This window comes from Chryseobacterium sp. WLY505 (assembly GCF_030846215.1).
Taxonomy (GTDB): domain Bacteria; phylum Bacteroidota; class Bacteroidia; order Flavobacteriales; family Weeksellaceae; genus Chryseobacterium.
In genome coordinates this window covers 1-230,686 of record NZ_JAVCWI010000008.1, presented here as the reverse complement: position 1 = coordinate 230,686, position 230,686 = coordinate 1, and the positions used below count along the sequence as shown (strand labels likewise).

The window sequence follows — 230,686 nt, the reverse complement described above, 5'->3', positions numbered from 1 at the left end:
TTACATCTTTATCAAATCTTACCACATAGTTTCTACCACCGGTAAAGTCGATACCGTATTTGAAACCGTGCGTTGCGATTGAGATCACACAAATAACGGTAAGAACAGCAGAAACGATGTAAGCATATTTTCTCTTTCCGATGAAATCGATCCAAGTATTTCTGAATAGGTTCTTCGTAGCCGGAGTCCAAACAGAAAGTCCTTTTCCTTTATTTAATCTTGAGAAGATCATTACTCTTGAAAGCAATACAGACGTAAATAATGTCATTAAGATACCGATCATCAACGTCAATGCAAAACCTTTAATAGGTCCTGTTCCGAAGAAGAACAATACAACTGCCGTTAAGAAAGTCGTTGTGTGACCATCGATAATCGCATTTAATGCATGTTTGAAACCATCTTTGTAAGCTTCAAGGATACTTTTCCCAGCGAATAATTCTTCTTTAGTTCTTTCATAAATGATAACGTTTGTATCGACCGCTACTGCCATCGTCAAAACGATACCCGCGATACCTGGAAGCGTAAGGGTAAAGTCACCCGAATCCATAATACCGAAAATATAGAATAAGTTGATCACCATTGCAATTACCGCATATACACCAGCTCCACCATAGTAGAAAATGATATAAACAATGATAATAGCGAATGCAATAATGAACGACATTAAACCAGAATCAATAGCCTCTTGTCCTAAAGACGGACCTACAACGGTAGCCTGAACTACTTTTGCACCTGCAGGCAATTTACCAGCACCTAACACGTCTACCAGTTCTTTAGCTTCTTCCTGAGAGAAGTTACCAGAGATCTGAGTTCTACCGTTAGGGATAGCATTTACAACGTTAGGAGCTGTGTATACTCTGTTATCAAGAGTTACGGCAACCGGTTTTCCAACGTTTTTCTCAGTTAATGTTTTCCATTCTTTTGCTCCTTTAGAGTCCATCTGCATGTCTACCACTACTCTGCTTAGTTCATCGTAGCTGATCGCAGCAGTTTCCACAGCACCGTCTACCGGAGCTTTCTGGTTGATGTTACCTCTGATCGCATACAATACCAAGCTTTCGCTATCTGTAGCTTCAGGTTTGTAACCCCACATGAACTGTGTATATTTAATGTTAGCCGGACGTAAAGACTGACCTACTTTGCTGTTTAAGATTTTGTTTACAACTGCAGTATCAGATAATTTTACGTTAGCAACACCATTTGTTCTTAATTTGTCAAGCTGTAAAAGGCTCATGAAGTTCACATTCTTTGCCACTCCCATAGAATCTCCTTTTGTAGCAACCATAGTTGTCAAAGTCTGGAAATAAGGTGCAATTTCAGGAACCTGCTGTACTTCCCAGAACTGAAGTTTTGCAGAAGTCTGAAGCATTTTCTTCACTTTATCGATGTCCTTCATACCAGGCATTTCCACAGAAATTCTCGCTGTACCAGGTACTCTCTGAACGTTTGGCTGGATGGCTCCAAGCTTATCAATTCTCGTTCTGATTACCTCGAAAGCTGTTCCTACAGACGCATCGATTTTTCTTTTAACAATGCTTTTCACCTGATCATCAGGCGTGTTGTACTTCACCTCAGTAAGGGTTGTGTTTCCGAAAATTTCCGGATCTGCCAACTTCAGGTTGGTACCTTTAGCTTTGTTAATTACATCGAACTGCTCGAAGAAGTTGTCGATGTAAGGTTTAGTAGAATTCTTCTGTGCTTCATCAGTTTTGTTTAAAGCCTCAATAAGAACAGGATTGGTAGAATAATTGGTTAAATCATTCACAAGATCTCTCTGGTTGATTTCCAAAAGAACGTTGATCCCTCCTTTCAAGTCAAGACCAAGTTTCATTTCCTTGTCTTTGGCTTTAGTGTAATAAAGTTTTGTGAATCCTAAATTCAAAGTATCCTTAGAAAGTCTTGCGATTTCTTTCTGATACTTCTCCGGATTATCTCCTGCAATAGCAGTCGCCTGCTTTTCAATTTTGCTGGCGTACCATGTTGGTAATAGCTCGTTTAAGCAAATCAACCCTAGTACAATAGCGACAATTGTAATAAGTCCTTTTCCTTGCATTTTGTTATAACTACGTTAAATTAAGTCGGCAAATATAATGATTTTCTTGTATTTTATGAATTTTTAACAACAGAAATGGTTTATTTCCAGATATATTGGTATCGTGATTTCTATTTAAGATTTAACAATTTTTTCATACTATCATAATAAAGTCTTCAAAATCGATTGGTATAAAATTTTCATTTACTTTTCCAACACACTAACTCTCAAAATATTATGAAAAAATTACTTTTTAGTATCAGTATTTTTTCTTCCTTAATTGTTAATTCTCAAAGCATTAATTTGGAAGAATTTGCTACAGGACTTACCAGCCCTGTAGAGATTACGAACGCCAATGACAGCCGGCTTTTTGTGGTTCAACAGGACGGCATCATTAAAATTATTCAACCCAGTGGGACAATTAACACAACCAACTTTCTGAATATCGGATCAAAAATTACTTTCGGAGGTGAAAGAGGCCTTCTCGGTCTTGCCTTTCATCCTCAATACTCTGCCAACGGGTATTTTTTTGTGTATTATAACAATCTTGCAGGCAATATTATTGTTGCCAGGTACAGTGTAAGTTCAACAGATCCAAACGCAGCAGATCCTGCCTCAGAAAAAATCCTGTTGAATATTCCCAAGCCATTCGACAATCACAATGGAGGAAGTATTCATTTTGCTCCTGATGGAAAGCTTTGGATCATCACCGGAGACGGAGGAAGTGGTGGTGACCCGAATAATAATGCCCAAAGTAAAAATGTGTTATTAGGTAAAATGTTGAGAGTCGATGTAGATGCTACCGGTCCTTACAATATTCCGCCAGACAATCCTTTTGCAGGAGCCGGCGTGGATGGTGCAGACGAAATATGGGCATACGGACTCAGAAATGCATGGAAATTTTCTTTTGATCTGACAACCGGCAATGCCATGATTGCAGATGTTGGCCAGGGAGCCATAGAAGAAATCAACAAAATGCCCATTACTGCAGCCGGATTAAATTATGGTTGGCGATGTTATGAAGGGAATAATGCGTACAATACTGCAGGATGTGCTGCACAGTCCACCATGACCTTCCCTGTTGCCGTATATAACCATTCTGGCGGGAAATGTTCCATCACAGGCGGTTACGTCTACAGAGGAACCCAATACCCGTCCCTTCAGGGGAAATATTTCTTTGCAGACTATTGTTCTTCTCAGATCGGAATGCTGGATACCAATAATGCCATTACGTGGACGACTCCTTATTCCGGAAATAACTTTTCTACTTTTGGAGAAGATTATCAAAAAGGATTGTATGTAGCAGATTTAACCAATGGAAAAATTTTCAAAATATCTACAGGAACTTTAGGAACTAGTGAAAATACTTTAGGAACAGTAAAAATTTATCCTAATCCTGCTTCCAAGGAAATTTTCATTGATGGGGTGAAAGATAAAAGAGCAACCCTGGAAATCATCAGTGCGGAGGGAAGAAAAGTGATGGAAACGGATCAGATTACTAATGGCAAAGGAATTAATATTTCAGGGATTCCTGCCGGAGTGTATTATATTAATCTGAAATCCGGGGACCTGAAATCATATAGTCAGAAATTGATTATTAAATAGTAGTAGCTGGTTGTAAACGCAAACGAAACGTTAAGGCTTTTACATTCTATAAAAAAGGACCACAAAAGGGTTTCACTAAGCAAAAAACATTGGATATTTCTTAAACCATTAAGAAGGATTTAAGGAGTAAAGCATAGTTAAGTTAAGATAAATCATTCTGATCTTTAAGCTTAAAGCGAAGCTCATCTTAATACTCTAAACACCTTAATGCTATGCTAATGTTTCAAAAAAGTTTAAACAAGTTCAAAATAAGCCCACGGGTCAATAAAAAAGCGGTTCAGAACTGAACCGCTTTTGTTTTATATTGTCATTGAGAAAATCCTTGTTTCAGGTTTATTTCTCATCATTCTCAGGTCAAAAACCATGGCTACATTTCTTGTAAATGCTCTACCTGCTTCTGTGATTTTAACTTCAGTTCCGTTGATCTCAACCAAACCGTCATTTTCCATCTCTTTGAGCATTTCCAGTGCATTGTCAAGCTCAGGGAAAGAGTTGTTAACATCAAAAGTGGTTTCAAGCTGACACATCAGATTCAGAATATGCCTTCTTACCGTAAGATCCTCATCGCTCAGAACGTGTCCTTTTACAACAGGAATCTCACCCTCTTCAACCATTTTCTGATATTCTTCCACTGTTTTTACATTCTGGGCAAAAGCATACCATGAGTCTGAAATAGCAGACATCCCAAGTCCAACCATCAGCTGGGTATTACTTGAAGTATAGCCCATGAAATTTCTGTGAAGCTTTTTATGAATCAAAGACTGATACAGATCATCGTGCTCAAGAGAGAAGTGATCCATCCCTACTTCAATATATCCTAAATCCTGAAGAAGCTTTTTACCATCTTCATACAAACGGCGTTTTTCTTCTCCACTTGGAAGATCATTTTCATCAAATCCTCTTTGTCCAACACCTTTCACCCATGGAACGTGTGCGTAAGAATAAAATGCTAATCTATCCGGCTTCAACTCCATTGTTTTTCTGATCGTATGTTCCATGGCATCCCAATTCTGGTGTGGCAATCCAAAAACAAGGTCGTGGCTGATTCCTCTGTAACCAATTTCCTTAGCCCATTCTGTAACGTTTTTTACATTTTCAAAAGGCTGAATTCTGTTGATGGCTTTCTGAACTTTAGGATCGTAATCCTGAACCCCAAAACTCACTCTTCTGAAACCAAGATCATATAATGTCTGAAGATGTTCCTTCGTGGTATTATTTGGGTGCCCTTCAAAAGAAAATTCCGGATGTTCTGCTATATCTACTGTTGAGAAAATTCCTTCCAACAATGTTCTCAAATTCTCAGGAGAGAAAAACGTGGGTGTACCTCCTCCCAGATGTAATTCTTTCAGCTTTGGTTTTTCATTGAAAAGATCAAGATACAGTTTCCATTCTTTTAAAACACTTTCCAGATAAGGTATTTCAACACTGTGCTGTTTGGTAATACGCTTATGACAAGCACAAAACGTACACAACGCCTCGCAGAAAGGCAAATGGATATAAATAGAAATTCCCTCCTCTGCATTGCTTTCATGAAAAGATCTGATTACCGTTTCCTTCCAATGTTCCGGTGAGAATGTGGATTCATCCCAATATGGTACGGTAGGATAAGAAGTGTAACGCGGTCCGGGAATATTATACTTATCTATTAAAGAGTTCATTTTGAAAATTAAAATTTTATAAGGACATGAAATTTTAACATCATGAAAATTTCATCTTACAAAATTAACCATTAGTTATGAATTTTAACCTATGAATTATATTAGGTTCTATTTTATAATGAGTCTAAATACGTATGATCAGGCTTTTGGCCAATAGTGATAAATTCTATTCCTAATATTTAAAATTTTAATTTCATCACCGCAATTTTGTTATTTCCGGCAAGAACCACTTTATTAGCACCAATCCACTGGCAGACAAAGAATCCTTTTCCATCAGAAATCTTCTTCCATGTCTTCCCAAAATCTGAGGAATAACTGATGTGCTTATCTCCCACTGCCACTATTTCTTTTCCTTTGGATCCTGGTTTAATTTTCACGCAGGTTGTATATCCTGCATTCTGTCCTGAAGCCTGAATCTGCCAGGTCTCGCCGGCATCAATTGTGGTTGCGATATTATTGATATTGGCATCCTGCTTAGTATAATCACCTCCTGCCGCAATTCCAAAATTATTATCAACAAAATCAATAGAATACATTCCCTGCGACGATTCTCCTTGTATGATTGGGGTGTTGAACACTTCTATTTTTTCATCTTTCAGATTCATTCTTAAAATTCTCGAAGCTTTTCCTCCGGTTGCAATCCATAAGTATTTTTTAGAGGATGAAATATTGGTATTACTTGCAGCAAAAGCAGCTTCACCTTCATTTAATTTTACATTATTCTTAAACATGCTCCATTTCCCTTCTTTGTATGCAGCAAGTTTCAACATCTGATCTTTATCTGCATCACTAAAAGTATAGGCTAGCTTATCATTCACAAAATGCAAAGCATCATAAAAAGCTGTTTTCGCTGTATCTTTAAAAACAACCTGTGATTTCAGGTCGTTTTTATCAATTTTGAAAAAACGTGCCGGACTTTCAATATTGATTGCATAAAAAGACGTTTTATCCTGTGCTAATGTTCTGAACTGAAGTTTTTCTTCAGACAGCCTGATCTGCTTCTGGTTTTTATAATCTTTAAGATCTACATACCCGAATTTGGAATCTGTACCACTGTACCAGACCTTGTTGTCATATAATTCAAGGGCTCTGATACTGATCTTATCATTAAGAATGGTTTCAAGGCTTTCCACCTGTTGGGAAAATGCGGTAAGACCTACGGATAGGAATAAAATGGACAAAATATTTTTCATAGTAATAGTATTGTGACAAAAAAAACCGCCGAAGCGGTTTAATATGATGATTAATCTTGATTCTGATATTTTTCAGGATTGTTAAGCTTACTGTTTGATTTTCCGTACAGGAAGTATACCAAACCTCCTAAGAACAACCATACCGCAGAAAGTTCCAATGCATGAGCACTTAAGTTAAAGATCAAATATAAGTTGATAATTACCCCTAATGCCACTACAATTTTATAAGCCGGAACTTTGAAAGGTCTGATCAGATTAGGTTCTTTCTTTCTCATTACCCAAACGGCAATACAAACCAATGTAAATGCGAACAGGGTTCCGAAACTTGTCATATCTGCCAATGTTGAAATTGGTGTAAATGCAGCGATTAAAGCCACTACAATTCCTAATAGAATAATTCCTTTGTAAGGTGTTTTTGTTTTTGGGTGGAGCTGTCCGAAGAATTTAGGAATCAAGCCGTCTTTTGCCATTCCGATGAAAATTCTTGACTGCCCCATCATCATTACCATTACTACAGAAATTAATCCTACAGTGGCAGCAATCGTTACGATGTTACTAGCCCAGTGTTTCCCGGCAATTTCAAAAGCATAGGCTACAGGAGCTTTAATAGCATCCGGATATTTTCCTTCAGGATTAAAGTCTGTATAATGCATCATTCCTGTTAATACAAGAGATACACAGATATATAAAGCTGTACAGATCAATAGTGAAGCAATGATAGCAAAAGGCACGTCTTTTTTAGGATTAATAGCCTCTCCAGCCTGTGTAGAAACAGCATCGAAACCAATATAAGCAAAGAAAATAGCTGCTGCTCCGGAAATAATTCCTTTAATCCCGTAGGCAGAAACCAGATCTCCTTCAGAGTTCTTGATCTTTATCGGATCAGGAATAAAAGGTTTCCAGTTTTTAACGCCGTCTACCGCGTTGTAAAGATCTGTATTGGAGAAAATGATATATACACCAGCGATAATTACAAAGATAACCGCTGAAGTTTTCATTAAAACGATCAGGTTATTCGCTCCCGCAGCTTCTTTGGTTCCCTTTACCAATAATGCAGTAATTAAAAGAACCAGAATAAACGCAGGCAGGTTCATGGAAAAACCATCTCCGGTATAACTTGCCGGATCTGATGTCAGATAGGCAGGTAAATGAATATTAAAAATCTTCAAAAATTTGTTAAAATATCCGGACCAGCTCACGGAAACCGCCATACTCGCCATGGCGTACTCGAGGATGAGACACCATCCCATGGCCCATGCAAAAATTTCTCCTACAGTTCCATAGGCATAAGCATAAGCTGAACCCTCTACAGGAATAATGGATGCAAACTCTGCATAACATAATGCAGCAAAAACGCAGGCGATCCCTGCGATGATAAAGGAAATTGCAAGTGCAGGCCCTGCATGATAATAGGCTCCTGTTCCGGTAAGAACAAAGATTCCACCACCGATGATAGCACCCACTCCAATTGCTGTTAAACTCCATTTTCCAAGGACTTTTTTCAGCTCACTTTTCTTCATATCTGCCTCATAGGCACTTAGTGGCTTTTTAACCCAAATTTTCGACATGTTTTTTTATTTATTAAGGATTTACGAAAATATAAAAAATTTAGAAACTCTCACGTTAATCGTTAAAATTTCATCATTTATTTTACATTAAAGACTTTAAAAACCTGACCAACACCTTATTCATAGTATTTCTTCAGACATGAAGTTTTTGCGTTCTGATTTTGAACCGCAAAATCAGGAAGCCAGTTGTATTACAAATATGCCGTAATCCGTAGTTTTATAAAAAAAATGTTTGTAAGCATAAATAATAATGATTGTAGTTTAAAAACTACAACAATCTGATAATGGTCAGACAAATTCTTCAGAATAGAAATAAACGAAATTCCTAACAAGGCATTACTTTTCAAAAAACCGGAAAACCATACAGGAACATCACTATTTTTGATAAACTACAAAGAACTTCTTCAAGAAAAGTAAGATTTCTCTATTTTTGATGCTATGAATTTATATGATCTTTTCATAAAGCCTTATGAAGGCTATGATTCTTTACAGATTACATTGGAAGCATCAGGTGCAGTTTTCGGAATCCTGAGCGTATTTTTTTCCATTAAGAAAAATATATGGGTATATCCTACCGGCATTATTTCAACCCTGATCTATGTATACCTTCTTTTCAATGCCGGTCTGTTGGGAGACTGTATGATCAATGTCTATTATTCTGCCATGAGTATTTATGGCTGGATTTTATGGGCCAAAAATTCCGAAGATCATGTTCACGTAGAAGTTACATGGGCTAGCCGAAAAGACTGGATATATGCAAGTATTCTTTTTGTGCTGAGTTTGGCATTTGTTACTTTTATTTATTACTGTAAACCTTATATTGATCATTTAGAAGGTAGTTATTTAGGATTATATCATCTTGATTGGGCCAATTGGATGGATATTTTTACCACTTCCATATTTTTAGTAGGAATGTGGCTGATGGCCAAACAGCGCATTGAGAGCTGGATTTTCTGGATTCTCGGAGATTTGATTTGCATCCCTATGATGATTTTTAAGGGACTTGGAATCACTTCGGTTCAATATTTGGTATTTACTATAATGGCGATCTCAGGATACGTCAATTGGAAAAAAAGTTTTAAAGAAAAAAAAGTACAATAAAGTCATGAAAAATTTATTTAAAATAGCATTCAGTATTTTTGCTATTACCAGTTTAACCTCTTGTTTAGCATATACCGACGGATACGGAAGCAGCGGAAGCTATGGATATGGAGATCCGTATTATAACAACGGATATTATTATGCTCCGTCAGGATATTACGGAAATGGCGGATATTGGGGTAATGACGGCTACTATTATAGAAACAACATTAATTATTACTATGATAATGGTATTCCTTATTACTACGATAGCTATAATAACTCCAGAAGAAAAGTATACGTAGAAAGAAGATCTTCTTCATCTTCGAGACCTCAGAACGGATTCCAGAATACGCGTACAACGAACAGTAACGGTTCGTACAATAATAACGGAGGATTTAATAACAACAGAAACTCCAACAGCAACAGCGGATTCAGAAACCAGAATAATGGTAATCAAAACAATCAGGGCAACCAAAATAACAGTGGGTTCAGAAACCAAAACAATGGTAATCAGAACAGCCAGAGAAACCAGAATAACAGCGGGTTCAGAAATTCCAATGGTAACAGTGGCAGATCAGAATCTTCCGGCGGTGGATTCAGAAATAGCTCAGGCAGCCAGAGCACGAGTTCAAGCAGACAGCAGAGCGGCGGAGGCGGCTTTAGATAAAACGATTATAAATAAGAAAACGAACAGCTAACACTGTTCGTTTTTCATTTTAAATATAGTAATTTTGCTTCTTCATTTAACAAAAAAATATGGAATTTTATAAATATCAGGGAACAGGAAATGATTTTGTAATGGTAGACAACCGTGATCTGCAATTTACCAAAGATAAAGACAGTATTGAAAAATTATGTGACAGACGTTTCGGAATAGGTGCTGACGGCCTTATTCTCCTGGAAAATGATCCAGACTATGATTTCAAGATGGTATATTATAATTCAGATGGCGGAGAAAGTACAATGTGCGGAAACGGAGGAAGATGTCTTGTTGCTTTTGCTTTTTTCCTGGACATTTTTGAAGACAAATGTAAATTCATTGCAACAGATGGTGAACATGAAGCTGAAATCCATAACGGAATCATTAAATTAAAAATGATCAATGTGGATACTGTTTCCCATGACGGAAATGATTTTGTTCTGAACACCGGATCTCCCCACTATGTAAAATATGTAGACAACCTGAAAGACTTTCACGTGTATAACGAAGGATATGGCATCCGAAATTCTGAAAAATATAAAGAAAAAGGAATCAATGTGAACTTTGTGGAAAAAATTTCTGATAATGAAATTTTTGTAAGAACCTATGAACGAGGCGTTGAGGACGAAACTTACAGTTGCGGAACAGGAGTTACAGCTTCTGCTTTAACTTTTCTTCAAAAACATAATCTAACCTCTGTAAAAGTTAAAACTTTAGGTGGAAACCTTAAAGTATATGCTGAAAAAAGCGGTGATGCATTCCAGAATATTTGGCTGGAGGGTCCTGCAAAGCAGGTTTTTAGAGGTAAGACAGATCTTCTTTAAAAACAAAAAACTTTTAATCAACATTTATAAAGAATGAAAAAAGCAATTCTCATTGTCATTCTGCTGGTTTTTGTAGTGGCAGGATTTTTTGGTTTGAGATTTTATAATAAATATTTAGGAAATAATGTAGAAAAGGATGGTTATGTTCTGATTCCTCATAGAGCAGGTTTTAAACAGATCCTCGATTCTATTGCTCCTTATATTAAAGACAGAGAGTCTTTTGAAGCTGTGGCTAAGGAAAAAGGCCTTGACACAAATTTTAAACCAGGGCGATATCATATTCAGAGCGGAACAGGCAACAAAAACCTTGTCAATATGATCAAAGCGGGTAACCAGACTGCAAATTCTTACAGAATCGGTGATTTTGGAGATATGTATCAGATGATTGGTAAGGTGACAAAAAAAACAGAAATTGATTCACTGCATTTTGTGAATGATCTGAATGCTGTTGCGCAGGAGAAAGGCTATAAAAATGTTGAAGATTTAAAAAAATATTTTTTCATTGATACTTATAATTTTTTCTGGACGGTAAGTCCGAGAGAATTTTTTTCCAAGTTCGAAAATCAGTATAACGATTTCTGGACCAGTGAAAGGAAAAATAAAGAACAGCAGTCCGGTCTTACAAGAGATCAGATTTATGCCCTGGCTTCTATTGTTTATAAAGAATCAGGAGGGAAAAAAGATGAAATGAAAACGATTGCAGGATTATATTTAAACCGTTACAGAAAAGGAATGAAACTTCAGTCTGATCCTACGGTAATTTATGCAATTAATAAGCAGACTAATTTTAAAGAACCTATAAAAAGGGTATTATATAAGCATTTGTCTACACCATCACCTTATAATACTTATGCCAATGCAGGTATTCCTCCGGGACCGATCTGTGTAGTGGATAAGAATTCAATAGATGCTGTTTTAAATGCTGAAAACAACAATTTTATATTTATGTGTGCTGATCCGGCAAGATTCGGGTATCATAAGTTTACTGCAAGTGCTGAAGAACATGCGGTGAATGCAAAGGCTTATCAGGACTGGCTCAATTCAAAAAATATAAAATAAGCTTAGAAGCACCAGAAAATTTAAACAGTTAGAAAAAAATATACAACCATAATGTTTTGATGTTCAACTAGGTATGGATACTCAAAATATTAAGGGTTATTCTTTCACGATCTTATACAAAAAAATAACCTATGAAGAATAAGACAGAAATTGTCACTATTTTCACCAGAAAAACTTTAGGACTTACATTAGTACTTTCGGCGGCAGCACTGGCTTTTGCACAAGAAAAGGCTGGAGTTTCAGGAATCATTGTCAACAAAAAAAATCAACCGGTTCCTTACGCTTCTGTAACTTTCAGCAATAAAGCCAACAAGACTTTAAGTGATGCTGTACTAACTGATGAAAAAGGGCAATATACCCTTCAGCTTATGCCAGGAGACTATGACATTACCGTAGAAGCGATTGATTATAAAAAAAGTGTAGTCAGCAAAAATATTGCAAAAGCAGGTAATATCGGTGCTCTGTCTATTGAAGCAGAGGCTACCTCTACTGTAGATGGCAAAACGAAAGAAATACAGGGTGTTGTTATTACCGCATCAGCAGCCAAAGCATATAAAGTAGAGCTTGATAAGAAAACATATGATCCGTCACAGGATATTGTGAGCAAAGGAGGAAATCTTCAGGATGTTTTAACCAATGTTCCTTCGGTTTCCGTAGACACAGACGGAACAGTATCAATGAGAGGAAATTCAAATGTAAAATTTCTTATCAACGGAAAGCCATCTTCTCTTCTTGGAATAGATGACGGAGCCAATGCTTTGCAGAGTATTCCGGCTGATCAGATTGAAAGAATAGAAGTAATTACCAACCCTTCTTCTAAATTTGAGGCAAGTGGAACTGCCGGTATTCTGAACATCATTCTTAAAAAGGATAAAAAGATGGGATTCAACGGTAGTGTAACCGGAACTTTAGGTTATCTTCCAAGAACCAATCTTAATGCAAATTTAAACTGGAGAAAAGGTAACTGGACCTGGTTCTTAAATGGCGGCGGCGGTTACCAGAAGAATGAAAGTACCATGAAGAATACAACTACCCGAAAGGATGATATTGGCAGCTTAGCCTCAACAGCATTCCCTTTTACTCAGTATTCCCAACAAAATGGTAAGACAACCAGAGAAAGTGATACTTATAACGTGACGGCTGGTTTTACTCATGACTTCAGTGATAAGACTTCCATCAATTTCTCGGGAATGATCAGAAGTTTTGATACGGATCAGACAGGTCTTAATTCTTATGATGAAAGGCAGTATACTACTCCTACTTCTGGTGTAAGCAATGTTTTAAGAGAAAGAAACAGCTTTGGAAATAATAAAAACCTGGCAACACAGTTTGATCTTGGGCTTGATCAGAAAATTGGAGATAATGGCCAGCTACTATCCGCATCCGCAAGTTACCAGACGAACAAAACAGACGGAACCAATAAGATTGAACAGAAAACATTTGTCAATAATCTTTTACAGCCTAATGGTAATATTACTAATAATGTAATTACAGATTCTAAAACAGACACTTTCATTGGAAAAATCGATTATGAACTTCCAATAGGTGAAAAGTCTAAATTAGAAGCAGGAGCACGTTATGATTATAACAGGAACACGTATGATTATTTTGTAGACCAAAGTAATAACGGACAGCCTTCCTTTACAAGATTTGATTTTACAAGTAACACCGTATATTCTGAAAATATTCTTGGAGTGTATGCACAGTTTAAAAGTAAGATTGGAGAAAAATTTGCGTATCAGTTAGGATTAAGAAGTGAGACTTCAAAGATTGACGTTAATTTTCAAAATTATGATGTAAACGGAAACCCGGCAAATACTCCGGAGGTTAATAAAAACTACACTAAGTTCTTCCCTTCTGTATTTTTAAGTTATGATCTGGCAAAGAACAATCAGATCTTGCTAAATTATTCAAGAAGAATTAACCGTCCGAGAGCTTTTTCCCTGATTCCTTTTATGTCTTTTGATGATGACAGGAACTACTTCAAAGGAAACCCGAATCTTAATCCAACCTATGAAAACTCTTTTGAAGTTGGATACAATCTTTCAAATAAAAAGATCACGTTTAATCCAACTCTGTATTTTAAAAAGTCTGAAGATGAGCAAAACAGATATCAATACATCGATGAGACCGGAGCTGTCAACACCATGCCTTTCAACGTGGGTACGGAGACCAACTATGGTTTGGATCTGAATGGAACTTACGATCCTTACAGCTGGTGGAAAATAATGCTTTCTGCTGACCTTTACGGATATAAAAATACAGGAAGTTTTAACCTGTTCCCTGACAATCCACGAACTGTAAATGATTTCTCAGGTTCCGGATTTTCATACAGAATACGTTTTAACAATACATTTAAACCGACTAAAAACTTAAGCCTTCAAATCCAAAGTTTCTACAGAGCTGCTGAGAAAACAGCTATGAATGACAGAAAGGCTATGTATGGTATAGATTTAGGAGTAAGCCAGACCATCTGGAAAGGAAACGGAATTATAGGATTCAACATCAGAGACATCTTTAATACCCGAAAAATGAAAAACTTCTCTGATAATGCTCAGTTTACCCGAGAAATGGAAATGCAATGGCAGCCAAGACAATTTGCTCTATCCTTCACTTATAAGTTCAAGCAAGGTGAGAAAATTGATGCCAAACCTAAAATTAAAAAAGATATTAATTCTAATACAAAAGGGGACGAAGAACAAGGCGGCCCAATGTAATACAGCAAAAATCCCGAAAGAAACTTTCGGGATTTTTTATTTCTGTTATTTTACAGGTTCTGCTTTTGTGTATTTTTCTTTTTCAGCTTCATAAATTCTCCTTCTCAGATCACTGGTGGAAAACCGATGGTCTCTTTTGTTGAAAAATAGCTCAATTCCTTTTTCCTCACAGTATTTTTTCCCTGTAAAGTCTCTGTCCATATAATCATCTCCAATGATTCTTACATCAATCACAAATGATTTAAGGATATCCAACAGGTCTTCTTCTGTGTAATAAGGAACAATCTCATCCACAGCATTCACTGCCTTTAGCTGAATATATCTTTCAACAATAGTCTGGCTTGGCTTATTTTTGTTTGGTCGATCGTGGGACGGATCAATTTGAAGTCCGACGATTAAATAGTCACATACCGTTTTAGCTTCTTCAAGCATTTTGATGTGGCCCGCATGTAATAAGTCAAATGACGAAAATGTAATACCTATTCTCTGTGTCTTCATACTAATTTTAAATTAAAGCTTCCGTAAATAAATGTTCTTAAAAGGTAAAAACAATGAATATTCAGGAAGATGTTTTTGTAATTTGTTTTATGATCGTTTAAATTCTTCTTTCAATATAAGCATTTCTCAATGCTAAATTACGAATTTCTGGTGTTCAGATATTTTTGCCATTCCCAAACTGTTCTTAAAGCCTCTTCAAGCGAGGTTTCAGACTTCCAGTGAAGTTCCTTGCCTGCTTTTTCAGGGTTGGCATAGGCAATCGTGATATCTCCTTCTCTTCTGTCGCAGATCTGATAAGGCACCTCTACACTATTGGCTTTTTCAAATGCTTTCACTACTTCCAGTACAGATGAGCCTTTTCCTGTTCCCAGGTTGTAGATGTCTATAACAGTATCCGATGAAGAGTCGTCTATCAGTTTCTTTAATGCGGCAACGTGTGCTTTTGCCAGGTCAACAACATAGATATAATCACGAACGGCCGTTCCATCCTCAGTAGGATAATCATCTCCCCAGATATTCAGTTTCTCACGTACTCCGGAAGCCGTCTGCATTACATAAGGTACTAAATTATTAGGAATCCCTATCGGCAATTCTCCCAGTTTTCCGGAAGGATGAGCTCCGATTGGATTAAAATACCTTAATAGTGATATTTTACTTTGATAGGCTTTTGCAAAATCAATCAGGATCTGTTCTCCCATTTGTTTTGTTTTCCCATAGACACTTTCAGGGGTTTTCAACGGGGTATTTTCATCTATCGGCATTACATCTGCCTGTCCGTATACCGTACATGATGAGCTGAAAATAAAGTTGGAGATCTTTCTTGTTTTAAATTCCTGAAGAATATTAATCAAAGAAAACAGATTATTCTCGTAATAATCTACAGGAATGATCTGACTCTCTCCTACCGCTTTAGACGCAGCAAAATTGATACAGCCATCAATCTGATGAGCATCAAACACCTGAGTAAGAAGTTCTTTTCTTCTTAAATCAAAAGGATAAAAAACAGGCTTCTTACCTGTAATTTCCTCTATATTTTTTAAAATAAACCTTTCCGTGTTGGATAAATCATCTACAATAACCACTTCAAAGCCGTTATTAAGAAGTTCTACAACAGTGTGAGAACCAATATATCCAAGTCCACCTGTAACAAGTATTGCCATTTTTTTATCTTTTGTGCTTTCTTAGTCTTTGTGTTCTCCTATACTTTCAATTTCGTTAACTCCATTATAATTTTTCACTTTAAATACATTAACAATCAGTAAACTCAATATGAGGATAGTTAATAATTTAAAAGTAAAATGTTCTAAAATATTATTTCCATTTAAAAATCCAAGTAGTAAAGGGTAACCTAAAACAAAGATGGATAAAAATAAACTAAGATTTAAAAACAAAATAGCTTTATCATATTTTTCTACAAGATTGACAAAAGCAGATGAGTTAATAACTAACGAAATAGTAATAAGTAATGTTTTAAAAAGATTAAAGTCATTAAATATTTCAAGAACTGAAAATGCTGATATTATAAAAAAAACTAAGCTGATTAAAACGGCTAAGTAGTATACCAGCTTATATTTAAATATCTTTCTTTTCATTAATTATCCATAAACTCAAGCACCGCATCCGTAATATACTTCAGCTGCTCTTCGTCCAATTCTGTATGCATTGGCAACGAAATTACCTGATCCAAAAGCTTATCAGTATTCACAAAGTCTGCAGCATTACTTTCCTGGAAGTAGGCTTTCTGCTTTCTTAATGCTACCGGATAATAGATCATTGCAGGGATTTCTTTTTCCGTTAAAAACTTCTGGAGCTCGTTACGTTTTCCATTCAGTATTCTTAACGTATACTGGTGGAATACGTGAGTAGAGTTCTCCGCTCTTTTTGGAGTCAGGATATTTGGGTTTCCTCCAAATGCTTCATCATAAAAATCAGCTGCTTTTCTTCTAGCTTCGTTATAAGAATCCAGGTGAGGAAGTTTCTTTCTTAAAACCGCTGCCTGAATGCTGTCCAAACGTGAGTTTACTCCTACCTCATCATGGTAATATCTTTCGTACATTCCATGGTTTACAATTCCTCTTAAACGGTGGGCTAATTCATCATTATTGGTAAAAATAGCACCTCCGTCTCCATAGCATCCCAGGTTTTTTGAAGGGAAGAAAGAAGTGGTACCCACAGTAGACATTGTTCCTGCCTGTTTTACACTTCCGTCAGAGAATGTATATTCTGAACCAATTGCCTGAGCATTGTCTTCAATAACAAATAAATTGTGTTCTTCAGCAATTTTTAAAATTTCTTCCATGTTGGCACACTGTCCGAAAATATGCACCGGAATAATCGCTTTTGTTTTGGGCGTAATTGCTTTTTTAATCTGTTCCGTAGAAATTGTGAATGTATCATAATCTACATCTACCAGTACAGACTTTAATTTAAGCAAGTGAATAACTTCTACCGTAGCAGCAAAAGTAAAATCAGCTGTGATAATTTCATCTCCTTCTTTCAGATCCAAAGCCATCAGGGCGATCTGTAATGCATCTGTACCATTGGCACACGGAATCACATGTTTTACGTCTAAATAAGACTCCAATTCATTCTGGAAAGACTTTACTTCAGGACCGTTAATAAATGCCGCAGAATCCATTACATTCAAAACTGCATTGTCTACATCATTCTTTATTTTGTAATACTGACTTTGCAAGTCAACCATCTGAATTTTTTTCATATACTAAATATTTCTGTAAAAATAAGGAATTTAAAATCCTATCAAAAATTTTATTGATTTTGTTTTTATCTTTATACAAATAAATTTTATGAAAAAACTTTTACTCTTTTGTTTCCTAAATGGTTACCTTACTGTTTCCGCACAAACGGAGCTCGTTTTTGTTTACTTCACGGATAAGCCTAATAAAGCTGCTTTTTACGCCAATCCGCTGTCAGAACTCAGCCAGAAATCACTCAACAGGCGTACCGCGCTGGGAATTCCGCTCAATGATCAGGATGCTCCTATTGAACAGTCTTACCTTCAGAATCTTCAAAATTTGGGATTTGTTGTTACGGATTATTCAAAATGGCTTAATGGTGCGGCAGTCAATGCCACTCCTGCACAAAAAACATTACTTCAGGCTCAAACTTATGTTTCATCTGTTGAAAGTTTTGCCAGAAACAGCTCTACTACTGTGAAAACAACACCAGGAAAATGGAAGGACGATGCCAGCATCAATAAAACACTTACCAATTTTAATTACGGTTCCGGAGCCGGACAAATAGACCAGGTGAATATCCGCCCGCTTCATCTGGCAGGCTATACAGGAACAGGAGTTTCCATAGCGGTGATTGATGCCGGATTCCCAACGGTGAATACAGGAACTGCTTTTTCAAGATTGTGGACCAATAATCATATCAAGGCCTCTTATGATTTTGTAACCAAAACCGGAGATATTTACAATGCAGCGCTCAGTACTCATGGTTCTGTTGTGTTAGGTGCTATTGGTGGATATCTGCAGGATGTTTTTGTAGGAGCAGCACCTGATGCTGATTTTTATCTTTACCGAAGTGAAAATGCTGCTGTAGAAATCCCCGAAGAAGAGCTATACTGGATTGAAGCAGCTGAGGAAGCAGATCGAAAAGGGGTTGATATTATCACCTCATCTCTGGGATACAATATTTTTGACGAAAGCCGTTACAATTACACCTATGCCAATATGGACGGGAATACTTCTTTTATTGCCCGCGGAGCAGGTATTGCCGCTGAAAAAGGAATTTTTGTTCTTGCCGCAGCAGGTAACTCCGGACAGCAGCCCTGGCATTATCTTTTGACACCCTCTGATAATGCTAAAGTATTTTCTATCGGATCTGTAGATTCAGCCGGAAATGCCTCCGGATTTTCTTCTTTCGGGCCTAATGCTCTCGGAGTGGTAAAACCAGATGGAAGTACCCAGGGAACTGGCACAACAACCGTGTATGATAGTGCGACCTTAATTGTAAACGGAACTTCTATTGCTACTCCTATTGCTGCCGGAGGTGTTGCATGTCTTATTCAGGCATTTCCAACGATGAACAGAGAGCAGATGAGAACAAAGCTAAGACAAACCGCTTCACTTTATCCTCTTCATTCAGATCAGACGGGATATGGAATTCTTAATTTCGGAAGTTTATATAATCTGGTTCTAAATACCTCTGACACTGTAAAAAAAGAAACGTTTTCTATCTTCCCGAATCCTGCAAAAAGCATTCTGAATATTGCATCAGAACAAGAAGTTCAGTCCCTTGAAATTTATGATAACCTGGGGAGAATCGTCAGAAAAAGCAACCACCAGAAATCTATAAAAGTAGAGGATTTTCCAAAGGGAACCTATTATCTGAAAATTCAGACGAAGGATAAAGTTTTCTATGAAAAATTCTTAAAAGAGTAATCTTTTTGTTTCTCGCAGATTATTCAGATTGAGCAGATTTAGTACAACATAAATATCTGTGTGATCTGCGTAATCTGCGGGAGATATTCTTGTAAAGCGGTATACAATATGTTTAGGCTAAAACCTGGGATGGGGCAATAAAAAAAGAATGGGCTTTAGCCGCCCATTCCTATTGATATACTATTGTACGACAGGTACAAAACTTTCGTATTAAATTAAGCCGAGTTTCTACTCGCATTAATATTCCCGAATAAGGAACGGGTTACCAGCTTTTCATAAGCCTCTTTGTTTCCTTCTCCTTTCTGAATTTTCATCAACGCATACTGCTGGATACTTAGCAATGGAAGGACAATCTTCTCACGGATCTTCACAGATTTTCTGGATAACGGATCTTCTTCCTGAAGCATTTTGAATCCTGTCAGCTCCAGCATAATGTCTCTTGAAAGCTCATATTCATCGAAAAGGACATTCCAGAATGCACCGAATTTCGGATTGTCTTTGATATAATACGTCAAAGGAAAGTAAGACTTATTCATACTCATCATGGAGTTCAGAACTAAAGTTTTAAAGAAGTCGGAACCTTTATACAATTCTCTTACTTCTTCAAATCTACCCTGTTCTTTCATCTTTTGCATCGCATATCCAAAACCAAAGAATCCTGGGACATTCTGTTTTAGCTGTGACCATGATCCTACAAACGGGATGGCTCTCAGATCTTCAAATTTCAGTTCACTTCCGCTTCCTCTTTTGGAAGGACGGCTTCCGATATTCGTTTTTCCGTAGTATTCAAGCGTACTCATTTCCTGAAGGTAAGGAACAAACATTGGGTGCGCTTTCAGATCTGAATATTTTTGATAGCTGATATCCGCCAGCTCAATAATCAAAGCTCTTTCCTTCTCAGTAAGTTCTTTTTTGGCATTTTTGAATACGTCATTTTCTACTCCGGCTGTCAGAAGCTGCTCAAAGTTGTATTTTGCCTGTTCTTTATTTCCAAAAATACTGGTAATCGTCTGTCCCTGAATTGTCAGTTCTATTTTATTATTCGCAATCGTTTTTCCCTGAGATGCATAGAAATCGTGGGTCTTCCCTCCTCCTCTGGCTGGTGGTCCGCCTCTACCGTCAAAGAATACCACTTTAATATTATTCTGCTCAGAAAGTTTTGTCAAAACTTCTTTGGCTTTATAAATTTCCCAGTTGGCTTTTAAATATCCTCCGTCTTTCGTTCCATCCGAGAATCCAAGCATAATCGTCTGCTGGTTTCCTCTTTTCTCAAGATGATTTTTGTAAACTGGATTATGATACAGCTCATTCATTACATGCTCTGCATTGGCAAGCCCTTCCATTGTTTCAAAGAGTGGAACAATATCCATATTGATAGCTTCATCTTGATAACCGCAGATTTTAAAGAATGCGAATACATTCATAACATCTTTTACGGCATCAGAATTGGAAATAATATAACGGTTCATTCCTCTCAGTCCGTTCAGATTCTGGATTTCTGTAACCTGAGAAACCGTTAACAGAGTATCTTTTACAATATCTTCGAAATCATTTGCTTTGACAGTTTCTGAAATCTGAATCAGTTTATTGAACTTCTGTTCGTCATCAGCCTCTTCATTTCCGTAAACTTTTGCATATACTTCATCAATCACTTTCTGATGAATTCTGCTGTCCTGACGGATATCCAATGTTGCAAAGTGAGTCCCGAAAATCATCACACGGTCTCTGAAATTGACCAAAAGATCTAAAAACAAAGCGTTATGCTCATTGATTAATATTTTTTCTGCTTCATTAGCTTTCTTTAAAATATCTTCAGCTTTAATGCTTTTCCCGTCAAAAATTGCAGCATACAGTTCTTCACTTAATTGGGTCAGCACTTCGGAAACACCTCTGAAACTTAATCTTCTTCTGATAAATTTCAAATGGCTGTAATAAGACTTCAGAATGGCTGAGCGAAGTTCTTCCGCTACTCTTTTCGTTACCTCTGCGGTTACAAAAGGATTTCCGTCTCTGTCTCCTCCCGGCCAGAAACCAAGCTGGATAATATCTTCATGAAGGTGGAAATGACCATTCCCGAAAGTCTTTTTGATCTTTGTAAACAGTTCACCAATGGTATCATAATACACATATCTCAGGTAAGAAATAATGCTCAGCGCTTCATCTATCGGAGTCGGTTTTTCTTTGTTGACAAAAGGAGTTTTCCCCAGCTGTTGCAGAAGCATATCGATCTGCGTCACCGAATCACTGGTGATGGCCCCTCTCAAATCCTGAATAATTCTTTGTACTGAACTCGGATAAAACTGAGTCGGGTGCGCAGTAAATACAACCTTAACGCTGAAATCTTTTAATTTCTCACGTACTTTTTCAATTTTATGATCCTGAAAAGAACGCTCAAAAAGATTGGTTACCGTTCCGTTATCACTTTCAGAATGGAGGTTAGGAAATGCGGCATCTTCAATACTATCAAACAAAACTACCTGTCTTTCTATATACTGGATGATCTTGAAAAGCAGTTCCAGTTTCTGCTCTTCGTTCTGAAGATCGGTATGGTTTTTAAAGAATTCTTCGACGATATCTTCAGGAGTATTCCCTGCTTCATAACCGGTTCTGCTTTCTTCATAGAGAAACGGAAGCAGCATTCCGATATTCGTCATTTTATCATAAGGCAGGCTCATAAATAATGAATTGTAGATCTGGAACTTATTTTCCACAATCTGCCTGAATTTTTCTGCGCGTTGGTCATGTATCATAGTAACAAATGTAAGCGATTTTGAAATTAATTTAATTGACAAATGACAAAAATTAAGGTCGAAATACAAAAAAATAATATTAATTTTTGTTTAAAATTTGATTTACTTTAATAATCAGGTGAATCCTATGATTGAAGTCAATTTCAATAACAATATGGATGTTAAAGGTCACTCACTTACATCTTATCAGATTTCGTACCTTTATCTGATAAATTAAACCCTATGGGCTACATCAGAGAATATTACGAACAGATTGTCAAACTGCAGGAATCGGAATGGGCATTTATAGCAGGACACTTTCACAGAAAGGTTTTTGCTAAAAATGACATCATTACCCAGCAAGGCGATACGGAGAATTACTTATCCTTTATAGAATCCGGACTGGTAAGATTTTATATTCCTGATGATGAATACGGCTATACTTTCAGCTTTAGTTTTGAAAAAGAATTCAGTTGTGCCTATGATTCTTTTCTTACCCAAACGCCTTCTGAATATGAGATGCAGGCCTTAACAGAAACTGTGGTATGGCAGATTTCCTATGATGATCTGCAGAAAGTCTACAACCACACCCATGTTGGGAATCAACTGGGACGTTTCGCTTCTGAAAAACTATTTCTGGCAAAAAGCAAAAGGGAGCTTTCTCTACTAAAACTTACGGCGAAAGAACGTTATCTTAAATTATTTACAGAACAGCCGGAAATGATCAAGCGCGTTCCTCTAAAATACATTGCATCCTATATCGGAATTACACCACAGGCTTTAAGCAGAATCCGCAGACAGATTACTTAACATAGGTTCATTGTATATCTGTTCTCTTCTCCTGAACTTTGTGGGAAAATACGACAATGAATTTATCTATTCTCGCTTACGGAAATCAGATTTTAAAGCAAAAATGCTCAGAAATCATAGAAAATACCTCTGAAATCCAGAAATTGGTAACAGATATGTGGGAGACCATGGAAAATGCCAATGGATGCGGCCTTGCCTCTCCTCAGATCGGAAAATCTTTACAACTTTTCATTGTTGACAGTGAGATTGTTTATAAAAATCTGGATATGGAAGATCAGATTCTATATTTCGGAAAGGATGATAAGGGGATTAAAGAAACCTTTATCAATGCAAAAATAGTCTATACTTCGGAAGAAACCTGGGAAGATCATGAAGGCTGCCTGAGCATTCCGGGACTTTCTCAAAAAGTAAAAAGGCCCTGGGAAATTACCATTGAATATCAGGATCGGGATTTCACAAAACATACGAAAATTTTCACTGGATTAACCGCCAGAATTATCCAGCATGAATATGATCATACGTTGGGAATTTTATATACCGACCATCTGAAACCTCTGACCAAAAAAATGATGGAATCTAAGCTAAAAAAAATCATCAATGGAAATGTTACCGTGGGATATCCGATGAAGTTTTTATAAATTTGATTATTAGACATTAATAATTAACTTTACTCTTCACACCATCCATCATCCATGAAAAAAATATTTACTTTTTTACTCATAGCCCTTCTTTTCATCTCTTGTGAAAAAGATTGTTACAATCCACCTCTGCCGATCCTTTTTAAGTTTGTTGATTCTAATGATGAAAATCTTATTGCCAATGGAACATTGACCACTTATTCAGTTCAGGACGAAGATAACAATAGTATCCAACTATCCAAAACATCTGACAATATGATTATTGTAGAAAACGTAGGTGCTTATAATGGAACAAAAAAGTATAAATTCTTTTCTAATATTAAAGACTTAGATTTTTCAATCCAATCCTCAGAATTTAATGGAGGTTGTGATGGCTATCAAATCAATAAAATAACGTTTACAGGTATAGATATTGATGTAACTGCTGAAAAAGGATATTATAAAATTGTATTGGAATAATTCTCTTTCTTAAATTTGCACCGGAAACACATTCTCTATGAAAATAATCATCGCATTTTCCCTGATTCTCTCCAATCTGCTTTACAGCCAGATCAAGGTTCCTGATGATTATAAAAAAATTCCTGATATTCTTGATACGGTAGAATATCTCTATCCGTTCATTGTTCCTGATAAAGACTATGCTTACTGGCGCGTTCTGAGCAATGATGTGGACTATGAAAAATCAGTGCTCTATGAAAGCCAGTCGCCTGATTTTATGACCATCAATGAACCGGTTCCTGAAAAAGGTTTTTTCCAGAAATGTATTGGAAATAACTGCTTTTCATACATTCTTGCATGTAAAAACGAAAGATCTGTTTATTTTTCCAATGAGCAGCAGCTGAGAGATTTTATCGGAACAGTTGATAATCTTCCGGAGGCTATTTTACTGGCAAAAACGTATGGGTATTCTGTGGATACAAGCAATCGCTTTACCGGATCATATAAAATTGAGGACCGCCATATTTCAATGTACCTTATGCAATCTAAGGGTTGTCCGGCTGCGAAAGAATCTTTTTGGGTTAAAATCAATAGAAAAACAGGAAAGCTGGAAGCAAAAAGCAATGGAGTTTATACGAAGGATGAAAACTGTACTTCTTTGTAACTGAATTTAAAAAAACGCCAAGGCGCAAATTAATTTATCAAGATACAGCTTTAAGGCGCAAGGATTTTATCTGCAATAAAATTTACAAACTGCTAATGTAAACCATTAAGATTTTTTAAGTTGATAAGGATAATTAAGGGAATAGCTAAAGCTATTTTTCAGCGATCCGCTTTATCTTCCATCAAAGATGGATCTTAATTATTCTTATTGTCTTCATTAACCTTAATGGTTTAATTTCTTATATATTAATAGCTCCCTGCCCAGATGCAATCAAGTAAGCTTCCTTCAACGTTTCGGAATAGGTTGGATGGGCATAGGAAATACGAAACATATCTTCTGCAGTCACCTCATATTCCTGAGCGATAACACCCTGGGCAATCAAATCTGCTGCTCTGGCTCCAATGATGTGAACTCCCAGCACTTCTCCATATTTCGGATCTACCAAAACTTTGGCAAAACCTTCCGTATCCATAGATGCGCGTGCCCTTGCACTGGCAGAAAACGGGAATTTCCCTACATGATATGCGATGTTATTTTGTTTCAGATATTCTTCCGTATATCCTACTGAAGCTACTTCCGGCCATGTATACACCACGGAAGGAATACGGTTATAATGAATATGGCGTTTTTGTCCGTTAATGGTTTCCGCTACAAAAACACCTTCTTCTTCCGCTTTGTGAGCCAACATTGCTCCCCCGATAACATCTCCTATTGCATAGATAGCAGGCACTGAAGTCTGATTGTTTTCATTTACTTTAATAAAACCTCTCTCGTCCAGCTGTACTTCTGTATTTTCCAGACCCAAACCTTTTACATAAGGACTTCTTCCCACCGCTACCAATACATAATCTGCTTCCAGTTCACCTTCTGTTCCGGTTTTATCTTTAAAGAAAACTTTGCCCTTAGAGCCCGCATTCTCAGTTTTATATACCGCGTGATTAAGTCGGATATCAATTCCTTCTTTTTTAAGGATTTTCTGAAGGCTTTTTCCCAACTCATGGTCCATGGTGGCAATCAGATGATCAGCATATTCCAGAATAGTCACTTTCGTTCCGATACGGTTGAAAATAGAAGCCATTTCCACTCCTATTACTCCACCGCCGATGATTACCATAGATTCCGGTTTTTCCTTTAAAGACAATGCTTCTGTGGAAGTAATAATCCTTTTTTTATCAATCTCCACTCCTGGAATACTTGATGGTTTTGAGCCTGTAGCAATGATATAATGCTGAGCAGTAATCTTTTTAATCTCAGATTCGCTGATAATTTTTATGGTAGAATTGTTGATGAAACTTGCGGTTCCTTTTAATCTCGTAATTTTATTTTTATTCATTAAAAAGTCCAGCCCTCCGGTATTTTTTGAAACCACCTCAGCTTTTCTCCTGTACATTTGGGAAAAATCAAGTTCTATAGTACCCAGCTTAATCCCATGCTCCTGGAATTGATGTTGTGCTTCTGCATAATGATGGGTGCTGTCCAATAATGCTTTAGTCGGAATACAACCTACATTGGTACATGTTCCTCCCAATGTATCATATTTTTCTATAATCACTGTTTTATAACCCAGCTGAGCGCTTCTAATGGCAGCCACATATCCGCCGGGTCCTGAGCCAATTACGGCAATGTCATAATGATCCATTTGATTAATTAATTTTTTATGATTAAATTTACTTGCAAAATAAAAGCAAAATTAAAACAAACACTTTCATTTTGCAAGTATTATTTTAAAATTAACAAAATGAGTAAAAAAAGATCCGACTGCCCGATCAGCTGTTCCCTGGAAATGTGGGGTGACAAATGGTCTCTTCTCATTATAAGAGATCTGATGCTGAAAAAGGAATGTACTTATGGTGACTTCCTCAAAGCTGATGAAAAAATCGCCACCAATATTCTGGCGACAAGGCTTCAAAACCTTTTGGACCATGGAATCATTGACAAAAAAGACCATCCGGACAGCAAGCTGAAAATTCTTTATTTTCTGACTCAGAAAGGGATTGATCTTATCCCCGTAATCGTTGAAATCAATCTTTGGGGTGACCAGTATCTTACCATTCCTGATGACCGGAAAAAACTATTGGAAGAGATCAAAAAAGATAAGGAAGCCTTTATCAAGAGAGCAAAAGCCTATCTTTCTCCTGAAGCATAGTATTTAGATTAGAAAGGAATAAAAACATTAATCAAAGAAGTTCAAAGCAATAGCTTTCATAAAAATGAATAATAGCAATTTTAAAATTTCATTAACTCAGTTTTCTTTTTTCATTCCGTAAATTTGACTTAAAATAAATTTAGAACAATGCTTAATTTCGAGTTTAAAAACCCAACAAAAATACTTTTCGGGAAAGGCGAAATCGCTAAAATTTCCAAAGAAATTCCTCAGGACGCAAGAATATTAATGATTTACGGTGGCGGAAGCATCAAAAACAATGGTGTTTACAATCAGGTAAAAGAGGCTTTAAAAGATCATGAATTATATGAGTTTGGCGGAGTTCCTGTCAATCCTGAATATGAAGTCCTGATCAATGCTTTAAACTTTATCAAAGAGAAAAATATTACTTACCTTCTTGCTGTAGGTGGCGGATCCGTGATTGACGGAACAAAATTCCTTTCTGCAGCAGCCCATTATGATGGTGAACCATGGGATATCCTGAGAAAATCCGTAAGAACATTTGAAGGAGAAGGGATGCCTTTTGGAAGTATTTTAACACTACCTGCAACAGGTTCAGAAATGAATTCCGGTTATGTGATCTCAAGAAGGGAAACCCATGAGAAATTATCTTCAGGAGGACCTGGACTTTTCCCACAATTTTCTGTTCTGGATCCGGAAGTGATCAGAACTATCCCTAAAAACCAGATCGTGAACGGAATCACAGATGCCTACACTCACGTTTTGGAACAATATATGACTGCTCCTTCTTCTGCTGATCTTCAGGAAAGAATTGCAGAAAGTATTCTGATCAGCCTGCAGGAAACTGCTCCTAAAGTATTAGCTGATGATTTCAACTACGATGCTGCCGGAAACTTTATGTGGTGCTGTACAATGGCTTTAAACGGCCTGATCCAGAAAGGAGTGATTACAGACTGGGCAGTACACGCTATGGGACATGAGCTGACGGCTTACTTCGGTATTGACCATGCAAGAACATTGGCAATTATTGCTCCATCCCATTACCGTTACAATTTCGAAGATAAAAAAGGGAAACTGGCTCAGTATGCGGAGAGAGTTTGGGGAATCAAAGACGGAAGCATAGAGGAAAAAGCTGAACTGGCCATCAAAAAACTGGAGGAATTCTTCCATAGCCTTCACATCAAAACCAAACTTTCCGAGTATACAGAAGACTTTAAAGGAACTGCTGAAAAAGTTGAAAAAGCCTTTACAGACAGAAACTGGCTGGGTCTTGGAGAATATAAAAAACTGACTCCACAGGATGCTTATAAGATTGTAGAGATGAGCTATTAAGGGATTCGGGGTGCGGGTTCCGCGGTACGAGGTTTGAGCTACGCTATTTCGAGATTCGGGTGAATGGATTTATTAATTTTTAAGTTGAAAATATACAATCCAAAACTTGTATCTCGTATCGCAGCATTCATAAAATTATTTAATTTACAAACATTCGTTTAAAAAATCGTTATTTCATTACAGATATTTCAAATTTATTTATATTTTAGCATATTCTTAAATTTGTGAAAATGAAAAAACAGCTACTTTTATTTGCCTTTTCTGCCCTGGCACTTACTTCTTGTAAAGATGACAATCTTGAAGCTTATGATATGGATATCATGAAAGGAGATTGGAAGGAAGTTAAAAGGGAAGTAATTTCCGGAAAAGATAATAAAACAGTGCTTTATACTGAAACTTTAACAGGATGTGCAGCTAAAAATACTCTTTTCTTAAGAACAGATTATTATGTAAGCTATACAGCATATACGGGAGAGGGTGCCAACTGTACTCCATCTCCGAAAACCGAAGGAAGATACACCTACGATGCTGATTCAAAAGTGATTGGAATTAAACTTGGCGACGAAGGATCTGTAAATTACAGAATTGATATGTTAACAGCCAAAGATCTTAAACTTGCCCAGCAATCAGGGATCTTTGATATGGATGGAGATAAAATTCCGGATATCCCTTACGTTACCTACAAAAGATAAATCATAAACTCCCGCTAATCGGGAGTTTTTTATTACTTTTATATCTAATTTAAAACTGAATATAATGAAGAAGATTCTATCAGCATTTCTATTGCTGTACTTTGCTATTGCCTTTTCTCAGGAAAAAAAACCGATGTTCTGGCAGGACATCCAGGAGTTTAAAAAGCTGGATCAGCAAAATCCGCCTCAAAAGGACGCTATTTTATTTATCGGAAGTTCCTCGTTCACCAAATGGACGGATGTAGCGGATTATTTTCCCGGCAAAACAATCATCAACAGAGGTTTCGGGGGATCAAGACTTACAGACCTTAATGATTTTGCAAATGATCTCTTAGCACCTTACCAACCCAAACAGATCATTATTTACTGTGGCGAAAATGATTTTGCAGATAATCATAAGCTAAAAGCAAAAGTAGTCGTTGACCGATTCAAAGCTTTCTACAAAAAAATACGTGAGCGATTCCCTGATATTGAGGTAGACTATATCTCCATCAAATATTCGCCGAGCAGAGAAGTGATCTGGCCACAGATGAAAATTGCCAATAAAAAGATTGCTGCTTTTATGAAAAAAGAACCAAACGCAGAATTTATTGATGTTACCAAGGCAATGGAAGATGCTAATGGAAATGTAAGAAAAGATATTTTTGTGGAAGATATGCTTCATTTTAAACCGGAGGGATATAGAATCTGGACAAAGATTATCACTCCTTACCTGAAATAAAAATGAAAGAACACTGGGATCTACCTATTTATAAAAAGGCTGAGGAAATCTACAAAACATTAGTGATCATTACAGATCTCTTTCCTGAAAACAATGATTACCTTCAACATTTGAAATCTAATTTACTGGAAGATATCATGGTGGTTCAAGCTAAAATTTCCGGAGCTGAAGCAGTAAAACTGTATGATATTAAAATGGAAAACGCAGCCATTATTCGAAAAGCAGCAAGAGAAATTATGATTAGTGGTAATCAACTTGAATTATTGGGATTTTCCGATGCCAAATATTATAAAATTATCCGAAATCAGATAGAAGAGTTCCGTCTCTTATTCATTGATTGGATTGCTGCATTCAATCCGAATCATTATATTGTTGATAACTGGGGACTCTTCAACCCTCCTGGAATTTCACCTGATCACATACAAAGGGACGATGAGCTGGATTTTCTGGATGAAGACGATGAAGAGTAAACCAGATCTTACTAAAATAAAAAACGATTCCAATACCAGGAATCGTTTTTTTATTTTATTTCTTTCTTTTCGATTTCGAAATTGCTTTCTGCTGCGCTCTGTTGGCTCCAAACTTCTTAGGTGCTTTTCTTTTGGAAGGTCCACCCCAGTTTTCTTTGGTATTTTTAGCCTTTTTCTCATGGAATGCTCCACCTCCTTCATTCAGTTTTACCTGTACAGGATTTTTCATCACAACCTGATCTTCTTCGGCAGCGATTTTCTTAGGATTGATCTTAACGCCTTCAGGGAATTCATTAAATTTCAATTCTTTGTCCATCAACAGCTCGATATCAAGAAGCAAAGGTTCTTCTTTTTTCGTTACGAAAACCAAAGCTTTTCCTTCTTTATCTGCTCTACCCGTTCTACCGATTCTGTGGATATACTGCTCAGGAACTTCAGGGGTTTCAAAATTGATGACATGCGTAATGTTTGAAATATCAAGACCTCTTGCCATTACGTCTGTCGTAATCAAACCTCTGATCTCTTCATTCTCAAACCTTTTCATCGCTTTTAGTCTGTAATTCTGCGATTTATTGGAGTGAATCACATCAAACTGTTCAGGGAAAAGTTCATCGATTTTAGTAAAGAGCAGGTCGGCATGCCTTTTATTATTGTTAAAGATCAATACTTTGGACATATCAGCATCACTTTTCAGCAAATGTTCAAGTAAATTGATTTTAGTATTAAAGTTTTCGACTTTGTACCCAGTCTGTTCAATTTTTTCAAGCGGAGTTCCTGATTTTGCCAATGAAATTTCTACCGGACTTGCAAAATATTCATCAAGCATATCATCTACCGCTTCTGTCATCGTCGCTGAGAAAAGAATATTCTGTCTTTTCTCTTTCATCATTTCAAAAATATGAGTAAGCTGTGGTCTGAAACCAAGGTTAAGCATCTCATCAAACTCGTCAATGATCAGCTTCTGAACTTCCTTCAGAGAGATTGCGTTGTCTATGGAAAGGTCCATCACTCTTCCCGGTGTTCCTACCAGAATATCACAACCATCATTGAACAATAGTTTTTGAGTATTGATATTTTTTCCACCATAAATTCCGATTACTCTTGCGGTAATATTTTCCGTCAGTTTTTCAAGGATTTCAGTCACCTGTACCACCAATTCTCTTGTAGGAACAAGCACCAAAACAGTTGGATTTCCTGTCTTGCTGTATTTCCATGTTTTCAGAACGGGTAAAAGATAAGCCAATGTTTTTCCGGTTCCGGTCTGTGCAATTCCCATTACATCTCTTCCTGAAAGAATAGGTTTCAAGCTCTTCTCCTGAATGGGAGTAGGTTCAAATAATTCCAGATCCGCTAAAACATCAAGAATTTTAACCGGAAGGTCAAAATCCGCAAAAGTGAGTTTTTCCATTTTGCAAAGATAGGTATTTAATTACAAGTTGAAAATTTGAGGTGGCAGATATTAGGCTGCAGGTTGCAGAGAGTAGCCATCTGATTATAGAGAATCACTACCAGATACACTGATCTTTCTGGCAACAAAGAACAACCAGCAACAAATTAATTACTCATTCACCTTTACACTATTGACTTTGATTTTAATATCATCATCTTCCCATTTGCTGGAGGTAACGATAACATATCCTTTCTTTTTAGGATCTTTTCTGATGGGGAACCGATCTTCTTCCCACTGATTACAATGGGTTGAAATAGAAGGCAATAATGGCTTCCAGCCCGTTTTACTTAAAGTATACACATAAAAAGGATGCCAGCAGCTGGTACACCAGTTGGGATAAAATCCGATCTCCTCTTTACCGTCATCATTAAGATCTCCCAAATTATACAAACTTCCCTGATTGGCAGGAGAAATTGTTATGGGTTTTATATTTTTATCACTGAAATAAATGGTTGTTTCACACTTTCCTTCACATTCGTCACCACAGTCGCTGACTTTTGTATAGGCGTATTCTTTTGTTCCATTTCCGTCAAAATCTCCCTGAAGCTTCTCTTCGTTTGCTTGTTGAGCCATAGAATGTGAACTGAATAAGGTGATTGCGGTTATAATAAGTGTTTTCATTATTGGTTTGTGGTTATGAGTTGCGGGATTCGGGTTACGAGTTACGGGGTGCGAGTTTTGAGTTTTGAGTTTCGAGATGCGAAGTTTAGGGTTTGAAGTTTTTGAATTTTTCGGGTTTACTTTCTGGTCACTCTCAATAAGAGTATGAGCACTAAAATGATTGAAAAAATAAAGCCCAGAACTGCTACTAAAGATAGTTCTCCGATTCTTGGTCCGGATTCGGAAGAAAAAACGATAGCTGTAGCAATGATATTTGCTCCTAAAACCATAGCCAGAATCAGATTGATGACACTGGATTTGATCAGTTGGTTGGTCTTATCAATATTTTTGATTTCGCTGGAAACCGTAAATTTATTTTCATCCAGCTTTTGGAGAACGGAACGGAGTTCTTTCGGAATTTCATCGACATTATCCGTAAAGTTCATCATGCGGTCCATTCCTGTTTTTAAAAGATTTTTAGGACTGATTTTCTTGGTGAAAATCTTTTTGGTGTAAGGATGAAGACTTTTAACGATATCAAGATCAGGATTAATACTCCTTCCCACTCCTTCTATCAGGCTGATTCCTTTAAACAGAAGATAGAAATAATCCGGCATATAAAGCCTGTTGTCCTTCAAAATATCTTTCATCTTATTGATAATCACCTGTACATTGATATCCTGTAATGATGAGCTGTGTACAAAGTTCAGGATTTCTTCCACATCATTTTCAAACCTTCTTTCATCCGGAATTTCATAGCTTATGGCCATTTTTTTAAGGGAACGGACTATTTTATGAGCATTTTTGGCGACAAAACTTACGATAAGATTTTCAAGAATTTCTTTATCATTGGGCTGAATTTTACCTACTGCCCCAAAATCAATGAAAACAATTTTACCGTCTTTTCTCACTAAAATATTTCCGGCGTGAGGATCAGCATGGAAAAATCCGTAGTCTAAAATCTGCGATACAAAAAGCCTCAATCCTGTTTCTGAAACTTTTACAGGATCAATATCATTGGCTAGCAGAACAGATTTGTCGGTTACTTTAATCCCATCGATAAATTCCATACAAAGAATATTGTTGTTGGAAAATTCTTCGTACACTTTAGGAACATAGGTTTCTTTATTGTTCTTAAAATTCAGTCGGAACTGCTGAATATTATTTTTTTCATTGATCAGAGAAACTTCTTCCAGTAAAGATCTTTCAAAGGTAGAAATCGCCTGCTTCAGATTCAGTTTTTCTCCTATTTCCGAATAGGCAGATATGAGCTTTTCAATATCTTTGATCAACAGTAAATCATCTTCAATGACTGACTGTACATCGGGTTTTCTCAATTTTAAAATCACCGGACTGCCATCCAGCAGAACAGCTTTGTAAACCTGTGCAATAGAAGCTGTAGCCAAAGGCTTTTTCTCGATTTCACGGAAATAATCTTTGACGGAAATATTGAATTCACTTTCCAGCGCTTCTTCCACATCCATATCTACCGTATCCACTTTGTCCTGAAGTTTTTGTAACTCCTGGATCAATTCCGGCGGCAATAAGTCTTCCCTGTTACTGAATGTCTGACCCAATTTTACAAAGGTAGGTCCCAGCTCTTCGAGAGCGAGTCTTATTCTTTCATAAACGGTTCCTTTTGAAATGATTTCATCTGAATGACCAGAAGCTTCTTCCTGTTTATTTCCATTCATTCTGGCCAGAATATCTTTGAATCCATATTTACTTAGTACGGAAATCAGTCTTGCGGATCTTTTCAGTTTTCTTTGAGGCTTATCAAACATAGTGTATCAATAGTAGGTGCAATTTACTCCAAAAATTGTTCCTTTATGAAAACAATTATGACAACAACGCTAACGAATAAAATTAAAAATAACAACACATAATCAGTATTTTAAAGAATAAAATACACCAATATCAATAAAAAACACATCATATATTGTAAAAATTAATATATTTACAACGTACAAATTAAAACAAATCAAAAGTATTAGAACATGAAAAATTTACGCAACAACAAACTTTCAAGAGAGCAATTAAAAGGAATTGCAGGAAGCGGAATCATTATCGGAAACTGCTCAAACCAATGCTGCCCTACAGACGGAAGACCAAAATGTCCTGGACTGATCTGTCCTGCTGTAGTATGCCCTCAGTATATGTAAGATCAGATTTTATACAGAATTATACAATACCCGAAGAAATATTCTTCGGGTATTTTTTTTGCCCTGAAAAATGCCTACGTACCTCAATTTCCGGCACATTATTTCCATCTGGAAGAACAAAAAAAATTTATAAATATTTAAATACAACACTATGTTAAAAAAAATTATTTCAGCTGGTCTTATTGTATCAGCAGTTCTGTTTACAACACAAATAAAAGCGCAGGTAGCATCAGCTCATTCTATTGCCGAAGTAGCCACAAAAGAAATGAGTTATTTAGGACTTACAGAATCACAGGTTAGTAAAGTGACAGAGATCAATAAAATGACTGCAGATGCGCTTATTGCTGGTGATAATAGCAGTTCCCAGAACAACAAAGTAATTGCTGACGAATTTGTTAGCATCATCGCTCAGCGTCATAAGGCAATGGAACAAATCCTTACTCCGGAGCAAATGGCAATCGTAAAACAAGACCGGGCAGAAAAGATTGCGCTTTTCAGAACATTGATTATGATTCCTATCCTGGATCTGACCGAAAGACAGGTTGAACAGGTCTACGATATCAACTTCAAAGGAATACAGAAGGTTCAGAAAGATTTTGGAAAGCGTCTGAACAAGAAAAATGCAGGTCCTGAAGGTGCTGACAGCAACAAGGTAAAAAAGGTTATCATCAGTGATTTTAAAGCCCTTGATAAAGATTTTAAAAAGATACTGAGTCCTGAGCAATATGAGGTTTATAAAAACAATCAGGATTTAATCAGAGAATCCGCTAAGAAAGAATAGTTCGGTCCGGTTGGAAAAAAAATATCAGCGGCAGCTCCAATGGAGCTGCCGCTGATATTTTTTATTTAAGGTACGTTTCGTAAAGGTCTTTTCTGCGGTCTTTCATGACCTGAACAGAACCGTTGTGATGGAGATCTTTCAAGAGGTTAAGATCGACATCTACAATCAGGGTCATTTCTGTATTAGGAGTAGCCTCCCCTTTCACGGCATTAGATGGGAAAGCAAAATCGGAAGGAGTAAATACAGCAGCCTGTCCGAACTGAATATCCATATTGTTTACCTTCGGAAGGTTTCCTACACAACCGGCAATGGCCACATAACATTCATTTTCTATGGCTCTTGCAGCAGCACAGTGACGGACTCTCATATAGGCATTCTGAGTGTCTGTCAGATACGGTACAAACAGGATTTTCATTCCTTGATCAGCCAGAATTCTTGGGAGTTCCGGGAATTCTACGTCGTAGCAGATGACAAGTCCTATTTTCCCACAGTCGGTATCAAAGACTTTGATTTCATTTCCGCCTTTCATTCCGTAGTACCTTTTTTCGTTCGGAGTAATATGAATTTTTCTGTATTCATCCATACGTCCGTCACGGTGAAGAAGGTAACTTACATTGTACAAATCATTATTATCACTATCAAAAACAGGCATACTTCCGGAAATAATATTCACGTTGTAACTGATCGCCAGTTCTGAGATTTTATTTTTGATCTGCTCGGTAAGCTTAGCCAGTTCTATCATACTGTCTCTTTCGGAAAGATTATTGAAAGGAGCCAGCAAAGGCGTGTTGAAGAGTTCCGGGAACAGGACAAAATCAGACTTATAATCTCCCATCACATTGACAAAGAATTCTACCTGCTCATAAAACGCCTCAATATCTTTAAAGGTTCTCATCTGCCATTGTACCAATCCAAGACGAATAATACTGTCCTGCATCGTATTTGGTTTTCTGCTGTAGTAAATGTTATTCCACTGTAGAAGAACTGCATTCTCTCTGGAAGCTTCATCTTCCGGAAGATATTTTTTCAGGATTCTTATCGGAAGAAAATTATTGGAAAGCTGGAAAGATAATACAGGATCATAGATTTCCTTATCTCTTACTTTTCGGATATATTCTCTTGGAGAAAATTCATGGCTGTATTTGTGATAATTCGGGATTCTGCCACCCAGAACAATAGATTTCAGGTTTAATAATTCACAAAGCTCTTTTCGGGCATCATAAAGCCTTCTTCCCAAACGCAGTTCACGGAACTCCGGATCGACAAAAACTTCAATTCCGTAGAGAACATTCCCCGTTGAAGTGTGGGTATTGAATGTGTAATTTCCCGTAATATCGCTGTAGGTATGATCATCTCCAAATTCTTCGTAATTAACGATAATGGAAAGTGCTACAGCAGCCAGTTTTCCGTCAACGGTGATACAGATCTGTCCGTTCGGAAATATTTTTGTGAGTTTATCAATACTTTTTTTGGACCAGATAGATTCCGACATCTGCGGGTAGGCCCTTTTCATCGTTTCCGCCAGCTCATTATAATCCTGAAGGGTCAGGTTTCTTGTTTCTATTTGCATTTGATGTAATTTTACTTAAATTTAGTGAAAATATTTTACTTTAATCCTTATAGAAAAGTACTTCCCAACTATTTATACAAAATTTAACAGTGGATATCTCTGAGATTTTACAAGCAGCAGTTTACTCAAATAATTACTGGAAACATTCTGATTTTGGCTTTGTAATGGAAACCCTTAAACCCCATTATAATATTAGTATGGAAATGGATACAGAAAAAGTTGTTGTTCTGCTGTTGGGAGATAAAACCATCGGATATATCTGTTTGAATTATCCTCTGATTTTTATAGAAAGTCAATATGCGTTACAAATAAAAAATATTTTGCATGCATTTTATGATATAGAATACATTCTTGTCGATAAGCTATCTAATCCATACCTTTCTGTAGATCCTGATTTTTATAATGCTTATTTTGATTTTATGGAAAGCCTGAATGCTTTTTCTGCTGAAGATTTTTATTTTTACAATGTCAATTAAAAATCATTCTTGTCCGATTACATTAAAGCGTAATTAACAGGTCGCTCCTCCGGAGCTTTATTTTTATGGGAACTTCTTTTTTTCTATTAACAGCAGATCCCTACGGGATCAAATCAAGCTCCACTAGGAGCTAACTGTTAATAGAACATATTTGTTTTAAAATTATAGCTCCGGAGGAGCGACCTGTTAATTCATAATATGAATATTGATATTTCCAATGTATTTATACTTTTTATCGGACAATAAGGATTAATTAAATTTTTTATTAGCTAATGATAATGAAACCATACGCAGTAACTTTACTTATAAGCACCTTACTTATTTTGATTTTAAGAATCTTTTATCCTTACTCAATCATTAATCTTTCACATAATTTCAACTTATTTTCGGCATCTGAACTCAATGCCGAGGAAGTGAAAACTTTTATTTATGTACATGTAGCAGGATCAATATTTTTAAACTATCTTATTTTCCATAAGCATATACTCTTCAAACTGATATATTGCTTATTAATTGCTTTAAATATTTTATTGATCATGTCTTCATTGAAACAGTTTTAACAAAAAAATCCCACCCAAAAACGGGCAGGATTTATATTTTAAATTCAAGTCAAAAATTATTCCCACTCAATGGTTGCAGGTGGTTTGCTTGAAATATCGTAAGCTACTCTGTTGATTCCTCTTACTTCGTTGATGATTCTGCTGGAAACGGTATCCAGGAACTCGTAAGGAAGTCTGCTCCATGTTGCTGTCATAAAGTCGATGGTGTTGGCAGAACGTACTACAGCAGTATATTCATAAGTTCTTTCATCACCCATTACTCCTACAGATTTTACAGGAAGAAGTACTACAAATGCCTGAGATACTTTTTCATAAAGATCATTTTTGTATAATTCTTCAATGAAAATATCATCAGCTTCCTGAAGAATTCTTACTTTCTCAGCATCTACCGCTCCCAATACTCTGATTCCTAATCCAGGACCTGGGAAAGGGTGTCTGTATACCAGGTGATGAGGAATACCCAATTCTTCTCCTACTCTTCTTACTTCGTCTTTGAAAAGCTCTCTTAATGGCTCTAATAATTCGAATTCCATATCTTCAGGAAGCCCTCCAACATTGTGGTGAGACTTGATTACAGCAGATGGTCCGTTGACAGACTGGCTTTCGATAACGTCAGGATAAATGGTTCCCTGAGCTAAGAATTTAGCCCCTTCAATTTTGTGAGATTCTTCGTCAAAAACATGGATGAATTCGTTTCCAATGATTTTTCTCTTTGCTTCAGGATCGTCTACTCCCGCTAGTTTTGAAAGGAATCTTTCTTTAGCATCTACCATTTTAATGTTCATATGGAAATGCTCTCCATACTGATCCATTACTTTTTTGCCTTCATCCTTTCTCAATAATCCCGTATCTACGAAGATACAAGTTAACTGATCACCGATTGCTTTGTGGATCAAAACAGCGGCTACAGAAGAGTCTACACCTCCTGAAAGTCCAAGGATTACTTTGTTGTCTCCAACTTTCTCACGGATCTCCTCAACTGTTTTTTCAATATAGTTGGTCAGTTTCCAGTTTTTTTCTGAATTACAGATGCTGAAAACGAAATTTTCAAGCATTTTCCCTCCTTCTTCTGTATGAGAAACTTCCGGGTGGAACTGAACGCAGAAGATTTTTTTATCTTCATTAGCGATAGAAGCAATGACTCCTGATTTTGCATTTAATTCAAAACCTGCAGGCAATTCTCCTACTTCGTCAAAGTGGCTCATCCAAACAACAGAGTTCTGAGTTACTCCTTTTAATAAAGAGCTTTCTTTAACGATCTCTAAGTTGGCTTTACCGTATTCTCCTTTTTCTCCTTTGTTTACTTTACCTCCTAAAAGGTGAGCAGTCATCTGCATTCCGTAGCAGATTCCCAATACAGGAACTCCCTGCTCGTATAATTCTTTTTCAACCAGGTGGGCATTTTCTGCATTTACAGAACTTGGTCCACCGGAAAGAATGATTCCTTTTGGCTGTTTTGCTAAAATATCTTGTAATGGTGTATTGTAAGGTAAGATTTCAGAGTATACACCCATCTCACGGATTCTTCTTCCGATAAGCTGGTTGTACTGGGATCCGAAATCTAAAATAATAATACCGTTGTTCATTTTTGATAATTGATAAATGATGATTGATAAATGATAGAGCTAATGGCCACTGGCTAATGGCTTCTGGCTTGGAAATAATTTCCCAATTTCACTTTCAGCAACTAATTTCTAACCTCTAGCGTCTAACTTCTAATTATTAACTGTTTTACAAAAAAAGACTTGGATTAGCTCCAAATCTTTTTTCATGATTTTATTAAAACTTTCCGATGTCTTCTCTATAGAAGCCGTAATCGAAATGTACGTGACCTGCGTCTTCGTAAACTTTTTTGCGGGCGTCTTCGTAAGTAGCTCCTGTAGCCACAATGTTCAGTACTCTACCTCCATTGGAAACTACTTTATCTCCTTTGCTGATTGCTCCTGCGTATAACAGTTTACTGTGTTTCAGTTTCTCTTCTCCGGTAATTTCGAAACCTATTTCGATATTTCTCGGATAACCTCCTGAACACATTACCAGACAAACTGCTTTTTCGTCTTTAAACTTAAGCTCAATGTCTTTTCCTTCCATACAATCCTGAATCACATCCAGAAGATTGTTTTCCATCAATGCCATCAATACCTGAGTTTCAGGATCTCCGAATCTCATGTTGTATTCCAGAAGGTAAGCTCCGTTTTTCGTTACCATCAATCCGAAGAAGATGATTCCTTTAAATCCGAAACCTTCAGCTTTAAGACCTTTAACAGTAGGTTCCAAGATATTTCTCTCAAAATCTGCGTAGTGCTCCTGAGTAAATTCCGGGCTTGGTGCTACTGAACCCATACCTCCTGTATTAGGTCCTGTATCTCCGTTTCCAGCTTTTTTATAATCTTTAGCTGCTACACATGGGAATAATTTTTCCCCGTTAGAGAAAGCAATAATAGAAGCTTCAAAACCTTGTAAATATTCTTCAATAACTAAACGAATACCAGCATCACCATAGATTCTTCTGATCATGAAATCATGGATTGTAGCTTCAGCTTCTTCAAGGTTGTCACAGATAACAACACCTTTTCCGCCAGCTAAACCACTTGCCTTGATTACCAAAGGATACTGCTGTGTCTGCACATATTCTTTAGCTTCGTTATATGAATCAAATACTACAGCTTTAGCTGTTTTGATATCATAGGTCTGCATAAATTTCTTAGAGAAAGCTTTACTTCCTTCCAGGCTCGCTACTTTTTGAGTAGGCCCGAAAACCTTAAGATCATGCTTTTTAAATTCGTCCTTGATACCCGCTACAAGAGGAGCTTCAGGACCTACGATCGTAAGATCAATTTTTTCTTTAATAGCGAAATCTCTAAGTTCTTTGATTTCTGATAAATGAACATTTTTCCCTATTACATCGGTAGTAGCATTCCCGTTGGCAAAAAACATTTTAGAAATTCTTGAGTCATTCTGAAGCTTTGCCGCTAAAGCAGATTCTCTACCGCCTTCACCTATGATTAATATTCTCATACTTTATATTATTATCTAGTCTTATTTTACAAATATATAATTTTGAATGCTAAAAATACAATCCCTAATTATTTTTTAATTCTATTTTAATTAGTGGAAAAAGTGTCTGACACCTGTAAACATCATTGGAATATTGTGCTCGTTGGCAGCCTCAATACTATCCTGATCTTTTACACTTCCACCCGGCTGAATAATCGCCTTGATACCTTCCTGAGCGCAGAAATCTACCACATCACGGAAAGGGAAAAATGCATCTGAAGCCAGTACCAAATCTCCTGAGAATTTTTCTTTTGCCCTTTCGATAGCCTGCTGAGTTGCCCAGATTCTGTTTACCTGACCGCCTCCGATACCGAACGCCTGAATTCCGTTGGAAACTACGATGGCATTAGACTTCACATATTTTACGACTCTCTGAGAGAAAAGTAATGCTTTTTTCTGTTCTTCTGTAGGCTGTACTTCAGTTACCACTTTGATATCGTCTGAGAAGTGCAGGTCATTATCCTGAACAAGGATTCCTCCGTCTACTTTCACCCAGGTCTGTTTGTCTGAAACAGGGTTTACGATTTTGATGATTCTCAGGTTTTTCTTTTTTCTCAAAATTTCAAGGGCTTCTTCATCAAATTCAGGAGCCATTACAATTTCAAGGAAAGTTTTATTTAATTCTTCAGCTGTAGCTGCATCAATCTTATAGTTCATTGCAACAATTCCGCCAAAGATGGAAACCGGATCACATTCGAATGTTTTCTGGTATGTTTCCAATGCTGAAGTTCCGATTGCAACACCACAAGGTGTAGAGTGTTTTACCGCACAACAAGCCATTTCTTCTTTGAACTCAGTGACAACTTTCCAGCAAAGGTCCATATCACGAAGATTGTTGAAAGAAAGTTCTTTCCCTCCAAGCTGCTCGAAGTCTTTCATCGCTCCGTTCTCGAAAGTAGAAACGTAGTAAGCTGCTGTCTGGTGAGGGTTTTCTCCGTATCTTAAGTCAGCCACTTTTTTATAAGAAGCATTCAGATAAGTAGGATATTCTTCATCTAAAAGCATTCTTGAAATTGCAGCATCATACGCAGAGGTAAGGTTGAATACTTTTCCTGCAAGCTTTTTACGGGTTTCGATATATGTATCACCGTTTTGCTCCATTTCAATTTTCACTGCTGCATAATCTTCTACATCAGTGATTACCGTTACAGAATCAAAGTTTTTCGCTGCGGAACGAAGCATTGAAGGACCTCCGATATCGATAAACTCTACTTTTTCATGTAAAGAAATGTCTTTGTTTACATTTTCAAAGAAAGGGTAAAGGTTTACGATCACCATGTCAATCAGACCAATTCCGTGTTCCTGAACGGTTTTCATGTGCTCTTCGTTGTTACGAACAGCCAACAATCCACCGTGAACTTTCGGGTGTAGAGTTTTCACTCTTCCATCCAACATTTCAGGGAAATTGGTTACCTCATCAATCTGAATAGGATTTAAACCAGCGTCTTTCAAATGTTTGAACGTTCCTCCTGTAGAGATCAACTCATAATTCTGAGCTTCCAAAAACTGCGCGAATTCAATTAATCCACTTTTGTCAGAAACACTGATTAAAACTCTCTTTTTACTCATTTTACTTTCAATTTTTTACTTTTTACAGCTATTTCAAACTGTGTCCGGGTCTTTCACCTCCGAACTTACTTTTATTTTACTTAGATTATTTGCTAATGCAGCAATGTATCAGTCTAGCAATGTAACAATACCTTTAACATTGGTAAATTGGTACACTGGTACATTGGTTATATTTATTAATTTCCCAGGACCTTATTGATCGCTATCGGGAATATTTCATATTCAATCTGGTGAACTTTCTGAGCCAGCGTTTCAGGAGTATCCTCAGCGGTTACTTCGAAAGACTTCTGAAGAATAGCTTCTCCTTCATCAATCCCTGGTGTCACAAAATGTACAGTTGCCCCACTTTCTACTTCTTTGGCTTCAATAACTGCATTGTGAACGTTCATCCCCCACATTCCTTTTCCTCCGAATTTCGGAAGTAAAGCAGGATGAATATTGATTATTTTACCATTCCAGCTCTCGCAGAATTCAGATTTTAAGATGGATAAAAATCCTGCCAATACGATTAAATCTGTATTTTCAGGGATTACTTTAGCCAATTCACTGCTGAAATTCTTTCCTCTCGGAATCAGTATGTTTTCTATATTGTGATTCTTTGCTCTTTCCAATCCGAAACATTCTCTGTCTGCCACAACTAAAGTTACTTTTGCATTCTGGATTTCTCCGGAATCAATAGTATCAATGATTCTCTGCAAATTGGTTCCTGAACCGGATACGAGTACAACGATGTTCTTCATATTTCTAATTAGCCCCGATTGCAGCGGCATCCTTTTTTTGAAATGGCTTTGTAAAAAAGCACTGGCAAAAAAGATATAGCGGAAAGCGGGATTAAGCTTCTAAAACTTTAAATTAATTTTCTCTGCTCCTTCAGTGATTTCTCCGATTTCGTAAGCGTCATCTAAAAGGTGCAATACTTTTTCAGCATGTTCAGCATCTACAACGATTACCATTCCTACCCCCATGTTGAATGTTCCGTGCATTTCTTCACGTTTTACTCCCCCCCTTTTTTCAAGCTCAAGCATCACACTAGGAATTCTGATTTTTGTCTCGTCAATAGAAGCACAAAGTCCTTCAGGAATAATTCTTGGAACGTTTTCGTAAAGACCACCTCCTGTGATGTGAGCAATTCCTTCTACTTTTACTTCTTCCAATACTTTGTGAATATCTTTGTAGTATAGTCTTGTAGGAACTAAAAGCGTCTCATATAATGGTTTTCCTTCAAACTCTTCTTCAAAGTTCGGGAATACTTTTCTTACTAAAGAGAATCCGTTTGAGTGGAATCCAGAGCTTGGTAATGCAATAATTTTGTTCCCAGCTTTGATCTTAGAACCGTCAATGATCTGATCTTTTTCTACGATTCCTACACAGAATCCTGCAACATCATAATCTCCAGGCTGGTACATACCAGGCATTTCAGCAGTTTCACCACCAATCAGTGCACAGTTGTTATCCTTACAAGCAGCAACCATTCCTAAAACGATTTCTGCGGCGATTTCTGAATCAAGCTTTCCACAAGCCAGATAATCAAGAAAGAATAAAGGTTTTGCTCCGTGACAAAGAATATCGTTAGCACACATTGCGAAACAATCTACCCCAATAGAATCATATTTTTTAGTATCTAAAGCTACTTTCAGCTTTGTTCCTACTCCATCTGTTCCTGATACAAGAACCGGATTTTTGTATCCACCGATTTCATAGAAAGCACCAAAACTTCCCAAGTGGTTCAGTACATTGGAATTGTGGGTTTCTCCGACCGCTTTTTTGATCTTGTCAACCGTTTTGTATCCTTCTTCTTTGTCTACTCCTGCTGATTTGTAAGTGTTGCTCATGTTTAATAATTTAATAATGTAACAATATATCAGTTTAGCAATGTAACAATAGCTTCACTTTGGAAACCGGAGAATTGGTAAACTGGTACATTAGTATATTGATACATTTTATTTTAATAATTACTTTTATACTCGATTTTAGAAAACAAAAAAGCCGACAATCTTTTCAGATTATCGGCCGTTATTTTATCTCAGAATTTCAGAGCCCACAACTTTCCCTTTATGAGAAAAACATTGATTATAGGAGGTCTGAATTTTCATCTCTTTTCTTTTTGCAAAAATAGTAATTTTAAATGAATATTCAAATTCTATTTTTCAAGGATTGTTTCAATGGCTGCAATCTTCTTAATTTTTTCTTTTAACTCGCTGTCTTTCTCTTCATTAGAAATTTTATGAGCGGCTTTATCAAAGTTATCATTAAAGAAAGGAAGTGAAAAAGTTTCCACCACATTTCCTCCGTGGAAAGGGAAACGCTTTGATGCTGCTTCCAAAACACCTGCTCCACCTCTACCGCCCGGAGATGTAGACATCAATAGCATAGGTACTTCGTTCCAAACGGTTCTGTCTTTGATTCTGGATACCCAGTCGAACACATTTTTAAATGCTGTAGAATAGGTTCCGTTGTGCTCTCCTAAAGAAACCAACAATAGGTTTGCACCATCAATTTTTGCTGCAAAATCATGAGCTTCCTGAGGAACACCGCCTGCTAATTCTCTTTCATGTTTATAGATGGGCATTTCGAAAGGATTCAAATCGATCACTTCTACGTCTGCATTTTCAAATAATGTTGATGCATACGCTACCAACTGTTTGTTCATTGAAGCTTCTGAATTACTTCCTGCTATTGCTAAAATTTTCATAGGTGAGGTTTATTTTTAAGATTACAAATTTAGTTTTTTATTTAAGATAAGAAGGCAGTTCCATTGGGACTTCCATTAATAATACTTCGGTGTCTTCTACGGCTTCAATATTAAAGCTCTGTGTATCCCAGATTCCTAATCCGTCTCTTTCATTCAGAACACGGTCTCCGATTTTCGCACTTCCTTTTAACACAAATGCATACACTCCGTTTCCTTTTTTGTTAAGCATATAATTTTTGCCATTTCCTTTTTTAAAGTTCGCCAGATTGAACCATGCATCCTGATGAATCCAAACTCCGTCATCATTTTTATTGGGAGATAAGATCTGCTGGAATCCGTTGATCTTTTCTCCTTCTTTGATACTTTTCTGATCGTATCTCGGTTCAACATTCTGTTCTTTTGGGAACACCCAGATCTGAAGAAATTTCACTTCCTCATCTTTATTTTTATTGTATTCGCTGTGCATCACACCGGTTCCGGCACTCATCACCTGAATTTCTCCTTTTCTGATCACCGCAGTGGTTCCCATTGAATCTTTATGCTCCAAATCACCTTCCAAAGGAATGGATATAATTTCCATATCTCTGTGCGGGTGTGTTCCGAAGCCCATTCCCTGCGAAACGGTATCATCGTTCAATACTCTTAAAACGCCAAAGTTTGTTCTCTCTCTGTTTTGATAGTTGGCAAAACTGAATGTATGATATGAATTTAACCATCCGTGGTTGGCATGGCCTCTTGAATCTGCTTTATGATATACTGTTTTCATTTTCTGTGATTATTTATAGTACAAATGTACGGGATGTGAGCGTTTAAAAAGTTGATGTAGGTTAAGAAAGGAAATTGAAGAAGTAAAAAGGGTGAAAAAGTGAAAATATAGGCTAAGTTGGATTACGCAAAGACGCGATTTTTTTTACATTTGATATGTTTTTAGGGCGCAAGGATTTTACCTGCGATAAAATTTTATACTGGATATTTTTTCTTCCAATGATTGAACTGATTATATAAATAAGTGCAAACATCAGCGTCATCTGTATAATCTGCGAGACATTATAATATTCTAATCATCAAAAAAGCACAAAAAAATGCATTTAGGTCTGAGTTTTGGCTAAAGCCAGATTGATGAATGTTTAAAGAGAAAACGGGCTAAAGCCCGTTTCTATTGAATTTTGTTATGTTTTTTATATTTAAGTTAAAGTTTACGGCACAACTAACTTCTAACCTCTAACTTCTAGTTTCCAATTTAAAAATGCACCTGCTTGATTTCCTCTTCAATTTCCTTTGGAGTCTCATCTTCAGATTTCACAAAAATCATGGTCACTACAGCCCCAATCAGCATGCAAACACCTCCTACAACCACATAATCCATAGCCTGTTTTCCAAAAACACCACTTACGACAGGACCTCCGAATAAACCATTGATGATCTGAGGAATCACAATAAAGAAATTGAATATTCCCATATAAACTCCCATTTTTCTTTGTGGAATCACCTCAATAAGCATTGCATAAGGCATTGCCAGAATACTTGCCCAGGCAAAACCTAATCCGATCATTGAGATCCATAAATTGTTGACATCTTTAATGAAATACATGGAAACCAATCCCAAACCTCCACATAATAACGCTAAGGCATGAGTCTGTTTTTTACCAATCAGTTTAGCAATAGGTGTTAATAGAAATGCAAACGGAATTGCCCAGAGATTATACATTCCGAAAAGTTTTCCGGTAAGATCACCTGCATCATTAAATGCTTTGGAATGGGTATCTTCCGGAGAAAGTCCGAAATGATGTGTCGCCAATGCACTGGTGGTAAATACCCACATGGTAAACAGTGCAAACCATGAGAAAAACTGAACAATTCCCAGCTTTTTCATCTGCGCAGGAATCGCAGCAAAATCTTTGAAAATATCTGAAAACTTAGAATTATGTTGTTCTCCTTCTTTTCCATCTTCAAAATCAGCAAATTCCTGCGGGGAATATTCTCTGGTTGTCATGATGGTGTATAGAATTGATATGATAAGCAATCCCGCGCCAATATAAAAAGAGTAAATAACATTATCCGCAACAAATCCTTCTGGAGCTACATTGGAAATTCCCATTTTCGTTAACCAATCCGGCAGATAAGAACCTAGTACCGCACCGATTCCGATCAGAATTGTTTGCACAGAAAATCCTATCGTACCTTGATGTTTGGGAAGCATATCTCCTACCAAAGCTCTGAATGGCTCCATTGCAATATTCACTGAAGCATCCATCATGGCAAGGAATATTACCGCTAACAAAAGCGCATTGGCCGCAAACATCTGAGTAACGGAAGCAGCATTTGGAAGGAGAACCAATCCTATGGCACACAAAACAGCTCCAATCAGGAAATAAGGTTTTCTTCTTCCCAACGGACTCCAGGTATTGTCGCCCATGTGGCCGATAATAGGCTGAACAATCAGACCTGTAATGGGAGCTACCAGCCAGAACCATGATAATTCGTGAACATCTGCTCCTAAATTCCCAAGAATACGGCTTGCATTCCCATTTTGTAATCCGAATGCCATCTGAATTCCCAGAAATCCCATGCTCATATTAATAATCTGGAGCATTGATAAGTCTGGCTTTTTTCTTTTCCCGACTGCCCCGGTATCATATTTCCCCATCATTATTGCCATTATGACTTTAGTTTTTGAATTAATGCATCTTCGATAGGTGCTTTTTCTGTAACTACTTTATCTACCACCTCATTAGGCACTGTCACAGAAAGAACATATTGCTTAACCTTCCAGCTTCCATTGATTTTTTCTACAACACCGGAGCCTCTGCAGATCTTCATCTGGGTATCCAGTAATTCATCAAACCATGCCAGTTTTCCGTCTTTGCTGAAGTAAATATTTCTTTTAAGGGCTTTAAAATTCCAGGTTTTCTTTTTGTCGAAATGAGGTTTTGCCCATACCATAAATGCTTTTTTATCCCAGATTTCGGTAGCGTCTGTTCCGATGAAGGTAGATTCATCTGCAAAGAGATTGAAATAGGCATTGTAATCTGCTTTTGCCGCCGTTGCATTGAAAGTATCAAGCATCGCACTGATTTCCGATTTTTCTTTCTCAAAAGTATTTTTTGACTGTGCAGTAAATAAAGAGAATCCCAGTAAAAAAAGGAGTAAGGTATAAGCAGTCGTTAGTTTTTTCATAGGTAATTATTATTTTTCTAGTTCAATGATCAATGGAGTTTTTGCAGGAATATTTATACTGTTTTGTAATGAAATTTCTTTGCCTGAAATAATTTCTTTTCCTTTTGTATATCCATTCAGTGATTCTGCAAACCGTTTCAAATCTAACGGCTGATCTTTTTCATTATTGTTGATCACTACCATTACACTTTCTTTTTCATTATATCGGAAATATACAAAAACACCATCCTGAGGAACGAAATTTTTAGTTTTCCCATGATGAATCACCTCTTTGCCTTTTCTCCAGTTCAGTAGTTTTTGGGTAAACTGAAAAAATTCTTTCTGCTCCGGAGTCTGAGTAGATGGATTGAAAGCGTTTTGTTGATCAGATTTCCATCCTCCCGGAAAATCTCTGCGGATATCGGCATCACCTCCTGCTTTTTTATCGCCTCTCATTCCTATTTCAGATCCGTAATAAATCTGCGGAATTCCTCTTACTGTGGAAATCAGAGTAAGTGCTATTTTATAGGCATCAGGATTTGCATTAAAGATTTCGTTCCATCTTTCTGTATCATGATTTTCAAAGAAAACAAGGGTATTATTGATATCCGGATAAAGGAAATCGCTGGTAAAAGAATCGTAAATACGGATCATTCCTTTATCCCAGCTTTCTTTTTCTTTAAGGGCTTTAGGCATATTTTCAAACAGCATAAAATCCATTACAGAAGGTAAATTTGAGTTGTATCCTTCTATTTCTCCTATTTTCGAATTTTTCTGCCATGCTGCAATTTGTGCTGCTGTATAAAGCCAGGTTTCTCCTACAATATTGAATTTCGGATATTCATCGGTAATCGCTTTGGCCCACTTTGCCATGGCGTCTTTATCATTGTAAGGATAGGTATCTACACGAAATCCTCCCAGTTCTGCATATTCTATCCACCAGATGGCATTTTGTATGAGATATTTCAGAACCAATGGATTTTTTTGGTTGATATCCGGCATTGTAGTATCAAACCATCCATCCAGGGCATATTTTTTATCAATATCGGAAGCATTGGTATCAAACTGCGTTGTCGTTTTATAGTTGGAACGTTTAAATCCTTTCTCTCCTTCATCAAACCAATGGATCCAGTCTTTGGAAGGAAGATCTTTAATCATCCAGTGTGAGCCGCCCCAGTGATTCGTCACATAATCCATCACCAACATCATCTTTCGTTTATTCAATTCCTGAGATAATGTTTTATACTCTTCATTGGTACCGTAGCGGGCATCAATTTTATACAGATCGGTCTGAGCATAACCGTGGTAGGAGTACACTTTTTCGTTATCTTCATTCACGGGAGTCAGCCAGACTGCCGTAGCTCCCAGATTCTGAATATAATCAAGGTTATTGATAATCCCGCGGAGATCTCCGCCATGTCGCCCATTTGGAAGACTGCGATTTGCTTTTTCGGTAAGCTCCGGTCTTGAATCATTCTTCTCATCACCATTGGCAAAACGGTCCGGCATGATAAGATACATCATATCTTTTGAAGTAAAAGACCCGCGGTTGGCAGATCCCGGATTTCTTTGCTTTAATTCATAAGTGTATGAACCAAGATTCTTTTTACCTTTTTTAATATTGATAGCAAACTTCGGAACGTTTATTTCGTTGGTATTGACTGTAATAAAAACATAGTTAGGATTATCTACTTTCCTGATGTCTTTGATCTGTATGCCATCAGAAAGCGTAATCTCGTTATTAGCCACTTCTTTTCCGTATACAAGAATCTGAAGTTCAGGATTTTTCATTCCCTTCCACCAGAAAGCCGGCTCTACTCTTTCCAGATTTTTCTGGGAAAAAGCAAAAGAAGCTATCGAAAGGGCGAATGCTGCATATATTGTCTTCATATTAGTGTTCAATTTAGCATTAAATTTTTATATATACATCCAAAAATACAAGAGAAAGTCTTTTTTTTGCGCTCATTTTATATAAAATAACACTTATTTGAGATTTGCTAACGAATACTTAAATTTTTCACAAAAAATTCATGCATAAAATTAATTTCCCATGCTTTTTATGTTTAGTTTTATAGAAAAAATGTTGGATTTCAGCAATATGTTCAAAACTGAAGGACCGGATGTTGTTTACACATGGACCATCCCTGTGTTTGCTGCTATTATTTTCTTAGAAATGGCATACAGCCACTTTAATAAGGAGAAAATTTATGAAACTAAAGATGTTGCAACCAACGTTCTTTTTGCATTGCTTAATTATGGTTTAGACATCATTATGAAAGGTTTTTCCTTATTCGTTATGATGTTTTTTTACCAGCACCGTCTTTTCGACTGGCAGGAAGGAATATGGTATTGGATTGCCGTATTTCTGGCTCAGGACTTTGCTTATTACGTCCATCATTATGTAGATCATCATTCACGTGTTTTCTGGGCGGTGCATATTACGCATCATAATTCTGATTATTTCAATATCAGCACTGGATTCAGAAGTCCTGTATTTCAGCCGTTGTACAGGTATTTATTTTTCTCTCCATTAGCTTTCATGGGTTTTCATCCGTGGCATATTCTGGTAGCCTACTCTTCTATACAGATTTATGGCACGTTTGTACACACTCAATCCATTAAAAGTATGGGATTTTTAGAATATATCCTGGTGACTCCTTCTCATCACAGGGTACATCATGCCTGCAATATCAAATATCTGGACCGAAATATGGGAATGGGACTGATTATCTGGGATAAGATTTTTGGAACTTTTGAAAAAGAAGATCCTGAAGTTCCTGTAAAATATGGAGTTTATCCTAAAATAAAATCCAAAGATCCTGCAACGATGCTTTTCTATGAATGGAGAAGAATAGGAAAAGATATCAGACAACCGGGAATCTCTTTTAAAGACCGCCTAAAATATCTTTTTTATTCGCCAGGATGGAGACATGACGGAACTGGAAAAACCGTCAAACAGTATCAGAAAGAATATAAAGAGAGAGTAAAAACTCCTGTTAAAGTAGAGAAAAAACTATTAGAATCTGAAAATCAATATTCCCAACTGATTCAACAGGCAGAGGATAAATAAAAATACCCCGGCCATCGAAAATTCGATAAACCGGGGCACCTTAGTGTCTCTTTACAATTATTTTACTGGTTTAATTGAAATTGCGAAACCGCCACTTCTAACCATTTTAAAATTAATTTTCGACTTACTTGTAATCTCTTTTTTGTAGATGTTATAGCTTTGAGGATTATCGATATAATCAGCATCTTTTCCATCTTCATAGATGGTTGCTTCATATTTTTTTCCTTTGTCCAAGAAAGAGAAGTCTACGGTATACTCACGTTTGTTTTCATCGGTAATACCTCCTACAAACCAGTTTTCAGTACCTTTTGCTTTTCTTGCTGTAACCACATAATCACCAGGCTCAGCAGCTAAGATTTTTGTATCATCCCAATCTGCAGCTACATCCTTAATAAACTGGAATGCATCCATATGCTTTTTGTAGTTTTCAGGAAGATCCGCAGCCATCTGAAGCGGCATATACATGGTTACATAAAGCGCTAACTGTTTTACCAGAGTAGTTTTTACAAAACGGTTGTCTCCAGGGAAATAATAGTCAAGTTTTGTCTGGAAAATTCCCGGCGTGTAGTCCATAGAACCTCCCATCCATCTTGTAAACGGAAGAACCGTCTGATGATCCGGTTTATTTCCTCCAAACGCTTCATATTCCGTTCCACGTGCTGCTTCTGCAGAGATGTAGTTCGGATACGTACGGCTTTCTCCTGTAGGACGTACGGATTCGTGAGAATTCACCATGATTTTATAGTCGTTTGCTTTTTCTGCAATTCTATAATAATGGTTGATGGTCCATTGAGAATAGTGATGTTCTCCTCTAGGAATGATATCTCCTACATATCCGGTTTTCACGGCATCATAGCCATATTTGTTCATCGTTTGGAACGCTTTATCCGCCCATCTTTCATAGTTCGTAGCAGAACCTGAAGTTTCGTGGTGCATGATCAGCTTGATTCCTTTTGAATGTGCATATTCATTCAACATCTTAATGTCAAAATCCGGGTAAGGGGTAATGAAATCGAAAACAAATTCTTTAGAATGTCCGAACCAGTCTTCCCAACCGATGTTCCATCCTTCGATCAACAATCCCTGGAATCCGTTTTCTGCAGCAAAGTCAATATATTCTTTAACTTTTGTATTGTTAGCAGCATGTTTTCCGTTTGGAGTTAATTTCGCGAAGTCTGTTTTACCCAAGTGAACATTTTCAGCAGTAGAATAAGCCCACTGTGATTTTCCGATAATCATTTCCCACCAGACTCCCATGTATTTTGTTGGGTGAATGTAAGAAGTATCGGTGTACTTTGTAGGCTCATTAAGGTTGAAGATCATTTTAGAATCCATCACCTGTTCTGCTTTCGGCGCTACAATAATCGTTCTCCAAGGCGTTACTGAAGGAGTCTGAATGTATCCTTTTGCCCCTTGCCTGTCGGCAGTTAAATGCGTTTTGAATTTAAAATTCTGTGCATCTACCTCAAGGTGTGAAGCTGGATAATCTAATACGGCAGCTTCAGCAACGTTGATATATAAAGGTTCCTTTCCTTCTTTTTTAAGCATCAACGGAGACTGCACTGCATTTTTCACCAATGACTGTGAAGCGTTTGCATCGTATGCTTTATCCCATTTTGAAGGGATTTCAGATACTTTTGTTTCCTGATACTGATATTCCTGAGAGTCATAATCTGCGACCATCCACCATGCTTTCATATCGGTAGGGAAATCGATTTCAGAATCTTCTTCTCTGATGACAAAATAATTAAGGTTTTTCTGTTGTGGGAATTCATATCTGAAACCAAGACCATCATTAAATAGTCTGAATTTCACTACAATGCTTCTGTCTGTAGAAGCCTGATTCAGGGTAACCGCCAGTTCATTGTAATGGTTGATATAATTTTTCTTTTCTCCTAAAACCGGCTGCCAGGTTTCATTTTTGGAGTCTCTTTTTTCATCTGTCTTCGCAAAACCGTTGTTCAGATCGTATTTTGCATCTTCTGGTTTGGCAATCTCAGAAGCGAATTTTATGGCTGTGTCTTTAAATAATCTCAATCCCAATTTAGAATCTTCCACTACTAATGCACCATTGTATTTCAGGTTGTAGTAAGGCACTCCTTCTTTCAACTGGAAATTCATTTCAAATTTCCCATCCGGAGATTTTAAAGATTGGGCTTTCACACCTGTAAACATCATTGAGAGCAAAAGTGCTCCAACTGTAATTTTCTTCATAATGACTATTTATTAACTTAAAAAATAAAGTGCTGCGGTAAAGCAGCACTTTGCTTTATTTGAGTTTGATTTCTAATTTAGTTTGATTTCTAATTGTTTTTTAAAATATTGGAATTGCCGAATATTCCGCAGTTATATCGTTGAAATATACGTCATACTTAAAGGTTTCACTTACCGGAATATTTCCTCCACTGAGCTCAGCTACACCAAAAAACTCCTGAGCTTTCCCCCAGTTTGTTCCCCAATCATGATTTGCTCGGAACTTGAACTCACCTGAATTCAGAGTAACATTTTTCTTAACCCAAATGTGAGAATCAAAAGTTGACTTCTGTAAATCCAGATCTGTATTCCAATCTCCTGATGCTGTTCCAATCATTGAAATCGTATTATAGGTAACGGTTGGAGATCCAATTGAAGTAAAGGTATATACTAAAGTATTGGTATCAACTGTCAATTTATAATATCCAGCAGCAGAGACAGAAATATTTCCTGAAGAACCGCTTGTACTTAATGTACCTGAAATACCACCCATTCCATATTGAGTATTCCAGGATCCTGGAGTTTTAATCATTTTAAAACCGCCTTGTGCAAAATATCCGGTATAAGAATAAACTCCTGCTGCAGCTGTTTTTTGTAATGGAAGAAACTTCGTATTTGTATCTGTATTATCCCATCCTGCCGCTGTAGCATCCCCAATCAGATATAGATCACTATAATTATAAACCGGGCCTAAAAGATAGGGTGTTACTGTTAAGATATTCACATCAGAATAGAAAGGTGCAGCACCAACCAAAGTTCTTAGCCGAACTTCAATCTCAGCAGCTACATTAGTAGCAGCCCCAAGGCCTAATGCTATATTATTAAGCTGTTTATTAGTAAAGCTTAGAGGTGAAGTTGTCACTTCCATAGTAGAAGCATCCTTAAAATTTTTCCCTTTTATTGCAAATTGCAATTGTTGTGTATAAACTACAGGTACGTCAAAGGTTGATTTATTCCAAGTGATATTTAGAGCTACATTGTCAGGATTAGCCTTATCTAAAACAATAGCTGTCTTATCTGGTGTAATCTTACTTTTTACAGTTTCTGTAATAATTACCTGGTCTTCGTCTTTTTCACAGGAAAAAACTATAAGTCCAGTAAAAACCAGGGCTAATATTTTGAATAAATTTTTCATTTTAATTTAATAGTGTTTTTAATTAATAGCCAGGATTCTGAATCAGATTAGGGTTAGCAACGATGTCGTTAGCAGGAATTGGAAATAAGTTTCTATAATCTTCAACTGATTTACCATCTTTTACACCACCTTTCCAAGGCCACAGATATGAAGCTGAAGTAAACTTACCATAACGAATCAGATCGGTTCTTCTCGTTGCTTCCCATGACATTTCTCTAGATCTTTCATCTAAGAAAAAATCGGTATTAACTGAAGCAACAGCAACTCCTCCTGCTCTCGTTCTTAAGGCATTTACATATCCTAATGCAGTGGCTGCATCTCCTCCTGATCCACCTCTTGAAACGGCTTCACCATACATAAGATAGATATCTGCCAAGCGGTATAAAGGAATATCCGCATCAACAAAATTACCTGATGCATCTGACCCAGGGGCACCATTAGAAAACTTTATGTTTTTATATTTAATAAATGCATAACCATCTGTAAATGTTGATACATTATTTATTTCTAAATTTTGACCATTTGTATAGAAATTTCCTCTTTTGTCGCTTGGGGAACCAGCAAATAGATTAACAAAAGATTTTGTAGTTCTTATACCACCCCAACCTCCATTGATTCCGAACTGGGAAGCAGGCATCGAACCTCCTACTGCAGCGTGTACCATAAAAGTTGAACCTCCGTAAGTTTTTGTACTTGTACCGTCGTAGTTTACTGATAAAATAACTTCAGGATTATTCACATTATTATCTGCCATAAATAATGATGAATAGTTTGATTTTAATGAATATCCTGCGTTTATTACTTTATTACAGTAGGTAATACAATCTGTATATCTCGCTGTACCTGTATAAACTTGCGCATTCAAATATAATCTCGCTAATAAAGACCAGGCAGCAGCTTTATCTGCTCTACCGTATTCATTACTTCTTGCATCTTTAAGATCATTTGCACAGGCTAAAAGCTCAGACTCTACATATTTGAATAGTTCTGCTCTAGCAATTCTGGGAGGAGGTGTATTAATAATATCAGTAGTCTCAGTTACCATTGGTACATTTCCAAATAAATCCATTGCATGATAATACGACTGAGCTCTTAGAAAACGAGCTTCTGCATGCATATATTTCGCTTCTGTAAGATTAGTCCCAGTAATTCCGTTTGTAGAAAGTTTTTCGTCAGTCGTATTTTTAATAAATTCATTACTTACAGCAATTACATTGAATATTCTATAGTATATTGCTGCAACAAAAGGATTGGAAGCATTCCAAGTCATATTATGCATATCTGGAAGACCTGAATCAGCCCAAGCAATAACAGCTTCATCTGTTGTTAAAACCTGCATACTGTACATTTGACGAAGATAGTTTGAGAAACCTCCGTCAATTCCACCTATATCAGTATTTCCATCCGCATTATTTTGATCTCCCTGCCCTCCAATTGCCAGTCCTGCATAAATTTTAGCTAAAGCTGGTTTATAATTATTAAAATCTTTGTATAAAACAGTAGATGTTAATCCTAAACTTGGTTCTCTCTCAAGATCTTGTGTACAAGAACCCGCAAAAAATAGAGCCCCTAGAGTAATAGACCCTATAATTATTTTTTTATATAAATATTTATTTTTCATGTTGATTAAAATTGGAAGTTAAACCCTACTGAATACACTTTCGGTCTTTGATAGAAACCATTGTCAATTCCTCCAAATACCTCAGGATCTATACCTTTATATTTTGTAATTACAAAAACATTTTGTGCCATTGCATTTACTCTTAAATTTGTTCCTTTTCCCATAAATTCTCCTGCATTATAAGCAATGGAGAAATTATCCATTCTAAGAAACGATGCATCTTCAATGAACATATCCGAGAAAAGTTGGGTTGCAGCAAATTGCGTTGTTAAAACACTTGAATTTGTATTACTCAAGAAATTATTCGCCTGAATATTTGCAATTGAACTATTAGAAGCAGAATTATTATAAACGTAATTCCCTAAAACAGCTCTAAGTGATGTGCTAAATTCCCATTTTTTTACACTTACCTTTGTGGAAAAGCCTAAGATTACATCAGGATTTGGAGACTTGTAGAAATATTTATCATCTTCAGTAGATTTTCCATCACCATTTCTGTCAACATAAGCTCCTTCGAGAGGCTTTCCGTTGCTATCATAGACTTGTTGATACACATAGAACGCATTAAGCGGCTGACCAACTGTAATTGCTTGAATATAGTTATTAATACCGGTAAGCGTTCCCACTTGAATTTTATATGATGAATCTACATATTGAGATAAACTTGTAACCCTAGGATTAAATCTGGTCGCATTAAGATTTACATCCCAAGTTACCATTTCATTTTTCACCGGAACCAAATTCAGGTTAGCTTCAAAACCTTTATTGGCAATAACTCCAACATTTTTAATATTAAAGTTACTTAAATCACCTGCCCACGTGGGTACTTTTGCAATAAGGTTTTCAGACTTTTTATCAAAATAATCTATTGAACCACTAATTCTATTATTTAAAATTGCAAAGTCTAAACCTAAGTTTTTAGTAGTTGTTGTTTCCCAAACCAAGTTTGGATTGTAAACATCTGGACGAAGTAAAGTATAGAAACTATTACCAAACTGGTATTGCGCTGTACTACTGTTACTATAAGAATAAGAACCAAATGCAGGATAGAAATTACCTGTTTCTTGCTGACCTGTTTTACCCCAACCTGCTCTTATTTTCAATGATTTAATTGCTGAAATATTTTTTAAGAAGCTTTCTTCATTAATTTTCCATGCAACCGACACTGCTGGGAAATTGCCCCATAACTGGCTTTTATCTGCTCCATTCCAGAATGTTGAAGAACCGTCTCTTCTGATTGAACCATTGATTACATACTTATCTGCTATCGTAAAAATACCTCTGGCATAGAAAGACAGTAAAGTTCTTTGTGTATCTCCAGCAGTTGAAAAATCGGTTTTTTGACCATTTCCATAATATGTAGGAGCTTCCGGAGTAATTGATCTTGTATCTTGATAAGAGTAACCACCAATAATATCCACAGTGGTATTAATCGCATTAATCTTTTTTACATAGTTTAGATAAGATTCAAATAATTTACTTTTAATTTCCTGCGAATATGAACGATAAGACCCTAAAGTTCCAATTCCTTGAGCGTACTCTTTATAGGTGTTAACAGAACCATCACTTTTTGCATAATCATAAGATCCTGTTATACTCAATCTTAAATCAGGTAAGAAATGAAACTTATAGTCTAGTTGCAAACTTGGAATAACCCTAAAAACAGATGAAATATCTCTTTTACCATATAATAAACCTAATGGGTTTCTTGTTCCATTTACGTTTAGACCTGTAGCGGTATTGGCAGGATCCAACCATTCATAATATCCTCCATATTTAGAATTTCCTGAATATACAGGCTGCGTTGGATCAAAATATATAGAAGCACCAATAGCTCCAGCATCTGGAAATCTGTTCTCAGAAAAAGTTCCTTTAAAATTACCATTAACAGTTAAATGATTATCAAAAAATTTAGGTGAAAAATTTAACCCTAATGAAGTTCTTCTGAATTCATTTGTTCTTACAATCCCGTTTTGCTCATTGTACCCCAAAGATACTCTATATGGCAGACCTTTTACACCACCTGAAAATGCAACATTATTATCTGTTCCCCAGGCTTGTTGATAAATTTTATCCTGCCAATTAGTATTTGCAGTACCGAGGTAAGATTTCTGAACATTTGTACCAAAAGTATTCACAAAACTTCTAAACTGATCAGCATCTAAAACATCTACATTCCCCATTTTAGTGGAGACAGAAAAATTAGTATTGAAATTAACTTTGAATTTACCTGCAGTACCTTTTTTCGTTGTAATTAAAATAACCCCGTTCGAAGCTCTATTTCCGTAAATAGCTGCAGAAGATGCGTCTTTTAAGATATCAAATGTTTCGATATCATTTGGATTTATCAATGATAAAGGATTCGTTGCTCCACTCAAATTGTTAAAATCAATAGGAACACCATCGATAACAATTAGTGGATCATTATTAATGAATGAAGAACCACCTCTTACTCTAATTGTAGAACCTGAACCAGGAGCACCGCTGTTACCGGTAATTTGTACCCCAGGAGTTTTACCAACAATTAGTTGATCAGCAGTGGCTGCTCCCCCATTAAAATCTTTGGATGTTATAGAAGAAATAGATCCTGTAAGATCCGTCTTCTTCTGCTTACCATATCCAATCAAGACAACCTCATCTATTTTTTTCTCTTTAGAAAGAGTGTCTTTAGTCTGCGCATGCATTACTGTACTGGCCAGTAAAAAAGCGGGCGCGATTTTTAATACTGTTGTAAAATTCTTCACAATCTTATTTTTTTATAGTTTCGTATTTCAGTCATATTTTGGCCCAGAGCCAGACTCGCAATTTAAAAAAAAAATAGAATTATTATAAATTTAATATAATTTTAGTTAAAATTATGTATATTACGAAACCGATTTTAGTTAGTTTTTTAAGATACAATAATTTACAACGTCTTATGCATTGCATAATAATTGTTTTAAATTAAGAAAATGTTAAACAACCGTTTAACTTAATTTCATATTCAGCCTTTCAAAATCGCTTTCTTCATCATAATAATGCCACTAATAGCGGTATTCGACAGATATTCCTTATCTTTGCAGTCAAAACTTTACTATAAATGTCAAACAGAAAGATGATTACGGCAGCTTTGCCTTATGCAAACGGACCGGTTCATATAGGACATTTGGCAGGTGTTTATATTCCTGCGGATGTTTACGCAAGATTTCAGAGAAGATTAGGAAAAGATGTAGCGTTTATCTGTGGTTCAGATGAGCACGGGATTCCTATTACCATAAGAGCTAAAAAAGAAGGAGTAACTCCTCAGGATATCGTGGACAAATATCACGAGATCATTAAAAAATCTTTTTCTGACCTTGGAATTTCATTTGATGAGTATTCCAGAACAACGTCTAAAAAGCATTATGAAACCAGTCAGGACTTCTTCAAGGTTTTATACGAAAAAGGAAAATTCACTGAAGAAATTTCTGAGCAGTATTTTGATGAGCAGGCAGGAGAATTCCTTGCTGACCGTTATATTGTAGGAACATGTCCTAATTGTGGTAACGAAAACGCTTACGGAGACCAGTGCGAGAAATGTGGTTCTACCCTTTCTCCTTCTGAGCTGATCAATCCGAAATCAATGCTTAGCGGAAATGTTCCTATCCTTAAAGAAACCAAAAACTGGTATCTTCCGTTAAATGAATACGAAGACTTTTTAAATGAATGGATCATTGAAGGTCATAAAGATGACTGGAAACCTAACGTATACGGACAGGTTAAATCATGGTTGAATGATGGCCTTAAGCCTCGTGCCATGACCAGAGACCTCAACTGGGGAGTTCCGGTTCCTCTTCCGAATGCTGAAGGAAAAGTATTATACGTATGGTTTGATGCTCCTATCGGGTATATTTCTTTCACCAAAGAATGGGCAGAGAAAAACGGAAAAGACTGGAAAGACTACTGGCAGAGCCCAGAAAGCGATCTGGTACATTTTATCGGAAAGGATAATATTGTTTTCCACTGTATTATTTTCCCTTCGATGATGAAAGCGCACGGAGATTATATCATGCCGGCTAATGTTCCTGCTTTTGAATTCCTGAACCTTGAGAACGATAAAATCTCAACATCAAGAAACTGGGCAGTATGGGCTCATGAATATGTGGAAGACTTCCCTGGACAACAGGATGTTTTAAGATATGCGCTTCTTTCATCTGCTCCGGAAACAAAGGATAATAACTTTACATGGAAGGATTTCCAGACTAAGAATAATTCTGAATTGGTAGGGATCTTCGGAAACTTCATCAACAGAGTTGCAGTTCTTATTCATAAATATTATGACGGTGTAGTTCCACAGGGAGATGTAAACAGCCCTGAACTGCAGGAAATAAGTAAATCTGCAAAAGAAATCTCAGGATTCCTTGAAAATTATGAGTTCAGAAATTCATTAACAGCCTTAATGAACCTTGCCCGTTTTGGAAACCAGTACCTTCAGACAGAAGAGCCTTGGAAAACCATTAAGGACAATCCTGAAAAAGCGGCTCAATCTTTATTCGTTGGAGCACAGATAGCTGTTGCTTTAGCTCAATTATGTGAACCTTTCATGCCTTTCAGTTCTGACAAATTATTGAACATGTTCAATGTTGAGAAGAAAGACTGGAATTCTATTGAAAATCAATCCGTATTGATTGAAACTGGACACAAAATCAACGAATCATCTCTTCTTTTCTCAAAAATTGAAGATGATGTAATCGAAGCTCAAATCCAAAAACTGGAAGACACAAAACAAAACAATAAAAAAACAAACCCTAACGCAAACCCTATGAAAGAAGAGATCACATTTGATGACTTTACTAAAATAGACCTTAGAACAGCTACCATTTTAGAAGCTGAAAAAGTAGAAAAAGCAGACAAATTATTAAAACTTACTGTAGATACAGGAGTAGACGTAAGAACTGTTGTTTCCGGTATTGCAGAAAGTTTCTCTCCTGAAGAATTAATCGGGAAGCAGGTAATGATCCTTCTGAACCTTGCTCCTAGAAAGATCAGAGGAATTGAATCTCAGGGAATGTTATTATTAACAACAAAACCAGACGGAAAATTATCTTTCGTAACACCGGACGACAGCAATGTTGAAAACGGTATTGAGATCGGATAATTAAAATCCTTATAAAGATCACAGGCTGTTTCACGGGAAGCAGCCTTTCTTTTATAGACAGCTTATGGTCAATAAAAATGTTTTAAGAAAACTTTCCAATCAGGAACTAGAGGGATATTTAAAAGAAGGCAACCGCTTTGTTCCGGAGGCCGTTCAGGCAGCTTTTGAAATTCTGGAAGAAAGAGGGCGTGTTTTCAGTGAGCAGGAAAAAATGGCTGTTCAGCAGTTGATTCAGCATAAAAAAGAAGCTGAAGAAGCAAGACATACAGAAGAAGTAGAGGTCTGGAAAGATCATATCACCGAAGATCCTGAGGCTATTAAACTGTATTCGAGAATGACTATTTTTGTCAGCAGTCTTTTTTTCACTCCTATTCCAGGGTCTATTTTGCTGTTCCTTAATTTTATCAAACTTAAAAAGTACCTCGCAAGTTTTTTTGCACTGGCATTTGGCCTTCTTTTTTTTATGTTTCAGAAGTACGTTCTGCTGTCCCATTTTGATTTCGGTACATCTTCCAGGTACAGTCCGGAAATTGGGGTCATCGTAGTTGGAGCTTTGGGTTTACTTGTCATCAGCGTTTTAGGAACCCCAAAAAAACTTCCTTACCGTGCAGCATCTTATATTCTTCCTGTGATTTTATGTATCGGAACGGCTGTTCTGATCTATTTTTATTTCCAGGAATGGTTTTCTTTTTATCCCTTTGTAAGAGCCATACAACTATTCAGACAATCATAAGGAGCTCATTCCCGCTATCCACTTTTACTCCTCGCGCCTGGCTGTCACCCTGAGCGTAGTCGAAGGGCCTCCCCTTTGCTGTGGGGTAACCGTTTCTATCGGGGCTAGAATAGTACAAAAAAGTCATCCCGGTTTACAGGATGACCATATATGAATTCATGAGATTGCTTCGCTTTCAGCTCGCAATGACTTGTTGTCAATTATTTCTTAGTCAGTTTTGCTAAGTAAGAATCTTCATCTTCCAACACTCTTTCTATTTTGAAACCATTATTTGTGGCAGCATTTTTCAACGTATTAAAATCAAGATAAAGCCAGGTAATGGGTTCTTCAGATTCTCCTTTATAATGAACGACATAATCCAGTTCTCCGTAATATCCACCAGCCGGAATATACACTCCGCCATCTTTATCACGGTCAAACATATACAGGATATCCGTACTGTCAATTAAAACCTGTCCGCCATCATTCAGTAAAGTATGCAGTTTCTGAAGATAGGTATCTATTTTTGCCAGGCTTTCAAAAACTCCGGTACCATTCATCAATAGTAAAATGGTATCAAAAGTCTCTCCTGAAAAATCAAGCATATTTTCACAAACCGCTTTTTTAATCCCTCTCAGCTTGCAGACCTCAATAGATTTAGGTGAAATATCCAAAGCCGTCACCTCAAGATTTCTTTCATTTTGAAGGTATAAAGAGTGAGAACCTGCTCCCGCTCCGATATCCAGAACTTTTCCGTTGGATAACTGCAGTGCTTTCTGCTCAATATCATTCATTTCTTCAAAATCTCTGAATAAATAATCCACCGGAAGTTCATCCAGCTCAGAAATTGACGTTTCAGTCTGCAGATCTTCAGGATTGTCATTTTTATAATAATCCCAGATCGCTCTGCCCATTAAATCTTTCATAGTGCAAAGATAATAGTTCAGTGTTCAAAGTTCAAAGTTTTTGGTTGAATGTTACGGGTTTCGAGATGCGGGGTACGGTGTGCGAAGCGCGGGTTTCGGGGTAAGAGGTGTAGTGTACTTACAACTTTAAACCTTAAACCTTAAACCTTGAACTCTCACACCCTCCCACTCTCAAACTCTCAAACTCTCAAACCCTCAAACTCTCAAACTCAAAACCCCTACCACCTACTTCATCGAATCCTTCTCCTTATGTCTGTCTGCCTGCGATTCATTTTCTGCTACACCTGCTTTCCAGTAAGAATAAGCATATAGTTCCTGGGAAGTCCAGTTTTTCTCTTTTCTCAGATAGGTACGGATTTCTTTCACGCTTGAGAATTCACAGGCCACATAACCAAACTTTGTTGATTCCGGAATTTCAATACTTTTTACCGCATTTGAAATTTCACTGCTGATCTGAGGCTGTGGATTGTGTAACCATTTAAAATCAATCTGAGCTTTCGTTTCGAGCAGCTGTTCGTCTTCTTTTCCATGAACTTCAATCATACAAACACCTTTTGCCGTTTCAGGAAGTGTTTCCAGAATAGCACTGATCACCGGAATGGCCGTAGCATCTCCTGCCAGCAAATACCAATCAGCTGCCGGATACAATTCTTTTCCTTCCAGACGCATCATCACGCCCAGTTTTGAACCTGCTTCAGCTTCCCTTACCCATCTGGAAGCAGGACCTCCATCTCCATGGTCTACAAAATCGATGATCAGTTCATTTTTACCGAGATCAATTCCTCTGTGGGTATAAGTTCTGATGGATGGAGCGACTTCTTTAGGCGGATATACCCATTGACGATTTTCATCCAGCGTAGGGAAATGAATTTCATTCAAACCAGCCGGAGGAACTGCGATCTTATTATTATCTCCCACCATCGTATTTTTGAACAAATGAACTTCCGGTGAGTACAAATACACTCTGATAAAATGGTCAGTAATGTATTCTTTTCTGGTGACTTCGGCAACAATCTGCCCTGTTGAAATTTTAGCCATAACTGATTTTTTTAAAGTTAAAATCCGGTTTCCGATTAATTCAGAAACCGGATTTGAAATACAATATTTTTTCAGATTAAGGCATTTTTACCTTCATCTTATTTTTAAAATTCAAAAGTGTAAGAAAGATTGAATGTTCTTCCTCTTCCTTTATAATTAAACAATTCCGGGAGTCCGTAAGTAGAATACAGTACCTGGGAACGTTTGCTCCATATCGTCTGATAATCTGTATTAAATATATTCTGGATTCCTAAATTGAATTTTCCAAAATGGAATCGGTATCCTATCATCAAATCGGAAGTATTATAGCCTTCCACCACATTATTAAGCTCGTCTTTCTGTTTGAAGTTCTGCAAAGACTGGAATCTGAATGACCAGTTCTGAATATTATAGCCGATATAGGTTACCAGTTTTGAAGGAGAAGCATTGTAAATCTCCTGTTTCTGCCACTCTCCCTTATTATCTACCTCAGACTTGATCAAAAGTCCGCTTGCCCCGAAATACACTCCATTATTTAAGGAATAAGAAACCTCAGCTTCAATTCCCATATTTCTTAGTTTCAAATCATTCACAAGAATCTGGAAGGTCTTTTTATCTACGGCAACGGTTTTGTCTGAGTTACTTAAAAATCCTGCAATCTGGGCTCTTAAACCACCTTTATTGACACGGTAACCCACCTCAAACTGATTGGTCTTGATCGCCTGAAGAGGCTGTTCGTTTACATTGAGACTAGACACTACATCCCAGTTTGTTCCTACCAATTTGTACTGTCCGATTCCATAAAATTTGGCAGGATCTGCTAAGCTTGCTCCCTGGGAAAAAGTTCCCCAAACCTGATGCTGCTCATTGAATTTGTATAATAAACCTGCATTGGCTAAAGTCACATTATAAGAACTTTCACCTCCGGGAATTGCCGATGCGGAATTTCCATAGCCCATAGCAATCTGTGTCTGCTGCTCTGAACCGACAAAATCATCCATTTTTACATTGATATGCTGATAACGGATTCCCGCATTCAATTGTAATTTTGGAAGAATATTATATTTTGCCTGAACATATCCCGCATAACTCTGTGAATGATTAGTAGGATATCTGCCAAGGCTGTATTTTGTTTCATTGATTAAACCTCCGCTGGACATTGTTTTTGCAATATCATAAACAGATTGAGTCCCTTCAAATTTTTCAAAATCGAAATCTGCTCCATAAGTAACATTCAAACCTCTCCATGATTTTGACAACAAAGCTTTAATCCCGGAATAGTAAGTATCCTGCTGCGAAGAGGACATATAAGGTATTTTTCCTGACTGTAAAGTAACATTTCCGGGAAATGGATAGAATCCTAATTTTTCACCACGCGTAGCCAATTGTACATATAAATCCTGTCCACCTAAAATTCCGTTTCCGTTATACGCTACGGTTGCCATATAACGCTCTGTTCCTACATTTTTATCGGATGAGAAACCGTCTCTCATTTCCAGCAATGAAGCATTTTTGGTAGTAAATGCACTTAAATTTTCACCTAAAAATAAGCTTCTGTCTCCATTAAATTTAGAATTGTAATACTGAACAGAGGCTGTTATTTTATGTTTATTGTTAAACTGATAGCCTCCCGTAGCCAGGATATCAATAGACTGGTTATACTGAAGGTCGGTCTGGGTAATATCGGTAAAAAGCTGTTTCTGATCTGCCCCATACACCCCTCCATTCTGCTGATAAGCTACTCCCAGTCTACCAAAAAACTTTTCTCCTTTTGCAGCAATAGACTGAGCGGCACGGAAATCATGGTCATCTTTTCCCATAAATCCAGTACGTACGCCCAATTCTGTTTCTCCACTGATTCCTTTTTTGGAAGGTGTTTTTGTAATTATATTGATAATCCCACCGGTAGCGTTACCTCCATAAATTGAACTTGCACCTGAAAGCACTTCGATTCTTTCGATATTAAAAGGATCAATGGCATCCAGCTGACGGCTTATAGCGCGGATACTGTTCAGAGAAACTCCGTCGATCATGACAAGTGCTGAGCGCCCTCTCATATTCTGTCCGTAATTGGTTCTTCCCTGCGGACCAATATCCATAGACGGAATCAGAATCGATAACATTTCTTTGATAGGAACTCCGCTTTTTGCCTGTTCCTGAATCTTTTCTTTCAGTACTACCCAAACCGTTCCCGGAACTTCAGAGATTTTTGTAGGTTTTCTGGAGGCTACGATTACCACATCTTCAATACCTTTAGAGGCAATAGAATCTTTAACGGTCTGGGAGATCATCGCTCCCGAAACCAAAAGACCTATGAATGCATACTGCTTTTTCATTCTTTCTACTCAACGTTTTATAATCTCACAAAGGTAATTCTTATTTAGAAAGAATAAAAATAATAAAATATGAGATTTTCCCTTATTTTATGATAGCAAATGTGTTTTTTTAATAGATTGTTTAATGTTGGATATATTAAACCATTAAGATTCTATAAGAAGTAAAGTATAGTTAAGATAAATCGTTTCAAAAATGTTTAAAATTAGACATCTTCTTAAAAGCGTAAAATCCCAGCCCAACGAAGGACCAGGATTTTACTAGTAAAAACAAGGTATTTTTTATCCTGCAGGTCCTGCTGCACCTTTTATTTCTTCTAATAATTTTCTTCTTTCACGAAGTCTCCTTCTTGCGATGACGGATTTACCTCCCAAAACTCTTATAAATCTGAAATATTGGAATCGTTTTGCTCCGAAATGATGAGTCGCAACATAAATCAGTACTCCAAATCCGGCTAAAATAATATATCCGAATATCTTCTTGGTGGCGATAATAATGGCATTAAGCTGAATGGCTTTCATATTGGCGGCTACATTTTGAGGAGTCACCGTCATTCCGTCCATATAAACGGCAAGATCACCAATTGCTGTCACCTGAAAACGGTATTGAAACCAAGAGTACAGAGTCGAAAAGATTCCTACAGCGAGGAAAGTTCTCCAAACCAGAACAAGTCCGATAGCTGCCAGCATTTCATCCATTTCAAGCTTATCCAGCGTATAAAACCATACGGAAATAAACAGTGAACACATTCCGTAGCCTTTTAAAAACATAGGCAGATACCAGTTGTCATAGCTGAACTCCAATACCATAGAAAAGTACATGATAATAGCGTACCCAACCATGGCGGCAAAACCGGAAAAAATGTACATTTTCAAAGGTTTTTCTTTTTTGAACCAGAAGATGGCTATGATTCCTGCTAAAATAATTCCGGGAATCATTAATAAACTGAGTCCGGTATTGGTCAATTGGTCATATCCTAATACTCCCACTGCAAAAGTATTCTGAATAGAAGCAGTTCCTAAAAACATTCCCAGCCAAAAAAGCATAAATAACCCATTCTGTACATTATTTTTGGTGAAAATTTTGAATGAAAGGTATGGTCTTTTTAAAGTAAGCTGACGGATAGAAAGCAGTGCAAAACTTACAAAAGCAGCAATACTCGCATTCATAATATTCCTGGAATTAAACCAGTCCTGCTGTCTTCCAAATGAATACACATACGCTGAAAACATGAATGTTGAAATGAAAAGCAAAATACTCAACCAGTCGATATAATGCAGAGGAACTTTTAATGCAAAATATTTATTATGCATGAAAATCCAATGGATCAAAGCTAAAATAAAGCATAAAACGGCTGTGAAAAGGTAAAATTGCTGCCAATTGTAAAGAAGGGCAAACTCAGCGGCATAATAGGTAGCCACCTGGTTCATGACAAGAACGAAGGTATAAAAAGCTCCGTAAAACATCCCTCGGTTTCCAATCATCACCATCAGTGGCAGGAACAGCTCTATAGTGACCATCATCTTCATAAAACCGATCACTAAGGAAGTAAAGACGAAAATCATGGGTTGTAAAGTTGTTCCGTTTACATAGCTGAGCAATCCTAAAAGGACCAGCAATAAAACCAGCTTATCCCTTACTTTGAATCTCATTTTGATTCTGAGGACCACAGGCATACAGGCTCCCATTCCAATAGTAGTCGCATAGTTAGCCCACATAAAATATTCTGTCATGGCACCCGTACCGCTTACCAGAGAACTGATATTCCCCGTATATACCCCACCGATAGGCATTACCACGGCAAGCAGTAATACTATCAGCAGAAGCTGTACGGGTTTGGGTACCCAGTCGTTATATAATCCTTTGTTGTACATGTTTTTTTAGGTAATAGATTTCAGATATCAGATGGCAGACTTTCAACATTCAACCTAAGTTTTCCTTACGCATATGGTCTGGAATCTGATATCTTCCATCTTTTAGTCTTTATTAGTATTCACATTCATATTCATTCCGGCACTCAGTTTATCCAGATCTTCTTTTTTGTTGGAAGCTGTAAACTCTATTCTTACAGGAATTCTCTGTTGTACTTTGATAAAGTTTCCGGTAGAGTTATCTGTTGGCACATTTGAATATCTTGAACCGGTAGCCGCTGAGACTGCTGTGACTACTCCTTCGAATTTTTTACCGCCTAAAGCATCAGCTGTCATGAAAATTTTTTCTCCTACTTTGATATTCGGCATCTGACTTTCCAGAAAGTTGGCAGTTACCCACTTCTGACCGTTCAGAACGATTGTTGCAACCTGCTGTCCTGGTTGGATCAGCTGGCCTTCAGAAATTGTTCTTCTCCCCATCACGCCATCGTAAGGCGCTGTAATAACAGTATATGAAAGATTGATCCTCGCCATATCCAGAGCAGATTTTGTTCTTTTAATTTCAGCATCATTAATTCCCAATCTGCTTTTCACTTCTGTAGTGGAAAGGTTGGCAGATTGTTTTTGATTCACCAGCGTTTCATAAGCTGCCTTCTGTGCATCATATTCTGTCTTCACCTGATCATACTGTTGTCTCGTAACGGCTTCAGCTGCCAAAAGGTTTTTGTATCGGTTTAAATTCTGCTCAGCATTCCATAATCTGGCTTTTGCTCCAGCAATATTAGACTGCATGACGTTGATATTATTGGAAACCGTGTTCACGGAAGAACTTGTTGCTGTTTTCTGAGCCATTGCATTCTGATAAGCGGCTTCTGCCTGTCCCAACTGAGTAAGAATTTCACGTTCGTCAAGGATTACTAAAGTATCTCCTTTTTTTACACGCTGATGTTCAATGAATTTGATTTCTTTAATATAAGCAGAAACTCTCGTATTGATAGGGTTAATAAATTCCTCTACCTGAGCTGCTTCCGTATAGGTTTTGCTTCCGATATGGAAATATTCCCGAATTAACCAGAATAATCCGAATCCGATCACCAGAAAAACGATGATGTTGGAAATGATGGCTCTGATTTTATTGGTTTTATTTTTCTTTTTTTTATTTTCTACAGCAGATGCTGCCGGAGTTGGTGTTGTATTTTGAGTAGTTTGTCCCTTGTTTTCCATTGTTGATTTTCAGTTTTAAAAATTAAAGTGTTCCCGTAGATTTCAAAAGGTTGTAGTACTGATACAGAACATTGATTTCTGCATTCGCATAATCCAGTTCTGACTGTAGTTTCTGGTTCTGTGCATCAATCATTTCTGCCTGCACAGCCAATTGGTTCAGATACTTGGCTTCTGTAATCTTGTAGTTTTCTTCCGCCAGTCTTTTGGAATCATTCAGAATATCAGCCTGCTGAATCGCTTCCTGATATTTGGTATAGGCTGCATTCACTGCCATATCTACATTCTGCTGTACCAGAGTTTTGGCATCATTTGCCTGATTCTTTTGCAGCTCACCCAATTTTACTTTTTCCTTTGTTTTAAAAAGAGTATCTATATTATAGCTCAAAGAAACTCCGGTCTGCCATCCTCCTGAATACATATCTAAAACAGGATTTCTTGTCGTGATCGGTCTTTGTAGTGTATATCCACCAAATCCTGCCAACGTAGGCGCATTATCGGTTTTGATAATCTCTATATTCTTATCTGCAACTGCAATATTTTTTTGAGCCGATTTCAGTAATGGATTGCTTTCATGAGCAAGATCTGTATAATACTCCATGCCAATTCCAGATTCTTTATTCTCCAGATTTTCTGTAGGAACAATCTCCGTGTCTGAGGATAAACCTAATGCAATATTCAGATTATAATTAAGGATTTTCTTATTGTTGGTAAGGGTAAGAATTCCCTGGTCCAGGTTTTTGATGGCCAATTCTCCACGAATCACTTCATTTCGGGTCACCATTCCCTGCTGATAGAACTTCTGGATGTTTTTAAGACGTTCCAGAGCCAGTTTTTTGTTATTCTGAAATACCTCTTCCTGGTTGATGATTTTATAGACATCCAGATAATTGGAAATCACTAAAAATTTCACATCCTGCTTATTTTTCTCAAGATCCAGTTCAGAAAGCTGTTCACGAAGCCCAGCCATTTCAATAGATTTATTCACCAATCCTCCTTTGAAGATCAGCTGCGTAGCCTGTACAGCATACGAGCTTCCGTAATGGGGCATAGGAACGTTTGTAGAATTCGAAAAGTCTTTATCAATGGCTACTGCATCTCCTAAATAGAACTGACTTGTAGAAGCTGTGATGGTAGGAAGTTTCTGAAGCTTAACGACATTGGTATTTTGTTTTGCAATACTAATGTTCTGTGCGGAAACCTTAAGCTGCTGGTGATTCTGAACAGCGAGCTCCGCCACCTCACCCGCGGTCATCTGCTTGATCTGTTGTGAAAAAAACAGCGCAGGAAAAGCTGCTATCAATACAGATAGTGCTGTTTTTATTTTCTTTGTCATTTTACCTTGTTTTACAGATGCAAAGTTAGGTCAACAACAAAATCAATCAAATGTTTGATTTTTGGAAAAAGATGTTCAAATGTAAGATTTCAACTTTCAAACTGATGCCTGTACTGCGTAGGGCTTACCTCCAGATGTTTCTTAAAAAAATGAGAAAACGAGTATTGATCGCTGAATCCAAGAATTGAAGAAACCTCCGAAACCGGTTTACTGGAAGAGTTTAAGAGTACTTTCGCCTCATTGATCACAATTAAAGCAATGATCTGGCTTGCAGACTTCCCCGTAATGGTCTTTACTACAGTAGAAAGATGTCTGGTTGTAATGGATTGTCGTTCGGCATAAAACTCAACGGTTCTTTCGGTAAGATGATACTCTGCCAGGTCTGTAAGAAAGACAAATACAATTTCTTCCTGTCTGGACATCTGGTTCATAGAGCTGTTATCTTCCTTGGAAATAATTCCTGCCATCTGATAGCAGAACACGGAGAAAAGATGCTCTACCATTTCTTTCTTATAAAGCATTTCGGTTTCAGAATCCAGGATGTATTTCAGAAAATTGACACTTTTCCAGACTACTTCCATTTCATCCTCAGGAAAAGGAACTCCCTTATTCATCTGCTGTCTGAAATAACGGTAAGTAATCAGACGGTTAAATTTTAATGATAATGCAGAAATAAACTCTCTTTTGTAAGAAACCATCCTCGACTGAAAATCATCAGTCACTCCCACCACTTCATAAATGGTTTGCGGATCGGTTACCATAAACATATTGGCAGAAACCTCCAGATCACTGAAGTGCTGACGAAGCTTTATGGTGCCGGATTTAATAAAAATAAATGCAGGATTTTCGGGACGAAACGGCTTACCCACAGCGATTCGCTCGAAAATATTATGTTCGGTAAAAATATCAACACCAAATTTTTCAAGGGCAGACATAAGACAAATGTAAGCAATCTTACCAGTGATTACAAAATTTTATTATTTTAGCAGGAATCCAATTTCCCTTCAGCATGAGAAAGGTTGATCTATTATTTGCAGAATACAGTAAAAGCCATAGAAACGCGACCAACAAGTTCATTCACTGGATTTGTGTGCCTCTGATTTTCTGGACAATTCTTGGTTTTGCTTCCCTTATTCCCTCTCCCCATTTCTGCGCTTCCTACTTCGGATGTGCAAGTATTATAAGCCTTTTGGTGATTACTCTGATCACTTTATTCTATATTCGGCTGTCTTTTTTGATCTCAGTTGTAATGATTGTCATCATGCTTATTATGGAACATTTCATCTATCTGACCAATATCAGATTCGGAAAACAGTCATGGATGATTTACCTTTCCGTATTCATCATCACATGGATTTTCCAGTTTATAGGTCATAAAATAGAAGGAAAAAAGCCTACTTTTCTCAAAGATCTGCAGTTTCTTCTGATAGGACCGATATGGCTTTTAGGCTTTATTCTTAAAAAGACAGGAATCCGATATTAATCTTCCAAAGCATAAACCGCAAAACTGGCCAGCCAGTGGTCTCCACCGTAATTTCCCTGGAAAAGTAATGGTAATCCATTATTGAGAAATACATCAGCTGTTTTCTTAAAATCTTTTTTCAGGGGATGATTAGCCGGAAGTGCGTTTGAAATTCCTTTCATACACCATGCTTTAGAAAAAGATAATCCTACAAGGTGAACGGTTTGGTAATCGCTCAGATCACTTACTACAGGAATTTTCTCAACATTTTCCAGACTTCTTTTTTCATAGAAAGCATTCAGCCATTGTACAAATTCTTTTTGAGGAAGCACTCTTCTCATAAGATCTGCAATTTCAAGACTTGGCGAAAAGAAATCTGAGCCGTCCGGTTCCAGATAAGCAGGCGTTTTCTGATCTTTTAAGAAAAAGTATTTTGCTTTTTCCATCAACTGATTTTCAAACGCTTTATCCTTATTGGCCCTTGCCCAATCTATCGCAAATGCCATAGCAAATGCAGTATTGGGATGAACTCCGGTTCTGTTAGGGTACGTTTGTTTTGGAAGATAGGTCTTCCAGGATTTCAGAATCTTATCTGTAAGCGGCTTCAGATTTTGGTGCCATATTTTAGCTTTCGGATGATCCCAGGTTGTGAGTTCTTCATCCAGTTTTAAGATCCACGCCCAGCCATAGGTTCTTTCAAAAGTTCCTGTTAACTGATATTTTGTAAAGTAATCCGCTTCTGTCTGAAGTTTTTCTTTCTGAAATGATTCATCCAGAATTTTTTCAATCTCTTTGGCATTGGAGAGATTGGGTTTTGTTTTTAAAAGTCTGGTCAGCATCCAATGTCCATGAACTGAGCTATGCCAGTCGAAACATCCATAAAAACTAGGGTGAAGATCTTTTGGAGTTAAAGGAACTTCGCCTGCATTATTGATGATATGGGCAGTTTTATTAGGATATTCCTGGTTGATACAATGAAGAGGTTTATCGGATAATTTCATCGCCATTTCGTCTGTAAGTTTCGGAGCTTCCTGGGCATACATCAGAAATGGAGAAAATGCTAATGCTAAAAGACTTTTTTTCATGAATTAAAAATAGAAATAATTTAGCAGTTCTCGTAATTTTTCAAGTTGGTTTTCCAGCTATTTCTTCTATTTACTGATTTGATATTAAATTTTTTATTTCATTTTAATTTATTAATCAATCTTACCCATCATCATTTTTGTGCACACTTTTTGATCATATCCATAAAAAACTAATTAACCCATGAAAAAAATTATTTTACTGTTATCAGGTCTTATCCTGATCAATTGCAGCAAATCAGGTAGTGAAAAACAGGAGGTAAAAGCCGACCTGATGGAAGTTCTAACTGAAGATAGAGCACCTTCTCCTGCAGCAGCGCCTCCACCTCCACCACTTTCTATCTCTGAAAAGGTAGTTTCTGATGAAAATGGAACCAACAAAGATGTTTACTCTCCACAGAAAACAGATACGATCTCCAAAAAAATTATCAAAAACGGAGATATGAAAATTCAGGTGGGTGATATTAAAAAGACACAGAGCCAGGTCAATGAAATCATCAGAAAAAACAATGCTTATATCCAGAAAGAGGAGTTTCAAAATACGGATATGGATGATAATCTTAGTCTGATCATTCGTGTGCCGCATAAAAACTTTGATGCATTGATTAACTCTTTTTCAGATGGCGTTGGAACCGTTTTGTCTAAAAACATTTCATCTAATGACGTTACTGAAGAATATACTGATGTAGCGATAAAGCTGGCCAATAAAAAGATATATCTTGAAAAATACCGTGATATGCTTAAAAAGGCTTCCACTACGAAAGATATGCTGGAGATCCAGGAAAATATCCGTGAACTGGAAGATGAAATTGATATTGCTGAAGGTAGTCTTCGTTTTATTGATGACCGTGTGAATTACAGTACTCTGAATTTAAATTTATACAAAGAAAAAGTAAGAAGTTCTGCCACTTCAAAAATAGGCTTTGGAAGCCGCTTTATGGATTCTCTGACGGAAGGCTGGAACAGTTTTGTAGTTTTTCTGCTGGGAATGGTTTCGTTATGGCCTTTCTTTTTGCTCATCCCAATTATTATTTTCCTTTGGAGAAAATGGAAATCAAAGAAAAAAAATCAGAATTAAATTATTAAAAATCCGGGCATCGAAGATGCCCGGATTTTCACTGCATTATCTACAATTTAACTATTAAAATGTTCTTTTACTGTTTCGAGTACCTTTTCATCTGGCATTTTCTGTGAGGTCCCCAATGTAATTTTCAAATCTCTGAACTGAGCTGTGTCATGAAGGAAGTGCTTAAGCTCCTCCTGTGTTACACCCGGTCCTGTAATATACACTTCCTGAGAATTGGTCAGTAACTTTTCAATTTCTTTAAAAAACTTGTTTCTGTTGGTGATTTCGGCATTGTTTCCTGCATTCTCACTGGAGTTTCCGTGCTGTATCTCTGCTTTCACCGGTTTGCAAAGGATAAATTCAGAAACATTTTGTGCATCGTGATTCTTGGCTACAATGGCTTTCTCTGTATCAATCCAGATACCTGCTAATTTCTTATCAGACATAATCATATAATTTTAAGTGATAGCTACTAAAAAACAAGAATAATGCAATAGTCTTGTTAAGGGCTGTTAAATATTTTTATAATTTCTGCCAAAAAAGCCATCCACAAAATAAGGATGGCTCTATGAATGTTCAGATGTTTTGCTATTTTCTGATGGTTTTAGTAATACTGCTTCCGTCTTTATACTGAATCTTTACAAAATAGATTCCAGACTGAAGTCGGCTGATATCCATCCTGGTCTGTCCCGTATTCATAAAAGTCATGATCTGAAGTCCATGAGGGGTGATAACATCTACTCTGCTGATTTTATCATAGATTCTTTCAGGAGCAAAAGTAATCATATGCTCAGCTACGATTACTGAAAGATCATTTTCTTTATTGGCAAATGCTGATGCTTTACAGTTCTGTCCTTCATTGCAGTCGCTTACAATTTTCCAGACAGCATTATTTCCCGGTGTATCCCCTGGATTTGCGTACCATTTATTCTCCCAGATTTTACAGGCGTGGAAAACCTTTGTTCCCGCTGTTGGATACGTTTTTACGGGATTGTATTCCTCTGCACCGCAATAGGTAACTGCACCGCCTGATTGGCAGCCTGTCCCTTCAGTACATGTACTTATTTCTTCCCATACCATATTGGTTCCCGGCATTTCTCCTGGATTTGCATACCATTTGTTTTTCCAGATTTTACAGGAATAAAAGACTTTCGTTCCGGCTGTAGGATATGCATTCGCCGCATTATATTGCTCTGCTCCACAATATGATTGACCATTTCCTGGTGTCACTTTCTTAGTTCTGATTTTTAATTCATTACTCATATCAGAAAACTGATCGTTCAAAGCAACAGATCTTACGGTATAACGATATTCTGTATCTTGTGCCAATCCGGTTCGTAAAAAGCTTGTCTGTACGGTCTCTCCTACTTTGATTCCATTTTCAAAAATCTGGTAATTTTTGATGCCTTGTGAGTGAGTAGAAGCCATCCACATAAGTGAAACGGAATTTTCAGTAACCTCCATTGAATGAAGATTAGATGGTGCTGTAGGTTTTTCAAGTGTCCCTTCGGTGTTTGTTTTTACATTGAGTGGCGCGCTTTTTCCTGACGTGAGTCCCGAAGAACCTTTCGCCTGTATTTCATAGGTATAAATTGTATTAGCAGTTAAGCCTGTATCCTGAAAAGTAGGTGTACTTACCTGCTGAATATTTTGTCCGTTGCGGAAAATGTTATAAGATACCGCATCAGACTGTGCATTCCAGCTTATTTTGGCAGAAGAACTTGTTACTCCTACCTGTGTTAATCCTGTCGGGGTAGCAGGTGCAGAAACTCCTGTTCCGGAGGTTACGTTAACATCAATTACATTATAAAATGCATTGGTGGTATCTGCTACATCCCAAACTGCTAAAATAACGTGATAGCCGGTACGGCTGGCAGGAACTGTAATCTGATGAGAAACATTGTCCTGCGGCGGCGTTCCATTATGCGTAACTGTTCCGATAAGCTCAAGATCCTGACGGGAAAGCGGTTGATTGGGATTCCAGCCCTGCTTTGTCATATAATAATGCCATTTCGCAGTTGCATGATACGCCGAGTATTTCCAGATAAAGGCATTCACACCAGTGGAAATATTGGTTTTCTTCCAACGGTCAGCAGTCTGAATGTCCAGTGTAGTGTCTCCACCGATGCTTCCATTAGCAGAGGCAATCTTTCCATCAGCCGGTCCCAATGCAGGAAACCCTTTTGGCGCTTCCAGAGATCCCGGTTCATTAATAACAGATCCATAGATGCTAAATGCTGCAGAATAACCTAGTGCAGCCTTATCCAGACTTCCCTGATATCCTCGTGAGGCAGGACTTAGTACATATCCGTGCGCAGACAGATGAATTAAAGATGGTACCAGCATCGCCAGCATCAGCAGTAACGGAAAAAAAAATTTGCTTGTCTTCATAATTAAATATTTGGTGTTGATAATATAAGATCAATTCTCTATAAGCTATTTTTTCAAACCTTTTCACTCGACATCAATAAAGAAATGGAAAACAAATCAGCTTTAATTCATTAAACAATTTGAATTATAGAATTTTTAATAAAAATAAAACTAAACAAAAATAATTAGCCAATATTTTATATTAAATCATAAAATTATAATTCATAACATTTTATCAGTAACATATAATCACAATATGTCAAAGCATAAATATACAAAGAATTACATAATTAATCACACTTTATTGAAATATTTTTCATATGAATTGATCAACAATAGAGGGTAAAGAGAAAATGGAAATATAAAATGATGTCAGTTATATAATTTGTCAGCAACTACTGAAAACTATTTTAATAAAAAAGCTGAGAGAATTGATCATTCCCTCAGCCTGTAAATTTTAAAACTCCTAAGATTATCTTCAAAAAGAATAAGATTTATTTCCCAAGTACAAATACAGCAGGAATTTTATGAAGTTCCGGCTTTTGTTTCTGCCAGTCTTTTATGGTTTTTGTTTTGATAAATTCATGCTCAGGATCATTGATATTGGCAGCAATGCACAGCTTTGTATTCGGTGATAAAAACTTACACAAATCTTCAAATAGCTGGTTATTCCGGTAAGGTGTTTCCATGAAAATCTGTGAATACCCGGTTTTCTGAACAAGACTTTCAAGATTCATGATCTGTTTCTTCTTTTCTCCCTTATCAATAGGAAGGTAACCATGGAACGTGAATTCCTGCCCATTAAAGCCACTGGAAATCAAAGCAAGAATAATGGATGAAGGCCCCGAAATCGGGATTACTCTGATGTTTTTCTCATGACACCATTTCACCATCAGATTTCCCGGATCTGCAATACATGGCAATCCTGCTTCAGACAGCAATCCGAAGTCCTGTCCTTTCAGCATGAGCTCCTGAGCTTCCTTGATATCTGCATTTTCTGTGTATTTATCCAATAGAAACAACTTCAGATCAGCCTGTTTTTTTTCGGGAGCAAAGAATTTAACAACTTTCCGGGCTGTTTTTTCATTTTCCACAAAGAAATAATCTGTCTGCATGATATAATCTTTCAGAACAGGAGAAAAGTGGTTGATAGAAGTATTTTCTGATAAATAAGCAGGGAGTAAAAAAAGCATTGTATTATTTTTTAATTCTTTTTAAGTGAAAGTGGTGGAAATATTTTGCATGTTCATGCTCATTATTTTGATAATTGATTTTTGATAGCTTCACACCCTTTATCCAAAAGCCGGAAAACCTTTTCAAAATCGTTCATATCGCCCCAATAAGGATCAGGAACTTCAGCGTTTTTATGATCTCCCAATACTTCGAGAAATAATGATACTTTCTGGCGTTCTTCTTCATTTTTGGTTTTAGAAACTACATCTGCCAATATATCAATATCCATACAGTAGATCTTATCGAAGGTCTCAAAGTCTTTTCTGGTGATGGGTCTTGATCTTTGTTTTGATATATCAATATCGTGATTGGCAGCAGTTGTAATAGCTCTTTTATCAGGATGTTCGCCTTCATGCATTGAAATAGTTCCGGCAGAATCCACCATATAATGATCCGGTAGTTTTGTTTTCATAATTCCTTCTGCCAGCGGGCTTCTGCATATATTTCCCAGACAAACCATTAAAATTTTCATATCTGTTTTTTAAAAAAGTCTTTTGCTACGACAAAACTAAATAAAAAATGAAGAATAAAACTATCCTTCATTTTAATTTATGTAAGCTAACCTTATTTACTGCTTGATTCTTTCAGTAAGGTCTTTTACGTATTTCTTGATTTCTTTATCAATTTTAGAAACATCTTTGATGGTGTCACAGGCATACATTACTGTAGAGTGATCTTTTCCGCCCATTTCCTCACCAATTTTAGTAAATGTAGAATTGGTAAATTCTTTGGAGAAGTACATCGCAAGCTGTCTTGGTAATGCAATCTCTCTTTTTCTTGTTTTGGAAAGCAGCTGCTCTTTTTTGATTCCAAAATAATCACAAACCACTTCCTGAATGTAAGGAATATTGATCACCTTCTTCTGGTTCGCTGCAATTCTGTTGATGGTTTCCTTAAGCAGCTCAAGACTAAGGTCTCTCTTATATACTGTAGAATAAGCGATCACTGAGTTGATAACCCCGATCAGTTCTCTTACATTTGTTTTGGCTTCAGCAGCAAGGAAATCAAGCATATCTCCCGGAAGAACAATTCCGTCTCTGCTCAGTTTATCTTCAATGATCTGTCTTCTTGTAGATAGATCCGGAGATTTGATTTCTGCAGAAAGCCCCCATTTGAAACGGGAAACAATTCTGTCCTGGATATCCATAATATCTGCGGGAGCCTTATCTGAAGTAAGGATAATCTGTTTTCCATTCTGATGCAGGTGATCAAAAATGTGGAAGAAACTGTCCTGTGTAGCCGATTTTCCGGATAAGAACTGAATATCATCAATAATCAGTACATCTACCATTTGATAGAAGTTCGCAAATTCAGTCTGCTTATGAGCCTTAGCCGCAGAGATAAACTGCTGGATAAACTTTTCAGAAGACAGATAAAGAACTACTTTATCAGGAAACTGATTTTTTACTTCAAGACCAACAGCCTGTCCCAGGTGGGTTTTACCAACTCCATAACCTCCATATAAAAATAATGGGTTGAAAGCTGTTGCTCCAGGTCTTTTGGCAATGGATCTGGCAACAGTGGCTGCAAATTTATTGCTTTCTCCTTCTACATAACTATCAAACGAATAGTCAGGCTTCAGGTTAGAATCTATATTTACTTTTCTAATTCCAGGAACGACAAACGGGTTTACAATATTAGCAGAAAAACCTTGCGGCATTGTTTCCTGTGTTTTCGGAGTAGGAACGCTTTGTCCCTTGATGTTCATGGTAACAGGCTTCTCTTCACCTTTTGGTCTGTTTTCCATCACAGAATACCATAATTTCACTCCTTTTCCAATATTTTTCTTCAGGGCAGCAGAAAGTAGGGACAGGTAATTGTCCTCTATATATTCCTTGTAAAAATCGCTCGGTACGATCAGCGTAAGGTTGTTGGCCACCAACGAAAGCGGCTGAACCTTATCGAATAGCATATCGAAAGATTTTTCAAGTTTTTTAAGGTCAGAATTGTCTTCAGCAGCGTTCAGGTTATCGCGCATAAACTGAAGGCATTTCTGCCATATCATCATTAAATTGTCATCCATTTTTTAAGCCCCGATTATTCTTTGTTTGTACTGTGTTTAGAAGGAAGACAAAGGTCCAATATTTTCTTTTCAAAAAAAAATATTGCAGGTATTGATTATTTAAAAATATATTTGTATGTATAATTTAACACGTAAAATGATACACACAACACACTCAATACGAGTACGTTACGCGGAAACAGACCCAATGAAATATGTCTACTATGGAAACTATGCAACGTACTTCGAAGTAGCGAGAGTTGAACTCTTCAGAAGCATAGGAATTTCATACGATGAAATTGAAAACCAAGGAATTTGGCTGCCGGTTTCAGACTACAAAATTAAATATATCCGCCCAGCTTTATATGATCAAAAATTAGAAATTCATACTTATGTTAAAAAAATTCCAGGGGTAAGAATTGAATTTGAATATGAAATTTATAATGAAGAGCATATTAAAATAACAGAAGCCTCCACTACCCTATTCTTTCTCGATGCAAAAACCAACAAAGTGATCAGATGTCCGGATTTTCTCATGGAACTGATTGAGAAGAACTGGAAAGCATAGATGACAGATAGGAGGTTTTAGGTTGCAGGCAACAGTTAGCAGGAATTAGGAGATATCCAACAAGATATTGGAGGAAGCTATAAAGGTGAATGGCGAATTTTCAATAGAGTTAAAATATCTATCTCAAATTATCCGGTCATAAAGTAAACCCGCAACCCGTAACCCGTAACTCGCAACTAAAAACATTACACTTTAAACTTTAAACTCTAAACTTTAATCTCTACACCCTCTCTATTTATGAATTAATTTGCACCTTTGTACCTTTATTTTAATCATCCCTTATATATTATATTATGAAGATTGCATTTTTGGGACCTCATGCCAGTTTCACACAGCTTGCTGCAGCACAGCTTTTCCCTGATGACGAAATAATACCGCAAGCCAGCATTCTGGATTGTTTTAATGCCGTTGAAAATGGAGAAGCAGTAAAAGCAGTAGTCCCTCTGGAAAACTCTATTGAAGGAACCGTATCTATGACACTGGATTATTTATATAAGACTCCGTCTGTTAAGATTGAAGCAGAAGCCGTAATGCCTATTGCCCACCATCTGATGATTCATCCGGAGAATTCTGTTGAGAATATTGAAAGAATATATTCGCATCCGCAAGCCCTTGCACAGAGCTTTCATTTTCTGGATACTCATTATAAAGAAATTCCCAAACAGGACTTTTCCTCAACTGCAGCTGCTGCCAAGTTTGTATCTGAGAATCCGGGCACTCCTATTGCTGCGGTAGCCAATCAGTTTGCAGCCAATTTATATGGTTTGAAAATAGTGAATCGTAACATTCAGGATTTTGAACAGAATCATACCCGGTTTATTATCATTTCTAAAGAGCAGAATAAATACCAAAATGACAAACTGGAAACACTGGGAGAAAAATCAGGAATGCTGATCACTCTTCCGGAAGATCATCCCGGTGGATTGCATCAGGTATTATCCGTTTTTGCATGGAGAAAAATGAATCTCAGCAAGATTGAATCCAGAACATTAAAAACAGGACTGGGGAACTATTTCTTCTTTATCAATGTTGAAGGGCCATGGAAAGAAGTCTTACATGAAAATGCCCTGCAAGAACTTGAATCAATCAATGCAAATGTAGATTTTCTCGGGAATTACAAAGAATTCCTGCTGGAAAGCTAAAAAAAGACAATAAAATCTATAAAAAACACTGCTATTAAGCAGTGTTTTTTTTATTTATAGGATAAAAATCACAAAATTCAAAAACTTTAACAATACATTAGTTTGAGACAATACCTTCTGTTTAATTAAAAAATAACCCACACAATGGAGAGAATTATTTTTTAACAAAACACTGACAAACAGCACTTTAAATCAAAAACACATATAATAAGTCGTAATTATATTATGCAATAATATTAACTAAAATATAAACATATGTTTAATAATATCACATCATATTAACGTTAAAAATAAAAATATCACAATGCGGAGTATAATTTTTATTGTATATTTGCTTAGCAACTAATTAAAATCTTGATCATGAAAACTAAACTTTACAGCTTATTGTTAGCATGCGCTTCATTACCTATATTTAGTCAAGTAGGTATCAATACGGCAAATCCATCTGCGACTTTAGATGTTAACGGGACACTGAAAGTTCGTGACACTCCCGCCGCTACAGCACTACCCGGATATCAAATTTTAGCAGTTAACCAGGGAACCACACAAGTGTTCTCGGTAGACCCGTCATTGTTAAGCGCAGCTGCAGGAACCAACACATCTGTATATTCTGCAAAAAAAACAACAGGTATCACGCTTCTGAATTTAGGAGTTTTACCATCTGATTTCCAACCTGTCAGTTTTGTACAAGCGGATAGAACTATAGGAAGCGCTGCTTTGTTTACAAATGCTGACGGTTCTTATAATATTCCATCCACTGGAGTATATGCGGTAGGATTCGCATTCAGATATGGAACAGGATTACAGGCTTCATTACTATCAGGAACTCCAGGTATCGCCATTGCAAGAACCAGATCGGCAGTAACCACTTTGATAGACACACGTCCATTCAGCGGTATTAATCTTGCACTAGCAGTTAACCTGACACTTTCCGATTCCAGCATTAACACCTTATATTCATTTCAGGCAGGTGACAAAATATCTTTTGGACTTGTAGATTCGGGTGTTATCACGGCAGGATTATTAGGGTCCAGTATCGCATCATTCTACGTTTACAAAGTATCAAACTAGTAAAAACATATTGTTAGTTATCTATACCATTTAACCCATCGCTTATACCGCGATGGGTTAATTTTTTAAATAGCATATTAAACATTTCTTTATATTTGGTAAAAACTAATGAAATGAATGAATTTGTTGCGGCCATCATCTTTATCATTATCTTCATCATTTTCAATAATCTGAATACCAAAATCAGAAAGTTGGAAAAGGAAATTTCGGATCTTAACTATAAAATCAATAATACTCTTCCAACCCAGACTGAAGTAATTCATGAGAAAACCTCAGCGGATGAGACATTCATTCCACAACAAGAACAAGTTCATTATGAAAACATAAAACATGAAAATGAAATTAAAGAGAACCCAACACCAGATCAAAAAGACTGGCTTACTCCTGTTTCTGATTTTTTAAAACAAAATGCACTTACCATCATTGGTATTTTCACCCTTGTTCTGGGAATTGGTTATTTTGTAAAATACGCGATTGATAAAAACTGGATTGGAGAAGCAGCAAGAGCAGGAATCGGTTTTTGTACCGGGGCAGGAATCATTGTAACCGGACATTTTCTCAGAAAAAATTACCAGGCTTTTTCTTCTATTATCACCGGGGGCGGAATAGCAGTCTTATATTTCACAGCCACCATTGCTTTCCGTGAATACCATCTGTTCACCCAAAATACAGCTTTTATCATAACGGCACTGATTACTGCAGCCTCTATTATCTTATCCTATTATTATAAAAGTGAAGTACTGATTATCTTTTCATTGATAGGAGGTTTTGCAGCTCCTCTGATGATCAGCACAGGACAAAGCAACTACCTTTTCCTTTTTATTTATATTACTCTTTTAAATACAGGAATGCTGGCTGCCTCTTTTCTGCAGCACTGGAAAAGCGTGGGCTGGACAGCTTATATATTTACAACAGGGTATCTTTTCTTTTGGACCAATGAAAGCCCTGAACTTTTAAGCATTACTTTCTATCTGATCAGTTATGTGATTTTTTACATCTTTGCATTGCATGATTATTTAAGAAGAAATATACTTTCAACCTCTGATATTGCGATTCTTGCTCTTGCCAACTTCTCAAGTATCCTTGGACTGCTTTACATTTTTGATACCCTAAAATATGAACCGCCAATTATTTTCCCTCTTATTTTTGCTGCTGTGAACACCGTTCTTCTGTTCAGAGAATTTACACGCAGGAACTTTGGAATCGCCTATTCTGTATTCGCAGGGCTGGTTACCAGTCTTATAACCGTTGCGGTTGCTATTCAGTTTAAAACCCATCTTATCACCAGCATTTGGGCAATAGAAACAACTCTGCTTCTTTTCATCTGGAAAAAAACAGGCCATAAGGTTTTCAAAATCTTCTTTTATATCCTGTTTCCATTGGTGATGATTGCCCAGCTTATAACCTGGACGGCCTATTTCGGAACAAAAGATTTCAATATCATATTGAATACTCCGTTTATCACCAGTTCGTTTACCATTATTTCCATAATCCTCAATTTGCATTTGTTAAGAAATCGCTCCAAAGACTCCAATGGAAAAGATTATACCTTTTTTGAAGATCTTATTACCGTGGTCAGCTATGGAGTTATCTATATTACTTTTCTTCTTGAGATTACATACCATATTTCCAAAATGCCATGGTCCGCAATTTTCAGCACAGGACTCTTGTTCAGTATTTATTATATTTTTGTTTTATTACTTTTCAGAAAACTATTGAACATCAGAAGCGACATTCAAAACGTACTGATTTATCTGCTTTTTTTCCTGATCATTAGTAACACATCTGCTGCTGCATTTCCGGTTGTGTCCGACATTATAGCAAAAAAACTCCATGTAAGTTTTTATTTCCTGCACCTGCTTCAATGGATTCCTTTTATATATGTAGGATATAGAATTATTCCATCTTCGGAATTTCATAAACAGCGGATTTCTTACTGGATGCTGTCTTTGGTACTTATCATCTCTGTAAGTTGTGAACTTCACCATTCTTATATTTTAATCACCTCAAATGATCTTCCTCATTCCTATAAAGCAAGTGAACACTTTAATATTCTTTATCTTCCTGTTGTATGGGCAATTCTTGCCAGCATATTTATTTATACCGGTTTGAAAAAGAATATTCAGGAATATAATAAGATCGGCTTTGCATTGATAGGCCTGATGATCGTAAAACTATATGGCTACGACGTATGGCAGATGGATAACATCTCAAGAATAAGCGCCTTTATTGCTCTCGGGATTATTCTGCTCTTAAGTTCTTTCACCTTCCAGCGTCTGAAAAATATGATCAGAAATATGGTGGATAAAAAAGACGAAACGAAAGACAGCACAGACTGATAATCTGCGTAAAAGTTTTTATTTCTAAATAATATTTAAAACATTTCTAGATTTTATTCAAATTTTATAAAAAATAACTATATTTATCACGTTTTTAACAGTTACATATTCTGATCATGAAAAAATTACTCTACTCTTTTTTAATCTTATCCTCTGCTACTTTATGGGCCCAGCAAAAAAATCCTGCGGTAAAGTTTGCAGTGGCTGACAACGCCATTGGGACAGTAGAATTATTCAATACCAAAAAGAATGTTTTACAGGTTTCAAAAGTATACAATACTTCAGCGGGTCTTCCCCAAAACTTAAAAAAATACAGTTCTGTTTTTACAAAAGGCGTAACTGAATATAAATTCAAAAACGGAGAAAACGTACTTGACAGAATGGCGTTATCCAATATGAATTCTCAATACAATATTCCGGCAGATAATCCTGTATTTATTGAAGGATATGAATTTACGGATACCAGCACGATGATCTATCCTGAGATCAAGAAAAAAGCTGAAACAAAAGATTACAACGGTAAGAAAACATTGTTTATTTACACTACCGAATAATTTGATTTTTTGAAACATTAAGATCGTATTAAGCTGTTAAGATTATTAAGATAAGCTTCGCTTTAACTTAAAATCACCATGTTTTATCTTAACTATACTTTAATTCTTCAGTCTCCTTAATGGTTTAAAAATATTTACCACCATTTTCACTTTATAATAGCTGAAATGTTATAGGTTAAAAAAACCGATTTAATATAAAAAGGATGCCGTTTTTTCAGCATCCTTTTTCAATTCTAATATTTATTATTCCATTTTTTCTTGAGCTCTTCATAGATTTTCTTCTCAGTAGAGTTATTTCCCGGCTCATATAGTTTCACATTTCGGATTGCTTCCGGAAGAAAATCCTGTTCTACAAAGTTTCCTTCATAGGAATGAGCGTACTTGTATTCTTTTCCATAATCCAGGTCTTTCATCAGTTTGGTAGGAGCATTTCTCAAATGAAGGGGAACAGGTAGGTTTCCCGTCTGTTTTACCAAAGCCAGAGCCTCATTGATGGCCATATACGCAGAATTGCTTTTAGGGGAAACCGCAAGATACACCGCTGTTTCGCTCAAGATAATCCTTGCCTCAGGATTACCGATCACATTGATCGCCTGAAAACAATTATTGGCAACCACCAAAGCATTGGGATTTGCCAGGCCTACGTCTTCAGCAGCCAGAATAAGCATTCTCCTTGCGATAAACTTAATATCTTCTCCTCCCGCAATCATTCTCGCCAGCCAATATACCGCACCATTCGGATCTCCTCCACGCATCGACTTGATAAAGGCTGAGATGATATCGTAATGCTGCTCGCCGTTCTTATCGTAAAGAGCCATCGTCTCCTGAAGAACTTCCAGCACATCAGAATTAATAATTTCCGTTGTATCCGAATTTTTATATTGATTCAAAACCAATTCTACGGAATTGATCAGTTTTCTGGCGTCACCACCGGAGTATTGAATAAAAGCTTCTTTTTCAAGGATTTTAAAATCTGTTCCTTCATCTTTATTATATCGTTCGGAAGCAATATCTATTAATTCTTCCAGCTTTTCATAGCTCAAAGCTTTTAAAATATAAACCTGACTTCTTGAAAGCAAAGCCGAAACCACTTCAAAGCTTGGATTCTCGGTAGTGGCTCCAATCAAAACAATCCAGCCTTTTTCTACTGCATGTAATAATGAATCCTGCTGCGACTTATTGAACCTGTGAATCTCATCAATAAATAAGATCGGTGATTTTCCGGAGAACAGATTCTGTTTTTTTGCATCTTCAATCACATCACGCACGTCTTTCACGCCGGAAGAAACTGCAGAAAGCTTATAAAACTTCCTCCCCGACTGTTCTGAGATAATTTCAGCCAGCGTTGTTTTCCCAGTTCCCGGAGGTCCCCATAAAATCAGCGAATTCAAGGTATTGTTTTCAATCATTTTTCTGATTGTTCCTTTATCGCCGGTAAGGTGCTCCTGTCCCAATACATCGTTCAGGGTTTTAGGTCTTAATTTTTCAGCTAATGGAATATTTTGATTCAAAGTAATTCTTTTTTTAAGATCAATGTCCGGATTTCTGATCTCCGAAACTTATAACAAATTTAAACTAATTTTCATTTTTTTACCCTATTTTTGCATTGTTTTGAAACTTACATTCAATAAAATCATTACATTTCCGCTGGTAATTTTGATCAAATTTTACCAATGGTTCATCTCGCCCTTACTTCCCAAAAACTGCCGCTACGAACCTACCTGTTCCCACTATATGATTGAGTCGCTTCAGGTACATGGTGTTTTTAAAGGTTTCTGGCTGGGATTTAAAAGAATTTTAAGATGCCACCCATGGGGAGGAAGCGGCTATGACCCTGTTCCACCCAAACATAAATGTCAATAATCAAACTATCAAATCAATAGAAAAATGAATACACTCTTTTTCAGAATTTATCTTGTGCTGTTTGCGTTCACAACGCAGCTTCTTTTTGCACAGGAATACCCTGGAGGTTTATCTGACGGAACTTTAGATATCAATGGAAGCAATGTTCCTGTAAAAATCTATTCTACTACAGAGATGGGAGACCTTACGGCTTTTCCGGACAGAGAATCAGACAAGAACCAGTCTTTTGTTGTCATCCTTAATGAATCTAATTTTGAACCTGCGTATTATAATTATGGAGCTTCCACTTTAGCAAAGTACAAGGATTCAAACTATCAGTTTTTCGATAAAAATTTTAAACTGATTGACACTGGTGTTACCAAAGAAAATATCACCACTTTCAAGTATGCAGTAAAATCCGTAAAACCCATCACTGATTCTGATAAAGTAGAACTTAAAACTTCATTTAAAATCTGGGATCCTTCAAAAGGTATTCATATTGGGTCATTTACCCTTCACTTTTATAGTTTGATGTTTGTTTTTGCCTTTGGTTTCGGATATATTTTAATGACAAGAATCTTTAAGATTGACAATGTCAACCAGAAATATCTTGAACCTCTGTTCACATGGACACTGATCGGGACAATTCTTGGAGCAAGATTAGGACACGTTATCTTTTATCAGCCGGAATTATTTAAAGAAGATTTCTGGAGCGTATTCTTACCGATAAGTACAAAAAACGGATTCAAATTTACTGGATTTTCAGGGCTGGCCAGCCATGGAGCGACGATTGCTTTGATTTTCACCACCCTTTATTATTCATTTAAAATCATCAAGAAAAATCCATTCTGGGTCTATGACAGATTGGGTATTGTGGTTGCTTTAGGTGGAGCATTTGTAAGAATGGGGAACTTTTTCAATTCTGAAATCGTTGGTAAACCAGCGGACCCGAATTCTCCGTTTGCTTTGCTTTTCCCGCAACAAAGCAGTGAGTATGGTCTTACTGTTCCACGTTATCCCAGCCAGTTATTTGAAGCCGTAGGATATGTTCTGCTATTCATTTTACTATGGATATTGTACAGAAAGACAGATAAAAAATATCAGCAAGGATGGTTATTCGGTCTCTTTTTCATCATTCTTTGGGCGATCAGATTCTTTGTGGAGTTCCTTAAAGAGCCACAAGGAGACGAGTTCATCCAGCTTGGCGGTCTGAATACAGGTCAGGTTCTTTCGATTCCTTTTATGATTGCAGGGGTTGTGATCATGATTGTTTCCAAGAAATTTAAGATTACTCAGGCAGAAAACGAGAAACCGGAATAAGCCACTTGAGCTGAAAAATAAAAAAGGCAAATTTGTAGAAATACAGATTTGCCTTTTTTACTATTTGAAATCATTGACTGTTTTGTCTATTCACCTTATTACAGATTCCTCTCCGCCTTCCTGTTCAGTTCCTCAAAAACACATCCAAACGCATCAATGACATCAGTAGGAAGCATCGATTCTTTTGAATGTTTTTCTGAAGCTATATCGGCAGCTCTGCCATGCAGCCATACCCCAAGAATACAAGTCTCTTCTTCGGAATATTTTTGAGCCAGAAGCGAAGTAAGGATTCCTGTAAGAATATCTCCGCTTCCTCCTTTCGCAAGACCTGCGTTCCCGGTTATATTATAGAATACTTTTCCTTCCGGAGTAATAACTTGCGTATGATGATCTTTGAGTACAATATAAAGACCAAACTCTTTTGCTTTTTTCCTTGCCAGCTCAAGCCTTTTAAAGGAATTGTCTGTACTTCCGAAAAGTCTTTCAAACTCCTTCGGATGTGGAGTTATGATTGATTTTTTTGGAATAAGTTTAAGATTTTTCTGATCTTTTGAAATGATGTTCAATGCATCTGCATCAAGGACCAATGGCTGTGAATGTTTTTTTAAGAAACTCAAAAAGCTTTTCTCAGTCGAGGAATGAGTACCCAAACCAGGACCTGCACCACAGGTAATATCTTTATCAATCTCCAAATTTGTGATAAACTGCTCCCCTCCTTTTATGAACATGGCCTCAGGACATAAAGTCTGCAAAATGTTATACCCGCACTCCGGTGCCAGTGTAAAGGTTAGCCCCGCACCTGTTTTTAAAGCTGATCGTGTTGCCAGCACTGCTGCTCCTATTTTTCCATAGCTACCTCCTATGATCACTGCCTTACCATAAGTGCCTTTATGAGAAAATTCCTGTCTCGGAGTGAATATCTGGCCTACCAGCTGATCATCAATTACAGAATAATCAGAATCAGTAGCATCCGCATATATTTTACTTAAATCAATATCCAGCAGTATTACTTTTCCGGCATATTTTCCGGTTTCAGGATGAAGAAAAGTCCGCTTCCAGCATTGAAAAGTCAGGGTATAATCGGCTTTAAAAATATCAGAATTATTATCATCCATTTCATCTGCAGGCAATCCGGAAGGGATATCGATGGATAATTTAATATTCCTTTTGCTGTTCAATTGCTCAACAAGCATTTTATATTCTCCTTCCAACGGTCTGGATAACCCTGTTCCGAAAAGAGCATCGATAATGATTGTTTTATCATCAAAATTATATTGTTCTTTAGGATCAAGTTTCCTGACTGAAATTCCCGACAAATCGCGGAGTCTTTTCAGGTTAACAGAAGCATCCTCTGAAAATTTCCTTTTAGAATCACTTACAAATACATCAACATCAAACCCTTTCAGGTAAAGTAATCTTGCAACCGCTAATCCGTCTCCTCCATTATTTCCGTTACCGCAAAATACGGCTAGCTTTTTATGGTTCTTACAATGCTCCGAAATCCAATGTGCGACAGCCATTGAAGCTCTTTCCATCAGTTGAATGGAGGAAACCGGCTCTTGAGAAATTGTGAACTGATCCCAGCTGCGTATCTGTTCTGCAGTGAAAATTTTCATAGGTAAATCAAACTTTTAAGCAAATTACAAAAGATTTTTCATTATGATATCACCTCATTAATAAAAATAAAAAGTCATCATTAATGAATTAATGTATTGTTATAATGCTCAAATATTCATTAAACCTGTTAATAGGAAATCAGCATAAAATTCAATATTTTGGGAATAAAAAACTATTAAACGTAGTGTTTTTTACATTTTTTAATTATATTTTTGTGTATATACTAATTAAAAAAATATAAATTATGGGATTTGTCAAAGAATTTAAAGAGTTTGCCTTTAAAGGCAATGTTCTCGATCTTGCTGTCGGTGTGATCATTGGGGCAGCATTTGGTAAAATTGTTTCGTCTTTGGTAGAAGATGTTATCACACCTCTGATCTTAAATCCGGCATTGAAAGCAGCCGGCGCAGAAAATATTGCAAAACTTACATGGAATGGTGTTGCCTATGGAAACTTCCTTTCCGCAGTAATCAGCTTCCTTTGTATTGCGATGGTTCTTTTCTGGATCATCAAACTGGCTAATAAAGTGAACAAGAAAGATGCTCCTGCTCCTGCCGGACCTACAGAAGATCAAAAATTACTGATGGAGATCAGAGATTTGTTGAAAAGCAAAAATATCTAATCTGCAACCACAGTTTTTAAAATAAAAAAGAGAGGCTGTCCAAAAAGGGCAGTCTTTTTTATGCGAACCATTACTGTCCGATAAAAAGTATAAATACATTGAAAATATTAATATTTATGATATGAATTAACAGGTCGCTCCTCCGGAGCTTTATTTTATGGGGATTTCATTTTTCTACTAACAGTAGATCCCGACGGGATCAAATTTAGCTCCTATGGGAGCTGACTGTTAATAGAACGTATTTGTTTTAAAATTAGAGCTCCGGAGGAGCGACCTGTTAATTCTATTCAAATTTTATCGAACAAGAATGTTTTTTTATTTAAAATGTCAGACCTAAGGTTGATTCAAGACATTTATATGACTCTCAAACTCTTCAAAATTCTATCAACAAAAAATTGAGGCTGCCCAAACTTTTTGGACAACCCCTTTTGCTATATTATATCGTTTTCAGATTATTGAATCTGTAAGATACTTGAAATCTGCTCTGCCAGGGAAAGACCAATTCTATCCTGCGCTTCAAGCGTAGAAGCTCCCGTGTGAGGGGTAAGAGAGATTTTAGAATGAGTAAGGATTGCTTTAGAAGGTGTTGGCTCATTAATGAAAACATCTAATCCGGCAAATCTTACTTTACCTGAATCCAAAGCCTGAATCAAAGCTGTTTCATCAATGACTCCTCCTCTTGAACAGTTTACGATAGCCACTCCGTCTTTCATGATTTCAAATTCGTTCTTACCAATCATATAACCGTCTTTCTGAGCCGGAACGTGTAAGGTAATGAAGTCTGAATGTTTTAGTACTTCCTGAAGTGGTTCAGTCTCGATATCAACATTGATGAACTGATTGTTGTAAAACTTCACTTTGATGCTTGCTTTTCCTACATTATTATCAGCAGCTACTACTCTCATGCCAAGTCCTAAAGCGATTCTTGCCACTTCCTGTCCGATTCTTCCCATTCCTACAATACCAATGGTTTTTCCTCTTAATTCAATACCTGCAGCATATGCTTTTTTAAGGCTTCCAAATTCAGTATCACCCACCAGAGGCATTTTTCTGTTGGAATCCTGAAGGAATCTTGCTCCGGAAAACAAATGAGCAAAAACAAGTTCAGCCACTGATTCTGAAGAAGCAGAAGGCGTATTGATCACATGGATTCCTTTTTCTCTTGCATAGTCTACATCAATATTATCCATACCTACTCCACCTCTGCCAATAATGTCGATGGACGGACATCCGTCAATAATATCTTTTCTTACCTGGGTAGCACTTCTCACCAATAAGGTGCGGATTTTGTGCTCGTTAATATAATCTACTAAAAACTCCTGAGGAACTTTTGTAGTAATCACTTCAAAGCCTTTTTCTGTCAATGCATCTATTCCAGATTGATCAAGGCCGTCGTTTGCTAAAACTTTCATAAAATATCAAGTATATTAAAAAATGAAAGATTTAAAAATTAAAGGAACAGGTTCCCATTTAATTTTTAAATCTTTGAATTATATTTTTATTCGCCGTCTTCTTTGAATACCTCAATGGTCACTTGCTTTTCAACCAAATCCGTAAATCTTCCTTTATATCTTGTAGCTCTTACCAGGTGGTTGTCTATCCAGTGATAATTTCCTCCTCTTGGTTTTCCGCAAAGCACGCTGTGATATTTGAAGCCATGCTTATCCAGCCAGTCGATCGTGATTTGTTTTAGATTTTCAGTTCTTGAAGTAAAAAAGCAGATCTGATGTCCTTCGTCATACCATCTGTTGATCGTTTCCAGCGCATCGGGGTATGGTTCGCAGGTAACCATTCTTTCCGGCTCTTCATTGGGAACGTCATCCGTAATGGTTCCGTCGATATCTATTAAGTAATTTTTTATTCCATCCTTTAGAATAGGACTAATGTGTTCAATGTATTCTAATTCCATTACTAAATATTAAAAAACAAAGTTAGCGTTTTTACAGGTATCAGACCTATCAATCTTCATTAATGTTAATATTTTACTATAAAAACTATTATTTAAAGAATAATATTAACATTTCATTCATCATTTTATCACATATGGTTAAAAATTTTCGTTTTGTATTTTACTTTTAAATAATAAAGTGAAGATTTGAAATAAAATCAATTAATGAATTGAAAAATTCTCGTTACGCATTACCGGCTTCTCTGTCGTATCACATCCTTATTACAAAAAGTATGATGTTTATCTAAAAATTTCCAAAATACATTTATTACTCTTACATTTGTAGGAATGGAAGAATTTGTTGTTTTAGTAAATCCTGAAGATAAGGTTTTAGGGCTGATGGAAAAACAGCAGGCTCACATCAATGGCCTGTTACACCGTGCTTTTTCTGTATTTCTTTTCAATAGTAAAGGAGAAATGCTTCTTCAGAAAAGGGCTTCAGGAAAATATCATTCTCCTAACCAATGGACCAATGCTGTATGCTCGCATCCACGCCAAGGGGAAACTTATCAGGAAGGAGCTGTACGAAGATTAAAAGAAGAATTGGGAATTGAAACAGAACTTTCAGAAAAATTCAATTTTATTTACAAAGCAGATGTTGGCGGCGGTCTTTGGGAACACGAGCTGGATCATGTATTTGTAGGAAACCATGAAGCTGATTTCCATCTGAATAAAGAAGAAGTGGAAGAAGTAAGATTCATTTCCATGGAAGATCTGGACAAAGAAATTTCCGAAAATCCTGAAAACTTTACAGAATGGTTTAAAATTATTCTGGAAGAATATAAACACCACTTTTAACGATGAAAAAAATATTGCTTTTTTCTGCTTTTTTGACAGGAAGTTTGTTTTTTGCCCAAAAGGCAAGTGTATTTAACACTCCTAATTACTCTATCAATGTTCCTGAAGGCTGGAAATCTACGAATGACAGTGAGATTATCAATATTTTTCCTACCAGCCAGATCGGTGCTATTACCATTTCGGAATATCACGACCTTCCCCTTCCAAAAGAAGAGGTGAAAAAATTTATCCTTGCCCTTTATCAATCACATGACGAAGAGAAAAAAGTAAAAGAAAAAAAGAGCCAGAAAGGGTATACGGAATATTTCTATGAGCATTTCGATGAAAAAGAAAAGCTGTTCTGGGTAACCAAAGCTTTTCAAAAAGATAAAAACTTATATTTGGTTTCCATCAACTGTGGCCAGAAATTCTGGAACGGAAACTATATGACCCAATTCAATGAGACTTTTAACAGTTTTAAAATAAAGAAATAAAAATTAAATATGAAGAAAACAGCCTTGTACGACAAACATGTTTCTTTGGGAGCTAAGATCGTACCTTTCGCAGGTTTTGAAATGCCTGTTCAATATTCAGGGGTTACAGAAGAGCACTTTGCCGTAAGAGAAAAAGCAGGATTATTTGATGTTTCCCACATGGGACAGTTTTTCATCGAAGGGCCAGGCTCAAAAGATCTTTTGCAATATGTAACTACCAATAATGTAGATGCTCTTGAAAACGGAAAAGCTCAGTATTCTTGTCTTCCTAACGAAAACGGAGGAATTGTAGACGACCTTATCGTTTACAAAATGGAAGATGATAAATATTTTGTAGTAGTAAATGCCTCCAATATTGATAAAGACTGGAACCATATTTCAAAATACAATACTTTCGGTGCTAAAATGACCAATGCTTCTGATGAAATGTCTTTATTGGCAGTTCAGGGGCCTAAAGCTACTGAAATTCTTCAAAAACTTACGGAAGTAAACCTTTCGGAAATTCCTTACTACCACTTTACTGTAGGAAGTGTTGCAGGAGAAAATAATGTGATCATTTCAAACACAGGATATACAGGAAGCGGAGGTTTTGAAATTTATTTCAACAACGAAAGCGCTGAAAAACTTTGGGATGCTGTAATGGAAGCAGGTAAAGAAGAAGGAATCATTCCTTGCGGATTGGCTGCCAGAGATACTTTAAGATTAGAAAAAGGATTCTGCCTTTACGGAAATGATATCGATGATACCACTTCACCAATTGAAGCTGGTCTAGGATGGATCACTAAGTTTGATAAAGACTTCGTTTCTAAAGATGTTTTTGCCAAACAGAAAGAAGAAGGAGTTGGAAGAAAATTAGTTGGTTTTGAGTTAACAGACAAAGGAGTTCCGAGACACGATTATCCTGTAGTAGATGCTGAAGGAAATGTAATCGGAAAAGTAACTTCAGGAACACAGTCTCCAATGAAGAAAGTAGGTTTAGGTCTTGCTTATGTAGACAAACCTCATTTCAAATTAGGATCTGAGATCTTTATTCAGGTAAGAAACAAGAACATTCCTGCAAAAGTGGTAAAAGCTCCTTTTGTATAATTGGAAAAAAATAGGAAAAAGAGAAGAGGCTGTGAAAATCACAGCCTCTTTTGGGTTTATACCAAACCTTATAGGTTTTAAAAACCTATAAGGTTTATTATTTGCAAAATTAGTTTCCAGTTAAATTTATTCATGTACGCCAAAGAACTTCTGCAGTTCTTCAACATTCTTTTTATCATTTCCTACAAAAATTTCCTTGTCAGTAATAAAAACAGGTCTTTTCAGGAAGGTATAATGATCCAGTAATAATTCTTTAAAATCTTTCTCGGTTAAAGATTTCACATCCAACCCTCTCAGTTTGATCTGGGTAGATTTTTTACTGAATAATGCTTCGTATGATTTTGTTTTTTTATACATTTCCGCCAATTCTTCTTTGGTAATCGGCTCTTTTTTAATTTCGCGAAGTTCCCAGTCTGTAAGATCGAATTGGGCTAAAATTTTTCTGCAGGTATCACATGTATTGAGATAAAATACTTTCTTCATTACGGTTTCTAAATCTGTTATGGGTTAAAATTCTCTTTCATTGAAAGTTTCGTCTTTCAAAAGTAGGATTTAATCTAAAACTTTGGAAATTATTAAATAACTTTATTCAAATTTTATAAATATGCAGAACAAGCCTATTACTTTTCAGTTTATTTCGGAGCCTTCGGATGTTAATTACGGAGGAAATGTACATGGAGGAAGTGTTATGAAATGGATTGACCAGGCCGGTTATGCATGTGCAACAACCTGGAGCGGCAATTATTCCGTTACGGTGTATGTGGGCGGAATCCGTTTTTACGATCCCATCAAAATCGGTGAAGTGGTAAAAGTAGATGCTCAGGTGATCTATACCGGAACTTCCAGCATGCATATCGCGATCAATGTCTTTTCCCGAAACCTGAAACAACCGAATTTTGAGAAAAAAACCCACTGCATTATTGTATTTGTTGCGGTAGACGAAAACGGAAAAAAGCTTCCTGTACCGAAATGGATTCCAGAAACGGAGGAAGAAAAGCAGCAGGAAATGTATGCTAAACGCCTGATGGAACTGAGAACGCAGATTGAAGATGAAATGAAACCGTTTTTGTAAGAACGGGTTTCGGGATGCGGGATTATGAGGTTTAAGGTTTAAAGTTTTGGGAAACCAGTAACAAAAAAAGACCAATCACATGATATGAAAAGTATTTTCACCTTAATGGCATCGCTTATGATAGCATTGTGCCCCGCTCAGACACATCGGTTTATTTATGAGCTTCAGTATAAAATGGATTCTGCCGAGGCTGGATATGAAAAAGTGAATATGATCCTGGATATCACCCCGAAGGAAGTAAAATTCTATGGAAAAGATCTCGCCATCAGAGACTCACTGAATAAAAAATTCGGAGCAAACTTCAGCTATACGGATATGACCGGACAGGTGGTTAAAAGAAAGATCAATTCTTTTGACAATGAGAATTTCATCAATATTAAAAACGGATATTATTCCTTTAAAACGACAGATAAAATAAACTGGATCATTTCGAATGAAACCAAGAAAGTAGAAAATTATACTTTACAAAAAGCAACTACAAAATTTGGAGGGAGAAACTGGACGGCCTGGTTCTGTAAAGATATTCCATTTAATGAAGGTCCGTTTAAACTCCGTGGATTACCGGGTTTAATTTTTGAACTTTACGACGCCAAAAAGAATTTCATTTATCACCTTATTAAAAGCCAGGAATTACCAGAAGTATACCCGACCGATAGTTTTGTTGAATCCAATTTCGGAAACAAAGCCATTCCTATCAATGAAACGCAAAAATATAAACTGATCATGGAATTTTACAACGATCCTTTTGCTTTTGAAAGAAATAATTTCAGCAAATCCAACAATGATCTTAAAATTAATATCAACGGAAAAGAAATCCGTAATGTTGATGAACTGAATACTCAAACTAAAAGCATGCAGGAAGTTATTAGGAAATATAATAACCCGCTTGAGATTGATAAGGCAATGCATTATCCAAAATATTAAAACCATGGTTTAGTTTTAAGTTTGGGCTAAAGCCTGAGGAAAGTTAAAAATTTATTCAGGCGGGCTAAATCCCACCTCTATTGAATCCAGATATTTAAAGTACATCTTTTATCTTTTATCTTTTATCTTTTATCTTTTTATCATAATTCATATATTTGTACCATCAAAAGGAAATGGTGTTCTTCCTTACCCAACCGCTTTACAAAAGCTGATGACGCCTGATTAAAAGATTATTAACAAATAACTAATCAGGATTATTATGTCAAAAAGTCAAAGAACATTACCGAAAAAAGCAATTTTCCATACTCATTTTTTCTTCAGAAAATTTCCGGCGCTCCCTTATATTTTAAAATGGCTGTCTATCAGTATCATTATTGGTGCTTTGGTAGGAACAGCTTCTGCAGGGTTTCTTCAGTCTTTAGAATGGGCGACAAACTTCAGAGAAAATCACCTCTGGCTGATTGCCCTACTTCCTGGTGCAGGATTTCTGATAGGACTTCTCTATTATTACTTCGGGAAAGATGTAGAAGCAGGAAATAACCTGTTGATTGATACGATTCACGAACCCAGGGAAATCATTCCTTTTAAAATGGCACCTTTTGTTTACCTCGGAACGATCGTAACTCATTTTTTCGGAGGTTCTGCGGGCCGCGAAGGAACAGCACTTCAAATGGCGGGAGCTATCGCAGATCAGCTTACAAAACCTTTTAAGCTCGACCGAAATGATAGAAAAGTATTGATTATTTCAGCAATTGCTGCCGGATTTGGTTCTGTTTTCGGAACTCCACTGGCTGGAGCTGTTTTTGGTCTTGAGGTTTTTCTGATGGGAAAAATCCGTTACAACGCTATCTTTCCTGCATTTACATCCGCCATTCTGGCAGACTGGGCTACCAATCTCTGGAATGTAAAACATACTCATTATCACATTGATTTTATTCCTAAACTGGAATTTTTACCCATTCTTTACAGCATTCTGGCAGGTATTGCTTTTGGAATCTGTGCGGCTGCTTTCAGTAAAATCATTCATTGGATGGGTTCTCTTTTCAAATCAAAAATAAAATACCCTCCGCTTCGTCCAGTTGTTGGAGGAATCATTATAGCACTTGCTGTTTTTGCGATGGGAACAACCCGGTATATCGGATTGGGAGTTCCAGTAATTGTAGAATCTTTTGAAAAGCAGCTTCCGTTATATGATTTTGCTTTAAAAATGATTTTTACCATTGTGACGCTTTCGGCCGGATTCAAAGGTGGAGAAGTTACTCCTTTATTCTTTATCGGAGCTACATTGGGCAGTGCTTTATCACTTTTCATCCCATTACCGTTCGGATTATTGGCAGGAATGGGATTTGTAGCCGTATTTGCAGGTGCTACCAATACTCCTCTGGCCTGTATGCTGATGGGAATTGAATTATTCGGAGCAGAATGTGGTGTGTACGTGGCTATTGCCTGTGTTGTTTCTTACCTTCTTTCCGGTCATAACAGTATTTATACAAAACAAAAGATTGGAGAGGCAAAAAACAGAAGATTTGAAAGCCAGCAGGATAAGTCTGTTTCGGATTTTTTATAAGGGGTTCCGTGATTCGTGGTGCGAGTTACGAGTTACGAGATGCGAGATGCGAGGTCACAGTTATTTGTTTATTTTGTTGCGGGATGCTGGTTTTTATTGGTTCTTAGTTCTTACTTCTTCACTTATAACATCTTGAAACCTAAAATCCTTCAAACTTAAAACCACAAACCTGAAATCCCGAGTCCCGAATCTCTCAAATCCTCAGACTCCCAAACCCCGCAACACGCAACACGCAACACGCAACACGCATCTCATCACCCTCAAACCCTCCCACTCTCAAACTCTCAAACTCTCAAACTCTCAAACTCTCTTCACCATTTCCAACTATAATTCGTAATTTTACCCCATGTTCGATTACAGATTAAAAGTTTTCCATACGGTGGCTACCCGATTAAGTTTCACGAAGGCTTCAGAGGAGCTCCATATTTCCCAGCCGGCTGTTACTAAACATATTAAAGAAATTGAAACTCAGATAGGTGCTAAGCTATTTGACCGTAAAGGAACTTCTATCCAACTGACTCAAAGCGGAAAAATCCTGTTTGAACATGCCGAAAAGATCAGAAACATCTACCGTGACATGGAGTTTGAGATCAGCCAGATCAGTCAGCAGCATAAGGGAAAGCTGATTATCGGGGCAAGTACAACCGTTGCACAGTATATTTTACCGGAAATTCTGGCCAAATTCAATTCGTATTATAAAGATATTAAGATTGAATTGCTGACAGGAAATACAGAAACAATCTCAACCCTTTTAAAAGAGGAGAAAATTGATCTGGGCATTATTGAAGGAGAATCACAGTCTTCTTATTTCGAGTATAAAACGTTTAAGCCCGATGAGATTGTACTGGCCGCAAAGTCAGATCATCCTCTTGCTCATAAAACTTTAAGTTTAAAAGATCTTTACCAACTGGATCTGATCTTCAGAGAGCAGGGCTCCGGAACACTGGAGTTTATCCAAAACAGGCTTAAAGAAAAGGAAATTAATATCCATGAATTGAATACCGTCATGCAGTTGGGAAGCAGTGAAAGTATCAAAAATTATCTTCTTCACTCAGAATGCGTGGCGTTTCTTTCCATCAGCACTATCCTGAATGAACTTAAAAACAACATCCTTACAGTGATTGATATTAAAAACTTCAGTATTGAAAGAGATTTTCATTTTATCCTGCCTAAAGGCGAACAATCTGAACTGATCAGGCTTTTTCTGAGATTTGCGGAATAAGCAATAAGCAAAGATATAACTTTTAGTTATCCGATATAACAAAATACGATTTACTTTGTAATACTATTTTCCGGAATTTTGGTGCAGATTTTAAAAGTTCGCATTATGAAAGATTTCATTCAAAATGAAATGACACGGAAAGTATTTTTTATTGTTTTGGCTATATTATGCCTTACACCACTTATATCTTCTCCAATCGCTCTGGCTCTGGGTTTTTTCCTGGTTGTCTTTATAGGAAACCCTTTTGAAAAACACCTTCATCAATATATTCATTTGTTGCTGCAGATTTCAATAGTTGGTCTGGGATTCGGTCTTAAACTGGATGAAGCGCTTCACGCAGGAAAAACAGGACTGATGCTGACCGTTGTAAGTATTGCCACCGTTATGGTTTTAGGGTATTTTCTGGGAAAATTATTTAAACTGGAAAGGCCATTAGCTTATCTTCTTTCCGCTGGAACTGCTATTTGTGGCGGGAGTGCCATCGCCGCAGTATCTCCTATTATTAAACCAAGCACCAAACAGATTTCTCTTGCCCTTGCTATTGTTTTCACCCTTAATTCTATTGCATTATTCGTTTATCCTGCAATAGGGCATCTTCTGAATCTTTCTCAGGAACAGTTTGGACTTTGGTGTGCAGTAGGAATTCACGATACGAGTTCTGTAGTAGGTGCGGCCAGTAAATATGGGGATGAAGCTTTGAAAATAGCAACTACTGTGAAATTGGCTCGTGCTTTATGGATTATTCCTGTCTCACTGATTACCATGTTTATTTTTAAAAGCAAAGATTCTAAAATAAAGATTCCTTGGTTTATCGGATATTTCATTGTGGCGATCCTTTTGAATACTTATTTCCCCTTTCTTGACCGTTTCAGCACTTCGATTACTGTTCTGGCAAAATCCGGTCTGAATCTGACTTTATTTTTGATTGGTTCTACCCTTTCTATTCGAACGCTGAAATCAATCGGATTAAAACCTTTGGTTATGGCAATTATCCTATGGGTAACGATAAGCATCGGCAGTCTGCTTTACATTATCCATTAAAAGCGCAGAACCCTTTTGAAATCAAAAGGGTTCTGCATATTAAATGTGGAAATGTTTATTTCTAATTGAAATAATTTTCTTTAGATTGCGGCTTCACCACAAGTATATACCTGCGGGCAACCGATATACTGTACACAATACCAAGGTCCGGTTACTGCTCCTGAGCAGCTGCATCCGCATAGTGATAAATCAGGGTTTCCACTTATTCCTCCGGTGATGTTTTTCAGATCCTGTTTTTTTAATTTTTTAGCGTTTTTCATAATGTTCATGAGATTTAGTTTGATTTAAAATATAGTTTTAGTTACCTTCCAAAGTTAAACAAATATTAAATATATGCAACAAAAATTATTGCAAAAATTAATAAATTGTTGATTATAACTTCATTATTATATTCAAAATAAGGAATAACTAAGTATTATTTTTTAAACAAGTTAATTATTCTGTAAATTCAAGGTCTCTGTCGTGGGTTTCAGAAATGGTAAGTGAAGAATAAAATGCAAGCCCGAATACCACCACTCCTACTATGGCAGCACTTTCCACCACAGGGAAATGCCCTTTAAGGGAATCAAAGGCGAATATCATCACCGGTACCAGCCCTCTTACCATGTTAGGAACAGTTGTGGTTGCAGTATTTCTGATATTCGTTCCGAACTGTTCTGCTGCCAGTGTTACAAACATCGCCCAATATCCTGTTCCAAATCCCAGCCATACACAAAACAGATAATATTTGGTTTCCGTGTTGGTATTGCCGAATAACATAATTGCTACCCCGATCAGCGTAAAGATCAGCATATAAAAAATGGCCATTTTACGGGATTTTAAAGCATGAGAAATAAAACCGCTCAACAGGTCACCGACAGAAATACCTACATAAGCCCACATAATTGCTTTTCCGGGGTTGATATCTTTTATGCCCAATTCAGGGGCAAACTGATTGGCTAAAACAGCCAGAATCCCTATACAATACCATGTAGGCAATCCTACTGCAATGCATTTTAAATACCTTATCAATCTGTCTTTATTAGTGAAAAAGGAGAGAAAATTTCCTTTTGAGATGTTTTTATGCTCAAGATTCTTATAAATTCCGGATTCCGATACGCTTATTCTCAGTATCAATAACATGATCCCCATGATCCCGCCGATAATGTAAGAAATGTTCCAGCCTCCAGCCAGTTCTACGGTAAGTTGGGCAACAACAGCACCCATTAATCCAAAACCTGCAACTACCGAGGTTCCGATCGCTCTTAGATTCTTCGGCAGGCTTTCAGAAACCAGTGTAATTCCTGCTCCAAGCTCTCCGGCAAGCCCAATACCAGCAATAAACCTTAAACCGGCATATTGGTACACTAAATGCTCTTTCGGAAAATAAGGAAGAAAACCACAGGCAATATTGGCTAATGAATACACCAGAATAGACCCGAAGAGTACAGAAAGTCTCCCTTTTTTATCTCCGAAAATTCCCCAGAATACTCCTCCAATAAGAAGTCCTACCATCTGGCAGTTCAGTATAAAGGTTCCGTCCGCATCCGGATTCAGCCCCAATGCCTTTAAGCTGGGTATTCTGACAATTCCAAATAAAAGAAGGTCATAGATATCTACAAAATAGCCTAAGGCAGAAATAATAACGGGAATAGAGAAAATGTACTTCAGTTTTGAAGACAGGGACAGTTCTTGCATTTTTAAGTTTTGATAAAAATAAAAAACCTTTCAATTTCTTGAAAGGTTTTTATTAAATATCTTTTTCTGATTATTATCTGGCAATATTCACAGCTCTTGTTTCTCTGATTACTGTTACTTTTACTTGTCCCGGATAAGTCAGTTCATTCTGGATTTTCTCAGAGATGTCGTAAGAAAGCTGAGACGCTACTTCGTCATTTACTTTTCCACTCTCTACCATTACTCTCAGTTCTCTACCTGCCTGGATTGCGTAAGCACTGGATACTCCATCGAAGCTTAATGCTGCAGATTCAAGGTCTTTTAATCTCTGGATGTAAGATTCCAATACCTGTCTTCTTGCTCCCGGTCTTGCTCCTGAAATGGCATCGGCAACCTGGATGATCGGCGATAATAACGACTTCATTTCAATTTCGTCGTGGTGAGCTCCGATAGCGTTTACTACTTCAGGGTTTTCACCGTATTTCTCAGCCCACTGCATTCCTAAAAGGGCGTGTGGTAACTCTGATTCCTGCTCAGGAACTTTACCGATATCGTGTAAAAGACCTGCTCTTTTCGCTAATTTTACGTTTAATCCTAACTCAGCAGCCATCGTTGCAGCAATGTTGGCTACTTCTCTTGAGTGCTGTAGTAAGTTTTGTCCGTAAGAAGAACGGTACTTCATTCTACCTACGATTTTGATCAATTCCGGGTGTAATCCGTGGATTCCTAAATCAATGATGGTTCTCTTACCCACTTCGATGATTTCCTCCTCGATCTGTTTTCTTGTTTTTTCTACAACTTCCTCGATTCTTGCCGGGTGAATTCTACCATCAGTTACCAATCTGTGAAGGGATAATCTTGCAATCTCTCTTCTTACAGGGTCAAAACATGAAAGAAGAATAGCTTCCGGAGTATCATCCACGATGATTTCCACTCCAGTTACCGCTTCTAAAGCACGGATATTTCTACCTTCTCTACCGATAATTCTACCTTTTACCTCATCAGATTCGATGTTGAAAACTGATACTGAATTTTCAATAGCCTGCTCCGTTCCGATTCTCTGGATCGTTTGGATAACGATTTTTCTCGCTTCATTTTTAGCATTCATCTGAGCTTCTTCCATGATGCTCTGAACATGTGCCTGTGCTCTTGTTTTAGCTTCAGCTCTCATGGTTTCTACCAATTCTGCTTTAGCTTCCTCTGCTGTATAATTAGAAATTTTCTCAAGTATTTCTACTTTCTTGGCAGTAGCTGTATCTAATTCCTGTTGCTTTCTTTCAAGAATTTCATTTTTCTTAGCATAATCTGCAATCTGCTTGTCTAAATCTTTTTCAAGTTTTCCAGTCTTGCTAAGCTCGTCATTCAGCTTGTGCTCCTTGTCTTTCGTTCTCTTTTCAACTTCCTGCATTTTCTTTTCGCGGGACTGAATGTCTGCATCATGCTGTGATTTCAGTTCCAGGAATTTTTCTTTAGCCTGAAGGTTCTTTTCTTTCTTTATGGATTCAGCCTGAACGTTAGCTTTTTCTATAAGGTTTTCGGCATTTTTCTTTGCATCATCTATGATGAATTTTGCTTTAGTATTCAGAGAACTTCTGGAAAAAAACATTCCCACGACAGCTCCGATTACTAAACAAACAACACCGACTATAACTTCTATCATAATTTATATTGAGTTTTAATTGTATTCATATCCTTGTTCAATAAAAAAAGCCCACAATAATCCAGAGATTGAGAGTAAACTCCTAATCAACACGATTTGAACTGATTTCCACTGTCTGTAATCCGGAAGCCCGGCACGCCATTCAATGGACATTTGTTCGGTAATTGTTTAGCGTTGAGTTTACCTTTAATGTGTTAGAATTATTGTAGGCAGTACTTTTCAGGAAAAAAAATCTATTTCCCGATTTCATTCAACGACTGATTAATCTGCGTTAATCTTTCGTTGGTAGAATTAATATTTTTCTCGTAGTTCAGAGAAACTACTTCTGCATTGGTTCCCAGTTTAAGGGCACACATTGCCAAAGCATCCTGTTTATCTCTTACATCGAAATTCTGTTCAAAATCTTTAATCATATTCTCGATCTGCTTCCCTACTTTACGCAAAGTTTCTTCCTCTGCTGCCGGTACGTTCAGCGGATACACTCTTCCTGCAATGTTGACGGTTATTCTCCTTACCTCCATTATAATCCACTGTTTTGAAGCTGAGCAATACAGAAATCAATTTCTTTTACCAATCTGTTGATATGGTTTTTCATTAACCTATTGTGTTCAGGATTTCCTGATATTGCTGAATAAAGTTTTATATTTTTTTGTTCTTCTGCTAATACCTGATTCTTTCTTCTTTCCTCATCATATTTCTTCTTCAACTCTTCATGCTCAAAATTTAATTCTTTTAAATTTTCCGTAAGATTTTTATAGTTCTTTTGCAGAGTCGAAATCTTTCTCTCTAATTCTGAAAAATTGTTTTCTAAATCTTGAAGCATTTCAGGTTTGTATATTCTAACTAAAAGCAAAAATAAAAAAATAATAACACTAACAAAAATAAAACACTCTATATTTTGATATAACAATAAAAAAGGAGGTGCCAGTGCACCTCCCGCGTATTTTTCAATACAATATTTTTTATTCAAATTTCAAAACGAACATTACCGCTCTTGTCTGCAATGTAGAGATCGCAGATGACCAGTAAGGAGGTGTAGTAGCGTTATCAGCCACTTTTTCGTTGTTCATGAAGAATGTTCCTCTTACAGCAGGAGTCAGTTTAAACTTGTTGAAATAAAACTGAATTCCCATTTCTGCAGACCATGCAAAGTTGTGCGTTGTAGATCTGTAGATTCCCTGCATGTTGTCATCTGTGGAACTTGAGTTAGACTGAAGGTTTACCACATAGTTTACCCCTGCAGCAACGTAAGGTCTTGAATTGTACCATCTTTGACCGTGAAGTTCCAGTAGTACCGGAATATCAATCAAAGTAGATTTAATTTCTCTTACTTTATCCTTTTCCTGTAAAGGGAATGGCATAAAAGGAGGATTGGTTAAAGATCCACCCGCATAAATGTCATTGGATTGAGTATTAAAAGTCAACTGTCTTTGTGCAAACTGTAACCCTGGTTCTACTCTTACATCAAGATAGTCATTCAGTCTCCATTTTGCAATAAGCCCGGCACCGAAACTATAGCTTTCCTTAGAGGTAACAAGGTTTTCATTATCATTCATCCCATATTTCGGATGCAAAACAATGCGGTAATCCAGTCTGTTCCCGTTCAAATAAAACCCCCAACTGAATTTCTGTTCGTCGAAATCTTCCAACTTGTCCATTCTGTTTCGGGTTCTGAATTGCGCGTTTGCAAAAACGGCAACATTTACTGAGGTTAAAACCAGTGCTTTTAATAGAAATTTATTCATAGGTTACTTTGTTGCTTTATAAATTGTGGCTATACCTAAACTTAATTTTTTATATTCAACTTTCTTAAATCCCGTATCTAAAAGAATTTGCTTCATCTTCTCCCCGAAAGGAAAAGCATTTACAGAATCCGGAAGGTATGTATACGCCCTATTATCCTTAGAAACCAATCTGCCGATGGCAGGCAATATATTTTTGAAATAAAACATATAAAATGGCCCCATGAAACCCTCAACCTTTGAAAACTCCAGTATATAAACACTTTTGTTATCTTTAACTACTCTTCTTAACTCTGCCAAACCTTTGGTAAGGTTTTCAAAATTCCTTACTCCAAATGCAACGGAAACAGCATCAAATCTATTGTCCTCGAAAGGTAAATTTTCTGCATCTCCTTTTTGCATGGAAATTTTGCCGTCTAATTTAAGTTTTTTTATTTTAATAACGCCAACATTCAGCATTTGTTGTGATAAATCTAATCCAACTACTTTAGAACCGGTTCCTTTTTCAATGGTAATTGCCAGATCCCCCGTTCCTGTAGCCACATCCAGCACTTCCTGCGGATTATCATTTTTCATCCATCTTACCAGTTTATTTCTCCATAAAACATCAATTTTCATGGATAAAACATGGTTCAGAAGGTCATACTTCGGTGCAATGTTGTCGAACATATCCTCTACCTGGCTTTTTTTTGTAGCCTCTGAATTGTAGGGAGTAACTTTGGTGATATCTTTTGTCAAAACTTAAAACTTGTAATATTCTTTGTAATAATTTAGGTAATCCTGCTTTCTGAAGATTTTGGATCTTGATTCCACTTTCTGGATATTTTTGATCACTTTGTCGTAGTCTTCATCTACATTGTAATAAAAATCTTCTGTGTAAAGCTTATTGAAGCGTCTTGCTCCTCCGTAATAATCCTTTCCGTCAATAACAGTTTTATCAAGGTGGGCCAGTAACGAATCTTTTTTAAGATTGTATCCGTAATACTGATCGTTTACATAGTAATCCTGGTGGGTAATATTAATCAGACCACGAAGTTTATTCACTTCAAATGCAGAATCGTAAAGCATTTTTTTGTTCTGATCAAAAACCTGAATAGAGTTTTTCCCTTTATTCAAATCCACATGCACATACTGCCCCGCTGAAATAATTCCTTCAGATCCGTTATTGATCTTAAAGTAATACGTATTCGGGGTAGGATTATCTACCACATAATAATTCTTCTTGGCTAAAAAAAGGAAGTAGATCCCAAAGGCAACGATAAACGCCACAGCTGCAATAAGTAAGCCTTTTAAGGACGAGTTGTTTTTCATAGATTGTAAAGTACAATTTTTGCAAATTTAATAATATTTTTAATTCTCCGTTATTAATATTAATTATTAACTTTGCATCTTTAAAAAAATCATATAAACGAATGCCGAATACGATCATTATTGGCTCTGGCTCTTATATTCCGAACAGAGTTATTGGTAGAGATTACTTCATGAATTCCGAGTTCTACACTGAAGACGGAGTAAAGATTGAAAAGCCTGTGGAAGAGACCATTGCGAAATTTGTAGAGATTACAGAAATCGAAAACAGGAGATTCATTGAGGATGATCTTTCCAACTCTCAAATCGGTTATGAAGCTGCAAAAATTGCCCTTGAAGATGCAAAAGTAGACGGCGAAGAATTGGATTATATCATCTACGCAAGCAATTTCGGGGAAGTTACTGAAAACGGATACGCTGATTTTATGCCTACAATGGCAGCGAGAGTAAAAAATAAACTGGGAATCAAAAACAGAAAATGCGTAACGTATGATATGGTTTTCGGATGCCCGGGATGGGTTGAAGCTATGATTTTGGCTGATAATCTTATTAAAGCTAAAGTAGCTAAAACAATTCTTGTTATCGGAGGAGAGACTTTAAGCAGAGTAACGGATCCATACGACAGAAACAGAATGATCTTTGCTGATGGCGCCGGAGCGGTAGTAGTAAAAGCAACTGACGAAGAAAATGTAGGGATTATTGCTCATAACACTATTTGTGACAACGGGCCGGAATTAAATTATCTTGAAAACCAACCCTCTATCAATAAAGAAGCAGATCAAAAACGTCTTTATGTAAGAATGTTAGGAAGAAAAATCTACGAATACGCTCTTAAAAACGTACCGGTTGCCATTAAAGATACGATTACGGATGCAAATCTTTCTATCGAAGATATAGATAAAATCTTAATTCACCAGGCAAACGCTAAAATGGATTATGCTATGATTGAGAGACTTCACAGGCTTTATGACGTGAAAGAGTATGATCACGCGATCTCTCCTATGACAATCCAGGATCTGGGAAATACTTCTGTAGCCACAATTCCTACAATGTATGATTTAATAATTAAAGGAAAAATGGAGGGTCAATCGTTTAAAGATAATGGTAACATTGTAATGACTTCGGTAGGTGCCGGAATGAACATCAATGCTATCGTTTATAGATTTCCTAAAAAGTAATATTTAAACATTAAAAATATAAAAGCACAGGGAAGTTTATTCTTTGTGCTTTTTTTTGATCAGAACATGCAAAAGAATTTTTTAATTATCGCCGGAATCTTCCTGTTTTTGGAAGTATACATTTATCAGGCTGTCAGAACGCTTACCGATAATTTTTGGATCAGAATCGGATATTGGGTAATTTCTTTGGTTGTATACGGGATTTTCGCTTACGAAGTCACTCATTACCAGAGATCAGACAAAAGTATGGTAAGAGCTCAAATCATGATTTCATTATTTTTGATCTTCATTCTTCCTAAGATTTTCGTGGTTCTGTTTTTATTAATTGATGATATTATCAGAACCGGAGGTTATCTGATAGGCTTCGCCAAACCTTCGGAAAATTTCTTCCCGGAGAGAAGAAAATTTCTGAGCCTGGTAGGATTGGGAATGAGTGGTGTTCTTTCCGCTCTTTTTATTGACGGAATTACGTTTGGAAAGTACAGACATAAAGTGAGAAGAGTAAGGGTAAATTTTACTAATCTTCCGAAAAGCTTTAAAGGCTATAAAATCATCCAGATTTCAGATGTTCACAGTGGAAGTTTCTCAGATCCGGGCAAATTGCAGCATGCAATCGACCTGATCAACGAGCAGAAACCTGACCTGGTATTGTTTACTGGAGACATGGTGAACAACGTAGCAGATGAGTTCAAACCTTTCATCCCTCTGTTTTCAAAAATTAAGGCTAAAGACGGAAAATTAGCTGTGCTAGGAAACCATGATTACGGAGATTACGTAACCTGGGAATCACCTGCAGCCAAAAAACAAAACCTTGACAACTTAATTCAGTATGAAAAACAGGCGGGATTTGACATGCTGAGAAACGAGCACAGGGTGATCGAAAGAAACGGCGAAAAACTATATATTCTTGGAGTCGAAAACTGGGGACTGAAACCATTCCCTCAATTCGGAAGAATAGATGACGCTTTAAAAGATGTGCCTGAATCCGCTACAAAGATTCTGATGAGCCATGATCCAACTCACTTTGACTACGTGGTAAAAAAACATCCTGCAAACATCCATCTGACCCTTTCAGGACATACCCACGGAATGCAGTTTGGTTTAGATCTTAAAAATGTAAAATGGTCACCCGTACAGTATAAGTATCCAAAATGGGCTGACTTGTATGAAAGTGAGGGAAAACTGCTGTATGTAAACAGAGGATTTGGTGTATTGGGATATCCGGGAAGAGTGGGTGTACTGCCGGAGATTACGCTTTTTGAGTTGAGCTAGAGGTCCGGGCTTCGGGATGCGAGATTCGGGATACGAGTTATTATTTACAAATGATGGGTTGTTTTTGTTCCTGGTTACCTACCGCGTTAAACACTCACACTCTCAAACTCAAAAACTCTCAAACCCAAAAAACCTGCTACCTAACATCTGCAACCTATTACCTAAAAAATATAATCTTTCATGCGGGAAGTAGCCATTTCCCTGTCATTGAGAAAAGTAAGGAGGGCATCTAATTTGTCCTCCATTTTTTTGCCCGAAAATAAGCTTCGGTAAAAAGGAATATCAAAACGATATTTCTTGAAATCTGTAAACTGCCATGTGTTGAGATAGATCAGCACAAATTCTTCATTCTGCAAAGTTTCGAGAACCATATTCTGATAATACTTCATCGGCAGGATCTGGAATACAAAATCATTATAAGGCAGCTGACTGTACGGAGAGATACTTTCCGGAACAATACTCAGTCCGTCTTCTTCTGTGATGACGGTATCTCTTTTAAGTCTTTTGAAGGGAAAAAGAATATTGGCATTATCAATATTGGAGACATAATTAAACTCCATCATCTTCAAAGTTTCCTGAGAAACTTTTACATCTTTCTGACGGATTCCTCTGATCTGTTTTTCCAGAAGATCCTGAATATTCTTCTTGGCATTTTCAATTTCTTCCGGATTTGAACCTTTGTTATAAAAAGCAATTTCATGCCCTTTGGATGAAATTGCTTTTATTAAATGATGAAGTTTTTCAGTAAGAGAAACCTCTACAAAAAAACTTGATTTGATATCATGAATATCTAAAATTCTAAGAATAGCTTTGGTATTATCTTCTGTAATTTTCAATCGCTCATCAGCAGTAATTGGAGAGCCGTTTTTTATTTCAGCCTCAATACAAGTGATGTTAAAAGTCAATAATACCATTTAAATTAAAGTTTGTATAAATTATATAAAATATTAAAAATCAGATGTTAAAAACAAAAGTAATTAAAGTATTACTTTACATTATTAATCCTTTCCTAATTTTACTTTCAGATTCTTGATCATATCTTTTGTCATTTCAGAAATTCCGAAATCATACGTCAGACCCCAGTCTTTTTTCGCTACTGAATCATCAATAGATGCCGGCCAAGAATCTGCAATTGCCTGTCTGAAATCCGGGTTATAATCAATCGTAAAATCCGGAATTTCTTTTGTGATTTCTTCTGCCAATTCTTTTGGCGTAAATGACATTCCGCCCAGATTATAAGAAGAACGAACCGTCAAACTTTCTTTAGGAGCGTCCATTAATTTCAAGGTTGCATTGATGGCATCATCCATATACAACATCGGCATTCCTGTATTTTCGGAAATGAAACTTGTATACTTTCCGTCTTCAATTGCTTTGTAGAAAATCTCAACGGCATAGTCGGTAGTTCCACCTCCCGCAGGAGTCTTCCATGAGATCAATCCGGGATATCTGATACTTCTTACATCCACCCCATATTTATCGAAATAGTACTCACACCACTTCTCCCCTGCCATTTTAGAGATTCCGTAAACAGTTGTTGGATTCAACACTACATCCTGTCCTACGTCATGCTTTGGAATTCCTTTTCCAAATACTGCGATAGAACTTGGCCAGAAGATCTTTTTAAGAAGCCCTTCTTTCGCCATTTCACAAAAATGAAGCAGTGGCTCAAGATTCAGTTTCCACGCAAAAACAGGCTGCTTTTCCGAAGTTCCGGATAAAAGGGAAGCGAGGTGATACACTGTCGTGATCTCATAATCATGAATCACCTGTCTTACCAATTGGGTATTGGTAACATCCATTCTTTCGTAGTGTCCGGCAGAAGTAATTCCTTCCTGCCATCTGTCCAATCCTGAAGCAACAACGTTTTCCGCTCCATGAATTTCAACAAGTCTGTTTGTCAGTTCGGTACCAATTTGTCCCAAGGCACCTGTAATCAATATTCTTTCCGTATAGGATTCCATTTTTCAGATTTTTTTTAGAATTGTACAAAAGTAAAAAAAACATGCCAACCATAATAAAAAAGGTATACTTTCGTACACCTTTTTATATTCCTGAAATCTTTAACTAAAAAGTAAGATTTACCCTGGCAAAAAGAAATCTTCCGTTCATTCCGAACTGAGAAACATTTCTTGAGTACACAAACTGGTTTTGATTAGTAAGATCAATGGTGGAAGTATTAACATATACGAGGTTACCGGAAGCATCCAGAGAAGGAGTTTTTACCGTTGCCGGACCGTAGTTTTTATCAGGATAAATATCAAACAAATTATTCGCCCCGACTGTCAGTTTAAAGTTTTTAGTAAAATTATATCCAAGAGAGAGGTCGGTAATTATTTTTCCTCCCCAAACGGGATGTTCAGTAGCAACAGCCTGTCCGTTAATGATTTCCCCACTTACGATTCCGTCCCCGTTAGCATCCATTGCATTAGGATCCGTAACTTTCCCGAAATAAACATTTCTTAGCAACACACTGAATTTATTAATCTCCAGGGCATTGTTCAAGGAAGCTTTGAATCTTGGGATAGCTTCTTCAAGGTAAACACGGCTGGATTCCGAATAATACCTGTTGATCTGCCCGGCATTGATTAGAACATCAGAACCATGTATATCGCCTATCCTGTTTGTCTTTGACACTGTAACAGCAAAATCAGAATTCAAAGCTACTGCCTGAGAAAATTTTGCTTTATGTGAAATCACCCCTTCAATACCTTTCGTCTGTGTATCAATCGCATTTGCAAAAAAAGTGGCAGCATTTGCATTGGCTTTATCAAAGGCAGTCTGCAATTTCCCTAGGTCACTTTCCGCCGGATAAGTTCCTGAAGGCCTTGAAAACTGATCAGTTAATACAACTCTGTTTTTAATTTTAATATAATAACCATCCATTGTAAACGTTAAATTCATCTGAGGGATCTTAGCCGTAAAACCAGCAGAATAACTCACCGACTCTTCCTGTTTCAATTGTGGAATTCCAAGAATACCCGCTACATCGGAATCATTAGAAAAAGTACCTACTTCATATGCCGTTCCGCCCACAAATTGTGTCGCTGTGGCATTAAAATAGATCTGCTGCAAAGAAGGAGCCCTGAATCCTGTGGAATGTGCCGCCCGGAGATTGATATGGTCAGTTAATTTATATCTTGTAGCTACCTTATAGTTGAATGTTGAACCAAAGTCTGAATAGTTTTCATATCTCAAAGCGGCACTCACCAACCATTTATCTGTAACATCCAGTTCCGTATCCACATAAGCAGCTATAGAATGTCTTCCTTTATTTAAAGCATTTTCAGGCCGGAAACCAGGAAACACCTGAGCTCCTCCGGGTCTGGTACTTCCAAAGAAATCGGTAGGCTTTAGTGCGCTACTTGTTACAGGGTTTTGAATACTCCCATTAATATCATACAGAGCCCATGAAGCTTCCTCACCGTTTTCTATCTTATATTTTTCAAACCTCATTTCTCCTCCAAAGGCAATATTAAACCCTTTTAACCAGTCTAACTTGGTATCGAAGTCTGCATTGATGGTATTTTGAGAGAATCCCAAACCTCCTGCATTAAACTCTCTTTTACCAGGATACAGCATGGATGCATTGGCGGTATTTTTTATTGTATAATCAAAAGTATTTCTTCCGAACGTATTACTGATATCATAATTAATATTACCTAATTTTCCTTTAAACCCTGCTGCAAAAGAGAGATCTATAACATCAGAAGTAATTTCCGGTAAAAAACCATTAGGATATATTGACGTTGAGGTTCTGTTTTGATTAGGTCTTCTGTAAAATCCTGCTGCATTTCCTGCTCTATAGGAAATTCCCCCAAAAGCATATCCCCGGATTGTTGTAGACAGGTCAAATTCAGAGTTCATAAAAAACTGACCGGACCCTAACCTGGATTGTCCCACCCTCATATTAAAGTCGTCTCTTGTTAATCCCCTGTAAGCAAGCTCATTTTCAGTAACATCACCCTTAAGCAGATCCTGCAGGGCAGCAATTGTATTTGCCGACTGAATACTAGCCTGCTGTGCAGCAGTAAAATAGTTTACATTTGGAGCATATTGATGTATATAATCTATGATTTGCTGTGTATTGGAAGTATTATTGATATTCCCAAAAAGAGCAGAAATATTAACTCCTTTTTCTAATGCCCTTTGCTCAACAGCATTATAACCATTAAAAATATCCCCTGTTGCTGACTTTGCTCTTCTGGTATCATTCCTGTTCAGCAAGCTTGCTGTAAAATTAATGAATCCGTTATTGCCAATTTTAGTTCCGTAATTAAGATCAAGCTGATACTTCTCTCCGTCCCATCCTCCGGTATGATCATTAGCTCCTTTCGAATTAAATCCACCTCCTGTAATTGCAGCGGTAAATGCATTCGTATTTTTTTTCATGATCACATTAATTACTCCGGCAATCGCATCAGAACCATATTGCGCTGATGCACCGTCCCGCAGTACTTCCAGCCTTTCAATCGCAAAAGCCGGAATAGCATTCAGATCTGTCCCTACTGATCCCCTGCCTGGAGAACCGTTAATATTTACAAGTGATGAAGTATGCCTTCTCTTTCCATTAAGTAAAACAAGTACCTGATCCGGTCCCAGCCCTCTCAGCTGAGCAGGATCAACATGATCCGTACCATCTGCTACAGTGGTTGAATTGGAAGTAAAAGAGGGCGCAGCATAGTTTAAGATCTGATTCAGATCGGTTTGCGGGCTTAGCACAGATTGTGATCCAATATTAATAACATCTACAGGAACAGGTGTATCAGTTGCAACACGGTTTTTATTTCTGGATCCTACGGTAATCTTAACTTCATCTACTGATTTTACTTGTACAGAATCTTTAGTTTGAGCATTTAGGTTAGCTGATAGAAAGAACAGGCCTCCCAAAAAGGCAATTTTCTGGTAATTTTTTTTCATGCATTTTTTTTTCAAATGTAGCAATTCAAATCATAAAAAATAAACTAAATTTCACTAAAACTCTAAATAATTTAAATATTATTCAATATTATTAATTAAATAAACAATTAATCGCAAATTAATTTAAAACATATTAACAAGTACAAATAATAATGTATGATTTTCATCTCCTTGCTAAAAACAGCCATTTACACAAAAAAATCAATAATTTTGTTGTAAGAAAAAACAATCATATGAAGAAGATTTTAATTGCTTCGATGCTTTTGGCTGCTCAACTTAGCTGGGCTCAGTTCACAGATATCAATATTATCAAAGAAGTACAGGTAAAAAAGAAAGGTGTTGTGGTCTCCGCACATCCGTTAGCCAGTGAAGCGGGAGCCAAAATCTTAAAGATGGGCGGAAATGCCTATGATGCTGTTACGGCGACACAATATGCACTTGCTGTAGTATATCCGCAAGCCGGAAACATTGGTGGCGGAGGATTTTTGGTAGGCGTAAAAAATAATGGTGAAAAATTTACACTGGATTACAGGGAAACAGCTCCCAAAAAAGCTTCCCGAGATATGTATATTGATAAAAAAGGAAAAGCAGATACAGATCTTTCCCAGAACGGAAGACTGGCTGTAGGTATTCCCGGAAGTGTAGCAGGTTTCTTTGCAACGCTGAAGTACTGTAAACTGCCTATGGAAAAAATCATCCAGCCTGCTATTGATCTTGCTGAAAAAGGATTTGCCATCACAGACAAAGAGGCAGAAATGCTGAATAACCAAAGGGAAAAATTCCAGAAACATAATAAATCTTCCATCATTTTCGTGAAGGATACCCCATGGAAAGCCGGAGATCTATTGGTTCAAAAAGACTTAGCTGAAACTTTGAAACTGATTCAGAAACAAGGAGCAAAAGGTTTTTATGAAGGAAAAACAGCTGATCTTTTAGTTGCCGAAATGAAAAGAGGAAACGGAATCATCACCCTGGAAGATCTTAAAAATTATAAAGTTGCCGAAAGAAAAGCGCTTGAATTTGATTACAAAGGAAGCAATGTTGTTACGATGCCTCTACCATCAAGTGGTGGAGTTCTTCTTGCCCAGATGCTCAGAATGGCTAGTTTCGAAAACCTTGAAAAGTATCAGCAAAACTCTGCAAAAGCGGTTCAGATTATGGCCGAAGCAGAAAGAAGAGCCTTTGCAGACAGAGCAGAATATATGGGGGATCCGGATTTTATTCAGGATAAAACCTCTTACCTGATCTCGGATGAATATTTGAAAGGAAGATGGAAAAGTTTCAGTTTTGACAAGGCTACTCCAAGTTCCGAAGTAGGTAAAATCATAGAACAGCCTAAAGAATCTATGCAGACCACCCATATTTCCGTATTGGATAAGGACGGAAATGCAGCTTCGGTAACAACAACTCTTAACGGGTATTACGGAAGCAAAGTGCTTGTTTCAGGTGCAGGATTCTTTTTAAATAATGAAATGGATGATTTCTCTATCAAACCAGGTGTACCGAATATGTTTGGAGCTGTGGGTGGAGAGGCCAATTCAATACAGCCTAACAAGAGAATGCTCTCTTCTATGACCCCAACCATTATTCTTAAAAACGGAAAGCCTTATATGGTTGTGGGAACACCTGGAGGAACTACAATTCCAACTTCAGTATACCAATCCATTGTGAATGTGGTTGATTTTAAACTCAATGCGAACATGTCAGTCAATGCACCAAAGTTCCACCACCAGTGGCTTCCGGAAACCATTACTGTTGAAAATAATTTTCCGGAAAGTACTATTTCTGAACTGAAAAGTAAGAATTACGTCATTGAAAAGACAAAATATATTGGGAAAACAGAAATGATTGTTCTTGATGAAAACGGAAATATTCACGCAGTAGCAGATGGCCGTGGAGATGATTCTGTAGCAGTGGAATAATCCTTATATAATACAGCAATAATACAGCTTGGGCTTCATTCTCCGAATGAAGCCCAAGCTTTTTTAAGCATTTTAGAAAACCAATATTGTAGATTCTTTTAATGACTTTTGTCATGTTTTCAGATAAATTTTCTTAATTTTCGGCCTTAAAAAAACAAAACGACTGTTCTTTGAAAGCAAAAAAAATATACAATCAGCTTTATTTCCAGGTGATTATCGCCATCATTGCGGGTATTCTTCTGGGAAAATTTTATCCTGAATTAGGTGAAAAGATGAAACCTTTGGGAGACGGATTCATCAAACTGGTAAAAATGATTATCGCTCCGGTAATTTTTATAACCCTTACTTTGGGGATCGCTCACATGACCGATTTGAAAAAAGTAGGCAGAATTGCCATAAAAGCTATGATCTACTTTTTCACCTTTTCAACCCTTGCTCTTATCATCGGATTAGTGGTAGGAAATATTCTGCAGCCGGGACATGGTTTGAACATTGATCCTGCTACCCTTTCGGGCGATGTTTCACAATACCAGGCAAAAGCTCATGAATCTACACTTACGGGTTTTATTATGAATATTATTCCTGAGACATTATTCAGTCCATTGGTGGGTGATAATATCCTTCAGGTTCTTCTGGTCGCTATTTTAATGGGAGTTGCTTTGGTTTTAACAAAAGAAAAGAGCCAGAAAGTAACCGATTTCCTACAGGATTTATCCACTCCGGTATTTAAAATCGTCCATATGTTGATGAAACTTGCCCCGATAGGTGCTTTCGGTGCCATGGCTTTTACGATCGGTAAATACGGACTTCATTCTGTTCTGAATCTTATATTCCTTGTAGGTACATTTTATATTACGTCAATCCTGTTTGTCGTTCTGGTATTGGGAGCGGTAGCATGGTATAACGGATTTAATATTTTGAAACTTCTTTTTTACCTTAAAGAAGAACTTCTTCTCGTTCTGGGCACAAGCTCGTCAGAATCTGCCCTTCCCGGAATTATGGAAAAACTTGAAAAAGCGGGCTGTTCACGCGCCATTGTAGGCCTTGTGGTTCCCACCGGATATTCTTTCAATCTTGACGGAACGAATATTTATATGACCCTGGCCTCTCTCTTTATTGCTCAGGCCTTAAATATTCATCTTCCTATTGAAAAGCAGCTGATGCTTCTTTTGGTGGCTATGTTAAGTTCAAAAGGTGCAGCTGGCGTTACAGGTGCCGGATTTGTGACCCTTGCAGCAACACTGGCCGTAGTTCCTGAAATTCCGATTGCAGGAATGACTTTGATTCTTGGAATTGATAAGTTCATGAGTGAATGCCGTGCATTAACGAATGTTATTGGAAATTCCGTAGCAACAGTTGTTGTAGCGAATTGGGAAAAACAGCTTGATAAAAAACAGCTTCACTACTGCCTGGACCATCCGGCTGAGGTAGAAAAGAAACTGGAAGTGTAAATAGGTGGCAGATGGTAGGTTTTAGGTTGCAGGGATTCGGGAGAGAATCAAGGTTTAAGGTTCAAGGTTTAAGGTTTAAGGTTTAATGTTGTGTGTAACACGTAACTCGAAACCAAACAACCAGCAATTAGTAAACCCGAAACAAAAAACCCGCACCCCGTAATCTAAAACTTTAAATCAAAATACTCAAACTCGCAGGTTGAACTTTAACATGAACCGGTGATTTGATCTTATTGAATTCACCATCCAGATGCCAGTTTTTGGTATTGACCTTAAACGATATTTCAGAGACCGGAAGATAGGTTACATATTCATCATCTTTCAGTCTTTTGGTAAACATTCGGAAAGCAAAGAGTGCAGAATACGTCAATGGAAACTTTTTTACCAAAACCATGTCAACCAATCCATCACTTTTACTGGCTTTCGGAGCAATATAAGCATTGTTACCAAACTGGCGGGTATTGGCGATGTTCATCATCAGATACCTTCCGTTGTACTGTTGATATTTTTCATCGAAAAATTTCACCTTAATGGGTTTGTAATTGAAAAAGGTTTTCAGGGAAACTTTGATATAATTTTTAAAGCCACGGCTTGTTTTTTCAAATTCTTTAACCACTTTACCGTCAAATCCCGTTCCCGAAACATTGATGGAAAGCCTGTCATTTACCGTGAAAGTATCGATCTTTCTGGAGTTTTTGGCTTTTATTTTTTCTAAAAGTTCATCCAGGTTTTTACTGAATTGTGTTTCATTGGAAAATCCATTTCCCGAACCTGCCGGAAAAATGGCCAGAATTTTATCGGTATAAATCAGATTTTTGGCTACTGTAGAAATAGTACCATCCCCTCCGATGGCCACAAAAATATCTACTTCTTCAAAATGGGACTGAATAAATTCATCTGTTCCTGGAATAGATTCCGACACATAATACAATGGGTTATTAACCTTTGTTTTAAGTTCATTTAAAAACGGCTGATAGTTTTTTTTGGCCGAAAAAGGATTGATAATAAAAGCTACTTTGTCCATTACCACAAAATTAAAAAATGCTTCCAGAACTGGAAGCATTAATTTACTTAATTTTCATTCTTTCTTTAAATTCTGCATTTAATGTGCCTTTCAGGTCTTCCCATGAAACAGGAATGGTAATATCTCCGGCAGCAAACGCAGCTATTTCATAGGGACTGTAGTGAAAATACAGGTTTTTATCATCAAAATAAAAGTTATCAGATGCCGGAATTTTATCCACTAAAAGCATTTCTGAGTTCTTCACTTCTCCGTCACCATCCATCGTACCACTATTCATTTTATCAATATTTTTCATCAGAATGGCTTCAATTTTATTTTTAGGCATTGAAGTAATGTCTTTCAATTCTAATTTTTTGCTGTTTTTCAGATCAAAAACTCTTTCGGAAAATCCGTAATTATCATGTGCCCCACCTTCATATCCGCTTCCTACATATTGGATATGCATATAACCGTTGGTGTTGGAAATAAGGTTCATGTGTGAGCTTGAATACCAGTTTTGAGCATACGTAACATCTGAAACCCAGTCTTTATTATCATTTTTTACAGAATTGAAATAATTGTTTTTTTCATTATCCAGATAAGCCTGAAGACCGGCTTTGGAAAAGTCTTTAATCTTTTCATTCTGGAAATAGATGCTGTCTAACAGTTTTTTATCTTTTAAAGTAGGGAAAACCAAAAGCTTTGAAGTAAAGCTCACTTTTAACGAATCAGTTATTTTTGTAGAGTCATTGACCTTCACAGAGTCTACTACAAATTCTTCAGCGGCTTTTTTCTCAGTTTTTTCTGCTGATCCTGCCGTTTCATTTTTTTTACAGGCAGTCACTGCTAAGAAAGAAGATAATGCTATAACAGCAATCGTATTTTTCATAATTCTCATTTTTTTGGTATCAAATACAAAAACCATTCAAAAGATGAATGGTTTTTGAAAAAAATTTTTTTTTTATTTAAATCATGTTAAATATTACTTTTTTACAAGACTTATGACCTGATTTTCAAATTTCGAAGCCACGCCCCAGATTTGTTTGAATGCAGGGTAATATTCTTTCGGATAATCTGAGCTGTTAATTTTTGTAGTGGTCGTTACCTCCAGCTTATTTCCTTTTTGTACGATAGAATAGGTGTATTCTATTTCTTTATCTTCTGTAACAATCTTTTTTTCTTTAGGCATTTCCTCAATCATATAACCTTCCGGAATTTCAAGAGTTACTTTTTTTACTTTTGTGATCGGTGATCCAAAATCGATAGGATACTGTCTTACTTCCGTCTGATCAAATTCATTGGAACTTTTGTTTAAGAACAGCATAGGATTAATGATCATTTTCTTTCCTACTCTATCAATCAGGTTGGGAGAAGAGAATTTCATGCTGCTTTCAAAGTCTCCATTTTCCAGCACTTTTGAATCGATATCCGTAAAGTCCATGGAGAAGTTTTCTTTATACTGTTTTTTATATTTCTCGGCATTATCGTCATAGCTGTCCTTTACATACATTGCGTAAGCTCCGGTATCTCTGTCTGAGTAAGTTCCTGAAATACTTCCATCATCATTAATTTTACCATTGACCGTAAGGAAAGTATTACTCGACTTCACATTAGCCATTTGAATCAGAAGAGTTTTGCCTTTGGTGACTAAAATTCCATACTGATTCCAGTTTTTAAGAGGAATTTCATCCAGAGAAGATTGTTTTGAGGTGGCATCATAGATATGCAGCTGGTCATCAATACTGATAGCGGCTAATACAAAATTCATATTGGAAATATTAGGCGAAACCAGGTTGATTAACCCGTTTTCTACTGTAGAAATTACCAACGGATCAGCTTTAAGACCTGCTTCGCGAAGCATCATCACAAGAAAAAGATTGATTTCTGCAGCGTTCCCAACTTTAGTTTCCAACAGTTTCCTGATGCCATCTTCTGTGTAGATTCCTTTATCTTTATTCCAGGTAAAGGTCTTTTGAACGTAGGAAAAAATAGCATTTGCCTTTTCAAGATCCGTTTTCATTTCTGAAATTCCTGCCGGCATATTTTCTTTTGCCAGTTTTGCTTTTTTCAGCTCTCCTCCAAAATCTTCACTTTCATACAATCTCTTCCCAATCTGATCCCATGAGGAAGAATACAGCTTAAGCTCTCCGAAATTTGTAGAATTCAGCTCAGCACTGATTTTTGTTCTGAAGTTTCTGTCATTTCTTACAAATTTTTCAGTTTTAAAACCTTTCAGATTTTCATAAGCAAATCTGTAGGTTCTGTATTGTGAACCATATAGGTATCTTTCCTCCATCTCTCTGTACTTTGGAGTAATTCCCCCTGTATAATTTACGTTATATGACATATTAATGGGAGTATCAAAAACGTATTCTGTATTCAGAGAAGGAGTGTCGGATTCTATCAACACTTCAGGAATCATAAATCTGAACGGAGAAATAATTTCATATTGATATTCCAGGATTGACCCGTTTTTCACACCTGGAAATGCAAATTTTGTGAGAGTAACATATTTATTCTCTTTACTTTTATATTGAGAACTCTTTTCTACTTTTACAGGAACAGAATTTCCATTTTCAAGATTATAGGTAAAAGCTTTGAATTTACCTAGTGATTCCCTGTTTGAACCGATATTATAGATAGGAATTTCGAGATTCAGCCAATCTTCAGCTTTATCTTTATCATAAATCTTAACTCTGTAAAAATATCTTTTATGCAGATTACCGGTATTGTTATCGATCATAAAATAAGCAGATTTATACAAGATCTCTGCAGGAGCATTATCATCCAGTAATGATTTGGTTTTAGACAAATCTGCATCATTAAATTTCGGAGGATTCAGAAATTCATATTTCTTCTGAGCATTTACCAGTATTGTGCCGGCTGAGCAAAGAAGCAATACTATTATTTTTTTCATGGTTATATTTTTGTTATTAAAATTTTTGAATTATCCATATTCAGAATCTTTTTTCTGAAACTGATATAGTCATTGTACTTTTCTTTTGGATACAGCCCTTTATTAATCTGTATTTTTCTGATCACTTTTACCTGATCATCACTTTTAACAAAGCTTAGCTTATAAGATCCGAACTCGGAAGTAATGCTTGCGTTATCCGGAGTTTCGTCAACTTTATATCCTAAAGGAAGAACAAAGGCAATTTCATATTCATCCTCATAAGACATGCCTACTTCAAAAGGAAGCTCACGGTTTTCATCATTTTTAAAGACAGTATCACTAAAAATAGGCACCGATCTGAAGAGAAGGCTGTTTCCTGCTTTTTTAGAGAAATTATTGGTTTTAAAATCAAGGTCATAGGTAATAATGGCATTATCTCTGTCATTATTAAAGTTTTTCATCTCTACCTTTTCAAAGTTTAATACCTTAAATCTCTCTTTTACCGCATCATTTTTTTCCTTGGGATCAAGACTGGCAAACCTCAAATTATAATCATATTGATTTCCCGTATAGGAAAAATTTCCAGTCCCGATAATGCTGTTATCCTCATTAAGGTTAACCCGCAGGATCTGTTTTTCTTTATTCTGTTCAGCTTTATAAACTGGTGTATTGATAAGTTCTATTCCCTTCGGAGTTACAGCAAGCGCATTCCTATCTGTGGTATTATAGCTTAGATGATTAAAGGCTATTTGCTGAGAGGTATTTTCAAGCCAGATATTTCCTTTTTCAGTCGGGATCATCAGAATAGCGTGATTTCCGCCCATAGAAGGAAATTCAGGATCAAAAGAAACCTGTGAGGAACTGGAATTGATCACACAGTATTTAGATGGAATTCCAGCTTCGTTCAATAGAATTCTCATATAATTCGTTAATGCTTTACAATCTCCATATCCTTTTTTGTGGACTTCATCCGGCTGCATGGGAAGCCAGCCTCCAATTCCTAATCCTACAGCGATATATCGGGTTTTGTTCTGCATGTACTGATAAATTTTCTTTACTTTATCTTCCACAGAACCCTGTAATTGTAAAGATGCAACTTCAGCTTTAATAGCTGGAGTAGATACTGAAACTGGTTCTATCAGATCTTTATAATACCAGGTTCCAAAATCCGTCCAGTTATTTAAAATCCCTTGTTTTCCTGCCAGGTTAAATTTTGTCAGAGCAAAATTTACTGAAGGTAAGATTTTAACAGGCTCTGGAATCATAAAAGCATCATCAATGGCAGGTACATTTTTATAGGAATAGGTCTTATCATTTTCACTTCCATTTTCTACAACAGACGCATAGTTATACTTTGAAGGGTATACCTTAGTACGAAGTTCAATTCCTGATGTATTAATGATTTTGAACTGAGCCTCTTCCAAAGACATTTTAATAGAGTAAAACGGTACAAAATCCTGAATAAAGATCGTATTCTTATCTTCACTTTCATAAGAAAAATCAACAGTATAAGGATACTGAACTGATGTGTAAGAAAATACCAGAATTCTGTTATCGGAATAGAAAACTCCCTGCGGATTATTGGCAAAATCTTTAAAATCCGACTTTGAAAAGCTCTTAACCTTTTTTCCGGCTTCATCATAAATCGTAACTTTTATGTTAGAAATACTTTTTGCTTTATCATAAGGTATATACGCTACAGCCCGTTCATCACCATCTTTATTTAAAACTGTAGTCACAGTATTATATTGGTATTTTATTTCATCAACTTTGTTGATCTGAACCGTTGTAAATTTTTTTCGTATAACAACGTTAGCATTTTTCTTTAAATTCTCAGGAATGGCAGAGGCAGGATAGCTCTGTGCGAAATATAATGAGGCAGTAGATAAAGCCCCCAGGACTAATATTTTCATCATAGTTATTAAGATGGTACAAAAATAATAAAATCTTAATAACTGTTAAAAAAAATATAAAAGGCTTCAACATGTGAAGCCTTAACCTATTACTTAAAAAAGTACTTTATTAAACGTACTTATAAGAAAATGAATACATTATCAACTTTTCATCATTCAATTTTGAAAAGTTAAAAACAGAATATTTATACTCATTCTATATTGGGAGAAGGGAGTATCTATTCTGTGGCATGAAGGAATAAACTTCATATTATCTGCATTCCAAATTTAAAATAAATTACAATTCAGGTGATTTTAATAATGTAGAATTAATAATAAGAAGAAGTACAATAAATTCTACAGTTGAAAATTATTTATAAAAAAAGACCTCAAAAATGAAGTCTTTTAAATTTTTTGTTTCTTTTTTAATCATTCGGGACCAGTTTACTATCAAACTGATCACTTCCAAGTCCCAATACAGGAATAAAAATAAATCCGAAAAGGAGAATCAGAATCGTGTAAAGAGGAGTTTCTTTGGCAAAGCCTTTGGCCAGTCTGTCATATACAACCCAGCATGCATAGATATTTACCAATGGAATAAAGAAAAGAATGATCCACCAAATTGGTTTTTTCACAATTTCCAGCAATACGATGGTGTTGTAAATAGGAATAAAGGCGGCCCAGGCATCTTGTCTTCCTGCTTTCTGGAAGATTTTGTACATGCAGTATCCATAGAAAATATAACACAGTAAGCCGAAGAACATCGTTCCGATCCCTAATCCTGCAGCCACTGCTCCAGAAGCCGCATCCGCCCCGTTGTAAGGATCTGTTTGTAAAAGAGTTAACATATTATTGTTTTTTTGGTTTATCCAAATATAAAAAAAGCTTCTAAATAATTAGAAGCTTTTTTATTATATTTTTAAAAAGGTTTATGCATCAATTTTTGCATATTTCGCATTTTTCTCGATAAACTCTCTTCTTGGCGGAACTTCATCTCCCATCAACATTGAGAAAACACTATCAGCCTCTACAGCATTATCAATAGTTACCTGCTTCAGAATTCTGTGTTCAGGATTAAGGGTAGTTTCCCAAAGCTGCTCAGGGTTCATTTCTCCAAGACCTTTGTAACGTTGTACTTCTACTCCTTTACCGTCCGGAGACATTTCTAAAGTAAACTCTTCACGTTCTTTTTCGTTATACGCGTATACTTTTTTATTCCCTTTCTTTAACAGGTATAAAGGAGGTTGAGCAATATAAATATATCCGTTTTCAATAAGCTCCTTCATATATCTGAAGAAGAACGTAAGGATCAATGTAGAAATGTGAGATCCGTCAATATCGGCATCGGTCATGATAACGATCTTGTGGTATCTTAGCTTAGCCATGTTCAATGCTTTGCTGTCTTCTTCAGTACCTACAGAAACCCCAAGAGCCGTATAAATATTTCTGATCTCTTCATTATCATATACTTTATGAAGCATAGACTTTTCTACGTTCAAGATTTTACCTCTTAAAGGAAGGATAGCCTGGAAGTGTCTGTCTCTTCCCTGCTTGGCTGTTCCACCTGCGGAATCTCCCTCTACAAGGAAGATCTCTGATTCTGCAGGATCTTTTGAAGAACAGTCAGATAGTTTTCCCGGAAGACCAGAACCTCCCATCGGAGATTTTCTCTGAACCATTTCACGGGCTTTCTTAGCAGCCTGTCTTGCTTTTGCAGCTAAAACAACTTTCTGAACGATCAGCTTAGCTTCATTAGGATTTTCTTCCAAGAAGTTAGTAAGCATTTCTCCTACAATTTTATCTACAGCCCCTGAAACTTCAGAGTTTCCTAATTTTGTTTTAGTCTGTCCTTCAAACTGAGGTTCCATTACTTTTACCGAAACTACAGCTGTTAACCCCTCACGGAAGTCATCTCCTGTAACTTCTACTTTCTCTTTCTGTGGAATTCCTAAATCATCAGCATATTTCTTAAGGGTTCTCGTTAAAGCACGTCTGAAACCTGCAAGGTGAGTTCCTCCTTCATGCGTATTGATATTGTTTACGTAAGAGTGAAGATTTTCGTTGAAAGATGTATTATAACGCATTGCTACCTCTACAGGAATATCATCTCTTTCGCCTTCCATGAAAATTACGTGTTCCATGATAGACTCACGATTACCATCGATGTAAGCAACGAATTCTTTTAATCCACCTTCTGAATGGAAAATTTCTGACCGGAAAGATCCGTCTTCTAATTTCTCTCTTTCATCCGTTAAAGTAATGGTGATTCCTTTATTAAGATAAGAAAGTTCTCTTAAACGGCTTGCTAATGTATCGTAATTATAAATTAATTCTGTAAAGATTGTATCATCCGGTTGGAAAAACTGTTTGGTACCTCTTCTTTCACTGTGACCAATTTCCTCTACACCTGTCTGAGCTTTTCCTCTTGAATAGATCTGCTGGTAAACGTTTCCATCTCTGTAAACAGTAGTGATCATCTCATTGGAAAGTGCATTCACACACGAAACCCCAACCCCGTGAAGACCTCCGGAAACCTTATAAGAGTCTTTGTCAAACTTACCTCCGGCTCCAATTTTCGTCATTACAACTTCAAGGGCAGATTTCTGCTCTTTTTCGTGGAAATCAACCGGGATACCTCTACCGTTATCACTTACCTCAATTCCGTTTCCTTCCTTGATGCTAACGAAGATCGTGTCGCAGTATCCTGCCAATGCCTCGTCAATAGAGTTATCTACTACTTCATAAACCAAGTGGTGAAGCCCTCGGACTCCTACATCACCAATGTACATTGAAGGACGCATACGTACGTGCTCCATTCCTTCCAATGCCTGAATACTACTAGCTGTATATTGTTTTTGACTCATATTAAATATTAAAAATCCTGCTCTATGCAAAGACTTACAAATATCGTGATTTTTTTCGAGGTATGAAAGTTAAAAAGTGTCAAAAAAATGTAGAGTTTTCTTATCGAAAACATAAGAAAAAGTAAGCCAATAAAAGATTCAAAATTAAAAGGTATTGGTGAAATACCAACTGTTGTAAATCATATTCAACATCAATAATTTATGCGTAAATTTATTTACTGAAAAGTTGAAATTATGGATGATTTTATAGCAGCACGCGCTCAGATGGCACTCTCTCTGGGCTTTCATATCATATTCTCCTGTGTGGGTATGGTGATGCCTTTTCTGATGGCTTTTGCCCATTGGAAATACCTAAAGACCAATAATGAAGTATACAAAGGACTGACAAAAGCATGGAGCAAAGGGGTGGCTATTCTTTTTGCTACGGGTGCGGTTTCAGGAACGATGCTTTCTTTTGAGTTAGGACTTCTATGGCCTGGTTTCATGAAGCATGCAGGTCCTATTTTCGGAATGCCGTTTTCTCTAGAAGGAACAGCCTTTTTCATTGAGGCTATTGCTATCGGCTTCTTTTTATATGGATGGGAAAGATTCAATAAATGGTTTCACTGGTTCTGTGGATTCCTTGTAGGAGTAAGCGGGCTGGCTTCCGGAATTCTGGTGGTAGCAGCCAACTCATGGATGAACTCTCCCACTGGTTTCGATTATATCAATGGACAGTATCTTAATATAGATCCTATCAAAGCAATGTTCAATGATGCGTGGTTTCCACAGGCTCTTCACATGACGGTTGCAGCATTTTGTGCAACAGGATTTGCGGTAGCCGGAGTGCATGCTTTTATGATCATGCGAAAAAGAAATGTTGAATTTCACACCAAGGCTTTTAGAATTGCCGTAGGATTTGCTTTGATCGGAGCATTTGGTGCACCTCTAAGCGGTGATGTTGCTGCAAAATCGGTAGCAGAAAGACAACCTATTAAGCTGGCTGCGATGGAAGCCCATTTTGAAACGGAAAAAGGCGCTTCATTTGTGATTGGAGGAATTCCTGATGAGGAAAAAGAAGAAGTGAAATATGCGGTGAAAATTCCGAAAGTTTTAAGTTTTCTGGTGAGCAATAACTTCAATTCTGAAGTAAAAGGTCTTAAGGATTTCCCCAGAGATGAATGGCCTCCGATTGCTGTAGTTCATTATGCTTTTCAAATCATGATTTTCTTCGGAGTGGTTATGATTGTTATTGGAGCTATTTATTTATATGCTTTCTTCTTCAAAAAAGAATGGCTGAATAAACACTGGCTATTGAAAACATTTTTAATAGCAACCCCTTTCGGATATATTGCGCTGGAAGCAGGATGGACGGTAACCGAAGTCGGAAGACAGCCTTGGATTATTTATGGGATTATGAGAACGGTTGATGCAGTAACTCCTATGCCGGGAATACAGTATTCATTCTATTTCTTTACAGCTATTTTCGTATCATTATCATTAATCCTTGTTTTCCTTTTAAAGAGACAGATTCAAATGGTTCCGAAGCTTTACGATCCTACCGATGCTCAGTTTAACGATAAAAACAAAAAATCATGATTTACATTGTAATAGGTTTTCTCTGGCTATCCATCTGTCTTTATATTATTTTAGGCGGAGCTGACTTTGGAGCAGGTATTGTAGAAATGTTCACCAATAAAAAAGCCCGCCATAAAACCCATGAGATTATGTATGAATCTATTGCTCCTGTTTGGGAAGCCAATCACATGTGGCTCATCATCGCCATTGTAATTCTCTTTGTAGGGTTTCCCGAGATTTATACCACCATGTCTACCTATCTTCATATTCCTTTGGTATTGATGCTTTTAGGAATTATTGCAAGAGGAACAGCTTTTACGTTCAGGCATTATGATGCTGTAAAGGATAACTGGCAGGTTTTATATACTCAGATCTTTTACTATGCCAGCCTTTTAACTCCTTTCTTTTTGGGATTAATTGCTGCTGCGACGGTTTCACATTCTATCAATCCTGATGCTGTAGGTTTTCTGGATTTGTATGTGTTCAGCTGGCTGAACTGGTTTGGAGTTTCCGTAGGTTTATTTACGGTAGCGCTTTGTGCTTATCTTGCTTCTATCTTTTCATTAAGAGAAACCCGTGATAAGGCAGACCTTTTATTAATGATCAGAAAATCCAAACAGACGATGATCTTTGTTGTGGTTACAGGAATATTGGTATTCGCAACTGCTTATATTTCAGACATTCCCCTTTTGATGTGGGTATTTTCTAAACCTTTGGGCATTATGGCAATTGCCTTTGCTACGATTGCTTTATTGCTTATTTTAAGAGCGATGAACCGTCAAAAACTACTTCCCGTACGTGCTTTGGCAGGATTCCAGATGGTGATGATTTTAGTAGCGGCAACGTATCAGCATAATCCGGATATTATTTTATTGGGAAACGGACAGCATCTTTCATTGCTTGAGCATATGGCTCCTGAAAAGACTATTGCGGCATTAGGTTGGGCTTTAATGCTGGGTTCATTGTTTATCCTTCCGTTTTTATTTTATCTGATGGCTTCTTTCAGTAAGTTGAGAAAATAGGTAAAATATGCAGACTTATAAAGACAAAACAGAACTTATTGAAGAGCTAAAGAAAAGATACCTGCTCTATGATGAGGAATTTAATGATGTAAAAGAAGAGGACAAAGATCTTCTGCAACCAGGAGTTGACAAAACCCCGTCCCAAAATATTTCCTATCAATTAGGTTGGACTCACCTGCTTTTACAGTGGGAATCTGATGAAAGCAAAGGAATTGAAGTGAAAACTCCTACTTCTGAATATAAATGGAATAACCTGGGAGGATTATATCAGTCTTTTTATAATCAATATGGTTCTCATACTTTACAAGAACAAAGAGAACTGCTTCGAAATCACGTAGATGAAATTATTAACTGGATAGAAAACCTTAGTGATGACACACTATTCACTCCCGGACAAAGAAAATGGGCAACAACTCCCGCCCAATGGCCGGTCTGGAAATGGATTCATATCAATACCGTGGCTCCGTTTAAAAACTTCAGGGCACAGCTTCGGAAATGGAAAAAAGAAAAAGGTACAGCATAGTTCTGTACCTTTTTCTTTTGATTATAGTTAGAATTTTAATTACCAAGGCGTACAATCTAAAATAGCAACATCATTTTGATTACGAATCTCATACTCTCCTGTTTCTTCATTATATTTTAGAACCAACTGTTTATTAACTTTTAAATCCAGATCACATTTTGGTATGCTTAATGATGAAAGCCCCCAAGCTCTCACATACATATTTACAGGATAAATATAACATTCATTTCTAAAATCAGAACCTTCTTCAAAATTGAGAACCTTAAACTCAATCGCCTCAACCTCTTTTATCTTTTTCCCTTTTTTTGTTTTAAAATCTTCACTTAACAAATATTCAGTGATCCATTTTTGAATTGCCACTTCTATTTTTATTTTTTCTTTTTCAAACATAGATGATATTTTTATAATATATTTCAAAAACTTCACCAATATTAGAATAAAGACATTTTGTCACAGTAAGCAAAAAGACCACCAAAAGGTGGTCTTTTTATCATTTATTTCTAATATTATACTAATTTCATCAAAAGATTTTCGTCAATTTTCTCTACTTTCACAATATTGTTTTTTGTCAAAGTTTTAGAAGCTTTATCCCATTTTTTACCGGATAACTGGCTTCTTTCTTTTACTTCTGCCAAAGCCATTGGCTCTTCCTGAGAGTTAAGGATTTCAAGGATTACTTTTTCTTCCTCTCCTAATTCAATTTGTGGAACTGCTTTTTCAGGTCTCATCTGAGGGAAGAATAATACTTCCTGGATTGAGGCATTATTCGTTAAGAACATAATTAATCTGTCCATACCGATTCCTAATCCTGAAGTTGGCGGCATACCATATTCCAGCGCTCTTAAGAAGTCCTGATCGATGAACATGGCTTCATCATCTCCTCTTTCAGATAACGCCATCTGTGCTTCAAAACGTTCTCTCTGATCAATAGGATCATTAAGCTCCGAATAAGCGTTAGCGATTTCTTTACCACATACCATTAATTCAAAACGCTCTGTTAAGCCTTCTTTGCTTCTGTGTTTCTTTGTCAATGGAGACATTTCGATCGGATAATCCGTAATGAAAGTCGGCTGAATGAAGTTTCCTTCACATTTCTCACCGAAGATCTCATCGATTAATTTTCCTTTCCCCATTGTCTCATTCACTTCAATACCGATAGACTTGGCAAAATCGTATAATTCCTTCTCAGTTTTTCCAGTAATATCGAATCCTGTAAATTTAAGGATCGCTTCTGTCATGGAAACTCTTGGATAAGGAGCTTTGAAGTCTACATTGTGTTCTCCGAAAGTAGCTGTTGTAGTTCCGTTTACCTGAATAGCACAGAATTCCAGTAATTTCTCAGTGAAATCCATCATCCAGTTGTAATCTTTGTACGCTACATAGATTTCCATAGCGGTAAACTCAGGGTTGTGCGTTCTGTCCATTCCTTCATTTCTGAAGTTTTTAGAGAACTCATATACCCCATCAAAACCACCTACGATCAATCTTTTCAGATACAATTCGTTGGCAATTCTTAAATATAATGGAATATCTAACGCATTGTGATGTGTGATAAACGGTTTTGCTGCTGCTCCACCAGGAATTGACTGTAGAATTGGTGTTTCCACTTCAAAATATCCTGCATCATTAAAGAATGTTCTCATGGCATTGAACAATTTTGTTCTTTTCACGAAAATTTCTTTTACCTGTGGGTTTACCGTTAAATCTACATAACGCTGTCTGTATCTTAATTCAGGATCTGTAAAACCATCGTGTACTACTCCGTTTTCATCAGTTTTAGCCTGAGGCAGCGGACGTAAAGCCTTTGTAAGAAGCGTAAAGTTTTTCACTAAAACCGTCTTCTCTCCTACCTGAGTGGTAAACAATTCTCCTTCGATACCGATAATATCACCGATATCCAAAAGGTGCTTGTAAACTTCATTATATAGTTCTTTATCTTCACCCGGACAAATCTCGTCTCTGTTGAAATAAACCTGAATTTTTCCTTTAGAATCCTGCAATTCTGCAAAAGAAGCCTTTCCTTGAATTCTGCGGGACATCAATCTACCAGCGATCTTCACCTGTTTACTTTCAGAAAAGTCCTGTTTTATAGATTCTGTAGTATCTGTAATGGTATACTCATCCGCAGGGAACGCATTAATCCCCATTTCAGTAAGCTTATTCAGCTTTTCTCTTCTAATGATTTCTTGTTCTGATAATTGCATTTCTTATTTTTCTAAAAGCGTACAAATTTAGGCATTTTTGGTCTGACCATCAATGGCTTTTTTCAGAAATTTTAAAAAGTAGTTGAGATGCGGGGTATTCGGATGCGTGTTGCGGGATTCGAGGTATAAGGATGCGAGATTTGAATATTGCACTATGACTTTAAACCTTAAACATTGAACTTTAAATAAACCAGGTTTTTCTGTTTTTTTGAGGAATAAAAGTCCAGGCAAGTATTCTGCTTACTTTTTGTCCCTGAGCCATATCAATAGTTTTCACCTCTACGGCTTTGACATTTTTTAAAAGGTTAGTCAGTTTATTGAGATTATCTTTTTTAGAAACCAGACATGTGAACCAAAGAACCTGTGATGAAAATAATGCACTTTCATTAATCATTTTTGTAATAAATGCCAGTTCGCCTCCTTCACACCACAACTCAGACTGTTGACCACTAAAGTTAAGAAGAGGTTTACTTTTCTTTGATTTACTAAGATTTTTTGTTTTCCTGATATTCCCTTTTATAGCAGATTCTTCAGAATCATGAAAAGGAGGATTGCACATGGTGAAAGTAAACCTGTCTTCCGCACCGATGATATTGGTAAAAATATGATCAGCATCAGGCTGACTTTTTAGCTGAATTACAGAGGAAAGATCTTCATTGTGATCCAGAATATGCTGAGCATTTTTTAAAGAATCCTGATTGATATCTGTTCCCAGCATCGTCCAGCCATAAGATCTGTGACTGATTAAAGGGTACACAAGGTTGGCTCCTGTTCCAATGTCCAGGCCTTTTACAGAATTTCCTGTCGGGATTTTATTAAGTTGTTCGCCTAAAAGATCTGCTATATAATGGACGTAATCTGCCCTTCCGGGAATGGGTGGACAAAGATTGGTATCGGGAATATCCCAGCCTTTGATGTTGTAGAAATGTAAGAGTAAGGCTTTATTGAGCAGCTTAACTGCTTGTGGAATGCTGAAATTAATGGTTACCGTCTGATAAGCATTCACGAAAACATAGTGTTTCAGTTCCGGCACACAAGAAATAAGCTGATCAAAATCATAGGGATTACGATGCAGATTTCTTGTGTGCAGACTGGATTTTTCAGCGGACATATTTTATTTCTTCTGACTTAAAATATATTCCACCATTTTTTTGGCATCTTCTTTAGATACCTGTGGATGGGCAGCCATAGGCACACTTCCCCATACTCCACTTCCGCCTTCTATAATTTTGGAAGCCAGCAGTTCTGTATCTTTTTCAGAGTACTTTCCTGCAATTTCCTTATAAGAAGGTCCTATCATTCTCTCATTAACAGAATGGCATCCTGAACAGTCCAATGTTTCCATGATCTGGTCACCGGAAAGATTAGATTGAGCAGGCTCTGAAACAGCAGTCGTTTCAGAAGAAGACGCTACTTCTGCTGTATTTTCTTTTTTAGAACAGGAAATGATCATAAGACCTAAAGTTCCTGCTAAAAGTATTTTTTTCATTATTTCTTCGCTGTAGAATCTGTTTTAGCAGCTTCAGGAGCAGGAGCAGCCGGAGTTGCAGCAGCTGGTGCAGCAGTTTTAGCAGTAGAATCTACAACAGTAGTTGCTTCTGGTTCTTCAAGCATGGTGTTGCTATCCTGTAAAGAATGATCTACTTTTTTTGAGCAGCTTGCTAATAATAAACCTCCGATAAATGCGATTGCTAATACTTTTTTCATTTTTTTCTAATTTGGAAGCAAAAATATAAAAAATAAAGTTTTAAACTTATGACAAATGTTTTCTTTGAGAAATATTTTTGCGGTCAGAGTTTTAATTTGACAATAAAAAATAATTCAACCAATAGAGAAATTTAAAATAGGTTATTATTTTTGTATATCGGATGATCCAAACCAAAACCGAAATATAAATATGAAGCTTATGACTAAAAAAAATTGGTTGGCTGCAGCTTTCTTTGTTGTATCCTCTTCCCTCTTTCTTTCGTGTGACAATTCATCTAACGAACCACAATCGGAATATTCTGATAAAATTGAATCGGTGACCCTTTTAAAAACAACTAAATCATGGGATGGAACGGTATATCCGGCCTATCCTGCCACACAGCCGGAAATCACGGTTCTTAAAATTGCTGTACCTCCCAATTCAGCACTGAATTGGCATAAACATCCTGTGATCAATGCAGCGTATGTAGAAAAAGGTGAAATTCAGGTGGAAAGAAAAGAAGATGGCAAAACACAGTGGATACGCAAAGGCCAGGTGCTGCCGGAAATGGTGAATGTGGGTCATCGAGGCAAAACGGGAGACAAAGGAGTCACTTTAATTGTTTTCTACAGCGGAACTCCTGATATTCCTTTGTCTGAACCGGTACAATAAATGTTTTAAACGCTAGGTTCGCAAAGTATTTATCATACCACTCTATTTCTGTTCGCAAGGGCACTTCGTTCAGCTAATGACAGTGTATTTTGCTGAGTGAAACGCCGTTGCTGACATTTTAACAATCATTTAATAACATCTTTGCAACCTCTACGTTTAGATTATTCTTATACAGAACCGGTACAATAAATGTTTTAACGCTAGATTCGCAAGGTAATTATCATAATACTATATTTTGTTCGCAAGGGCACTTCGTTCAGCTAATGACAGCGTATTTTGCTAAGTGAAACGCCGTTGCGATCGTTTTATAGTTATTTTAATAAAATCTTTGCGATCTCAGCGTTTAGATTATTCTTATACAGAACTGGTACAATAAATGTTTTAAACGCTAGGTTCGCAAAGTATTTATCATACCACTCTATTTTTGTTCGCAAGGGCACTTCGTTCAGCTAATGACAGTGTATTTTGCTGAGTGAAACGCCGTTGCGATCGTTTTATAGTTATTTTAATAAAATCTTTGCGATCTCAGCGTTTAAATAAAAGATTATTATAGTTATCTTTAATCCATGGTTTTAATTTCAAAAATTCTGTTTTTCACCAGCCATCATGGTTTTTATACTGTGGTTCTGTTGTTTGCATTCTTTGGATTGCTCTCCTATCTGACCAAAAAAGCATGGCTATTGATTCCAATCATTCCACTGGCTATAGTAAATGGTTTTGGCGGACAGTTTCTAAACGCATGGTTTTTAAATAAATATGGTGTTGAAAGCACTGCGATTATCACCTCTGATGTAGAAACCAATTCTACCCTCAATGATATGTACATCCACGACTATGAGGCTATTGTGAAAAAGCAGGACGGAAAATATATTTCAACCTTTTTCTCCACTACTACTGCAGCGATTTACCCTATTGAAAATGCAATCCGCATTCCGCAAAAGGAAGTTTCTTTTCCTGTAAAATATATTCCGGGATATGAAAAAAACATAGTCATTCTCTACTATCAGTCTGATGAAGGGCTGGCTAATCTTAAATATTCAAAACTGGCTCCTGTAAACTCTGCTAGAATCAAATATGAAGCAGACAAGACGAATAAGGAATTTATAGAAGAATACATTTCTGCACTGGAAAATTATGTTGAATATGATGATGATAAAACATACAGAGAAAAAATCAAAGAATTAAAACAGGAGCTCAAGCAGCTTAAATAAAGGATTTCTATATTAAATTTTAGTATTTTCTGATATTTTTTAGTTTTTTTATTAAAAAAATTTCTACATTTGTCCCATGTTAAAAATGAACAACAATATTTGGTGGTGGCTTTCAAACTCTTCGTCGGGTCTGGAGGTATTGTCATGTTGTTAACTACAGCAGAAATAATCAAAAAACAATATATAGGCTTTGACGGATACCGTTAAAGCCTTTTTTTATTCCTTAATCTCACAAAAAACAATAAGATGTTGACCAACACAATTACAATAAAAACTGTTTCGAAAAAAACACTGGGAGACCTTCATACTCCCATGAATATTTACCTTAAGATCAGGGATAAATTCCGTGATACCATTCTTCTGGAAAGTTCAGATTCAAAAAGTATTGATAATAATTTTTCCTTCATTGCAGTGAATGCTATTGCCGGAATTGAAGTGAAAAACCTCAACGAATATGAAATCAAACTTCCTGCTTCTGCTCCTGTAAAGCAATTTATTATGGAGCGAAATATCACAGATATATTTGAGGAGTTCAGAAAAATTTTTAACTGCAAAGAGACCAATGATCCAATTGAACAGACCGCTCAGAGTCTTTTTGGATATACAAGTTTTGAAGCGGTACAGTTCTTTGAAAACATCCATCTTAAACCACAGAGCAAGGAAGTAGAAATCCCTGTGATGAGATACAGATTATACCAATATGTCATTGCGATCAATCATTTCAATGATGAAATGCATATTATTGAAAACTTTATCGATGGAGTAAAATCTGAGCTTCATCTGCTGGAAAACCTTATTAAAAATCAGAATACTCCGGTTTACCCATTCGAGAAAACAAGCGAAGAAACATCTAATATTACCGATGAAGATTATCTTGAACTTGTAAAAACAGCTCAGAAACACTGTATGCGCGGAGATGTATTCCAGCTGGTTCTCAGCAGAAGATTCGAGCAGAAATTCAAAGGTGATGAGTTCAACGTGTATCGTGCTTTGAGAAATATCAACCCTTCCCCTTACCTGTTCTATTTTGATTACGGAAATTATAAATTATTCGGTTCAAGTCCTGAAAGTCAGTTAATCATTAAAAATAATAAAGCGATCATTCACCCGATTGCAGGAACTTCGAAAAGAACCGGAAACTTTGAAGCGGATCTTGAAGCTATTGAAGTTTTAAAAGCTGATCCCAAAGAAAATGCAGAACACACCATGCTGGTAGATCTCGCCAGAAATGACCTTGGAAAGCTTGGGAAAAATGTAACGGTTACTAAACTAAAAGAAATCCAACTTTTCTCTCACGTTATTCATATGGTAAGTGAAGTGACGGCAGATGTTGAAGATGATATCAATCCTCTGGAAATGGTTTCCGCCACTTTCCCTCAGGGAACATTAAGCGGTGCGCCCAAACATAAAGCACTTCAGCTGATCAACCAATACGAAAAAGATTCCCGTGGATATTATGGCGGCTGTATTGGAATTATCGGATTGAACGGAACCTGCAACCAGGCCATTATGATCAGAACATTCTTAAGCAAAAACAATACATTATTTTATCAGGCTGGTGCCGGCCTTGTGGCAAAATCTGTCCCTGAAAGCGAACTACAGGAAGTCAACAACAAACTGAACGCTCTTAAAAAAGCCGTAGAAAAAGCTGAAAAAATAGTTGAAAAATAAATCCGTCAACTAGCAAACACAGCAACAAAAACAACCAGCAACTATCTAACAAAAAAAGCAATGAACAACAATATAAATATTCAACAACCACAGCTTAAAGTTCTCGTTTTCGACAACTACGACAGCTTTACCTATAACCTTGTTCAGATTATCGAAAGAATTCTGAATCAAAGAGTGGATGTGGTAAGAAATGATAAAATTACTCTTGAAGAAATTGGAAAATATGACAAAATCATCCTTTCTCCCGGACCTGGAATTCCTGAAGAAGCCGGTATTTTATTAGACCTCATTAAAGAATACGCCCCTACGAAAAGTATCCTTGGAGTATGCCTGGGCCAGCAGGCTATCGCTGAAGCTTTTGGGGGAAGTTTGATTAACCTTTCTGAAATCTTCCATGGAGTAGCCACCACTACTGAAATTGTAAAAGAAAATACCAAAGTTTTCAAAGATTTACAATCAGGATTGGAAGTAGGAAGATACCACAGTTGGGCAGTCAACCCGGAAGGATTTCCGGAAGAACTGGAAATTACAGCTGTAGATAAAGACGGAATGATCATGGCTTTGCAGCATAAAACTTATGATGTACACGGAGTACAGTTTCACCCTGAAAGCATTTTAACGCCGGAAGGAGAAGTAATCATCAAAAACTTTCTGTTGTCATGAAAACCTTAGAAATCCCTTCAACAACCATAAAAACACCACAAATGAAAGAAATACTGCAATACCTGTTCAACCATAATACGCTTTCAAAATCAGAAGCGAAAGCTACCATGATTGAGATTGCACAGAATAAGTTCAATGCCTCAGAAGTTACTGCTTTTATAAGTGTTTTCCTGATGCGGAATATCACATTGAAAGAACTGGAAGGCTTTAGGGAAGCTTTACTGCAAATGGCTGTTCCTGTAAACATCGACGCCAGTGATGCCATTGATATTGTTGGAACCGGAGGTGATGGAAAGGACACCATTAATATATCTACTCTGGCCAGCTTTGTAGTAGCCGGAGCCGGACAGAAAGTAACGAAACATGGAAATTACGGAGCTTCCACTACTACAGGCTCATCGAATGTACTGGAAGAACTGGGATATCAGTTTAAAAACAGCTCGGAACAATTGAATGAAGATCTTGAAAGAGCCAATATTTGCTTTTTACATGCTCCTTATTTTCATCCTGCACTGCAATCAGTTGGATTATTGAGAAAATCTTTGGGATTGAGGACATTTTTCAATCTTTTGGGGCCATTGGTAAATCCGGCAAAACCCAAATATTCAATGATTGGAGTTTATAATCTTGAAATTGCAAGAATTTATCAGTATCTCCTTCAGAAAGAGGAACGTGATTTTACTCTGGTACACGGTCTTGACGGATATGATGAAATAAGTCTTACTGACGATAGTAAAATCATTACAAAAAACGGTGAAGAAATCTATTCTGCAGAAGATTTAGGTTTCAATCCGGTAACACTGGAAGATATTAAAGCCGGAAGTTCCATTCAGGAAACGGCAAAAATATTTATGAATATTCTGGAAGGAAACGGTACAGAGCAGCAGAACTCTGTAATCCTTGCCAACGCTTCAGTAGCCTTACACAACACTCATAAATTCGGGACGTATGATGACTGTCTTTTAATGGCTCAGGAAAGCCTTCAAAGCGGAAAAGCATTGAATAGTTTTAATCTTTTAATTAATTAGTCTTACAATTTTTTTAACCTTTAAGAATTTTAAGTAATGAAGAATCATTAAGATAAATCATTCTGATTTTAAGCTAAAGCAAAGTTCATCTTAATAATCTTAACACCTTAATACAATCTTAATGGTTCAAAAGAAAAAAGTTTAAACAGGTTCGAATAAAATAATCATTGATTAAATTTTAAACACAAAAAAATGACTATACTGGATAAAATTATTGAACGAAAAAAAGAGGAAGTTGCTGCAGCAAAATCACGCATTTCCCCTGACCGATTAAAAGACACCGCTTTTTTTGGAAGGCCAACCTATTCACTGAAAGAATCCATCAAAAATAGGAGCGGAATTATTGCTGAGTTTAAAAGACAATCTCCTTCAAAAGGTATCATCAACAATAGTCTACAGCCTTTGGAGGTAGTTTCTGCTTACGAAAATTTTGGAGCCAGCGGAATTTCTATCCTGACTGATTATGATTTTTTCGGAGGAAATTTAAATGATGTTCTGGATGTAAGAAATGAGATTACCATTCCGATTTTGCGAAAAGATTTTATGATTGATGAATACCAGTTTTATGAAGCTAAAAGTATTGGGGCTGATGTTGTTTTACTGATCGCTTCATGTCTTTCACCAGCTCAGGTAAAGGAATTCACAGAATTAGCTCACCAACTGAAACTGGAGGTTTTACTGGAAATTCATACGGAAGATGAACTGAAGCACTTTAATTCAAAAATCGACTTAGTGGGGATTAACAACAGGAATCTTAAAGATTTTAAAGTAGATCTTCAGCATTCGGTTCAGTTGAAGAATCAACTTCCAAAAGAAGTTTTATCTGTTGCAGAAAGTGGTATTTACAGCCTTGAAGATTTTCAGTTTTTAAAAGAAAAAGGATTTGACGGTTTCCTGATGGGTGAATATTTCATGAAAAATACAGATCCTGCCAAAGCTTTTGAAGAATTCACTTCTAAAATTTAAAATAATCAATGATGAACCTGCAACCTACAACCTCAAACCTGCCACCTCGCCTGAAAGTCTGCGGTCTTACAAAACCGGATCAGATTCAGGAATTGATTGCTATGAAAACAGATTTCCTTGGTTTTATCTTCTACGAAAAGTCACCGAGATATGTTTTGAATCATCTGAGTCTGGAAGAGATCTCAACCATTGATCATCAGGGAAAAGTGGGCGTTTTTGTCAATGAAGAAGCAGATACCATTGTAAAGATCGTTCAACATGCAGATTTGAATTTTGTACAGCTTCATGGTGATGAAAGTAATGATTTCATTGCTGAACTAAGACAAAAACTAAATCCTGAGGTTGGAATCATTAAAGTCATCAGAATAGGAAGTAATACGGCAGAAAATCAAAACAAAATAACACAAATTCTTGATCTGCAACCTGCAACCTGCAACCTGCAACCTATCAACTACTACCTATTCGATACGGACAGCAAAGCCTTTGGTGGAACTGGAAAACAATTCGACTGGAATATTCTGAATGAGTTTCAAATTCCATTGCCCTACTTTTTAAGCGGCGGTATTTCTGAGGAAAATCTAGGGAATATGGATACATTGAAACAACAGCCTTTTGCTTTGGATATCAATTCGAAATTTGAAACAGAGCCCGGAAATAAAAATATTAACAGCATAAAAAAGTTTAAAACTTTATATCAGCAAAATAAATAACACATAAAAACACACAAGGATGAATATACATTTGCTCAAAAAGACATTTTATAAAACATTATTTCCGCCTAAATTCGGGAATGAAAAAATTCAGAACCTGTACCACTTTGTTGCTCAGAACGACAGTAATACAGAACATTGGGAAGTGGGTGGATTATTGTCTGATTTCATTAGTATTATAAAAGATTTTGAAGAAAGTGATATTCAGTATTTTTTTGAAAGAATCAGCTTATGGAACAGCTATTATCTGGTGATTATTTCGGATAAATTTTTGGAAAACCATGTCAGATCGCTTGTAAAGTATGACTTAGGACTTATTTATGCTAAAATATTTCTACTTTACGAAGACTCTGATCCTTATTATCTGATTGACAATCTGGAAATTGCGATTACCATGTATCAGTCGAAAATAGATAAAGCAACCTTAATTGATGTAATGCACAAAATAGAATTGCTGTATTATAAAAAACAGATTACCAAACAGCAAAATGATTACCATCTCACATTTATTAATAGCTTAAACCCATGAAATATAAGATAAAAGAAACGAAAGATTTAACGGAAGACGAGATCAAACATATTCTTGAACTTTGGGACATTTCTGCATGGAATACAATGAAACCTACCTATTTCCGTACTTTTTTCAAAGATTCAGAGTTTCATTTTCTGGTAGATGCCCATGAAAATATCCTGGCTGTTATAAGGGTGAATTTTGATTTTACCTTAAAAATAGCAGACACAGCATATAATTTTGCAGAAGCTGTAGGGCTTGTAGCAGCTCATAAAAAGAAAGGTTACGGTGCTGCATTGGTAAAGAATTTCAAGGAAAACGTCATTCATAGAAATTTGGAAACGATTGGTTTCTGCCATGCTGATCTTCGTTCCTTTTATGAAAAATGTGATATAGAAATTCTCCACGACAAAGCCAAAATGATCAAAGAAAGTATCGGCTCGGAGTGGGTGAATTCTGAAGATGATGATATTTTGATTTTTCATACCTCACAGGAAAGAAAAGAGCTGCTCAACCAGCTTAGTGTACAAAACAACGCTTATTTAATGACTAAAGAATAAAAAAATGAATTATAAAAACCCCGATGAGAACGGATATTATGGAGAGTTTGGAGGTGCTTTCATCCCCGAAATGCTTTATCCTAATGTAGAAGAACTGCAAAAAAATTATCTTGAAATCATAGAATCTGAAGATTTTCAGGCTGAATATCAGGATTTGCTGAAAAATTATGTCGGAAGGGCTACTCCACTCTATTTTGCTAAAAACTTAAGTCAAAAATACCAGACACAGATTTATTTGAAAAGGGAAGATCTCAACCATACCGGAGCTCACAAGATCAATAATGCTCTGGGACAGGTTTTATTGGCAAAACGTCTTGGAAAAACAAGGATTATTGCTGAAACCGGTGCAGGACAACATGGTGTTGCTACCGCTACAGCGTGTGCTTTACTTGGTCTTGAGTGCATCGTTTATATGGGAGAAATTGATATCCAGAGACAAGCCCCGAATGTAGCAAGAATGAAAATGCTTGGTGCAGAAGTGGTAGCAGCTACTTCAGGTTCAAAAACCCTTAAAGATGCAGTAAATGAAGCATTAAGAGACTGGATCAATAATCCTGTAACGACTCATTACGTGATTGGAAGTGTGGTAGGACCTCATCCTTTTCCTGATTTGGTGGCAAGATTTCAGAGTATTATTTCAAAAGAAATCAAAGAACAGCTGAAAGAGAAAATCGGAAGGGAAAATCCGGATTATGTGATTGCCTGTGTAGGTGGAGGAAGTAATGCTGCAGGAACTTTCTATCATTTTGTAGAAGAAAAAGAAGTAAAAATCATTGCTGCTGAAGCCGGAGGATTGGGTGTAGATTCAGGAAAATCTGCTGCGACTACATTTTTAGGAACTTTGGGGGTACTTCACGGAAGCAAAAGCCTTGTGATGCAGACGGAAGACGGACAGGTGATAGAGCCTCACTCTATTTCTGCAGGATTGGATTACCCTGGAATAGGACCTTTTCATGCGCATTTGTTCAAAGAAAAAAGAGCAGAATTCTTTAGTATTAATGATGATGAAGCTTTACAATGTGCATTTGACCTTACCAGACTGGAAGGAATTATTCCCGCATTGGAAAGTTCTCATGCGCTGGCAGTTTTAAATAAGAAAAAATTTAACGAAAATGATGTCGTAGTCATTTGTCTGAGCGGCCGTGGAGATAAGGATATGGAAACCTATCTTAAAGAAATTAGAAGTTAGATACTAGAAATTAGTAAGTATTACCTAATAAAAAGTATTCATCTCCTAACTTCTAACCTCGAATTTCTAACCTCTATAATAAAAAAATAAAAAAATGAAAAAACTAAATATATACTTCACAGCAGGAATTCCACAGTTGGAAGATACCGCTGATATTATACAACTGATTCAGGATTCCGGAGCCGATATGATCGAAATCGGAATGCCCTATTCTGATCCTGTAGCAGATGGACCAGTGATCCAGAAAGCGCACGAACTGGCTTTACAAAACGGAATGACCATTGAAAAACTATTGTCTCAGCTGAAAGCAATCAAAGACGAAATCAGAATTCCCATTATTTTGATGGGCTACATTAATCCTGTTTTGAGCTTCGGATTTGAGAAATTCTGTGCAGTATGTGCGGAAAGTGGTGTGTCAGGATTGATCCTTCCCGACCTTCCGCCTATTGAATTTGAGAAAAACTATCAGCATATTTTAAAACAATATCATCTTAATTTCACTTTTCTGGTAACTCCGGAAACTTCGGATGAAAGGATGATCTATCTGGATTCTTTAAGCTCAGGGTTCCTGTATGCCGTAAGCTCTTCTTCCACCACCGGAAATGAAAATGCGGTTTTAAAAAATGAGGACTACCTTTCCAGGGTAGCTTCCCTCCCGCTTAAAAATCCGGTAATGATTGGATTCGGTATTAAATCGAAAGAAGATTTTGAAAATGTAACAGAAAAAGCAGATGGCGGTATCATTGGGACAGCCTTTGTGAATATTTTACTTCAGGATAGAGACTGGAAGAAAAGTGCTATAGATTTTATCCATTCCATAAAAGGGTAAAATTCACTAAATTTGTATATCAAAAATTGAAATGAATACAAATCAAAATAAAGCAGTAGAATTTGAAGATTTAGGAGTCAAAGAATATCAGCCTGCCTGGGATTATCAGGAACAGCTGATGAAAAACATTATTGACACCAAAATAAAAAACAGAGATCTTCCTGCAGAACAGCATATCACAACCCCCAATCACCTTCTTTTTGTAGAACATCCTCATGTGTATACCTTAGGAAAAAGCGGACACGAAGAAAATATGCTTGCCGGTATTGACAAGCTTAAAGAAATTGATGCTACTTTCGTGAAAGTAAACCGTGGCGGAGACATTACCTATCACGGTTATGGACAAGTTGTGGGTTATCCTATTCTGGATCTTGAAAACTTTTTCACAGATATTCATTTATATATGAGAAATCTGGAAGAAGTGATCATCAGAACCATTGCCGAATATGGTATTAAAGGAGAACGCTCGCCGGGAGAAACCGGAGTTTGGCTGGATGTTGGAAAGCCTTACGCCAGAAAAATGTGTGCGATGGGAGTGAAAGCTTCCCGTTGGGTAACTCTTCACGGCTTTGCATTGAATGTGAATACGGATATGCGTTATTTTGAATACATTATTCCATGTGGGATCAAAGACAAGCAGGTAACTTCTTTGAAAAGAGAGCTTGAAAGAGAGTTGACACCAGAAGAAATGGAAGAATTGAAAGCAAAGATCAGAAAACATTTCGCTGATGTTTTTCAGGCAGAATTGGTTTACAAATAGTCAAGTTTGCTTACAATATAATATGCCCGGTTTCAACTATTGAAACTGGGTTTTTAATTTTATGATAATGTTATTTTTATTTAATTAGACTAGCCACAACGTTTATCATTACGTAGGAATCCAGACACAGAAAGCTTATGATAATGTATGAGGATAAAATAAGAGTTTAGATTCCTATGACAAAGCGAGTAAAGAAAAGATACGTACTAAAAACACCTGTATTCCAGTGATAAATTATCCATCAATCTTGTCTATTCCGTAGGAATTCAAATCGTAAAAAACAACGTATTTTACCATTTTAAAAATTTTCTATTTTCCTTGGATTTACCTATAAAAATCATCATTTTTATACCTTTTCCCCTATTATTAAATCAATAAAACAACAGAATAATTTATTTTTTTTTAAAAAAATATTGCTCATATTTTAAATTTTATTACTTTTAATGTCACAAAATAGTGAACTATCACCATTATAAAGTTCACTGAAAATTAACCACAAAATATAAAAACTATGAAAAAATTTCTGTTATCCATGATGGTATTCGTGTCGGTACTATCTTTTAATTCCTGCTCAGATTCAGGTGCCAGCCAGGATCCTAATCTTGTAGCCAAGGAGTCTAATGAAATTGCCATGAAAGACTTCGGTAAAACTGTTCCGGTAGGGATAGAAAAAGAGGATGGAAAATTTAAAGTTTCATTTATGGTTTCTGCACAGCCATATCAAATTAAGGATACCAAAGAAAATGCGGGATTTATCTCCATGATCAAAGAAGCAGTAGAAAATGAAACGCCTGTTCAGATTTTTCTGAAAGCTAATTCTAATGAAATTGCAAAAGTAGAAAAAGCAACAGCTGATGACATCCGTTATTTCAAATCAGTATTCAACAAAGAAGAAAGAGGGGAAAGTAACAAGGCAGTAAGTGTTATTCCTAATCTTGCTACATTAAACAGTCTTTTTACACAGATCAAAAACCAGTCTTGCGGAACTTCTACCGCATCTTCACCATGTATCACCTTCAGATATCCTGTGGATGGCTGCTATGCAAGAGCACATAAAATGAGACAAATCCTTTTGAACGCAGGTTACGATTGTGAAAAGCAATTCGTATATGGTAACCTAAGAGCTTCTACAGGAACCTGCTGCGTTTCATGGGTATATCACGTAGCCATTTTGGTAAGCTTCAAAAATGCTTCAGGAATTGTTGAAAAAAGAATCATTGATCCATCATTATTCTCCAGCGGACCTGTAACTGACGCTGCATGGAGAGCTGCATGTACCAATACAAGCTGTGGATCTGCTTCTGTTTCTTCTTATGCCAATACAGCAGGAAACGTATACTACAGAAGTCCATCAGGATCTTTATTATATGATAACAATTATGTAAATACCAACTGTGTATTGAATATATTCTCATCCCTTTCAGGATGTTCTCCTTCCCCTGCACCTAGTGTAGCAAGTTGTGGATTTTAACTAATTTATATAGAGCTCCTGCCCATATTTTGATATATTGCAGGAGCTTTTTACTTAATCTTTTTTTTATTATGAAAGCCTGGTCCTATTTACTATTACTTTTTATTATGATTACATCCTGTTCCGGAAATTCCAGTTCACAGAACTTAACATGGTACAATAATGCCACGATTTCCAACATCATGGAAGATCCCGATCAACCGAATGAAGTGGTACGTGTCGCTATTGGAATCAGCGCTCAGGTTTTTTATCTTTCAAAAAAATCACCGGAATACAAAAGCCTTATGGAAAAAGCAACCCAAAGCTTTAAAAAAGGTAAGACCTATAATATCGGTATTGAAAATAAAACCAATATTATCAAAGAAATTAAAGAGGTCAAATAATCCGGATTATCTGATCACAGAGATCCCGGCATCCACTTTCACTTCTGCCCCATGAATATAGGAAGCTTCTTCTGAAGCCAGAAACAGAACTACATTGGCAATTTCTGATGGTTCACCCTGTCTTTTAAAAGGGATTGTGGGGATAATATCATCTATAGCACTTTCAATCTGCTCTCCCGTTAATCCTGTATTATTAAAAATATTGGTTTTAATATGTCCGGGACTTACTCCATTCACACGGATTCCACGTTCTGTAAGTTCTACGGCAAAAGTTTTGATGAATGACTGCACCGCAGATTTTGCTGCAGAATACACCGAAAAATTAGGCATCGCAATCTCTGTCGCCACCGAAGTATTGAAAATAACAGAACTTCCGCTTTTCATCAATGGTAATATCTGCTGTACCGTAAAAAACGGTCCTTTTACCAGCATATCAAAGAGTTCATCAAACTGATTTTCGTCTACGTATTCTACGGGAGCAAATCTTCCGTAACCCGCATTGGCAAAGACCAGATCGATATGTCGTGTATATTTTCTGACTTCCTGCTGAAGATTCATCAGGTCTTTTATATTTCCTGCATTGGATACAATCCCAAAGGCACTTTCTCCAAGCTTTTCCAAAGCATTATTCACAGTTTCTTCACTTCTGCCTGTAATAATGACTTTCCCTCCTTCTTCTATAAATTTCTGAGCGGTTGCCAGACCCATTCCATTGGTTCCTCCTGTAATTAAAGCCGTTTTGTTTTTAAATCTCTGCATTGTTTTTAGTTTAAAATTCTAAGGCAAAGATTGGAATTCAAAGGCTTTGAAAAAATCCGAATCATGCTGAAATGATTAAAAGTGAAACTAAAAATTTCTCATTGCTATCTTCATTTATTTACCTTTTTAAAGTTTATCAATAATCGCCATCAATAAAATCTTTCAAAATTAAATTGCACACAATTAAATTGAGTGTACATTTGTACTGTTCATTTACTTCAACATAAAAACAGAAGTGATAAAACACAAAGTAGTTTAATTTAAAAACAAAATAAAAATGTCATTAATAGAAAATCTAAACTGGAGACACGCTGTAAAAGCTTATGATCCTACCAAAAAAGTTTCACAGGAAGACCTTAATACCATCTTAGAATCAGCAAGACTGGCTCCTACTTCATCCGGACTTCAACCGTTCAGAATTATTGTAGTAGAAAATCAGGAACTGAAAGAAAAAATGGTAGCAGGCGCTTTAAACCCTGAAGTCATGAGAGATTCTTCTCACGTTTTGGTCTTTGCAGCATGGGACAGCTATTCTAATGAAAAAATTGACAAAGTTTACGATTATCATACCGATGTAAGAGACCTTCCGAGAGGACGTTTCGGAAGCTACACCGATAAAATTAAGGAAATGTATGGAGCACAGACTGCTGAAGAACATTTTGCCCACACTGCCCGTCAGACTTATATTGCCTTAGGAATTGCCCTGGCACAGGCTGCAGAACTTAAAATCGACAGTACACCGGCTGAAGGTTTCAGCAATGCTGTGGTGGATGAAGTACTGGGATTAAAAGAATTAGGATTAAAAAGTGTAAGCCTTTTATACCTTGGATACCGCGACGAAGCTAATGACTGGCTTTCTTCTATGAAAAAAGTCAGAATTCCAATGGATGAATTTATCATAAAAAAGTAATACCTTCATCGAATCTTTCGTACTCAAACATTATGGAAAATCCGAAAACACCCAAACTGGAAAACCAGATTTGCTTCCCATTATATGTCATTGCCAAAGAGATTACAGGGCTTTACCGTCCTTTTCTTGATGAGCTGGGCATTACGTATCCGCAGTATCTTGTGATGATGATATTATGGGATGGTGACGGACTTACGGTAACGCATATCGGAGAAAAACTGTTTCTGGACAGTGGAACTTTAACCCCTCTTCTTAAAAGACTGGAGTCTAAAGGATTTATTATCAGAAAGAGAAAAAAAGAGGACGAAAGAGTGGTTGAAGTATTTTTAGACGAAGCTGGAAAACAGCTTCAGCAGAAGGCTTGTGAAATTCCGGGAAAAATCCAGGAAAAACTGGGAATACAACCGGAAGAGCTGCTGCACCTTAAAGACACAGTCTTAAAAATATTAAACAAAATAGAAAAATAAATGAAAACTTTATATACCACTCAGGTTACTGCTCAAGGAGGCAGAAACGGCCATGTGAAAAGTGAAAACGGAGTATTGGAACTTGAGGTAAGAATGCCGAAAGGTTTAGGAGGAGCCAATGATGATTTTGCCAATCCTGAAATGCTTTTTGCAGCAGGATATTCTGCCTGTTTCGACAGCGCTCTGAACAGAGTGATCAGTCTTTCTAAAATAAAAACCGGAGAAACTACAGTAACTGCTCAGGTAAGCATAGGCCAGCTTGAGAATGGCGGTTTCGGACTGGCAGCAGAACTGGATGTGAACATCCCGGGAGTTTCTCTTGAGGAAGCACAAGCGTTAACAGAAAAAGCGCATCAGATCTGTCCTTATTCTAATGCTACCAGAAATAATATGAAGGTGAAACTTTCAGTAACCAACAACGATTAATCCAATTTTTTTAAGCATAGTTATAACGAAAGGAGCTGTTTCAGTAGAAACAGCTCCTTTTTTTAATTTTCCCACGGATTTCGCAGATGGGCACAGATGATTGAGAATATTTTTTTGTATATAATGCTTAAGAATTTCATTCATCATTCATCATTCATCATTTATAACTCAATATGATATTAAAATAGAGTAATTTTGTGTCATGGAAATCATTATAGATATTGTATGCCAGGTGTATGCAGGGCAAAAATCAAGAAAGACGATTGATCTTGTTCTAAACACATTCCTTCCCGGATATGAAAAATTAAATCTCGATTATACTTTCCCAAGGCACGACAAAGATTATATTTTTAAAACAGAGGATGAAATGATTGGTTATTTCATCGAAAACCCTGCCCTTGACCAAACTTTTTACTGGAATAAATATCATGATAATCCGGACAAAATAATGGTGGGTGCCAATATAACAAATGATGACAGACTTATTATGAGCCTAACAATGGACACTACGGAAGACAAAAGAGATATGTACTTCAATAAGCTAAAAGAAGTTTTACAATCAGATATCGGGGTAATTACCTATGTGTATCCCGCAGGTTATGAAGATGGAGAAGATTTTATTATAAAATATGGATAGAAAACAGAAACCTACTCAATCTATTCATCATTCATCATTTATCAAACATCATTTATAATTACCTCCTGTCTTTATTTACATCACTTTTCTGATAGGCATCTACCTTTTTATAAGAATCGTTTTTTTCTTTTTCCTTTTTATCGGAAATCAGAATTCCGAAAAGATGGTCGATTTCATGCTGGAAAATTACTGCTGTAAAACCTTCTACAATTTCTGAATATTTCTGCCCTTTCAAATCCACATATTCCAGTTGGATAACTTTGCTTCTGTAGAACTGATCTCTGAAGTCAGGAATAGATAAATCGCCTTCAGGACCGAGGTTCTGAAGATCAGATCGCCAAACTATCACCGGATTAATAAAATATTCCAACGGAGTTCCTTCTTTATCAAAACGCTGTACCCAGATGATCTTTCTGTTGATTCCCACCTGAGGGGCTGCAATACCTACTCCGCCATCCGTAGATAGAAGAGATTCTTTCATCCTTTTTACCAGAACAGCTGTATTGGGATCAAGAGGATCTGCTTCTGAAGAAATGTTCAGCAATGTTTGATGCTGATTATTATCCGTCGTCTGATAAATTGGTAACGCCTTGTTTACATCTCCCTGATTGATGATGGAAAGTTCATTGGAAGTCAGTTTTTGTGCATTGAACAGTCCGATAAAAAAGATCAGCAGAATGGGTAATTTCTTCATATGTTTTGAATGTGATACAAAGGTAAATATTGTGGAGTAAAAATGATTATAGAACGCTGATTTTTATGTTTTGGCTAAAGCCATAGAAGTTGGCATAAAAAATAAACGGGCTAAAGCCCGTTTCTATTGAATTCAATGTAAGTTTGATTTTTGTCATTCTGAAAGGAATGCAATGGATTGAAGAATCTCATAATTAATTAACAGTGAGATTCTTCCTTCGTCAGAATGACACTTTTGTGAAAAAATTAAAAAGTCTTCGTCATATCTCCCGGAATAATAAGATTGAAGTCTGTCGGGATATAATCTTTCGCTGGTACTTTCAATTCAGGATCGTCTGATTCAAAAACGGAGATTACTGCCATTTTCAGGTTAGGATTTTTCTGTTTGAGGTACCAATAAATTCCACCAAATTCTTTGCTGTGATAGTTCCCGTTGTAGTGGATGAAGGTTTTTCCGGCCTGATAGCTTTTCAGGATAGATTCAGCCATTGTAGCATCTTTTGTAGCCTGAGCTGAAATAAAATTCATCACTTTAGTTCCTTCTGCATGATCTCCCATCATCTTTTTCATTTCCGGATATCCGGGAGTGTCTAAAGTCACTTTAATCGGCAGCTGTGCAATGTAGGCTTTCTCTTTTTCGCTTAATTTATTCAAGGATTCAAGACCTTCTTTTGCGGTTTGAGAGGCATATCTTCTTGGGATATTGGTAGCAACAAAATTCAGCTTTTTATCTTTCGCAAAATCAACCAAAGGCTTGTAATCAGTTGCATAATTGTTCCATAAACGGGCAGAATCTTTCAAAGTTTTAGCATCAAATTTTCCGTTTAAATATTGATCCAGCTGTGCCTGATTGTCTCTTTCAAACATTTCTGCTCCTAAGATCAGCTGTCCGTTCTTTTTGGCAAACAGCGCTTCCGTAATTTTAAGCTGAAGCCAGTGATTGATAGAACTGTTATGATTTTCACCAAAAAAGACCACATCATAATCTGCCAGTTCTTTTACCAGCTTTTCTGTCTTCACTTCTTTTCCTTTTTTATCATAAAACTGATACGCTTTTAAATCCTGTGCCTTTAATGAACAGAAACCGGCAAAAAGTATCGCTATGAAAATATGTTTCATTTTATTTTATATTTAATCACAAATTACACAAATATTTCGTCACCCATAGGCCGCATGCAATAAAAAAGACCGCTTTGAATTTTACAAACAAAACGGTCTCATTCAAATCATCTAATTATTATTTCTCTAATGCGGCTACAAGGTCCTTCCACTCCTGAAGCTCAGGAATTCCAGGTTTTCTTTTTCCGAAGAACTGAACGATGAAGTCTCCTTCTTTGTTGAATACTTCGATAGCCGTTACCTCTCCGTCTTCAGTTGGTTTTTTCACGATCCATGCTTCAGCAATTTTCGTTACATCAAGGTGTAAGTTGAAATCAGGATCCATCACGTTGAACCATTGTTGGTGCCAAAGTGTTTTCTTCACATTTCCTGTGTGGATCTGAATGATTCCTCTGTTTCCAACGAAAACCATGATCGGTGTATTTTTTTCAGAAGCATCTTCAAGGATGTTCACTACTTTAGCATTATCGATTTTCTTGGCAAATCCTTCCGGAGCCAATCTTAATGCCTGCGTTCTGCTTACTCCAAATTTTCTGGTCATCATGAAGAAATCATGAGTATCTTTCAGTTCTGTCCATGCTTTTTTGAATCCTTCCACATCAATGTCTGAATCTGCTTTTTCAGCCTGTTTTGGAGCTACTGCTTCAAAAACAAGTACCTGATTCTGATCTTCTGCTTTGAATTTTTCTACGATCGCATCGAAAGCAGCTTCATTACTGTCTTTCGTTAAATAAATCTTGTGAAGTGCCAGACCATCTTTTCCGAAAAACTGAAGGCTTTTCTTCTCTCCTTCCTGTACGGCAAAAGCAAATTTCCAGTGGTTAAGGAAAATTCTGAGATCGATATCTTCACCCACAAAAAGCTGTGCATGAGGGCTGCTGAAATCTCCGTTCAGGTAAGTTCCTTTTCTTTCATGAACACACTCATCATTACGGGTAAGCGCCATTACTTTTCCTAATTGCCCGGCTTCTGTAAGGATTCCCTGGAAATCCGGATTCAGGACCGTAACGCCTTCTCCAATGCTTGTTGCCAATAATTCTGCCTCACTTACTTCCAGCTGTGCTGCAGCATTTCTTATTCTAATATGTGGATTTTCTGCTTTCAGAGCTTCCCATTTTTCCTTTAAATCATTAACTAATGTGCTCATTACTTTACTTTTTTATGGTTAAAATTGTATAAATTCTTCGTATGGTTTCGTTTCCTGTTTTACTTTTTATTTCTTCTTCTCTTTCAGAAGTTTTCATTCTTTTAAATTGGCTTTTGGAGACCAGCTCTTCCATTTCACTGTTGCTGTACAAGGTGAAATCATACTCCGTAAACGGCAGTTTTTCCATGAATTCTCTTTGTCCGAACGTAAGAACAAATGTTCCGTCATCTTTTAAAACTCTGTAGATTTCATTTAAAAATTCAACCGGATTTTCCCAGAAATAGACTGTGTTTACAGTGAATATTTTATCAAAAGATCGATCCCGAAAAGGAAGCCTTTTGCCTTCATACAGAACAAAATCTGCTTCGCTTTCAAATTCTTTGTTGAGCCTTTTGGCTTCATTGTGCATGGTTTCAGAAATATCTATTCCTGTGTATCTGAGATTTTTGGCAAGACTCATTATACTTTTCAGATGGGCGGCATTACCGTGTCCTATTTCAAGGATCTGCTGCTCATCTTCTATCACCAATGTTTTGATACTTTCCAACGTCATGCTGATGTTGGTAGCATTCATCATTTCACCAATCTCGATGCCTCTTTCACCCTGAGGATTGGCAAGATTCTGTGCGAGGATTTTGAGTTCGTCTTTTTCCATGGTTATCCAAAAATGATCATTGGGTTATTCGTAATAGGGTGTCCGCAGATGGTACAGGGGAAGTTATAGGCATTGCTGATATTTTCTTCAGTAAAAACTTCCTCTGGAGTTCCATAGGCAGAGACTTGTCCTGATTTCATTAATAAAATCTTATCTGCAAACTGTGCAGCAAGGTTCAGATCATGCAAAACGACAATAGCACTGTTGGCTTTTTTGGTGAAATTTTTGATAATTTCCAATGCTTTGTACTGATGTTTTATATCTAAATTATTCAATGGTTCGTCCAGAAAAACCAGTTTGTGGGTGATCTCGTTTTCAAGCTGTGCCATCACTCTTGATAGATGTACACGCTGCTTTTCTCCTCCTGAAAGGGTGTTGTATTCTCTTTCTTTCAGATGAAAAATATCGGTTTCGTACATCATATTATTCATGGCTTCAAGATCTTCTTTTCCGGGCTGGGCATCGAAATAGGGATACCGTCCCATCATGATCACATCTTTTACCTCAAGCGGAATATCGTTGCTGTTGTGCTGTGAGAACTTGGCTTTGTGTTTTGAAAGTTCTTTGATATTCCATTCTTTAATAGGTTTATCTTTAAACAAAACTGTGTTATGTCCGGATTTCACTTCATCTGCCAACACGCTCAGAAGGCTTGACTTCCCTGCACCGTTGGGTCCTACAATGGCCAAGAATTCACCGTATTCCAGAGAGACATCTACCCCGTCCAGAATCCGGAATTCTTTATGTTTATAATTAATCTGGTGTGCCTTGATCATTACAGTGATTTTTTAAATTTAACCAAAATAGCGATAAAAATAGGGCCTCCCATTAAGGCTGTTAAAATTCCGATCGGTAGCTCTGATGGTGCTACAATACTTCTGCTGAAGGTATCTGCTGTCAATAACAAAATGCTTCCGCACATCGCCGATAGTGGCAAAATAAAGGTATAATTGGATTTGAATAACAATCTTAAAATATAAGGTACAATAAGACCTACAAAGCCAATGGTTCCTGAGAATGCCACGCAACTACCCACCATTAAAGCCACGATAATAATGATCTGCTTTTTCAGTCTTTCCACATTGATTCCCAGATGTTGTGCATCTTTCTCTCCCAGCATCATTGCATTCAATGCTTTTCCTTTTGGAAGTAAAATAATGTAAGCAATCATTGCAACAATAGCCAGAATGATATTCTTCGTCCATGTAGCGGCTGCCAGACTTCCTAAATTCCAGAAAGTAAGATCTCTCAGCTGCTCATCTTTTGAGATATAGATCAAAAACCCGGTTATCGAAAACCCGATAGCCGTTATCGCAACTCCGGTAAGCAGCATCATCACTACATTTGTTTTTCCTCCGCTTGTTGAAATCCTGTACACCAGCATCATTGATAAAAAAGAACCGATAAAAGCTGCTATTCCTACCAGTGAAAATTGTACAGCTTCAGGAAGATATTCTTTAAAATGTCCTCCTAAAACAATCGCAATAGCTGCCAGCAACGTTGCTCCGGATGTAAGTCCTATTAAATCTCCCGTTGCCAGAGGATTCTTGAAAAGCCCCTGAAGACTCGTTCCTGAAACCGACAACATACTTCCTATTAAAATGGCCATGATAATTCTGGCTGCTCTTACGTCCCAAATCACATATTTATCACTGAGTGATAAACCGGAATCTCCTTTTATAAATTGCCACAGAGCCCTGAACGGAGAGTTTTCTCCGAAATCATAAACTCCTGTATTAAGTGACAGTACCGCTATAATGATAAGCAGTACTGCACTTATGATAAGATAAAAGTATAGTTTACTTTGTGCTTTCAATTAAAAGTTTGTTTAATCCTACTGCTGCTTCTCCTACTCTTGGTCCAAAACCTGATACTAAACCTCCGTCCATTGCAATGATTTTCTTGTTTTTACCTGCATTGGTCTGAGATACTCCCGGCATTTTTAGCGCTCCTTCGTTTCCTCCTGCTCCCTGTAAACCAGTTTCGAAGAAGAATAATACATCAGGATTAGCTTTTACAACCGCTTCCGGAGTCAATGGTTTGAAATCTTCAAAATCAGTGACTGCATTTTCTCCACCTGCGAGGGTAATCAATGACGCCATTGGGGTATTTTTACCACTCACCATCAGCATATTTCCTCTGGCGTAGATGAACAATACTTTTGGTTTTTTAGCGATAGGCTGTACCTGTTTAAGGTCAGCATCAATTTTATCATTTAATGTCTGATAATCTGTATTTCCGATCGCTTTTGCTACCTGTTCGATCAGTTTTTTAGTTCCTTCAACCGTATATTCCTGTTTGAAAACTTCCGTTTTAATTCCTGAAGATTTGATTTTCCCCATTAGTTCCGGGTTGATATCTTTATCAGAAGCCAGAATCAAAGTAGGGTTTACAGCCATGATCGGCTCAATTGTCATTGATCTCATGTGTCCTAAATCTTTAGCGGTAGCTTTTAAAGAAGCAGGATAAGTACTGGTTACATCCGTTGCAACGATTTCTTTTTCGTGGCCTAAAGCAGCTACGATTTCAGTAATTCCTCCGTTTAGTGTTACTATTTTATTGTTGGTTTTTGGTGCTTCAGAACTAGCTTCTGTAGTATTTTCTTTTGCTCCTGCTTCTGCTTTTTTGCAAGAATATACTGCTACAAGAACAGAAGCGGCAAGGATGAATTTTTTCATGATATACTATTATTTGATTATTTATAAAGGTTCGAATTCAAAATTGGTGTACCCTCTTTCTCCTTTTGTATTTTTCATGGTATTGAATCTCAGCTTGAAATAAAAACCTTCAGCATCTTTCAATACAAAGAAACGGTCTGCATATACAAAAGGAACAGGATTGGAGGCGGTACCGGTAGTAGTTCTCCATTTATCACCAATCGCTCTCTGGTCATTGAAAACAAATTTTGCAGGCTCTACATCTTTCAGTTTAAAAGCATTGTAAGCAGCATCAAGACTTCCTGTAACCGTTACCTGATAAGCACCTACTCCATTCAGGGTATTGGTTGCTACAAAATCAGCATAAAAATAACTTCCGGCACTTGTTGTAGGTCCCATGAATACTTCATTGGTAAATGTCGTAAACACCATGTCCCATTTTTTCTTCTTAGGCTGAATTTTTACCGGAGTTCCTGTTTTCAGGTTAAAGAATGAGAAGTTGTATTCTGTATCTTTGGTAATAAGATATTCTTTGATATCTGTTCCTGTTGCATTCACATCGGCATAACGGATTTTATAGCCATTCTGCGCTCTCAGGATCTGAATTTTTTTCCATCCTCTCGGATCACCGGACAATGAAACGGAACCAGCTCCGATATTGGCAGAAGAAGGTATTTCTCTTCCCAGATTGATCAGATACACTGGGTTATCAGCATCATTTTCGTGGATGGCATCAATTCCTGAAGTCTGATTTAAGAAGTCTCCGTTCGGATTGTCAACATACTTCATGTTGGCAGCATCAAATGTTCCTACCTGGGCAATATCTTTTAAACTTGAAATATCAGTTTCCTTTACTTTACTGATGTCTGAAGCGTTGGGTATTTTGATTACCGTCATCGCAAGAGATCCGTTCATAATCACTCTGTAGGCATCGCCACTGTAAAAACCAAGGTCCCAGTCTGTTCTGCTGTTGACCGCAGGATTGGTATAGTCACTTAAATCGATCCAAACCTGATTAGGTTCTGTAGGACCGCCAACTTGCACACTTACTTCAGACCCTGTCATAGGAGGAACCGGAACCGGATCTTCGTCTGCAGAAAGACATGACTGTGTGGCGGCCATGATAGAAAGAAGAGATACTATTTTTAGATACTTCATAATCGTAACGTATTATTTAAAATTGAAACATTAATCGGGCAAAATAGCTTCTGCCATAATATAAATTAACAAACCCGTTCGCAGCGGTATGGGCTGAACCTGCCACTGCAGTAGAGTTTAATCTTGTGACATCGAATATATTTTTCACCCCGGCTGAAATTTCAAAGTGCTTATTCCAGAAAGGCTGGCTTACAATAAAATCCATCATATGGAAACTATCTATTTTTCCAAGGCGGAAGTCATTAGCTCCATCGGATACATAAATTCTGTCCGGACCTGTGAATTTGTAGTACAGGGCAAAATTAGTGTCGGTACTTTTCAGTTTATAAGTTGCTGAAGCGCCTGCCTGTACCAGATACTGAAAGTCTGTTGGGGAAGAAGATTTCAAATCAATCATCGATACTGATGTTCCGTTTACTGATCCTCTTAAAGACAGGGCAAACTGATCTTTTCTGAAATCTACATTAGCGGAGAGTAGTAGATTTTTATAGGTATTAAGGTTCATATATTTGTAGGTGGACGGCTCTTTAATCATCACCATTTCAATTCTGTCACGTACATCAAGGTATAATGCGTCTACTCCATAAGCGATCTTCCAGCCATTATCTGCTGAAAAGTTCTGATTCCAGAAAAGTCCTGCAGAGAATCCCTTTTCAGGATTCAAGTCCGGATTTCCCTGTACATCATGGTTAAGATTCACAAAATAGGTGTACAACTCATCGTATTTTGGAAAGCGGTTAGCCGATCCTACCACTGCTCTAAGGTTTGAATTCTCAGAGGTTTTATATCTTGCTGATAAAGAGTAGTTGTATTGATTATTAAAGTTTTCGCTAAGAGAAAGTCTTACTCCCGGTCTTAAAGAGAATTTGTCTGACACATTCCATTCTGCAGAAAGGAAATTGGAATAAGTGAAGATCTTTCTTTTTACCGCTTCACCAAAGAAATCTCCGGCAATTAAAGCAGCATAGCCATTGGTATAGTCTAATTCATATCCTAACTGAAAATCAAAAATTTTGCTATCGAGGAAGTTGCTGAACATCCCTCTTGAATAGATGACATCTGTCTTATAGTAAGACTTTTCGTCCTGACGGCTTTTGATTTGCCTGTTCGGGATATCGTAATTATAGTCGTAATATTTTCTATCCTGATTCTGGTACGAGAAGTCTCCCATGTATCGGATGTGTCCCAGATTGGTTTGAATATTGAACTGGTGAATCCATCGGTCTGTGTTGTATCTTCTATCTCTGCTTTCGTAGGCAACTCCACCCAAACCATCATTAAGAGGATTTCTGTTCACCTCCGGATTATAAAAATTGAATTTTTCGTCAAGATAAGATAACTTGTAAAAGAATGTCGTTTTATTTTTGGTATATCTTAATAGAGCAGAAGCATCATACTGATCTTTCGGGTTCCATTCATATCCTCTTTGGTTATCCTGTCCGAAATATTTGTAACCTTTGCTTTCTCCCTCATATCCCATAAACTGGTTATGATTGAAATTGATGCTTGCAAACCATTGACTGTTGATATTATAATCTACATTAAGATTCTGGATATGTCTGCCGTTCCCCCTCTTCTTAAGATCGTAGTTGTCCCTTACGGTCTCTTCCTGCAATGAACCTCTTACACTTACTTTTTTTGTGCTTGTTTTCTTTGTAATAATGTTGATGACACCGGCAACGGCACCATTTCCATATTCAACCCCCATACTTCCTTTTACAATTTCTATTCTTTCGATATTGCTTAGTGTAATTTTGGTAAGGTCTATATTACTTCCCAGTCCTGTATCCCCTACTACCGGTATATTGTCTATAAGAATTTTCACATAGTCTCCGTTAAGTCCCATGATGTTTGCGGTGGAATTTCCTGAACGCGTATCCGGCGTGATCTGTATATTCAGACTTTGATTTAAAACCTCGGCAACATTTGTCGCTGCCATATTTTTAATCTGTTCTGCATCAATAACATCAACCTTATAGATAGATTTGTTAATAGACTGTTGCATGTACTGTCCTGTAATAACAACTTCTTCAATTTTCTTTTGATTAAGAGAATCCTTTTCTTGTGCATTGATCCATAAGGCCACGGATAATGATAGAACGGAAAGCACTTTCTTCTTCATAAGGGTACAAATTTTCAGCAAATATAAAACTTTATTTAGACTCATTAAAAATAATTGTATATTTTTGTGGAATAATTCTAAATAAAAATAATCTCATGAAATTACAATTACTTTTAGGAGCTCTGATGTTTACAGCCTTAACGGCGAATGCTCAGATATCTAACATCAATGAAAATTTCAACAATTTTACCGCTGGGAATACTACTTTCCCTCAGTTTGGATGGTCTGCCATCGTTGCACCGATAACAGGTGAGTTTCCTCCTGTACCTCCAAGAATGATTGTAGCAGGAGATTCCAACAGATTCGTTCAGTCGTATGCAGGAAACAATGCAACAGGTTCTTCTTATCTGATTACTCCACAGATTGAAACTCCAACAGGAAATAAAACTCTGACTTTTGATACTACCCTGGTATCTCCATCTCCTGGTCCGGGAAGCATTCAGATAGGAGTAGCATCCAACCCTGCAGATATGTCAACTTTCGTTCCTGTAGGAAGTCCTATTAATGTTTCGGTTATTGGTACAGTACAGAATATCAGTGTTAATATTCCGGCATCCACAGGCTCATACATTGTATTTAAGTTCACTCCTACTGCTACTCACGTAGCAATCCAGGTAGATAATGTAGTGTATAACACGACTGCTTCCTTAGGTGTATCAGACAACAATAAATCAACAGAAAATTTCAGATTTGCCTTAAATTCTGATCAGTCTGCAATAGAATTCATTGTCAAAAAAGATCCTAAAAACATTCAGATCTATTCTGCAGCAGGACAAAAAGCAGCAGAAGGAAAACTGAACGGACAAAGATTTGATATCAGCACGCTTCAGACAGGAATATATTATATGAATATTGAAACTGCAGAAGGAAAAACAATCCAATCAAAATTCATCAAAAAATAAGGTTTATTAGACTATTATTTGCCTTTTTAAAGCCGGCGGGATCACTCCTTCCGGCTTTTTCTATACCCAATTTTCTCTGTTTATCATGAGAATTAAAATAAAAACACGATAAAAATCATTTTTTTATTTAGACTGATTAAAAATAATTATATAATTTTGTGGAATCATTCTAAATAAGGATTTAAAAAATAAATTATGAAAACAAAACTATTATTGGCATCAGTACTGGCACTGTCTGTTCAGCAGACTATTTTGGCGCAGACTGACGCGTTGGGATATTCACAGGTAAATATGACCATGGGAAGTGGATACCAAAACCGTGTATTTGTGAATCTTGCAGATGGTAATATGGTTTCTCAGCCAGCCAATACCTGGGATATTGCTTTTTATAGAAACTCAAACTATGCATTCGGATCAAGAGTCAATGATGCTAAAGATATTGAAGTATTCACTGCTTCTACCAATTTAGCCGATTGGGATAATATTAATATCAGCAATGAATCTTCCTGGGGCGATCCTCTTTATAATCCGGACCAGACCACTGACTGGAGCCAGGGAGCTTTTGAACAGGGACCTGTAACCTCTCCAAACCCTAATATCCCTTCTACAGGATGGGGTGTTTATAACCCGGTAAACCACCATATTCAGGGGAAAGCTATTTTTGTTTTAAAATATGCTTCAGGAACTTACATCAAGTTTGCTATTGAAGATGCTTTTGCAGGATATACCTTCAAGTATTCAAAATGGAACGGTACATCATGGGGAGCTACGGAAACAAGAACGCTAGCTAACGGTACAGATGATTCTTATTTCAACTATTTCTCTTTTGATACCGGAGAAAAAGTTCCAAATCTTGAGCCTTCCAGAACGGCATGGGATTTTGTATTCACCAAATATTATACATTCTATATGGGTGTGCAGATGTACCCTCTTTCAGGAGCCATTCAAAGCCCGAATGTAAAAGTAGCAATGGTACAGCCTGAAACGCAGCAAACAGCAGCATATGCCATTCCTGCCAGTACAAGTTTCTCATCAGATATTACTACTGTAGGACATTCATGGAAAGGAATCGGGACCGTAAAAAGTGATGTGGTATATTACGTTAAAAAAGGAAACGACTATTACAGAATGTACTTCACTACCAATGGTGGAGCCAGTACAGGAAATATGTACTTCAAATACAAAAAAATCACGGAAACGTTAGGAATTACTGAAGTAGGAAAAAAAGCCTCTTTCGGTATTTACCCTAACCCTACCACAGCGGATAAAAAAGTAACTGTTCTTTTTGATGTTAAAGAAAAAGCAGGCAACAAAGGGAATGTAGAAGTTTATGATCTTACCGGGAAAAAGGTATATTCAGATGAACTTACCAACCAGGCAGGATTCTACAAGCAGGACCTGAACCTTTCTACCCTTCCATCAGGAAATTATCTTGTAAAAATTACTTACGGTGGCCATTCGGAGACGAAAAAGCTTATCGTAAAATAATCTTTCTATTTTAATACTTTCTATTTTTTCTAATAAAAGGGCGGTTTCAGAATATTGAAACCGCCTTTTATTTTCTATTGATATAAGATTCTTCTTTAAATCATTAAATATTTAAATCTTTAAGTCCATCAATATTAATATATTTTAAATCCCTTATAAACCTCTGCAGAGCTTTCCATAATTTTGGAAGCGTCTTTACGGAAGTCTAGCAGGTGATCCTGGCCGTTATGTCTGTTGTGGTGCTCAACGCTTTCCCAAAGCTCGATCAGGAAGAAAGTTCCTTTATTATCTTTATCTTCAATAAGATCGTACTGCAGACAGCCTTCTTCTTTTCTTGTTTCTTTCACAAGGTTCTGAAACAGCTCTACAGCGTCCATCAGATAATTTTCATTAAACTTAAAAAGTGCAATGATATGTAAATTCATGTTCTAATATTTAGTGATGTAAAAGTAAAATATTTTCAAAACCGAATATCTTTTTAACCCTTTTATTTTTCCACACCAAGTGTAATTTTTAATTAAAAACTGATTTATAAATAGTTATAGAACTCATTACAATCACCAGAGTTCCGATAATCACAAACATTTTCTTTACAGGAAGCTTTGCGGTAAGCATGGCGGAAAAAGGAGCGGTAATAATTCCACCGATTAAAAGTCCGAGAATAATATTCCAGTGCTGGATTCCCAAGGTAAAGAAAAAGGTAATGGCAGCGGTTAGTGTAAGAATAAACTTGGCTACGGTAGAGCTTCCTACGGCAAATCTTGGGGTGAATGCATTTTTAATCAATGTTCCGGTTACCAAAGGTCCCCAGCCTCCACCAGCAAACGAATCTATAAAGCCTCCTATCACGCCCAGCCTGGTTAGATTGGTTTTCCTTTTCAATGCTTTACTCTGTTTTTCTTTAAAAGCATTCGAAAGAATCTGGAATCCAAGGTATAAAGTGTAAAAAGCAATAAGCGTTTTCGTGATTTTCGCATAATATTCTCCCAGATAAGTAAGGCATACAGCACCAATAACAGCACCAATAACAGCCGGAATAGCAAGTTTCTTCACCAGACTTTTGCTTACATTTTTCAATTTAATATGGCTGAGGCTTCCCGCAGCCGTGGTAAAACTTTCCGCAGAATGAATACTGGCGCTTACAATATGCGGTGGAATATTGAGCAACATTAGAGTTGTGGTACAGATTACACCATACCCCATTCCCATGGAACCTGCAACAATTTCCGCAAATACACCTACCAGAAGCATCCAGTAAAAAATGTAATTGTCTTTGGCCAGAATGATCTGCAGTTCTTCCAGATATCCCAGTTCGTACATGGAGAAAACAGCAATGGATATAATAGCAGCTGTCACCAAAAGGACATTCAACCTTATCTGAATTTTTCTTGAAATCACCATATCACAACCGTTTTAGTCCATACTCCTTCATCATTAGCATCATTGACCATTGAGATATTTAAAGTTGGGATGTTTTCTGTAGTTCTGTGTGAGGAAATCTTTCCGGATATAATACATGCAGCCACGGAATGCACTGCAGTAATAGAGGGCGTAAGCTTTTGTAATTGGGTTACCTCTTCTTTTGAAATCATAGTTTATTCATTTGAAGTAATGCAAATATCTGATAAAATATTTATCCTACAAAACAAGTAGACTATTAATTCAAAAAAAAAGGATCAGATTAATCAACCAGATCCATTAAAGTTTTACTTTCCAGAATATTCAGTGAAGCATCCCGAACCTCTATCAGAACGTCATGAAGTCCGCAGTGATCTTCATTGCAGTCCTCACATTTTTCATAAAAATTGAGACTTACGCAGGGAAGCATTGCAATAGGACCATTCACAAGGCGAATAATCTTTGCCAGTTTCACATTTTCCGGGTTTTCTTTTAAGAAATAGCCACCACCCTTTCCTTTTTTACTGTCAAGGATTTCCGCTTTTTTCAATTCAAGGAGGATGTTTTCCAAAAACTTTAAAGGAATCTTTTTATGTTCCGCAATTTCAGAAATAAGAATCGGGCCTTCATTTCTTTTTTCTACAAGATATGAAAGCGCCTTAAACGCATATTGAGATTTTTTTGAAAGCATTAGAGCAAAAATACGAAAATTGTTTAATATTTGAAAAAGACCTGAAAACAGCAATAATAAAGGAATAAAAAGGCAGGTTTGTCTATCCGTAATTTTACGGTTTTAGGTACCACACTTTTGCCTTTCTCCTATTAAATCATTATGTTTGCCATATGTTCAGTAAACAAGAAGCACAGCAATTAAAAAAGGAATTTTGGACAGCTTTTGGAAGATCTTTTCCCAGAAAATGGATTCTTTATGACACCAAAATCAAGGACATGGCATTTAAATTTTCTGCCGACAACAAAAAAGCAGAAGTTTCTCTGGATATCGAAATGAAAGATGAAATCTTCAGAAATGCTTACTACGAGAAAATCTGGTCTTTAGAGGATATCTTAAAAGATTTTATTGGAGATTTTCAGAAAGAAGAATATTTTACTCTTGAAAACGGCAAGGTCATCAGCAGGATCTGGATTGAAAAACATAATGTTTCTATTTTTAACAAAAACACCTGGCAAGAAATTTTTGAATTTTTTGTGGACAAAATGGACGGTTTCGAAAGGTTTTATTACGAATATGAGGATTTTATAAAGGATATATAGAATACTTACGAAATAAATACTTCTTTATACTTCGAGATGATAAAAAAAGAAAAACTTATCTTTGCCCTACCACTTAAACTAATAGATGAAACAAACTAACATGATTAAAAATGAGAAAAGTGTACAAAAACATTTTTGGAGAAATCATCTCTAAAAGTAAAGCTGTGAAGCTAAGCGAATATCATCTGTATTATTATGAGGAAGGTTCCGATTTCCTGAAAGAAATTGAATTCATCAATGAAGACAGTGTTTACAACATCAATTATTTTTTAAGTGACGAAGAAGACGAAGCGCAGGTAGTGGATTATCTTAAAGAAAAATCTGACTTTTTTGACATTGAAAAAAAAGAAACTACCGACGGGTTTATTATTTCTACCAATAAGCTTTATTCATTATCCGTAGACGATCTGCCCTTAATTTCAAAAACTGTTTTCAAAACCGATGATCCTGAAAACTTTATCTGTTCACAGGTGATCGATAACGAAACGGATCAACCGCAGCTTGAAAGAACCATAAAATGCTGGTATACCAACGACGAAAACGGCGAAAAATACGCAGCTATTGAATGCAGTTATCAGGAAGACGGAAAACTGGAACTGGCTGTAGACAAAACTCCGGATCCGGATCATGAAGAAAACTGGATTCATTATGACTATGACACTTTCCAGGACCTTCAGTCACAGATTTCCACTGACATCAGCTATTACAAAACTGCAGCCTTACTCCCAAAAGAAGCCTATCAGCAGTAATCTATATTCTTTAACACACCACAACCCGATTATTAAATGGAAGAGAACCCAATTTTTTTTGCAGACGGAAATGATCCGGAAATGATTCAAGCGTACAGAAAAGCTCAGGAAACCTTTAAGTATTTCTGGCGTGAACAGTCCTGGGAATACAGAAGAATCATTCCCGGACTTAATGTATCATGCGTTAAAACAGCTTTTGAAGAACAGGATGAAGAAACCGGAGAAAGTCTGGTAGAACATATGTGGATTAATGAAATATTCTTTGACGGAGATCACGTGAGAGGATATCTTATTAATGAACCTAATAGTCTTAAGAACATCCAGGTGGGTGATTATGTAGAAATTCCTTTACAAAATATCAGTGACTGGCTTTTTGCCATCACTCCGAGTGTACAGAAACCAAAAGGACTTTCCAAATTATTTTCATCCTCATCCTCACCTCTTCCGAAAGCTTACGGAGGATTTACCATCCAGAAAATGCGTGCTGATATGTCTGATGCAGAAAGAAAAGAACACGATAATGCATGGCAGCTGGATTTTGGGGACTTTAATGATATCCTTGTGGTCAATAATCAGAAGGAAAATCCCGAAAATCTTATCGAACATCCGATGAGTAAAAATATGAAGGAGGAATTTGTAAAGTTTTTACAACAATATCCGGATGAACTCACCCAAGCTGATGAAGACGGACTGACGCTTCTTCATAAAGAAACCATTGCAGGAAATCTAACCACTGTACAGATTGCTTTAGAAGCCGGAGCGGATAGAAACATCCAGTCTAAAAAAGGAAAAACGGCTTTAGATTATGCAAAACAGCTGAACTGGGAACACCTTATTCCTGTATTGGAAGGATAAATTATTAATTAAGACTATTCTAACTCAGAATTTATTTAAACTTTTATTTTTGAAACATTAAGATTGTATTAAGCTGTTGAGAGTATTAAGATAAGCTTCGCTTTAAGCTTAAAATCAGAATGATTCATCTTATTAACTATACTTTATTTCTTAAATGCTTCTTAATGGTTTTTAATATGTTCAACATTTTTTATAAGTCTTAATAACTACTCAATGCTAAGTTGTTAAAATAAAAATTCCGGAAGATTTTCTTCCGGAATTTTTTATGTTTTATCCAAATTTCTTTTTCCTTAACCAGAAGAACAATCCTCCGATAAGACCGATAATAGCCAATGGAAGCAGTAAATTGATCCATTGCCAGGTCGATTTCTCTTCAGTAATTCTTTGTCTGTCAAGAAGCCTTTCTTCAATGTTTCTGTTTCTCAGCTCCATCAGGTTGCTGTCATCAAGAAGGTAATCCAAAGCATTTCTAAGGAACTGTTCGTTTCCAAACTGCTCGTTTGTTAAAAGGTCTACACCTAAAGGAAGTGGTTTACCTTTGATCACTTTGTTTCTTCCTACATCTCCGTCTGCAATCACAATCATTTTGTTTTCCGGGCTGGATGTTTTGAATCCAGGGTAAGATTTTCTTTCAATTCTTGATGCGTAGGCAGAGTTAAATTTTCCTTCCAATGCTACAGCGAAGATCTTTGGAGTACTTGGTTTTTCCATTTGTCCAAGACTGTCTACGCTTGCAATTTCTTTCAGATCCACATAGTTGGGTACCTGTTTCAATAATGTTCTTTCACTGGATTCGAAAAGAACTTTTGTTTTGATATTCTTTCTCCCTCCTAATGTATCAATAGAAGTCGGGAATTCAAATTTTACAGGGTTAATATTTTTTGTGATCGGATTATTATTTTCAGCAATTCCAAGCGGATAATAAGGCCAGGGTAAGCTTGTGTACTGAGGATTTCCACTCACTTCTCCTGTAACCAGTCTTAATAGGGCAAACTTTTTAACGTCTTTTACCAATGCGGGATTGATTCTCAGTCCGTAATTGAAAAAGAAATCCGTCATATTGATATCAACCGGGAAAGGCATTACTTTTTTGGATCTTGTTAAGGTATCCATTTCAGCATTCACCGCATCAATCATCCAAAGGGTTTTTCCTCCGTTCATGATGTATTGGTCCAGAATTACTTTTTCATTATCTGTAAAAGCTTTTCTTGGTTTTGCAATCACCAAAGCACTCATCTGCTTTAATAGCGGAATATCTTCTACTGAAAGTTCCGTCTGATTTTTAGGAATAATAGGTCCTGCATCGTAGTTTTCCATGGCTAGCTGTACAAATCCCTGAAACTCGTCCGGATTCAATTCATCGTGGTTGACCAGAATTCCGATTTTCTTTCTCTTGGCTGCTGCAATATTCTTAATGTTGGAAACAAGATTATATTCCAGTCCTTCAATAGATCTTGTCAGCTGCTGATCAGCATCGATTCCTGCCTGCTGTACCACTAACGGGATAGAAACTCCGTCGTTCCCATGTTTAATCACAGCGTAAGGGAAAAGGGTGATCTGTGAGATCTTTCCATCTTTTACATCCGGAAGAATAGACGGCTGCATTCCCATTGCCATCAAAGTGTCCTGAGACATTTTGGTTTTAATAGGATCGATGAATTTAAAATCGATCTTCGGATTAATTTTTCTGAATTCTTCCAGCATAAATTTCGTTTCGCTTTGCAGCTGTTTGAAACTTGCGGGAAAGTCTCCTTCCAGATACACTTCAACCGTCAGAGGCTTTTTTACAGACTCCAGTACTTTTATGGTGTTATCGGAAAGGGTATATCTTTTTTCTTTTGTTAAGTCTAATCTGATTCCCGAATAAGTAAGGATAATCACTAAAGGAACAATTACAATTAAGAAAATTCCCAGTGGAGATTTAGCATTGAACTTCTTCATGATTCTACTTCTTTTTGTTAATAAAATGATTAGACAATACTAATGAAGCCCCGATAACCAGCACAAAATAGGCAACATCCTTACAATCAATAAGCCCTCTTGTAAAGCCTAAGAAATGCTGATAGAAACCAATATTCTGGAGGATAAAATCTGCACCTCCCAATAGTTTATAACTCGCCAGCTGTTCAATTCCAAAATACATGATGAAGCACATGAAAACGCCCAGCAGATAAGCCATAATCTGATTCTGTGATAATGAAGATGCCAGGATTCCTACTGCTGAAAACGCTGCGATTAAGATTATCAGTCCAATATAACTTCCGAAAGTCATTCCCAAATCAATATTTCCGGCAGGAACTCCCAAAACATAGACTGTATAAAGGTAAATTAAAGAGGGAATTAGGCATAAAATCCCAACGATCCATACGGAAAGAAATTTCCCGGCTACCAGTTCTGACACCTTTAACGATTGTGAGAAAAGCCAGTTTAATGTTCCGGTTTGCTGTTCTTCCGCAAAAGTTTTCATGGAAAGTGCCGGAATGATAAACATCAACAGCCATGGAACCAATACGAAATAGCTCTGAAGCGAGGCCATTCCGATCTCAAAAATATTAGAATCGTTGTCGAAAAAGAACAGGAAAAGGGTTGCTATCAAACTGAAGGCGGCAATAATCACCCATGCACTCCAGTTTCCAAAGTAACTCCAAAGTTCTTTCTTTAAAATTGCAATCATAGTTTTTTTGTAAGATGTAAAAAGGATGCATGTTTCAAGACATACGCCCAACTCTACAATTATTTGTTTTTTTTATTTTTATTAACCAGTTTCACTGTCATCATGATCAGCAATACAAGAACGAAAAATCCTGCAATTAATTGCCACCAATATTCGATCACCATTGATTTTAATATAACGGTGAATACCACCAGAAACAGAATGAATGTTGCAATTTCATTCGCCTGTCTCAGTTTGATATTGGCAATCGGCAGGGTATCTCCATGTAATTCTTTTAAATGAAGGACTTTTTTCCAGCACCAGTAATGGTAAATAGCAAGCCCGATAAGGAAGGTCAGTTTCAAATGAAACCACGGCATTTTCATCAGCCCGGTATTTAAAAAGATCATGACCAATCCGCAAACGGCCATGATTACCCCCGCAGGAACGGTGATAATATTCCACAGCCTTCTGGCCATAAAAGTGTACTGCTCTCTCAGAATTTTCTTTTTTTCTTCCGGAAATTCATCGGTATCTTTATAGTAAACGAAAATCCTCACGAGATAAAAAATTCCCGCAAAGTAGCTTACCATAAAAATAATGTGCAGCGCTTTGATTATTGTGTAAAGCATTTTTTAATTCTATTTTTTAACAGGAACAATCTTACTAAAAGTATCTAGTTTTTTCAAATATTCAAAAAAATTATCTTTTGCGTTATTAATCCGAACATGTTCAAATAAAACAATTAAAATAGAAATGAAGATCAAAGCAAGCCATAAATAATTTTCCTGCTGAAAAAGTACGATTGCAAACATCAACATAACTATTATTCCTAAAATATTTCCAAAAATGGAAAGAACACCATTGTATACGGTTAATTCAATAGTTTCCGGTTTATCTTCTTTTGCAACAAACTTTCCCTTAAAATAAGGAGACATTTTATCATAATTAAACTTAATATCAAAACTATTCTCAGATACCTTTCCTACGAAAAATTTGTTCCAATCAAAGAACTTTTTAGATAAATTTTTATCTATATCATTTAAAATTTCCTCTTTTGGTTTTGAAAATTCAACTATATACTTGGATTTAAAAAACATTTCATTGAAAATTATGCGCAAAGATAAGCTTATTATATAATTGTTAAAAATAAATTTATTTTGATTATAAAATCTCAATCAAAAACAGATTTATATAAAAAAATAGTTCGGCTCGGGGCAGCAAAGCTGCCCGAGCCGAACATTATATTTTCATTGCTGTACCCAATTCAATAATTAAGAGATCACTCCTAATTCTTTTCCAACTTTTTCAAAAGCAGCAATCGCTTTATCCAGATGTTCTTTGGTGTGGGCAGCAGATAACTGTACTCTGATTCTTGCCTTTCCTTTCGGTACTACAGGATAGAAGAATCCGATAACGTAGATCCCTTCATCCATAAGCTTTTCAGCCATTTTCTGAGAAAGCGGTGCATCGTAAAGCATTACGGGAACAATAGCAGCATCTCCATCTGGAATATCAAAGCCTTTCGCTTTCATTTCCGTTCTGAAATATTCTGCATTTTCCATTACTTTATCACGAAGAGAAGTATCATCAGAAATCATATCCAATACTTTCAAAGCAGCTCCTACGATACCAGGTGCCAGAGAGTTGGAGAATAAATAAGGTCTTGAACGCTGTCTCAGCATATCAATGATCTCTTTTTTACCGGAAGTAAATCCTCCTAAAGCTCCTCCTAAAGCTTTTCCTAAAGTAGAAGTGATAATGTCTACTCTACCCATTACTTCATTAGCTTCGTGAGTTCCACGGCCTGTTTTTCCGATGAAACCTGTTGCGTGAGAATCATCTACCATTACCAAAGCATCATATTTATCGGCAAGGTCACAAACTCCTTTTAAGTCTGCTACAATACCGTCCATTGAAAATACTCCATCTGTAACGATGATTTTAAAACGGTGATTTTTTTCAGAAGCTGCAATCAACTGAGCTTCCAGATCAGCCATATTATTGTTTTTATATCTGTATCTCGCTGCTTTACACAAACGAACACCATCAATGATTGATGCATGGTTCAGTTCATCTGAAATAATAGCATCTTCTTCTGTAAATAATGGTTCAAAAACACCTCCGTTGGCATCAAATGCTGCTGCGTAAAGGATGGTATCCTCAAGACCTAAGAAATCAGCAATCTTTTTCTCCAAATCCTTGTGAATATCCTGTGTTCCGCAGATGAAACGTACAGAAGACATTCCGTATCCATGAGATTGGATCATTTCCTGAGAAGCTTTCATCACTTCCGGATGGTTAGATAATCCCAGATAATTGTTTGCACAGAAGTTCAAAAGCTTTTTTCCATTAGCTTCTATTTCTGCACTCTGCTGAGAGGTGATAATTCTTTCTCTTTTGTAAAGTCCGTCATTCTCAATATTCTGAAGTTCGTTCTGTAAATGTTGAAGGTATTTTTCAGAGATCATTTTTAGTAATTTTTTAGATGTGCTAATTTACTAAAAAGGCAGTAAAATAAAACCCTTTATAAGTTTAATTCTAAAAAATTGAGAGGACTTTCACTTTTAACACTATTAGTCTACAAATTTAGTAGGATAATATTTATATTTGTTTAAAATTTTAATGCATGAGATTAAAGCCGGTACAAAAAATAAAGATGATCAGTTCAGAAACCTTTATCAACAACCACATGAAGCCAGGAGTTCCGATTATTATGGAAGACTTTGTGCATCCGGAAAGTCCAGCTTTCAAAAAGTGGAATTATGAGTATTTCAAAGAAATTGCAGGAGATCATAGGGTGAATATCTACGGTAGTGAGCTTGATTCCCTGGACAGAGTCGCCAGTGATCCTATTGCACAGACTACGTTTTCAGAGTATCTTGATCTGATTCAATCTGCTCCTACTGAACACAGACTCTTCTTATTTAATTTATTAAAAATAAAACCTGAGCTTAAGAACGACATTATCTACAATGATGTTACGAATGGTAAAATACTGAAATGGCTTCCCTTTATGTTTTTTGGAGGTGAAGGTTCTGTTACGAGAAATCATATTGATATCGATATGTCGCACGTTTTTATCACCCAATTCCAGGGAATCAAAAGAATCTGGCTATTCCCCTGGGAACAGTCTGATTTTATGTATAAACTCCCCTACAATTTCCACAGTCTGGCTCAAATTAAAAATCCCGATTACAGAAAATATCCGGCTCTACTTTATTTAAATGGTTATGAAGCTATTATCCATCCCGGAGAAACCCTCTATATTCCTTCCGGCTGGTGGCATTATATTCAATATGATACAGAAGGATATTCCATATCGGTAAGGGCACTTCCCTCTAGTCCGCTTGAAAAATGGCGCGGATTTAAAAACCTGGTCATTACCAGACATTTTGATAATCTCATGCGAAAAGTATTCAAAGAAAAATGGTTTGAATACAAAGTGAAAACGGCCAGAAAAAGAGGAGCCAGAGCAGCAAGAAAACAAAGAAGCTTTCAAATCTGAAAGCTTCTTTGGTGATATTATGATTGATTTTGGTAAAAGTAATCATTCATACTTTACCGTTTGTCATTTTTAATGTTTGATAAATTTGATATTCTTTTCATCAATCGTAATGAAATAAGCTCCGGGAACCAATTCTGCAATTCCAATCGCTTTACCTGGCTGATATGTTCCTCTTCCAACCAGCTTTCCGTCTATGGCATGAATGGTAAAATCTACCGCTTTGTTAATACCTTTCAGATTAATTTCATTTTTGGCAGGGTTCGGATACAAACCAAAACCTTCTTTCTCAACAGAAGAAACACTTAACGTATTATCCTGAATCACCGTAGAATTTTTCTCAAGAATCTGATATTCATAATTAAACTGAACACTTGCTATCGGGAATGTTACCGACTGTAAAAAGCTTTGGTTATTGGATGTATTATTAAGGACAAAGTAAGCTGTCTGACCTGCAGTTCCGGTTACTTTAATCGGTAAAGGCATTTCAAAAAAGCTTACGTTAGCACTGCTTTGCGTCTGAGAAACTTTGAATAAAGCCTGATTTCCGCCCTGCATCCACTTGATGGTATACGTAGGATATCCTTCGCCATACACCCAGTCATTGAAAAATTCTGTAAAGTCTTTTCCGGTAGACTGAAGCAAAGAAGCGTTAAAATCAGCAGTACGTGCATAGCTGTAGGCAAGGTTCGGTCTTGCATGATAATCTTTAAGTGCCTGATAAAATGCAGCGTCACCTAAAATCCACTTCAGCATTCTCAAAACATATCCTCCTTTAGCATAAGACAATCTGCTGTCAAATATTCTGTTGATGCTGGAAAGTCCGGAATCCGGTACATACACCGTTCCTGTTGTACTTGCGGTAATGTAGCTGGACTGACCTTGTAGGTAATTCAAAAATTCTGTATTGGTCATCAATAGTTTTTCATTGGCAAGATGTTCTCCAAAAGTTGCAAAACCTTCATTCAGCCAGATATCATTCCAGGCGCCACAGGTTACTTTATCTCCAAACCACTGGTGAGTAAGCTCATGGGCAATCAGCTGCTTGCTCCATCCACCCATGGAAGACATCGTCTGATGCTCCATTCCTCCGCCATACATAAATTCCATGTGTCCGTATTTTTCATTACGGAAAGGATAAGTTCCAAAATAGGTTTCAAAAGTATCCATTACCTGCTTTGTCCAATTAATATTCGCAATGCTCGTTGCATTTGAATTTGTGGACGGATAGATATAGTTCACAAAAGGAAACGGAGGATTACCAATGGTGTCTGTAAGTTTAACAAAATTGGTAATCGACAGTGCGATCAGATAGGCCGGCGTAGGATACATTGTTCTCCAGAACGTCAGTTTGGTACTTCCTGTAGGAAAAGTTTCAGACATCAGTTTTCCATTAGCGGCTACACTGTAATTGGATGGTGTCGTAATTTTAAAATCAAATCTTTCAATTTTATCATTTAAGCTCTGCTTGGTAGGAAACCAGTCCTGGGCCCCATAAGGTTCATTCAAAGTAGAAAGTACCGGAGTTCCGCTTTGAAGAGCAGTTTTGAAAGCATCATTACTTGTAGATGGTGCGCCTGCATAATAAATAGTAAGGGAGTCTAGTGTATTGGCAGGAATGGAAGCCGGAAAATCAATTTTCAATTCTTTTGAAGGAAGCTGCTGAAAGCTTGTAATGTTGGTTCCATGATACTTCACCTGAGAAACCGTTAAAGAATTGGAAAGATCAAAATAAATACTTCCCATATTCTGGTTAGGCTTAAAATGAGAAGTCACTGATCCGGAGATATTATATACCGCAGGATCCAGGCTCACATCCATTCTTTGATACTGTAGATCGTAATTTAATGTATTGGGATTCGTATTCCCAATATTCATTTTCTGAGTAAAGGATTTTTTCTCTTTTTCGATCAATCCTTTCATATCGGTATTTTGCTCATACTTCTGGCCATAAAATGGTTGAAATAATACAAATCCCAACACCAACAGGTACAATTTTGTCATGTTTAGAAAAATTTAATCAAATATAAAAAAAACCTTTTAATCAATGATTAAAAGGCTGTTATAATATATAAAATAAAATTTTTTTAAAGATCTAATGCGGGTTCAAGAATTTTCTCCATTCTTTTCTTCACCATATCTACCGATCCGGAATAGTTATTCACCATTAAAGAAAAAACCAATGTTTTCCCTGAGTTCGTTTTCAGATAACCGGCTAATGTTTTCACTTTATTCAGAGTTCCTGTTTTCGCAAAAACCTGTCCGTTTCCTCCAATATTGAACATTCTTTTTAAAGTTCCGGATTGTCCTCCGATCGGTAAAGAAGTCAGATAAGATCTGTAGTACTTTTGATCCATCAGAGAAGTAAGAAACTTCACCTGAGAAATTGGAGTTACATTATTGCTTCTTGAAAGTCCGCTTCCATCTATATAGTTAAGACCAATCATATCAAAACCGGCATCTTTCAGGTGGTTTGTCACTACAATTCTTCCGGATTCTGAAGTCTGGTCACCCATTTTCTGATATCCTACCGTTCTCAGCAAAGCTTCTGCCAATGAATTGTCACTGTGCTGATTGGTATAATAAATAATATCATTTAAAGTTGGGGATTTATACGCTGAAAGCAGTTTTCTGTTTTCCGGTGCTGCATCTGTCATTTTCGGAGTTACTTTTCCGGTAACAGGAATTCCGCTTTTTACCAATGTTGTTCTGAAAGAATTGGCAAGATAAGCAGGAGCATCAGGAAGTTTGGTTGTTAAAGCTCCGTTTCCTTCATATTTATCAGCATATACCATCTGATGATTATAAGGAGAAACGTAGAAGAATTTCTTTTCTGTAGAGAAACCTCCTTTTTTAACAATCAGTTTTTCGTTGGCCGGGTTGATATCGCGGGTACTTCCTGCCGGTAAATAATAATTATTGTTTTCCAACCATACAACATTTTCCGGAAGCACTGAAATATTGCCTTTGAAAAGCGCTGTCTGAATGATAATATCACCATTTACCTTTTTAATTCCCTCTCTTGAAATACCGCCTACGAAATCTGAAATTATATCTCTATATGATGCTGCACCAGCTTTGTTGGTTCCCAAAGAAGGGTCACCGCTTCCTATCACATAAAGATTTCCATTCAATACTCCATTTTCATCTATCGTTCCTGAGTACTCCAGCTGAGTCATCCAACGGTAGTTTTCACCCAGCATATTTAATGCCGTTTCCGTTGTAAGCAACTTGGTAGTAGAAGCAGGTACTAAAGGAGTATTTTCGTTGTACGAAGAGATGACCTTCTTCGTTTTCGGATCATACACTACGAATCCCCAGGTTGCATTTTTCAGCACAGGATCCGCCATCATTGTGTTTACATTAATGTCCACCAGTTCTTTTGCTGACAAAACAGTTTTCTCCACCATCGTACTAACGGGTGATGGCAGGTTTAAGCTGCTTTTCTGATTGTCATAATTCTGAGAATAAAGAACGGTAGAAACGGTAGATTGAGCCAGGAAAAGACCAGAAGCCAACACCGCCGCACTTGAAATATATTTTCTGAAATTTACCATCTATCTTCTTTTTGTTCTGTAGTTTTGACTCTATAAAAAATGAAAGGTTAAATCATTCAGTAAAAGAGCCAAACACTTAATCAACGTCCAAAAGTAGAAATTATTGTCATATAACGGACCACCGACCCGTTATAAAAGAGTGTAAAGTTTGTTAAAAATTGTTAAAAATCAACAAAAACATCTTTTTTAATGCTTTGATATGCAGTGATTTCATCAAATTCTTTCAAACTTATCAAAACCATGTTTTTGAATTTCTCATAGTTTTTCCCACGCGGAAGCTTCAGCATAATCTGAAACTGATAGAAGTTATTCAGTTTTGCAATCTGTGCTCTTTCCGGACCTAAAACACATTCTTCAGGAAGATATTTTCTGAGGATAGAACCCAGAAACTGTGATGCCCGGTCAGCTTTATCCTCTCTTCTGTGTTTCAATTCAATCATAATGAGCTTGGTGAAAGGCGGATAATGAAATTTCTGACGTTCCGTAAGAATATATTTATAGATCTTCGCAGGATTATTCATCTTGATCAGCTGAAATACGGAATGGTCAGGATTAAAAGTCTGAATAAGGATTCTCCCTTTTCCGGAAACCCTTCCAGCCCGTCCCGAAACCTGTGTGATCAGTTGATACGCTCTTTCTTCCGCTCTGAAATCCTGTACATATAATAAGGAATCCGCTTTAGGAATCGTCACCAGTTCGATATGATCAAAATCAAGTCCTTTGGAAATCATCTGTGTTCCTACGATGATATCTGTTTCTCCATCTTCAATCTTCTCGTACAATTTTTCGTAGGCGAATTTTTTACGCATGGAATCTACATCCATTCTGTCTACTTCATTTTCCGGAAAAAGTTTGGTAACCTCTTCATGAATCTGCTCTACTCCCACTCCTCTTTCGTTCAGCTTTTCAGAATTACATTTAGGGCAGGTTTTCGGTTTTGAAGCTCTTTGCCCGCAATAGTGGCATTTCATTTCATTGGCCGCTTTGTGATACGTCATGACCACATCACAATTGGAACAGTAGTTTACATAGCCACAGCTTTCACATTCTATAACATTGGAATAACCACGCCGGTTATGGAGTACAATTGCCTGATTTTTTTCATCCACCGTTTTCTTAATCTCTTCGATAAGCTTCAGAGAAAAGTTCCCTGAAACCTTTTTAGATTCCTGAGCTTCCTTGAAATTGATCAGTTCATATTCCGGCAGATTGACATTCCCGAATCTTTCATTCAGGAAAACGTATTTCATTTTATCTTTCCGGGCACTGTAGTAACTTTCAACAGAAGGAGTGGCGGATCCCAGAATAACTCCTGCTTTATACAGCCTGCCTAAAACCAGAGAAGCGTCTTTAGCATTAAAATAAGGGGAAACTTCCCTTGGTCTGTACGCAGAATCGTGTTCCTCATCAACAACAATAAGCCCCAGATTCTGGTGAGGTAAAAACAAAGCATTACGGGTTCCGATCAGAATGCGGATGTCGTTCTGCTTAATTCTTCTCCAGACTTCTACCCTTTCAAAATCGGTCAGCTTCTGATGATAAAAACCGAGCTGTCTGCCATATTTTTTTTCTAATCTTTGAGTAATCTGTTTCGTAAGAGAAATTTCAGGAAGCAAAAAGAGAACATTCTTCCCGTCACGGATGCATTCATCAATTTTCTCTAAATAAATATGAGTTTTTCCTGATGAAGTAACGCCATGAAGCAGAACATTCTTCCCTTCTTCAAAAGCTTCATCAATTTCAGATTTTGCTGTTTTCTGCTGTTCGGAAAGTTCTTCAAGTTCTTCAATTTCTCCTTCATAGCTTTCAATTCTGTCTTTCTGCATCAAGTATTCCTCTACAAGACCTTTGTCTGCCAAAGGTTTAAAGTGGGAACTTCCGAAATAACCGTCTTCAAACAGTTCAGATTTTTTAATGGGAACGTCCGGATTTTCCGTCTGTTTTTCCAGAATAAGAAGGAAAAGATCTTTCTGTTTCTGTGCTCTGTTTAATTTTAAAAGAATTTCGGTAAGATTGTGATTGGCCAAAACCTCATCATTAATTCTTACATACGCTACTTCTTTAGCTTTATATTTTTCAGCAATTTTCTCATCAATTTCAATATACTGAAGATCAATAAGCGAATTGATGGTTTTGATGATATCTTTTTTAGGAATAAATGCTTCAATATCCGTCAGATTGATCAGCTGCCGCACTTCCAATGCCTGAACCAGATACATTTCGTTAACATCCAGATTTTCAAAATCTATGACTGCACCAGATTTTAATTTTAAATAGGTTTCACTTTCCAGTTTTAAGGAAGAAGGAAACGAAAACCTGTAAATTTCTCCGAGGCTGCACAAATAGTATTCTGAAAGCCAGTTCCAGAAATCAATCTGCTCCTGAGGAAGAATCGGCTGATCATCCAGCATGCTGATGACTTCCTTGGCTACAAAGTTTTCCGGTGCATTATCATGAAGCTCAAATACGATGCCCGTATAGATTTTTTTTCCACCAAAAGGTACCAAAACACGCATTCCCGGTTGGATTTCAGACATCATTTCCTCAGGAACTTTATAGGTAAAAGATCCTTTCAGGTTTAGGGGTAAAACAATTTGAGCGTATTGCAAGGGAAATATTTAAAATGTAAAATTAGAATTTTCCTGAGAGAACTGCAACTTTGTGGAGATTCTTTCGTATTCCTTTAACAGACCCTGAAATCCTGCTCAGAAAAAATTCAATAGGAACGGACTTCAGTCCGTTTGATAAAAAATTAAAATTTCAATCGGCTTTAGCCAAAACATGGATTAAACGCAATGCTCGCAAAGATATGACGAATCCTTTTTAATTCGTTCGCTAAGGCGTTCCACTCAGCAAGGATACCAGGAGCTTGAAGGATAATCAGCTAATCTTCAAAGTTCAATAGAAACGGACTTTAGTCCGTTTAATTAATAATCAAAATCTCAATCGGCTTTAGCCAAAACATGGATTAAACGCAATGTTCGCAAAGATAAGATGAGTCATTGTAATTCGTGCGCAATGGCGTTCCACTCAGCAAAGGTATACTTACAAAATAACAAAGAATGCACATAAAGCGTTGCTAAAAAACCGGCCATATTAATAAACAATGGCTTATCATTAAAAAAGAAGTTCCGTAATCTCATACCAGAATGCAGAGGTAAAAAATCCTACAATAATACTGACTCCTATGATCAGGTTGGTCAGTTTTGTATTGAGCCGGAACTGTTCTGCGATGATACTTGAAGTAACCAATGTTGGCATTGCTGCTTCAAATACTGTAATTTTAGCTACATCTCCTTTTATTCCGAATAACAGAGCCATTCCCAGAACAATTGCCGGTGCCAGAATCAATTTATAAAGCATCGACATAGACATCTGTGGAATCAGTTTTTTCCATCCATTGAATTTCAGCTGTAATCCAACGGAAAACAAAGCTAACGGGCTTACTGTAGCCGCAAGCTTATCAAAAAACGGTTCTGCAATGGTAAAGTCAATAAACCTGGACAATACCAAAGCGGAGATACAACCAACCAAGGGAGGAAACGTGACAAGTCTTTTTAAAATAAACATAGCACTTACTTTTCCTGATTTACTTCCTCCTTTCACTGCGGCAATAATTCCGAGTGTAGACAGGGCAAAGAACATTGTTTGGTCACAAATAATAGCAATACTCAGGAGCCCTTCACCATAAAAGGCACTGATTAAGGGAAATCCAATGAATGAAGTATTACTGTATCCGCTTGCTAATTCCAACGTACTTCTGGACCGCCTTGAATATCCTCTGCTCTTACTGTAAAACATCATAAAGAAGAAGCAGAACACGGAAATTAAAAATGTGGCTGCAATCGGGAACAACATCTCTGTTGTCCATTTTACTTTAGGCAGGTATTTAAACGAAACTGCCGGAAGAGCAAGATAAAGAATCCAGGTATTGATACCTTTATGGGCATCGGGGTGGATAGATTTTGTTGCTTTGAATATCATTCCTGCAATGATACACACTGCAATCAGAACAAAATTTACCATAACTGTAATAAAATATGAGGCAAATTTACGGCTGATTTTTGAGTTGGAAGGGTAAAATTTATATTTTTTTCGGTAGAATTATAACTCTAACAAGCTTTCTTTTATAATCATTCTGCACATCTGTTCATGTCAATGTCAGAGCTATTTTAGACACCAAACTATCATTATTGTAATAAATAACTATATTTTAAATAATTTTTATAATAATAAATTTTAAAAGAAATTTGTAGTATTAAAAATGAACTAGAAAAAATATTGAAAAACAATCAATAACTACAATAGTAAAAAACTCATTTGTAAAATTATAAGACAAGACCATTCATATCATTTTTTTAATAACTAAAATTCTAAACAATGAATATTAATATTTTTAAAGAAGCAACTATAGGATCATTACACCTTAAAAACAGAATTGCCATGGCTCCTATGACCAGAGCCAGAAATGAAGACGGGATTCCTAAAGATTTCAATGCTGAATATTATGCACAACGTACGGGTAGCGGACTTATCATTACAGAAGGTACCGCTATTTCTCCTACTTCAAAAGGAGTCCTTCATATTCCAGGATTGTATACCGATGCGCAGGTAGAAGGATGGAAACTTGTCACTGATGCAGTTCATGAAAAAGGAAGTAAAATTTTCACTCAATTATGGCATGTAGGACGTGTTTCTCATGTGACTATCCAACCGGACGGACAGGCCCCGGTTTCTTCTTCTGATATTCAAGCTGGTGAAACTCACGCATGGGGATATGATGAAAACGGAAAAGAAGGTTTTGTGATTAATTCCAAACCCCGTGCACTGGCTACTGAAGAAGTAAAACAGATTATTCAGGATTTTACTGCAGCAGCTGTAAATGCTATAAAAGCTGGCTTTGACGGAATAGAACTTCATGGTGCCAACGGATATCTTATTGAGCAGTTTCTGAATCCGTTTGTTAATAATCGTAAGGATGAATATGGTGGAAGTATAGAAAACCGTTCGCGTTTTTTGCTGGAGATCGTGGATTCTGCCATTAACGCCATTGGTGCTGATAAAGTAGCTGTTCGTTTAACACCCTACGGCGGATTGTACGAAATGCCGCATTATGATGAGATAGAAGCTACCTATGAATATTTAGCGAAAGAACTTTCCAAAAGAAATATTATTTACATTCATATCATGGATCAAAAATCAAGAGGAAGCTTTGCATTACCGGCAGACTTTATGAAACGTTTCCGTAGCTGGTATGATGGGGTGATCATTCTTGCAGGAGGAATGGACAGGGAAAAGTCTGAAAAACTGATCAATGAAGGAGTGATTGATATTGCGGCATTCGGGGAAGCTTTTATTTCCAATCCTGATCTTGTAGACAGACTTGAAAACAACTGGGAACTCACTCCTCCAAAAAGGGAACTTCATTACGGCCTTACCATGGAAGGCTACCTGGATTGGAAGGTGTATAATAAACAACAATCCAACTAACATACTGATTGTTTAAATTTCACATACTATCAGAAAGAGCTATCGTAATCGATAGCTCTTTTTATTTTTTATGAAAAATATTTTTATAAATTTTATATAATCATCAACAGATTAATCTGTCATTCTGTTTTTCAAATCTACTTCAGCACCAAGAATTCTAACAATCTCTATTTCTTGTATTCCAATAATTCTGTAAAATATAATATGCTTGTTTGATAAAAAGCCCAAAATTTCATAGCCAAGTTCAGGATAGGATTTTCCAATCTTAGGATTCTCCGCAAGCATCTGACAAAAATAAATAAGTCTCTCGTAATATTTATCTGCCTGAAATTCTGACCAAAATTCTAAAGTATATTCATAAATTTTAGTAATATCTTCAACCGCTTTATTGGTAAAAGTATATTCAGCCATTACCTTTTTATTTTTGCTTTTAATGCCGCCAAATGCTTGTCCGGATTAAAATCAGCTGCTACTCCACTTTCAATGCCTTCCTGAATTGCCTTCCTAAGAATTTGAATTTTATTTTCTTCTTCTTCAAGTAATCTTAAACCAGCTCTGATCATTTCACTTGCATTTTTATATCGTCCTTCTGCAATCTTATGATCTACAAAATCTTCAAAATAATCACCTAAAGAAACTGATGTATTACGTCCCATATGATTTTGATTTTAAACTTAATAGATCAAAGTTACCATTTTTTGGTAATTCAATCAAATTTTTATGAGAATAAAAAAATAACTTTAGTATTATATTTTTTACTCCTTCATCACATCCCAAAGACTCATTACTTCAATTTTTCCCAAAGGTTTTGAAAGGGTAATTCTTTTTGAAATTCCTGGTAAGAGATCAAAGAAATTATCACTGAAATGGGTATCACCGATTAAATAAATGTCCTTAGCCAGCTTATCTGTTGAAATTTCAATTTCAGTGGGTGATATTTTTCTGATTTTAATTTCCGGGTTTGCAAGTTTTACATCTTTAGGTTTATTAAAAAAGAACAGTTTCTCAAATGTTGTATCTTTTTCAGCACTGATTTTTAAAACAGTTTCAGACAAATCAAACTGAGCGAGTTCTGCTTTACTGATACTACGTATTTTCTTACTTACATCTGCATTGATAACCTCTGACTGATTGACTTTCCAAAGTATTTTTCCTTTAAAATCAACGAGTTCAAACTTAATATCTGTGTTCAATTCTTTCATAAAATCACTGATCAGATAAATTTCATAGCTTTTATCTGTCTCAGCTACTGATACCAACACAGGTTCAAAGCTTCTTTTCGCCTGATAATAGAAGGCTTTCCAATTTCCGAGATAATCAATCGAAGACCATGAAACTACCGGCCAGCAATCGTTGAGCTGCCAATATAAGGTTCCCATATTATAAGGTTTTGCACGACGGTGAGCTTCGATGGCAATCTGCATCCCTCTTGCCTGTAACAGTTGTGAAACGTAATTGTACTGTACAAAGTCGGTCGGAATTCTGTAATCACGTTTCAGGTATTCATTAATGATATCCCAGCCGCGGGCATGTTTTTCGTGAGCTTTGATGATTGGATTCTGAAGGCTTAAATCCGGCGTTCCTGAAAACATTGATTTTGTCGTTTCAAGGGTAGGTGTACCCTGGAAGCCATACTCAGACATAAAACGTCCTACTTTTTCGTTGTAAATTTCAAATGGCTGCTCGCCCCACCAAACGCCCCAGTAATGAGAATCTCCTTCGGTAAGACTTTCTTTATGTCCCCAACCTAAGGAGGGAGAACTTGGCCAATATATATTTTTCTCAGACTTCAGGTTTTCTGCCAATGCCTTGGGAATTACCTCATGGAAAAGCTTTTTATAGTTTTTCCAAACCTGAAGAGAGTCATTTTTTGAATAGTTGAACTGTTTCTGATAGCCCCAGTTGACAATCGCTTCGTCAATTTCATTATTTCCACACCACAAAGCAATGGACGGATGATTCTGAAGTCTGTTTACCTGATCTTTTACTTCTTCTTTTACATTGTTTAAAAATGCCTCATCTGCCGGATAAAAACTACCTGCAAACATAAAATCCTGCCACACTAGTATCCCGTTTTCATCACAGGCTTTGTAAAATTCATCGTCTTCATAAATACCTCCGCCCCAGATACGGATCATATTCATATTGGCGTCTTTGGTATCTTTGATCAGCTTCCGGTATTTTTCTTTGGTCATTCTTGGTGAAAAACTATCGCCCGGAATCCAGTTCGTTCCTTTGATGTACAATGGCTGTCCATTCACTTTAAAATAGAATGATTTTCCCTTTTCGTCTTTTTCCTGAATCAATTCAACGGTCCTTAAGCCTATCCTGATATTTTTAGCATCAATATCTTTCTGATTTTTTGACAATTTTACTTCAAAATCATAGAGATTGGCTTCCCCACGACCGTTGGGCTGCCAAAGCTTCATCCCGCTTGTTTCATAAGGAACAGATATCGTATTGATTCCTTTTTTTAAAGAAATTTTTTGATGGTTTTTATTAAGATCTAAAATGTAATCTCCGGCATTCTGAGCATAAATTTCTACATCAAAGTGTAAATCATTCACCCCTTTATCAGATCTGTTCTGAATATCTTTAACGGTAATAATTTTAGCATTATTCCAGAATTCCAGCTGAACATCTTTCCATATTCCAGCAGTAACCAGTCTTGGTCCCCAATCCCATCCAAACTGATATTGTGCTTTTCTCACAAAACTTCTTGGTGATTCCGGTAGGGTGAAGGGAACTTTTTTGGCTAATTCCTTTCCTGTATTCACTGCAGATCTGAACTTGATCTGAACTGTATTTTTTCCTGCTTTCAGATATGGCTTCACGGGAATATTCCATTGACGGAACATATTGTCTGTTTTCTTTAACAGTTTTCCGTTAAGATAAATTTCTGAGAATGTATCCAGTCCATTAAAAACAAGATCAATATTGTCATTCTTTAATTCCTGGGTGGAGACTGTAAAAGTTGTCTGATAATCCCAGTCTTCATTTTCAATCCACTGTACTTTCTTTTCATTTTCATCCTGATAAGGATCGGGAATCACCTTGTTATTCATTAAGTCCAGATGAATGGTTCCCGGAACTTTCGCAGGAAGCCAGTTTGGATCTTTTGAGTTTTTGAACTGCCAGTGTTCAGAAGACAGGTCTCTTTGTGAAAATTGTGCAGAAAGGATATTCTGCATAAAAAGGAAAGCAAAAAGGATCGTTCTATTCATCAATAATTTTGTTTACAATTCTATGGATTCCATATTTAATAAGTTCATTATTAAAATTAATAAGCAATCCCAATTTTATGTTAGTCTGTTTCAGATAAGTCAATACCTGTGAGTGATAAATAGGATGTAACTCCAATACAGATTTCACTTCTACAATAACTTTATCTTCTACAATCAAATCAATTCTGTATGCATTTTCTATGTATACTTCTTTATACTTTAGAGGTAAAGATAGTTGTTGTTTAAAATTTAATCCCAACATCTTTAATTCATAAGCTAAAGCAGTTTCATATGCATTTTCTAAAAGACCAACTCCTAAGTTCCTATGCACTTCTATAGCTGCTCCTATTATTTGGTAGGATAATTCGTTTTCTGTCATTCATTTGTGTGTTTTTATTTTTATTGTGTAGTTTTTAAACGCAAAGTTTCAAATTTGGCTCTATAATATTTTAAGGAAGCGAAGATGGAATCGATTTTCAATCGATTGGGATGAAGCTAACTTCTTTTATTATTAAGCTTTATCAGCGGCTTTGCCGCAATCCTTTGCTCACTCAAAATATAACACATTTTATCTTTTAAACTTTGCGTTTAAATTAACAATCATAATCTAATTAATTATTTACTCTTCAATGCAACCACTTCATCAGCATTAGCAAAAGCTCCACCGTCAGTAATGGCAGAAGAATGGAAGTATCCGGCATGGGTAACTGCTCTTATCTCTTCAATATTGGATGAGCGAAGTCCACCTCCAACAAGGATTTCTATTCTTCCATCAGAAAGTTCAACCAGTTTTTTGAGATTTTCTTTCCCTTCAGATACATTCGGTTTCTGGCCGGAAGTAAGGATGGTTGTAAAACCACATTCGATTACTTTTTCCAGAGAATCTTCCAGACTTACAGCACGATCAAAAGCACGGTGGAAGGTACATGGAAGCGGTTTTGCCAATTCAACCAAAGCTTTATTCTGTTCTATATTAACCTCATCATTTTCATTCAGAATACCGAATACGAAACCATCTGCATGTAGGGATTTTAATTGAATCAAATCATTTTTCATCTGCTCAAATTCCGAATCGGAATAGGTAAAATCTCCACCTCTGGGGCGGATCATCACAAAAATCGGGATTGTAATTTTTTCACGAAGCTTCTTCATAGTTTCGAAATCCGGAGTGGTTCCGCCTTCGCTGAGTCCATCACATAATTCTATTCTGTCTGCTCCATTTTCAAAAGCAATGACTGCTGACTCAGGATTAAAACAAGCTATTTCTATTTTTGACATTGTATTATCTATTTAATTTGATTTGGGTTCTTCCTCCAGCACATCTGCAATCAGAAAGGAACCGTTTTGTTTTATTACTTTTATCACAGAAGGATATTGCGCTTTAAAGCTATCATCTCTCAATACGACCTTGAAAATATATTCATCTTTTGATGAGGATTTTAAATCACAGCTTTCTACTTCAATCTTGTTCCAATCCTGGGCTGAAATAAGAAATCCTGTTCCAATTCCTGCTTTGCCGGTATCAAATTTAGATTTCCATTTATCCTGAAATTCTTTGTCCGTAAGGCTTCCATCAACATCCAGATCAACATTCATGGCATCAGTTTTATAATCAAAATAATCTTTTGTAGTGATATTCTGCATATTTTTTTCTTCACTTCCGATATCGGCCTTAAAATAATCTACAATGCTTTTCTTCAGCCATTTTTGAGCTTCTTCAGCTTCATTGGACTCATTGTGTAAAACTACTTTTTCTTCTGTCTGTACTGGTTTTACATCTGTTTTAATCTCCTTCTTTTCTTCCTTACAAGCAATAATGAGAAATAAGGAAGCAATAATCGTTCTTTTCATATTTATTTTATGTTTTGGCTAAAGCCAATAGGTGTCATTGATTTGTTTAAATGGGCTAAAGCCCATTTCTATTGAATTTTTAATTATTTTAAGGCAAATTCCGGTTTTTCCAGGCGGTTTCCTTTCTGATCGTACACCGCAAAGTTGAATCCATCCTGAATACAGTAAGACCCATATTCTCCCTGTTTATTGATGGCAATAAAACCTACCTGAATATCTTTCAGATTTTTGTTTCTTCGCTGAGCGATTTTTACGATTCTTTCTACAGCTTCTTTACAGGCTTCCCGTGGATTTCTACCTTGTCTCATCAACTCAACCACAAGATGCGTTCCTACCGTTCTGATCACCTCTTCACCATGGCCTGTTGCCGTAGCCGCTCCTACTTCATTATCTACAAATAAACCTGCTCCGATAATTGGGGAATCTCCTACTCTTCCATGCATTTTAAAAGCCATTCCGCTTGTTGTACAGGCACCGGAAAGGTTCCCTTGAGCATCTAAAGCGATCATTCCTATCGTATCATGGTTTTCAATATTAGCAATGGGCTTGTATTGACTTGTCTTTAACCATTCTTTCCATTCTTTTTCTGATTCGGGAGTGAGAAGATTTTCTTTTTTAAAACCTTGTGAAAGGGCAAACTGCAATGCTCCGTCACCTACCAGCATAACGTGAGGTGTTTTTTCCATAACAGCTCTGGCAACGGAAATTGGATTTTTAACATGTTCCAGGCATGCTACAGAACCAATATTATAATTTTCATCCATGATACAGGCATCCAGTGTTACTCTTCCATCTCTATCCGGACGGCCTCCATATCCAACACTTCTTTCTTTTGGATCTAATTCTACGAGACGTACTCCTTTTTCTACGGCATCCAAAGCTCTTCCTCCTTTTCCAAGGATAGTCCATGCTTCTTCATTAGCTTTTAATCCAAAATTCCAGGTAGAGAGTACAATAGGTTTGTTGATGATTTTTTTACTTTCAGGCAGTTCCCCGGCCATTAGCTCTAAAGGGTTAATGGTAAGTGCTGCGGTTGCAATTCCCAGTTTTTTGATAAAACTTCTTCGGTTATTGTTCATTGTAGGTAAGAATTATTTAATACAAAGCAAATATCTTAAAAAAATCCATTGAAAATCTTATGGTTTTCTCACTATTTTTCTTTGCTATTTTTTATTATTTTTATAATGGTTATTTTAATTACTATTTATGTTTAAAACATTTAGAAGAATGGATTGCTTTAAGGAATTATCTGATGAAGAAATTCAGGTCCTTGCAAGCATCAGTACTCCTAAACTTCTTCGGAAAAAAGAAAAACTTTTAGAACCCGGTCAGCCGTTTAATCATTTATTTATATTGACCAGTGGTTTGCTGAGATTTTTTTTCGACGATGAAAACGGAGTTGAAATCAATACTTTTCTACCTTCAGAAAAAGAGGTTGCCTTTCTGGAGAGCCCTGAATCTTATTCCCCTGAAGGCGCAAGAAAGTATACCATACAGGCTGTGATTGATTCTCAGATTATTCTTTTCAATAAAGGTGAATTTGAGCAGATTGCATTTCAGCATAAAGGAATTTACAATTTGTATTTAAAGTCTTTGAAACAGATTATCGGCATTTTATCTGCACGTACAGAGCAGTTCTGCAGGAGCTCGCCGCTTTCCCGTTATGAAGACTTTCTGAACAACCATCCTTTTGTCTGTCAAAATGCAAACAGAAAGTATATTGCTAACTTTCTTGGCATTACCCCAAACTCACTTTCCCGTATTACTGCCCGCGACAATAAAAAAAATAATCAGGGAAAAAAATAACTTAAGAATATTTTTAATTGCTCTGTTCAATATAATTTTGTCCGGTCAAAAACTTGTTCTTCATCAATAAAAAAAAACCAAATGAAAAAAAATATAATCATCTTCAAAGCATTCCATCTTATAGAATAGTCTTTACATCTTAACAGAAGTACTATATGATTATCCGGATTTTTATCCGGGTGTTAATCTGTATTTTCTTAAGTCAACATTTTATTATACCCATTTATGCAAAGAATAACCACCATTCTCTGCCTGTTATTAGCATGCAATTTTGTTCAGGCATCTACAGGCAATATTGAAGACAAAATAGCCGACGGAGCTTCCTGGCTAATCCTACTTGTATTGCCTGTTGCCGGAATTTATCTCTTCTGGAAGGTTCATATTTATCCGGAAAAAGTAGCAGAAAAAAAGAAACACCCTCAACTGAACGCCATAAAAAGTATGTGCCTCCTTTCCCTTGTTTTTGGAGGCCTTTTATGGCCGGTTGCCTTAATCTGGGCCAACTATAATTATGGAGACCAGGCGGCTTCTGAAAAAGAAACAGACCACACGGATTTACCTGAAGAAAAATTTGAATCTATCGAAAATTAAAAAAAATGCTGGAATTACTCATCGCAATATATGCCGGAATATGCTGGCTTCTTATTAAAAAATTAAAACTGATCCCGTGGACATTTACCACCCAGGTTGTTGTTTACTCACTTCCTATTTTCGGGTCCATCGCTCTAATATTAAGCCTGAACTACTTTTGTCCTATTACTTCAGATGTAAAGGTAGTAAACCGAAGTGTGGATATTACTACTCAGGTTTTAGGAAAGGTGAAGAAAGTATATGTAAAGACCAATCAGGAAGTAAAAAAGGGTGATACTTTATTTGTAATTGACAGAGAACCCTATTTACAGGAAATTAAATCACTGGAAGCTAAACTTAGCAGTATGAAAGCCACGGTACATTCCTATGATACAGACATTTCGGCTTCCAGAAAAAACATCACCGCATTACAATCACAGCTTGATCTTGCCAACAAACGAGTGGCTCAATATCAGGAGCTTGTGCAGGCAGGAGCAGCCAACAAATTTGATCTTGAACAGGCGATAACCAATGCACGTGATCTGCAATCCCGAATCAGTGCAGCGCAGTCACAGCAGCAGTCTTTGGAAACAAAATCCAACGCTTCTTATGGTGGAGAAAATTCATCGGTGTCTGAGATTCAGGCCAAGCTGGACCAGGCAAAATGGAATCTTTCCCAAACCGTTGTTCTGGCCCCTACAGATGGGGTGATTCCTAATGTACAGCTGAATGAAGGGGCTATTATGGCGCCTTTCAAATCTGCATTTGTTCTGATTCAGAAACAGCAGTCAGTTATTGGATTTTTTGCTCAGAATGAGCTTGAATCAGTAAAAAAAGGAAATGAAGTAGAGCTTGCTCTTAAAACAGAACCGGGAAAAGTGGTGAAGGCCAAGCTTGAATATGTCATTGATGCTACGAGCCAGGGAATCATGAATAATGCAGGAGGAATGCTAGGCGGAAACGGTTCTACGGCAGGACTTCCCGATACTGCCAGACAATTACCTGAAACCGATGGAAAGCTTATTGCCAAGTTTGTACTGGAAGATAGCCAGAAACAGCTTACAGTGGGAGCAAGAGGAGCAGCAGTGATCTATTCTGATCATGTTAAACCTCTTCATCTTATCCGAAAAGTAATGGTGCGTATCAACAGTAAAATCAATTATTTGATTCCTAAACTTCATTAACATGTATAAAAAGTTAATTTTATTGAGCGCAATTGCTATAAGCTTAAGCTCATGCATCGGTTATAAAGAAGCTACGAAGGAGAATATAAATGAGCTGAAAGAAAAGAGTGAAATTGCGTTTCATATACAGATTCCGGATGACTGGATTTTTGACAGAAAGGCTGGATCAAAATCAATTTCCTATGACTGGATCAATGATCTTAAGACCTCACAGCTGGAAGCTCTTATTAATGAAGGAATGTTATATAATGCGGATCTGATTATTGCCAGAGAAAAGCTCAATCAGGTTGAGCTGGCCATGGAAATTGCCGGAAGTGATCTTTATCCGAGTGTAAATGCTGTTGCCAACACTTCCAATAATCTGGTCAGCGGAAGCCAGGTTCAGCGTCTTGCCTTAAAAGCCAATTGGGAAATTGATCTTTGGGGTAAAAATAAATCTTCACAGATGGCAAGTACCAGCAGTTATTTTTCTTCTAAACACCAGAATACCCTGCTGCATCAATCTATTGCAGGAATGATTGCCAAAGCTTATTTTCTGAATATTGCAGGAAACATCCAGGAAGATAAGATTGAAAGCTATATTCAGAAAACCAAAGATCTGGAGAAGCTTTATATCATTCAAAAAAAAGTAGGAACGGCCAATGCTCTCGATATTTCCAATATCTCTGCGGAAATCATTTCTTTGCAGGGGTATCTTGAAAAGATTAAAAATGCCAACAGGCAGTCCAGAAGGTCTCTGGAACTTCTCACCGGGAAATATCCGGAGGGAAAACTGGCAACCCAGAACTTTTTCACCCCTGTAAAAAGTAGTATTCCTGAATCTTTTCCTCTTGAACTTCTGGAAAACCGATCAGACATACAGGCCAGTCATTTTCAGATCGAAAAAGCTTTTTATGAAGTACAGGAGGCTAAAGCAGCAAGACTTCCTTCACTAAGTATCAGTTCTTCGATTGGAAGTGCCGGAAGTAATGTGGAATCCATTAATTCTCTATTTTCCAATCCTTTGGTAAAAGTGGGAGGAGGATTGGTTTCTCCACTATTCAATGGTGGAAAGCTTAAAAAGAATGTGGAAGTAAAAAATTCCCAGCAAAAACAAGTCGTTGAAGAATATTCAAAAGCTGTTCTGAATGCATTAAATGAGGTGGAATCTTCTTTAGCCAATCTCCGTTCTATTGAAAAGCAGATGAGTTATACTACTAACGCTGTTAATGAACTGAAAAACAATATTACGCTTACAGAGAAGCAAATAAAGGTGGGTACCAACAACAGTTTTGTACTTATCCGTAAACAAAGGGACCTTTTGAAAAGTGAAATGAACCTCATCAATCTGGAACTTCAGTACAGAATAGAGCGTATAAATCTTTATATGGCTTTAGGTGCGGAGAACTTCATTTATTCATAATTTTTATACTTGGAGAGACTGCAGATTATGTTCTGCAGTCTTTTTTATAATTTATAAGATATCAATGACGCAATTTGTCTCTGAAATATCCATATACCCATGTTCCGGCAATAGCGCTCAGTAAGGTAACAGATACGGCTAAAGCACCCGTCCCGATCTGAGCAAAAAGAGGTCCGGGACAGGCTCCGGTTATCGCCCAGCCAAAACCAAAAATCAATCCACCGTAAATCTGACCTTTGTTGAACTTTTTAGGAGTAAGGGTAATAGGTTCCCCATATATTGTTTTTATTTTAAATTTTTTAATCAGCCATACTGAAATCATTCCTACCAATACAGCACTTCCAATAATTCCGTACATATGGAAAGACTGAAGACGGAACATTTCCTGTATTCTGAACCAGCTGATTACTTCTGCTTTTACGAAAATAATCCCAAAAATAATTCCTGCTGCAAGGTATTTCAGATTGTGATACCATTTGTGATTAAGGGCACTTTCGTTCACACAAACAGTATCCTGGCGGCGTATATCCTGTTCTTTTTCTTTGATCATAATGTAATTCTCTTTTTAAATTCTACTTATAAGGAAAGTATGATGGGTAAAATAAAGTTGGCCATTAAAAAGCCTCCAATCATAAAACAGACTGTTGCCACCAAAGAAGGCCACTGTAAATTGGAAAGTCCCATGATTGCATGACCGCTCGTACATCCTCCTGCATATCTTGTTCCGAAACCTACCAAAAATCCTCCCACTACCATCAAAATAAATCCTCTCAGGGTTAGCAGGATTTCGAAATTCATTAGTTGTACCGGAACCAGATTGCTGTAATCTGTGATTCCATATCCTGCCAATTCTGCTTTCAGATCAGGATTCACTGTTATTTCATTAGGATTCACCAAAAATTGGGATGTAATCAATCCTCCGAAGAAAATCCCCAGTACAAAAAATAAATTCCAGGCTTCTTTTTTCCAGTTATATTTGAAAAAATTCACATTGGCCGGAACACAGGCTGCACAGATATGCCTTAGAGAGGAACTGATTCCGAAGGATTTATTTCCTATAATCAATAAGGCAGGAACGGTAAGACCAATCAATGGTCCGGCAACATACCAGGGCCAGGGTTCTTTTATAATTTCTAACATTTTTTAATTCAATTTATTTAAAATTTTAGTCTGACACACAAAATCACTTTTAGGAACATTTGTGGAGGCAATGGCATTAAAACCACCTTCAATTTCTGAAAAGTTTCTGTATCCTCTTGCCTGAAGGATACTCGCTGCCATTGTACTTCTATAGCCGCTTCCACAATGCATGTAAAAATGTTCTGCTGGCTCTATCTCATGAATCCATTCATTGATATAGGCCAGAGGTTTACTGTAAGCTTCGTGAATATGTTCTGCATGGTATTCACTCTCTTTTCTTATATCAATAATTTTTGCTTCTTTTTCTCTGATTTCAGTTTCAAACTGTTCTGCAGAGATACGGTTGACAAAGTCTGTTTCTTTTCCGCTCTGTTTCCAGCTTTCAAAACCTCCTTCCAGAAAACCTAAAATATGATCAAATCCTACTCTGCTCAAACGGGTTACCGCTTCTTCTTCAGCTCCTTTTTCAGTGACCAGCAGAATAGGCTGGTTGACATCAGCAATTAAAGCACCCACCCAAGGGGCAAAATCGCCATCCAATCCTATATTGATGGACTGCGGAATAAAACTTTTGGCAAAATCACGGTTGTTTCTTACATCCAATACCAAAGCTCCTGAAGCTTCAGCAATTTCCTCAAACTGTTCTGGTGCAAGGGCATGCAACCCTTTTGAAAGTACTTCATCGAAACTGCTGTACCCCTTTTTATTCATCATCACATTCATTCCGAAATACGCCGGCGGAGGTAAAAGACCATTCGTTACTTCTTGTATAAAGCTCTGTCTGTCCTTTTGATTCAAGGCATAATTGGTTCTTTTTTGATTTCCCAGAGTATCTACGGTTTCTTTCTGCATATTTTTACCGCAGGCTGAACCGGCTCCATGAGCTGGATACACCGTAATATCATCTTGTAAAGGCAGAATTTTATGATATAAACTATCATATAAAAGACCTGCCAGTTCTTCCTGAGTCATATTTGCCGCTTTCTGTGCCAGGTCTGGACGGCCAACATCCCCAAGAAATAAGGTATCACCACTAAAAAGAGCCGTTTCATTACCATTTTCATCCATTAAAAGGTAACATGAACTTTCAAGGGTGTGCCCCGGTGTATGAAGAACTTTAATTTTAATATCTCCTAGTTCAAATATCTGTTCATCTTCTGCAATAACTGCATTAAAGTCGGGATTGGCTGTCGGCCCATAAACAATCGGAGCTCCGGTTTTATGGCTTAAATCCAGATGTCCGCTGACAAAATCTGCATGAAAATGCGTTTCAAAGATGTATTTCAATTCTACTCCATCTTCTTTCAGTCTGTTGATATAAGGCTGTGTTTCTCTTAAAGGATCAATAATTGCGGCTTCTCCGGCTGAAATAATATAGTAAGCTCCCTGAGCAAGACATCCTGTATAAATCTGTTCTATTTTCATTGTATTTTATTTTTTATTATGTTATCTGATACAAATTTCCTGTTTTCGTTTTTTCCGTACAGCTACTTTTGTTACATAAGAACATTAAAGGAATATTTCTTTCGTAATGATATAAATACCCATGATCAGGATAAACCATCCAAATGCGGGTTTCAGTTTTTTACCATCTATCATTTTTGATAGTTTTGAGCCCATTATAATTCCTGCAATGGCAATGGCCGTAACAGAAAGCAGAAGCTCCCATTCTATTTTCATATGATTTACAGAGGAAAAAAAGCCGATCAGAGAATTAAGCGAAATAATGGCTAATGAAGTCCCTATCGCAATCTTCATGGGGATTTTTAAAAGGTTCACCAATGCAGGAATGATCATAAAACCACCTCCTGCTCCCACCAGTCCCGTTAAAATACCAACTATTGAACCCTGCCCGGCTGCCAGAAAAACATTGTTTTCATCCTGAATGTTTTCTAAAGTTTCTTTTGAGGAATTGCTTTTAATCATTTTATAGGAAACAAGAATCATTAAACCTGCAAAAACCAATAATAAAAAGATATTTCTGGTCATTGTAAAACCCTGTATCCGAAATACTTCCTGAGGAATTAGAGGAAGAAGATAGATCCTGGTCAGAAAGATGGAAATAACAGACGGAATTCCAAATATCAACGCCACCTTAAAATTAACCAATCCTTTTTTAAAATAGGACACAGACCCCACCAAACTACTGATTCCCACTACAAAGAGCGAATATTCTGTGGCCAGAAAAGCATCAATTCCAAAGAGATAAACGAGTACAGGGACGGTGAGAATACTTCCTCCACCTCCTATTAAACCTAGCGAAACCCCAATTAAAACGGCGGCTGCATATCCTATAATTTCCATTTCTATTCAACTAATTATGATGCAAAAATGGGAATGTGAGGAGAAAGCTACAGCTACTTTTGTTACATAAGGAGATTTTTTACACGAATGAACATTAATGGTTTCCCAAAGGACACAAAGAAGTTAGAATAATTCCTCTTCTTTGAGATTGCTTCACCTTCGGTTCGCAATGACTTTTACCACCCCGTCAAAAATTCTTTGAATTTTTGCCACACCTCCGGAGGAGGGGAATATGAGTACCTTCGATTAAATTGAGGGAGAACTTATGAGTTCAGGGTTTTCAGGAGGACAATTTTATTTCTGCCCAGCTTGAGTCTTCTGTCTTCTTCAAGCTGCTTCAGAAGTCTTGATACCACTACTCTTGCTGTTCCCAGCTCATTGGCCAGCTGTTCATGGGTCGTATGGATGGTTTCAGAGCCGGTAAGTTCAGATTTTTTCTGCAGCAAATTGAGAAGTCTTTCATCTACTTTTTTGAAAGCAATCGCATTGATGATATCTAATAGTTCTTCAAATCTTTTGTGATACAGTCTGAAAATATAATCCAGCCATTCCGGATGTTCTTTGATGAATAAAGATACTTTGTCTAATGGTAAGAAAAGTATTTCGGCATCTTCTTCAATCTCAGCTTTTACAATGCTTTTTTCATTATGCATACCACCCAGAAAAGACATAATACAGCTTTCCCCTGCTTTGATGTAGTATAATAAAATCTCACGTCCGTCTTCTTCTGTTCTGATCACTTTCAGCATTCCTTTCATCACAATAGGAATGGAACGGATGGAAGCATTTTCATCTAAAATAATGTCTCCTTCATGGTAATTTTTCGTTGTACCATACTGATACAGCTTTTCTACCAGTTCCGGGGATGATGAGAATTCGGAAGAAAGTATGGTGTCGTCCTGCATTTTTTTATTCTAATTTACGCCAATTTCATCGACAAACAACCATGCTTTGGAATCTGCGCCGGGATTTCCTGCCGGAATAATGCCTGCATTTTCAATACTTACTTTCAGGTATTTCGCGTTCTGCATTCCTATATTCAGTTTGATTTTTCCATTGGCATTTTTAATTTCTGCGGTTCCGATTTCTTTAATCAGTTTAAAGTTTGTGTTATCATCAGAAACATAAATCTTTGCAGATTTAGCCAGATGAATCCAGCTTCCTTTGTTTTCAAGGGTATTGAAATACACTTCTGAGAAAGCTGTTTTCTGACCAAAATCTATGGTTGCCACCACATCGTTACCCTGAAAGCCCAGCCATGTTTTACCCAGCTGTTTTACATTTCCGATAATACCATCTACTAAGGTGAAAGCACCTCCAAAAGAATAATTCTCATTGGGTTGCTGCTCCAATGTTATGCTTTTTCCTGTGGTCTTGGAAATCGTAAATTGCTGCGATGAGATAGCACTCTTTAATTGCCCGTCTTCAAAATAGGCTGATTTAACCGTTAAAGAATTAGGAATCTGAACTGCATTCTGATAGGTTTTAGAATTGATGGAAGGCGTGGTTCCGTCCAGCGTATATCGGATACCGTTTGAATTCTGCGAAGTAGACAGTTCATAAGCAATTCCGTTATTGGAAGGAATGACTTTTCCGGTGATGTTATAAATGCTTTTGGCATAATTTACCTTCATATGATCCAGAACTTTAAACTGGTTAATCACTCTGTTTTCAAATTCTTTATAGTTTTTAGGATCTGAAGTTCCCCATCCCACTTCAGAAAGCGCCATTAATCTTGGGAAAATCATGTACTGTACCTGTTTGAAGTCCAAAATATACTCTGTCCAGAGATTCGCCTGAACTCCCATGATGTATTTACTCTGTTCTGCATTCAGTTCGGAAGGAATAGGATTGTAAGAATATACTTTTTCCAAAGGTGTAAACCCTCCAAAGGCATTAGGTTCAGACTGCGGATCTCCCTGATAGTGGTCAAAATAGCAGTACGCTCCAGGAGTCATTACAGCAAAGTGTTTTGATTTTGCAGCTTCAATACCTCCATTCACGCCTGTCCAGCTCATTACGGCCGCATTCGGAGCTAATCCGCCTTCTAAAATTTCATCCCAGCCAATGATTTTCCGTCCTTTGCTGTTGACATATTTTTCAATCCGATGAATAAAGTAGCTTTGCAAGCCATGTTCATCTTTTAAATTATTTTTCTTAATCAGTTCCTGGCAGTGCGCACATTCCTTCCATCTTGTTTTCGGGCACTCGTCACCACCAATATGAATGTATTGGGAAGGGAATAATTTGATCACCTCATCCAGAACATTTTCCAAAAAGGTAAAGGTTTCATCTTTCGGGCAGAAAACATCATCAAAGACACCCCATTTTGTAGCAGGTTCAAAAGGACCTTTGGTACATGCCAGTTCAGGATATGCAGACAGTGCGGCCAAAGCATGCCCAGGCATTTCAATTTCAGGGACCACAGTAATGTGTCTGCCCTGAGCGTAGTTTACCACCTCTTTTATTTGTTCTTGTGTATAAAAATAAGGTCCGTAAGGTTTTCCATCAAACGTATTATCAACATAAGCTCCGATCATGGATTCCTTACGTTTTGAGCCAATTTGCGTCAGTTTCGGATATTTTTTAATTTCAATTCTCCAACCCTGATCATCCGTTAAATGCCAATGGAAGGTATTCAGTTTATACATCGCCAGATAATCGATATACTGTTTCACCTCATCAACAGTGAAAAAGTGACGGCATACATCCAAGTGCATTCCCCTCCATGCAAATTTCGGCTGATCTTCGATTTTCATAGCCGGAATTTTCTTTCCCTCTTTATACTGTTCAATAAGCTGAATCAAAGTTTGAAGAGCCAGAAAATACCCTTGTTTCGTATAGGACTTAATATGAACTTGATTTGGAGCAATTTCTAATGAATAATATTCTTTTTTCTGTTCAGTTTCTGCTTGTGAAGCTGAAGGAATTACAGAGCTTGTTAAATGAATTCCACCTCCCTTCTGAGCATATTGAAATTCTAATTGAGAACCAATCCTTTTTTTGAAATATTCTGTTTCCTCTTTTGGCAGGTTACCGCTTAGTACAAAAGTTTTTGGGATTACAAATTCTCCCTGTAAAAGTTGAACTTTTTGAGGATAAGGAATTAGATTTAATTTATTCTGGGCAAAAATCACGTTTGAAATCAATACAAAAAGTACTAAAAAAGTCCGTATCATTGGATGTGGTTAAGGTTTAAGCTAAGATAATTATTTTTCAAAACTCTTTGGGCCTTTTTTAAAACAAATTAAAGACCTTGTGGGTGGGAATTCCTGTAAAATGAAGTATGTACAGCTTTTAAATCATTCTGTCTAGAAATTATTCTATAAAATACTGTTTATTATGGTTTGTTTTTTGATCAATTGAGTTGACTTAAAAAAATTAAAAGGTTTAAATTTGTAAAAAAATAAGATGAAAAAAAACATTTTTCTGGCAGCCGCTTTATTATTTTCTTTATCAGCTCAGGCACAAATCTTTGATATTATAAAATCTGCTGTTAAAGATAAAACTGGCGTAGATCTTAATGTTCCTGTAAAAAATAATGGTACGGCAACGCCTACTAAGACTACCCCTACTGCTTCCGGTTCCAACAATTCATCTGCCAACCTGGGAAACCTTACTTCCGGTCAGATTTCTTCAGGGTTAAAAGAGGCCTTAAGTATGGGTGTAACGGATGGAGTAAAAAAACTTGCAGTAACAGATGGTTTTTTCAAAAATGAAGCGGTAAAAATTTTAATGCCTGAAAAATTAAGAAAAATCGACACTACTTTACGTTCCATCGGAATGGGAAGCCTTGCTGACGAAGGGGTAAAATTACTGAACAGAGCTGCTGAAGATGCTGTAACAGAAGCCGCTCCTATTTTTGCAAATGCCATAACCTCCATGACGATTACAGATGCCAAAAATATCTTGCTGGGGAGTAATAACGCTGCAACCAACTATCTGCAGGGAAAAACCCAGACTCAGCTATTTAATGCCTTCCAGCCTAAAGTAAAAGCTTCTTTAGGGAAAGTAGGTGCTGACACCCTTTGGAAAAATCTGATTTCAAAATATAACACGTTTACCGGACAGGCTGTTACTACAGATCTTAACGAATATGTTACAACAGAAACCATTAATGGAGTTTTTAAAATGGTAGCAGATAAAGAAAGCGGGATCAGAAATACACCTGCCATGAGAACTACGAGTATTTTGCAGAAGGTGTTTGGAGCTCAGGATGGGAGATAAAATAAGAAGTTAGATTGACATACTAACCGTTTAGATATAAAAAAGCTGTTTCATGGTGAAACAGCTTTTTTTAGTTTTATTTTCTTTTGTCTTGAAACAAAAGAAACAAAAGTTCAAGACCTGGATCTCTCCGCTAAAAATAAGTCCTGTTCTCTAAAAATTCTAAACTTGCGCGAAATCGTTATTTCTTAATCGGTTCTAATTTGGTGTCGCGCTTCGAACAAAAGAATTTTCTTAACGTTCACAGGACTTATTTTTTTGACGCTGCGAGGTCCTATGTCAGTTGTAAGGTGACCTCATAGAACTATTTGTCTTAATATAAATTAATTCTTTTTGTTCTCTTAATTTCTTTTGTCTTGAAACAAAAGAAACAAAAGTTCAAGACCTGGAGCTCTCCGCTAAAAATAAGTCCTGTTCTCTAAAAATTCTAAACTTGCGCGAAATCGTTATTTCTTTATCGGTTCTAATTTGGTGTCGCGCTTCGGACAGGAGAATTTTCTTAACGTTCACAGGACTTATTTTTTTGACGCTGCGAGGTCCTATGTCACTTTTTTAAGTCAGTTATAGAAATATTGATCAGTATTTTAAATGATTAAAGATTGTTGATGAAGTTGTTTTTTGGTTTTTAATTTCTTTTGTCTTGAAACAAAAGAAACAAAAATTCAAGACCTGGAGCTCTCCGCTAAAAATAAGCCCTGTTCTCTAAAAATTCTAAACTTGCGCGAAATCATTATTTCTTTATCGGTTCTTAGTTTGCCTCGCGCTTCTGACAAAAGAATTTTCTTAACGTTCACAGGACTTATTTTTTTGACGCTGCGAGTTCCGATGTCACTTTTAAAGTAGTAAATAGAACTATTTGTTTGTGTTTAAATGAAGAAAGGACCGTTTTTTTTCTTATTTTCTTTTGTCTTAAAACAAAAGAAACAAAAGTTCAAGACCTGGAGCTCTCCACTAAAAATAAGTCCTGTTCTCTAAAAATTCTAAACTTGCGCGAAATCGTTATTTCTTAATCGGTTCTAATTTGGTGTCGCGCTTCGAACAAAAGAATTTTCTTAACGTTCACAGGACTTATTTTTTTAACGCTGCGAGTTCCGATGTCGGTTTATTGAACATCTTATAAAAAGTTTCGGCCTCACTTTGTGAGGCCGAAACTTTTTATATTTACTATCAGATTAGAACTGCATTTCAGGAATTTCTCCTTCAATAATCAGGTCAGCTTCTGTTGCTTTAATAATATCTTCTACTGAAACGCCTGGTGCTCTTTCTACCAGCTTGAATCCTGCCGGAGTTACATCCAGAACAGCTAATTCCGTAACTACTTTTTTCACACAGTTTACCCCTGTTAAAGGAAGTGTGCATTTTTTAAGGATTTTGCTTTCTCCTGCTTTGTTTACGTGCATCATGGCTACGATAATATTTTCAGCAGAAGCTACAAGATCCATCGCACCTCCCATTCCTTTTACCATTTTTCCCGGAATTTTCCAGTTGGCAATATCTCCGTTTTCTGAAACTTCCATCGCTCCAAGGATAGTAAGGTCTACTTTCTGACCACGAATCATCCCGAAACTGAAGGCTGAATCAAAGAATGAACCTCCTTCCAGAATAGTAATAGTCTGTTTTCCGGCATTGATGATATCAGCATCTTCTTCTCCTTCGAAAGGGAAAGGTCCCATTCCCAAAACTCCATTTTCACTCTGGAATTCTACGGAAATACCTTCCGGAACATAGTTGGCAACCAAAGTAGGAATCCCAATTCCCAGGTTTACATAATAACGATCTTTCAGTTCTTTTGAAATTCTTTTGGCAATTTGTTCTTTTGTAAGCATAATAAAAACTTAGACTGCAATTTAATTATTTTCACTTGAATACAAAAGGGCTTTGTTGTATTCAATAATTAACACTGTTAGTTAAAATAATATCTGTAATTTTGTTCTATTATTTTTTAATAGAATGAAAATACTTTTTAGATATCTTAAACCTTATCAGTGGCTGATAATCATCTCGTTATTTTTGGCTACGATCAACCAGGTTTTTTCTTTATTTGCTCCGGCCATCACAGGAAATATCCTGGACCAGCTGGTTACTCATCCTAACTTTTTTGATAAAGAAAAGCTATTACCCAGAAACCTGAATGAATATTTATATGGAAGCTCTGCATATCACGGTGCTTTTTACTTTTTGGGGCTGCTTATCGGAACAGCTATGGTGAGCAGAATTGCCAAAGCTTTTCAGGATTACGTGGTCAGTGTGATTACTCAAAAGTTTGGAGCGAAAATATTTACAGACGGTTTAAAACATTCGATGGCACTTCCCTATCAGGAATTTGAAGATCAGCGAAGTGGTGAAACCCTGTCGATTTTAACGAAAGTAAGAGAAGATACAGTCAAATTCATCACGAATTTCATCAATATATTCTTCGGAATTCTGGTGAGTATTATTTTCGTTTCTGTGTATGCAATCCGTTTACACTGGTCTATTATGCCTGTTTATATCTGTGGAATTTTCTTTATTGCAATTGTCACCAATTTATTGAGTAAGAGAATCAAAGTGATCCAGAAAAATATCGTCACTGAAACCACCGCTTTAGCCGGAAGTACTACTGAAAGTCTTAGAAACATTGAGATTGTTAAAAGTTTAGGATTAACCAATCAGGAAGTGATCCGTTTAAATAACAATACCTATAAGATTCTCGGGCTTGAACTGAGAAAGGTGAAAAGCATCCGTTCTTTGAGTTTTATTCAGGGAACAATGGTCAATTTTCTTCAACAGTTAATCACCCTGACTCTTTTATTTTTAATTTTTAAAAACATTGTGACTCCGGGTCAATATCTGTCTCTGATGTTTTACGGTTTCTTTATTTTCGGGCCTATGCAGGAAATCGGGAATATCATTATTTCTTATCGTGAGGCAGAAGCTTCTCTTCAGAATTTTGACCGTTTGATGAAAAAAGAAGTAGAAGAAAAACCTCTTCATCCGAAACAAATCGGAGCTATTGAAGAACTGGAATTCAAACATGTTTCTTTCAAGCATCAGTCTGCACAGTATAAAGCTTTAAATAACATTTCCTTTGATCTTAAAAACGGTGAGACCATTGCTTTTGTAGGACCAAGTGGTTCCGGAAAAAGTACCCTGGTGAAACTATTGGTTGGATTGTACAGACCTCAGGAAGGAAATATTTTTTACAATGGAATCAATGGAAAAGAATTTGATTTTGATGAGCTGAGAAATCAGATTGGTTTTGTAACACAGGATACCCAGTTATTTGCAGGAACTATTAAAGAAAACCTTCTTTTCGTTAATCCTTCCGCTACTGAAGAAGAACTGGCCGTTGCTTTACAGAAATCAAGCTGTACCGCATTATTGGAAAGAGCTGAAAAAGGAATTGAAACCGTCATTGGTGAAGGCGGTCTGAAGCTGAGTGGCGGTGAAAAACAAAGAATTGCCATTGCAAGAGCACTTCTGAGAAAACCTCATCTGTTGATTTTTGATGAAGCTACTTCTGCACTGGACAGTATTACCGAAGAAGAAATTACCACTACGATAAAAGACATTTCGAAAGAAAGAGAACAGATTACCGTTCTCATTGCGCATCGTTTAAGTACGATTATGCATGCAGACAAAATTTATGTTCTCGAACGCGGACAGGTTGTAGAAACAGGTTCCCATGCCAATCTTATTGGCGAAAAAGGACTTTACTACGCGATGTGGAGACAACAGATCGGAGAAAGAAAAACAATTACTCCTCAAGCATAAAAAAAGCGCTGAATGCATGTTCAGCGCTTTTTATTTTTATGGTTTGAGCTTATTCTTTAGTTCTTACCGTTCTCTGCTCAATTCTTTTTTCAAATTTTTCTCCCTGGAAAATTCTCTGAATCATGATTCCCGGAATATGAATTTCGTTCGGATCCAATTGTCCGGGTTCTACCAATTCTTCCACTTCAGCAATGGTAATCTTTGCTGCACCTGCCATCGGATGGTTGAAGTTTCTTGCTGATCCTTTAAAGATAAGGTTTCCTGCATGATCACCTTTCCAAGCTTTTACGATAGAAAAGTCTGCATCATAAGCGTGCTCCAGAATATGAGGTTTTCCTTTGAATTCTTTTACTTCTTTCCCTTCTGCTACTTCAGTTCCGTAACCTGCAGGTGTATAAAATGCCGGAATTCCCGCCTGAGCAGCTCTGCATTTTTCAGCTAAAGTTCCCTGAGGAGTAAGTTCTACATCCAGTTCACCTGAAAGCATCTGTCTTTCAAACTCAGCATTTTCTCCTACATAAGAAGAGATCATTTTCTTGATCTGTCTTTTGTGAAGCAGTAATCCTAACCCGAAATCATCTACTCCCGCATTGTTTGAAATGCAAGTAAGATCTTTCACATCGCTTTCTACCAAAGCATTGATTGAGTTTTCAGGAATACCACAAAGTCCGAATCCGCCAAGCATCAATGTCATTCCATCATTAATTCCTTCGATGGCCTCCTTTGCATTTTTTACTCTTTTATCTATCATGAAATATTAGATTTTTCTGTTGGCTAAATTTAATAAATTTTCTTGTATATCCTATGAATAGAAACAGTACTGCATTCAATACATTTTTTCAAAACCGTCCCAAAACATTTAAAAACATCATTATCAAAACATTACATCAAAAACCGAACAAGTCTGTTCATTTTTTACCTTATTTCTCATCAATTTCATCTATATTTGCCCTCTCAAAGCCGGAAATACCATTTTTTTTATTCTGGCTGTAACATAAACACAACTTTAATGTAGAAATTATTTCACTGGCGGACAAATACTGCCTTTTCGCTTCTTTTGATCGCTACAGAGATCTGTTTCAACACCCTTCATCACATTAATCATATATAAATATCAAAGCTTACAAAAAAACATGAAAAAATTATTTACCTCAGCATTACTGGCACTGGTACTCAGCATCAATGTATGCGCACAGGAAAAAACGTATTTCGATGAAAACTGGGAAAAAACGACTCAGGATAACATGGAATACTACCGTGAAACGACTTCTAAAGGAAAACTTACTCTTATCAAAGATTTCTATAAGGACGGAAAACTTCAAATGGAAGGTCTGGCTTCAGACCCAACTCCTAACAGTGAAGTTTTCGAAGGAAAAGTAACCTGGTATACTGAAGAAGGAAAAGTTCAGAATTTTGCCACCTATTCCAACGGACAACAAATTGGTCCTGCCCAGACTTATGATGCAAAAGGCAGGCTGACAGAAGATGTGGTATATAAAGCTGATGGAAACTTCTCAGGAAAGATGTTCAGTTATAAAGATGCTGAGGATGGAATGGTCTTTAATATTCTGGTCGATTACGAAAACTCAACGCCTGTAAAAACAACTGTTTACGATGATGACCTTAAAGGGATCAGAAATGAAACCATTATTGATAAGGACAGCAACACTGAAACAAAATATTACGGCGAAAAAGGAAAATATCTTGGCAGCAGTACTACTTCCGGTGCGGGTGAAAATATGATGGTAGATTATTATTCCAGCCCAATGAAGATCTCAAAAATCGAGAAATATAGAAAAGACGGCAGTGTAAAGGAAGGCGTTATCTATAGCAAAAGCGGAAAGATCTTACAGGAACAGAAAATGAATAAAAAAGATGGCTATAAAACCACTTATGATGAGTCGGGTAAAAAATTAGGACATCTGGTATATCAATATGATAAAGAAAATGATATTTACAATCCAATGGATGGAGAGGACTATCAGCTGGCTTATGAATATTCACAGATTTCCTCTATTGATACTTATGAAAAAGGCTCAAAGGTAACCAGTAAATATTTTGATGAAGACGGAAAGTTATCCTCCGAGCAATTTTTGAAAGATGATCTTATTCAGGAAATTAAATATTATTCCCAGGATGGAAAACTGAAATCTACATTAACATACAAAGATGGTATCCCTTATAATGGTACTACCTATGAAGGTTTTAGTGAAACGGTTTATAAGGAAGGTATTATCGTAAATATCAAAAACTTTTTTGAAGGCGACAATACGAAACTGAGTTTTGAAAAAAAACTGAACGCTAAACAAACAGGCTATGATGCAACTGTTTATGACCCAAAAGGCACTATTTTATATACATTCACACAACCGATCAGTGAAGATGGGGATGATTATTCCTTTACAGCACAAATTACACAGTATGTAAAGGGGAAGCCTGCCAACAAGTCTTCTGTAAAAGCAGGTGTTATTCAAAGCGGAAAAATCAGAATAAAAACATGGGATGGAGCTAAAGAACTTGAACGCAGCGGGAAATGGATCTTGTTAAAGCTTTATAATATGGATGGAAAGCTCATTCAGGAAACTAAAACGCTGGCCGATGCTCAGGATGAAAATGCTAATGCTGAAAACCAGACCCTGATTAACGAAGATGATCTGCATCATTTATTTGACTAATTACCACAACTATATATCAAAGGCGGTTTCATTTTTTTGGAATCGCTTTTTTAATTAATCACAGATTTTTATTGACACATTTACTTAACAATAAAAAAATCAAAGATTTTAAAACTTCTGTGACTTTTATTGTTTTGTTTTTGCCCACAGATGACGCAGAATTTCACGGATAATTATGGAAAATTAAACTTTTTTACATCTATAAAAAGAGGCTATCATTTCTGACAGCCTCTTGATTATAATTGTGTTTTAGTTTACTTTACTGAATAATCAGCTTTAAAGTAAATAGTTTTCTTCCGTGTACTTTTACAAAATAAACGCCTGCCGGAAGATTTTCATTCACCAAAGAGAAACGTTGGTTATTGATATTTTTCGATACATACAATAATTCTCCCGAAGCTGAGACCAATTCAATTTTTTCAATCGGGTAATCACTTTTAATAAAAGTAGGTTGTCCCGGTTTGGTTGGATTGGGATACAATACTACATTTTTCTCTGTACTTCTTGTTTCTTCAGTTCCTAAAGTAGGTGAAGCCACCTGGAATTGCACTCTGTTCGACACTTCTGTATAGGAATCATTGGTAAACATGACCATGTAGTAATTTCCTGGTGTTGCAGGTACAGCTGTTCCCTGAATGGTTTTTGTTCCCTGAGTAACTCCATCAAAATAAGTATAAGAAACAAAATTATCATCCGGAGTCTGAACACTCTGAGGATAAATTCCCAGCCAGTCTTTGATGATTCCCGGAGAATCTGTCCATGAAGCCGTAATATTTTCTCCTAAAGTGTATACAGGTTTGTTGATCCAAAGATCGGTAACGATATCACCTACTTTGAAGAATACCTTCTCCCCGATTCCGTTATATCCATCTTCCAACAGATACTGAGCATAATAATATCCTTTTGGAAGCCCTGTAAAATTCAATGTTCCGGATGCAGTTGTCACATAGCTCCATTTGATAGAAGATGTAGTTCCCGGAGTCTGTCCCATCTTATAAATTCCGATCCAGTCTTTCTGTAAGTTCGGTCCATCTGTAAAATTGATAGTAACCGTTCCTCCTACCGGATACGTATCAGCGGTAGTCTGCAACTGTACTTTAGGTCCTACATAGAAATTTTTCCTTGGAGTGATTTCGGTATATCCTCCGTTTGCAAAGAATCCTGCAAAATACTGACCTTTAGTAGCCAGACCATTGTTGAAAGTTACTGTTCCTGCAGTCTGTCCATTCGTATAAATATAGCCTTGTGAAGTGGTAGAAGCCGGAGTTTGTCCTTTTTTATAGATTCCTACCCAATCCTGCTGATTTCCGGGACCTCCAGTAAATGTAGCTGTGATAGCTTCATTCTGAGCATATTCTGTTTTGTTTAAAGTAAAGGTAGGATTTGAAACCACACTTCCTGTAATTTCGAACTGCTTCACATCACTCCACTCACTCCACTCAAGGTTTCTGTCTCTGTAACGTGTTTTTACATAATAGATTCCGTTGGGAATAGAATTCGCTGCCAATGTTGCTTTTGTGATGTCTACTCCATCATTCAGGTTTTTCGTTTTATCGGGAGTTCCGTTTCCGTCTTTTCCGAACCAGTTTTCAAAATCGCGGTAGAATTCCTTTTCAATCACAGAGAAGTTCGAGGCTTTACTGATCTGGAACTGTGTTGTATTTAAAAGCTCTCCATTAGAAGATGAAAATGCACTTCCATTCAATGTCAAAGGTAAAGTAATTGGCCCTGAGAAAGTATTTGTAATGGATGGCTTTGCCGGTTTGGGCTGATTTTTATATCTGTGGAAAGAGTCTACCAGCACATTATTTTTCTTGTTGTAAACTCCACCGATTGAATAACATTCGATATCTACTTTTCCGGTTGGAATATCTACTTCCACAATCTGGTAGGTCCAATCTGTCAAAGTTTTCTGAACATCGTCAAAATCCTGTTCATTAGACATTCCCCAATATTGATCCCAGGCTGTTCCTCCGGAAATAATCTGATAGTTCGGTGTATTTTTAAGCTGACCTCTGTGGTATAAATGGTGGTGGGCTCCAACGTGCATTAAATATTTATCAGAAGTTACCAGAAGCGGTACGGCATTTTCTCTTACCCAGGTAGAAATATCTCCTACATACTGCTCAGCCTGATACGGTCTGTGGCTTAAAGAAATAATCCAGTCTACCGTAGAATCATTGTTGGCAGCCGTTAAAATCTGCTGAAGCCATGTCTGTTGTGCTGATCCTGTATGTTCGGAACTTAAACTTACAAATAATACATTTCCTGCCTGCTGTGCATAATAATTTTCATTTCCTGAGCTTATCCCTTTATAACTGATTTCATCAATATAAAAATGAGCATAGTAGGAATTCATTCCCATCGTTCCGTAGGTTTCATGGTTTCCTACCGTTGTCTGAATAGGCAGATAAGGTGATAGTTTGATATTCTTTTTAAAGTGAACATTTTCATAGTGATCCAATGTACCTACGTCTACCTGGTCACCTACCATAAAAGTAAGCGCAATATTATCTGACGGATCTGAAGCAGCTCCGAATTTTTCCTTGAGTTTTTTATACGCATTCAATGTAAGCGTATCATATCTTGGCTCTGCTTTGATCTGATTATCCCCCATAATAAGGAAACGGATCTTTCCATTGGCAGTTACCGCCTGTCCCGGTAAAGGAAGTGTTCTGAAATTGTAAACGGCCGACTCACTGGTTCCTGTTTTGATCTTATAATAATATTTGGTATTCGGCTGAAGGTTAGTAATCTTTGCAGTGTGGTAATAGTAATTGTTGTTGTATCCCGTATCTGAGAAGATGTTGGTAGTTCCCGTTACGGTAACGTTCAGGTTCGCTGGAGAATCTCCATAGATTACTGTTGTTTCATTATTGGAAGCTGTTTTCCAATTGACGATCATAGAATTTGGGGTGGGGTTTTGTAAATAAGGATACAAAGCCTGCCCGAAAGCCATCTGGACCGCGAAACAAAAAAAGAAGAAATAATGTTTCATAGTAGCTTAAGTTTTAAAGTAACATATATTTTTAAGTTGTGAATCAGGAATTTAAAAACCGTTATCCGGATTTTTTACTTCGGGCAAAAGTAGAATTCCCATATAAACTCTGTCTGATGGGATTTTAAAGAAACCGTTAATTTTTCAGCAAAACCGGAATGAAAAAATTATAGTTTTTAGCACATTAAATATTTGGTATATTCAAAAACTATTTTGTACATTTGCAACCTGTTATTCAACCTCTGACGAAGAACGTGTAAGTTGCTTAGCTTTAACATTTTATTTTATTAATAATGGATTTATTAAAGTACGTACAAGACAAGTACATTGCGAAAAAAGAATTCCCTGAATTCAAAGCAGGTGATACAATTACTGTGTATTACGAAATTAAAGAAGGACAAAAGACCAGAACTCAGTTCTTCAAAGGAACAGTTATCCAATTAAGAGGTACTGGTTCTACAAAAACTTTCACAATCAGAAAAATGAGTGGTGATGTAGGTGTAGAAAGAGTATTCCCTATTAACATGCCTGCACTTCAAAAAATCGAAGTTGATAGAAGAGGTAGAGTTAGAAGAGCTAGAATTTACTACTTCAGAGACCTTAGAGGTAAAAAAGCAAGAATCAAAGACGCTGCTTACAAGAAGAAATAATTCAGACAACAATACATACAAAAAGAGGCTGTTTACGTGTAAACAGTCTCTTTTTTTTGTTTCAATATTTTTTACTTTCTATAAGGAGTACCTTCTCCTGTTTCCAGAAACTTTTTCAGACTGGCGATAAATTGCAGCCAGCCATTTGAGCAGATCTCATAACATTCAACAGCCCGGTTCAGACCGATATGAGTAAGTTTTATCCGGCTAATCCCTTTCTTTTCCTCTATTTCCCATACAATTGTTGTCCCGATCCATTCTGTTTGGTTTTTTAAATCTGGAAGAGCAATTAATGAGTCTTCAACAGACCATACAACTTTTGCATTGGCCGTTAATTCTTTCACACGCATTGTTTTGTAGATGCTGTCTCCAAATCTTATGGTAAAAAGATTTCCTACCTCCGAAGAAGATCCTTCAAACAATTCAGTCCACCAAAGAGGAATTTCATGAGTCAAAGCATGATATATTTTATCTGCAGTAGTGCTGATCTCTATTACACACATGTAATTCTCAACGTTATTGGTATTCATTGTTTTCATAAATATTGTATTAGGTAGTACAATTTTATGAAAATTACGATGAATCAGGCTTTTCATAGGGCAAGAAATATACGTTGAAATTCTTGAGCAGAAGTCGTTTTTAGAATTTTGTATGACACCAACCTTGTCAAGGTTGCGAACCTTGACAAGGTTAACAATCGTACTTTTTATCAGCTGTACAAAAGGACTATTCATTCTTCATAAGATATTGCAGAGGCGTTGAACCTGTCTGTTTTTTGAAAAACTCAATAAAAGCACTGTCTGATGAAAAGTCAAGGATATGCGACACCTCTCCTATTGAATTACCTTCCACCAAAAGCTCAATAGACCTTTGTAACCTCCATTGCTGTCTCCAATCCTGATAAGACAATCCGGTTTCTTTTTTAAAAATGCGACTGATTGTTTTCTCCACAGCTCCGGTCTTTTCGGCAAGGTCTTTCAGCATTGGAGGCATAGAATGACGTAGTGTCCATTCTTCAACAATTCTCTTAAAACGTCTGTCCTGCGGCATTTTAAGTTCCAGTTTTTCTTCCGGAGCCCTTTGCATTTCATCCCAGAATACGTTTAAAAGATTGGTTTGATCATTTTTTAGAGCTGACCATTCCCAAAAACAAATCCTTTCTATAATTTCCTTTAACAAGGCATTGACATGAAGAACTTTCATATCTGGTTTTATATACTTTTGGGAATAGTCTTCATCAAAATAGATGGATCTATAGGCTACAATATTCCTGAAATTTACACGATGAACTTCTTGGGCAGGAATCCAAAGCATTCTGAACGGAGGAAGAACCAACTGTCTGTCGGAAGTAGTCACTGTCATACAACCTGATGGTGCATACAACAGCTGAGATTTTGTTTTATGAAAGTGAAAACCGGAATCATGCAATACCATATCAGAAGCTATCCCAATTACTTTTTCGTGAAGAGTATCTGCATTGAAGCTTTCATTTTGCTTTAGTATAGCCATGTCCTATTTTTAATGTTTTTTGTTTTTATATCATTATAAATATACATTGATTTTTTGGAAACTTTGCATAAAAAATGAAAAAGACAAATCCTATCTGGCTGCTGACTTTGCTTGTGATGCTTCCACAGTTTGTAGAAACTATATATAGTCCCGTTTTGCCGACAGTCCAGGAGAAGTTTGGAGTGAATGAAGAATCAGTTACCTTAACGATCAGTTTATATTTTATAGCTTTTGCGCTGGGTGTAGCATTCTGGGGCATTCAATGCGACAGGATCGGAAGAAAAAAATCATTGGAATACGGTCTCATAACCTATGGAATCGGAACTTTGGCAGCTGTTTTTGCACCTGATTTTATCACTCTTCTTATAGCCAGGATTATTTCTGCATTTGGAATTTCAGTAGGTTCCATTGTAACCCAGACTATTTTAAGAGACAGCTATGACAAAGATAATCTGAGCAAAGTATTTTCCTGGATCGGCATTGGCTTATCTGTAAGTCCTGTAGTGGGAATGATTACCGGTTCGGTACTGGCTTCTTCTGTGGGGCATCAAGGTGTATTTATCACATTATGTATATTAGCCCTATTATTCTTCATTCTCTCCCGCGAAAAAATCTCTGAAACCCATCATGCTCCAAAAGAAATCAGCATCAGTATTTTGGGAAGTTTGCTCAAGCGGATGCTTCGTGATCACGAAATTATCAGATGTTGCTTACTGATCATGAGTTTTAATGTCTTGTTATTTTCATACTATTCGCTGGCTCCTTTTATCTTTAAAGAAAATCATTATGCTCCTTATATCTTTGGGTACAGCAGTATGATACTTGCCTCAGGTACATTTGCTGGGGCAAAGCTTAACAGATATTTGTTATTCAGGAATATACAACCAAAATATTTAGTTAAATCAAGTACATATATAGCATTTATCGCCTCTATTTTCGTATGGATTCTGACAGGAACTGGAATTTATTTTTTAATTCCCTATTTCTTCATTGTGATGGCTTTCAGCCTTGCTATTCCTAATATCCTGAGTACTGCCCTCATCAATTATAAGAGCGAAACAGGAAGTGCCGGAGCTTTATTAGGATTGATTTATTATATCATGATAGGTTCAGGACTAATAGTGATTGGTTTTATACAGAATCTTGGAATCTCGTCTGTGCTGTTTTCTGGTATTGGAGTTTGTACTCTGTTGTTCTTTAAGAGTAAGAAGAATTAATTTTGAAACATTAAGTGTAATGAAGATGATAAGAATCGTTAAGTTTCATCAAAGATGAAAATTAAACAGAATAATTAATTACTTATAAAACTTAATGTTTCAAATATTTGAGTTTACAATGAAATTATTGTATAAAATTATAAAGTGCTTCAATAAATTTAGGGTAGACTTCGATATGAGGAAGATGCCCTACATTTTCAATCTCTACAAGCTTTGAACCTGCAATTTCACGTTGGGTTTTCTTTCCCAATTCCTGATACTGTCCCATCTTCGGCTGAAGTTCTTTAGGTGCTCTGTCCTTTCCTATTGCCGTTCTGTCTCTTGTTCCAATGATAAGCAATGTAGGAACTTTGATATTTTTAAATTCATAACATACCGGCTGATTGTAAATCATATCCGTGGTAAGTGCAGCATCCCAGGCTACCTGAGGATAATCTTTATGAAGAGTCCATCCTGCGATTAAGTCAAGCCAGGGTTGATATTCTTCTTTCCATTTGTTGTCGTAATAGAATTTAAGCTGATAATTTTTATACGTTTCAGCTGTATTTTTAAGTTCAGACTGATAGGCCTGATCAATGGTCTGATACGCTGCAAAAGTTTTATAATCTTCCAATCCGATCGGGTTTTCAAGAATCAGTTTTTGTACTTTCTCAGGATATAATAATGTAAATCTGGTTGCCACCATTCCTCCCATTGAATGTCCTAAAACAATCGTTTTATCAATTTTCAGTTCATCCAGAACCGCCTTTGTATTTTCTGCCAGCTGCGAAAAAGAAAACTGATATCCATGAGGTTTTGATGACTTTCCAAATCCTATCTGATCAGGAATTACTACTCTGAATCCTTTAGCAGAAAGATCTTTAGCTGTTCTTTCCCAATAAGCCCCATTAAAGTTTTTTCCATGAAGAAGCATGATCACTTTTCCATTGGATTTTTGTGGCTGCACATCCATATAAGCCATTTTCAAATCTTCACCCTGAGACTTGAAATTGAGATAATGTACTTCATAGGGATATTGATAATCAGACAGCATTGCATCCAGAGGTTTTACCTGTGAAAACATAAAACCGGAGACCATCACTGAAAAAACAGTTATTATATTTCTGAAATGTTTCATGAAACGTTTATTTTAAAGATTAAAATTAAAAAAAACCGCTCCAAAAGGAACGGTTTCAACTGTTATTTTTAGTTAAATATTTTTTAGACAATTACGCCATCGACACTTCTTTTTCTTTTTTTGAAGGTAAATTCATCAAAACAATAGCAAAAAGAATCAGGACAATTCCCACCCACTGGATGAGAAATACTTTCTCTCCAAGTAAAACAAAGGCCATTGTTACGGAAACCGGAAGTTCCAATGATGAAACGATACTTCCAAGTCCCAAACCTGCATTTGGAAACCCAACATTGAATAAGATCGGCGGGATAATAGTTCCAAAAAGAGCCAGTACAAATCCATACGTGAGAAATATTGAATAATTAAATGAATGGATATGTTCTGTATTATCAGTAAAATTCAGGTATAATGATTTTAAACCATCAAAATACATAGGCCCGATCTGGGCAAAGAACAAGAATGCAAAAACAACAACTGAACCCCCTGCCAGCATAATAATACTCTTTCTGAAAACCGGAAGATGAGTAGCCAGCGTATTAGAGGTGAACATTGTTAAAGTATATGAAGCTGCGGCCATCAGTCCCCAGAAAACCCCATGCCAATCCAGTTCTATTTCCATATTAATAAGATTAGTTGCGAGAACTGTTCCCAACAATACGATAACTACAGAAACCACTTTCCTTATATTGGGCAGCTTTTTTGTAATAATACTCTCCACTACCACACTGAACCATACTGACTGCATCAATAATACAATAGCAATGGAAACATTGATATATTGCACGGCAATATAATAGAATAAACTTGTCCCACCCAAAGAAGTTCCTGCAAGCAAGAGCATTCTTACTTCTTTAGAACTTGGCATTGATAATTTCTGTTTTGAGGTTAAGGTCTGAATAAAGTTGAGGATCAAAAGTCCTGTCAAACCTAATACGAATTGGGAAGTAGTAACTTCTGAGGTGGTAAAACCATCATGGTAAGCCATTTTCACAAATGTGGCCAACATACCGTATATACTAGCTCCAATCCCTACAAATAAAACACCTTTTAGTATATTTTTCTTCTTCATAATTTTTTTAACAGCCTGCAAAGGTACGACATATTAATTTAATCATTCTGAAGTGTGATGGTAATAGATAAATAAAATCACCACAAGCAAGCTTGTGGCGATTTTGAGATTGATTATAAAAGTAAATTATTTTTTAACCATTACTTTCGAAGCAGCTTCGAAACCTAGTCCTTTAATTTTAACCATATAAGTCCCGTTAACAAGGTTGCTTGTAGAAATTGCTTTCTTGGCATCCGGTGAGATTTTATCTTCTGAAGAAACCAGTTTACCAGACATATCATACAATTCTACACTTACTTTTCCAAGAGTATTGCTTGGGAACTTAATATAGAACTCGTCTTTAGCAGGATTTGGATAGATAGAAATATTATTGTTCTTATCCGCCTTTACATCATTGGTAGCCAATAAACATGCTTCCGGAACATTAAAATCCTGAACCTGGTCATTAATATTATTTTTAACTCCTGCTGAAGCATTTACCCCTAAACCTCTTCTTGCAAACACGCCCCAGATCATACATTTATCCTGACCCTGAGTAGTTGCCAGCTCAGCTGCTAAAATTGCATTTCTTCCATCAATGAAGCTAGGGTTACAGCCCTGAAGCTTAAGAGCGTCTGTTACTAACTGTAATACTTTTGTGCTTCCGTTAGGTGTCGTTGATAATACATCTGAAGCATAACCATATTTTTCAACATATTTCCAATGAAGGTCCCATAACATGGTTGCCCAGACAAAACCAATTGAGTGTACATCCGGCACAACTGCTGTTCCGTTATTGTATTCCATTCCGTTGGTATTTCCGTACGTAAATCCGTTAATCGCCAGGTTTGTAGAATATTTTGCAGGTCTGATACCAGCTCCTGTGATAGCCTGACCTAATGCATAGGTTCCTGTACCTCTTGCTACTGTAGCATCGTCTCCAGCTTTATTAGTCAACATTAAGGCAAAGAAATCAGACCAACCTTCTCCCATCTGTTCCTTGCTCACTCCTGAATTCAAACAGTTGTATCCGGTACCGGTCATTCTGTTGGATATTCCATGGCCATATTCGTGGGTTACAATTCCGTTATCAAAACTTCCGTCAGGCGTCAGATTTCCTTTTAAAGTAACATTTACTGTTGTACTTGCTGCCAACTGAGTTTTGATATATTCTCCTTCTGCATTGGTAATCAATACTGAAGGAATGGTAATTGTAGGGTCATTCCCCGCCATATTTCCTATAGTAGAACCATTTACTGCATTGTTATAGATAATAGCCGCTTTAGCTCCTGCATCCTGAAGGTTTTTCACTTTTACTGCAAAAGCACATGTTCCTCTCTCAACCAAACCGATTTTTTCTGTCAGTGAACCTACAGGCAATGCCGTACATCCGTCTAAAACTGATGAAAGCGCCACATCTCCTGTTAATCCACTCATCGGTAGTGGATTACCAAACTGTGCAGTTCCTGCTCCCGGTGTACGGGAAACAGCAGCACTTGGTGCATTATAGAAGAACACTCTTCCAACAGGAGACCATAGATACATCTGCATTTTACCATTGTATCCATCCGGTGGTGAAGAGAAGTTTGCATTGTTTAATCCGCTTCCATCCTGCGCCTCAGCATATACAGAGTCATCATCTCCACCTACAGGTCCGCTTCCAAAATTGTTTTGCTGGAAGTTTCTTCCTGTTTCTGTAAATCCGAATTTGTAGAAAACGTCATGAATCTTGTTGTTCAGATAAAATAAATTCGTAATAGCAGCATTTCTGTTATTGGCAGGAGTTTCATTAATATTAAATGGGAAGTCAAAATTTCTTGTTGCCCCACCTTCTGCCGGTGCTCCTGTAAGGTAATCAGGTGCTGTTAAAGCCGTTCCTGCTACATCTTCGTAAGCAAAAACATTATTTCCTCTGGTAACAGTATAATGATTGGTTCCGTCAGAATGCCATCCTTCTGGGGAAGCAGTGAGATTCCAAGGGTTGGTAATGATTGATCTTGAGCCAAAAGTAGGTGCTTCTATAGGCAGAGGAAACACATTATATGACGCATTATCTGGCAAAAGTAATGGAATATTGTTATTCTGAGCGATATTGTTTTGAGGCCCAACTAATGTATTTTCAAAATGATTGGCATGGCTATACTCAGCATCTGAGCTATAGGCATCGTGATGAAAATTACAAGATAGTGTAAGATTATTTTTCAACAGAATATTTCCATTGTTGGCATCTACTACAATATTCCAGTAATTGGGAGATTTTGGTTCCATTAAGGTATATTCATACGCCAAACGCAGGTTTCCGCTCTCATCATTTGCATATACCAATCTTTGATTGGCTGAGGTAGCTTTCTTCTGAGTTTTTTCAAGGTACTCAAGAATAGTGAAGTTGGCAATATCAGGGTTTTTCAGATCTTCAGCAATCTTCTGAAGCGCTGTGGTTTTACTGATAGCAGCCATACCTGAAGTAGATGCTGTATAATCTTTAACAAAATTATCCGTATAATAAATAATTTTATTATCCCTGATTAATGCTGTTCCAACAGAACTGTATACCGGTAAACCTTTATAAGTCTGTAAAAATTTAACAACATTACCATTCAATGATTTTGAAGGATCTACATTATCAACAATGATATTATTCAGATCCGACTTCTTATATTCCCTTATTTTATTTTGAGAAATATAATCTTTAATCAATGTTTCATTATCCTGGCCGAACAATATTGCCGGAAACGCAGAAAATACCGCAAACAAAATAGGTAGAGCTTTATTTTTCATATCCATTATTAAAGCCGCTAATCTACAAATAATTCACATAACTTTAATGATTTTTATAGTAAAAATTAAAACATAAATTGATAATCACAAAAAATAAACCCTAAGAATAATTTTATATATTTCTCAATTAAGAGAACCCTACATTATATTTATGCGTACCACATTATATTTACAACATTATTTATTTTTTTCACACATCCCTTTTCTCTAAAAAGATCATTTTAAAGGATGAATTTCTTATCAGCAGGGATTAGCCTTTATTTTTCATTTTATCCCCTATTTTTTTTCTGAATGGTCTATAAAACGTTATTTTATTATTCGACAGACAAAAAAAAGCCGCTCAAACGAGCGGCTCTTTATGTATGAATGGTTCAAAGATTATTTACCTTCTTCCATTTTTCTTTTCAACTCTGCTAATGCATCGATGTCTCCAAGAGTAGATCTTTCTTCGTTGTTAGAAGAAGAAGTTACGTTTCTAGAAGAAGCTTCTTTTACGTTTTTCTTCTCTTCGTCTCTGAAGATACCTGTGTGAGATACTACTACTCTCTTGAATTCTTTGTTGAATTCGATTACTTTGAACTGAGCATCTTCACCTTTTTTGATTTTAGATCCATCTTCTTTCTCTAATAATCTTGAAGGGCAGAATGCTTCTACTTCAGCATCTTCGAATTGAACAGAAGCTCCTTTATCGTGAACTTCTACAGCTTTACCAGCGTGGATTGTTCCTTCAGCATATTTAGTTTCGAATTTATCCCATGGGTTTTCAGTCAATTGCTTGTGACCTAGAGATAATCTTCTAGCCTGAATATCTAATTCAAGAACTACAACGTCTAATTTATCACCTACTGCGCAGAACTCAGATGGGTGCTTGATTTTCTTAGTCCAAGAAAGATCAGAGATGTAGATTAATCCGTCGATACCTTCTTCTAACTCTACGAATACACCAAAGTTAGTGAAGTTTCTTACAGTTCCTACATGCTGAGATCCTACAGGATACTTAGCTTCGATGTTTTCCCATGGATCTTTAGACAATTGCTTGATACCAAGAGAAATTTTTCTTTCTTCTCTGTCTAAAGTTAATACTTCAGCTTCTACTTCATCACCTACTTTTACGAAATCTCCAGCAGATCTTAAGTGAGTAGACCAAGACATTTCAGAAACGTGGATTAATCCTTCAACACCTGGAGCGATTTCTACGAATGCACCATAGTCAGCAAGAACTACTACTTTTCCTTTTACTTTGTCACCTACTTTCAAGTCAGCAGAAAGAGCATCCCAAGGATGAGCTTCTAATTGCTTCATACCTAATTGGATTCTTGTTTTCTCATCATCGAAATCAAGGATTACAACTTTTACAGTCTGTCCGTCCTCTAGGATTTCAGATGGGTGGTTCACTCTAGACCAAGAAAGGTCTGTAATGTGGATCAATCCATCAACACCTCCTAAGTCAATGAATACACCGTAAGAAGTGATGTTCTTAACAGTTCCTTCAAGAACCTGACCTTTTTCAAGCTGAGCGATGATTTCTTTTTTCTGACCTTCGATATCTGCTTCGATCAATGCTTTGTGAGATACCACTACGTTTTTGAACTCAGGGTTGATTTTCACAACTTTGAACTCCATAGTTTTTCCTACGAACTGATCGTAATCTTTAATTGGCTTAACGTCAATTTGAGAACCAGGTAAGAATGCTTCGATTCCGTGAACGTCAACGATCATACCACCTTTAGTTCTAGATTTAACAAAACCGTTAACGATTTCTCCAGTTTCGTGAAGTTCGTTTACTTTATCCCAAGCTTTAAGCGTTCTAGCTTTTCTGTGAGATAATTGTAATTGACCAGTTTTGTCTTCTCTCTTGTCAACCATTACTTCTACCTCATCACCTACTTTTAGGCCTTGGTTGTAACGGAATTCGTTTAGAGAGATAACACCTTCAGATTTGAAGTTGATGTCTACGATAGCTTCTTTATCAGTTAATCTTACAACTTTACCAACTAAAACGTCGTTATCGTCAAGGTTGTTTAAAGATCCGTTGTAGATTTCTTCTAAATCGCTTTTTTCTTTTCTCGCATCTGCATCAAGACCTGATTCGAATGAATCCCAATCAAATTGTTCTGGTGCTACGTTTTGGTTTAATAAAACCTCTGCTGAATTTGTCTCTTTTGACATTTTCTAATAAAATTTGTATTCCTTCTTTTTTAACGGTTTGAATAAATGCGGATTAAAAAATACGGAAGTAATTAATTGTAAGTAATTTACTCTTCAAACCTTTTCGCCACAAAAGTGGGTGCAAAGATATGAATTTTATTTAAATTAAGCAATAGATTCCCACACACTAATATTTAACTTATATATTTAAAAATCAATACTTTGATCAAAAGAATGCTTCGACTGAGCTCAGCATGACAGCAGATATTGCTTCGTTCTAAATGTAAACAGTTAGTATTAGAGATGTCATGCTGACCAGAGTCGAAACATCTATAACTAGTGGGAGACAAAAATGAGATTCCTCATTTCGCTGCGCTCCATTCAGAATGACAGGAACGCAGAATTAAAAAAGAGCAATACTTTTGTACGCCACTCAAACTCTCCTACTCTAAAACCCTACCACTCTCAAACCCTCAAACCCTCAAACCCTCAAACTCTCCCACCCATCACCCGCTTAAATTCATTACCTTTGCAGCATGGAATTACAGCCGATCTATCAAAAACTGCAGATTCAGGATATGAATCAAATGCAGAAATCTACTTATAAAGCGTCTGAAGACAATACAGACATTGTTTTACTTTCTCCCACAGGATCCGGGAAAACGCTGGCCTTTTTATTTCCTGTTCTCAGAAATCTGAAAAAAAATGTTCAGGGAGTTCAGGCATTGATCTTAGTTCCGGCAAGGGAACTTGCTTTACAGATTGAGCAGGTTTTTAAATCCATGGGGACAGATTTTAAAGTTTCGGTCTGCTATGGCGGTCATGACAAAAAAATTGAGGTTAATAATCTGATTGAAGCTCCGGCTGTATTGATCGGAACTCCCGGAAGAGTTGTTTACCACTTAAGAAATAACAATTTTGATCCGAAAACGATTAAAACGCTGGTTCTTGATGAATTCGACAAAGCTCTGGAATTGGGTTTCCATGATGATATGGAATTTATTTCCAATTCTTTAAAAGGGCTTTCTCAAAGAATTTTAACATCTGCCACAGCCATGGATGAAATTCCGGCTTTTACAGGCTTAAAAGATGAAAAAGTAATCAGTTTCCTTAAAGAAAATGATGTAAAACCGGATCTCCAGCTGAGAAAAGTAATGACTATTCCTGAAGAAAAACTGGATACACTTTTCAATCTGGTTTGTAAAATCGGAAACAAAAGGACGTTGATTTTCTGCAATCACCGTGAGGCTGTAGACCGTATCTCTGAACTTCTCAACCAAATGGGAATCGACAGAGAAACCTTCCATGGTGGTATGGAACAGGATGAAAGAGAACGTGCCTTACTGAAATTCAGAAATGATTCTGCAAGAATTCTTATTACAACTGACCTGGCTGCCCGCGGACTTGATATTCCTGAAGTAGAATCTATTGTTCATTATCAGCTTCCTCCAAAAGAAGATGCTTTTATTCACAGAAACGGACGTACCGCAAGAATGAATGCCAAAGGCTTTGTTTACCTGATCATGACGGAAGAGGAAAACTTCCCGTTCATTAAAAATAATACCCCTGAAGAAAGTGTTGCCGGATTTACTAAAGTTCCGCAAAAAACACCTTTCCAGACTGTTTACATCAGTGCAGGAAAAAAAGATAAAGTGAACAAAGTGGATATTGTAGGATATCTGCTAAAGAAAGGAGAACTTCAAAAAGAAGATGTCGGAATTATTGAAGTAAAGGATACCACATCCTATGTTGCCGTTTCCAGAAATAAAGTAAATGCTCTTTTAAGAAAACTTCAGAACGAAAAACTGAAAGGTAAGAAAGTGAAAATGGAGGTTGCTTATTAAACCTTCTACTCAATTGTCATTGTGAACGATGAAGCAATCTCATCTCTAATGAAAAGAGATTGCTTCGTCGCTATGCTTCTCGCAATGACACAAAAATTATTTAATCCCTCTCACCTTTGTAGGGAAAGTATATACAGATTTAGAGGCAGTAATAAAGAGAATATCATTGTTTTTTCCACCAAAAGCTACGTTAGACGTCCATTTCTCAGGAATAGAAATATGATAGATTTTCTTTCCCAAACGGCTAAAAACATGTACGCCATCTCCTGTCAAATAAAGATTTCCGTGTTTATCCAGCTCCATTCCGTCTGAACCCATTTCGCAGAAGAGTTTTTTCTCAGACAATTTTCCTTCTCCCAGTATATCATACACGTAGGTTTTTCCGGCATCAATATCAGAAATATAGAGTTTCTTTAATTTTTCACTTCCAACAATTCCATTAGGTTGTGTGAAGGTATCCAGTTTCGTAACTTTTCCTGTTCTATCCCTGTAATAAAGGCTTTTATGCTGGATTTCCTGTTTAAAACCAATCCAGTAATCTCTTTCATACAAAGGGTCTGTAAAATACATCCCTCCAAATTCATCATTCCATACATCATTTGGCCCGTTCAATCTTTTTCCTTCAAAACCTTTTAACAGGACTTCTACTTTTTTATCTTTGGAAATCTTCCAGATCTCACCCTGATCGTCTGAACAGGTAATTAAATAGCCGTCTTTATCAAAGTGGGTTCCGTTAGCTCTTCCCGTTTTATCTAAAAATTCGATCACTTTATTGCTTTTCCAATCCCAATAATAAATCTTATCATTAGGCTGATCGGTAAAGTAAACATTTCCTTCTCGATCTGCAGATGGCCCTTCTGTGAAACTGAACTTGTCGGAAACCATTTCCGGCTGTACTCCTTCATAAAACATTTTACTATAATTTACTGATTGACAGTTTACCAATGCGAAAACCAAACCAATCATACTTATTTTAAAGATATTCTTCATACTTCATTTTTAAAGCTGCAATTTACGATATGACCCAAAAGTATCAAAATATTTTCTCATTTCGATACAATAAAACAACGAAAGTAAAATGTCCCAATTGTCCTATTTTGGACGTAGATCATATTAGTAATAAAAAGATATAATCCGGAGCTTTGCAGTAACAGGATTGATCGCTTTTTTCAAAGAAAAATATTTAAAAAAAATGATGAATCCGGATGAAAATTGTACCAAAATACTTTATAGCATACAACAATGAGCGCAGAGTCCAACAATATCAAGTCTTTGGAAATTGAAAATGAAGATTTCAGAAATTCCGTAGGAACCATGGATGAAACCGGGAAAAGAAAATGGATTTTCCCCAGAAAACCTAAGGGAAAGTATACCAACTACAGAAATTATACCAGCTATCTTCTTCTTGCCATTTTCTTTGGGCTGCCTTTTGTAAAGATCAATAATAATCCTTTTCTGCTCATTAACGTGATCGACAGAAAGTTTTTTATCATTGGACAACCGTTCTATCTGCAGGACTTTTTTATTCTTGCTTTGGGAGCAGTAACGTCCGTGATATTTGTAATGTTATTTACAGTAGTCTTCGGAAGGATATTCTGTGGCTGGCTGTGTCCGCAGACTCTTTTTATGGAAATGGTCTTCCGTAAAATAGAATACTGGATCGAAGGTGATCGGAATAAACAGATGAAGCTTGACAGACAGGAGTGGGATGCGGAGAAAATAAGAAAAAGGCTGACTAAATGGTCTGTTTTCCTTCTCATTTCATTGATTATTTCTCACTTCATGTTCATGTATATTGTGGGATACGAAGAAGTTTTCCGTATTATGCGTGAAGGACCAGAAGGAAACTCACTGAAGTTTCTGGTGATGATCTTCTTTACCATGACATTTTACTTTGTTTTCGCATGGCTTCGTGAGCAGGTTTGTACACTGGTTTGCCCTTACGGAAGACTGCAAGGAGTATTGATTGACAAGCAAACCATCAATGTATATTATGATTTTAAAAGAGGGGAAGGCCGTGCAAAATGGAGAAATAATGAAGACAGAAAAGCGGCAGGAAAAGGAGATTGTATCGACTGTAACCAATGTGTCGTGGTATGTCCTACAGGAATCGATATCAGAAACGGGCAGCAGCTGGAATGTGTAAACTGTACAGCCTGTATCGATGCCTGTGATGAAGTCATGGAAAAGGTTGGTTTGCCTAAAGGATTGGTACGTTATGCAACGGAAGCTGAAATTGAAAACCAGGATAAATTCCGCTTTACGCCAAGAATGAAAGCAACAACCGTTATCCTTGCATTATTAATCGGATTCCTCGGATTTTTAATGTACGACCGTGGTTCTATGGAAGCAAAATTCATCAAACCGGCAGGTTCTACTTTCTTTGTTAAAAATGGTAAAATCACCAACACCTTTATTTACACCCTTCTGAATAAGTCTAATGAAAAGAAAACCCTTTTCATCAAAGTCATCACCCCAACAAATGCAGAGATCACTTACTTCGGTTCTGAAAAAATCATATTGAAAGGAGATCAGATCCTGAAAGGAAACATTAATATTTCCTTCCCTGAAGAAGAAATTAAGTTCTCAAAACAGAATATGGTCATCGGAGTGTTTGATGAAAAAGGTCAGTTGGTAGATTCGTTTGAAACGACTTTTGAAGGACCGTTTAAGTTAGCTCTTTAGGTTGCAGATGATGGGTGATAGGTTGCAGGTCGTGGGGATCAGAAAAAGTAGTTGATGCTTCCCTAATTCCCCTCCTCCGGAGGGGTGGCAAAAATTCAAAGAATTTTTGACGGGGTGGTTTACAACAATCTCTCCATTAAACTTTAAACCTTAAACTTTGAACTTTAAACTCATTAAGCCTTATATTTCCTCATAAATTGCGTAGGAGTCATTCCGGAGCTTTTCCGGAATACTCTTACAAAGTAGGAATATTCTTCATATCCTAAACGGAATGCAATTTCAACCAGGCTTTCATCAAGATACATCAGCATTCTTTTGGCTTCCAGCACGACCCTTTCTGTAATCACGTCCGTGGCAGTTTTTTGAACAACAGTTTGTGCAATCCTGTTCAGATGTTTGGATGAAATCCCTAATAAAGAGGCATAATGGGTAATAGATTTATGTTTTGTAAAGTTCTGTTCAATCAGATTTTCGAAATCCTGATAATGTTTAAAATAAGAAAGTCCGGCAGCTGAATCCATTGTATCAAAATCTTTTGAAAACAGTCTGGAAGCATTGATAAAAATCTGAGACATCAATGATAAAATCAGCCCTTCTTTCATGATACTTTTAGTCTGATGTTCTTCTCCCAATTCCTGAAATAAGCTAATATTTTTTTTAAGCTCACCAGCATCCAACTGCAGTTTTCTTGGAAAAGATACAGACCCAAAAAAGGGAAAATTTCTTAGCTTCTGATTCACATAATGCATTTCATAAAATTCCTGAGAACAAAAGAAAATATACCCATCAATATCCTCCGATAGCTCCCAGCTGTGAATCTGCCCCGGGGACAGAAAAAAAAGGCTTCCTTCCGAAACTTCGTACCTCTGAAAATCTATTTCATGTACGCCTGCTCCTTTGGTAAAAAGAACAGCAGCATAGAAATCATGTCTGTGAGGTTTCTCTATATGACGATGTCCCAACACCAAATGATTCTTCATCATATTAAAATAAAAATCTGAAGTATTTTTACCCGCCTGGAAAAGATCGATATGAAGAACAGAAATCGGATTCATATATATGTATATATCGTAAGAATTCACAAATTTAGACAAAAAAGAATCAGTTTAACATGAACCTTTATATCTACTACTACAAACGTTTGTTATTAAAGGATGAATTTAACCCCATAAATTCCTTTAAAACAAAGTATGACCGCACTTTTTACAATATATTTTGGATTAAACTTTAAAAAATTTTTATCTTTGAAGTTTAGGAGTTGTAAAATGAAAATAAATTTACCTGATAAGTTGTATTATTCGATAGGAGAAGTTGCGAAAGCATTCGATGTAAACACTTCATTAATACGTTACTGGGAACAGGAATTCCCGATTATCAAGCCTAAAAAAAACAGAAAAGGAAACCGATATTTTACTCCTGAGGACATCAAAAACCTTCAGATGATCTACCATCTGGTAAAAGAAAAAGGATATACCCTTGATGGAGCCCGCGTCGCCCTGACCACCAACAGTAAAATTTCTGAAACCATCACTCTGATTGACCGCCTGGAATTTGTAAAAGCTGAACTGATTAAGCTGAAAGAGTCTTTAGGAGAAAGAGAAGAGGAATAAATGCCTTGAAAATATAAAACCTCCGCTGCAATTTATTGCAGCGGAGGTTTTATTGATATTAACATGGGAAAGTCAATAACTCACTATTGCTTTTTATTCAAAATTATTATTCTTTCTTAAAACTCACCACCAAATACTCTCCGTTTGAACAGTATTTCTTACAACTGTCATCTTTAAACTTTTCAGGCTTTTTGGTATACTCTTCTATATACCTGGCACTTTCAGCTGTATCAGCCGGAACTATAACAATATGGTAATTGTCAGCCACTGTACTATCGGCCTTTTTCAATGCCTCTTCCTTGTATTTCAATGCTTCTGTGTAATTCATATTTATATCGATTAATAAGGTGTGATAAAAAATTTACAAAAACCAAGCCGTTTGAAGAAATACTCTTACTTTGATGTAAGTAAAAAATAAAATAAATTTATTTAAAGAAAAGCAGAGGTGAACTTTAGACTTTGCCAGTTAAGAACTATGCTGCGCATCAGTCCTCTACTTTTTCCTTGAATATTGTTGAACAGCTTCAAATAGAATGATAGATTTCCAGATCTAATAAAGGCTCTAAAAAAGTTCAACGCTTTTAAATTTCCTAATATCAAAGCTATAATATTAGATGCAAACTTATAAGCAGGGTATTCGCCGTAATAGAAAGATAAACTCCTTATATTAATGCTGATAAACTTGCATCTTTCAAAACCACCACTGTTGCAGAGGTTTCGTTTTATTTGTGGATATGAGCGAGACGCTCGCATTAACCGGGTAAATTTATTTAACAATCTCACAAAGTCTGAAGACTTTGCACAGCTGGGATCATTATATATCAATAGAGCTTCTTAAGACAAAGTAAATTAAAACCTCCGCTGTTGCAGAGGTTCTGATTTATTCGTAGGCACGAGCGAGACGCTCGCGCCAGCGGGGGTGTGTACTGCTGTCTCCGGTAAATTGTTCACCCAGCCAATCAATTGCTCTTTCAAATAAACCCTCTGCTTTCTTTTGCTCCGGTAACAACAACTTCCTCAATATCTGTTATTCTTTCTTCAATAACTTCAGGGGTAATAAGTGGTTGCTGATTAGAGTTTCGGTAAGTTTCAGGAATCGCAGGAGAATTAGTAGAATTTTATATTTTATTTGCCCATATCAGATAATTTTCTTGTAATTCTTTTTTAATAATTTTTATATTCTCGTCCAGTATTGAAATTGATTTCTCTAAAAAATCCATTTTAGTAGGATTGTAAATATAATTTAAGATTTCTTTACTATTGGCCAAGTTATCATCATCAATGAAAATTGATGAAATATCTATTATACCAGAATCCCAAAATAGAATCAAAATACTTAATTTATTAGATTCAAATTCAAAAGATAAACCTTTATTTCCTAGAATAGATTTATTAAGTGGTCTAATCAAGGATTCTTTATTCAAACTATTCTCATCAATATATTTTTTCAATTCTTGAAATCTTTCTAAAACATTATTCATATTTATTATTTTACTATTAAAGGTGGAGTTAGATTAAACACTGGAGGAGTTAACATTCCTCCTTGTTTTTGCAGTATAAATCTTTGGCTAGCACCTGCTTCAGGATGAACTGCTTTCAACCAATTGGCTTGACCTCCATCTATTAGACTTGCTGAAGGGATATCCATTTCAGAGTATACCCAGTTCTTTGGAGCAGCATTCCAGCCATTAGGGCCGTTTGTAGAAAAGAATGTCATCCCACCTTGTTCTGTAACTGTTAATCCTGTATTAGCCATTTGATTATAAGAAGATAATGGACTCCAATGTCCAACCCTTGTCGTTCCTAACGGAAATTGTGTTTGAACACCTATAGTACTGGATAAGCTTTCACTTGCCAGAGAGTTTCCTGTGAGAGAAATTGATCCTCCTCCCAAAGTCAAAAATTTTAGACCAACTTTACCAAGAATATATTCTGAAGCAACGCCAGTTGGCACCATTTGCATAGCAATCAAACCATTATATGCTAATTGAGACGAAGGGTTTGCATAAGGGTTGTCAGGGATAGCTCTAGCATAATTTCCAACAGTGTAACTCTGAATTTGGGTTAGAACACTGCTAATATAACCATTAAAATCTGAATAAGAAGCGTTTCCTCCTTCGCCTAATTTTACATACCCACTCTCACCATTACCAATACGAGTATCTGAGACAACTGAATTATCTGCTTTAAACTCTGTATATCCACCTTGCTTATATGCTGCATCACCTTCTTGCATATTTTGAACAAAATTCCATTTCCCATCTTTTAATCCCCATCCTAAACTTTCTCTTCCATCAGGATCAATAAAATTAATAGGGTTACTGAACGCATAATTATAAGGACTATGTCTTGTCATCTTTTCCGCCAGCGGATCTACAACACCCCATCTTCCCAGATCTGGCATATACATCCTGGCTCCGTAATCATACATTCCAGTCTCTTGGAGTTCCTTCCCGTTGTACTTGTACTTATACGAGGGAGAATAATTTTTTAATAGAATTTATTTTGGCAGATAATTATGAATATCAAATAGACTGAATTGCTTATTTGATACATTAATAGTTTTTGCTTTTACCGAGTTTGGATTTGCCAGATCTGAAAACTTTTGAATTACTTTAAATAAGTAAAACTTTTGCTAGGTCAGAAAAATTTCCTTCATCTAATGATTTTTTGTTTGGTACACTTGAATATCCTGACATTAACAAAGAAAACATACTTTTTCCTCTTGCATCTGCTTCATTTTTATTAGCATTGGCAATATATAGATATTCATTAGGATCAGAAGAAAGTCCTTCTTGCTTTACAACTCCTGCGAGCATCTTAAATTGAGAATGAGTGATGCTTAATTCTTCAGCATTATTGAAAGTTGTTAATTTTGTTCCATCATTATTTTTCTTAACCGTTTTACTATCAGCAACATATACTTTATTATCGTTTTTACCGTCACTACCCAAGTATTTTCCAAGCTTTGTATAATAGTCACCCTGAGGCTCCATTCCATCCGGATCAATAAATCGCATAGGATTATCAAAAGCATAGTTATAAGGACTATGCCTCGTCATTTTCTCTGCCAGGGGATCCACAACACCCCATCTTCCAATATCCGGCATATACATCCTCGCTCCATAATCATACATTCCACTTTCTTGAAGCTCCTTACCGTTGTATTTATATTGATACAAAGGATTTCCTGTTAATCCATTATATCCCTCATGCTTCAATCCAAACGGATAATAATTACTCTCTTCAATAATCTCTGTTCCTGCTCCATTTTTAGCATAACTTAATCTAACATTTCCAAGGTGGTCAGTATAATTGTACACGTACTTTCCGGTTTCAACATTAAAATATCCTTCTGCGGTTGGGAAAAACTTTAATATCGAATTGGTATACTGAAAACCGTCCAGATAATCGGTTGTTTCTGTTCCGAACTTTCTTACCTTCTTATCTGGGGTATAGACACTAGCGAGACGCTCGCCAGCAGGGGTATTCTATTTTAAAATGTAGTTGTTAAGATTTCTTCTGCCTGTTCTTCATAATCTAAAACATAGATTTTTTTGCTGTTCTTAATAGTAATTTTCAAAGAACCTTTTGGCTTTATAATAGAATCTCCTATTTCTATTTTTTCATCCCATCCTGTATGAGTAGGTAAACTATCTCTTCCATATACAACATATGTAGCTCCGTGATTAGAATAATCAGTACTTTTTTTACTTACAATAGATTTAATAGATTTATTTTTAATTTTTATAAAAAGTAAGTTATTAAGATCTTCATTACTTACTGGAGTATTTTTATAATAAATAAAAATCAAAATGAAAATACCTAAAATTATAAACGAGCTAACAAGTATTATTGGTGGATATTTTTTATTTAAAAGCATCATTTTTTATCGGGATTAATAAATTTAGTATTTGTTCTTGTCCAAGCTGCACCTACATCTAATCCAAAACCGTATCCAACACCTCCAGTAGTATACCCATTTTTGTTTTTCCCCCAAGCATTTGGATTGACATTTTGCATGAACGTAGTGTTACTATCTGTGGATCCCCCATAACTAACAGTTGCTCCAACACCTCCTGAATACGAATTACCATACCCCTCAAAATCTTTAATATGAAACATCTTATCAGGATTTGTAGTTTTAATAGGAATAAAATCACCTCCTACTCCTATCATTAGTCCATTAGCTTTCCCATAGGAATAATAGAATTTTCCGTTCCCATAAGAATCTTTAACATAGCCTGCAGCGGCAGTAAATCCAGGCGTTATTAATGGTGCAAATGTGACACTTCCTTGAACAGCTAAACCACTTACACTTGTTGCAGAAGAAGTGATTTTTTCACCATTAATTGTTCTAATGGAGTTTCCGCTTTCAACGTTGGCAAGAGTAACACTATTATTTCCTGTTTTAGCTGTAGCAGAACCATTGGCATGCAGATAATACATCCTATCCTGTCCATTATTGGATTCTCCAAATTGGTACTTTTTGCCTAAATGTTCATAGCCTGCAATTTGCTTATTGGTATCTTTCCATACATAATCACCTGTCTTCTTGTTTCGATACCAGTCTGTTGCTTCTCTTCCATCAGTATCAATAAATCTCAAAGGATTATTAAATGCATAGTTATAAGGACTATACCTCGTCATTTTCTCTGTCAGGGGATCCACCACACTCCATCTTCCAATATCCGGCATATACATTCTCGCTCCATAGTCATACATTCCCGTCTCTTGTAACTCTTTGCCGTTGTACTTGTACTGATAAGAATTCTGCGTTGTAGCTGTATAATTATGCAACAATCCAAATGGATAATAATTATTGACTTCAACAATCTCCCCAGGTTTCCAAACATTAAAACATAACGGAGAATTACCAGGTCTTGGGTTATCACAGACTCTTGATAAATATTGCCTTGCTTGTATGATACCATCCTTATTGGTATCGGTATAGCTTAATCTTACATTTCCTAGATGGTCGGTAAAATTATATACATACTGATTCAGTAATGCATCATAATATCCTTCTGTTGTTGGGACAATCCTCAGCATCATCTCTGGAGTTTCATTAGGATCTATTGTTCCATCTATCTCTGAAGGTCTGGTAGATTTATACTGGAAACCATCCAGATAATCCGTTTCTAAATCTCCAAAGAGCTTCTTCACCTTTACTCCATCTACTCTGTAAATATATTGAGTTACTATTGAGTTTTGGGTAATCTGTTTAGGTAAATTTAGATAATTATATTGAATTGATGAAATCCCTTTATCAGGCTGGCTGATCATATTTCCGTTTCCGTCTCCAGTATCATTATCATACCCTATTATATTGGGCGTTGAGGAGTAAGGATACCCCGAAGAGTTCTGCTGCTGATCTGTAACTTTTACCAGCTTGTTTCCTACATAATCATACTTTAAATTATCAATCATCAAAGTGGTAGTACTTCCCGGGAGCAGTCCCTGACTTCTCACCAGATTCAGAACATTTCCATTTACATCATAAGCCAGAAGTTCATTGTACTCTTTTGCATATGGATTCGTATCTTTCTGATAAAAACCGCCCGTGAGCCTGTTTAAAGGATCATATACATAGCCATATCTTTTTAACGGTTCATTGTCTTCAGTGAGTGTTTTCCACGATACTTCAGCAATATTTCCGTTGTATCTCGGTTTTACTTTTTGATTGGGATAATCCGAATTAGGAATTTCCAAACCTTCCACTTTGTTATAATTAATCTTATATCCAAACAGATCACTTCCTAAGTTAGCAGGATCGTTGATCTGGGTCAGCCACCCACGGATATTATATTGGTAATCTATCTGCTGAAGCGGAGAAGAAGCCGTAACTCCTCCCACTTTTTTATTCGTAACCTGG

At 36.7% G+C, this 230,686-nt stretch carries 205 protein-coding genes and 1 riboswitch (1 of these 206 cut by a window edge); of the genes, 84 read left to right on the top strand and 121 right to left on the bottom strand.

Translation table 11 applies throughout. The features are described 5' to 3' along the window. On the bottom strand, nt 1-2,053 hold the 5' portion of the coding sequence (secD, locus tag RAH34_RS16930; protein WP_306596899.1) for a protein translocase subunit SecD. Its footprint begins 857 nt before the window's first position; 2,053 of the gene's 2,910 nt are visible here — the first part of the coding sequence; it begins with the start codon at nt 2,051-2,053; the stop codon falls past the left edge of the window. 216 nt (nt 2,054-2,269) lie between these two features. On the opposite strand from secD, the gene RAH34_RS16925 reads away from it, so the two are divergent. Further along, nucleotides 2,270-3,637 carry a PQQ-dependent sugar dehydrogenase gene (locus RAH34_RS16925; protein WP_306596898.1) on the top strand — a complete coding sequence of 456 codons (1,368 nt, stop codon included), beginning with the start codon at nt 2,270-2,272 and terminating at the stop codon, nt 3,635-3,637. Nucleotides 3,638-3,936: 299 nt separating this feature from the next. On the opposite strand, the gene hemN is transcribed toward RAH34_RS16925, so the two are convergent. The 3 genes from hemN to RAH34_RS16910 form a co-directional block, all read right to left on the bottom strand. Beyond that, a complete protein-coding gene (hemN, locus tag RAH34_RS16920; protein ID WP_306596897.1) occupies nt 3,937-5,295 on the bottom strand; it encodes an oxygen-independent coproporphyrinogen III oxidase in 1,359 nt (452 codons plus the stop codon). A 179-nt stretch (nt 5,296-5,474) separates the two neighbouring features. Continuing rightward, a complete protein-coding gene (locus RAH34_RS16915; protein WP_306596895.1) occupies nt 5,475-6,488 on the bottom strand; it encodes a glycosyl hydrolase in 1,014 nt (337 codons plus the stop codon). Between the two features lie 50 nt (nt 6,489-6,538). Beyond that, a complete protein-coding gene (locus RAH34_RS16910; protein WP_114820492.1) occupies nt 6,539-8,056 on the bottom strand; it encodes an amino acid permease in 1,518 nt (505 codons plus the stop codon). Nucleotides 8,057-8,494: 438 nt separating this feature from the next. Between RAH34_RS16910 and pnuC the strand changes: the two genes are divergently transcribed. The 5 genes from pnuC (at nt 8,495) to RAH34_RS16885 (ending at nt 14,439) form a co-directional block, all read left to right on the top strand. Then, on the top strand, nt 8,495-9,157 hold the full coding sequence (gene pnuC, locus RAH34_RS16905; protein ID WP_306596894.1) for a nicotinamide riboside transporter PnuC: 663 nt from the start codon (nt 8,495-8,497) through the stop codon (nt 9,155-9,157). A 4-nt stretch (nt 9,158-9,161) separates the two neighbouring features. After that, nucleotides 9,162-9,806: a hypothetical protein gene (locus tag RAH34_RS16900; RefSeq protein WP_306596893.1), complete on the top strand. Its 645-nt coding sequence runs from the start codon at nt 9,162-9,164 to the stop codon at nt 9,804-9,806. 89 nt (nt 9,807-9,895) lie between these two features. After that, the gene (gene dapF / locus RAH34_RS16895) at nt 9,896-10,663 is read left to right on the top strand and encodes a diaminopimelate epimerase (protein ID WP_114820495.1); all 768 of its coding nucleotides are present in this window, start codon (nt 9,896-9,898) and stop codon (nt 10,661-10,663) included. Nucleotides 10,664-10,696: 33 nt separating this feature from the next. Then, a complete protein-coding gene (mltG, locus tag RAH34_RS16890; protein ID WP_306596892.1) occupies nt 10,697-11,722 on the top strand; it encodes an endolytic transglycosylase MltG in 1,026 nt (341 codons plus the stop codon). Nucleotides 11,723-11,853: 131 nt separating this feature from the next. Then, complete coding sequence (locus tag RAH34_RS16885) at nt 11,854-14,439, top strand: TonB-dependent receptor domain-containing protein (protein WP_306596891.1); 2,586 nt, start codon at nt 11,854-11,856, stop codon at nt 14,437-14,439. 45 nt (nt 14,440-14,484) lie between these two features. Here RAH34_RS16885 and RAH34_RS16880 read toward each other — a convergent pair whose 3' ends face one another. From RAH34_RS16880 to RAH34_RS16865, 4 genes are all read right to left on the bottom strand, one after another. Continuing rightward, nucleotides 14,485-14,937, bottom strand: coding sequence for an adenylyltransferase/cytidyltransferase family protein (locus RAH34_RS16880; protein WP_114820498.1), 453 nt, complete (start codon nt 14,935-14,937; stop codon nt 14,485-14,487). Nucleotides 14,938-15,074: 137 nt separating this feature from the next. Continuing rightward, on the bottom strand, nt 15,075-16,097 hold the full coding sequence (gene galE, locus RAH34_RS16875) for a UDP-glucose 4-epimerase GalE (protein WP_114820499.1): 1,023 nt from the start codon (nt 16,095-16,097) through the stop codon (nt 15,075-15,077). A 21-nt stretch (nt 16,098-16,118) separates the two neighbouring features. Further along, nucleotides 16,119-16,529, bottom strand: coding sequence for a hypothetical protein (locus RAH34_RS16870; protein ID WP_114820500.1), 411 nt, complete (start codon nt 16,527-16,529; stop codon nt 16,119-16,121). After that, nucleotides 16,529-17,656, bottom strand: a complete 1,128-nt coding sequence (locus RAH34_RS16865; protein ID WP_306596890.1) for a DegT/DnrJ/EryC1/StrS aminotransferase family protein — start codon at nt 17,654-17,656, stop codon at nt 16,529-16,531. Before RAH34_RS16865 ends, RAH34_RS16870 begins: the two co-directional genes overlap by 1 nt. Before the next feature lie 88 nt (nt 17,657-17,744). Here RAH34_RS16865 and RAH34_RS16860 point away from each other — a divergent pair, with 88 nt between their 5' ends. Continuing rightward, nucleotides 17,745-19,346: a S8/S53 family peptidase gene (locus RAH34_RS16860; RefSeq protein WP_306596889.1), complete on the top strand. Its 1,602-nt coding sequence runs from the start codon at nt 17,745-17,747 to the stop codon at nt 19,344-19,346. A 215-nt stretch (nt 19,347-19,561) separates the two neighbouring features. On the opposite strand, the gene RAH34_RS16855 is transcribed toward RAH34_RS16860, so the two are convergent. After that, nucleotides 19,562-22,096, bottom strand: coding sequence for a phosphoenolpyruvate carboxylase (locus RAH34_RS16855; protein ID WP_306596888.1), 2,535 nt, complete (start codon nt 22,094-22,096; stop codon nt 19,562-19,564). A gap of 222 nt (nt 22,097-22,318) precedes the next feature. Here RAH34_RS16855 and RAH34_RS16850 point away from each other — a divergent pair, with 222 nt between their 5' ends. Genes RAH34_RS16850 through RAH34_RS16835 form a run of 4 tightly spaced genes read left to right on the top strand, consistent with a single transcriptional unit; the run spans nt 22,319 to nt 24,625 of the window. Next, entirely contained in the window at nt 22,319-22,885 is a 567-nt protein-coding gene (locus RAH34_RS16850; protein WP_114820504.1) for a Crp/Fnr family transcriptional regulator, read from the top strand. Between the two features lie 56 nt (nt 22,886-22,941). Next, nucleotides 22,942-23,523: a peptide deformylase gene (def, locus tag RAH34_RS16845; protein ID WP_114820505.1), complete on the top strand. Its 582-nt coding sequence runs from the start codon at nt 22,942-22,944 to the stop codon at nt 23,521-23,523. Nucleotides 23,524-23,577: 54 nt separating this feature from the next. Next, entirely contained in the window at nt 23,578-23,982 is a 405-nt protein-coding gene (locus tag RAH34_RS16840) for a hypothetical protein (protein WP_114820506.1), read from the top strand. Nucleotides 23,983-24,019: 37 nt separating this feature from the next. Next, nucleotides 24,020-24,625, top strand: coding sequence for a hypothetical protein (locus RAH34_RS16835; RefSeq protein WP_306596886.1), 606 nt, complete (start codon nt 24,020-24,022; stop codon nt 24,623-24,625). A gap of 238 nt (nt 24,626-24,863) precedes the next feature. Here RAH34_RS16835 and lpdA read toward each other — a convergent pair whose 3' ends face one another. Next, nucleotides 24,864-26,264, bottom strand: coding sequence for a dihydrolipoyl dehydrogenase (gene lpdA / locus RAH34_RS16830; RefSeq protein WP_306596885.1), 1,401 nt, complete (start codon nt 26,262-26,264; stop codon nt 24,864-24,866). 99 nt (nt 26,265-26,363) lie between these two features. Here lpdA and RAH34_RS16825 point away from each other — a divergent pair, with 99 nt between their 5' ends. From RAH34_RS16825 to RAH34_RS16805, 5 genes are all read left to right on the top strand, one after another. Beyond that, nucleotides 26,364-26,771: a helix-turn-helix domain-containing protein gene (locus RAH34_RS16825; RefSeq protein ID WP_114820509.1), complete on the top strand. Its 408-nt coding sequence runs from the start codon at nt 26,364-26,366 to the stop codon at nt 26,769-26,771. Between the two features lie 147 nt (nt 26,772-26,918). After that, nucleotides 26,919-28,082: an iron-containing alcohol dehydrogenase gene (locus RAH34_RS16820; protein ID WP_306596884.1), complete on the top strand. Its 1,164-nt coding sequence runs from the start codon at nt 26,919-26,921 to the stop codon at nt 28,080-28,082. Between the two features lie 230 nt (nt 28,083-28,312). Beyond that, nucleotides 28,313-28,774: a lipocalin family protein gene (locus tag RAH34_RS16815; RefSeq protein WP_114820511.1), complete on the top strand. Its 462-nt coding sequence runs from the start codon at nt 28,313-28,315 to the stop codon at nt 28,772-28,774. 64 nt (nt 28,775-28,838) lie between these two features. Further along, nucleotides 28,839-29,495, top strand: coding sequence for a GDSL-type esterase/lipase family protein (locus RAH34_RS16810; RefSeq protein ID WP_306596883.1), 657 nt, complete (start codon nt 28,839-28,841; stop codon nt 29,493-29,495). A 2-nt stretch (nt 29,496-29,497) separates the two neighbouring features. After that, nucleotides 29,498-29,965 (top strand): hypothetical protein, encoded by a 468-nt coding sequence (locus RAH34_RS16805; RefSeq protein ID WP_306596882.1) that lies wholly within the window; start codon nt 29,498-29,500, stop codon nt 29,963-29,965. A gap of 55 nt (nt 29,966-30,020) precedes the next feature. Here RAH34_RS16805 and RAH34_RS16800 read toward each other — a convergent pair whose 3' ends face one another. The 3 genes from RAH34_RS16800 to RAH34_RS16790 all read right to left on the bottom strand — a co-directional run bounded on the left by RAH34_RS16800 (nt 30,021) and on the right by RAH34_RS16790 (nt 33,799). Next, on the bottom strand, nt 30,021-31,373 hold the full coding sequence (locus RAH34_RS16800) for a DEAD/DEAH box helicase (protein WP_306596881.1): 1,353 nt from the start codon (nt 31,371-31,373) through the stop codon (nt 30,021-30,023). 150 nt (nt 31,374-31,523) lie between these two features. After that, nucleotides 31,524-32,036 carry a hypothetical protein gene (locus RAH34_RS16795; RefSeq protein WP_306596880.1) on the bottom strand — a complete coding sequence of 171 codons (513 nt, stop codon included), beginning with the start codon at nt 32,034-32,036 and terminating at the stop codon, nt 31,524-31,526. Between the two features lie 116 nt (nt 32,037-32,152). Further along, complete coding sequence (locus RAH34_RS16790) at nt 32,153-33,799, bottom strand: AarF/ABC1/UbiB kinase family protein (RefSeq protein WP_306596879.1); 1,647 nt, start codon at nt 33,797-33,799, stop codon at nt 32,153-32,155. Nucleotides 33,800-34,012: 213 nt separating this feature from the next. Between RAH34_RS16790 and RAH34_RS16785 the strand changes: the two genes are divergently transcribed. Next, nucleotides 34,013-34,177: a hypothetical protein gene (locus RAH34_RS16785; protein ID WP_167497813.1), complete on the top strand. Its 165-nt coding sequence runs from the start codon at nt 34,013-34,015 to the stop codon at nt 34,175-34,177. A gap of 151 nt (nt 34,178-34,328) precedes the next feature. Next, nucleotides 34,329-34,958, top strand: coding sequence for a hypothetical protein (locus RAH34_RS16780; RefSeq protein WP_306596878.1), 630 nt, complete (start codon nt 34,329-34,331; stop codon nt 34,956-34,958). A gap of 61 nt (nt 34,959-35,019) precedes the next feature. Here RAH34_RS16780 and RAH34_RS16775 read toward each other — a convergent pair whose 3' ends face one another. Next, nucleotides 35,020-36,528, bottom strand: coding sequence for a carbon-nitrogen hydrolase family protein (locus RAH34_RS16775; protein ID WP_114820518.1), 1,509 nt, complete (start codon nt 36,526-36,528; stop codon nt 35,020-35,022). Between the two features lie 203 nt (nt 36,529-36,731). Between RAH34_RS16775 and RAH34_RS16770 the strand changes: the two genes are divergently transcribed. Further along, nucleotides 36,732-37,004, top strand: a complete 273-nt coding sequence (locus RAH34_RS16770) for a hypothetical protein (protein WP_162800893.1) — start codon at nt 36,732-36,734, stop codon at nt 37,002-37,004. Between the two features lie 616 nt (nt 37,005-37,620). Here RAH34_RS16770 and guaA read toward each other — a convergent pair. The 10 genes from guaA to RAH34_RS16720 form a co-directional block, all read right to left on the bottom strand. Next, nucleotides 37,621-39,150 carry a glutamine-hydrolyzing GMP synthase gene (guaA, locus tag RAH34_RS16765; protein WP_114820521.1) on the bottom strand — a complete coding sequence of 510 codons (1,530 nt, stop codon included), beginning with the start codon at nt 39,148-39,150 and terminating at the stop codon, nt 37,621-37,623. Nucleotides 39,151-39,343: 193 nt separating this feature from the next. Next, on the bottom strand, nt 39,344-40,582 hold the full coding sequence (purD, locus tag RAH34_RS16760; RefSeq protein ID WP_306596877.1) for a phosphoribosylamine--glycine ligase: 1,239 nt from the start codon (nt 40,580-40,582) through the stop codon (nt 39,344-39,346). 90 nt (nt 40,583-40,672) lie between these two features. Beyond that, nucleotides 40,673-42,190, bottom strand: a complete 1,518-nt coding sequence (purH, locus tag RAH34_RS16755) for a bifunctional phosphoribosylaminoimidazolecarboxamide formyltransferase/IMP cyclohydrolase (RefSeq protein ID WP_114820523.1) — start codon at nt 42,188-42,190, stop codon at nt 40,673-40,675. 176 nt (nt 42,191-42,366) lie between these two features. After that, on the bottom strand, nt 42,367-42,930 hold the full coding sequence (gene purN, locus RAH34_RS16750; RefSeq protein ID WP_114820661.1) for a phosphoribosylglycinamide formyltransferase: 564 nt from the start codon (nt 42,928-42,930) through the stop codon (nt 42,367-42,369). A 99-nt stretch (nt 42,931-43,029) separates the two neighbouring features. Beyond that, nucleotides 43,030-44,022 (bottom strand): phosphoribosylformylglycinamidine cyclo-ligase, encoded by a 993-nt coding sequence (gene purM / locus RAH34_RS16745; protein ID WP_079241169.1) that lies wholly within the window; start codon nt 44,020-44,022, stop codon nt 43,030-43,032. A 308-nt stretch (nt 44,023-44,330) separates the two neighbouring features. Beyond that, nucleotides 44,331-44,882: an NADPH-dependent FMN reductase gene (locus RAH34_RS16740; protein WP_306596876.1), complete on the bottom strand. Its 552-nt coding sequence runs from the start codon at nt 44,880-44,882 to the stop codon at nt 44,331-44,333. 37 nt (nt 44,883-44,919) lie between these two features. Next, entirely contained in the window at nt 44,920-45,648 is a 729-nt protein-coding gene (locus tag RAH34_RS16735; RefSeq protein WP_114820525.1) for a pirin family protein, read from the bottom strand. A gap of 474 nt (nt 45,649-46,122) precedes the next feature. Continuing rightward, nucleotides 46,123-47,541 (bottom strand): MFS transporter, encoded by a 1,419-nt coding sequence (locus RAH34_RS16730; RefSeq protein ID WP_306596875.1) that lies wholly within the window; start codon nt 47,539-47,541, stop codon nt 46,123-46,125. After that, complete coding sequence (locus RAH34_RS16725) at nt 47,541-48,059, bottom strand: nuclear transport factor 2 family protein (RefSeq protein ID WP_306596874.1); 519 nt, start codon at nt 48,057-48,059, stop codon at nt 47,541-47,543. Before RAH34_RS16725 ends, RAH34_RS16730 begins: the two co-directional genes overlap by 1 nt. Before the next feature lie 9 nt (nt 48,060-48,068). Continuing rightward, nucleotides 48,069-49,928: a glycoside hydrolase family 13 protein gene (locus tag RAH34_RS16720; protein ID WP_306596873.1), complete on the bottom strand. Its 1,860-nt coding sequence runs from the start codon at nt 49,926-49,928 to the stop codon at nt 48,069-48,071. Between the two features lie 190 nt (nt 49,929-50,118). On the opposite strand from RAH34_RS16720, the gene RAH34_RS16715 reads away from it, so the two are divergent. Then, nucleotides 50,119-51,108 (top strand): sterol desaturase family protein, encoded by a 990-nt coding sequence (locus RAH34_RS16715; RefSeq protein WP_306596909.1) that lies wholly within the window; start codon nt 50,119-50,121, stop codon nt 51,106-51,108. A gap of 57 nt (nt 51,109-51,165) precedes the next feature. Here RAH34_RS16715 and RAH34_RS16710 read toward each other — a convergent pair whose 3' ends face one another. The 4 genes from RAH34_RS16710 to RAH34_RS16695 form a co-directional block, all read right to left on the bottom strand. Beyond that, nucleotides 51,166-53,322, bottom strand: coding sequence for a glycoside hydrolase family 97 protein (locus RAH34_RS16710; protein WP_114820530.1), 2,157 nt, complete (start codon nt 53,320-53,322; stop codon nt 51,166-51,168). Nucleotides 53,323-53,422: 100 nt separating this feature from the next. Further along, nucleotides 53,423-54,496, bottom strand: coding sequence for a SusE domain-containing protein (locus RAH34_RS16705; RefSeq protein WP_114820531.1), 1,074 nt, complete (start codon nt 54,494-54,496; stop codon nt 53,423-53,425). Nucleotides 54,497-54,518: 22 nt separating this feature from the next. After that, complete coding sequence (locus RAH34_RS16700; protein ID WP_114820532.1) at nt 54,519-56,117, bottom strand: RagB/SusD family nutrient uptake outer membrane protein; 1,599 nt, start codon at nt 56,115-56,117, stop codon at nt 54,519-54,521. Between the two features lie 5 nt (nt 56,118-56,122). Further along, nucleotides 56,123-58,861 (bottom strand): SusC/RagA family TonB-linked outer membrane protein, encoded by a 2,739-nt coding sequence (locus tag RAH34_RS16695; protein WP_306596872.1) that lies wholly within the window; start codon nt 58,859-58,861, stop codon nt 56,123-56,125. A 335-nt stretch (nt 58,862-59,196) separates the two neighbouring features. Here RAH34_RS16695 and metG point away from each other — a divergent pair, with 335 nt between their 5' ends. Beyond that, complete coding sequence (gene metG, locus RAH34_RS16690; protein ID WP_306596871.1) at nt 59,197-61,233, top strand: methionine--tRNA ligase; 2,037 nt, start codon at nt 59,197-59,199, stop codon at nt 61,231-61,233. A 64-nt stretch (nt 61,234-61,297) separates the two neighbouring features. Continuing rightward, nucleotides 61,298-61,966 (top strand): hypothetical protein, encoded by a 669-nt coding sequence (locus RAH34_RS16685; RefSeq protein ID WP_306596870.1) that lies wholly within the window; start codon nt 61,298-61,300, stop codon nt 61,964-61,966. A 200-nt stretch (nt 61,967-62,166) separates the two neighbouring features. Here the strand turns inward: RAH34_RS16685 and RAH34_RS16680 are convergent, their stop codons facing one another. The 7 genes from RAH34_RS16680 to RAH34_RS16650 all read right to left on the bottom strand — a co-directional run bounded on the left by RAH34_RS16680 (nt 62,167) and on the right by RAH34_RS16650 (nt 71,585). After that, complete coding sequence (locus RAH34_RS16680; RefSeq protein WP_306596869.1) at nt 62,167-62,871, bottom strand: bifunctional 2-polyprenyl-6-hydroxyphenol methylase/3-demethylubiquinol 3-O-methyltransferase UbiG; 705 nt, start codon at nt 62,869-62,871, stop codon at nt 62,167-62,169. 225 nt (nt 62,872-63,096) lie between these two features. After that, nucleotides 63,097-63,909, bottom strand: a complete 813-nt coding sequence (locus tag RAH34_RS16675) for a siderophore-interacting protein (protein ID WP_306596868.1) — start codon at nt 63,907-63,909, stop codon at nt 63,097-63,099. A gap of 104 nt (nt 63,910-64,013) precedes the next feature. Beyond that, the gene (locus RAH34_RS16670) at nt 64,014-66,224 is read right to left on the bottom strand and encodes a TonB-dependent receptor (protein WP_306596866.1); all 2,211 of its coding nucleotides are present in this window, start codon (nt 66,222-66,224) and stop codon (nt 64,014-64,016) included. Nucleotides 66,225-66,503: 279 nt separating this feature from the next. Continuing rightward, a complete protein-coding gene (locus tag RAH34_RS16665; protein WP_306596865.1) occupies nt 66,504-68,096 on the bottom strand; it encodes an MFS transporter in 1,593 nt (530 codons plus the stop codon). 102 nt (nt 68,097-68,198) lie between these two features. After that, nucleotides 68,199-69,317, bottom strand: coding sequence for an HlyD family secretion protein (locus RAH34_RS16660; protein WP_306596864.1), 1,119 nt, complete (start codon nt 69,315-69,317; stop codon nt 68,199-68,201). A gap of 22 nt (nt 69,318-69,339) precedes the next feature. Continuing rightward, entirely contained in the window at nt 69,340-70,650 is a 1,311-nt protein-coding gene (locus RAH34_RS16655) for a TolC family protein (protein ID WP_306596863.1), read from the bottom strand. Nucleotides 70,651-70,739: 89 nt separating this feature from the next. Then, nucleotides 70,740-71,585: an AraC family transcriptional regulator gene (locus RAH34_RS16650; RefSeq protein ID WP_306596862.1), complete on the bottom strand. Its 846-nt coding sequence runs from the start codon at nt 71,583-71,585 to the stop codon at nt 70,740-70,742. 74 nt (nt 71,586-71,659) lie between these two features. On the opposite strand from RAH34_RS16650, the gene RAH34_RS16645 reads away from it, so the two are divergent. Next, nucleotides 71,660-72,133, top strand: coding sequence for a DUF962 domain-containing protein (locus RAH34_RS16645; protein WP_114820542.1), 474 nt, complete (start codon nt 71,660-71,662; stop codon nt 72,131-72,133). On the opposite strand, the gene RAH34_RS16640 is transcribed toward RAH34_RS16645, so the two are convergent. After that, nucleotides 72,130-73,197 carry a DUF2891 domain-containing protein gene (locus RAH34_RS16640; protein WP_306596861.1) on the bottom strand — a complete coding sequence of 356 codons (1,068 nt, stop codon included), beginning with the start codon at nt 73,195-73,197 and terminating at the stop codon, nt 72,130-72,132. The two genes, RAH34_RS16645 and RAH34_RS16640, sit on opposite strands and share 4 nt — an antisense overlap. A 181-nt stretch (nt 73,198-73,378) precedes the next feature. On the opposite strand from RAH34_RS16640, the gene RAH34_RS16635 reads away from it, so the two are divergent. Then, on the top strand, nt 73,379-74,272 hold the full coding sequence (locus RAH34_RS16635; RefSeq protein ID WP_114820544.1) for a DUF4349 domain-containing protein: 894 nt from the start codon (nt 73,379-73,381) through the stop codon (nt 74,270-74,272). Between the two features lie 56 nt (nt 74,273-74,328). On the opposite strand, the gene RAH34_RS16630 is transcribed toward RAH34_RS16635, so the two are convergent. The 5 genes from RAH34_RS16630 to dnaA form a co-directional block, all read right to left on the bottom strand. Beyond that, nucleotides 74,329-74,706, bottom strand: coding sequence for a hypothetical protein (locus RAH34_RS16630; protein WP_114820545.1), 378 nt, complete (start codon nt 74,704-74,706; stop codon nt 74,329-74,331). A 142-nt stretch (nt 74,707-74,848) separates the two neighbouring features. Further along, a complete protein-coding gene (locus tag RAH34_RS16625) occupies nt 74,849-76,651 on the bottom strand; it encodes a lytic polysaccharide monooxygenase (protein WP_306596860.1) in 1,803 nt (600 codons plus the stop codon). 473 nt (nt 76,652-77,124) lie between these two features. Then, on the bottom strand, nt 77,125-77,823 hold the full coding sequence (locus RAH34_RS16620; RefSeq protein ID WP_306596859.1) for an SAM-dependent methyltransferase: 699 nt from the start codon (nt 77,821-77,823) through the stop codon (nt 77,125-77,127). Between the two features lie 62 nt (nt 77,824-77,885). Next, nucleotides 77,886-78,335, bottom strand: a complete 450-nt coding sequence (locus RAH34_RS16615; RefSeq protein WP_306596858.1) for a low molecular weight protein-tyrosine-phosphatase — start codon at nt 78,333-78,335, stop codon at nt 77,886-77,888. Nucleotides 78,336-78,431: 96 nt separating this feature from the next. Next, entirely contained in the window at nt 78,432-79,886 is a 1,455-nt protein-coding gene (dnaA, locus tag RAH34_RS16610) for a chromosomal replication initiator protein DnaA (protein WP_002980474.1), read from the bottom strand. Between the two features lie 136 nt (nt 79,887-80,022). Here dnaA and RAH34_RS16605 point away from each other — a divergent pair, with 136 nt between their 5' ends. The 5 genes from RAH34_RS16605 (at nt 80,023) to RAH34_RS16585 (ending at nt 85,539) form a co-directional block, all read left to right on the top strand. Next, nucleotides 80,023-80,433 (top strand): thioesterase family protein, encoded by a 411-nt coding sequence (locus RAH34_RS16605; RefSeq protein WP_306596857.1) that lies wholly within the window; start codon nt 80,023-80,025, stop codon nt 80,431-80,433. Between the two features lie 293 nt (nt 80,434-80,726). Beyond that, nucleotides 80,727-81,575: a prephenate dehydratase gene (gene pheA / locus RAH34_RS16600; protein ID WP_114820550.1), complete on the top strand. Its 849-nt coding sequence runs from the start codon at nt 80,727-80,729 to the stop codon at nt 81,573-81,575. Between the two features lie 360 nt (nt 81,576-81,935). Beyond that, nucleotides 81,936-82,646: a hypothetical protein gene (locus RAH34_RS16595; protein WP_306596856.1), complete on the top strand. Its 711-nt coding sequence runs from the start codon at nt 81,936-81,938 to the stop codon at nt 82,644-82,646. Between the two features lie 113 nt (nt 82,647-82,759). Further along, nucleotides 82,760-84,985, top strand: coding sequence for a DUF2339 domain-containing protein (locus RAH34_RS16590; RefSeq protein WP_306596855.1), 2,226 nt, complete (start codon nt 82,760-82,762; stop codon nt 84,983-84,985). Between the two features lie 116 nt (nt 84,986-85,101). After that, complete coding sequence (locus tag RAH34_RS16585; protein WP_306596854.1) at nt 85,102-85,539, top strand: hypothetical protein; 438 nt, start codon at nt 85,102-85,104, stop codon at nt 85,537-85,539. 233 nt (nt 85,540-85,772) lie between these two features. Here RAH34_RS16585 and RAH34_RS16580 read toward each other — a convergent pair whose 3' ends face one another. Then, nucleotides 85,773-87,050 carry a replication-associated recombination protein A gene (locus RAH34_RS16580; RefSeq protein ID WP_306596853.1) on the bottom strand — a complete coding sequence of 426 codons (1,278 nt, stop codon included), beginning with the start codon at nt 87,048-87,050 and terminating at the stop codon, nt 85,773-85,775. Between the two features lie 100 nt (nt 87,051-87,150). Between RAH34_RS16580 and yidD the strand changes: the two genes are divergently transcribed. Together yidD and lgt are read left to right on the top strand one after the other, a co-directional pair. Then, entirely contained in the window at nt 87,151-87,402 is a 252-nt protein-coding gene (gene yidD / locus RAH34_RS16575) for a membrane protein insertion efficiency factor YidD (protein WP_034695943.1), read from the top strand. A gap of 450 nt (nt 87,403-87,852) precedes the next feature. After that, on the top strand, nt 87,853-88,701 hold the full coding sequence (gene lgt / locus RAH34_RS16570; protein ID WP_114820663.1) for a prolipoprotein diacylglyceryl transferase: 849 nt from the start codon (nt 87,853-87,855) through the stop codon (nt 88,699-88,701). Between the two features lie 98 nt (nt 88,702-88,799). Here the strand turns inward: lgt and RAH34_RS16565 are convergent, their stop codons facing one another. Next, entirely contained in the window at nt 88,800-90,317 is a 1,518-nt protein-coding gene (locus tag RAH34_RS16565) for an NAD(P)H-hydrate dehydratase (RefSeq protein WP_306596852.1), read from the bottom strand. Between the two features lie 245 nt (nt 90,318-90,562). Between RAH34_RS16565 and mscL the strand changes: the two genes are divergently transcribed. Beyond that, nucleotides 90,563-90,940, top strand: a complete 378-nt coding sequence (mscL, locus tag RAH34_RS16560) for a large conductance mechanosensitive channel protein MscL (RefSeq protein ID WP_114820555.1) — start codon at nt 90,563-90,565, stop codon at nt 90,938-90,940. Between the two features lie 452 nt (nt 90,941-91,392). Here mscL and RAH34_RS16555 read toward each other — a convergent pair whose 3' ends face one another. Next, on the bottom strand, nt 91,393-92,352 hold the full coding sequence (locus RAH34_RS16555; RefSeq protein WP_114820556.1) for a D-2-hydroxyacid dehydrogenase: 960 nt from the start codon (nt 92,350-92,352) through the stop codon (nt 91,393-91,395). An 86-nt stretch (nt 92,353-92,438) separates the two neighbouring features. After that, nucleotides 92,439-92,849 (bottom strand): phosphoheptose isomerase, encoded by a 411-nt coding sequence (locus RAH34_RS16550; protein ID WP_002980498.1) that lies wholly within the window; start codon nt 92,847-92,849, stop codon nt 92,439-92,441. A gap of 327 nt (nt 92,850-93,176) precedes the next feature. Here RAH34_RS16550 and idi point away from each other — a divergent pair, with 327 nt between their 5' ends. The 3 genes from idi to gcvT are packed head-to-tail and all read left to right on the top strand — an operon-like array spanning nt 93,177 to nt 95,245. After that, a complete protein-coding gene (idi, locus tag RAH34_RS16545) occupies nt 93,177-93,686 on the top strand; it encodes an isopentenyl-diphosphate Delta-isomerase (protein WP_306596851.1) in 510 nt (169 codons plus the stop codon). 2 nt (nt 93,687-93,688) lie between these two features. Further along, the gene (locus RAH34_RS16540) at nt 93,689-94,159 is read left to right on the top strand and encodes a hypothetical protein (protein ID WP_306596850.1); all 471 of its coding nucleotides are present in this window, start codon (nt 93,689-93,691) and stop codon (nt 94,157-94,159) included. Between the two features lie 9 nt (nt 94,160-94,168). After that, a complete protein-coding gene (gcvT, locus tag RAH34_RS16535; RefSeq protein ID WP_306596849.1) occupies nt 94,169-95,245 on the top strand; it encodes a glycine cleavage system aminomethyltransferase GcvT in 1,077 nt (358 codons plus the stop codon). Nucleotides 95,246-95,371: 126 nt separating this feature from the next. Here gcvT and RAH34_RS16530 read toward each other — a convergent pair whose 3' ends face one another. Then, nucleotides 95,372-95,728 (bottom strand): arsenate reductase family protein, encoded by a 357-nt coding sequence (locus RAH34_RS16530; RefSeq protein WP_306596848.1) that lies wholly within the window; start codon nt 95,726-95,728, stop codon nt 95,372-95,374. Between the two features lie 121 nt (nt 95,729-95,849). On the opposite strand from RAH34_RS16530, the gene RAH34_RS16525 reads away from it, so the two are divergent. From RAH34_RS16525 to RAH34_RS16505, 5 genes are all read left to right on the top strand, one after another. After that, on the top strand, nt 95,850-96,317 hold the full coding sequence (locus RAH34_RS16525) for an acyl-CoA thioesterase (RefSeq protein WP_306596847.1): 468 nt from the start codon (nt 95,850-95,852) through the stop codon (nt 96,315-96,317). An 84-nt stretch (nt 96,318-96,401) separates the two neighbouring features. After that, on the top strand, nt 96,402-97,241 hold the full coding sequence (locus RAH34_RS16520; protein ID WP_306596846.1) for a GLPGLI family protein: 840 nt from the start codon (nt 96,402-96,404) through the stop codon (nt 97,239-97,241). A 160-nt stretch (nt 97,242-97,401) separates the two neighbouring features. After that, nucleotides 97,402-97,469: riboswitch (Fluoride riboswitch) on the top strand. 31 nt (nt 97,470-97,500) lie between these two features. Further along, nucleotides 97,501-98,808, top strand: coding sequence for a voltage-gated chloride channel family protein (locus tag RAH34_RS16515; protein ID WP_306596845.1), 1,308 nt, complete (start codon nt 97,501-97,503; stop codon nt 98,806-98,808). A gap of 346 nt (nt 98,809-99,154) precedes the next feature. Further along, a complete protein-coding gene (locus RAH34_RS16510) occupies nt 99,155-100,030 on the top strand; it encodes a LysR family transcriptional regulator (protein ID WP_306596844.1) in 876 nt (291 codons plus the stop codon). Between the two features lie 105 nt (nt 100,031-100,135). Beyond that, entirely contained in the window at nt 100,136-101,071 is a 936-nt protein-coding gene (locus RAH34_RS16505) for a YeiH family protein (RefSeq protein ID WP_306596843.1), read from the top strand. A gap of 80 nt (nt 101,072-101,151) precedes the next feature. Here RAH34_RS16505 and RAH34_RS16500 read toward each other — a convergent pair whose 3' ends face one another. From RAH34_RS16500 to RAH34_RS16465, 8 genes are all read right to left on the bottom strand, one after another. Further along, the gene (locus tag RAH34_RS16500; RefSeq protein WP_114820564.1) at nt 101,152-101,340 is read right to left on the bottom strand and encodes a hypothetical protein; all 189 of its coding nucleotides are present in this window, start codon (nt 101,338-101,340) and stop codon (nt 101,152-101,154) included. A 166-nt stretch (nt 101,341-101,506) separates the two neighbouring features. After that, nucleotides 101,507-102,748: an MFS transporter gene (locus tag RAH34_RS16495; RefSeq protein WP_114820565.1), complete on the bottom strand. Its 1,242-nt coding sequence runs from the start codon at nt 102,746-102,748 to the stop codon at nt 101,507-101,509. A gap of 73 nt (nt 102,749-102,821) precedes the next feature. Then, nucleotides 102,822-104,387 carry a ribonuclease Y gene (gene rny / locus RAH34_RS16490; RefSeq protein ID WP_185144333.1) on the bottom strand — a complete coding sequence of 522 codons (1,566 nt, stop codon included), beginning with the start codon at nt 104,385-104,387 and terminating at the stop codon, nt 102,822-102,824. A 233-nt stretch (nt 104,388-104,620) separates the two neighbouring features. Further along, complete coding sequence (locus RAH34_RS16485) at nt 104,621-104,908, bottom strand: cell division protein ZapA (protein ID WP_034695967.1); 288 nt, start codon at nt 104,906-104,908, stop codon at nt 104,621-104,623. Continuing rightward, nucleotides 104,908-105,357 carry a hypothetical protein gene (locus tag RAH34_RS16480; protein ID WP_228411955.1) on the bottom strand — a complete coding sequence of 150 codons (450 nt, stop codon included), beginning with the start codon at nt 105,355-105,357 and terminating at the stop codon, nt 104,908-104,910. The genes RAH34_RS16485 and RAH34_RS16480 overlap by 1 nt, the downstream gene beginning before the upstream one ends. Further along, the gene (locus RAH34_RS16475; protein WP_034695972.1) at nt 105,350-106,132 is read right to left on the bottom strand and encodes a porin family protein; all 783 of its coding nucleotides are present in this window, start codon (nt 106,130-106,132) and stop codon (nt 105,350-105,352) included. The genes RAH34_RS16480 and RAH34_RS16475 overlap by 8 nt, the downstream gene beginning before the upstream one ends. A 3-nt stretch (nt 106,133-106,135) precedes the next feature. Continuing rightward, nucleotides 106,136-106,867, bottom strand: a complete 732-nt coding sequence (gene ubiE / locus RAH34_RS16470) for a bifunctional demethylmenaquinone methyltransferase/2-methoxy-6-polyprenyl-1,4-benzoquinol methylase UbiE (protein WP_047096897.1) — start codon at nt 106,865-106,867, stop codon at nt 106,136-106,138. A 3-nt stretch (nt 106,868-106,870) separates the two neighbouring features. Further along, nucleotides 106,871-107,440 (bottom strand): hypothetical protein, encoded by a 570-nt coding sequence (locus tag RAH34_RS16465; RefSeq protein ID WP_114820567.1) that lies wholly within the window; start codon nt 107,438-107,440, stop codon nt 106,871-106,873. Nucleotides 107,441-107,541: 101 nt separating this feature from the next. On the opposite strand from RAH34_RS16465, the gene RAH34_RS16460 reads away from it, so the two are divergent. Then, nucleotides 107,542-108,615, top strand: coding sequence for a 3-oxoacyl-ACP synthase III family protein (locus RAH34_RS16460; protein ID WP_114820568.1), 1,074 nt, complete (start codon nt 107,542-107,544; stop codon nt 108,613-108,615). 66 nt (nt 108,616-108,681) lie between these two features. Further along, nucleotides 108,682-109,887, top strand: a complete 1,206-nt coding sequence (locus RAH34_RS16455; protein WP_306596841.1) for a metallophosphoesterase — start codon at nt 108,682-108,684, stop codon at nt 109,885-109,887. 161 nt (nt 109,888-110,048) lie between these two features. Here RAH34_RS16455 and RAH34_RS16450 read toward each other — a convergent pair whose 3' ends face one another. From RAH34_RS16450 to RAH34_RS16440, 3 genes are all read right to left on the bottom strand, one after another. Next, nucleotides 110,049-110,801 carry a polysaccharide deacetylase gene (locus RAH34_RS16450; protein ID WP_306596839.1) on the bottom strand — a complete coding sequence of 251 codons (753 nt, stop codon included), beginning with the start codon at nt 110,799-110,801 and terminating at the stop codon, nt 110,049-110,051. Between the two features lie 84 nt (nt 110,802-110,885). Continuing rightward, on the bottom strand, nt 110,886-111,851 hold the full coding sequence (locus RAH34_RS16445) for an NAD-dependent epimerase/dehydratase family protein (RefSeq protein ID WP_306596838.1): 966 nt from the start codon (nt 111,849-111,851) through the stop codon (nt 110,886-110,888). A gap of 103 nt (nt 111,852-111,954) precedes the next feature. Continuing rightward, nucleotides 111,955-114,807, bottom strand: a complete 2,853-nt coding sequence (locus tag RAH34_RS16440) for a TonB-dependent siderophore receptor (protein WP_114820572.1) — start codon at nt 114,805-114,807, stop codon at nt 111,955-111,957. 233 nt (nt 114,808-115,040) lie between these two features. Here RAH34_RS16440 and ggt point away from each other — a divergent pair, with 233 nt between their 5' ends. Continuing rightward, entirely contained in the window at nt 115,041-116,729 is a 1,689-nt protein-coding gene (gene ggt, locus RAH34_RS16435; RefSeq protein ID WP_114820665.1) for a gamma-glutamyltransferase, read from the top strand. A gap of 170 nt (nt 116,730-116,899) precedes the next feature. Beyond that, entirely contained in the window at nt 116,900-118,180 is a 1,281-nt protein-coding gene (locus tag RAH34_RS16430; RefSeq protein ID WP_306596837.1) for a dicarboxylate/amino acid:cation symporter, read from the top strand. Nucleotides 118,181-118,352: 172 nt separating this feature from the next. Here RAH34_RS16430 and RAH34_RS16425 read toward each other — a convergent pair whose 3' ends face one another. The 6 genes from RAH34_RS16425 to gyrB form a co-directional block, all read right to left on the bottom strand. Then, nucleotides 118,353-119,204, bottom strand: a complete 852-nt coding sequence (locus RAH34_RS16425) for a diacylglycerol kinase family protein (RefSeq protein WP_306596908.1) — start codon at nt 119,202-119,204, stop codon at nt 118,353-118,355. Nucleotides 119,205-119,247: 43 nt separating this feature from the next. Then, nucleotides 119,248-120,072, bottom strand: a complete 825-nt coding sequence (locus RAH34_RS16420) for an RsiV family protein (RefSeq protein WP_306596836.1) — start codon at nt 120,070-120,072, stop codon at nt 119,248-119,250. 93 nt (nt 120,073-120,165) lie between these two features. Further along, a complete protein-coding gene (locus RAH34_RS16415; protein WP_306596835.1) occupies nt 120,166-122,100 on the bottom strand; it encodes a transglutaminase-like domain-containing protein in 1,935 nt (644 codons plus the stop codon). 2 nt (nt 122,101-122,102) lie between these two features. Next, nucleotides 122,103-123,995 carry a DUF3857 domain-containing protein gene (locus RAH34_RS16410; protein WP_306596834.1) on the bottom strand — a complete coding sequence of 631 codons (1,893 nt, stop codon included), beginning with the start codon at nt 123,993-123,995 and terminating at the stop codon, nt 122,103-122,105. 401 nt (nt 123,996-124,396) lie between these two features. Continuing rightward, nucleotides 124,397-124,819 (bottom strand): DUF5684 domain-containing protein, encoded by a 423-nt coding sequence (locus RAH34_RS16405; protein WP_034695994.1) that lies wholly within the window; start codon nt 124,817-124,819, stop codon nt 124,397-124,399. Between the two features lie 81 nt (nt 124,820-124,900). Continuing rightward, complete coding sequence (gene gyrB / locus RAH34_RS16400) at nt 124,901-126,835, bottom strand: DNA topoisomerase (ATP-hydrolyzing) subunit B (RefSeq protein WP_114820576.1); 1,935 nt, start codon at nt 126,833-126,835, stop codon at nt 124,901-124,903. Between the two features lie 234 nt (nt 126,836-127,069). On the opposite strand from gyrB, the gene RAH34_RS16395 reads away from it, so the two are divergent. Genes RAH34_RS16395 through RAH34_RS16385 form a run of 3 tightly spaced genes read left to right on the top strand, consistent with a single transcriptional unit; the run spans nt 127,070 to nt 129,937 of the window. Next, nucleotides 127,070-128,413 carry a cytochrome ubiquinol oxidase subunit I gene (locus RAH34_RS16395; RefSeq protein ID WP_306596833.1) on the top strand — a complete coding sequence of 448 codons (1,344 nt, stop codon included), beginning with the start codon at nt 127,070-127,072 and terminating at the stop codon, nt 128,411-128,413. Then, entirely contained in the window at nt 128,410-129,414 is a 1,005-nt protein-coding gene (locus tag RAH34_RS16390; RefSeq protein WP_306596832.1) for a cytochrome d ubiquinol oxidase subunit II, read from the top strand. The genes RAH34_RS16395 and RAH34_RS16390 overlap by 4 nt, the downstream gene beginning before the upstream one ends. Nucleotides 129,415-129,421: 7 nt before the next feature. Beyond that, nucleotides 129,422-129,937 carry a ClbS/DfsB family four-helix bundle protein gene (locus RAH34_RS16385; RefSeq protein ID WP_306596831.1) on the top strand — a complete coding sequence of 172 codons (516 nt, stop codon included), beginning with the start codon at nt 129,422-129,424 and terminating at the stop codon, nt 129,935-129,937. Nucleotides 129,938-129,976: 39 nt separating this feature from the next. Here the strand turns inward: RAH34_RS16385 and RAH34_RS16380 are convergent, their stop codons facing one another. The 5 genes from RAH34_RS16380 to RAH34_RS16360 form a co-directional block, all read right to left on the bottom strand. Continuing rightward, complete coding sequence (locus RAH34_RS16380; RefSeq protein WP_306596830.1) at nt 129,977-130,327, bottom strand: hypothetical protein; 351 nt, start codon at nt 130,325-130,327, stop codon at nt 129,977-129,979. Nucleotides 130,328-130,443: 116 nt separating this feature from the next. Next, nucleotides 130,444-132,141, bottom strand: a complete 1,698-nt coding sequence (lysS, locus tag RAH34_RS16375) for a lysine--tRNA ligase (RefSeq protein WP_306596829.1) — start codon at nt 132,139-132,141, stop codon at nt 130,444-130,446. Nucleotides 132,142-132,322: 181 nt separating this feature from the next. Further along, nucleotides 132,323-133,252, bottom strand: a complete 930-nt coding sequence (gene rlmF, locus RAH34_RS16370; RefSeq protein WP_306596828.1) for a 23S rRNA (adenine(1618)-N(6))-methyltransferase RlmF — start codon at nt 133,250-133,252, stop codon at nt 132,323-132,325. Nucleotides 133,253-133,255: 3 nt separating this feature from the next. Continuing rightward, complete coding sequence (locus RAH34_RS16365; RefSeq protein WP_114820582.1) at nt 133,256-133,630, bottom strand: c-type cytochrome; 375 nt, start codon at nt 133,628-133,630, stop codon at nt 133,256-133,258. Continuing rightward, on the bottom strand, nt 133,630-133,848 hold the full coding sequence (locus tag RAH34_RS16360; protein WP_076354041.1) for a hypothetical protein: 219 nt from the start codon (nt 133,846-133,848) through the stop codon (nt 133,630-133,632). The genes RAH34_RS16365 and RAH34_RS16360 overlap by 1 nt, the downstream gene beginning before the upstream one ends. Nucleotides 133,849-134,047: 199 nt before the next feature. Between RAH34_RS16360 and RAH34_RS16355 the strand changes: the two genes are divergently transcribed. The 14 genes from RAH34_RS16355 to RAH34_RS16290 all read left to right on the top strand — a co-directional run bounded on the left by RAH34_RS16355 (nt 134,048) and on the right by RAH34_RS16290 (nt 146,452). Continuing rightward, entirely contained in the window at nt 134,048-134,500 is a 453-nt protein-coding gene (locus tag RAH34_RS16355) for a cupin domain-containing protein (protein WP_114820668.1), read from the top strand. A 566-nt stretch (nt 134,501-135,066) separates the two neighbouring features. Next, nucleotides 135,067-135,711: a hypothetical protein gene (locus RAH34_RS16350; RefSeq protein ID WP_306596827.1), complete on the top strand. Its 645-nt coding sequence runs from the start codon at nt 135,067-135,069 to the stop codon at nt 135,709-135,711. Nucleotides 135,712-135,957: 246 nt separating this feature from the next. Beyond that, on the top strand, nt 135,958-137,382 hold the full coding sequence (locus RAH34_RS16345; RefSeq protein ID WP_306596826.1) for an anthranilate synthase component I family protein: 1,425 nt from the start codon (nt 135,958-135,960) through the stop codon (nt 137,380-137,382). Between the two features lie 60 nt (nt 137,383-137,442). Beyond that, nucleotides 137,443-138,045 (top strand): aminodeoxychorismate/anthranilate synthase component II, encoded by a 603-nt coding sequence (locus RAH34_RS16340; protein WP_306596825.1) that lies wholly within the window; start codon nt 137,443-137,445, stop codon nt 138,043-138,045. Between the two features lie 41 nt (nt 138,046-138,086). Then, complete coding sequence (gene trpD / locus RAH34_RS16335; RefSeq protein WP_306596907.1) at nt 138,087-139,073, top strand: anthranilate phosphoribosyltransferase; 987 nt, start codon at nt 138,087-138,089, stop codon at nt 139,071-139,073. 192 nt (nt 139,074-139,265) lie between these two features. After that, nucleotides 139,266-140,039, top strand: a complete 774-nt coding sequence (gene trpC, locus RAH34_RS16330; RefSeq protein WP_306596824.1) for an indole-3-glycerol phosphate synthase TrpC — start codon at nt 139,266-139,268, stop codon at nt 140,037-140,039. 8 nt (nt 140,040-140,047) lie between these two features. Continuing rightward, nucleotides 140,048-140,749 carry a phosphoribosylanthranilate isomerase gene (locus RAH34_RS16325; RefSeq protein ID WP_306596823.1) on the top strand — a complete coding sequence of 234 codons (702 nt, stop codon included), beginning with the start codon at nt 140,048-140,050 and terminating at the stop codon, nt 140,747-140,749. Between the two features lie 19 nt (nt 140,750-140,768). Continuing rightward, nucleotides 140,769-141,278, top strand: coding sequence for a hypothetical protein (locus tag RAH34_RS16320; RefSeq protein ID WP_306596822.1), 510 nt, complete (start codon nt 140,769-140,771; stop codon nt 141,276-141,278). Beyond that, nucleotides 141,275-141,820, top strand: a complete 546-nt coding sequence (locus RAH34_RS16315) for a GNAT family N-acetyltransferase (RefSeq protein WP_306596821.1) — start codon at nt 141,275-141,277, stop codon at nt 141,818-141,820. The genes RAH34_RS16320 and RAH34_RS16315 overlap by 4 nt, the downstream gene beginning before the upstream one ends. Before the next feature lie 4 nt (nt 141,821-141,824). After that, nucleotides 141,825-143,009 (top strand): tryptophan synthase subunit beta, encoded by a 1,185-nt coding sequence (gene trpB / locus RAH34_RS16310; protein ID WP_306596820.1) that lies wholly within the window; start codon nt 141,825-141,827, stop codon nt 143,007-143,009. A 94-nt stretch (nt 143,010-143,103) separates the two neighbouring features. Then, nucleotides 143,104-143,838: a tryptophan synthase subunit alpha gene (trpA, locus tag RAH34_RS16305; protein ID WP_306596819.1), complete on the top strand. Its 735-nt coding sequence runs from the start codon at nt 143,104-143,106 to the stop codon at nt 143,836-143,838. 31 nt (nt 143,839-143,869) lie between these two features. After that, nucleotides 143,870-144,598: a lipoyl(octanoyl) transferase LipB gene (gene lipB / locus RAH34_RS16300; protein ID WP_306596818.1), complete on the top strand. Its 729-nt coding sequence runs from the start codon at nt 143,870-143,872 to the stop codon at nt 144,596-144,598. A 511-nt stretch (nt 144,599-145,109) separates the two neighbouring features. Beyond that, a complete protein-coding gene (locus RAH34_RS16295; RefSeq protein ID WP_306596817.1) occupies nt 145,110-146,069 on the top strand; it encodes a protein-glutamine glutaminase in 960 nt (319 codons plus the stop codon). A gap of 107 nt (nt 146,070-146,176) precedes the next feature. Beyond that, complete coding sequence (locus tag RAH34_RS16290; RefSeq protein WP_162800894.1) at nt 146,177-146,452, top strand: hypothetical protein; 276 nt, start codon at nt 146,177-146,179, stop codon at nt 146,450-146,452. A gap of 6 nt (nt 146,453-146,458) precedes the next feature. Here RAH34_RS16290 and RAH34_RS16285 read toward each other — a convergent pair whose 3' ends face one another. Beyond that, nucleotides 146,459-147,211 (bottom strand): SDR family oxidoreductase, encoded by a 753-nt coding sequence (locus tag RAH34_RS16285; protein WP_306596815.1) that lies wholly within the window; start codon nt 147,209-147,211, stop codon nt 146,459-146,461. Nucleotides 147,212-147,488: 277 nt separating this feature from the next. Here RAH34_RS16285 and RAH34_RS16280 point away from each other — a divergent pair, with 277 nt between their 5' ends. The 4 genes from RAH34_RS16280 to RAH34_RS16265 all read left to right on the top strand — a co-directional run bounded on the left by RAH34_RS16280 (nt 147,489) and on the right by RAH34_RS16265 (nt 149,651). After that, the gene (locus RAH34_RS16280) at nt 147,489-148,121 is read left to right on the top strand and encodes an NAD(P)H-dependent oxidoreductase (protein ID WP_306596814.1); all 633 of its coding nucleotides are present in this window, start codon (nt 147,489-147,491) and stop codon (nt 148,119-148,121) included. A gap of 32 nt (nt 148,122-148,153) precedes the next feature. Beyond that, nucleotides 148,154-148,588 carry a MarR family winged helix-turn-helix transcriptional regulator gene (locus RAH34_RS16275; RefSeq protein ID WP_114820596.1) on the top strand — a complete coding sequence of 145 codons (435 nt, stop codon included), beginning with the start codon at nt 148,154-148,156 and terminating at the stop codon, nt 148,586-148,588. Then, the gene (locus RAH34_RS16270; RefSeq protein WP_306596813.1) at nt 148,589-149,014 is read left to right on the top strand and encodes an organic hydroperoxide resistance protein; all 426 of its coding nucleotides are present in this window, start codon (nt 148,589-148,591) and stop codon (nt 149,012-149,014) included. It abuts the gene before it with no gap. A 202-nt stretch (nt 149,015-149,216) separates the two neighbouring features. Beyond that, nucleotides 149,217-149,651: a hypothetical protein gene (locus RAH34_RS16265; RefSeq protein WP_306596812.1), complete on the top strand. Its 435-nt coding sequence runs from the start codon at nt 149,217-149,219 to the stop codon at nt 149,649-149,651. Between the two features lie 58 nt (nt 149,652-149,709). Here the strand turns inward: RAH34_RS16265 and RAH34_RS16260 are convergent, their stop codons facing one another. From RAH34_RS16260 to RAH34_RS16220, 9 genes are all read right to left on the bottom strand, one after another. After that, nucleotides 149,710-150,345 (bottom strand): peptide deformylase, encoded by a 636-nt coding sequence (locus tag RAH34_RS16260; protein ID WP_114820598.1) that lies wholly within the window; start codon nt 150,343-150,345, stop codon nt 149,710-149,712. Between the two features lie 245 nt (nt 150,346-150,590). Next, nucleotides 150,591-151,463, bottom strand: coding sequence for a ChaN family lipoprotein (locus RAH34_RS16255; RefSeq protein WP_306596811.1), 873 nt, complete (start codon nt 151,461-151,463; stop codon nt 150,591-150,593). Nucleotides 151,464-151,581: 118 nt separating this feature from the next. Then, a complete protein-coding gene (locus tag RAH34_RS16250) occupies nt 151,582-152,610 on the bottom strand; it encodes a hemin-degrading factor (RefSeq protein ID WP_306596810.1) in 1,029 nt (342 codons plus the stop codon). A gap of 4 nt (nt 152,611-152,614) precedes the next feature. Continuing rightward, nucleotides 152,615-153,265, bottom strand: a complete 651-nt coding sequence (locus tag RAH34_RS16245; RefSeq protein WP_306596809.1) for a class I SAM-dependent methyltransferase — start codon at nt 153,263-153,265, stop codon at nt 152,615-152,617. Nucleotides 153,266-153,267: 2 nt separating this feature from the next. Further along, complete coding sequence (locus RAH34_RS16240; RefSeq protein ID WP_306596808.1) at nt 153,268-154,041, bottom strand: heme ABC transporter ATP-binding protein; 774 nt, start codon at nt 154,039-154,041, stop codon at nt 153,268-153,270. Further along, complete coding sequence (locus RAH34_RS16235) at nt 154,041-155,081, bottom strand: iron ABC transporter permease (RefSeq protein WP_306596807.1); 1,041 nt, start codon at nt 155,079-155,081, stop codon at nt 154,041-154,043. Before RAH34_RS16235 ends, RAH34_RS16240 begins: the two co-directional genes overlap by 1 nt. Then, the gene (locus RAH34_RS16230; RefSeq protein WP_306596806.1) at nt 155,065-155,943 is read right to left on the bottom strand and encodes a hemin ABC transporter substrate-binding protein; all 879 of its coding nucleotides are present in this window, start codon (nt 155,941-155,943) and stop codon (nt 155,065-155,067) included. Before RAH34_RS16230 ends, RAH34_RS16235 begins: the two co-directional genes overlap by 17 nt. A gap of 21 nt (nt 155,944-155,964) precedes the next feature. After that, nucleotides 155,965-157,080, bottom strand: coding sequence for an HmuY family protein (locus RAH34_RS16225; RefSeq protein WP_228411956.1), 1,116 nt, complete (start codon nt 157,078-157,080; stop codon nt 155,965-155,967). Between the two features lie 16 nt (nt 157,081-157,096). Further along, nucleotides 157,097-159,202: a TonB-dependent siderophore receptor gene (locus RAH34_RS16220; RefSeq protein WP_306596805.1), complete on the bottom strand. Its 2,106-nt coding sequence runs from the start codon at nt 159,200-159,202 to the stop codon at nt 157,097-157,099. Nucleotides 159,203-159,297: 95 nt separating this feature from the next. Between RAH34_RS16220 and RAH34_RS16215 the strand changes: the two genes are divergently transcribed. After that, nucleotides 159,298-160,104, top strand: coding sequence for a T9SS-dependent choice-of-anchor J family protein (locus RAH34_RS16215; RefSeq protein ID WP_306596804.1), 807 nt, complete (start codon nt 159,298-159,300; stop codon nt 160,102-160,104). 195 nt (nt 160,105-160,299) lie between these two features. Next, nucleotides 160,300-161,592: a T9SS type A sorting domain-containing protein gene (locus tag RAH34_RS16210; protein WP_306596803.1), complete on the top strand. Its 1,293-nt coding sequence runs from the start codon at nt 160,300-160,302 to the stop codon at nt 161,590-161,592. Between the two features lie 134 nt (nt 161,593-161,726). Here RAH34_RS16210 and RAH34_RS16205 read toward each other — a convergent pair whose 3' ends face one another. The 4 genes from RAH34_RS16205 to RAH34_RS16190 all read right to left on the bottom strand — a co-directional run bounded on the left by RAH34_RS16205 (nt 161,727) and on the right by RAH34_RS16190 (nt 163,681). Then, the gene (locus tag RAH34_RS16205) at nt 161,727-162,017 is read right to left on the bottom strand and encodes a putative quinol monooxygenase (protein WP_047376912.1); all 291 of its coding nucleotides are present in this window, start codon (nt 162,015-162,017) and stop codon (nt 161,727-161,729) included. An 88-nt stretch (nt 162,018-162,105) separates the two neighbouring features. Further along, entirely contained in the window at nt 162,106-162,993 is an 888-nt protein-coding gene (locus RAH34_RS16200; protein WP_306596802.1) for a sulfite exporter TauE/SafE family protein, read from the bottom strand. Continuing rightward, nucleotides 162,987-163,184, bottom strand: coding sequence for a hypothetical protein (locus RAH34_RS16195; protein WP_306596801.1), 198 nt, complete (start codon nt 163,182-163,184; stop codon nt 162,987-162,989). The genes RAH34_RS16200 and RAH34_RS16195 overlap by 7 nt, the downstream gene beginning before the upstream one ends. Before the next feature lie 89 nt (nt 163,185-163,273). Next, on the bottom strand, nt 163,274-163,681 hold the full coding sequence (locus RAH34_RS16190; protein ID WP_114820611.1) for an Rrf2 family transcriptional regulator: 408 nt from the start codon (nt 163,679-163,681) through the stop codon (nt 163,274-163,276). A gap of 152 nt (nt 163,682-163,833) precedes the next feature. On the opposite strand from RAH34_RS16190, the gene RAH34_RS16185 reads away from it, so the two are divergent. From RAH34_RS16185 to RAH34_RS16175, 3 genes are all read left to right on the top strand, one after another. Beyond that, the gene (locus RAH34_RS16185; RefSeq protein WP_114820612.1) at nt 163,834-164,262 is read left to right on the top strand and encodes a DUF4268 domain-containing protein; all 429 of its coding nucleotides are present in this window, start codon (nt 163,834-163,836) and stop codon (nt 164,260-164,262) included. A 119-nt stretch (nt 164,263-164,381) separates the two neighbouring features. Continuing rightward, complete coding sequence (locus tag RAH34_RS16180) at nt 164,382-165,011, top strand: hypothetical protein (RefSeq protein ID WP_306596800.1); 630 nt, start codon at nt 164,382-164,384, stop codon at nt 165,009-165,011. 36 nt (nt 165,012-165,047) lie between these two features. Then, entirely contained in the window at nt 165,048-165,866 is an 819-nt protein-coding gene (locus RAH34_RS16175; protein WP_306596799.1) for a DUF2314 domain-containing protein, read from the top strand. 270 nt (nt 165,867-166,136) lie between these two features. Here RAH34_RS16175 and gldG read toward each other — a convergent pair whose 3' ends face one another. From gldG to kbl, 5 genes are all read right to left on the bottom strand, one after another. Next, nucleotides 166,137-167,807: a gliding motility-associated ABC transporter substrate-binding protein GldG gene (gene gldG, locus RAH34_RS16170; RefSeq protein ID WP_306596798.1), complete on the bottom strand. Its 1,671-nt coding sequence runs from the start codon at nt 167,805-167,807 to the stop codon at nt 166,137-166,139. 4 nt (nt 167,808-167,811) lie between these two features. After that, a complete protein-coding gene (locus RAH34_RS16165) occupies nt 167,812-168,540 on the bottom strand; it encodes an ABC transporter permease (RefSeq protein ID WP_306596797.1) in 729 nt (242 codons plus the stop codon). 59 nt (nt 168,541-168,599) lie between these two features. Further along, nucleotides 168,600-169,151 carry a CopD family protein gene (locus RAH34_RS16160; RefSeq protein ID WP_114820617.1) on the bottom strand — a complete coding sequence of 184 codons (552 nt, stop codon included), beginning with the start codon at nt 169,149-169,151 and terminating at the stop codon, nt 168,600-168,602. Nucleotides 169,152-169,160: 9 nt separating this feature from the next. Continuing rightward, nucleotides 169,161-169,619: a hypothetical protein gene (locus RAH34_RS16155; protein WP_306596796.1), complete on the bottom strand. Its 459-nt coding sequence runs from the start codon at nt 169,617-169,619 to the stop codon at nt 169,161-169,163. A gap of 174 nt (nt 169,620-169,793) precedes the next feature. Continuing rightward, nucleotides 169,794-170,990, bottom strand: coding sequence for a glycine C-acetyltransferase (gene kbl, locus RAH34_RS16150; protein WP_079241073.1), 1,197 nt, complete (start codon nt 170,988-170,990; stop codon nt 169,794-169,796). A 158-nt stretch (nt 170,991-171,148) separates the two neighbouring features. Between kbl and RAH34_RS16145 the strand changes: the two genes are divergently transcribed. Further along, nucleotides 171,149-172,027 carry a cupin-like domain-containing protein gene (locus tag RAH34_RS16145; RefSeq protein ID WP_306596795.1) on the top strand — a complete coding sequence of 293 codons (879 nt, stop codon included), beginning with the start codon at nt 171,149-171,151 and terminating at the stop codon, nt 172,025-172,027. 69 nt (nt 172,028-172,096) lie between these two features. Here the strand turns inward: RAH34_RS16145 and RAH34_RS16140 are convergent, their stop codons facing one another. From RAH34_RS16140 to RAH34_RS16125, 4 genes are all read right to left on the bottom strand, one after another. Continuing rightward, nucleotides 172,097-174,028 (bottom strand): M1 family metallopeptidase, encoded by a 1,932-nt coding sequence (locus RAH34_RS16140; protein ID WP_306596794.1) that lies wholly within the window; start codon nt 174,026-174,028, stop codon nt 172,097-172,099. 83 nt (nt 174,029-174,111) lie between these two features. Then, a complete protein-coding gene (dacB, locus tag RAH34_RS16135) occupies nt 174,112-175,581 on the bottom strand; it encodes a D-alanyl-D-alanine carboxypeptidase/D-alanyl-D-alanine-endopeptidase (protein WP_114820621.1) in 1,470 nt (489 codons plus the stop codon). A gap of 161 nt (nt 175,582-175,742) precedes the next feature. Next, nucleotides 175,743-178,190, bottom strand: coding sequence for a primosomal protein N' (gene priA, locus RAH34_RS16130; RefSeq protein WP_306596793.1), 2,448 nt, complete (start codon nt 178,188-178,190; stop codon nt 175,743-175,745). 508 nt (nt 178,191-178,698) lie between these two features. Next, nucleotides 178,699-179,607, bottom strand: coding sequence for an AEC family transporter (locus RAH34_RS16125; protein WP_114820623.1), 909 nt, complete (start codon nt 179,605-179,607; stop codon nt 178,699-178,701). Nucleotides 179,608-179,961: 354 nt separating this feature from the next. On the opposite strand from RAH34_RS16125, the gene RAH34_RS16120 reads away from it, so the two are divergent. Further along, the gene (locus tag RAH34_RS16120) at nt 179,962-181,071 is read left to right on the top strand and encodes an alkene reductase (protein WP_306596792.1); all 1,110 of its coding nucleotides are present in this window, start codon (nt 179,962-179,964) and stop codon (nt 181,069-181,071) included. Between the two features lie 111 nt (nt 181,072-181,182). Here the strand turns inward: RAH34_RS16120 and RAH34_RS16115 are convergent, their stop codons facing one another. The 7 genes from RAH34_RS16115 to RAH34_RS16085 all read right to left on the bottom strand — a co-directional run bounded on the left by RAH34_RS16115 (nt 181,183) and on the right by RAH34_RS16085 (nt 187,225). Then, nucleotides 181,183-181,482 (bottom strand): type II toxin-antitoxin system RelE/ParE family toxin, encoded by a 300-nt coding sequence (locus RAH34_RS16115; RefSeq protein WP_306596791.1) that lies wholly within the window; start codon nt 181,480-181,482, stop codon nt 181,183-181,185. Next, nucleotides 181,482-181,727 (bottom strand): type II toxin-antitoxin system ParD family antitoxin, encoded by a 246-nt coding sequence (locus tag RAH34_RS16110; protein WP_306596790.1) that lies wholly within the window; start codon nt 181,725-181,727, stop codon nt 181,482-181,484. The genes RAH34_RS16115 and RAH34_RS16110 overlap by 1 nt, the downstream gene beginning before the upstream one ends. 99 nt (nt 181,728-181,826) lie before the next feature. Next, nucleotides 181,827-184,295 (bottom strand): glycoside hydrolase family 2 protein, encoded by a 2,469-nt coding sequence (locus tag RAH34_RS16105; protein WP_306596789.1) that lies wholly within the window; start codon nt 184,293-184,295, stop codon nt 181,827-181,829. After that, nucleotides 184,288-184,674 carry a GxxExxY protein gene (locus tag RAH34_RS16100; protein WP_306596788.1) on the bottom strand — a complete coding sequence of 129 codons (387 nt, stop codon included), beginning with the start codon at nt 184,672-184,674 and terminating at the stop codon, nt 184,288-184,290. Before RAH34_RS16100 ends, RAH34_RS16105 begins: the two co-directional genes overlap by 8 nt. Before the next feature lie 236 nt (nt 184,675-184,910). Next, on the bottom strand, nt 184,911-185,573 hold the full coding sequence (locus tag RAH34_RS16095; RefSeq protein ID WP_306596787.1) for a copper homeostasis protein CutC: 663 nt from the start codon (nt 185,571-185,573) through the stop codon (nt 184,911-184,913). 12 nt (nt 185,574-185,585) lie between these two features. Continuing rightward, nucleotides 185,586-186,146 (bottom strand): hypothetical protein, encoded by a 561-nt coding sequence (locus tag RAH34_RS16090; RefSeq protein ID WP_306596786.1) that lies wholly within the window; start codon nt 186,144-186,146, stop codon nt 185,586-185,588. An 83-nt stretch (nt 186,147-186,229) separates the two neighbouring features. Continuing rightward, the gene (locus RAH34_RS16085) at nt 186,230-187,225 is read right to left on the bottom strand and encodes an isoaspartyl peptidase/L-asparaginase family protein (protein WP_306596785.1); all 996 of its coding nucleotides are present in this window, start codon (nt 187,223-187,225) and stop codon (nt 186,230-186,232) included. A gap of 148 nt (nt 187,226-187,373) precedes the next feature. On the opposite strand from RAH34_RS16085, the gene RAH34_RS16080 reads away from it, so the two are divergent. The 4 genes from RAH34_RS16080 to RAH34_RS16065 all read left to right on the top strand — a co-directional run bounded on the left by RAH34_RS16080 (nt 187,374) and on the right by RAH34_RS16065 (nt 191,108). Next, the gene (locus RAH34_RS16080; protein ID WP_306596784.1) at nt 187,374-187,952 is read left to right on the top strand and encodes a Crp/Fnr family transcriptional regulator; all 579 of its coding nucleotides are present in this window, start codon (nt 187,374-187,376) and stop codon (nt 187,950-187,952) included. Between the two features lie 225 nt (nt 187,953-188,177). After that, nucleotides 188,178-188,543: a DUF3302 domain-containing protein gene (locus tag RAH34_RS16075; protein ID WP_306596783.1), complete on the top strand. Its 366-nt coding sequence runs from the start codon at nt 188,178-188,180 to the stop codon at nt 188,541-188,543. Between the two features lie 5 nt (nt 188,544-188,548). After that, nucleotides 188,549-189,706 (top strand): HlyD family secretion protein, encoded by a 1,158-nt coding sequence (locus tag RAH34_RS16070; RefSeq protein ID WP_306596782.1) that lies wholly within the window; start codon nt 188,549-188,551, stop codon nt 189,704-189,706. 1 nt (nt 189,707) lies between these two features. Then, nucleotides 189,708-191,108, top strand: coding sequence for a TolC family protein (locus tag RAH34_RS16065; RefSeq protein ID WP_306596781.1), 1,401 nt, complete (start codon nt 189,708-189,710; stop codon nt 191,106-191,108). Between the two features lie 61 nt (nt 191,109-191,169). On the opposite strand, the gene RAH34_RS16060 is transcribed toward RAH34_RS16065, so the two are convergent. The 6 genes from RAH34_RS16060 to RAH34_RS16035 form a co-directional block, all read right to left on the bottom strand. Next, the gene (locus RAH34_RS16060) at nt 191,170-191,658 is read right to left on the bottom strand and encodes a DUF6691 family protein (RefSeq protein ID WP_306596780.1); all 489 of its coding nucleotides are present in this window, start codon (nt 191,656-191,658) and stop codon (nt 191,170-191,172) included. 26 nt (nt 191,659-191,684) lie between these two features. Next, nucleotides 191,685-192,248 carry a YeeE/YedE family protein gene (locus RAH34_RS16055; protein ID WP_306596779.1) on the bottom strand — a complete coding sequence of 188 codons (564 nt, stop codon included), beginning with the start codon at nt 192,246-192,248 and terminating at the stop codon, nt 191,685-191,687. A gap of 3 nt (nt 192,249-192,251) precedes the next feature. After that, complete coding sequence (locus RAH34_RS16050; RefSeq protein WP_306596778.1) at nt 192,252-193,673, bottom strand: rhodanese-like domain-containing protein; 1,422 nt, start codon at nt 193,671-193,673, stop codon at nt 192,252-192,254. Nucleotides 193,674-193,757: 84 nt separating this feature from the next. After that, nucleotides 193,758-194,552, bottom strand: a complete 795-nt coding sequence (locus tag RAH34_RS16045) for a sulfite exporter TauE/SafE family protein (RefSeq protein ID WP_306596777.1) — start codon at nt 194,550-194,552, stop codon at nt 193,758-193,760. Nucleotides 194,553-194,815: 263 nt separating this feature from the next. Beyond that, entirely contained in the window at nt 194,816-195,457 is a 642-nt protein-coding gene (locus RAH34_RS16040) for a Crp/Fnr family transcriptional regulator (RefSeq protein WP_114820637.1), read from the bottom strand. Between the two features lie 9 nt (nt 195,458-195,466). Next, entirely contained in the window at nt 195,467-197,731 is a 2,265-nt protein-coding gene (locus RAH34_RS16035) for a family 20 glycosylhydrolase (RefSeq protein WP_306596776.1), read from the bottom strand. Nucleotides 197,732-197,963: 232 nt separating this feature from the next. Between RAH34_RS16035 and RAH34_RS16030 the strand changes: the two genes are divergently transcribed. Then, a complete protein-coding gene (locus RAH34_RS16030; RefSeq protein ID WP_114820639.1) occupies nt 197,964-198,779 on the top strand; it encodes a DUF4197 domain-containing protein in 816 nt (271 codons plus the stop codon). A 1,172-nt stretch (nt 198,780-199,951) separates the two neighbouring features. Here RAH34_RS16030 and RAH34_RS16025 read toward each other — a convergent pair. Further along, on the bottom strand, nt 199,952-200,605 hold the full coding sequence (locus RAH34_RS16025; protein WP_002980639.1) for a CoA transferase subunit B: 654 nt from the start codon (nt 200,603-200,605) through the stop codon (nt 199,952-199,954). A gap of 124 nt (nt 200,606-200,729) precedes the next feature. Here RAH34_RS16025 and RAH34_RS16020 point away from each other — a divergent pair, with 124 nt between their 5' ends. Then, nucleotides 200,730-202,532, top strand: a complete 1,803-nt coding sequence (locus RAH34_RS16020; RefSeq protein WP_306596775.1) for an ABC transporter ATP-binding protein — start codon at nt 200,730-200,732, stop codon at nt 202,530-202,532. 49 nt (nt 202,533-202,581) lie between these two features. Here the strand turns inward: RAH34_RS16020 and RAH34_RS16015 are convergent, their stop codons facing one another. After that, nucleotides 202,582-203,283, bottom strand: coding sequence for a CoA transferase subunit A (locus RAH34_RS16015; protein ID WP_047376945.1), 702 nt, complete (start codon nt 203,281-203,283; stop codon nt 202,582-202,584). A gap of 382 nt (nt 203,284-203,665) precedes the next feature. Between RAH34_RS16015 and RAH34_RS16010 the strand changes: the two genes are divergently transcribed. Continuing rightward, complete coding sequence (locus RAH34_RS16010; RefSeq protein WP_306596774.1) at nt 203,666-205,207, top strand: toxin-antitoxin system YwqK family antitoxin; 1,542 nt, start codon at nt 203,666-203,668, stop codon at nt 205,205-205,207. 259 nt (nt 205,208-205,466) lie between these two features. Here RAH34_RS16010 and RAH34_RS16005 read toward each other — a convergent pair whose 3' ends face one another. Further along, nucleotides 205,467-208,205, bottom strand: coding sequence for a fibronectin type III domain-containing protein (locus tag RAH34_RS16005; protein WP_306596773.1), 2,739 nt, complete (start codon nt 208,203-208,205; stop codon nt 205,467-205,469). A gap of 293 nt (nt 208,206-208,498) precedes the next feature. Here RAH34_RS16005 and rplS point away from each other — a divergent pair, with 293 nt between their 5' ends. Beyond that, the gene (gene rplS, locus RAH34_RS16000; RefSeq protein ID WP_002980648.1) at nt 208,499-208,855 is read left to right on the top strand and encodes a 50S ribosomal protein L19; all 357 of its coding nucleotides are present in this window, start codon (nt 208,499-208,501) and stop codon (nt 208,853-208,855) included. A 71-nt stretch (nt 208,856-208,926) separates the two neighbouring features. Here the strand turns inward: rplS and RAH34_RS15995 are convergent, their stop codons facing one another. Together RAH34_RS15995 and RAH34_RS15990 are read right to left on the bottom strand one after the other, a co-directional pair. Next, complete coding sequence (locus RAH34_RS15995) at nt 208,927-209,394, bottom strand: SRPBCC domain-containing protein (RefSeq protein ID WP_306596772.1); 468 nt, start codon at nt 209,392-209,394, stop codon at nt 208,927-208,929. A 187-nt stretch (nt 209,395-209,581) separates the two neighbouring features. Beyond that, nucleotides 209,582-210,364: a helix-turn-helix transcriptional regulator gene (locus tag RAH34_RS15990; RefSeq protein WP_306596771.1), complete on the bottom strand. Its 783-nt coding sequence runs from the start codon at nt 210,362-210,364 to the stop codon at nt 209,582-209,584. A 74-nt stretch (nt 210,365-210,438) separates the two neighbouring features. Here RAH34_RS15990 and RAH34_RS15985 point away from each other — a divergent pair, with 74 nt between their 5' ends. Further along, the gene (locus RAH34_RS15985) at nt 210,439-211,581 is read left to right on the top strand and encodes a multidrug effflux MFS transporter (protein WP_306596770.1); all 1,143 of its coding nucleotides are present in this window, start codon (nt 210,439-210,441) and stop codon (nt 211,579-211,581) included. 124 nt (nt 211,582-211,705) lie between these two features. On the opposite strand, the gene RAH34_RS15980 is transcribed toward RAH34_RS15985, so the two are convergent. The 4 genes from RAH34_RS15980 to rpsA form a co-directional block, all read right to left on the bottom strand. After that, nucleotides 211,706-212,698, bottom strand: coding sequence for an alpha/beta fold hydrolase (locus RAH34_RS15980; protein ID WP_306596769.1), 993 nt, complete (start codon nt 212,696-212,698; stop codon nt 211,706-211,708). Between the two features lie 91 nt (nt 212,699-212,789). Continuing rightward, nucleotides 212,790-213,767, bottom strand: a complete 978-nt coding sequence (locus tag RAH34_RS15975; RefSeq protein ID WP_306596768.1) for a DMT family transporter — start codon at nt 213,765-213,767, stop codon at nt 212,790-212,792. 126 nt (nt 213,768-213,893) lie between these two features. Next, entirely contained in the window at nt 213,894-216,524 is a 2,631-nt protein-coding gene (locus RAH34_RS15970) for a T9SS-dependent M36 family metallopeptidase (protein WP_228411957.1), read from the bottom strand. 378 nt (nt 216,525-216,902) lie between these two features. Next, the gene (gene rpsA, locus RAH34_RS15965) at nt 216,903-218,693 is read right to left on the bottom strand and encodes a 30S ribosomal protein S1 (protein WP_034695342.1); all 1,791 of its coding nucleotides are present in this window, start codon (nt 218,691-218,693) and stop codon (nt 216,903-216,905) included. 515 nt (nt 218,694-219,208) lie between these two features. Between rpsA and RAH34_RS15960 the strand changes: the two genes are divergently transcribed. Continuing rightward, nucleotides 219,209-220,516, top strand: coding sequence for a DEAD/DEAH box helicase (locus tag RAH34_RS15960; protein WP_306596767.1), 1,308 nt, complete (start codon nt 219,209-219,211; stop codon nt 220,514-220,516). Between the two features lie 96 nt (nt 220,517-220,612). Here RAH34_RS15960 and RAH34_RS15955 read toward each other — a convergent pair whose 3' ends face one another. After that, nucleotides 220,613-221,506 (bottom strand): SMP-30/gluconolactonase/LRE family protein, encoded by an 894-nt coding sequence (locus tag RAH34_RS15955; protein ID WP_306596766.1) that lies wholly within the window; start codon nt 221,504-221,506, stop codon nt 220,613-220,615. A gap of 252 nt (nt 221,507-221,758) precedes the next feature. On the opposite strand from RAH34_RS15955, the gene ccoG reads away from it, so the two are divergent. Then, nucleotides 221,759-223,201 (top strand): cytochrome c oxidase accessory protein CcoG, encoded by a 1,443-nt coding sequence (gene ccoG, locus RAH34_RS15950; RefSeq protein WP_306596765.1) that lies wholly within the window; start codon nt 221,759-221,761, stop codon nt 223,199-223,201. Between the two features lie 173 nt (nt 223,202-223,374). On the opposite strand, the gene RAH34_RS15945 is transcribed toward ccoG, so the two are convergent. Further along, nucleotides 223,375-224,256, bottom strand: a complete 882-nt coding sequence (locus RAH34_RS15945; RefSeq protein WP_306596764.1) for a helix-turn-helix transcriptional regulator — start codon at nt 224,254-224,256, stop codon at nt 223,375-223,377. Between the two features lie 210 nt (nt 224,257-224,466). On the opposite strand from RAH34_RS15945, the gene RAH34_RS15940 reads away from it, so the two are divergent. After that, nucleotides 224,467-224,811, top strand: a complete 345-nt coding sequence (locus RAH34_RS15940) for a MerR family transcriptional regulator (protein WP_034695336.1) — start codon at nt 224,467-224,469, stop codon at nt 224,809-224,811. 106 nt (nt 224,812-224,917) lie between these two features. Here RAH34_RS15940 and RAH34_RS15935 read toward each other — a convergent pair whose 3' ends face one another. The 6 genes from RAH34_RS15935 to RAH34_RS15910 form a co-directional block, all read right to left on the bottom strand. Then, nucleotides 224,918-225,139, bottom strand: a complete 222-nt coding sequence (locus RAH34_RS15935; protein ID WP_114820653.1) for a hypothetical protein — start codon at nt 225,137-225,139, stop codon at nt 224,918-224,920. A gap of 790 nt (nt 225,140-225,929) precedes the next feature. Then, nucleotides 225,930-226,292 carry a hypothetical protein gene (locus tag RAH34_RS15930; protein ID WP_306596763.1) on the bottom strand — a complete coding sequence of 121 codons (363 nt, stop codon included), beginning with the start codon at nt 226,290-226,292 and terminating at the stop codon, nt 225,930-225,932. A 5-nt stretch (nt 226,293-226,297) separates the two neighbouring features. Beyond that, nucleotides 226,298-227,311, bottom strand: coding sequence for an RHS repeat-associated core domain-containing protein (locus tag RAH34_RS22810; protein ID WP_373427991.1), 1,014 nt, complete (start codon nt 227,309-227,311; stop codon nt 226,298-226,300). Nucleotides 227,312-227,426: 115 nt separating this feature from the next. Further along, on the bottom strand, nt 227,427-228,134 hold the full coding sequence (locus RAH34_RS22805) for an RHS repeat domain-containing protein (protein WP_373427990.1): 708 nt from the start codon (nt 228,132-228,134) through the stop codon (nt 227,427-227,429). Nucleotides 228,135-228,307: 173 nt separating this feature from the next. Then, a complete protein-coding gene (locus tag RAH34_RS15915) occupies nt 228,308-228,697 on the bottom strand; it encodes a hypothetical protein (RefSeq protein ID WP_306596762.1) in 390 nt (129 codons plus the stop codon). Further along, nucleotides 228,694-230,686: RHS repeat-associated core domain-containing protein (locus RAH34_RS15910; RefSeq protein WP_306596761.1), on the bottom strand; the 1,993-nt coding region annotated here is incomplete at its 5' end. The genes RAH34_RS15915 and RAH34_RS15910, both read right to left, overlap by 4 nt.

What these genes read in the sequence shown, in the direction of transcription:
- RAH34_RS16870 (WP_114820500.1), bottom strand. Translation starts at nt 16,529, where the DNA reads ATGAAAAGAAAGATATTTAAATATAAGCTGGTATACTACTTAGCCGTT.
- dnaA (WP_002980474.1), bottom strand. Translation starts at nt 79,886, where the DNA reads ATGGATGACAATTTAATGATGATATGGCAGAAATGCCTTCAGTTTATG.
- RAH34_RS16485 (WP_034695967.1), bottom strand. Translation starts at nt 104,908, where the DNA reads ATGGAGGTAAGGAGAATAACCGTCAACATTGCAGGAAGAGTGTATCCG.
- RAH34_RS16835 (WP_306596886.1), top strand. Translation starts at nt 24,020, where the DNA reads ATGAAAATAATCATCGCATTTTCCCTGATTCTCTCCAATCTGCTTTAC.
- RAH34_RS16240 (WP_306596808.1), bottom strand. Translation starts at nt 154,041, where the DNA reads ATGATCAAGGCACACCAGATTAATTATAAACATAAAGAATTCCGGATT.
- RAH34_RS16165 (WP_306596797.1), bottom strand. Translation starts at nt 168,540, where the DNA reads ATGATTGCAATTTTAAAGAAAGAACTTTGGAGTTACTTTGGAAACTGG.
- gyrB (WP_114820576.1), bottom strand. Translation starts at nt 126,835, where the DNA reads ATGAGTCAAAAACAATATACAGCTAGTAGTATTCAGGCATTGGAAGGA.
- RAH34_RS16415 (WP_306596835.1), bottom strand. Translation starts at nt 122,100, where the DNA reads ATGAAAAAAATAATAGTATTGCTTCTTTGCTCAGCCGGCACAATACTG.
- RAH34_RS15945 (WP_306596764.1), bottom strand. Translation starts at nt 224,256, where the DNA reads ATGAATCCGATTTCTGTTCTTCATATCGATCTTTTCCAGGCGGGTAAA.
- RAH34_RS16355 (WP_114820668.1), top strand. Translation starts at nt 134,048, where the DNA reads ATGACTAAAAAAAATTGGTTGGCTGCAGCTTTCTTTGTTGTATCCTCT.
- RAH34_RS16615 (WP_306596858.1), bottom strand. Translation starts at nt 78,335, where the DNA reads ATGAAAATTTTAATGGTTTGTCTGGGAAATATATGCAGAAGCCCGCTG.
- RAH34_RS16460 (WP_114820568.1), top strand. Translation starts at nt 107,542, where the DNA reads ATGCCGAATACGATCATTATTGGCTCTGGCTCTTATATTCCGAACAGA.
- trpC (WP_306596824.1), top strand. Translation starts at nt 139,266, where the DNA reads ATGACTATACTGGATAAAATTATTGAACGAAAAAAAGAGGAAGTTGCT.
- RAH34_RS16850 (WP_114820504.1), top strand. Translation starts at nt 22,319, where the DNA reads ATGGGCTACATCAGAGAATATTACGAACAGATTGTCAAACTGCAGGAA.
- RAH34_RS16840 (WP_114820506.1), top strand. Translation starts at nt 23,578, where the DNA reads ATGAAAAAAATATTTACTTTTTTACTCATAGCCCTTCTTTTCATCTCT.
- RAH34_RS16420 (WP_306596836.1), bottom strand. Translation starts at nt 120,072, where the DNA reads ATGAAAAATACGATTGCTGTTATAGCATTATCTTCTTTCTTAGCAGTG.
- RAH34_RS16445 (WP_306596838.1), bottom strand. Translation starts at nt 111,851, where the DNA reads ATGGAATCCTATACGGAAAGAATATTGATTACAGGTGCCTTGGGACAA.
- RAH34_RS16115 (WP_306596791.1), bottom strand. Translation starts at nt 181,482, where the DNA reads ATGGCTGAATATACTTTTACCAATAAAGCGGTTGAAGATATTACTAAA.
- RAH34_RS16820 (WP_306596884.1), top strand. Translation starts at nt 26,919, where the DNA reads ATGCTTAATTTCGAGTTTAAAAACCCAACAAAAATACTTTTCGGGAAA.
- RAH34_RS16260 (WP_114820598.1), bottom strand. Translation starts at nt 150,345, where the DNA reads ATGAAGAAATTACCCATTCTGCTGATCTTTTTTATCGGACTGTTCAAT.
- RAH34_RS16080 (WP_306596784.1), top strand. Translation starts at nt 187,374, where the DNA reads ATGGATTGCTTTAAGGAATTATCTGATGAAGAAATTCAGGTCCTTGCA.
- trpB (WP_306596820.1), top strand. Translation starts at nt 141,825, where the DNA reads ATGAATTATAAAAACCCCGATGAGAACGGATATTATGGAGAGTTTGGA.
- RAH34_RS16055 (WP_306596779.1), bottom strand. Translation starts at nt 192,248, where the DNA reads ATGTTAGAAATTATAAAAGAACCCTGGCCCTGGTATGTTGCCGGACCA.
- RAH34_RS16320 (WP_306596822.1), top strand. Translation starts at nt 140,769, where the DNA reads ATGAATATACATTTGCTCAAAAAGACATTTTATAAAACATTATTTCCG.
- RAH34_RS16665 (WP_306596865.1), bottom strand. Translation starts at nt 68,096, where the DNA reads ATGTACAACAAAGGATTATATAACGACTGGGTACCCAAACCCGTACAG.
- RAH34_RS16520 (WP_306596846.1), top strand. Translation starts at nt 96,402, where the DNA reads ATGAAAAGTATTTTCACCTTAATGGCATCGCTTATGATAGCATTGTGC.
- mltG (WP_306596892.1), top strand. Translation starts at nt 10,697, where the DNA reads ATGAAAAAAGCAATTCTCATTGTCATTCTGCTGGTTTTTGTAGTGGCA.
- RAH34_RS16555 (WP_114820556.1), bottom strand. Translation starts at nt 92,352, where the DNA reads ATGAAAGTTTTAGCAAACGACGGCCTTGATCAATCTGGAATAGATGCA.
- RAH34_RS16425 (WP_306596908.1), bottom strand. Translation starts at nt 119,204, where the DNA reads ATGGACAAAGTAGCTTTTATTATCAATCCTTTTTCGGCCAAAAAAAAC.
- RAH34_RS15940 (WP_034695336.1), top strand. Translation starts at nt 224,467, where the DNA reads ATGAAAATAAATTTACCTGATAAGTTGTATTATTCGATAGGAGAAGTT.
- RAH34_RS16250 (WP_306596810.1), bottom strand. Translation starts at nt 152,610, where the DNA reads ATGAGCACATTAGTTAATGATTTAAAGGAAAAATGGGAAGCTCTGAAA.
- RAH34_RS16670 (WP_306596866.1), bottom strand. Translation starts at nt 66,224, where the DNA reads ATGAAAAAGCAGTATGCATTCATAGGTCTTTTGGTTTCGGGAGCGATG.
- RAH34_RS16595 (WP_306596856.1), top strand. Translation starts at nt 81,936, where the DNA reads ATGAAAACTAAACTTTACAGCTTATTGTTAGCATGCGCTTCATTACCT.
- RAH34_RS16645 (WP_114820542.1), top strand. Translation starts at nt 71,660, where the DNA reads ATGAGAAAGGTTGATCTATTATTTGCAGAATACAGTAAAAGCCATAGA.
- purN (WP_114820661.1), bottom strand. Translation starts at nt 42,930, where the DNA reads ATGAAGAACATCGTTGTACTCGTATCCGGTTCAGGAACCAATTTGCAG.
- RAH34_RS15980 (WP_306596769.1), bottom strand. Translation starts at nt 212,698, where the DNA reads ATGAAACATTTCAGAAATATAATAACTGTTTTTTCAGTGATGGTCTCC.
- rplS (WP_002980648.1), top strand. Translation starts at nt 208,499, where the DNA reads ATGGATTTATTAAAGTACGTACAAGACAAGTACATTGCGAAAAAAGAA.
- RAH34_RS15995 (WP_306596772.1), bottom strand. Translation starts at nt 209,394, where the DNA reads ATGAAAACAATGAATACCAATAACGTTGAGAATTACATGTGTGTAATA.
- RAH34_RS16360 (WP_076354041.1), bottom strand. Translation starts at nt 133,848, where the DNA reads ATGAAAAAAGTATTAGCAATCGCATTTATCGGAGGTTTATTATTAGCA.
- kbl (WP_079241073.1), bottom strand. Translation starts at nt 170,990, where the DNA reads ATGATCTCTGAAAAATACCTTCAACATTTACAGAACGAACTTCAGAAT.
- RAH34_RS16800 (WP_306596881.1), bottom strand. Translation starts at nt 31,373, where the DNA reads ATGGAAAAACTCACTTTTGCGGATTTTGACCTTCCGGTTAAAATTCTT.
- RAH34_RS16145 (WP_306596795.1), top strand. Translation starts at nt 171,149, where the DNA reads ATGAGATTAAAGCCGGTACAAAAAATAAAGATGATCAGTTCAGAAACC.
- RAH34_RS16325 (WP_306596823.1), top strand. Translation starts at nt 140,048, where the DNA reads ATGATGAACCTGCAACCTACAACCTCAAACCTGCCACCTCGCCTGAAA.
- RAH34_RS16245 (WP_306596809.1), bottom strand. Translation starts at nt 153,265, where the DNA reads ATGGAAAAAGACGAACTCAAAATCCTCGCACAGAATCTTGCCAATCCT.
- RAH34_RS16105 (WP_306596789.1), bottom strand. Translation starts at nt 184,295, where the DNA reads ATGAATAGAACGATCCTTTTTGCTTTCCTTTTTATGCAGAATATCCTT.
- RAH34_RS16070 (WP_306596782.1), top strand. Translation starts at nt 188,549, where the DNA reads ATGCTGGAATTACTCATCGCAATATATGCCGGAATATGCTGGCTTCTT.
- RAH34_RS16620 (WP_306596859.1), bottom strand. Translation starts at nt 77,823, where the DNA reads ATGCTTTTTTTACTCCCTGCTTATTTATCAGAAAATACTTCTATCAAC.
- RAH34_RS16380 (WP_306596830.1), bottom strand. Translation starts at nt 130,327, where the DNA reads ATGTTTGAAAAAGAAAAAATAAAAATAGAAGTGGCAATTCAAAAATGG.
- lpdA (WP_306596885.1), bottom strand. Translation starts at nt 26,264, where the DNA reads ATGGATCATTATGACATTGCCGTAATTGGCTCAGGACCCGGCGGATAT.
- pheA (WP_114820550.1), top strand. Translation starts at nt 80,727, where the DNA reads ATGAAGATTGCATTTTTGGGACCTCATGCCAGTTTCACACAGCTTGCT.
- RAH34_RS16285 (WP_306596815.1), bottom strand. Translation starts at nt 147,211, where the DNA reads ATGCAGAGATTTAAAAACAAAACGGCTTTAATTACAGGAGGAACCAAT.
- RAH34_RS16700 (WP_114820532.1), bottom strand. Translation starts at nt 56,117, where the DNA reads ATGAAAAATAAATATTTATATAAAAAAATAATTATAGGGTCTATTACT.
- RAH34_RS16605 (WP_306596857.1), top strand. Translation starts at nt 80,023, where the DNA reads ATGATACACACAACACACTCAATACGAGTACGTTACGCGGAAACAGAC.
- RAH34_RS16805 (WP_306596882.1), top strand. Translation starts at nt 29,498, where the DNA reads ATGAAAGAACACTGGGATCTACCTATTTATAAAAAGGCTGAGGAAATC.
- RAH34_RS16215 (WP_306596804.1), top strand. Translation starts at nt 159,298, where the DNA reads ATGAAATTACAATTACTTTTAGGAGCTCTGATGTTTACAGCCTTAACG.
- trpA (WP_306596819.1), top strand. Translation starts at nt 143,104, where the DNA reads ATGAAAAAACTAAATATATACTTCACAGCAGGAATTCCACAGTTGGAA.
- RAH34_RS16925 (WP_306596898.1), top strand. Translation starts at nt 2,270, where the DNA reads ATGAAAAAATTACTTTTTAGTATCAGTATTTTTTCTTCCTTAATTGTT.
- RAH34_RS16175 (WP_306596799.1), top strand. Translation starts at nt 165,048, where the DNA reads ATGGAAGAGAACCCAATTTTTTTTGCAGACGGAAATGATCCGGAAATG.
- RAH34_RS16140 (WP_306596794.1), bottom strand. Translation starts at nt 174,028, where the DNA reads ATGACAAAATTGTACCTGTTGGTGTTGGGATTTGTATTATTTCAACCA.
- trpD (WP_306596907.1), top strand. Translation starts at nt 138,087, where the DNA reads ATGAAAGAAATACTGCAATACCTGTTCAACCATAATACGCTTTCAAAA.
- RAH34_RS16915 (WP_306596895.1), bottom strand. Translation starts at nt 6,488, where the DNA reads ATGAAAAATATTTTGTCCATTTTATTCCTATCCGTAGGTCTTACCGCA.
- RAH34_RS16505 (WP_306596843.1), top strand. Translation starts at nt 100,136, where the DNA reads ATGAAAGATTTCATTCAAAATGAAATGACACGGAAAGTATTTTTTATT.
- RAH34_RS16730 (WP_306596875.1), bottom strand. Translation starts at nt 47,541, where the DNA reads ATGGCAATAATGATGGGGAAATATGATACCGGGGCAGTCGGGAAAAGA.
- RAH34_RS16510 (WP_306596844.1), top strand. Translation starts at nt 99,155, where the DNA reads ATGTTCGATTACAGATTAAAAGTTTTCCATACGGTGGCTACCCGATTA.
- RAH34_RS16475 (WP_034695972.1), bottom strand. Translation starts at nt 106,132, where the DNA reads ATGAATAAATTTCTATTAAAAGCACTGGTTTTAACCTCAGTAAATGTT.
- RAH34_RS16590 (WP_306596855.1), top strand. Translation starts at nt 82,760, where the DNA reads ATGAATGAATTTGTTGCGGCCATCATCTTTATCATTATCTTCATCATT.
- RAH34_RS16075 (WP_306596783.1), top strand. Translation starts at nt 188,178, where the DNA reads ATGCAAAGAATAACCACCATTCTCTGCCTGTTATTAGCATGCAATTTT.
- RAH34_RS16230 (WP_306596806.1), bottom strand. Translation starts at nt 155,943, where the DNA reads ATGAAAAAATTCATCCTTGCCGCTTCTGTTCTTGTAGCAGTATATTCT.
- RAH34_RS16390 (WP_306596832.1), top strand. Translation starts at nt 128,410, where the DNA reads ATGATTTACATTGTAATAGGTTTTCTCTGGCTATCCATCTGTCTTTAT.
- RAH34_RS16045 (WP_306596777.1), bottom strand. Translation starts at nt 194,552, where the DNA reads ATGGAAATTATAGGATATGCAGCCGCCGTTTTAATTGGGGTTTCGCTA.
- RAH34_RS16885 (WP_306596891.1), top strand. Translation starts at nt 11,854, where the DNA reads ATGAAGAATAAGACAGAAATTGTCACTATTTTCACCAGAAAAACTTTA.
- RAH34_RS16090 (WP_306596786.1), bottom strand. Translation starts at nt 186,146, where the DNA reads ATGAAAAGAACGATTATTGCTTCCTTATTTCTCATTATTGCTTGTAAG.
- RAH34_RS16715 (WP_306596909.1), top strand. Translation starts at nt 50,119, where the DNA reads ATGTTGGATTTCAGCAATATGTTCAAAACTGAAGGACCGGATGTTGTT.
- RAH34_RS16790 (WP_306596879.1), bottom strand. Translation starts at nt 33,799, where the DNA reads ATGTTTGATAAGCCTCAAAGAAAACTGAAAAGATCCGCAAGACTGATT.
- RAH34_RS16675 (WP_306596868.1), bottom strand. Translation starts at nt 63,909, where the DNA reads ATGGCTAAAATTTCAACAGGGCAGATTGTTGCCGAAGTCACCAGAAAA.
- RAH34_RS15935 (WP_114820653.1), bottom strand. Translation starts at nt 225,139, where the DNA reads ATGAATTACACAGAAGCATTGAAATACAAGGAAGAGGCATTGAAAAAG.
- RAH34_RS16110 (WP_306596790.1), bottom strand. Translation starts at nt 181,727, where the DNA reads ATGGGACGTAATACATCAGTTTCTTTAGGTGATTATTTTGAAGATTTT.
- guaA (WP_114820521.1), bottom strand. Translation starts at nt 39,150, where the DNA reads ATGAACAACGGTATTATTATTTTAGATTTCGGATCCCAGTACAACCAG.
- RAH34_RS15970 (WP_228411957.1), bottom strand. Translation starts at nt 216,524, where the DNA reads ATGAAAAATAAAGCTCTACCTATTTTGTTTGCGGTATTTTCTGCGTTT.
- RAH34_RS16005 (WP_306596773.1), bottom strand. Translation starts at nt 208,205, where the DNA reads ATGAAACATTATTTCTTCTTTTTTTGTTTCGCGGTCCAGATGGCTTTC.
- purH (WP_114820523.1), bottom strand. Translation starts at nt 42,190, where the DNA reads ATGAGTAAAAAGAGAGTTTTAATCAGTGTTTCTGACAAAAGTGGATTA.
- RAH34_RS16680 (WP_306596869.1), bottom strand. Translation starts at nt 62,871, where the DNA reads ATGAAAGATTTAATGGGCAGAGCGATCTGGGATTATTATAAAAATGAC.
- RAH34_RS16010 (WP_306596774.1), top strand. Translation starts at nt 203,666, where the DNA reads ATGAAAAAATTATTTACCTCAGCATTACTGGCACTGGTACTCAGCATC.
- RAH34_RS16255 (WP_306596811.1), bottom strand. Translation starts at nt 151,463, where the DNA reads ATGAAACATATTTTCATAGCGATACTTTTTGCCGGTTTCTGTTCATTA.
- RAH34_RS16495 (WP_114820565.1), bottom strand. Translation starts at nt 102,748, where the DNA reads ATGCAAGAACTGTCCCTGTCTTCAAAACTGAAGTACATTTTCTCTATT.
- RAH34_RS15930 (WP_306596763.1), bottom strand. Translation starts at nt 226,292, where the DNA reads ATGAATAATGTTTTAGAAAGATTTCAAGAATTGAAAAAATATATTGAT.
- RAH34_RS16040 (WP_114820637.1), bottom strand. Translation starts at nt 195,457, where the DNA reads ATGCAGGACGACACCATACTTTCTTCCGAATTCTCATCATCCCCGGAA.
- RAH34_RS16500 (WP_114820564.1), bottom strand. Translation starts at nt 101,340, where the DNA reads ATGAACATTATGAAAAACGCTAAAAAATTAAAAAAACAGGATCTGAAA.
- RAH34_RS16280 (WP_306596814.1), top strand. Translation starts at nt 147,489, where the DNA reads ATGTCATTAATAGAAAATCTAAACTGGAGACACGCTGTAAAAGCTTAT.
- RAH34_RS16685 (WP_306596870.1), top strand. Translation starts at nt 61,298, where the DNA reads ATGGTCAATAAAAATGTTTTAAGAAAACTTTCCAATCAGGAACTAGAG.
- RAH34_RS16530 (WP_306596848.1), bottom strand. Translation starts at nt 95,728, where the DNA reads ATGAAGAAAGTATTTTATCTCAATACATGTGATACCTGCAGAAAAATT.
- RAH34_RS16650 (WP_306596862.1), bottom strand. Translation starts at nt 71,585, where the DNA reads ATGTCTGCCCTTGAAAAATTTGGTGTTGATATTTTTACCGAACATAAT.
- RAH34_RS16660 (WP_306596864.1), bottom strand. Translation starts at nt 69,317, where the DNA reads ATGGAAAACAAGGGACAAACTACTCAAAATACAACACCAACTCCGGCA.
- RAH34_RS16385 (WP_306596831.1), top strand. Translation starts at nt 129,422, where the DNA reads ATGCAGACTTATAAAGACAAAACAGAACTTATTGAAGAGCTAAAGAAA.
- RAH34_RS16095 (WP_306596787.1), bottom strand. Translation starts at nt 185,573, where the DNA reads ATGTCAAAAATAGAAATAGCTTGTTTTAATCCTGAGTCAGCAGTCATT.
- RAH34_RS16865 (WP_306596890.1), bottom strand. Translation starts at nt 17,656, where the DNA reads ATGAAAAAAATTCAGATGGTTGACTTGCAAAGTCAGTATTACAAAATA.
- rny (WP_185144333.1), bottom strand. Translation starts at nt 104,387, where the DNA reads ATGATAGAAGTTATAGTCGGTGTTGTTTGTTTAGTAATCGGAGCTGTC.
- def (WP_114820505.1), top strand. Translation starts at nt 22,942, where the DNA reads ATGAATTTATCTATTCTCGCTTACGGAAATCAGATTTTAAAGCAAAAA.
- RAH34_RS16815 (WP_114820511.1), top strand. Translation starts at nt 28,313, where the DNA reads ATGAAAAAACAGCTACTTTTATTTGCCTTTTCTGCCCTGGCACTTACT.
- ccoG (WP_306596765.1), top strand. Translation starts at nt 221,759, where the DNA reads ATGAGCGCAGAGTCCAACAATATCAAGTCTTTGGAAATTGAAAATGAA.
- purD (WP_306596877.1), bottom strand. Translation starts at nt 40,582, where the DNA reads ATGAGAATATTAATCATAGGTGAAGGCGGTAGAGAATCTGCTTTAGCG.
- RAH34_RS16550 (WP_002980498.1), bottom strand. Translation starts at nt 92,849, where the DNA reads ATGGAATTAGAATACATTGAACACATTAGTCCTATTCTAAAGGATGGA.
- RAH34_RS16775 (WP_114820518.1), bottom strand. Translation starts at nt 36,528, where the DNA reads ATGCAAATAGAAACAAGAAACCTGACCCTTCAGGATTATAATGAGCTG.
- RAH34_RS16440 (WP_114820572.1), bottom strand. Translation starts at nt 114,807, where the DNA reads ATGAAAAAAAATTACCAGAAAATTGCCTTTTTGGGAGGCCTGTTCTTT.
- RAH34_RS16085 (WP_306596785.1), bottom strand. Translation starts at nt 187,225, where the DNA reads ATGAACAATAACCGAAGAAGTTTTATCAAAAAACTGGGAATTGCAACC.
- RAH34_RS16195 (WP_306596801.1), bottom strand. Translation starts at nt 163,184, where the DNA reads ATGATTTCAAAAGAAGAGGTAACCCAATTACAAAAGCTTACGCCCTCT.
- RAH34_RS16395 (WP_306596833.1), top strand. Translation starts at nt 127,070, where the DNA reads ATGGATGATTTTATAGCAGCACGCGCTCAGATGGCACTCTCTCTGGGC.
- RAH34_RS16725 (WP_306596874.1), bottom strand. Translation starts at nt 48,059, where the DNA reads ATGAAAAAACTAACGACTGCTTATACCTTACTCCTTTTTTTACTGGGA.
- hemN (WP_306596897.1), bottom strand. Translation starts at nt 5,295, where the DNA reads ATGAACTCTTTAATAGATAAGTATAATATTCCCGGACCGCGTTACACT.
- RAH34_RS16220 (WP_306596805.1), bottom strand. Translation starts at nt 159,202, where the DNA reads ATGAAGAAGAAAGTGCTTTCCGTTCTATCATTATCCGTGGCCTTATGG.
- dacB (WP_114820621.1), bottom strand. Translation starts at nt 175,581, where the DNA reads ATGGTAAATTTCAGAAAATATATTTCAAGTGCGGCGGTGTTGGCTTCT.
- RAH34_RS16350 (WP_306596827.1), top strand. Translation starts at nt 135,067, where the DNA reads ATGGTTTTAATTTCAAAAATTCTGTTTTTCACCAGCCATCATGGTTTT.
- RAH34_RS16710 (WP_114820530.1), bottom strand. Translation starts at nt 53,322, where the DNA reads ATGAAGAAAATTACAGTTGGAGCACTTTTGCTCTCAATGATGTTTACA.
- rlmF (WP_306596828.1), bottom strand. Translation starts at nt 133,252, where the DNA reads ATGTCCGCTGAAAAATCCAGTCTGCACACAAGAAATCTGCATCGTAAT.
- RAH34_RS16275 (WP_114820596.1), top strand. Translation starts at nt 148,154, where the DNA reads ATGGAAAATCCGAAAACACCCAAACTGGAAAACCAGATTTGCTTCCCA.
- RAH34_RS16210 (WP_306596803.1), top strand. Translation starts at nt 160,300, where the DNA reads ATGAAAACAAAACTATTATTGGCATCAGTACTGGCACTGTCTGTTCAG.
- RAH34_RS15990 (WP_306596771.1), bottom strand. Translation starts at nt 210,364, where the DNA reads ATGGCTATACTAAAGCAAAATGAAAGCTTCAATGCAGATACTCTTCAC.
- RAH34_RS16405 (WP_034695994.1), bottom strand. Translation starts at nt 124,819, where the DNA reads ATGTTAACTCTTTTACAAACAGATCCTTACAACGGGGCGGATGCGGCT.
- RAH34_RS16340 (WP_306596825.1), top strand. Translation starts at nt 137,443, where the DNA reads ATGAACAACAATATAAATATTCAACAACCACAGCTTAAAGTTCTCGTT.
- RAH34_RS16780 (WP_306596878.1), top strand. Translation starts at nt 34,329, where the DNA reads ATGTTAAAAAAAATTATTTCAGCTGGTCTTATTGTATCAGCAGTTCTG.
- RAH34_RS16880 (WP_114820498.1), bottom strand. Translation starts at nt 14,937, where the DNA reads ATGAAGACACAGAGAATAGGTATTACATTTTCGTCATTTGACTTATTA.
- dapF (WP_114820495.1), top strand. Translation starts at nt 9,896, where the DNA reads ATGGAATTTTATAAATATCAGGGAACAGGAAATGATTTTGTAATGGTA.
- RAH34_RS16585 (WP_306596854.1), top strand. Translation starts at nt 85,102, where the DNA reads ATGAAAAAATTACTCTACTCTTTTTTAATCTTATCCTCTGCTACTTTA.
- RAH34_RS16365 (WP_114820582.1), bottom strand. Translation starts at nt 133,630, where the DNA reads ATGAAAAAAATACTTTTAGCAGGAACTTTAGGTCTTATGATCATTTCC.
- RAH34_RS16720 (WP_306596873.1), bottom strand. Translation starts at nt 49,928, where the DNA reads ATGAAGACAATATATGCAGCATTCGCCCTTTCGATAGCTTCTTTTGCT.
- mscL (WP_114820555.1), top strand. Translation starts at nt 90,563, where the DNA reads ATGGGATTTGTCAAAGAATTTAAAGAGTTTGCCTTTAAAGGCAATGTT.
- RAH34_RS15915 (WP_306596762.1), bottom strand. Translation starts at nt 228,697, where the DNA reads ATGATGCTTTTAAATAAAAAATATCCACCAATAATACTTGTTAGCTCG.
- RAH34_RS16740 (WP_306596876.1), bottom strand. Translation starts at nt 44,882, where the DNA reads ATGAAAATTTTAGCAATAGCAGGAAGTAATTCAGAAGCTTCAATGAAC.
- RAH34_RS16860 (WP_306596889.1), top strand. Translation starts at nt 17,745, where the DNA reads ATGAAAAAACTTTTACTCTTTTGTTTCCTAAATGGTTACCTTACTGTT.
- RAH34_RS16295 (WP_306596817.1), top strand. Translation starts at nt 145,110, where the DNA reads ATGAAAAAATTTCTGTTATCCATGATGGTATTCGTGTCGGTACTATCT.
- RAH34_RS16635 (WP_114820544.1), top strand. Translation starts at nt 73,379, where the DNA reads ATGAAAAAAATTATTTTACTGTTATCAGGTCTTATCCTGATCAATTGC.
- RAH34_RS16315 (WP_306596821.1), top strand. Translation starts at nt 141,275, where the DNA reads ATGAAATATAAGATAAAAGAAACGAAAGATTTAACGGAAGACGAGATC.
- RAH34_RS16200 (WP_306596802.1), bottom strand. Translation starts at nt 162,993, where the DNA reads ATGGTGATTTCAAGAAAAATTCAGATAAGGTTGAATGTCCTTTTGGTG.
- RAH34_RS15975 (WP_306596768.1), bottom strand. Translation starts at nt 213,767, where the DNA reads ATGAAGAAGAAAAATATACTAAAAGGTGTTTTATTTGTAGGGATTGGA.
- RAH34_RS16015 (WP_047376945.1), bottom strand. Translation starts at nt 203,283, where the DNA reads ATGATAGATAAAAGAGTAAAAAATGCAAAGGAGGCCATCGAAGGAATT.
- RAH34_RS15955 (WP_306596766.1), bottom strand. Translation starts at nt 221,506, where the DNA reads ATGAAGAATATCTTTAAAATAAGTATGATTGGTTTGGTTTTCGCATTG.
- RAH34_RS16900 (WP_306596893.1), top strand. Translation starts at nt 9,162, where the DNA reads ATGAAAAATTTATTTAAAATAGCATTCAGTATTTTTGCTATTACCAGT.
- RAH34_RS16450 (WP_306596839.1), bottom strand. Translation starts at nt 110,801, where the DNA reads ATGGTATTATTGACTTTTAACATCACTTGTATTGAGGCTGAAATAAAA.
- RAH34_RS16190 (WP_114820611.1), bottom strand. Translation starts at nt 163,681, where the DNA reads ATGCTTTCAAAAAAATCTCAATATGCGTTTAAGGCGCTTTCATATCTT.
- RAH34_RS16155 (WP_306596796.1), bottom strand. Translation starts at nt 169,619, where the DNA reads ATGTTTTTTAAATCCAAGTATATAGTTGAATTTTCAAAACCAAAAGAG.
- RAH34_RS16655 (WP_306596863.1), bottom strand. Translation starts at nt 70,650, where the DNA reads ATGACAAAGAAAATAAAAACAGCACTATCTGTATTGATAGCAGCTTTT.
- RAH34_RS16065 (WP_306596781.1), top strand. Translation starts at nt 189,708, where the DNA reads ATGTATAAAAAGTTAATTTTATTGAGCGCAATTGCTATAAGCTTAAGC.
- RAH34_RS16225 (WP_228411956.1), bottom strand. Translation starts at nt 157,080, where the DNA reads ATGAAGTATCTAAAAATAGTATCTCTTCTTTCTATCATGGCCGCCACA.
- RAH34_RS16455 (WP_306596841.1), top strand. Translation starts at nt 108,682, where the DNA reads ATGCAAAAGAATTTTTTAATTATCGCCGGAATCTTCCTGTTTTTGGAA.
- RAH34_RS16030 (WP_114820639.1), top strand. Translation starts at nt 197,964, where the DNA reads ATGAAAAAAAACATTTTTCTGGCAGCCGCTTTATTATTTTCTTTATCA.
- RAH34_RS16265 (WP_306596812.1), top strand. Translation starts at nt 149,217, where the DNA reads ATGGAAATCATTATAGATATTGTATGCCAGGTGTATGCAGGGCAAAAA.
- RAH34_RS15960 (WP_306596767.1), top strand. Translation starts at nt 219,209, where the DNA reads ATGGAATTACAGCCGATCTATCAAAAACTGCAGATTCAGGATATGAAT.
- RAH34_RS16290 (WP_162800894.1), top strand. Translation starts at nt 146,177, where the DNA reads ATGATTACATCCTGTTCCGGAAATTCCAGTTCACAGAACTTAACATGG.
- RAH34_RS16525 (WP_306596847.1), top strand. Translation starts at nt 95,850, where the DNA reads ATGCAGAACAAGCCTATTACTTTTCAGTTTATTTCGGAGCCTTCGGAT.
- galE (WP_114820499.1), bottom strand. Translation starts at nt 16,097, where the DNA reads ATGGCAATACTTGTTACAGGTGGACTTGGATATATTGGTTCTCACACT.
- RAH34_RS16795 (WP_306596880.1), bottom strand. Translation starts at nt 32,036, where the DNA reads ATGAAAACACTTATTATAACCGCAATCACCTTATTCAGTTCACATTCT.
- RAH34_RS16565 (WP_306596852.1), bottom strand. Translation starts at nt 90,317, where the DNA reads ATGAAAATTTTCACTGCAGAACAGATACGCAGCTGGGATCAGTTCACA.
- purM (WP_079241169.1), bottom strand. Translation starts at nt 44,022, where the DNA reads ATGAGCAACACTTACAAATCAGCAGGAGTAGACAAAGAAGAAGGATAC.
- metG (WP_306596871.1), top strand. Translation starts at nt 59,197, where the DNA reads ATGTCAAACAGAAAGATGATTACGGCAGCTTTGCCTTATGCAAACGGA.
- RAH34_RS16035 (WP_306596776.1), bottom strand. Translation starts at nt 197,731, where the DNA reads ATGATACGGACTTTTTTAGTACTTTTTGTATTGATTTCAAACGTGATT.
- RAH34_RS16025 (WP_002980639.1), bottom strand. Translation starts at nt 200,605, where the DNA reads ATGCTTACAAAAGAACAAATTGCCAAAAGAATTTCAAAAGAACTGAAA.
- RAH34_RS16125 (WP_114820623.1), bottom strand. Translation starts at nt 179,607, where the DNA reads ATGGTAAATTTTGTTCTGATTGCAGTGTGTATCATTGCAGGAATGATA.
- RAH34_RS16100 (WP_306596788.1), bottom strand. Translation starts at nt 184,674, where the DNA reads ATGACAGAAAACGAATTATCCTACCAAATAATAGGAGCAGCTATAGAA.
- RAH34_RS16345 (WP_306596826.1), top strand. Translation starts at nt 135,958, where the DNA reads ATGTTGACCAACACAATTACAATAAAAACTGTTTCGAAAAAAACACTG.
- RAH34_RS16205 (WP_047376912.1), bottom strand. Translation starts at nt 162,017, where the DNA reads ATGAATTTACATATCATTGCACTTTTTAAGTTTAATGAAAATTATCTG.
- lipB (WP_306596818.1), top strand. Translation starts at nt 143,870, where the DNA reads ATGAATACAAATCAAAATAAAGCAGTAGAATTTGAAGATTTAGGAGTC.
- RAH34_RS16410 (WP_306596834.1), bottom strand. Translation starts at nt 123,995, where the DNA reads ATGATGAAAATATTAGTCCTGGGGGCTTTATCTACTGCCTCATTATAT.
- pnuC (WP_306596894.1), top strand. Translation starts at nt 8,495, where the DNA reads ATGAATTTATATGATCTTTTCATAAAGCCTTATGAAGGCTATGATTCT.
- RAH34_RS16625 (WP_306596860.1), bottom strand. Translation starts at nt 76,651, where the DNA reads ATGAAGACAAGCAAATTTTTTTTTCCGTTACTGCTGATGCTGGCGATG.
- RAH34_RS16825 (WP_114820509.1), top strand. Translation starts at nt 26,364, where the DNA reads ATGAGTAAAAAAAGATCCGACTGCCCGATCAGCTGTTCCCTGGAAATG.
- RAH34_RS16785 (WP_167497813.1), top strand. Translation starts at nt 34,013, where the DNA reads ATGAAAAATTTACGCAACAACAAACTTTCAAGAGAGCAATTAAAAGGA.
- RAH34_RS16185 (WP_114820612.1), top strand. Translation starts at nt 163,834, where the DNA reads ATGTTCAGTAAACAAGAAGCACAGCAATTAAAAAAGGAATTTTGGACA.
- ggt (WP_114820665.1), top strand. Translation starts at nt 115,041, where the DNA reads ATGAAGAAGATTTTAATTGCTTCGATGCTTTTGGCTGCTCAACTTAGC.
- RAH34_RS16855 (WP_306596888.1), bottom strand. Translation starts at nt 22,096, where the DNA reads ATGATACATGACCAACGCGCAGAAAAATTCAGGCAGATTGTGGAAAAT.
- RAH34_RS16270 (WP_306596813.1), top strand. Translation starts at nt 148,589, where the DNA reads ATGAAAACTTTATATACCACTCAGGTTACTGCTCAAGGAGGCAGAAAC.
- RAH34_RS16770 (WP_162800893.1), top strand. Translation starts at nt 36,732, where the DNA reads ATGGATACAGAAAAAGTTGTTGTTCTGCTGTTGGGAGATAAAACCATC.
- lysS (WP_306596829.1), bottom strand. Translation starts at nt 132,141, where the DNA reads ATGCAATTATCAGAACAAGAAATCATTAGAAGAGAAAAGCTGAATAAG.
- RAH34_RS16640 (WP_306596861.1), bottom strand. Translation starts at nt 73,197, where the DNA reads ATGAAAAAAAGTCTTTTAGCATTAGCATTTTCTCCATTTCTGATGTAT.
- RAH34_RS16515 (WP_306596845.1), top strand. Translation starts at nt 97,501, where the DNA reads ATGTCAAAAAGTCAAAGAACATTACCGAAAAAAGCAATTTTCCATACT.
- RAH34_RS16910 (WP_114820492.1), bottom strand. Translation starts at nt 8,056, where the DNA reads ATGTCGAAAATTTGGGTTAAAAAGCCACTAAGTGCCTATGAGGCAGAT.
- idi (WP_306596851.1), top strand. Translation starts at nt 93,177, where the DNA reads ATGGAAGAATTTGTTGTTTTAGTAAATCCTGAAGATAAGGTTTTAGGG.
- RAH34_RS16465 (WP_114820567.1), bottom strand. Translation starts at nt 107,440, where the DNA reads ATGAAAAACAACTCGTCCTTAAAAGGCTTACTTATTGCAGCTGTGGCG.
- gcvT (WP_306596849.1), top strand. Translation starts at nt 94,169, where the DNA reads ATGAAGAAAACAGCCTTGTACGACAAACATGTTTCTTTGGGAGCTAAG.
- gldG (WP_306596798.1), bottom strand. Translation starts at nt 167,807, where the DNA reads ATGAAGAAGTTCAATGCTAAATCTCCACTGGGAATTTTCTTAATTGTA.
- RAH34_RS15985 (WP_306596770.1), top strand. Translation starts at nt 210,439, where the DNA reads ATGAAAAAGACAAATCCTATCTGGCTGCTGACTTTGCTTGTGATGCTT.
- RAH34_RS16540 (WP_306596850.1), top strand. Translation starts at nt 93,689, where the DNA reads ATGAAAAAAATATTGCTTTTTTCTGCTTTTTTGACAGGAAGTTTGTTT.
- RAH34_RS16020 (WP_306596775.1), top strand. Translation starts at nt 200,730, where the DNA reads ATGAAAATACTTTTTAGATATCTTAAACCTTATCAGTGGCTGATAATC.
- rpsA (WP_034695342.1), bottom strand. Translation starts at nt 218,693, where the DNA reads ATGTCAAAAGAGACAAATTCAGCAGAGGTTTTATTAAACCAAAACGTA.
- RAH34_RS16705 (WP_114820531.1), bottom strand. Translation starts at nt 54,496, where the DNA reads ATGAAAAATTTATTCAAAATATTAGCCCTGGTTTTTACTGGACTTATA.
- RAH34_RS16050 (WP_306596778.1), bottom strand. Translation starts at nt 193,673, where the DNA reads ATGAAAATAGAACAGATTTATACAGGATGTCTTGCTCAGGGAGCTTAC.
- RAH34_RS16160 (WP_114820617.1), bottom strand. Translation starts at nt 169,151, where the DNA reads ATGCTTTACACAATAATCAAAGCGCTGCACATTATTTTTATGGTAAGC.
- RAH34_RS16735 (WP_114820525.1), bottom strand. Translation starts at nt 45,648, where the DNA reads ATGAAAACAGTATATCATAAAGCAGATTCAAGAGGCCATGCCAACCAC.
- RAH34_RS16630 (WP_114820545.1), bottom strand. Translation starts at nt 74,706, where the DNA reads ATGTCTGATAAGAAATTAGCAGGTATCTGGATTGATACAGAGAAAGCC.
- RAH34_RS16120 (WP_306596792.1), top strand. Translation starts at nt 179,962, where the DNA reads ATGAATATTAATATTTTTAAAGAAGCAACTATAGGATCATTACACCTT.
- RAH34_RS16060 (WP_306596780.1), bottom strand. Translation starts at nt 191,658, where the DNA reads ATGATCAAAGAAAAAGAACAGGATATACGCCGCCAGGATACTGTTTGT.
- RAH34_RS16810 (WP_306596883.1), top strand. Translation starts at nt 28,839, where the DNA reads ATGAAGAAGATTCTATCAGCATTTCTATTGCTGTACTTTGCTATTGCC.